We start from the raw sequence: 230,686 nt of genomic DNA on the forward strand, positions 1-230,686 counted from the left end.
GCTAATCACCCTTCGCTTCGGTGTGGCGCGCATTCTACGGAGCGACCCAACCTCTGGCAAGCACTTTTTTAATTAATTTTCTTAGCCCTTCCAAAGGCTTAGAGAAGGGTTGGCCTATGACCCGGCGAAGACAATAATGCCCCCCTTTGTATAAAGGAGAGACTCACCCCATGTGGTTCAAAAACCTGCTTATCTATCGCCTGACCCAAGACCTGCCTGTCGATGCCGAGGCGCTGGAAACTGCACTGGCCACCAAACTGGCGCGTCCATGTGCAAGCCAGGAGTTGACCACCTACGGTTTCGTCGCGCCGTTCGGCAAGGGCGAAGATGCTCCACTGGTGCACGTCAGCGGTGACTTCCTGTTGATCTCCGCCCGTAAAGAAGAACGCATCCTGCCGGGCAGCGTCGTGCGCGATGCGGTCAAGGAAAAGGTCGAAGAGATCGAAGCCGAGCAGATGCGCAAGGTCTATAAGAAGGAACGCGATCAGATCAAGGATGAAATCATCCAGGCTTTCCTGCCGCGCGCGTTTATCCGCCGCTCGTCGACCTTCGCCGCCATCGCGCCGAAACAGGGTCTGATCCTGGTCAACTCGGCCAGCCCGAAACGCGCCGAAGACCTGCTCTCCACCCTGCGTGAAGTGATCGGCACCCTGCCGGTTCGCCCGTTGACCGTGAAAACCGCGCCGACCGCCGTGATGACCGAATGGGTCACCACCCAGCAAGCCGCCCCGGACTTCTTCGTGCTGGACGAGTGCGAACTGCGCGACACCCACGAAGACGGCGGCATCGTGCGTTGCAAGCGTCAGGACCTGACCAGCGAAGAAATCCAGCTGCACCTGAGCACCGGCAAGGTGGTGACTCAACTGTCGCTGGCCTGGCAGGACAAACTGTCGTTCATGCTCGACGACAAGATGACCGTCAAGCGCCTGAAGTTCGAAGATCTGCTGCAGGATCAGGCGGAGCAGGACGGCGGCGACGAAGCCCTCGGCCAACTGGACGCCAGCTTCACCCTGATGATGCTGACGTTCGGCGACTTCCTGCCGGCGCTGGTTGAAGCACTGGGCGGCGAAGAGACTCCGCAGGGCATCTAAGCCTCTGCGCAGTCTTTGGGTTATCTTCAAACGCCACCGCTTCGGTGGCGTTTTCACATAATAAGGAACAGGCCATGCGCGCACTGGCTGCACTGAGTCGTTTTGTCGGCAACACCTTCGCTTACTGGGTTCTGATTTTCGCGGTGATCGCGTTCCTGCAACCGGCCTGGTTCCTCGGCCTCAAAGGCGCGATCGTGCCGCTGCTCGGGCTGGTGATGTTCGGCATGGGCCTGACCCTCAAACTCGACGACTTCGCTGCCGTCGCCCGCCATCCGTGGCGTGTGGCGCTGGGCGTGGTCGCGCATTTCGTGATCATGCCGGGAATGGCGTGGTTGCTGTGCCAGATCTTTCATCTGCCGCCGGAAATCGCCGTCGGCGTGATTCTGGTCGGTTGCTGCCCGAGCGGCACCTCATCGAATGTCATGACCTGGCTGGCCCGTGGCGACCTGGCGCTGTCGGTGGCCATCGCCGCCGTCACCACTCTCCTCGCCCCGCTGCTGACGCCCGCACTAATCTGGCTGCTGGCCTCGGCCTGGTTGCCGGTTTCGTTCATGGAGTTGTTCTGGTCGATCCTGCAAGTGGTGTTGCTGCCGATCATCCTCGGCGTGGTCGCGCAACGTGTGCTCGGTGACAAGGTGCGCCACGCGGTGGAAGTGTTGCCGCTGGTGTCGGTGGTCAGCATCGTGATCATCGTTGCCGCCGTGGTTGCCGCCAGTCAGGCGAAAATCGCCGAATCCGGCCTGCTGATCATGGCCGTGGTGATGCTGCACAACAGCTTCGGTTATCTGCTGGGGTATTTCACCGGGCGCCTGTTCGGCCTGCCGCTGCCGCAGCGCAAATCCCTGGCGCTGGAAGTCGGCATGCAGAACTCGGGGTTGGGGGCTGCGCTGGCCAGTGCGCATTTCTCGCCGCTGGCGGCGGTGCCGAGCGCGCTGTTCAGTGTGTGGCACAACATTTCCGGGGCGCTGCTTTCGACGTACTTCCGGCGGATGAGCGAAAAAGAAGACCGTGAGACGCTGGCACAACAAGCGGCCGACTGATCCCGGATCAATGCGCGGCGCACATTTTTAGGTAGTATGTGCGCCACGCGGGGACGACCCTGCGGCTCAATCGAGTTTTCAATCTGGGGACGGCCCCGTCAATCGATGGAGGTCTTTCATGTCCTGGATCATTCTGTTTTTCGCCGGCCTGTTCGAAGTCGGCTGGGCCGTCGGCCTGAAATACACCGATGGTTTCACCCGTCCGCTGCCGACCGTTCTCACCGTTGCCGCCATGGCAGTCAGCTTGGGCTTGCTGGGTCTGGCGATGAAGGAATTGCCGCTGGGCACGGCCTATGCGATCTGGACTGGCGTCGGCGCCGTGGGCACGGTGATTGCCGGGATCATCCTGTTTGGCGAGTCGATGGCGTTGATTCGCCTGGCCAGTGTGGCGTTGATCGTCACCGGATTGATCGGGCTCAAGGTCAGCGCCTGAGCCGTTGCCGCCATCCGTCAGGGATGGCGGCTTTCTTAACAACTACCTGACAGTCCCGCGCAACTCTCTCACCAACGCCTGCAACTCCGCTGGCTGCGCCGCTTCAACGGCAACCGGCGAACCCGCCACCAGCGTCACCCGCGACCACAACCGGTGAAAGAAACCTTTATCGGGATCGCGACTGAAGAAACTCCCCCACAAGCCCTGCAACGCCAGCGGAATCACCGGCACCGGTGTCTCTTCGAGAATCCGCGTCAGCCCGCCCTTGAACTCGTTGATCTCGCCATCGGCGGTCAACTTGCCTTCCGGGAAGATGCAAACAAGCTCACCGTCCTTCAGATACTGGGCAATCCGGGTGAAGGCCTTTTCGTAGATCTGGATGTCTTCCTGACGTCCGGCGATAGGAATAGTCCCCGCCGTGCGGAAGATAAAGTTCAGCACCGGCAGGTTGTAGATCTTGTAGTACATGACAAAGCGAATCGGCCGACGCACCGCGCCACCAATCAGCAACGCATCGACGAACGACACGTGGTTGCACACCAGCAACGCCGCGCCATCATCGGGAATCGCTTCAAGGTTGCGATGCTCGACGCGGTACATGGAATGGCTCAGCAGCCAGATCATGAAACGCATGCTGAACTCGGGGACGATCTTGAAGATGTAGGCGTTGACGCCGATGTTCAGCAGCGACACCACCAGGAACAGCTGCGGAATCGACAGCTTGACCACGCTCAGCAATACGATGGTGACAATCGCCGAAATCACCATGAACAGCGCGTTGAGAATGTTGTTGGCGGCAATCACCCGCGCCCGTTCGTTCTCGGCGGTGCGCGACTGGATCAATGCGTACAGCGGCACGATGTAGAAACCGCCGAAGACCCCGAGGCCCAGCACATCGATCAACATCGCCCAGGCATGGCCGAAACTCAGCACTTCGGTCCAGCTATGGCCAACAGCGCTTTCCGGAATCCCACCGGAATGCCACCACAGCAACAGCCCGAAAACGGTCAGGCCGAACGAGCCAAACGGCACCAGGCCGATCTCGACTTTGCGCCCGGAAAGTTTCTCGCACAGCATAGAACCCAGCGCGATACCGACCGAAAACACCGTGAGGATCAGGGTGACCACGGTTTCGTCGCCGTGCATCCATTCCTTGGCGTAAGCCGGGATCTGCGTCAGATAAATCGCCCCGACGAACCAGAACCACGAATTGCCGACAATCGAGCGCGACACCGCAGGCGTCTGCCCCAGGCCGAGTTTCAAGGTCGCCCACGACTGACTGAAAATGTTCCAGTTCAGGCGCATTTCCGGGGTCGCCGCCGCGGCGCGGGGAATGCTGCGACTGGCCAGATAACCCAGCACGGCGATGCCGACAATCGCGGCGGACACCACCGGCGCGTAATTGGCCGACGACATCATCACCCCGGCACCGATGGTACCGGCAAGAATTGCCAGGAACGTGCCCATTTCCACCAGCCCGTTGCCACCGACCAGTTCGTCTTCCCGCAATGCCTGCGGCAGGATCGAATATTTCACCGGCCCGAACAGCGCCGAGTGCGTGCCCATGGCGAACAGCGCCACCAGCATCAATGACAGGTGATCGAACAGGAAGCCGACAGATCCCACGGCCATGATGGCGATTTCTGCCAGTTTGATCAGACGGATCAGTGCATCCTTGGCGAATTTTTCCCCGAACTGTCCGGCCAACGCCGAAAACAGAAAGAACGGCAGAATAAACAGCAGCGCACACAGGTTGACCCAGATGGAGCGGTCACCTTCGATGGTCAGCCGATAGAGAATGGCGAGGATCAGCGACTGCTTGAATACGTTGTCGTTGAACGCGCCCAGCGACTGGGTGATGAAGAACGGCAGGAAGCGCCGGGTGCGCAGCAGGTTGAACTGTGAGGGGTGACTCATCTTCCGTGTGACCCTGTTGTTTTTGGAAAGAGAAGGTAGCGAGTGGACTGGCTACGCTTATAAGAATCTCGAACCGCGATCCAGGCCACACATTACCTAATCTTTGCAGGTTATTTCTTCAAACCTGCAATGCACGGTGAAACAAACAGCTCGCCGCGCCACGCACCTTGCAGCGTGCGTTTGCCGACGATCAGCCACATCACCGCCAGCAACGTCACCAGCACACAACCGACCACACTGAAGAACGTCAGGTGCAACGTGCTGCCCAGTTTCAGGGTGGCCAGCGAATAAACGCCCAGCGGGAAGGTGAAGCCCCACCAGCCGAGGTTGAACGGAATGCCGTCACGCAGGTAACGCAAAGTGATCAGCAGCGCCATCAACATCCACCACAAACCGAAGCCCCACAGCGTGATCCCGGCGACCAGCCCCAGGCCCGAAGCCATTTCGCCGATGCCCGGCAGGCTATTGGCCGCGAAGATCGCCGGGGCATCGCCGCCCAGCAACAACATGCCCAGCGCACCAGTGCCGATCGGCCCCAGGGCCAGCCAGCTCGACGCCGCCATGTTTTCATGAGGCAGTTTGTGCAAGGCCATGCGCAGCAAGAGGATGGTCAGAATGCTGAACGCCACTGGCAGAGAAAAGGCCCAGAGCACGTAACTGGTCACCAGCACCACCAGTTGCGAGTGGGCATCGGCCAGGTGCGGCGCCAGCAGTCCACCGCTGGCGGCCGCCACTTCTGCGGCCACCACCGGCAACAGCCAGACGGCAGTCATCTGATCGATGCTGTGTTCCTGACGGGTAAACATCATGTAGGGAATCAGCACACCGCAGGCCAGCGACATCGCCACGTCCAGCCACCACAACACCTCGGCAAGCTGAATCACCTCGTCGCCCCAGCGCGGCAGACCGAACAACAGAAAGCCGTTGATGATGGTCGCCAGCCCCATGGGAATGGTGCCGAAGAACATCGAAACCGTGGAATGCCCGAAGATCCGCCGCGCCTCGTCGAAGAACAGAATCCAGCGGGCGGCGTAGGCAGCGGTAAACAGCACGAACAACAAAATGTTGAACAACCACAGCCCTTCGGCCACGGCGTGCAACCCGGGGATGGCGATAGGCAATTGCGCCAGCGCCAACGCCAGCACGCCGGTACCCATGGTCGCGGCGAACCAGTTCGGTGTGAATTGACGGATCACTTCACGGGGGTGCTGAAGCTGGCTGAATGGCTTGATGCCGGGTTTGGCGCTGTTGGGGCAAATCATCATGAACTCCTGTCCTCAGGTGAGGTTGAGTTCATGGTAGAACCGAATCGAATATCTATATAACGGGTAATATCTCTAAGTGTTATCCATTTTTTAGATATTCAATTCCTTTCCAAATTTCCAGGTCAGTCTTTGCGCTTCGTCAGACCCGATACGACTGCCACAAACAACAAGCTAAAAACCCAGCCCGATAAAATCTCTATCCACATGACAAACCTGACTATTCGTTTGCCACTCAACACAAAGCTGAAAAACTCGCAAAATACATTTGATTTGGGTGTCGCAATCAACGGTGCCCAATCATTTTCCTGATGCAAATCCACAAGAGGAAGCAAAAGATCCAGTGAAAATGCTACCGGACTAAATCCGGTGTACTCCTCCCGCAATTCAGGGCAAAGGTACCAATTACCTTCTCCTTTGAGCTCCTCTGGAACGCTCTTCGCCAAACGATAAGGATTAGCGAGTTGCCAGGCTGCCTCACGATCAGGGCGACAAGTCAAATAGGCGTCATTCTGAAAGACTATCGGATTGCTTGGAGCGAACAGCCCATGAGAAGCTGCTCCCCAATAGATAACGCTACACACCAACCAGACGCACGCAAACCAACCCAGCAGCAAATGAGGTCGATAGCCAAATCCAGTGAGCTTTCCATACCAGTAGTGCAGATCGAGTACTAGCCGAGAGAATAGCTTTTGACGCCACGGCCTCCAGTCTTTAGGCATTTGACCAATGAGACCAAATTTACGAAGACGCTCCTCATATGCAATCCCAACTTCCCTCGCTTCTTCTGCATGCCCCATTTCCTCAAAAATTTTTTTCAACTGACGCCAAGGTTGTGGTTGAAAGCGAATTACACCACCTTCACTTTCATAACTATTAACTTCACAATCCAACCATTTAACACGCCTAGAAGCGCTTGTGTCCGCACGCACATTAAAAAATTCATACACGAACCCATTGAGGCAAACCTTTTCACCCCAAAACTTAACATCATCATCTAAGATAAATACACTCGCCCCCTCAACTGAAATAAATTTTAGCGGCACCTTTAAATTACGGAGACAAAAAACACCTTTAACATTTGCACGATCAAGCGCAATCTTTGTAAAATCGCCACCTTCCAGTGTTAGATCTCCTCCTACATGAGCCCCTGGAAACGCGACACTTCCAATTGCGCGGCTACCTGCATTTAAAAAAACATCCCCCTTAACATGAATTCCATCAGCTGAAATGGCGAAATCCTTAAGCCCATCAAAGGTTCCAGAGTCGCAATTTAATTGGCCGTTTATCGTCGTTCCGAGCAAGCGCACTGTGCCTTTTGCGGAAAAACCATTATTGAAAAATACATGCCCGTGTATAATTGCGCCATCTAGTGAAATTGCGTTGCCTTCAGAAACTTCTATATCAGCAGAGTCACAATTGAACTGGCCATGGATATGAGAGTCCACGAAGCTAATGGTTCCCAAAGCTTTAAATTTTTCAGAGAGTACTACATCCCCCCTAATAGTGGCACCTTCCGCAGAAATAGCATAATCCTGACCTGCCACTACACGTCCGCCATTCAGATAAAGCGCACCATCAATCTGAGCGCCATCGAGACAAAGTTGACCACTGGAAACAATTCGCGCCAATGACAACTTTCCACTCACAATCATATGGCTCGCTTCCAGCCCTACAACTGAACACTGAGTCAAATAGATTGATGTTTTAAACGCAGCATCCACAAATACAATCAATGCCGAAAACGTGCTGAACTCCACTTTCAAGGGCATTGAAATTTCAACGCCCTCCAGACTCAATTTACCCTTAATATAAGCTCCTTCAAACTGAATACCGTGCTCGTGAACAGGAGTCTGATCGTCTCCCCCCAAAAGTAAAAAACGCAGAAAATCTGCGCGAATGGTATTGTCGTTAGTAGGTTTATCCGGGCGCCCCTTTCCAATTATCGCCTTCCTACCAAGCCTGCATTTTTCAACTAACAACTTCTCCGCTGGCGTTAAATCAGAAAAATCCCCAAGTGACCGCCCGTAAGGCTTCAGGGGGGCTTTTGACTCCATAATTTCAATTCCTTTTTAAATATAGTGACTTTGATGCAGAGAATAATGACCGAGGCAAACAATCATATTAAGGGGCCGATAGTCGCCACTCAAAGTATATTTTTTCCATCCAAAGACAAGTGGATATTTAGACGCTGCCTTCACTCTCGATCACCAGAATCCGCGCCGCGCCTTGCGGATGAGCAACATGCTCGGTGCCGACGGATGCGTAGAAGATGTCCCCGACATCAATCTGCACCTGCTTTTCCTCGCCTGCTTCGCGGTAATGCATGAGCACCTGACCGTCGAGCACCACGAAGACTTCTTCCCCGTCATTGACGTGCCATTTGTAGGGCTGATCAGTCCAGTGCAATCGCGTGGTGATGCCGTTCATATTGGCGATGTCGAGCGCGCCCCAGGCGCGCTCGGCGGTGAAGGTCTTGCTGCGGATAATCTTCATGCGTCGATCCGTGAGAAAAAGGGGCTGGCCAAGGCTAACCGAATCCGCAGGCTTATGGCGCGCCGCAGGTCCTGGCCGCTTGCGCGCGGAAACTCATCAGCAGCGCACCGACCGCCAGCACAATCAGCACCGCGCCATACACATCGGTGGTGGCCAGCAGGCCCACGCTGTGGGTGAAGTGCCCGGCCAGCAACGCCGGCAGGCAGAACGCCAGGTAACTCAGCACATAAAATGCCGACATCAAACCGGCGCGCTCATGAGGCAATGCCAGCGGCACCAGACTGCGCACCGCACCGAGAAAACCGGAGCCAAAGCCACAACCGGCCACCAGTGTGCCGAAGAAAAACAGCGACAGACTGGCACTGTGCACGCCCAACAGAATCAGCACGATACCGGCCGGCAACAGGCTCGCCCCGAGTTGCAGCGCCCGGGAGGCAGGACGATTGCGCAACGTGAAGATCATCAGCGCACCGGTCACGGTCAACGCCGCTACGGTCGCGCCGCCGATCAGGTTGGAAGTGGAGCCAGTAGCCGTGCGCACCAGCGACGGTGCCAGCGAGGCGTAGAAACCGCCGAGCGCCCAGGTCGCGGTGTTCAACGGCGACACTCGCCACAGCGTCGAACGCGCCTGAACCGGCACATGCAGGGTCGGCCGCAACGAGGCCCATGCCCCGGCCTGCGGTGAAACGCTTTCCGGCAGGCGCCAGACATAAATGCCCTGCAACACAAACAACGCGAGCAGCAACCAATAGGTCAACTGCAACGGCGCCGGAGCGAACTCGGCCAGCAAGCCGCAGCCCATGCCGCCCAACGCCATGCCCAGCAACGGAGCAACACTGTTGATCAACGGCCCTTGCTGGCGATCAGTGTCCAGCAGCGTCGCGCTCAACACGGCGGTGGCCATGCCGGTGGCGAAACCTTGCAACACTCGCGCGCCGATCAGCCAGCCCACGCTGTCGGCGTAGATAAACAGCAGCATCGCCAGCGCATTGAGCGTCACGGCGGTGAAGATCACCGGTTTGCGTCCCAGGTGATCGGACAGCGAGCCGACCGTCAGTAACGCGGCCAACAGACTCAGCGCGTAGACGCCGAAAATCAGGGTCAGTACCGCGGCCGAAAAATGCAGTTGATCCTGATACAGGTGATACAACGGCGTCGGCGCAGTGGAAGCGGCGAGAAAACTCAGTAAGGTGATCGCCAGAAACCACAGGCTGGAACGGTTGGAAGCAAGGCTGGTCATGGGCACACTCCGCAAAAGCTAATTTTTTGCTTTTGCGGAGTGTGCTCTCGGCTTGCGCTTAAAGCAAATTCTTTGTGTTAAGGTCTGCCGCATGGCTATTAAAGAAGGTTTACGCCCCGGCGGTCGCAGTGCCCGGGTGCAGGAGTCGATTCATTCGGCAGTCCGCGCGCTTCTGCAAGAACAGGAGCGCTCGACGGTGACCGTCCCGCAAATCGCGGCGCGCGCGGGCGTGACGCCGTCGACGATTTACCGGCGCTGGGGAGATCTGGCGGCCTTACTGGCCGACGTCGCCCTCGCCCGCATGCGCCCCGACAGCGAGCCGGCGGAAACCGGCAGCCTGCGCAGCGATATCCGCGCGTGGGCGGAACAATATCTCGACGAAATGAGCTCGGAACCCGGACGCAACATGATGCGCGACGTGCAGGCGAGCGCGACGCCGGGCTATTGCGTAACGATCATCGGCGCGCAATTGCAGACCATCATCGAGCGCCACCCCGAGGAAACGACGCCGAGCGTGGATCGTCTGATCAATCTGGTGGTGTCCCCGGTGGTGTTCCGCATTCTGTTTTCGGCAGCGCCGCTGGAAGTCGAAGAACTGCACCGCTTGATCGACATCGCGCTCAAACCGGACTGACCACAGAACTGCCCGGTTCTGTTCCTGCGACACCCCGCCACGCCACGACCTTGGTCGACACTGACTAACCGCCGCGCCCGTGCGAGACTGTCTGACCGGGCGCAAGTCCGGTCGTTTTCTGTCGGGAGTGTTCCATGTCGTTGTCCACCGGGCTGATCGCCGCCGTCGCCCTGGCCTATATGGCCATCATGTTCGCCATCGCCTTCTACGGCGACCGTCGCAGCACACCGCTGCCGCCGCGGGTGCGCGCCTGGGTGTACAGCCTGTCGCTGGCGGTCTACTGCACCAGTTGGACTTTTTTCGGCGCGGTCGGTCAGGCCGCCGAACAATTGTGGTCGTTCCTGCCGATCTACCTGGGGCCGATCCTGTTGCTGCTCGGTGCGCCGTGGGTGCTGCAGAAAATGGTGATGATCAGCAAACAGGAGAACATCACCTCCATCGCCGACTTCATCGCCGCCCGTTACGGTAAATCCCAGTCGTTGGCGGTGGTGGTCGCACTGATCTGTCTGGTCGGCGTCCTCCCCTATATCGCCTTGCAACTCAAAGGCATCGTCCTCGGCGTGAACCTGCTGATCGGCGCTGGCGCCGACGCCATGGGCACTCGCGCCCAGGACACCGCGCTGATCGTGTCGCTGGTGCTGGCGCTGTTTACCATCGTTTTCGGTACGCGCAACCTCGATGCCACCGAGCACCACCGGGGCATGGTGCTGGCGATTGCTTTCGAGTCGCTGGTCAAACTGTTCGCCTTCCTTGCCGTCGGCGCCTTCGTCACCTACGGGCTGTATGACGGCTTCGACGACCTGTTCAATCAGGCGATGCTCGCCCCGCGCCTTGAGGAATACTGGAAAGAAACCATCAACTGGCCATCGATGGTCGTGCAGACCGGCGTGGCAATGATGGCGATCATCTGCCTGCCCCGGCAGTTCCACGTGACGGTAGTCGAGAACATCGACCCGCAGGATCTGCGTCTGGCCAAATGGGTGTTCCCCGCCTACCTCGCACTGGCCGCGTTGTTTGTAGTCCCTATCGCCCTGGCCGGTCAGATGATGCTGCCCAGCTCGGTCATCCCCGACTCTTTCGTTATCAGCCTGCCATTGGCCCAGGCCCACCCGGCGCTGGCGATGCTGGCGTTTATCGGCGGCGCATCGGCGGCCACCGGCATGGTGATCGTGGCGAGTGTGGCGCTGTCGACCATGGTCTCCAACGACATGCTGCTGCCGTGGCTGCTGCGCCGCAACAACGCCGAGCGCCCGTTCGAAGTGTTCCGCCAGTGGATGCTCTCGGTACGCCGGGTCAGCATCGTGGTGATCCTTTTGCTGGCCTATGTCAGCTACCGTTTGCTCGGCTCGACCGCGAGTCTGGCGACCATCGGCCAGATCGCTTTCGCGGCAGTCACCCAACTGGCCCCGGCGATGCTCGGCGCGCTGTACTGGAAACAGGCCAACCGCCGCGGCGTGTTCGCCGGTCTCGCCGCCGGCACGTTTCTGTGGTTCTACACCCTGATTCTGCCGATCGCTGCGCGCAGCCTCGGCTGGTCGCTGGACAGTTTCCCCGGCCTCGCCTGGCTGCACAGCAACCCGCTGAACCTGCCGATTACCCCGCTGACCCAAGGCGTGGTGCTCTCGCTGGCGGGCAACTTCACCCTGTTCGCCTGGGTCTCGGTACTGTCGCGTACACGGGTGTCGGAACACTGGCAGGCCGGACGTTTTATCGGTCAGGAAATCAGCGCACGGCCGAGCGCACGCTCGATGCTGGCGGTGCAGATCGACGATTTGCTGCAACTGGCGGCACGCTTTGTCGGTGAAGAGCGCGCGCGGCAGAGCTTCATCCGCTTTGCCTACCGTCAGGGCAAAGGCTTCAACCCGAACCAGAACGCCGACGGCGAATGGATCGCCCACACCGAACGATTGCTGGCGGGCGTCCTTGGCGCCTCTTCGACGCGAGCTGTCGTAAAAGCCGCCATCGAAGGTCGGGAAATGCAGCTGGAGGACGTGGTCCGGATCGCCGACGAAGCCTCGGAAGTGCTGCAGTTCAACCGCGCACTGCTGCAAGGCGCCATCGAAAACATTACCCAGGGCATCAGCGTGGTCGACCAGTCGCTGAGACTGGTGGCCTGGAACCGTCGCTATCTGGAGCTGTTCAACTATCCGGACGGCTTGATCAGCGTTGGCCGACCGATTGCCGACATCATTCGCCACAACGCCGAACGTGGTTTGTGCGGCCCCGGCGAAGCGGAAGTCCACGTCGCCCGGCGCCTGCACTGGATGCGTCAGGGCCGGGCTCACACTTCCGAGCGATTGTTCCCCAACGGCCGGGTAATCGAGCTGATTGGCAACCCGATGCCCGGCGGCGGTTTCGTCATGAGTTTCACCGACATCACCGCGTTCCGCGAAGCCGAGCAGGCGCTGACCGAGGCCAACGAAGGGCTGGAGCAACGGGTCAGCGAGCGGACTCAGGAACTGTCGCAACTCAACGTCGCGCTGACCGAAGCCAAGGGCAATGCCGAAGCGGCCAACCAGTCGAAAACCCGTTTCCTCGCCGCCGTCAGTCACGACCTGATGCAGCCGTTGAACGCGGCGCGGCTGTTCTCCGCCGCCCTCTCCCACCAGGACGACGGCCTGAGCGGCGAAGCGCAGAAACTGGTGCAGCATCTGGACAGTTCGCTGCGTTCGGCCGAAGACCTGATCAGCGACCTGCTGGACATCTCCCGCCTGGAAAACGGCAAGATCAACCCGGATCGCAAGCCGTTCGCGGTCAATGAGCTGTTCGATATTCTCGGAGCGGAGTTCAAGGCGCTGGCCCAGGAACAGGGCTTGAGTTTCCGGGTACGTGGAAGTCAGTTGCGCATCGACAGCGACATCAAGCTGCTGCGACGCATTCTGCAGAATTTCCTCACCAACGCTTTCCGCTACGCCAAGGGCCCGGTACTGCTGGGCGTGCGTCGGCGAAAAGGCGAAATCTGTCTGGAAGTGTGGGATCGCGGGCCGGGGATTCCGGAGGACAAACAGCAAGTGATCTTCGAGGAATTCAAACGCCTCGACAGCCACCAGACCCGCGCCGAAAAAGGTCTGGGCCTGGGCCTGGCGATCGCCGATGGCCTGTGCCGCGTGCTCGGCCACACCTTGCGCGTGCGCTCATGGCCGGGCCGCGGCAGCGTGTTCAGTGTCCGCGTGCCGTTGGCCAAAGCGCAGACCGTGCAGGCGCCGGCGGCGGTGGAAATCAATGGCAAATTGCACAGCGGCGCGCAGGTGCTGTGCATCGATAACGAAGACAGCATTCTGATCGGCATGAACAGCCTGCTCACGCGCTGGGGCTGTCAGGTGTGGACCGCGCGCAACCGCGAAGAATGCGCGGCGCTGCTCGACGACGGCGTACGCCCACAATTGGCCTTGGTCGACTATCACCTGGATCACGGCGAAACCGGCACCGATCTGATGGCCTGGTTGCGCACAAGGCTGGGTGAGCCGGTGCCGGGCGTAGTGATCAGCGCCGACGGGCATCCGGAAACGGTGGCGCAGGTGCACGCGGCTGGACTGGATTACCTGGCCAAACCGGTGAAACCGGCGGCGTTGCGGGCGTTGTTGAGTCGCTATTTGCCGCTCTAGAAAAGCAGCTTATTCAGGCAGTTCGACCAGACCATCGGCGTCGGTCATTGCGCGTTCCAACAGATCCGCAGGGAGGCTTTTGCTGGCCCGCGCGCCGAGCAGCTTGAGCTGTTCACTGCGGCTGACCAGGTTGCCCCGCCCTTCTGTCAGCTTGTTTCGCGCTGCACTGTAGGCTTTGTCCAACTGTTGCAGACGATTGCCGACTTCATCCAGATCCTGAATGAACAACACGAACTTGTCGTACAGCCAGCCGGCGCGCTCGGCGATTTCCCGGGCGTTCTGGCTCTGGCGCTCCTGCTTCCACAGGCTGTCGATGACTCGCAGCGTCGCCAGCAACGTGGTCGGGCTGACGATCACGATGTTGCGGTCGAAGGCTTCCTGGAACAGCGTCGGCTCGGCCTGCAACGCGGCCGAAAACGCCGCTTCGATAGGCACGAACAGCAAGACGAAATCGAGGCTGTGCAAACCCTCCAGACGCTTGTAATCCTTGCCGGCCAGGCCTTTGACGTGACTGCGCAGGGACAGCACGTGCTGCTTCATGGCGATCTGGCCGATGGCATCGTCGTCCGCCGCGACGTACTGCTGATACGCGGTGAGGCTGACCTTGGAGTCGACTACCACCTGCTTGTCGCCCGGCAGATAAATGATCACGTCCGGCTGGAAACGCTCGCCGTCCGGGCCCTTGAGGTTGACCTGAGTCTGGTACTCGCGGCCCTTTTCCAGCCCGGCGTGCTCAAGCACACGCTCGAGAATCAACTCGCCCCAGTTGCCCTGGGTTTTCTGGCCCTTCAGGGCGCGAGTCAGGTTGGTCGCTTCGTCGCTGAGGCGCAGGTTCAGTTGCTGCAAACGCTCCAGTTCCTTGGCCAGCGAGAAGCGCTCGCGGGCTTCGGCCTGGTAGCTTTCCTCGACGCGTTTTTCGAACGACTGGATGCGCTCCTTCAACGGGTCGAGCAATTGGCCGAGACGCTGCTGGCTGGTTTCGGCGAAGCGTTGTTCGCGCTCATCGAAGATTTTGCCGGCCAGTTCGGCGAACTGGGCGCGCAACTCGTCGCGGGAGCCTTGCAGGTCATCCAGGCGTTGTTGATGGCTTTCCTGTTGCTCGCGCAATTCGGCATTCAGCGAAGCCGCCTGGGCGTCCAGGCGCCGCAATTCGGCTTCCTTGTTGGCGCGTTCGAGGTTCCAGGCATGGGCAGCATCACGGGCGTCATCGCGCTCGATCTGCAACAGCTCGACTTCCCGGCGCACGGCCGCGAGATCTGCTTGTTTGGAAGCGTTGGCCTGGCCGAGGTCGGCGATTTCATCGCGGCAGGCTTCAAGTTGTGCAGTGAGGCCATCCTGAGCCAGTTGCGCCATGGCCAGTCGCTCTTCGAGCAACGCGACTTCAGACTGGTTCTGACTGGCCCGGCGTTGCAGTTGCCAGGCCAGTGCCAGCAGCGGCACGGCTGCGCCTGCCAGCCCCAGCAGAATGCTGGTCAAGTCCATCGCCATAGTGTTTCCCGCCGATCCGATAAAGCCTGAAGGTTAACCAAGGCGCCAGGTCTTGGACAGCTCAGTCTTCGATCAGGCCTAGCTCCTGTTGTGCGCGTCGGTCGCCAGCGCGGGCGGCTTGGCGCAGCAGGTCCTGGCCGATCCGGCGATCCCGGGCATTGCCGCACTCGCGGCACATCAACTGGCCAAGGCGACTTTGCGCGGCGACCACCCCTTCCCGGGCTGGTTGCTTGAGCAGGCGGCCGGCGAGGTGCTTGGCGTTCTGGCTGTCGCCTAGGCGCGGGCTGTCCAGCAGCCATTCGGCCACGCGCACGGAAAATCGCTTGGGAGCGGTAACACGAGGAGGTTGGGAGGTAGCAGATTCTGGAGCTGTACGAAACTTCATAAAGCACTGTGGGACAGATCGGAAGGCGCGCCACTCTACTCTTTTTTTCGCACAGGTAAAGTCGAAAAAAACCCGGCACGCCCGTGCTAGAGCAAGCGCTCGGGACAATCCACAGAAGCTGTGGATAACTCAGTGGACAACCGTCCTCCAGTCGCCGCAAAGCCTTGTGGAATGGGGCTCGCAGTCAAACTGACGATTTTTTCACCAGTTAAAAAAAGCGATGTTTTTCATTGACTTAAACTTTCGATGCAGGCAGCCATCGGGGTCAGGATCGTTGTGACAGCGCCGTTACAGTCTGCGCAACTAATGTGCACAAGTACCTGTTACGCGGTTATATCGATGCGCCTTTTCGGGTCGTTTTGGCATTCGGGGCTGGGGATAAGCTCCTGCACCGAGCTTCAGTGGCGGTCATTTCGTGGCGACCGACGGTCATGATGTGAGCCAGATCAGGGCAGACGCTGGATCTGGGCAATGTCCCCGGATTTTTTTTGATCAACGGGTTTGCCTTCCGGGGATCGTTCCGTTAGTATCCGCGGCGTTAGTACCAAGCTGAAAGTCAATTCCGGTCGAACACACCCCACGGTCAGCCTTCTCTCACAGAAGCCTCCACCGACAAAAGCGGGACCGACCCCTCGATGGTTTCCAGGTAAATCTTGCGACAACACAGCCTTTGAATCGAATGCAAAGGGTGTTGCGAAGACTACTTACTCTGACCGAACCAACCTGCAAATTGATCAGGATCTTCACCCCGGGCCCAGAACCTCTGCCCTCGATGTGTTGCCTGTCCTCCTAAGTACCTACCTGCCAGCCCAAGCGCGCCAACTTTTATAGCGCTCGAACTGGCTGCCTTGTTCCAGTCGGGTTCTTCGTTCGACCAATGGTGGTTGGCGTTACTGGAACGTTTTAACGTTGCACGGTTCTTATCCGTGTCATTTGTAGGAACACCTAATAACTATGTCGACTCAAATCCAGACTCAGGATGCCATTCGCACCCTAACCAACGCTTTTGCTCCAATGAACTGCCTGATCATGGCCGCTCGCAAAGGCTGCTTCAGCTTCACCGTGGTCAATGAACACGGGATCGCCCGCCACAGCGAGCGTCTGTACCCCGATCAATACTCCAGCGCCGAACCGCTGCAGGCCGTGATTGATCGCACCCGTCAGGCATTGATCGCCTGAGAGGCCGAAATGGCTGCAAAAGCAAAAGCCCCGCTGAAAATGCGGGGCTTTTTATTGCCCGATGTTTCACTTTTGCCACTTTCTGCTTAAGCACCAACCGATATAACGGTTATAACGCCTCGCCGGAAATATTTTAAAAACAGGCCTTTACGTCGCGAATATGACACTACACTTCAACTCAAGCGGCGTGATCCGCTTCCGGCGAGCCTGAGTCGATCCACAGCTGCCAAGCTCCCCTTCAGGTCTCGCCGCCCGATAACAAGATCCGAGGGTTTTATGGGTATCGCTGCCAGCGAACTGTGCCGCTACGTGATCCGTCCTACGCTGATCTACCTGGGACGTCACTGCGCAACTGCCGAATCCCTGTTGCTGGGCATTGCCGCCAGCCAGTCCGCCCTCGGTTCCGCCCTGCATGACCGCCGTGGCCACGGCCTGTACCGGATTGCCGAACACCGCCACCAGGCCCTCTGGGATCATTACCTGGCGCTGGATCCGGAACGCGCCAGCCTGGTTCGCGGCCTTGCCAGCCAGCATGCTTTCCTCAGCGGCCCGCACCTCGAACTGACCGTCAACCTGCGTTACGCCACGGCCATTGCATGGCTGCTGGTGGAAGAACAAAACCCCATCCTCCCCGAGCCGGACGATCTGCTGGGCATGGCGCGCATCTGGCGTCAGACCTTCCAGCCTCAAGGTCGTCTGCGCGATTTCACTTGCGCCTGGCAAACCTGTGTTTCACCGCTGAATCAGGTCGCCTGCTGACCCACCGGTTTCGCAACATCGCCCAACGAGCAGCGAATCTGGTCTGATTGTCCTACAAAACCGCTCTAACTCAAGGCATACGGACTATAGCGCTGAGACGAAAATGTTGGTAATTTTCGCCCCGGTGATCACCAGGAGTTCTAATAATGAAAAAAGTCATGCTCAAAACCACCCTTAGCCTTGCCGTAACCGTGGCATCCACCCAGATCTTCGCAGCTGGCTTTGCCATCAACGAACACAGCATCAGCGGGATGGGGACTGGGTACGCCGGGCGATCTTCTTCTGCCGACGACGCAAGCACTGTTTACGGCAACCCTGCCGGCATGTCGCGCATCACGCGCGAACAAGTCACTGGCGGTGTTGCATTCCTCGACGCAAAAACCGATATCAGCGATGGCAGCTCCAGCCCGAACGGCGGCAGCAACAAAGGCGATATGGTGCCCTTCACCTCTGTTCCTATGGGCTACTACGTCAAGCCGATCGACGAGCATTGGGCATTCGGCCTGGGTGTGTACGTACCCTTCGGCCTGATTACCGACTATGAGAACGGCTTCGCCGGCCGTTACTTCGGCAGCAAGTCCGAAGTACAGGTCATCACCTTCCAGCCGACCGTCAGCTACAAGTTCAACGACGTCGTGTCGATCGGTTTCGGTCCGACCATCAACCGTATCGACGGCACCTTGGAATCCAACCTGTCGGTCACTCAGGCCGCACCGGATGGCAAGGTCAAGATCAAGGGTGACGACACCGCACTGGGCTACAACGTCGGCGTGCTGGTTCAAGCCACCGACACCACTCGCCTGGGTCTGACTTACCACTCGAAAGTCGACTACAAGCTCGAAGGCAACACCAAGGTCAACTACGGCGCACTGGCCGCAGTCGGTCTGGGTGCCAATCAGAAGTACGACGCTTCGCTGAAGATCACCACACCTGAATCCGTGGACCTCTCGGTCACCCAGGCGATCAACGACCGCTGGAACGTCTATGCCGGTACCACCTGGACCCGCTGGAGCCAGCTGGAAAAGATCACCGTCAAGAACTCCGGCGTACAGCCGCTGCTGGCTGGCCAGTTCGGCGAGATCACCGAAGAACAGAACTGGCATGACACCTGGGCTTACGCCATCGGTACGTCCTACCAGTTGAACAAGGAATGGGTACTGCGTACCGGTCTGACGTTCGACCAGTCGCCGACCAACAACGTCGACCGTTCGCCACGCATCCCGACCGGCGACCGGACCATCTTCAGCATCGGTGCCGGCTGGAGCCCGACTGAAGACCTGACCATCGACGTTGCCTACTCGTACCTGAAGGAAGAGAAGGTCAACATCCGCAACGAAAACGATCGTGGCCAGAGCTACAACTCGCAGTATGAAAACTCGGCAAACGGCTTCGGTGTCGGCGCAACCTACCGCTTCTGATGCTGTACGGCGAGGCTGAGCTCTTTACCATTTGAGGCCTCGCCCATTAAAAAGCCCCGCTCTCTTCACAGAGGCGGGGCTTTTTGATGGGCGCCGATCAGGGTTTCAGCGGCTGGGAGGCAATGGCTTTCTCGATGGCTGCGAGAAATTCCGGATCATCCGGTTTGGTCAGGCTGGAGAAGTTGGCAATTACCTTGCCCTGGCGGTCGATGACGTATTTGTAGAAATTCCACTTCGGTGCACTGCTCTGCTTGGCCAACACCTGGAACATGTGAGTGGCATCGTCACCCCGCACCTTTTGAGGTTCGGTCATGGTGAACGTCACGCCATAGTTGGCGTAGCAGACCTTGGCGGTCTCGGCGCTGTCCTTGGACTCCTGCTTGAAGTCATTGGAGGGCACGCCGAGCATTTCCAGGCCCTGGGCCTTGTAGCGCTGATTGAGCGCCTCCAGCCCTTCGAACTGCGGCGCGAAACCACAGAAGCTGGCCGTGTTGATCACCACCAGCGGTTTGTCGGCGTAGCGCTGACACAGGTCGATGGATTCCTTGGCCCGCAACTTGGGCAACGAACCTTGCAACAGATCCGGACAGTCCGCGGCCTGGGCCAGTCCGGTCAACGCCATCAGCAACGCGGGAACAGCACACCAGCGCTTGAGCATGTCGGGCATCCTTGAGCAATCGTCAGACCCCGACGTTACTCGCCCTCCCGCCGGTCTAGCAAGCACCCATGCCCAACTGCATCAGCGCCAGCCCGCCCTGATGCCAGCCCCACCACACCAGCGCCAGCAACGCGGCGCCGAGTGCGGTGACGACGATCTGCGGCCAGAAACGGTTCATGCAGCGCTCGCACGCGGTTGCAGGCGCTCGACCGGACGCTCGCGCACCGGCCAGTTCAGCGCGGCCGCCAGCAGACTCAAGAGAACCGCCACTTGCCAGATCAAGTCATAACTCCCGGTCCGGTCATACACCACCCCGCCCAGCCAGCCGCCAAGGAACGAACCCAACTGATGGAACAGGAACACAATACCGCCGAGCATGGACAGGTTTCGCACGCCAAACAAGGTCGCCACCGTACCGTTGGTCAACGGTACCGTCGACAGCCACAGGAAGCCCATCGCCATGCCGAACAGATAGGCCGAGGTCGTCGTCACCGGCAGCCACAGGAACAACACGATCACCACGGCGCGCAGCAGATACAGCCCGGTCAGCAGACGTGGTTTGGACATCCGCCCGCCGAGCCAGCCGGCGGTGTAAGTGCCGAAAATATTGAACAGACCGATCAACGCCAGCACCGTGGTGCCAACACTGGCCGGCAGATGCTGATCGACCAGATACGCCGGCAGGTGCACGCCAATGAACACCACCTGAAATCCGCAGACGAAGAAGCCGAACGCCAGCAGCCAGAACCCGGAATGCGAACACGCCTCGCGCAGCGCTTCGGACAGGGTTTGTTCATGGCCGAGCACCGGCAGCGGTTTGTCCTTGAGCATGCTAACCAGCGGCACGATCAGCGCCACCAGCAGGCCCAGCACCAGCAAGGCCGCCGACCAGCCGAGCCAGCCAATCAGCCCGAGGGTGCCCGGCAGCATGGCGAACTGGCCGAAAGAACCGGCGGCGCTGGCGATGCCCATGCCCATGCTGCGTTTCTCCGGCGGCACAGCGCGGCCGACCACGCCGAGGATCACCGAGAACGAGGTGCCGGACAGACCGATGCCAATCAGCAAGCCGGCGCTCAGGGACAGGCCCAGCGCCGTTTCCGACAGGCCCATGAACACCAGGCCCAAGGCGTAGAGCACGCCACCGATCAACACCACTTTTGCCGCGCCGAAGCGGTCGGCCAGTGCGCCGGTAAACGGTTGCGCCAAGCCCCAGATCAGGTTCTGCAAGGCGATGGCGAAGGCGAATACCTCACGGCCCCAGCCGAACTGGGCACTCATCGGCGACAGAAACAGCCCGAAACCGTGCCGCACGCCCAACGACAACGCCAGAATCAGCGCACTCCCCAGCAACACCCAACCGCACGTACGCCACATCGAACTCATTGTTATTCTCCAGTCGCGGGTATATACCCGCTTAGATTCGGAAAAAACCGGCCCTCAGGCCAGTTCATCCAACAGCCGCAGCAAGGTTTCACGCTTCTCGGCACCCAGTCGGTCGATCAACCGCTGTTGCGCCGCTTCCCAGGCCGGCAGGGCTGCTGCCAGGCGTTGCGCACCGGTTTCGGTGAGCCGGACGATGCGGTTGCGCATGTCCTCGCCCTCGGCCAGCGCCACCAGGCCCTCGCCTTCCAGCACCCGCAGATTGCGCCCGAGGGTGCTGCGGTCCAGGCCCATCGCTTCGGCCAGTTCGGAAATGCTCGGCTGATCCAGCCGCTGCAAATTGCACAGCAAAGAATACTGGGCAACGTTGATCCCGAAGCCGTCGAGAGCGCCGTCGTAATGCCTGCTGACGCCGCGCGCGGCGCGTCGCAGGTTGGTGCACAAACACTGAGAAGGAAGCATGATGCGTGTATATACCCGCGACTGTGTTAAATCAAGTTACAGATCAACGTTACTTATCAAAACAAGGCCAGCCCGACCAGCACTGACATCTCCAGCAATTCCAGCAACGCACCGGCCGTATCACCGGTGGTTCCGCCCAGTCGCCGCACCATCAAATGCCGTAGCCAGATGAACACGACAACCGCCAGCAGCAACGCCACGACGGCGTTGAACCCGGCGATCACCACACACGCCGCTGCACTCACCGTCAGCACCTGCCAACCCGTCTTGCGTGGCAGATGATCGGCCAGTGCCTGCCCTAATCCACCGGCCCGGACATAGGTCGTGGTGAGGAACAGTGCGAGCAGCGCTGCCCGGCCGATCAGCGGCACGATGATCAATGCCATGCCCTGCTGCTGTTCGATCAAGGCCAGCAACGCGGTGAACTTGAGCAGCAACACCAGCACCAGCGTCACCACCGCGATCGGCCCGCTGCGCGGATCCTTCATGATCGTCAGCGTGCGCTCGCGATCACCGAAACCGCCAAGCCATGCATCGGCGCTGTCCGCCAACCCATCGAGGTGCAACGCGCCGCTGAGCAGCACCCACACTGTCAGCAACAGCGCCGCGTGCAACAGCAATGGCGCGCCGGCCAACGCAATGTTCAGCGCCCACAGAATCACGCCGAACAGCAAACCCACCAGCGGATAAAACAGCAGCGAGCGCCCGAGCTGCTCAGGCGCCGGCATGCCCGGCAGACGAATCGGCAGGCTGCTGAGAAATTGCAGGGCGATCCACAGGGGCAGCATGTCAGCCCACTTCCCTGAGCGAGCCGTCTGCTTCGACGATCAGCGAAAACAGCGCGCCGTGACCGACTTCGACATTCAGTAGTTGTTCGCGAGGCAAACCACGGGCCCGCGCCAGCAACAGACGCATCACGCCGCCATGGCTGACCAGCAACACCCGCTCCCCCGCGTGCGCCGCGTGCAGTCGCATCACCGCCGCCAGCACCCGCGCAGAAAAATCGCTGACCGGCTCCCCCTGCGGCGGGGTAAACCCATACGGATCAGCCCAGAACAGCCCGAGCGCTTCGGCATCGGTTTCCATCAGCGCCGCTGCGCTCTGCCCTTCCCAGGCACCGAAATGCAGCTCCTGCAGATTTTTGTCCAGCGATACCGGCAGATCCCGCTGCGCGCTCAACTCTTCAGCAAACCGCGCGCAACGCTGCAACGGCGAACTGACCAGCCGATCCCACGGCCCCTGCCCGCTCACCGCCTCGCGCATCTGCGCCCAGCCTTTTTCGGTCAGCGCATCGTCGAGGCTGCCGCGCAGGCCGCCGCCGAGTTCGGTTTCACCGTGGCGCAACAGATCCAGACGCAAGGTCATGCCGGGCGATCCGCCACCGCCGCTTCGGCGAAGGTCGCCATCTGCCCGTGCAGGTCGCAGGCCAGACGCAACAACGGCACCGCCAGCGCCGCGCCACTGCCCTCGCCCAGGCGCAGGCCCAGCTCGAGCAACGGTTCAGCGCCGAGGGTTTCCAGCACATGTCGATGACCCGGCTCGGCCCCGCGATGACCGAACAGCAGCCACTCACGGCAGGCCGGATTCAGGCGCACCGCCACCAGTGCGGCGACCGTGCAGATAAAACCGTCCACCAGCACCGCCACACCTTCCTGAGCACACGCCAGATACGCGCCGACCAAAGCCGCAATCTCGAAGCCGCCGAGATTGAACAGGGTCTGCAACGCGTCGCCACGCTGCGCCGCATGCAGTGCCAGCGCCCGCTCGATTACCTGCGCCTTGTGGCTGACGCCCTCGGCATTCAACCCGGTGCCGGGACCGGTCAGATGCGCCACCGGGCAATCGAGCAGCGCACAGGCCAGCGCACTGGCGGCCGTGGTATTGCCGATGCCCATTTCACCGCCGATGAACAATTGCGCGCCCGCCGCTTTCGCGCGCAGTACGCTGTCGCGGCCGCCCTGCAAGGCGAGTTCGCCCTGGGTCTGAGTCATCGCCGAGCCCTTGGCGAAATTCGCCGTGCCCGGGCCGATGTTCAGGTGACGCACGCCCGGCAGGTTCAACGACGACGTCACCGTGCCCAGATCCACCACTTCCAGCTGCGCGCCAAGTTGCCGCGCCAGCACGCTGATCGCCGCGCCGCCGCTGACGAAATTCAGCAGCATCTGCCCGGTGACTTCCTGCGGGAACGCGGAAACCCCTTCGGCGACAACGCCATGGTCGCCAGCAAAAATCGCGATCCAGACTTGATCCAGCTTCGGCTTGATCTGGCCCTGCAATCCCGCCAGTTGCACCGCCACCGATTCAAGCCGCCCAAGCGAGCCAGCGGGCTTGGTCAATTGCTGCTGACGCGCCGCCGCGTTTTCAACGGCGTCCGTATCCACCGGTTTGCACGGGTTCAGCCACCAGGCTTGGGTCATAACGCAGGTCCTTTCAGAGTCAGGGGCAGGCCGGCGACCGTCAGGACGACTCGCTGACAACGCTCAGCCAGAGCTTGATGCAGCCAACCGGCTTCATCGACGTAGCGGCGAGTCAATTCGCCCAGCGGCACGACACCCATTCCGGTCTCGTTGCTGACAAAAATGATTTCACCCGGCAGCGACGCCAGGCATTCGAGCAGGGCTTCGCGTTCGGCGGCGAGGCGCTCGGCGTCATCGAGCATCAGCAGATTGGTCAGCCACAGCGTCAGGCAATCCACCAGCAGGCAACGCTCGGGACCGGCGTTTTCGCGCAGGACACGGGCCAGTTCCAGCGGCTCTTCGATCAGCCCCCATTCGGCGGGACGACGGGCGCGATGATGGGCGACGCGCTCATTCATCTCGCCGTCCAGCGGCTGGCTGGTGGCGATGTATGTCACGGCCAGTGCGCTGTCAGTGGCGAGCTTTTCGGCCAAACGACTTTTGCCGGAGCGGGCGCCGCCAAGGATCAACTGGAGCATGGGGAGATTCCACAGAGTTCACGTAACAGCCCGGTATCCAGGTGCTTCTCCACCAGATCCGCCAGCCGCTCGATATCGCGTTCGCGCAGGCCGTGGTAATCCACCTCCTGCACATCGTTCAGACCGGCCCAGCGCAACAGCGCGGCACTGGCCGCCGGCGATTCGAACAGGCCATGCAGGTAGGTGCCGAAAATCTGCCCATCGAGACTTTGCGCGCCGTCACAACGACCGTCGTCCAGATGCACAGCGGCGTTTTCCAGCGCAGCACCCGTCGTCACGCCGGCATGAATTTCATAACCGCTGACCTCGGCATCTTCCAGCGCCAGACGTCCGCGCACATTGCGCAATTGCTTCTCGGCTTCGAGCTGTGTTTCGAACGCCAGCAGCCCCAGACCGGCGCTGGAGCCCGGCGCGCCTTCCAGGCCCAGCGGATCGTGAACCTGCTCGCCGAGCATTTGCAGGCCGCCGCAGATCCCCAGCAGCTTGCCGCCGTAACGCAGGTGACGGCGGATGGCGGTCTCCCAGCCATTAGCGCGCAGATACGCCAAATCACTGCGCACGCTTTTCGAGCCCGGAAGAATGATCAGATCGGCCGGCGGAATCGCTTGTCCCGGACCGATGAATTGCAGATCTACCTGCGGATGCAGGCGCAGTGGATCGAAATCGGTGTGGTTGCTGATACGCGGCAGCACCGGCACTACAACTTTCAGGACTTGCTCGGCCTTGTCGGTCTGGCGCTGGTCGATGCCGTCCTCGGCTTCCAGATGCAGATCCATCACGTACGGCAGCACGCCCACCACCGGTTTGCCGGTGCGCTGTTCCAGCCAGTCGAGACCCGGTTGCAGCAAGGCGATGTCGCCGCGAAAACGGTTGATGATGAAGCCTTTGACCCGTGCCTGTTCGCTCGGCGACAGCAATTCCAGCGTGCCCACCAGATGAGCAAACACGCCGCCACGATTGATGTCGGCGATCAGCAGCACCGGACAATCCACCGCTTCGGCGAAGCCCATGTTGGCGATGTCGCCGGCGCGCAGATTGATCTCTGCCGGCGAGCCCGCGCCTTCGACCATCACCAGCGGATACGCGGCGCTCAAGCGCTCGTGGGAAGCGAGCACGGCCTGCATGGCGATGGCTTTGTAGTCGTGATAGGCGACGGCGTTCATGCTGGTGACCGCGCGGCCGTGGATGATGACCTGGGCGCCGGTGTCGCTGTTGGGCTTGAGCAGCACCGGGTTCATGTCGGTGTGCGGCTCGAGAAACGCCGCCTGCGCCTGCACCGCTTGCGCGCGACCGATCTCGCCGCCGTCGGCAGTTACCGCACTGTTGAGCGCCATGTTCTGCGGTTTGAACGGCACCACCGCTAAACCCTGACGGGTGGCCCAGCGGCACAGCGCCGTCACCAGCGTGCTTTTGCCGGCGTCGGAGGTGGTGCCCTGCACCATTAAAGTGGTCATGCTGGTTTGGTTTCCATAGAGCGTTGCAGGGCGAATGCTTGCAGGGCGTGCTCAAGGCGCGCCTCGTCGGCGGCATCGGCGGGCAGCCCGAAACGCAGACTGCTGTTGTGCGCAAACAGACGCAGAAGAATTCCGCGACGAGCCATGAATTCGTGCAGCGCGGCGGCCTGTTCGGTGATCAGCCACTGAAACAGCGCGCAGCCGCCCTGCGGTTTGAAACCGGAACGTTCGAGCAGCGCAGCCAGCCGTTCGCTGGCCTCGTCGCTGCGGATGCGCTGACGGGTGTGGCCTTCGGTGTCACGCAGACAGGCCTGGCCGAGTACTCGGGTCGGCCCGCTGACTGCCCAGGGCCCGACCTGTTCGGCCAGCAGCCTGAGCAACTTGCGCTCGGCCAGCACGAAGCCCAGCCGCACACCGGCCAGACCGAAAAACTTGCCGAACGAGCGCAACACGATCATCCCCACTTGATGCGCATGCGGGGCGAGGCTCAGCTGCGGCGTGTTGTCCATGAACGCTTCGTCGACCACCAGCCAGCCACCGCGCTGAGCCAGCCGCGCGTGCCAGTCGAGCAGGCGCGCCGGGGTCAGGTTCAGGCCCGTTGGATTGTTCGGATTGACCACCACCAGCACGTCGAGGCTGTCGAGAAAGAAGTCGACTTCCTGCTCCAGCACCTCGCGCACGATATAGCCGCTGCGGCGCCAGGCTTCGGCATGCTCGGCGTAACACGGCGACAAAACGCCGACCTTGCCGGCCCGACGCAATCGCGGCAGCAACTGGATGGCCATCTGCGAACCGGCCACCGGCAGCACCTGGCTGGCACCGTAATAATCGCAGGCGGCCTGCTCCAGACCGTCATCGTTTTCCGGCAAGCGCGCCCACGCCCGCAGCGGAATCTCCGGGACCGGAAACGGCCACGGCGCAAGACCCGTGGACAGGTCGAGCCAGTCTTCTTCCGCGATGCCGTATTCGAGCGCCGCCCTGCGCAACCGGCCACCGTGCTCAAGCATAGAATTCAGCCCCCACGCAGAGAATCAGCAGCCATAACCATACCCCGCGCTGGACCAATTGCCAGCCGCGATCAATGGAATCGGCATCCGCCGGTACGCCCTCGCCCAGTTGCGGACGCTCGTGCAGCTCGCCGTGGTAAATCGCCGGGCCACCCAGCTCGACGCCCAAGGCACCTGCGCCGGCTGCCATCACCGGGCCGGCGTTCGGGCTGTCCCATTTCGGCGCCTGAGTGCGCCAGCATTTCAGCGCCAGTCGGGTCTTGCCCAGCAGCGCGTAGGTCAACGCCACCAGCCGCGCAGGAATATAGTTGAGGACGTCGTCGATTTTTGCCGCCGCCCAGCCGAAACGCTCGAACCGCTCGTTGCGATAGCCCCACATTGCATCGAGCGTATTGCTCAGGCGATAGAGCACCACGCCCGGCGCACCGGCCACGGCAAACCAGAACAGCGCGGCGAACACCGCATCGCTGCCGTTCTCCAGCACCGACTCGGTGGCGGCGCGGGCGACGGCGGTGCTGTCCAGCTCATCGGTCTGACGGCTGACCAGATAACCCACACGCTTGCGCGCCTCTTCCAGATCATCGGCGCGCAAGGCCTTGGCCACCGGCTCGACGTGCTCACCCAGGCTGCGCATGCCGAGAGCGCAATACAGCGCAAGAATCTCGACGATCCAGCCCACGTAAGGCGCCCAGGAAAACGCCGTGGCCAGCAGGGTCAGCGGCAGCACCGCGATCACCCACGCGGTGACGCCATGGCTGCGCCAGCCGCGACCAGCGCTATTGAAACGTTGCTCGATGCGCCCGGCGAAATTGCCGAACGCCACCAGCGGATGCCAGCGTTTCGGTTCACCCAGCAGCGCATCCAGCGCAACCGCGGCGACACTCAACAACGCCACACTCATTGACTCACTCCCCAAAAATTTTCATACAACAGCTCATTGAGCGGACGCGCCTGCGCCCACCCTTCGAGTACCAGCATCGGCGCCGGATAGAATTCCTTGACCGGCCCCAGGCAAAGCACCGCCAGCGGCTTGGCCCCGGCCGGCAGTTTCAGCAGATCGGCCAGCGCCTGCGGCTCGAACAGCGACACCCAGCCCATGCCCAGGCCTTCGGCACGCGCGGCGAGCCACAGGTTCTGGATTGCGCAGGACAGCGACGCCATGTCCATTTCCGGCAGCGTGCGACGGCCGAAAATATGCCGCTCGCGATCATCCATCAACGCCGCGACCAACACTTCGGCGCAATCGTTGATGCCTTCGACCTTGAGCTTCATGAACTCGTCGCTGCGTTCGCCGAGGGCTTCGGCAGTGCGCACACGTTCTTCTTCAACAAGGTTCTGGATCTGGCCACGTAGCGCGCGGTCGCTGATACGGATGAAGCGCCACGGCTGCATCAGGCCGACGCTCGGCGCCTGATGCGCGGCTTCAAGCAAACGGCGCAACAGTTCAGGCTCGACCGTGCCGCCGCTGAAGTGGCGCATGTCGCGGCGTTCGGCGATGGCGCGGTAGACCGCTTCGCGCTCGGCGTCAGTGAAGGCGTTGTCGGTCATGGCACCAACAGCGCGGCGATCGCCGACGGATTCGACGGGAAATAGAAGTGAACGTACGAGGCGGTCATACGCCCTTCCCGGTAAACCGCTTCCGCGCCGCGCCCGCCGTTGGGGCTGTGGCCACGGGCAATCGGCGTCAGTTCGGTGGTGGTCAGGGAATGGTGATAGGTGTGGCCGCGCAACAGACCTTCCGGCAGGTCGACCTCTTGCAGCGCCAGTGCGGCGAGGCGCTTTTGCATCACGGCATCGCCATTCAACAGACCCACCAAATCAGCGCGGGTGCCTTCGACATCGGTCAACGAGTCGAGCAGATACAACATGCCGCCACATTCGGCGAGCAGCGGTTTGCCGGCCGCATGATGCGCGCGGATCGCTTTGAGCATGTCGGCGTTCTGCGACAAGGCAACGTGGTGCAATTCCGGATAACCGCCGGGCAGGTACAAGCTGTCGGCGTCGGGCAATTGCGCATCGCGGATCGGCGAGAAGAAACTCAATTCCGCGCCCATCGCCCGCAACAGATCGAGACTGGCGCCGTAAGTAAAAGCGAAAGCTTCGTCGCGGGCGACGGCGATTCGTACGCCGTCGAGTAGCTTTTCGGTCTTGACGATTTCAGGCGCGGCGAATTCCACGGCCGGTGGCAGCGCTACCTCGCAAGTGCCGGCCAGCGCTTCGGCGGCGGCGTCGAGGCGCACATCGAGATCATTGAGTTCGCTGGCCTGCACCAGACCGAGATGGCGGCTCGGCAGTTCGATTCCGGTTTCCCGGGACAACGCGCCGTACCAGCGCAGGCCTTCGGTGAGGCTGCCTTCGAGCAACTGCGCGTGGCGCACGGTGCCGACGCGGTTGGCCAGCACGCCGGCGAACGGCAAGTCCGGCTGATAGCGCGCCAGGCCTAGCGCCAGTGCGCCGAAGGTCTGAGCCATGGCCGTGCCGTCGATCACGCCGAGCACCGGCACGCCGAAATGCCGGGCCAGATCGGCGCTCGACGGCGTGCCATCGAACAGGCCCATCACGCCTTCGATCAGGATCAGATCGGCTTCAGCGGCGGCTTCCCACAACAGGCGACGACTTTCCTGTTCGCCGACCATCCACATGTCCAGTTGATAGACCGGCGCACCGCTGGCGCGCTCGAGGATCATCGGGTCGAGAAAGTCCGGACCGCATTTGAATACGCGAACCTTGCGCCCCTGATTGCGATGCAGACGGGCCAGTGCGGCGGTGACGGTGGTCTTGCCCTGACCGGAAGCCGGCGCGGCGATCAGTACCGCCGGGCAGTGACGTGGTTGATTCAAAGTTCGACGCCTTTCTGCGCTTTGATACCGGCCTGGAAGGCGTGCTTGATCATGCCCATTTCGGTGACGGTGTCGCCCATCTCGATCATTTCCGGCTTGGCGGCGCGACCGGTGACGATCACATGCTGCATCGGCGGACGGGCCTGCAGATCGCTGAGTACCTGATCCAGATCGAGATAACCATGCTTGAGGGCGATGTTCAGTTCATCGAGCACCACCAGACCGATCGACGGATCGCGCAACAGCTCGCGGGAGACTTCCCATGCAGCCTCGGCGGCGGCGATGTCGCGCTGGCGGTCCTGGGTTTCCCAGGTGAAGCCCTCGCCCATCACATGAAAGCGCACTTGCTCGGGGAAGCGGCGAAAGAACAGCTCTTCGCCGGTGCTGTTGCGGCCCTTGATGAACTGCACCACGCCGCACTGCATGCCGTGGCCCATGGCGCGAGCGAGCATGCCGAACGCCGAGCTGCTTTTGCCTTTGCCGTTGCCGGTCAGCACCAGCACCAGGCCGCATTCGTCTGGCGAATTGGCGATGCGTTCATCGATCACGGCTTTTTTGCGCTGCATGCGCGCCAGGTGGCGCTCGTCGCGTTCGGGGGAATCAGTCATGGGGGAGCTCTCCGTTGAGGCTGGATAACGGCGGGCAGGCACAAGAATAGACGGCAACAAGCCTGGCATCGCCCACCGTGATGCCGCTGGATGGATCAGGCCGGTCTCCGGGCTCATGAGCGGCGTGTGCCTGGCTGCGCGCCTTCCCGCTTTACGCAGTGGCATCAGACGCAGCTTTTACTCATTTACCGTTGCGGGGGCAGCGCCGGGATCGTGAGGGCTCTTCGCTTGAAGACCCGCCTCACCGGCTTCCCTGTTTCACTCTGTCGACATGCGCCACAGAGCACCTGAAACAAGCCGCGAAGGTTAGAGGGTTGGGGGTGGAGCGTCAATTGAAGAGGGGCTTGTGCGGCGAATAACTGCCGCCGATCAATTAACTGACGCCAATCTTGTGCCACACTGTCATGAGTGATATCAAAGAGCCATGCTTTTTGACTGCAGAGAGCACATCACAATAACAAGGGAGAGCACCATGCAAGGCATGATCATCAGCAATCCGCGGCTGGAATTCCTGCGCCCGGTGCTGGAACGCTGGTTTGACTGTATCGACCACTACAACGCCGTGCGCGGCGACAACGACACGCCCTACTGGCATGACGAAAAAGCTAACCTCGGCCTGCTGTCCGCCGCCGCATGGATGGCCGAACTGGTCACCCTGCGCGACACCGCCACCCGCAAACAAAACGAAGAAGGCGAGCGTAATGCCCGTGCCGACCTGTTTATCGCTGGCGCCGAAGATCGCGCCTTCATTCAGGCCACCCAACGCTGGCCACGCGTCACCAGCCTGAATCTGACGCAGGCCCTGGCAGATATCACCAGCGATGCCAAGCGCATCAGCTACGCCAGCGACCTGAAACTCGGCTGCCTGTTCGTCGCCCCGCAAAAGGCCCAGCACAGCGCCAGCCCGGAAGAGTTACAGGACATGGTCGACGACCTGCAAAAGGAACACACCTGCGCCGTCGCCTGGTATTTTCCCTACGCCTATCGCAAATTGCGCAGCGAAGCCGGTAACTATCATCCCGGCATTGCCGTGCTGTTCAAGGAAGCCCGCGGCTGAGGGTTGAACCATCGGGCTTGTGCGCTTCTCTATGATTAAGAATGCATTCATAGGGAAGATCAGCAATGCGCAAGCCCCAGCTCGTTTTCGTCATCGTGCTCGCCGGAGGGCTCGCCGCCTGTGGTGAATCCTCCAGCCTGCAAGTCTCCGACGGCACCGGCCCATCACCCCGATTGCCCGAACCGAACAAGACCCTGATCCCGACGGTGAACATCGCCCCGGCCATCGGCTGGCCGGCCGGCGCGAAACCGACGGCAGCGGCAGGTACGCAGGTGGCGGCGTTTGCCGAGAATCTCGATCACCCGCGCTGGCTGTACGTGCTGCCCAATGGCGACGTGCTGGTGGCGGAAACCAACGCTCCGCCAAAACCCGATGACGGCAAGGGCATTCGCGGCTGGGTGATGAAGAAAGTCATGGGCCGCGCGGGCGCCGGCGTTCCCAGCCCGAACCGCATCACCCTACTGCGCGATGCCGATCACGATGGCGTGGCCGAAACCCGCACGGTGTTCCTGCAGAACCTCAACTCGCCGTTCGGCATGACTCTGGTCGGCAACGATCTGTACGTGGCCGATACCGATCGCCTGCTGCGTTTTAACTACGAACCCGGCGCGACCGAAATCAAGAGCCAGCCAATCAAGGTCGTCGACCTGCCGGGCGGCACGCTCAACCATCACTGGACCAAGAACGTCATCGCCAGCAAGGACGGCAGCAAGCTGTACGTCACCGTCGGCTCGAACAGCAACGTCGGCGAAAACGGCCTCGATCAGGAAGAAGGCCGTGCGGCGATCTGGGAAGTGGATCGCGCCACCGGCAACCACCGGATCTTCGCCTCGGGCATCCGCAACCCCAACGGCCTGGCCTGGGAGCCGCAAAGCGGTGCGCTGTGGACTGCCGTCAACGAGCGCGACGAAATCGGCAGCGACCTGGTGCCGGACTACATCACTTCGGTCAAGGACGGTGGCTTCTATGGCTGGCCGTTCAGCTACTACGGCCAGCACATCGACGTGCGCGTGGAACCACAGCGGCCGGACATGGTGGCCAAGGCCATCGCTCCCGACTACGCCGTTGGCCCGCACACTGCGTCACTGGGCCTGACCTTCGCTGAAGGCAATCGCCTGCCGGCGCAGTTCAAGGAAGGCGCATTCATCGGCCAGCACGGCTCGTGGAACCGCAAGCCGCACAGTGGCTACAAGGTGATCTTTGTGCCGTTTGCTGCTGGCAAACCGAGCGGCACGCCAGTGGACGTGCTGACCGGATTCCTCGACAAGGACGAGAACGCTTTGGGTCGCCCGGTCGGCGTGGTGATCGACCAGCAAGGTGGATTGCTGGTAGCCGATGACGTGGGGAACAAGGTGTGGCGGGTGTCAGCGAGCCGCTAGTGTGTTGCAGGCATAAAAAAACCCGTGGGAGCCATTCAGCTCCCACGGGTTTTTATGTATCTGGATTACGGGTTATGCGCCAGATGCTCTGGCTGCAGAACGCGCTTGGCGCTCAGATAAGCCTTCTGCCAATACGCTTTCGAGAGGCTGTCCAGCTTCACCGTGCCACCGGTGGCCGGCGCATGAACGAAGCGCCCTTCCCCGACGTAGATCCCCGCATGGCTGACCTGAGAGCCGCCATTGGTGGCGAAGAAGATCAGGTCGCCGGTTTGCAGCCCTTCCTTGCCGACATTCGGCGCCTGCATGACGATCATCTCGCGGGTCGAACGCGGCAGGCTGATGCCCGCGGCGTCGCGGTAGACGAAACCGATCAGACCGCTGCAATCGAAGCCCGAATCCGGCGTATTGCCGCCCCAGCGATAAGGCGTGCCCACCAGCCCGAGCGCGCGGAACAGCACGTCTTCAGCAGCGGGTGAAAAGGCCTGGGAGGATCCGAACACGATCGGAGCACGAACCACCGGCGCAGGCGGCGGAGTGCGGCTGGCGCAGCCGCTGAGCAGCGCTGCGAAGAACATCAAGGCAAAGCGGGCCGACATCGTCATATGCAGAACATCCTGATCTGGCTGAGGCTTTGACTGCCGATTCGACAGAAAACAAAACCGCCTGCGTTGGGACGCAGGCGGTTTGCCATCAATATAGATCAGGATTCTAGCGGCTACGCGGCAAACTTCAAGTAAGACTTTAACTTCACCTTGTAAAGTTTAGGTCTATTGCTTCGGAAGGGCCGCTTTGTCGCCACGAGCGTGGCGACAATCGAGTGATTACTTGCGAGCGGTAACCACGGTTGGAGCGTTCGCCAAAGCACGTTTGGCTTCGATGAAGGTCTTGCTCCAGTAGCTGTCGCCCAGGCTGTCGATGCGAACACCGCCGCTGCGACGAGAGCTGGAATGGATGAACTGGTTGTCGCCCAGGTAGATCCCGGCGTGGCTTACACGACCGCGACGACCATTGGTGGCGAAGAACAGCAGGTCGCCCGGCTCAAGGTTGCTGCGCGAAACCAGCGGCGCATCAACGTTGATCATTTCGCGGGTGGAGCGCGGCAGGTTCATGCCGGCTTCTTCGCGGAACAGGTAGCCGATGAAACCGCTGCAATCGAAACCGGCTTCAGAGGTACCGCCGAAACGGTAACGGGTACCGATCAGGGACATGCCGCGTTCGAGGATGCTGTCGGCCAGAACCGGAAGCTGGTAAGGCTTCTTGCCATTGAAGTCGGCGAGTTCTTTTTCGGTGTCCAGCTCTTCCTGGTAAATAACGGAAGACTGGGCGGTGGCAGAATTTTTAGCCTGTTGTTGCTGCTCTTGATTAACAGGTGAATGAGCAGCGCAACCGAACAACAGGGTGACGAGTGCGAGAGGCACGAGGGGTGCGAAGCGCTTTAGCATGGGCACGACCGTGGCTGATAGTTGTAAAGAAGCCGAGACTATGCCCGCTATCAGCCTCATTTGCAAATTCAATCGATCTTTTTGTGACTTCTCGGTTTCTCGTTAACATCTAAGCGCTTAAGCCTATTTGAATCGAGACGCAGCCTGTGCAACCCACAGGAAAGCGGGTTTTCTGGCGCCTGAAATATACCGAAACCGGCTGAAAGCCCCGGTTTTACCAGCCCAGGGTTTCTTTCAGGAAGGGAATGGTCAGCTTTCGCTGAGCCTGCAAAGAGGCCTGATCGAGTTGCTCCAGCAGATCGAAAAGCGCGCTCATGCTGCGGGTACCGCGAGTCAAAATAAAATGCCCGACCTCGTCGGTCAGGTGCAGGCCACGACGGGATGCGCGCAATTGCAGGGCACGCAATTTGTCTTCATCGGAGAGAGGACGCATCTGGAAGATCAGCGCCAGGGTCAGGCGCGATTTAAGGTCGGCGAGTTTGATCGGCAGTTCACGCGGCGAAGTGGACGCCGCAATCAGCAGACGCCGGCCGCTGTCACGCAGACGGTTGAACAGATGAAACATCGCCTCTTCCCAGTCCGCCTTGCCGGCAATCACCTGCAAGTCATCCAGGCAGACCAGTTCGTACTGTTCGAGGTTGTCGAGGATTTCGATGCCGCGATCCATCAACTCGGCCAGCGGCAAGTACACCGCCGGTTCCCCCATCTGTTCGAAGCGCAGGCATGCGGCCTGCAACAGATGCGTACGCCCTACCCCGTGCTTGCCCCACAGATAGATCAGGCTTTCGGTCCAGCCGGCGTCGGCTTCGCATAGACGCTCGACATAGCCGAGTGCAGCGGCATTGGCGCCTGGGTAGTAGTTGATGAAGGTGGCGTCGTCACGCAGACGCACACCTAGGGGCAGCTGAATCGGTTTCATGCTGACTGAACAGTTCCCAAGGAACCGTTAGTGGCCTCTGTGTAAAGTGAGCGAAGTTTATACCCGTGAAGCGGAGCGCACAATGCGACAGACCCCAAGCAAAATCAAAGGTTTGCGTTAACGTGCTGGTTTTATGACAGTTTCTTTGGCGCCATGGCCTGCATGAGACGGGCCAACCCGGCGATCCACCGGGCAGCCCGCACGTCACGATTACAACTCCGGCTCATCCACCCCGCTATAGATGTCGGAATCCTTGTACAGATCGTGGACATGCCGCACCAGCACCATGATCACCGCCGCCACCGGCAATGCCAGCAGCACCCCGGTGAAGCCGAACAGCTCGCCACCGGCCAGAATCGCGAAGATCACCGCCACCGGGTGCAGACCGATCCGGTCCCCCACCAGCAACGGCGTCAGCACCATGCCTTCCAGTGCCTGGCCGACCATGAACACCGCGACGATCCCGATCATCGGATACAGATCGCCACCAAACTGGAACAACCCGGCAATCAGCGCCGCGCCGATGCCGATCACGAACCCCATGTACGGCACGATCGCCGCCAGCCCCGCAATCAGACCGATCAACAGGCCCAGCTCCAGCCCGACAATCATCAGACCGGCCGCATAGATCACGCCCAGCGCCAACATCACCAGCAACTGCCCGCGCACGAACGCGCCCAGCACTTCATGACACTCACCCGCCAGCGCCACCACACGCTCTTCGCGATCACGCGGCAACAGGCCACGGATCTTGGCCATCATCACGTCCCAGTCGCGCAGCAGGTAAAAGCTCACCACCGGGATCAGCACCAGATTCGCCAGCCAGCCGATCAGCGCCAGGCTTGAGGCCGTCGCCTGACTCAGCACCACACCGACAATGTCGGTGGTCTGGCCCATGTGTTCGCTGATCGCGGCTTTGACCTTGTCGAACTTCCAGAAGCCGTCCGACAGTCCCAGCTTCGATTGCGCCCATGGCACGGCGGTGTGCTGCAACCAGTCGAGCATTTGCGGCGCCAGTTCATAGAGCCGCAGCAATTGCTTGGCGAGCATCGGCACCAGCACCAGCAACAGCGCGGTGACGATCAGAGTGAACAAGGCGAACACCGTGATCACACCCCAGGTGCGGGACAGCCCCAGGCGCTCCAGTCGATCAACAAGCGGATCGAACAGATACGCGAGCAGCAGCGCCACCAGAAACGGCGTGAGGATCGGATGCAGCAACCAGACAAACGCGCAAAGCAGGAGCACCCCACCGAGCCAGAACCAACGCCGCGTATCGGCCATGTAACACTCCATTGCTTATATATAAGAAAGAAAACCTACCAGCGGAACCGCAACGACGGAGCCACCGGTGTCGGCGTCGGCGCAACGACTGGCGGCGCCCCGACGACCGCAGGCTGAGGCGCAGCCACCGGAGCCGGCGCCTCGGCCGGCAGTTCCTGCAGCTTCGCCAGCGACAACTGCGCTCGCAACTGATCGGCACTGCCATTGACCCTATACAGGATGCGATCGGCATCGACACTCTGCAGACGCACGCCAAACGGTTCGAGTAACCGCAGCAGCGCCGCGTAGTGCTCCAGATTCATGCCCTGCACTTCCAGGGTCTGCTGGCCGGACGCACCCGGTTTGGCCACAAAGCGTGGTGCCAGACGTTCAGTCACCGCCAGCATCACCGCATCGGCCACGGCGGCCTGATCCGCGCCCTGCACGTTGCCCGCCTCTTTTTTATCGCCCAGCCACAATTGCCATTTGGCCTGCCATTGCCCGCTTTCTTCGCGAGCATGCACGGCGAGCAAGGCGTCAGCGTTGTAGCGCTCGGAAGCGTTGCGCAACGGCGCCGGGTCGGCCCCTTCAAGCGCCGGCGCCGTTGCGACCAATTGCTCGCTCAAGTCCGCCAACGGCAGGCGCAACGGCAATCCACGGTGCTGGGCCGCGCGGCGCAACGGTGCGGCACTGGCCTGACCGTCACCCACCAGACTTGAGCCCTCGGTCGAATCATTCAGCCACCAGCTCAGGATCGAAGGCCGGTTGCCCCCCCACAGCGCCAGCCCGGCGCGGCGCAACGCCTGCTCGGTGGTGCCCGGATCGAAATCGACTTTCAGCACTTCCGGCGGTCCGGCATCGAAACCGAACTGACTGATGATCTGCTGCGGATCCTTGCGAACCGGCGCCAGCCCCGGGTTCTGCGGGGCTTTCGGGTCACCGGTCAGGCGCAGCACCAGCGTATCCAGCGCGGCCTGGGTCGCGCGATCGCGCTCCTCTGGCGACTGGCCAGTGACCGGTTCGCGCACCTGATAAAGACCTTTGAGATTTTCGGCCTGGCTCGCCAGGCTGATCAGAGACAAGCCACCCACTAACAGCCATTTACAAAAACGCATGGAGAATTCCCGTCGACAAGAGCGGCTGGAACAGGCCGCGTGCACCGTTCTGGCAAGCCTGTGACCACAGGCCGTCGCAAAACATTCACACGCGGTCGGTAAGTTTTTGCACAGTCCTAACGATAGACGGTTCCTTATACAGGCACCCGTGATGTCGCCCACAGCGTCAATTGCAAAAATTTTCGGCCGATATGCCCCTGCCCGTCGGCGTGAGGATGGCCGCTGCCCCTCAAGCCTGATAAAATCGCGCGCCTTCGCAGACCGGCAACAGCCGGGCACCCCGAACTTCGCGTGAGGCAATCGCCCCTGTCGGATTCGGCGTTCCCGCTGAACTCGGTCGTTACCCCTGAATCCCCTCCCCTAAAGGCCTGGATCATGAGCAAGCAACCCTCCCTGAGCTACAAGGACGCCGGTGTAGACATCGACGCCGGTGAAGCATTGGTCGAACGCATCAAGAGCGTCGCCAAGCGCACTGCGCGCCCGGAAGTCATGGGCGGCCTGGGCGGTTTCGGCGCCCTCTGCGAGATCCCGGCCGGTTACAAACAGCCGGTGCTGGTTTCCGGTACTGACGGCGTCGGCACCAAGCTGCGCCTGGCGCTGAACCTGAACAAGCACGACAGCATCGGCCAGGACCTGGTCGCCATGTGCGTCAACGATCTGGTGGTGTGTGGCGCAGAGCCGCTGTTCTTCCTCGACTACTACGCCACCGGCAAGCTGAACGTCGACGTTGCTGCCACCGTGGTTACCGGTATCGGTGCAGGCTGCGAACTGGCTGGCTGCTCGCTGGTCGGCGGCGAAACCGCTGAAATGCCTGGCATGTACGAAGGCGAAGACTACGACCTGGCCGGCTTCTGCGTCGGCGTCGTGGAAAAAGCCGACATCATCGACGGCTCGAAAGTCGCCACCGGTGATGCCCTGATCGCCCTGCCGTCGTCCGGCCCGCACTCCAACGGCTACTCGCTGATCCGCAAGATCATCGAAGTGTCCGGTGCCGACATCGAAACCGTTCAGCTCGACGGCAAGCCGCTGACCGAACTGCTGATGGCCCCGACCCGCATCTACGTGAAGCCGCTGCTCAAGCTGATCAAGGACACCGGCGCCGTCAAGGCCATGGCCCACATCACCGGTGGCGGCCTGCTCGACAACATCCCGCGCGTTCTGCCAAAAGGCGCTCAGGCCGTGGTTGACGTGGCCAGCTGGAACCGCCCGGCCGTCTTCGACTGGCTGCAAGAGAAAGGCAACGTCGACGAAACCGAAATGCACCGCGTGCTGAACTGCGGCGTGGGCATGGTGATCTGCGTGGCTCAGGAGCACGTTGAAGTTGCCCTGAACACCCTGCGTGACGCCGGCGAGCAGCCTTGGGTCATCGGTCAGATCGCTGTCGCTGCCGAAGGCGCGGCTCAGGTCGAACTGAAGAACCTCAAGGCTCACTGATGTCCCAGACCTGTGATGTCGTGGTGCTGTTGTCCGGCACCGGCAGTAACTTGCAGGCCCTGATCGACAGCACGCGGACCGGCGACAGCCCGGTCCGCATCGCTGCGGTGATTTCCAACCGCGCCGACGCCTACGGCCTGCAACGCGCCAGTGACGCGGGTATCGCCACCCGCTCGCTGGATCACAAGGGATTCGAGGGCCGCGAGGCCTTCGATACCGCGCTGATCGAACTGATCGACGAATTCAACCCCAAACTCGTGGTACTGGCCGGCTTCATGCGCATTCTCAGCGCTGACTTCGTCCGTCACTACCAGGGTCGCCTGCTCAACATCCACCCGTCGCTGCTACCCAAATACAAAGGGTTACACACGCATCAGCGCGCGCTGGAAGCCGGCGACGCCGAACACGGCTGCTCCGTGCACTTCGTCACCGAGGAACTCGATGGCGGACCACTGGTCGTACAGGCAGTAATACCGGTAGAGTTGCACGATTCGCCGCAAAGTCTGGCGCAACGGGTTCACGTTCAGGAACACCTGATCTACCCGCTGGCCGTACGCTGGTTCGCCGAAGGACGGCTGAGCCTCGGCGAGCAAGGTGCTTTACTGGATGGCCAGTTACTCGGGGCCAGCGGTCACTTGATTCGAAACTAGGAGATTTTATGCGTCGCGCCCTGCTCTTCGCTTGCGCTCTGCTTGCCCTGCCTTTTGCCCAGGCAGCAGACCTTCAACCGTTCTCCGCCAGCTACACCGCCGACTGGAAGCAGCTGCCCATGAGCGGCACTGCCGAACGCAGCCTGACCAAACAGGCCAACGGCGTCTGGAAGCTCAGCTTCAAGGCTTCGATGATGATTGCCAGCCTGTCCGAGGAAAGCACCCTGACCCTGGACAAGGACACCCTGCTGCCACAGTCCTACCACTTCGAACGCGGTGGTCTGGGCAAGGCGAAAAAGGCTGATCTGGACTTCGACTGGGCCAACAAGCTGGTGACCGGCACCGACCGCGGCGACGCGGTAAAAATCCCGCTCAACCGCGGCATGGTCGACAAATCCACCTATCAACTGGCGCTGCAGCATGACGTGGCCGCCGGCAAGAAAAGCATGAGCTATCAGGTGGTCGATGATGGCGAAGTCGATACCTACGACTTCCGCGTGCTGGGTTCGGAGAAAGTCGAAACCAAGGCTGGCCAGATCGATGCGATCAAGGTCGAGCGCGTTCGCGATCCGACACAAAGCAAGCGCATCACCGTCCTGTGGTTCGCCAAGGATTGGGATTACCTGCTGGTTCGTCTGCAACAGGTCGAAACCGACGGCAAGGAGTACAACATCATGCTCCTCGACGGCACGGTCAACGGCAAGACAGTCAAAGGCAGCTGATCCGACGCAACATCAAAAAGCCCCGCAAATGCGGGGCTTTTTTTCGCCTCTCGAACGCTGATCAGACCGAAAATTTGGCGACCATGCTGTTCAAGTCTACCGCCAGCCGCGACAACTCCTGGCTCGCGGCGCTGGTCTGATTGGCCCCGGCAGACGTCTGCATCGCCAGATCACGGATATTCATCAGATTGCGGTCAACCTCCCGCGCCACGGCCGCCTGCTCTTCCGACGCACTGGCGATCACCAGATTGCGCTCGTTGATCAAGGTGAATGCCGAAGCAATTTCCTCCAGTGCCACGCCAGCGGCCTTCGCCAGTTCCAGGGTCGAGCGCGCCCGGACGTTGCTCTGCTGCATCGAGCTGACCGCCGAATCGGTGCCCTGCTGGATGCCGCCGATCATCTGCTCGATTTCCTGCGTCGACTGCTGAGTGCGATGGGCCAGCGCCCGCACTTCGTCCGCCACCACCGCAAAACCCCGCCCGGCATCCCCCGCCCGCGCGGCCTCGATCGCCGCGTTCAGCGCAAGCAGATTGGTCTGTTCGGCAATCGAACGGATCACATCCAGCACCTTGCTGATGCTGTAGACCTTCTGCGCCAGATCCTCTACCTGCGTGGCATTCGCCGTGACATCGTCCGCCAGCAACTCGATGGACGACACGGTCTGCTGCACCTGCTCGCGACCATGCTGGGCAATGCGATCAGACTCACGGGAAGCTTCGGAAGTCGCGACGGCATTGCTCGCCACCTCTTCCACGGCGGCGGTCATCTGATTGACCGCCGTGGCCGCCTGTTCGATTTCCAGGCTCTGCTGGTGCAGCCCTCGCGTCGCGTCTTCGGTGACGCAGCTCAACTCCTCTGACGCCGAGGCCAGTTGACTGGAGGACTCCGAGATTCGGCGGATGGTGTCGCGCAGGTTGTGCTGCATGCTCTTGAGCGCGTGCAGCAGCCGCGCCGGTTCGTCCTTGCCGGAAATGCTGATGTCCCCGGTCAGATCGCCACCGGCCACGACTTCCGCGACATTGAGCGATTGCGACAGCGGCAACACGATACTGCGGGTCAGCAACAACGCCAGCGCGATGGTGATCAGCGCGGTGACGCCGATCATCACACCGACCCAGACCCGGGAATTGGTGAACACCAGCCGTGCGGCCTCAGTGGCGAGGTTGGCGTTGTGCTTGTTCAGCTCGACCAGTTCACGCAGGCTAACCGCAATCTCATCCGCCAGCGGGCTCATCTGCCCGTTGAGAATGGCGGCCGCTTCCTCCACTCGTCCCTGAGCAGATAACGTCATCACCTGCGCCTGAAGCTCCAGGTACTTGTGTTCGGCGACCTTGAAGCGATCGAACAACGCGCGCTCTTCGGGCAATACGATCAGGATGTCGTAACGTTGCTGGGCTTCGCTCAGCACACCGCGCAATTCATTGAGCTTGGCCACATTCTGCTCGAGCGCCTGCGGATCGCGATTGAGTAACAGGCGCATGGTCAGCGCGCGCAAGCGCAACATGTCCTGGCTCATCTCGCCCACTGCCATGACGCTGGGCAGCCAGTTATTGTCGACCTCGTCGGACTGCGCGCGCATGTTCGACATCTGCAGCAGGGCAAACGCCCCAAGGGCGAACACCATCAGCGCCAGCACGCCAAAACCCAGCCCGGCCCGGGGCGCAATATTGAGACTACGGATACTCATTGCTCTGGTTCCTTCCAAAAGCGCTGCATCAACCCTGCAGCTGGTTGCTCTAGAAGGTATCGGCCCTTTGGAAAAATGCGTAAGACCAAAACGTGATATCAAAAGGCCTCGATACTCCGAACCATTGGCATTAACGATTCAGCGCGGGTTTGCCGGACTTGAGCGCTGTTCGCGGCAAGATCGCCAGGAAGTTGTCCCGTGCGACTTTTTTCGCCACCGCCTCCGGCAAGGCATCAAGAAATGGCTTGAAGCCGTGGATTTCCTTACCGAGTTTGTTGAATCGCCCGACCACGTCCGAACCGATCATGAAGCGATCCGGATAGCGCTCCACCAGTTGCACCCACTCCGCTCGCGGCTGGCCATTTTCGTCCAGCAGATAAGGCGTCAGCAGGCTCCACGACAGATCAATGAACAGGTTCGGGTACGCCTCCAGCATTCGCGTCAGGGTCGGCAGCAGAAAATCCAGCTGCGTCTGATGACGATGGATTTCGGCACTGGTGCCGGCATGCGCCCAGATAAACCGGGTGTGCGGATGATTACGCAGCGGCTCTTCGATTTCCTTCAGGTACAGCGGATTTTTCTCACGCTTGGAAGTGATGTTGGAATGCAGCATCACCGGCAGATCGTTTTCGGCGGCCAGGTGATAGACGCGGGTCATCGCTTCGTTGTTGGCGCGCGGCGTGTCGCCGGAGGTGAGCGCCGTGAGGTCGTCGTGACGGGTGAAGACCTCGCCGATGCCCTGCCACAAGCCGGGGTACAGATCGAGCATGCGCTGGATGTGCGCGGCGGAGTTCTTGTCGTTGGGGTTGAAGCCTGAAAGAAACGGGTGAAAGTACTGGCGTTGCTCGGGTGTCAGCTTCTGCACCGCGTCGGCGACGATCACGTCAGTCGCGCTGTACCAATAGGCATCGGCGTCATCGCCGGCGTAGTAACGCGGACGCTTCGGCTCGTCTTCGTGCCATTTCTTCGCCACGGGAATGCCGGAAATCATCACGTGTTCGATGGAATTCTCCTTCATGGCCGTCAGCAATTTCGGCATGCCGGCGGTTTCCTGGAAAAAATCCACGTAATGCAGGTGCGCGTCACTGTAGGTGTAATCCCGGGCACTGGCGACGCCGGTAAAAACCATCAGGCAGGCAAGACTCAAACGAAACACGGACACAAGCATTCTCCGGCAGACAGGCATAGCCTAGACCCTCGCCGGGCAACGAGGGTTCACCCGGCAAGAAAGTGGAACGCGCCTGTGTGGGAATGCTCTATACCTGCAAGGTCTTTTTTGATCGAATCCCTTTTCCTACAGCTTGCGAGGTTCACATGACCGTTACCGTCAATACCGTGTCCGCCGAAGGTTTTCGCCACACCGTACAGATCGATGAGCATGAGCTGTTTGCCGATGTCCCGACGACTGCCGGCGGCGAAGGCTCGGCTCCGGAGCCGCACGATTACTTCGACGCCGCCCTCGGCGCCTGCAAGGCTCTGACTTTGAAGCTGTACGCGAAGAAAAAGGACATCCCGCTGACCGGTGTCGGCGTTGAGGTCAAACGCGACAACAGCCAGGAACAGAAAGGCAAATACGCCCTGCACGTGACCCTCACCCTCAAGGGCGTGCTCACCGATGCCCAGCGCGAAGAACTGCTGCGCGTCGCCGACCGCTGCCCGATCCACAAGCTGATGACCACCAGCGAAGTCACCATCGAAACCCACGCACCAGTCGGCTTCGACAGCCAGTAATCACCCCGACGACACCGGCGGGTTATGCTCCACGCATCACCCGCCAAGCCTGGAATGGAACATGGACACCCAACCCCTGATCATCCGCCCTCGCGCCGAAGACGTCGAAGGTCAGCCGATTCTGCGTCCGCTGCCGTCAGCCAAATGCCGCAGTGTCGGGCCTTTCGTGTTTTTCGACCACATGCTCGAAACGGTTTATCCGGCGGGCAAAGGCATGAATATCCGACAGCACCCGCACATCGGTCTGTCGACCCTCACGTATTTGTTCGACGGGCAGATCCAGCACAAGGACAGCCTGGGTTCGGATCAGGTGGTCAGCGCCGGCGATGTCAGCTGGATGACCGCCGGCACGGCGATCGCTCACGTCGAGCGCACGCCCGAACCGCTGTGGGAACAAAGCTTCAAGATGCACGGCCTGCAAATCTGGCTCGCCTCGCCCAAGGATCATGAACAAGGCCCGGGGCATTACAGCCATCATCCGGCCTCGACCTTGCCGGTCAGCGATAATCTCGGCGTGCAGATCCGCATGATCGCCGGGTCAGGCTTTTGCCTGGAATCACCGGTGCCAGTGCTTTCTCCTACGCTGTATGCCGAATTGAAGATGCAAACCGCGACCACGCTGCTGATCCCGACCGAACATGCAGAGCGGGCGCTGTACGTGTTGAGTGGTGATGTGCAATTGAATGGCGAAGCGGTCGAACCCCATGCGCTGGTAGTGTTGCCGGCCGGGGAAGAGATGAGCCTGTTTGCCGAGAGCGATAGCCACGCGGTGCTGCTCGGTGGTGCGCCACTGGACGGGCCACGGCGGATCAACTGGAATTTTGTCGCGAGCGATCCGTCGGCGATCGATGAGGCGCGGCGCAAGTGGGCGGCCGGGGACTGGCCGACGGTGCCGGGGGAAGTCGAGCGGATCGAGCTACCACGCTAGACCGCGCCATGCCGGCTTGCCCTCACCCCAGCCCTCTCCCGGGGGGAGAGGGGGCCGACCGTGGTGTCTTGCGTCATACATCGACCTGAAAGACCGAGTCGATTATGGATTCGGTGATTCACTTTCAGGTCGATGCAACTCTCGAGAAACTCACGGTCAGTCCCCTCTCCCTCTGGGAGAGGGTTAGGGTGAGGGGTTTTTCGCTTCTCGCTTTTGGCTTTTCGCTTTTCAGCCCTTGAACACTTCTTCCAGCAAATCATGCATCGACTTGAACGCCCGCGCTGCGGTCTTCGCGTCGTACATCATCTTGCCCGGCACATTGGCGTGCGGATCGGTGAACGAGTGCACCGCGCCGCCGTAGCTCAGCAACTGCCAGTCCACACCGGCGGCGTTCATCTCGTCCTCGAATGCCGGCAACTGCTCTTTCGGCACCAGCGGGTCGGAAGCACCGTGCAGTACCAGCACTGAGCCCCTGATGTTCTTCGCGTCCGCCGGGTTCGGTGAATCCAGCGTGCCGTGGAACGACACCGCCGCTTTCACCGCCGCACCGGTGCGGGCCAGATCCAGTGCACAGCAGCCACCGAAGCAGAAACCGAACACCGCCAGTTTCGAGGTATCGACCGCCGCCTCGCCCTGCTTCTGCAATTGTTCGAACGCGGCCTGCATACGCTTGCGTAGCTGCGCACGATCATTCTTCAGCGGCATCATTGCCGCACCGGCCTGATCGGCATTCTGCGGACGCACGGCCTGGCCGTACACGTCAGCGATCAGCACCACATAACCCTTGGCCGCCACCGATTTGGCGATTTCTTCAGCGCCAGCGCTGACACCCATCCAGTTCGGCGCCATCAACAGACCCGGACGCGCGCCTTTGTGCTCGGCGTCGAACGCCAGGCGACCTTCATAAGGCTGGCCGTCAATCTGATAGACCACGGAACGTACAGTGACTTGGCTCATTTCTGACTCCTGATTGGTTGAACACCAGAATGAAAAAACCCGCCGAAGCGGGTTTTTCTACAGTTTGATCAAGCGGACAGCTCGACCAGCAGCTTGTTAAGGCGGCTCACATAAGCAGCCGGGTCTTTCAAGCTGTCGCCAGCCGCCAGTGCGGCCTGATCGAAGAGGATGTGCGACAGGTCGCCAAAACGCTCTTCGCTGGTTTCGTTGTCGAGCTTCGCGATCAGCGGGTGGCTCGGGTTGAATTCGAAGATCGGCTTCGAATCCGGCACCTTCTGCCCGCTGGCCTCGAGGATCTGACGCATTTGCAGACCCAGATCCTGCTCGCCGATGGCCAGAATGGCCGGCGAATCGGTCAGGCGATGGGAAACGCGGACTTCGGCAACGGACTCGCCCAGCGCGGTTTTGAGACGCTCAACCAGACCTTCCTTCGACTTGGCGACTTCTTCTGCGGCCTTCTTGTCCTCTTCCGAGTCCAGGTTGCCCAGATCCAGGTCACCGCGCGCGACGTCGACAAAGCTCTTGCCGTCGAACTCGCTGAGGTAGCTCATCAGCCACTCGTCGATACGGTCGGTCAACAGCAGCACTTCGATGCCTTTCTTGCGGAAGACTTCCAGGTGCGGGCTGTTCTTGACCTGCGCGTAGGTTTCGCCGGTGAGGTAGTAGATCTTGTCCTGACCTTCCTTGGCGCGCGCCAGGTAGTCGGCCAGACCGACGATCTGCTCGCCGTCGTCGCCATTGGTCGATGCAAAACGCAGCAGACCGGCAATTTTTTCCTTGTTGGCGAAATCTTCTGCCGGGCCTTCTTTCATGACCTGACCGAAGTTTTTCCAGAAGCCCTTGTATTGCTCAGGCTCGTTCTTCGCCAGTTTTTCCAGCATGTCCAGCACACGCTTGGTCAGCGCCGACTTCATCGAGTCGATGATCGGGTCTTTCTGCAGGATTTCCCGCGACACGTTCAGCGACAGGTCGTTGGAGTCGACCACGCCCTTGATGAAGCGCAGATACAGCGGCAGGAACGACTCGGCCTGATCCATCACGAACACGCGCTGCACGTACAATTTCAGGCCTTTCGGCGCTTCACGCTGGTACAGATCGAACGGTGCGCGGGCCGGCACGTACAGCAGCGAGCTGTACTCGAGCTTGCCTTCGACCTTGTTGTGGCTCCACGACAGCGGATTTTCGAAGTCGTGGGCGATGTGTTTGTAGAACTCCTGGTATTCCTCGTCCTTCACCTCGGTGCGAGGACGGGTCCACAGGGCGCTGGCGCGGTTGACGGTTTCCCATTCTTGCGCAGGCGTCTCTTCGCCTTCGGCAGCGGCCACTTCTTTCGGCAGCTCGATCGGCAGCGCGATGTGGTCGGAGTACTTCTTGATGATGTTGCGCAGACGCCAGCCATCGGCGAACTCGTCTTCACCGGATTTCAGGTGCAGGACGATGCGGGTGCCGCGCTCTGGCTTGTCGATGGTGGCGACTTCGAATTCGCCCTCGCCTTTCGACGACCAGTGCACGCCTTCGCTGGCAGCGGTGCCGGCGCGACGGCTGTACACGTCAACTTTGTCAGCGACGATGAAGGCCGAGTAGAAACCCACACCGAACTGACCGATCAGGTGCGAATCCTTCTTCTGATCGCCGGACAGGTTTTTCATGAAATCGGCGGTGCCGGATTTGGCGATGGTCCCCAGGTGGGTGATCACATCGTCGCGGTTCATGCCGATGCCGTTGTCTTCGAGGGTGACGGTCTTGGCGTCCTTGTCGAAGCTCACACGGATTTTCAGTTCAGCGCCACCTTCGAGCAACTCAGGCTTGGCCAGGGCTTCGAAGCGCAATTTGTCGACGGCGTCGGAGGCGTTCGAGATCAATTCGCGAAGGAAGATTTCCTTGTTGGAATACAGCGAATGGATCATGAGGTGCAGCAGTTGCTTCACCTCGGTCTGGAAGCCCAGGGTTTCCTTTTGAGTTTCCACACTCATGGTCATCAAACTCCAATCAGATGGCATTGGCCGCGACCCAAATGGTCTGCGGCGGGTTGTTCACTGAGTTGGGGGCGGTGTTCAGGATTTCAAGGGCTCGTCGATTTTGAAGTGGGCGCGCGCCGTGGCAATCGGCTCGCTCTCGGTGCTTTGCCAGGCCGTGACCGCGACGTTGGCCACCCGCCGGCCCTGACGACAGACCTGGCACCTGGCCCAGGTATCGCGAAACTGCCCGGCCCGCAGGTAATCGAGGGAAAAGTCGATGATCTTCGGCACGCCGGGCGCACCGGTAAAAATCAACAGATGCAGGGCGGCGGACAACTCCATGAATCCGGCAATCACCCCGCCGTGGATCGCCGGCAATAAAGGGTTACCAATGTTGTCCTTGTTGGCCGGCAGCTTGAACAGCAAGTCATCACCGACGCGCGAACACTCGACGCCGATGAGTCCGGCGTAGGGGATCAGTTTCAGCAGCGGCGCGTAGTCACCCTTCTCGTGCGCCTCTTGCAGTTGCTGCTTGAAATCATCGCTCATGGGTTTTCTCCCTTGATCGCGCCACCAAAGCCTTTGGTGCCTTTAAGGCCCTTGCCCATGCGCATGAAGGTGCCGACGACATGGGCAATCGGTTGCTCGGGATCATCCTGATAGGCGAAGCCGCGAGCGAAGATCACATCGGTAGTGACTCGATAGCATTGGGCGAAGCCATACACGTCTTTATGCGGTTCGGCGGCGTGCATGTAGTCGATGCGCAGATCGAGGGTCGGGCAGACTTCGAATTCCGGCAGGACGCACAGGGTCGACATGCCGCACGCGGTGTCCATCAATGACGTGATTGCCCCGCCGTGGATGACGCCGGTCAGCGGGTTGCCAACGATTTGCTCACTGTACGGCAGCACCACCGTCAGGCCTTCACTACTTGCGTTGTGCACCTTCAATCCCAGCACCTGGCAGTGGCGCAAGGCCGAGAGAAACCGTGTCGCACGCTCAAAAACGGGGTTTTCGGCCATTTGATAATTACTCTTGTTATTCGCTATTCCCGGTAGTGGAAAGAACAGCAAAAGTTCCATTGCAAAACAAACTTATATATCTGAAAGAAATGAGGAACTTAAGCCTTGGGCCTGAGCTCTTAAGGCCAGTAGTTATTTTCCATAAGGAGAAACACCCCATGCGTAAGACTTTAGCTATTGCCTTGATGTTGACCGCTTCCCTCGGTCTCGCTGCCTGCGATAAAAAATCCGAGGACAAAGCTCAAGATGCCAACCAACATGCTGAACAAGCTCAGCAAGACATGAACAAAGCTCAGGATAAAGTGAACGACGCAGCGAAAGAAAACGCCGAAGCTGCCAAAGCTCAGGCCGAATCGAACGCTGCAGCGCAAGAAGAAGCCGCCAAGAAGCAATAAGCCGCTTCTGGCTGGCAAAAAAGAAAACCCGCCAAGTGCGGGTTTTCTTTTGCCGGTCATTTTTTGCCAATGCGGTCTTAGAGCAAGACAGTTCTAAAAGTCGGACTAATCATCAGCAACAAAGAACACACTAAGCCAACCAGCCAGACCAGACTGCGCAGCGTGGGAATATCCGCCAGGTAAAACCACAGATAAAAGATCCGTGAGATCACGAAGATGATCGCCAAGGTATCGATCAGCCATCCCGCCGTCTGCGTGGTATGCGCCATCAGCACGCCAACGGCAAACAGGATGAACGCTTCGATGCTGTTCTGATGTGCCGCCAGCGCCCGGGCTCCGTAACCGGTGAGTTGCGCCTGTTGCTGACGCGGCAGGTGGTTGTTGTAACCGCCCTGCTCTTTCATGGCCTTGCCGACCGGCATACGCGCCACGTAGATCAACAATGCACTGATAAACACACACCAGAACGGAATACTCATCAAGCGGCCTCTTTGTTCGCTTCGGGCAATGGCGCCTCTGTAGGGGTATAGACCATTACATCGAGCACGTCGGAATGAAACTCCCGGCGATACAACACCAGCACCACGCCGGCGCTCATCAACATGAACAGCCACGGGCTGACGAACCACGCCAGCATGCTCATCCCGAAGTAATAGGAACGCAGACCGAAGTTGAACTGGTTGGCCGCCATCGAAATCACTCGAGCCGCCCGCGAGGCGAACGCCTTGCGCTCTTGCTCCGAGACTTGCCGCTCACCGATCATCGGGGCCGAGCCGACCAGAATGGCGGCGAAGTTGTATTGGCGCATGCACCAGCTGAAGGTGAAGAAGGCATAGACGAACACCAGCGCCAGGCACAGCAACTTGATCTCCGACATGCCCTGCGAGGCTTGCTGCACCATCGGAATGTCCGCCAACAGCGACACCGCGCGCTCGGACGCGCCAAGCACGGTCAGAATGCCCGCCAGGATAATCAGCGTGCTGGAGGCGAAGAACGAGGCGTTGCGCTCAAGGTTGCCGATCACGCTGGCGTCGGCAATACGGTTGTCACGCAGCAGCATGCGGCGCATCCAGTCTTCACGGTACAGATGCAGCACGCTGGCCAGGCACGCGGTGTCACGGGCCTTCCAGGTGGCATAACGGGTGTAACCGCCCCAGCAGATGACAAACCAGAGCGCGGCCAGCAGGTGGATCAGGTTGGCTTGGATGAACGACATGCAATTCCCTGTGATGAAGATTTCGGCTCCCCTTCGACGTTAGTCGAGGGAAAAAGACACTGCCTGAAGCCCATAAAAAATGCCCCGTATCGATTGATACGGGGCATTTCTGTTTAATCGCTCGGGAGCCGCTTGTGGCGGCCCGGCAATCTTAGGCGAGTGCTTCGGCGCGCTTGCCCAGCAGGCGGTCGCAAACCACAGCAACCACCAGGGTCATCACGCACGGCACCAGCCACGCCAGACCTTGCTCGCTCAGCGGCAGGTGGGCCAGTTGCGATGGCAACCAGTCAGCCAGACCGGCGCCTTTCAACGCATCGATGGTGCCGAACACGAACGACACCAGCATCACCGGGCCCATGATGCGGCTCTGCTCATGCCAGAACGCGGCACAGAAGCTCAGGGCCACCAGCACGATGCACGGCGGGTAGATCGCGGTCAGCACCGGGATCGAGAACGCGATCAGCTTGGTCAGGCCCAGGTTGGACACCAGCAGCGAGAACGCCGCCAGGATGATCACCAGGGTCTTGTACGACAGCGGCAGTACGCGGCTGAAATATTCAGCACAGGCGCAGGTCAGGCCAACCGCAGTCACCAGGCAAGCCAGGGAAATCAACACAGCGAGGAAGCCACTGCCCAGCGAACCGAAGGTGTGTTGCACGTAGGCGTGCAGCACCGCGGCGCCGTTGGTCGCGCCCGCCGCCACTTCATGGCTGCCGGAACCCAGACGGAACAGGCTGACATACACCAGCGCCAGACCGACACCGGCAATCAGCCCGGCGATGATCGCGTAGCGGGTGATCAGCGCCGGCGACTCGACGCCACGGGAGCGGATCGCGTTGACGATGACGATGCCGAACACCAGCGCGCCCAGGGTATCCATGGTCAGGTAACCATTGATGAAACCTTGGGAAAACGGTGCTGCGACATATTCCGGAGTAGCCACGCCGATATCACCGGCCGGCAGCGCGAACGCGGCGATGCCAAGCACGGCCAGGGCGATGATCTTCAGCGGTGCGAGGAAGCGACCGACGGTATCCAGCAGACGCCCAGGGTAGAGCGAAATGAAGAACACCAGCAGGAAGTACACCGAACTGTAGAGGAACAGTGCCAGCGGACTCTCGCCGGTCAGTGGCGCCAGACCTACTTCAAAGGAAACGGTCGCGGTACGCGGGGTGGCGAACAGCGGGCCGACTGCCAGGTAGCAAGCCGCTGCCAGCACGCCGCCCGCGATCTTGCCGATCGGGCTGCTCAGGGCGTCCATCGCGCCACCGACCTTGGCCAGTGCAACCACGGTGACCACCGGCAGGCCGACCGCCGTGATCAGGAAGCCCAGCGCCGCCATCCAGACGTTGGGTCCGGACTGCAAACCGACGATAGGCGGGAAGATGATGTTGCCGGCCCCGACGAACAGGGCGAATGTCATAAAGCCAAGTGCCAGGATGTCCTGACCTTTCAAAACTTTCATTAAGGAAATACCACACTACTGAATCGGAATTTAGAGGGGGATTTCCCTGTGGGGTTAGGGAAATGCTGTCAATCCGTATAAGACTGACCCGTTTAGAGCGTTGCATGCCTTGTGGGCGGCAGACGCAAAAATGGCTGCTAGCCTAACGAATTTGCCTGACAAACGCACTGTTAGAGGGCGAACTATCCGATACGCGACGTTTCCGTGTCGCGTTTTTGCATGTTATTGGGTGAGTGCTTATAAATTGCCATCGTCCACCCGAACCCCAGAAACGACAAAGGCCACCCGAAGGTGGCCTTTGTTGCTGGAGCAGAGAAGTCAGCCGAAGCTTACTTCTTCACTTCCCAGCCAGTCAGCTCGGCCAGGGCCTTGCCGATGTCTGCCAGCGAACGCACGGTTTTCACGCCTGCGTCTTGCAGCGCAGCGAATTTCTCGTCTGCAGTGCCTTTGCCGCCGGAGATGATTGCGCCAGCATGGCCCATGCGCTTGCCCGGAGGAGCAGTCACACCAGCGATGTAGGAAACAACCGGCTTGGTCACGTTAGCCTTGATGTAGGCAGCCGCTTCTTCTTCAGCCGAACCGCCGATCTCGCCGATCATTACGATCGCTTCGGTCTTCGGGTCTTCCTGGAACAGCTTCAGGATGTCGATGAAGTTCGAACCCGGGATCGGGTCACCACCGATGCCGACGCAAGTCGACTGACCGAAACCGGCGTCAGTAGTCTGCTTCACAGCTTCGTAGGTCAGGGTGCCGGAACGGGAAACGATACCGACCTTGCCTGGCAAGTGAATGTGACCTGGCATGATGCCGATCTTGCATTCGCCTGGGGTGATCACGCCTGGGCAGTTAGGGCCGATCAGGGTAACACCCAGCTCGTCGCACTTAACTTTGGCGTCCAGCATGTCCAGGGTAGGAATGCCTTCGGTGATGCAGACGATCAGCTTAATGCCGCCGAAAGCTGCTTCCAGGATCGAGTCCTTGCAGAAAGGAGCCGGAACGTAGATGACGCTGGCGGTGGCGCCAGTGGCTTCTACAGCTTCTTTCACGGTGTTGAACACAGGCAGGTTCAGGTGAGTGGTGCCACCTTTGCCTGGAGTCACGCCGCCAACCATTTTGGTGCCGTAGGCAATGGCTTGTTCGGAGTGGAAAGTACCCTGTGCACCGGTGAAGCCCTGGCAGATTACTTTGGTGTCTTTATTGATCAGGACGCTCATTACTTGCCCTCCGCAGCTTTAACGACTTGTTGAGCAGCGTCGGTCAGGCTGGTAGCAGCGATGATGTTCAAACCGCTTTCTGCCAGTACTTTAGCGCCCAGTTCAGCGTTGTTGCCTTCAAGACGAACAACAACCGGGATTTTCACGCCGACTTCTTTCACTGCACCGATGATGCCTTCGGCAATCATGTCGCAACGAACGATGCCGCCGAAGATGTTAACCAGTACTGCGGCGACATTGCTGTCGGACAGAATGATTTTGAAAGCTTCGGTTACGCGTTCTTTGGTAGCACCACCGCCTACGTCGAGGAAGTTGGCTGGCTTGCCGCCGTGCAGGTTGACGATGTCCATGGTACCCATGGCCAGGCCGGCACCGTTCACCATGCAGCCGATGTTGCCTTCCAGCGCTACGTAGTTCAGTTCGAACTTGGCAGCGTGCGCTTCGCGCGGATCGTCCTGCGACGGATCGTGGAAAGTCTTCAGCTTAGGCTGACGGTACATTGCGTTGGCGTCGATGTTGATCTTGGCGTCCAGGCAGTGCAGATCGCCGTCAGCCTTGATCACCAGCGGGTTCACTTCCAGCAGAGCCAGGTCGTGATCCTTGAACAGCTTGGCCAGACCTACGAAGATCTTGGCGAACTGAGCAACCTGCTTGCCTTCCAGACCCAGCTGGAATGCCAGCTCGCGACCCTGGAATGGCTGAGCGCCAACCAGTGGATCGATAGTGGCTTTCAGAATTTTTTCTGGAGTGTCGTGAGCGATTTTCTCGATGTCCACGCCACCTTCGGTGGAAGCCATGAACACGATGCGACGGCTCGAACGGTCAACGACAGCGCCCAGGTACAGCTCTTTAGCGATATCAGTGCACGATTCAACCAGGATCTTGGTGACTGGCTGGCCGTTGGCGTCAGTCTGGTAAGTCACCAGACGCTTGCCCAGCCACTGCTGTGCGAAGGCTTTGGCGTCTTCTTTGCTGCGAACCAGCTTGACGCCGCCCGCTTTACCGCGACCACCGGCGTGAACCTGGGCTTTGACAACCCACTCGTTGCCGCCGATTTTGTCGCAAGCTTCTGCTGCTGCTTCCGGGGTGTCTACTGCGAAACCAGTGGAAACTGGCAGGCCGTATTCAGCGAACAGCTGCTTACCCTGATACTCGTGAAGATTCATGCTTTTTACCGTCTTCGTTAGGTACTGCGCATTCGGCGCTGCGCTCTTTATGAGTGCCGCGCCACCTGTGACTGCTGCTTGCGTAGCCTTTCCGGATACCCGGTGCAGCTACGCAAGGCTGCGTCCAGCGGACATTCCGCGGTGAGTCTTGCACGCAAGGCTCACGACGGGCCGTACCGCCGTGGTTTCTTATTGTGTGTCTTAACGCTTCTTGCGGTTGGCAATGTGGATGGCGCCGCCATTCACTGCCAAAGCTGCTTCGTGCAAGGCTTCAGACAGGGTCGGATGGGAGAAAACCATCATGCCCAGGTCTTCAGCGCTGGTGCCGAATTCCATACCGATCGCGCCCTGCTGAACCAGTTCTGCAGCGCTCGGGCCAATCACGTGCACGCCCAATACGCGGTCAGTCTTGGCATCGGCGATGACCTTGACGAAACCACCGGTATCGTTGGCGGCCATGGCACGGCCGGATGCTGCGAACGGGAAGGTGCCGACGTTAACTTCAACGCCTTCAGCTTTCAAGGCCTGCTCGGTTTTACCAACCCATGCGATTTCCGGGTGAGTATAAATAACCGAAGGGATCAGGTCATAGTTCATCTGGGCCTTGTGGCCCTTGATGCGCTCGACAACCATGATGCCCTCTTCCGAGGCCTTGTGAGCCAGCATCATGCCGCGAACCACGTCACCGATGGCGTAAACGCCCGGTACGGTGGTGGCGCAGTGATCGTCAACGTGCACGAAACCGCGCTCGTCCAGGGTCACGCCGCTGTCGGCAGCCAGCAGATCAGTGGTCACCGGACGGCGACCAACGGCTACGATCAGCTTGTCGAAAGTGATGGTCTGTTCGCCGTTGGCATCGGTGTAGTTCACAACGACTTCGTCGCCGTTTACTTTCGAGCCGGTTACGCGAGCGCCCAGTTTGATGTCCAGACCCTGTTTGGTCAGGGTTTTCAGCGCTTCCTTGGAAACAGCGGTGTCCGCTGCCATCAGGAAGGTGTCCAGTGCTTCCAGAACAACCACTTCGGAGCCCAGACGCGACCAGACCGAACCCAGTTCCAGACCGATCACGCCAGCGCCGATCACGCCCAGACGCTTAGGTACGGTCTGGAATTCCAGAGCACCGGTCGAATCAACGATGACTTTCTGATCGACCGGAGCCGGTGGAATGTCGATCGGACGCGAGCCTGGAGCCAGGATGACGTTTTCGGCTTCGATAACTTCAACCGAGCCGTCCGGCTTGGTGACTTCGACTTTCTTGCCGGCCAGCAGTTTGCCGTGGCCCTGGATCGAAGTAACGCCGTTGGCCTTGAACAGGGTGGCAACACCGCCGGTCAGGTTCTTGACGATGCCAGCCTTGCGGCCAACCATCGCAGCGACGTCCATTTTGACTTCGCCGGTCGAGATACCGTGGACGTTGAAGCTTTCTTTCGCTTCCTTGTATTTCCAGGAGCTGTCCAGCAGCGCCTTGGAAGGAATGCAGCCTACGTTCAGGCAGGTGCCGCCCAGGGCTTGCTTGCCTTCAGCATCGGTGTACTTCTCGATGCAGGCAGTGCTCAGGCCGAGTTGCGCGGCCTTGATAGCTGCCACGTAGCCGCCAGGGCCCGCACCGATCACTACTACGTCAAATTTCTGCGACATTCAAAAAATCCTCTTTAGCGAAAAGCTTCAAGCCGCGCGCTGCAAGCCAGGCTGCGTTTTCCCGCAGCTTGAAGCTTGCAGCGCGTGACTGCTTCTATCAGATATCCAGCAACAGACGAGCCGGATCTTCCAGCAGGTTCTTGATGGTCACCAGGAAGGTTACAGCTTCTTTGCCATCGATCAGACGGTGATCGTAGGACAGTGCCAGGTACATCATCGGACGGATCACGACCTGACCGTTGATGGCCATCGGACGCTGGATGATGTTGTGCATGCCCAGAATCGCTGCCTGCGGCGGGTTGACGATCGGGGTCGACATCATCGAACCGAAGGTACCACCGTTGGTGATGGTGAAGGTACCGCCGGTCATTTCGTCCATCGACAGTTTGCCGTCACGGGCTTTCTTGCCGAAGGTGGCGATGCCGCCTTCGATTTCAGCCAGGCTCATGTGTTCGGCGTTACGCAGAACCGGAACCACCAGGCCACGGTCGCTGGAAACAGCGACACCAACGTCGGCGTAACCGTGGTAAACGATGTCGTTGCCGTCGATCGAAGCGTTGACCGCCGGGAAGCGTTTCAGCGCTTCGGTGGCAGCCTTCACGAAGAACGACATGAAGCCCAGGCGTACGCCGTTGTGGGACTTCTCGAACAGATCCTTGTACTTCGAACGCAGGGCCATGACTTCGGTCATGTCGACTTCGTTGAAAGTGGTCAGCATCGCCATGTTCGATTGAGCTTCAACCAGACGCTTGGCAACGGTGGCACGAACGCGGGTCATCGGAACGCGCTTCTCGATGCGGTCGCCAGCGGCGAACACAGGAGCAGCAGCGGCCGGAGCAGCGGCCTTGGCAGGCGCGGCAGCCGGAGCGGCTTTCTTGGCAGCAACGGCTGCAACCACGTCTTCCTTGGTCACGCGACCGCCTTTGCCGGTGCCGGCAACGGAAGCGATGTTGATGCCGTTTTCTTCAGCCAGCTTGCGCGCGGCAGGAGCTGCGATCGGGTCGTCTTCGCCATCGGCGGCTGGAGCAGCGGCAGCAGCGGCCGGAGCAGCAGCGGCAGCCGGAGCGGCGGCAGCAGCGCCGCCTTCAACGATGGAGCCCAGGACTTCGTCGGACAGGACGGTTTCGCCCTCGCCCTTGACGATTGCGCCCAGCACGCCGTCAGCGGTAGCCAGCACTTCCAGTACGACTTTGTCGGTTTCGATGTCGACGATCAGTTCGTCACGCTTGACGGCGTCGCCCGGTTGTTTGTGCCAGGTGGCAACGGTGCCATCGGCAACCGATTCCGGGAAAGTGGGGGCTTTGATCTCGATAGCCATTATCTGTGGTTCCTTAAATTCGGTTTCAGGTGCGCGAAGGCGTTAAACGGTAAACGCGGCTTGCAGCAGTTGTTCCTGCTGCTCGGCGTGCATCGATGCGTAACCACATGCAGGTGCAGCAGAAGCCTCACGGCCCGCGTACTCGAGTACGAGAGATTTGTTGAGGTTGCTGATGCTGCGACGCAGGTGGTGCTGGCTGCAGTACCAGGCGCCCTGGTTCATCGGCTCTTCCTGACACCACACGGCCGCTTTGGCGTTGGTGTAAGGAGCCAGGACTTCTTTCAAGTCGTCCTCAGGGAACGGATACAGCTGCTCGATACGCACGATGGCGATATCTTCGCGGCCTTCGGCACGACGTTTTTCCAGCAGGTCGTAGTAGACCTTGCCGCTGCACAGAACAACGCGCTCGACCTTTTTCGGGTCCAGTGCATCGATTTCCGGGATAACGGTCTGGAACGAACCTTCGGCCAGATCTTCCAGGGTCGAGATGGCCAGCTTGTGGCGCAGCAGCGACTTTGGAGTCAGAACGACCAATGGCTTGCGCAGCGGGCGAATCACCTGACGGCGCAGCAAGTGGTAGATCTGGGCCGGGGTGGTCGGCATGCACACCTGAATGTTGTGCTCGGCGCACAGCTGCAGGTAACGCTCAAGACGTGCCGAGCTGTGCTCAGGGCCCTGACCTTCGTAACCGTGTGGCAGCAGCATGGTCAGACCGCAGAGACGGCCCCACTTGTGCTCGCCGCTGGTGATGAACTGGTCGATAACGACCTGTGCACCGTTGGCGAAGTCGCCGAACTGGGCTTCCCAGATCACCAGCGCGTTCGGCGTGGTGGTCGAGTAACCGTATTCGAACGCCAGTACGGCTTCTTCCGACAGGAACGAGTCGTACAGGTCGAAGCGTGGCTGACCTTCATACAGATGCTTGAGCGGAATGTAGGTACCAGCATCTTTCTGGTTGTGCAGCACAGCGTGACGGTGCGAGAACGTACCGCGGCCGATGTCCTGACCGGTCATGCGGATCGGGTGACCTTCGAACGCCAGGGTCGCGTACGCCATGGTTTCGGCGTAACCCCAGTTGATCGGCAGGCCGCCGGCTTGCATCTTCTGACGGTCTTCGTAGATCTTCGCAACCTGACGCTGAACCACGAAGCCTTCCGGAATTTCCAGCAGCTTGGCGGACAGTTCCTGCAGGGTCTTGAGGTCGAAACGAGTGTCGTGACGCGCAGTCCAGGCGTGGCCCAGATACGGACGCCAGTCCACGAACAGCTCTTTGTTCGGCTCTTTGACCAGCGATTTCACTACGTGCAGACCGTTGTCCAGCGCGTTGCGGTATTCGTCGACTTTCGCCTGAACACGCTCTGCGTCCAGCACACCGCCCTGAGTCAGACGATCAGCGTACAGCTCACGGGTGGTGCGCTGCTTGGTGATCTGCTGATACATCAGAGGCTGGGTGCCGCTTGGCTCGTCGGCCTCGTTGTGGCCGCGACGACGGTAGCAGACCAGGTCGATCACCACGTCACGCTTGAACTGCATGCGGTAGTCGATGGCCAGCTGGGTCACGAACAATACGGCTTCCGGATCATCACCATTCACATGGAGGATCGGCGCCTGGATCATTTTCGCAACGTCGGTGGCGTACTCGGTGGAACGCGAGTCCAGCGGGTTGCTGATGGTGAAACCGACCTGGTTGTTGATCACGATGTGCACGGTACCGCCGGTCTTGAAACCGCGGGTCTGCGACATCTGGAAGGTTTCCATCACCACGCCTTGACCGGCGAATGCCGCGTCACCGTGGATGGAGATCGGCAGAACCTTCTCACCGGTAGGGTCGTTGCGACGATCCTGACGGGCGCGAACCGAACCCTCGACCACCGGGGAAACGATTTCCAGGTGGGATGGGTTGAACGCCATGGCCAGGTGAACTTCACCGCCGGTGGTCATTACGTTGGACGAGAAGCCCTGGTGGTATTTAACGTCACCGGAACCCAGCTCGACCTTCTTCTTGCCTTCGAATTCGTCGAACAGCTCGCGCGGGTTCTTGCCGAAGGTGTTGACCAGAACGTTCAGACGGCCACGGTGGGCCATGCCGATGACGACTTCCTTGGTGCCGTAGGAACCGGAACGCTGGATCAGTTCGTCGAGCATCGGAATCAGGCTTTCGCCGCCTTCCAGACCGAAACGCTTGGTGCCCGGGTATTTGGTGCCCAGGTATTTTTCCAGGCCTTCACCGGCAGTCACGCGCTCGAGCAGGTGGCTCTTGATGTCCGCGGAATATTCCGGACGGCCACGCACGCTTTCCAGACGCTGCTGGAACCACTGGCGCTGCTCGGAATCGGTGATGTGCGTAAATTCAGCGCCGATGGTGCGGCAATATGTCTGCTGCAACGCTTCGTGAATTTCGCGTAGGCTCGCTTCCTCTTTGCCGATGAACAGGTCGCCGGCACGGAAGGTCGTATCAAGATCGGCATTGGTCAAGCCGTAGTGATTGATTGACAGGTCTGCAGGTGCAGGACGCTGCCACAGCCCCAGCGGGTCAAGCTGGGCTGCCTGGTGGCCACGCATACGGTAGGCCTGGATCAATCGCAGCACTTCAACTTGCTTCTTCTCGTGCTCACTGCTCACGCTGCCGGCGGAAACCGGTTGGGCGCGGCGCTGGTTCTTTGCCAGCAGCACGAAATGATCGCGAATTGTGGAGTGCGAAACATCTGTGGCAGAGCTGCCGTCGGCAGGCAGCTTCTGAAAGTAGGTGCGCCACTCTTCTGGCACAGCGTTAGGGTCGTGCAGGTAGAGCTCGTAGAGCTCTTCCACATAGGCAGCGTTTCCACCTGAAAGGTAGGCGCTGTTCCACATGCGCTGCATCACGCTTTCTTGCATGCTTGGTCACCCTCGGTTAGGGGAACACCATCGGTGTCGACACCGAGCAAGCTTGCAGAAGTCCGAATGCAGCGACCAAAACAAGCCACTTAGGATCACACTGATAGTCCGGGTACCAGCCCGGATGCCCCTGCTTGTCTCATTTCTTCAAAATAAGAGCCGCAGCTTATGGCTGCTGCTCTGGTTATAGCCATGGCGCGGGTTGAAGCCCGCGCCTAAGCCCTCTACGGGTACAGCGGTTACAGCAGCTGAATCACACGCCGCTCGAAAGCAGCATGTTACGGATGTGACCGATGGCCTTAGTCGGGTTCAGGCCTTTCGGACATACGTTGACGCAGTTCATGATGCCCCGGCAGCGGAAGACGCTGAACGGGTCATCGAGGGACGCCAGACGCTCGGACGTCTTGGTGTCACGGCTGTCTGCCAGGAAGCGGTACGCTTGCAGCAGGGCAGCCGGACCCAGGAACTTGTCCGGGTTCCACCAGAAGGACGGGCAAGAGGTCGAGCAGCAAGCGCACAGGATGCACTCGTACAGACCGTCGAGCTTTTCACGCTCTTCAGGGGACTGCAGACGCTCGATGGCCGGAGCCGGCGTGTCGTTCTGCAGGAATGGCTTAACCTTCTCGTATTGCTTGTAGAAGATGCTCATATCGACAACCAGGTCACGGATAACCGGCAAACCTGGCAGCGGACGAACGATCAGCTTGTTACCTTTTACGACAGCGGACAGCGGCGTGATGCACGCCAGGCCGTTCTTGCCGTTGATGTTCATGCCGTCGGAGCCGCAGACGCCTTCACGGCAGGAGCGACGATAGGAGAAACCTTCGTCCTGCTCTTTGATCAGGGCCAGCACGTCCAGCACCATCAGGTCTTTACCACCGGTATCAACCTGGAATTCCTGCATGAACGGCGCAGCGTCCTGATCAGGGTTGTAACGATAAACACTGACTTGCAACATGGCGGTCACCCTTAATAAGTCCGGACTTTAGGTTCGAAAGTCGGAACAGTCTTCGGCGAGAAGTTCACGGCACGCTTGGTGACGCGCTTGTCACCCGGGAAGTACAGGGTGTGGCACAGCCAGTTTTCGTCGTCACGATCTTCGAAGTCTTCACGGGCGTGAGCACCGCGGGACTCTTTACGTACTTCGGCAGCGATGGCGGTAGCTTCAGCCACTTCCAGCAGGTTTTGCAGTTCCAGCGCTTCGATACGTGCAGTGTTGAACGCCTGCGACTTGTCGTTGATCTTCACATTCGCGATGCGCTTGCGCAGATCAGCCAGCTGGGCAATACCTTTCTGCATGTATTCGCCGGTACGGAATACACCGAAGTAGTTCTGCATGCAGCTTTGCAGCTCGCGACGCAGGGTAGCGACGTCTTCGCCGTCGGTACGGTTGTTCAGGGCGTTCAGACGTGCCAGGGCAGCTTCGATGTCGGCTTCGGTAGCGTCGTCGTATTCGATGCCGTCGGTCAGCGCCTTCTCCAGGTGCAGGCCGGCAGCGCGGCCGAATACCACCAGGTCGAGCAGCGAGTTGCCGCCCAGACGGTTGGCACCGTGAACCGATACGCAAGCCACTTCACCTACCGCGAACAGACCAGGAATGATCTGATCCACGCCTTCGGCGTCCTGGGTGATCGCCTGGCCGTGAATGTTGGTGGCAACGCCGCCCATCATGTAGTGGCAAGTCGGAACAACCGGAACCGGAGCAACCACCGGGTCAACGTGTGCGAAAGTCTTCGACAGTTCGCAGATGCCTGGCAGACGGCTGTGCAGCACTTCCTCGCCCAGGTGGTCGAGTTTGAGCATTACGTGGTCGCCATTCGGACCGCAACCGTTGCCGGCGATGATTTCTTTAACCATCGAACGGGCAACAACGTCACGACCAGCCAGGTCTTTGGCGTTCGGAGCATAACGCTCCATGAAACGCTCGCCGTGCTTGTTGATCAGGTAACCACCTTCACCACGGCAACCTTCGGTAACCAGTACACCGGCGCCGGCGATGCCGGTCGGGTGGAACTGCCACATTTCGATGTCTTGTACCGGCACGCCAGCACGCAGAGCCATGCCGACGCCGTCACCGGTGTTGATCAGGGCGTTGGTGGTGGATGCATAGATACGACCTGCACCGCCGGTAGCCAGTACGGTGGCTTTGGCGCGAATGTAGGTGGTTTCGCCGGTTTCGATGCAGATTGCGATCACACCGACGAATTCGCCTTCCTGGTTTTTCACCAGATCGACAGCGTAGTACTCGTTCAGGAACGTGGTACCGGCTTTCAGGTTGCCCTGATAAAGGGTGTGCAGCAGCGCGTGACCGGTACGGTCGGAAGCGGCGCAGGTACGGGCAGCCTGCCCGCCTTTACCGTAATCCTTCGACTGACCGCCGAACGGACGCTGGTAGATACGGCCTTGCTCGGTACGCGAGAACGGCAGACCCATGTGGTCCAGCTCGAAAACGGCGGCCGGGCCTTCCTGACACATGTATTCGATAGCGTCCTGGTCACCGATGTAGTCGGAACCCTTGACGGTATCGTACATGTGCCAGCGCCAGTCATCGTTCGGGTCGGCCGAAGCGATGGCGCAGGTGATGCCGCCCTGTGCGGACACAGTGTGCGAACGGGTCGGGAAAACCTTGGTGATCACGGCAGTCTTGTGACCGCCCTGTGCCAGTTGCAGCGCTGCGCGCATGCCGGCACCGCCGCCACCAATAATGATGGCGTCGAAAGAAATCGTTGGAATGTTAGCCATGAATCAGATACCCCAGAGAATCTGCACACCCCAGACGAAGTAAGCGAACATCGCGACGCCGCATACTGCCTGGAAAAGGAAACGTACTGCAGTCGCGGACTTGCCCAGCGCCATTGGCGTCAGGTAGTCGGTCGCGATGGTCCACATGCCGACCCAGGCGTGAGCGCCCAGGGCAACCAGTGCCAGCAGACTGAAGATACGCATTCCGTTGTGGGCGAACAGGCCATGCCATTGGTCGTAGCCAATGCCCGGGTTCGCGACGAGGTAGCCGATCAGGAAGATGAAATAAGCCGCGAGAACGACCGCAGACACGCGCTGTGCCATCCAGTCATAGAGGCCCGAACGCGAAAGGTTTGTAACGCTGGTTACCATATCCAAACTCCTGCCAGAACGATCAGCACCACGGAAACGGCGATGATCAGTTTCGAGCCCAGGCGGCCGCCTTCCAGCGTCTCACCGATGCCCATGTCCATGATCAAGTGGCGCACACCGGCAACCAGGTGATACAGAAGAGCGGACAGGAGGCCCCATGCTACGAACTTGGCCAGCGGGCTGGTCAAGCATGCCTTCACCTCGACATAACCTTCCTCGGAACCCAGGGATTTGCCCAATGCATAAAGCATGATGCCAAGGCCCAGGAAGAGGATGATGCCGGAAACACGGTGAAGAAACGACGTAACGCCGGTGATGGGGAGTTTGATGGTCCTTAGGTCTAGGTTTACAGGTCGTTGGCTTTTCACGGCTTTTTTTTCACACTGAAGAGCCCCTAACAATCAGGGCAAAGTTGTTGGGGAGTGCACTGGTCAGGTAACCACCACCCAGGGATGCGACCCCCAATGAAAGCAAGCCCAAAAGCCCTTGGCGGTCGGTCGCCGAGTATAGACAGTTAGGCTACTAATGACAACGCAATCGCCTACCCCCAATAGCGGATTGCACAAGTCGTATAAAAGGCGTAAATGGCAGGCAATTTCGAGGAAAAAGTACGGTTAAAGCCTTCTGGAGCAAGACTTTAGGCAAATTGACATTCGAATTTATCTCACTATAGTGGTGCGGGCCCTGCGTGGGGGGTCTGTCTGATGATTTCAAGCATAAATAGGAGGCCACATGGCTGACAAAAAAGCGCAGTTGATCATCGAGGGCGCAGCCCCCGTCGAGCTGCCCATTTTAACCGGCACCGTTGGTCCCGATGTTATCGATGTTCGGGGCCTGACGGCCACGGGCCGCTTCACTTTCGACCCCGGTTTCATGTCGACCGCTTCCTGCGAATCGAAGATCACCTATATCGACGGCGACAACGGCATCCTGCTGCACCGCGGCTACCCGATCGAACAGCTGGCTGAAAAGTCGGACTACCTGGAAACCTGCTACCTGCTGCTGAACGGCGAACTGCCGACTGCAGAGCAAAAGGCCCAGTTCGTCGGCACCGTGAAGAACCACACCATGGTTCACGAGCAGCTGAAAACCTTCTTCAACGGCTTCCGCCGTGACGCCCACCCGATGGCCGTCATGTGTGGTGTAGTCGGCGCCCTCTCGGCCTTCTACCACGACTCCCTCGACATCAATAACCCGCAGCATCGCGAAATCTCCGCGATCCGCCTGGTTGCCAAGATGCCGACCCTGGCCGCGATGGTTTACAAGTACTCCATGGGCCAACCCATGATGTACCCGCGCAACGACCTGTCGTACGCGGAAAACTTCCTGCACATGATGTTCAACACCCCGTGCGAGATCAAACCGATCAGCCCGGTACTCGCCAAGGCCATGGACCGGATCTTCATCCTCCACGCCGACCACGAGCAGAACGCTTCGACCTCCACCGTGCGTCTGGCGGGCTCCTCGGGTGCCAACCCGTTCGCCTGTATCGCCGCCGGCATCGCCGCACTGTGGGGCCCTGCCCACGGCGGTGCGAACGAAGCCGTGCTGACCATGCTCGATGAAATCGGCGATGTTTCGAACATCGACAAGTTCATCGCCAAGGCCAAGGACAAGAACGATCCGTTCAAGTTGATGGGCTTCGGTCACCGCGTCTACAAGAACCGCGACCCTCGCGCGACCGTCATGAAGCAGACCTGCGACGAAGTGTTGAAGGAACTGGGCATCCAGAACGATCCGCAACTCGAACTGGCCATGCGCCTGGAAGAGATCGCTCTGACCGATCCGTACTTCATCGAGCGCTCGCTATACCCGAACGTCGACTTCTACTCGGGGATCATCCTCAAGGCGATCGGCATTCCTACCAGCATGTTCACTGTGATTTTCGCCCTGGCACGTACTGTCGGCTGGATCTCGCACTGGAAGGAAATGCTCTCCAGCCCGTACAAGATTGGCCGTCCGCGCCAGCTGTACACTGGCTACGAGTCGCGGGATATCACCAAATTGGAAGACCGCAAATAAGAGCTGTCTTGCGATAGCGTCTTAAGTTGTATCGAAAACGGCCTCCATGAGAATGGGGGCCGTTTTTTTGTTTTTGCGTTTTTTTGATCGGGTGTATATCCGTTGCTGCGGTAACGGCTTCTTATGGTTTCGCTCTTACAGCGAGTCCCTTTTTCAAACGCCAAAAAGGAACCAAAAGGCTTTTGCCCCGGCGTACGGCACTTCGCCTAGGCTCAGTGTTCCCTCGCTACGGTGTCCATCAGGGGGCATCGCCTACGGTTTGCTTCGCTGCACCTCCTCTCGATGTATGCGGCTTCGCCGCACGGCGCTGCGCGCCTACCCCCTGATGGACACCTCCGCTCGGCCTGCCGAAGGGGCAAAAATCAAAAGCCAAAGCAAAAGCCAGATCAAGAGCCCCCCCCCCTCACCCTAGCCCTCTCCCGGAGGGAGAGGGAACTGATCGAGGTGTATGGCAGAGGTGCGCCGACATGCAATACCGAGTCGAACTCAGGCTTTGAAAAGCACAAAAATCGGCCCCCTCTCCTCGGGGAGAGGGCTGGGGTGAGGGGTAAACCCACCACAAAACCAAAGTCGAACACGCCCTGCTCCCCCCACTCAAAACGATGAGCGTTAGCTCGAGTACCGCTTTTGATCGCAGGGCCCGTCGGCAGGCTGAGTGGAGGGATTGATCCGGGGGTGGGAGCGCAGCGACCGTGCGGCGAAGCCGCATGCATCGAGAGGAGGTGCAGCGAAGCAAACCGTAGGCGATGCCCCCGGATCAATCCCGGAGCGAAGGGACACCGAGCCAAAGCGAGGTGCCGTACGTCAGGGTAGAGACCTTTTGGTTACTTTTGGGGCGTTTGCCAAAAGTGACCCGCCGTAAGGGCGGAACCCCAAGAAGCCGTTACCGCAGCAACGGATATACACACAAACCAAAACCACCCCAAAGAAAGTCCGATAACCGCCCACAAAAAATGCCCCAATCTCTCGACCAGGGCATTTTCCCATTCAACTCAACCTACACAAAAAACCTCAGTGCGAAACCGCCCCACTAGCCCCCAACCCCGTCTGCGAACGCACAAACTGCGGGAAGAACGCCGCACGCTCGTTCTCAGCCGCCGCCGATTTATCGGTAACGGAGAAGAACCAGATCCCGATAAACGCAATGATCATCGAGAACAACGCAGGATACTCGTAAGGGAAAATCGCCTTCTCATGATGCAGAATCTGCACCCAGATGGTCGGGCCAAGAATCATCAGACCCACCGCACTCACCAGCCCCAGCCAGCCGCCAATCATCGCGCCACGGGTGGTCAGCTTCTTCCAGTACATCGAAAGCAGCAGCACCGGGAAGTTGCAGCTCGCCGCGATGGAGAACGCCAGACCCACCATGAACGCAATGTTCTGGCTTTCGAACAGGATGCCCAGGCCGATGGCCAGAACGCCCAGTGCGATGGTGGTGATCTTCGAAACGCGGATCTCATCCTTCTCGTTGGCCTTGCCCTTCTTGATCACGCTGGCGTACAGGTCGTGAGACACCGCCGAAGCACCGGCCAGGGTCAGGCCGGCCACTACTGCCAGAATGGTCGCGAACGCCACCGCCGAGATGAAGCCGAGGAACACGCTGCCGCCCACGGCGTTGGCCAGGTGCACCGCCGCCATGTTGTTGCCGCCGAGCAGAGCGCCCGCTGCATCTTTGAAGGCCGGGTTGGTGCTGACCAGCAGGATCGCGCCGAAGCCGATGATGAAGGTCAGGATGTAGAAGTAGCCAATGAAACCGGTCGCGTACAGCACGCTCTTACGGGCTTCTTTCGCGTCGCTGACAGTGAAGAAGCGCATCAGGATGTGCGGCAGGCCAGCAGTACCGAACATCAGTGCCAGGCCCAGGGAGAATGCCGAGATCGGGTCTTTTACCAGACCGCCCGGGCTCATGATCGCTTCGCCCTTGGCGTGAACCTTGATGGCTTCGGAGAATAGGGTATTGAAGTCGAAGTTGACGTGCTTCATCACCATCAGCGCCATGAAGGAGGCACCGGACAGCAACAGCACCGCCTTGATGATCTGTACCCAGGTGGTCGCCAGCATGCCGCCGAACAGCACGTACATGCACATCAGGATGCCGACCAGAATCACCGCAACGTGGTAGTCGAGACCGAACAGCAGCTGGATCAGCTTGCCGGCACCAACCATTTGCGCGATCAGGTAGAACGCCACCACCACCAGCGAACCGCAGGCAGACAGGGTGCGGATCTGGGTTTGCCCGAGGCGGTAGGACGCCACGTCGGCAAAGGTGTATTTACCCAGGTTGCGAAGACGCTCGGCGATCAGGAACAGAATGATCGGCCAGCCCACCAGGAAGCCGATCGAGTAGATCAGGCCGTCGTAGCCGGAGGTGAACACCAGCGCGGAAATACCCAGGAAGGACGCCGCCGACATGTAGTCACCGGCAATCGCCAGACCGTTCTGGAAACCGGTGATCTTGCCGCCCGCCGCATAGTAGTCGGCCGCCGAGTTGTTGCGCTTGGACGCCCAGTAGGTGATGCACAGGGTCGCGCCAACGAACGCCACGAACATGACGATCGCAGAAACGTTGAGCGGTTGTTTGTGGACTTCGCCGGTCAGGGCGTCAGCGGCCCAGACGGCCGGAGCGAACGCTGCGATGCTCAAAAGAGCCAGTAGACGCCGGATCATTGCTGAGCCTCCTTGAGAATCGCGTTGTTCAGGTCGTCGAACTCGCCATTGGCGCGGCGCACGTAAATGCCGGTCAGGATGAAGGCCGAGATAATCAGCCCGACACCGATCGGGATACCCCAGGTGATGGACGATTCGGGACTGATTTTCGTGCCGAGCACTTGCGGCCCGTACGCGATCAGAAGGATGAAGCCGGAGTAGAGCCCGAGCATGATCGCCGAGAGTATCCAGGCGAACCTTTCTCTTTTCTTGACCAGCTCCTTGAAGCGCGGGCTGTTCTGAATCGAGAGGTAAATGCTGTCGTTCATTGTTTTTATCCTCGCAGCACAGATTTTTATTTTTGGAACATATCCACTGTATGCGGCTGCGAGCCGGGTTCCAGACGACCTTAGTAGTAGAACGCCATGACGTTTTTGCCAATTTCCAGACACGCCGAAAACGCCCATCCCTGCTTATTAATAGTGGGCAAACAAAAAAGGCCGCCCGACTGTCATGTCGGGCGGCCCTGGAAAGCGCAGATTAGACGCTTCGGCTTAAATCACTTGGTCCAGTCGGCAACACGCTCAGGGTGCTTGGCAACCCAATCCTTGGCCGCTGCGTCAGGTTTTGCACCGTCCTGAATCGCCAGCATGACTTCGCCGATTTCGTCTTTCGAAGCCCACTGGAAGTTCTTCAGGAACTTGGCCACTTCCGGCGCCTTGGTCGCCAGTTCCTTGCTGCCGATGCTGTTCACGGTTTCAGCCGCGCCGTACACGCCTTTCGGGTCGTCGAGGAAGCGCAGTTTCCACTTGGCGAACATCCAGTGCGGCACCCAGCCGGTGACGGCGATGGATTCGTTTTTCTTCTCGGCACGGGTCAGTTCGGCAATCATGCCGGCGCCGGAACTGGCCTTGAGTTGATAACCGGTCAGGTCGTAATCCTTGATCGCCTGATCGGTCTTGAGCATCACGCCTGAGCCGGCGTCGATGCCGACGATGCGTTTCTTGAAGGAGTCGTCGGTTTTCAGGTCTTCGATGGTCTTGGCCTTGACGTACTCCGGCACGATCAGACCGATTTTCGCGTCCTTGAAGTTCGGGCCGTAATCGACGACCTGATCCTTGTTCTTGGTCCAGTAGTCGCCGTGGGTCACTGGCAGCCAGGCCGAGAGCATGGCGTCGAGTTTGCCGGTGGCCACGCCCTGCCACATGATGCCGGTGGCGACGGCTTGCAGTTTCACGTCGTAGCCGAGTTTCTGCTTGATCACTTCGGCCGCCACGTGGGTGGTCGCGACGCTGTCGGACCAGCCGTCAACGTAACCGATGTTCAGGGTCTTGGTTTCAGCACTGGCGAGTGTGGAGCCCATCGCAAGCACCAGAGCGGCACCTGCGCCTAAAAGTCGTCGCATCTTCATCGTTACTTCCCCGAAATGCTGCGCCCGACGGATGCCGGGCATCGTCAACGTATTGTTATGGTGCACAGCGCCCCCATCACGCCTGACCGCAAACTGGTTCGAACATCAGCGGAGTACTGATGGCTCCGATCATCAACCTGACGCCCGATAAGACCTGCTCTGTCAGCGACCTCAAGACAACGAGAAACGACATCAGAAAGCCATTAACTGCGTCCGGATATTTGGCGCCAGACAATACGCCCGAACTTTGCATGTCAAAATCGTGCGGGCCACCAACCTGCTTATAAATGCAGGTAACATGCGTCGCTTTGCAGCCACTCGGCCTGACCATGTCCGCGACTTCCCGCTTCCCCTTTCTTCCCTATCTGTTCGCCTGCCTGCTCGGGCTGTTTGCCCTGTGCGGCTTCTGGTACGGCCTCGGCAAACCGGTGATCCTGCCGGACGTCGCCACCCCGACCCACAAGCTGCAATGCGCCTCCTACACCCCGTTCGACAAAGACCAGTCGCCGTTCGACGTGCCGTTCAAACTGCGCCCGGAGCGCATGGACGCCGACCTCGCCCTGCTCGCCACCCGTTTCGAATGCATCCGCACCTACTCCATGACCGGCCTCGAAGCGCTGCCGGATCTGGCGCGCAAGCACGGTTTGAAGTTGATGATCGGTGCGTGGGTCAACAGCAATCCTGTGGACACCGAGAAAGAAGTCGACTTGCTGATCGCTTCGGCCAATGCCAACCCGGACGTGGTCAGCTCGGTGATCGTCGGCAACGAAGCCTTGCTGCGCAAAGAGGTCACCGCGACGCAACTGGTGAAGCTGATCAACAAGGTCAAGAGCCACATCAAGCAGCCGGTGACCTACGCCGATGTCTGGGAGTTCTGGCTCAAGCACCCGGAAGTCGCGCCGGCGGTGGATTTCCTGACCATCCACTTGCTGCCGTACTGGGAAGACGATCCGTCGAACATCGACGCCGCGCTGCATCATGTGGCGGAAGTGCGTCAGGTGTTCGGCAACAAGTTCGCGCCCAAGGACGTGATGATTGGCGAAACCGGCTGGCCGAGCGAAGGTCGCCAGCGCGAGACCGCGCTGCCGAGCCGGGTCAACGAGGCCAAGTTCATTCGTGGTTTTGTCACCCTCGCCGAACAGGAAGGCTGGCGCTACAACCTGATCGAAGCGTTCGACCAGCCGTGGAAGCGCGGCAGCGAAGGCGCGGTCGGCGGTTACTGGGGGCTGTTCGATGCGGATCGCCAGGACAAAGGCGTGCTGGCCGGACCGGTGTCGAACGTGCCGTTCTGGTCGCAGTGGCTGGCGGTCGGCGGGCTGATTTTCCTCGGAACATTGCTGCTGGGCGGTCGGGTTCGTACGACGCGGTCGGCACTGATCCTGCCGCTGCTCGGCGCCCTCGCCGCCTGCTCGATCGGTGCCTGGGGTGATCTGGCGCGGGTGACTACGCGGTTCGCCAGCGAATGGCTGTGGGTCGGGTTGCTGACGGCTCTGAATCTGTTGGTGCTGGCCCATGCCGCGCTGACCTTGAGCGCCCGCAGTGGCTGGCGTGGACAGGCGTTCAACGCTTTCGAGCGACGGGCCGGCTGGCTGGTCGCGGCAGCAGGGTTCGCCGCTGCGGTGATGATGCTGGAGCTGGTGTTCGATCCGCGCTATCGCAGTTTTCCGAGCGTGGCGTTCATTCTGCCGGCACTGGTTTATCTGTGCCGCCCGGTCAACGTGGCCCGGCGGGAGATCGCGCTGCTGACCTTCATCATCGGCGCCGGCATTGCGCCGCAGCTGTTCCGTGAAGGATTGCAGAATCAGCAGGCGTGGGGCTGGGCGCTGGTCAGCGTGTTGATGGTGGCTGCACTTTGGCGCTGCCTGCGGGTTCGCAAAGGCTGATTCACAGGAATGCCCGCGATGACTGACGATCAGGCCTCGCGGGATTCCCGGACCAGTCGCAACCCGGCAATCACCACCGCAAATACCGCCAACGTCGTGTTGTACAGCGCCAGCGCCGGCAACCCGAACACCAGCGCCAGCACCCCCAGCCACCACCCCGCCCGTCCCGGCACGACAAAACCGATCACCGCAGCCGCGACCGCCGCCCAGCCCAGTATCTGGAAATGAATCATCAGGCCCAGGTTCGAGCGCACCGAACATTCCCAGCGGCTCGCCTCATCCACGCAGATGCCCACCCACTGCGCGTCCTCCATGAAGCCATAACGCGCGCCATAACTGGCGGCCAGCCACAACGGCAACAGAACGAGCAGCAGAATCACGGGCAAGCGGCGGGACATGGAACACTCCAATCGATGAAATCGGCGGCCAGCTTAATCTGACGCCGCGCATACGCAAGGGCTAACAACTCTTAACTGGTCATTCATTCCGTGCAAAGTGTATCGTCCGGCTACTATTACTCCGAATTCCGTCAGTTTGGTGCCGTGGCATGGCACTTTGGCGCAAACCCGGTGGTCATAGCCTGCGAACCTCATTCGGCACCTTCCTCTAAGGGATCTAGTCATGCTCCGTTCCTTGCGCTTCGCCGCCCTGTTTGGCGGCCTTATTCTGAGTGCGTCCGCGCTGGCGGTGGATATCGACGCCGCCAGCTATGGCTATCCCCTGACCAATCCGTTCGAGGCGACCATCGCTACCACGCCGCCGGACTTGCGCCCTGAACTGCCACTGGACGACGACATCGATCAGACCGATCGCAGCGTCACCCTGCGCCCCGAGCGCGAATTCATCCTGCCGGACAATTTCTGGCCGGTGAAAAAACTGACTTACCGCATCGCCACCCAGGACAAGGCCGCGCCGCTGATCTTCCTGATCGCCGGCACCGGCGCGCGCTACGACAGCACGCTCAACGAATACCTGAAGAAGCTTTATTACAAGGCCGGCTACCACGTGGTGCAGCTGTCATCGCCGACCAGCTTCGACTTCATGAGCGCCGCCTCGCGTTTCGCCACCCCCGGCGTGACCAAGGAAGACGCCGAAGACATGTACCGGGTGATGCAGGCCGTGCGGGCGCAGAACCCGAAACTGCCGGTCACCGACTATTACCTCAGCGGCTACAGCCTCGGCGCACTGGACGCGGCGTTCGTGGCCCACCTGGATGAAACCCGCCGCAGCTTCAACTTCAAGAAAGTCCTGCTGCTGAATCCACCGGTCAACCTCTACACCTCCATCACCAACCTCGACAAGCTGGTGCAGACCGAGGTCAAGGGCATCAACAACAGCACCACCTTCTATGAACTGGTGCTGAGCAAACTGACCCGCTACTTCCAGCAGAAGGGCTACATCGACCTCAACGATGCACTGCTCTACGACTTCCAGCAGTCCAAGCAGCACCTGAGCAACGAGCAGATGGCGATGCTGATCGGCACTTCGTTCCGCTTCTCGGCGGCCGATATCGCGTTCACTTCGGACCTGATCAACCGTCGCGGCCTGATCACCCCGCCGAAATTCCCGATCACCGAAGGCACCAGCCTCACGCCGTTCCTCAAGCGTGCGCTGCAATGCGACTTCGACTGCTACCTCACCGAACAGGTGATCCCGATGTGGCGTGCCCGCACCGACGGCGGCAGCCTGCTGCAACTGATCGATCAGGTGAGCCTGTACGCATTGAAGGATTACCTGCACGACAGCCCGAAAATCGCCGTCATGCACAACGCCGACGACGTGATCCTCGGCCCGGGCGACCTCGGTTTCCTGCGCAAGACCTTCGGCGATCGCCTGACCGTTTACCCGCTGGGCGGCCATTGCGGCAACCTTAACTACCGCGTCAACAGCGACGCCATGCTGGAGTTCTTCCGTGGCTAAATATCTTCTGCTGATTGCAGCGCTCCTCAGTGCAGGTATGGCCCAGGCCGACAACAGTAAAGCCAATGCACCGGTGGTCATCGACAGCGACGGCTTCAAGGAGCCGCTGTCCAAACTCAAGTTCAATCCGGGGCTGGATCAGCGCGAATTCGAGCGCTCGACCCTCAGCGCGCTGAACGTCTACGACCCGCTGGAAGAGTGGAACCGCCGCGTCTACCACTTCAACTACCGCTTCGACCAATGGGTGTTCCTGCCGGTGGTCGATGGCTATCGCTACATCACCCCGAGCTTCGTGCGCACCGGCGTGAGCAACTTCTTCAACAACATTGGCGACGTGCCGAACCTGGTCAACAGCCTGTTGCAGTTCAAGGGCAAGCGCTCGATGGAAACCACCGCGCGCCTGCTGCTCAACACCACCATCGGCATCGCCGGGCTCTGGGACCCGGCCACGGCCATGGGCCTGCCGCGTCAGAACGAAGACTTCGGCCAGACCCTGGGCTTCTACGGCGTACCGGGCGGTGCTTACTTCGTGCTGCCGATCCTCGGCCCGTCGAACCTGCGCGATACCGCCGGCCTGGCCGTGGACTACACCGCAGAGTCCGCGATCAACTTCCTCAATGTCTCGGAAGTCAGCTCCAACCACCCGGAAGTGTGGGTACTGCGTGGCGTCGACAAGCGCTACCAGACCAGCTTCCGTTACGGTCAGCTGAACTCACCGTTCGAGTACGAGAAGGTGCGCTACGTCTACACCGAGTCGCGCAAGTTGCAGATCGCCGAGTAAAAACGCCGGCCACAAAAAAGGCCATTCGATGCGAATCGAATGGCCTTTTTGTTTGCCTCAGGATTTAGCCTTTCAGGGCTTTCCAGACTTTACCGATCACGGACACGCCCGCCAGCACCACCGCACCCGCGATGATCCCCGCCACGCCGTTCAACAGCATCGGCACCACAAACCCGGCGCCACCGGCCGCTGCCCCAACGCTTTCGATCCAGTGATGCACCACTGGCACGCCGTGGGTCAGGATGCCGCCACCGACCAGGAACATCGCCGCCGTGCCGATCACCGACAGGCTTTTCATCATGTACGGCGCAGCGCGCAGGATGCCGTTGCCGATACTTTTGGCCATCTTCCCGGGCTTCTGGGTCAGCCAAAGACCGAGGTCATCGAGTTTGACGATACCGGCCACCAGGCCGTAAACGCCCACGGTCATGACAATGGCGATGCCCGACATCACAATCACTTGCTGGGTCAGTGAAGCATCGGCCACGGTGCCGAGGGTGATGGCGATGATTTCCGCCGAGAGAATGAAGTCGGTGCGGATTGCGCCCTTGATCTTGTCCTTCTCGTACGCCACCAGATCGGTTGCCGGATCAGCCACGGCTTCAACCAACTGGGCGTGCTCAGCCTCGTCTTCAGCCTTGCTGTGCAGGAACTTGTGCGCGAGTTTTTCGAAACCTTCGAAACACAGGTAGGCGCCACCGACCATCAACAGCGGCGTCACCAGCCACGGCACGAACGCACTGATCGCCAGCGCCGACGGCACCAGGATCAGTTTGTTGACGAACGAGCCCTTGGCCACCGCCAAAACGACGGGGATTTCCCGCTCCGCGCGTACCCCGGAGACCTGCTGGGCATTGAGCGCCAAGTCGTCGCCGAGCACGCCGGCGGTCTTCTTGGCAGCCATTTTGGTCATCAACGCAACGTCGTCCAGAACGGTGGCGATGTCGTCGATCAGCACCAGCAAACTGCTTCCTGCCATGAATCTTGTTTCCTTATGTGAATAATGCCGCGCAGCATACCGCGACTGCAGGCCACACGGGGCATTGTTGAGCGCCGCGCGAGGCCGGTGCTACCATGCGCAACCGCCAGAACAGGCAAGGAACCACCGGGTTTATGAGCACAATCCGCGAGCGCAACAAAGAACTGATCCTGCGTGCAGCCAGTGAAGAGTTTGCCGACAAGGGCTTCGCTGCCACCAAAACCAGCGACATCGCCGCCAAGGCAGGACTGCCCAAGCCCAACGTCTATTACTACTTCAAGTCCAAGGAAAACCTCTACCGCGAGGTGCTGGAAAGTATCATCGTGCCGATCCTGCAGGCCTCGACCCCGTTCAACCCGGACGGCGTACCGAGCGAAGTGCTGAGCGGCTACATCCGCTCGAAGATCCGCATCTCCCGCGACCTGCCCTTCGCCTCCAAGGTGTTCGCCAGCGAAATCATGCACGGCGCCCCGCACCTGAGCGCCGACCTGGTCGAGCAACTCAACGGCCAGGCCAAGCACAACATCGACTGCATCCAGACCTGGATCGACCGCGGCCAGATCGCCCCGATCGACCCCAACCACCTGATGTTCAGCATCTGGGCCGCAACCCAGACCTACGCCGACTTCGACTGGCAAATCTCCGCCGTCACCGGCAAGGACAAGCTCGACGAAGCCGACTATGAAGCGGCAGCACAAACCATCATCCGGTTGGTGCTCAAGGGCTGCGAGCCGGACTGAAAGACTGCGGTGACCGCTTCGCTGGCAAATCGAATCGTCGCACCGCAGCTCCCACAAGGTTCTGTGTTGAATACAAGATGATTGATTGACACAAGTCCCTGTGGGAGCTGGCTTGCCAGCGATGAAGGCAACTCGGTTCAACGTTGTTAAAGCCAAACTGCATCCCACAGCGGATAGTCGCCGATCTTACCCACCAGCCCAGCGCGCAAGGGGTTGGCCACGACATATCGAGCCATTTTCACCAAATCATCTTCCCGCCTCAATGCGCGGTCATGGTAGCCCTGCTGCCATAGCGGCCCACTCCTGCCACTGCGCAGATTCACCTCTCGTGTAATAAGGGATTTGGTCTCGCGCATCAGTTTGCGGAGAGAGCAATTTTCCAATTCGACCAACCAGTGAAAATGATCGGGCATGACAACCCACGCCAATGATTTCGCCATTCCGTAGTCCTGTGCGCGACGAAGTTGATGAACAACCAGTCTGCCCAACGCGAAATCGGCAAAGATCGGTTTTCGATCAAGAGTGTTTGAAGTCAGTAAATAGATTTGATTCGGCTCGGCATAGCGGCCGGTTCGCAGACGATGCGAAGCGGGAAGATCAGGCAATCCTTTGCCCCTTTCTGATGAATTCATCAGAAGGCTAGACCTCAATGAGTCGTTTGGCTGGGTCAGTCTGTTATCTGGATGTGTCAGTAAGACCGCTATCGCTGGCAAGCCAGCTCCCACAGGTTTTGTGCCGTTTGCGAAATTTCGACTCAAGGCACGATCCAATGGGAGCTGAGCTGCGACGACTCGCCTTGCCAGCGATGGCGTCAGTTCAATCGCCGCAAATCACGCAGCCACCCCCGCATCCGCCCGTAGGTCCAGGGCCTCTACGGCCTTGATTGCCACCTGCTCATCGATGTCCGACAGATCGCCGCTGATGCCGATTGCACCCAGCACGTTCCCCGCCTGATCACGAATCAGCACACCACCCGGTGCCGGCACGACGCTGCCCTGCCCCATGCTGTTGAGCGCGGCGATGAACGCCGGGCGTTGTTGTGCGTCCAGCGCCAGCAGGCGTGAGCCCTTGCCCAGGGCGATGGCGCCCCAGGCTTTGCCGATGGCGATGTTCGGGCGCAACAGGCTGGCGCCGTCTTCGCGTTGCAGGGTGACCAGATGGCCGCCGGTATCCAGTACCGCGATGGTCAGCGGCGCGGCGGAGATGGCCCGCCCTGCGCTGATGGCTTCGTTGACCAGCTTGACTGCGACTTTCAAGGTTAAAGCGCTCATGGTGCCGTCCTCATTTTGTTATTGGGAAAGTCGTTGGGCTGCGCTTTTCTGCCGCAGCCCGATGCAACAAATAGAACACAATGAATTATTTTTTTGTATACAATAATTCTCGAAAAGCGCCTCATGCGACGAAAAGCCACAGCAGAACAGGCTTCCGACGAATGAAACAGGCGCTTGAGAAAATGGATTGACCTGCGCCGTCCGCCGTGAATACACTCTGCGCAAAGCCACTTGTATACAATTACAAAACGTAAAGAGGCACAAAACAATGAGCAAAATGAGAGCAATCGAAGCCGCCGTTCTGGTGATGCGCCGTGAAGGGGTTGATACCGCTTTTGGCATTCCAGGCGCTGCAATCAACCCGCTGTACTCCGCCCTGCAGAAAGTCGGTGGCATCGATCACGTCCTCGCTCGCCACGTTGAAGGCGCCTCGCACATGGCCGAGGGCTACACCCGCACCAAGGCCGGCAACATCGGCGTGTGCATCGGTACTTCCGGCCCTGCCGGTACCGACATGGTCACCGGTCTGTACAGCGCCTCCGCGGACTCGATCCCGATCCTCTGCATCACCGGGCAAGCACCCCGCGCCCGTATGCACAAGGAAGACTTCCAGGCCGTCGACATCACCAGCATCGTCAAGCCGGTGACCAAATGGGCGACCACCGTTCTGGAGCCGGGCCAGGTGCCTTACGCCTTCCAGAAAGCCTTCTACGAAATGCGCTCCGGCCGTCCGGGTCCGGTACTGATCGACCTGCCGTTCGACGTGCAGATGGCTGAAATCGAATTCGACATCGACGCCTACCAGCCACTGCCGCTGGCCAAGCCGAGCGCCACCCGCGTGCAAGTCGAAAAAGCCCTGGCGATGCTGGATCAGGCCGAGCGTCCATTGCTGGTGGCCGGTGGCGGCATCATCAACGCCGATGCCAGCGAACTGCTGGTCGAGTTTGCTGAGCTGACCGGCATTCCAGTGATCCCGACCCTGATGGGCTGGGGCACCATTCCGGACGATCACCCGCTGATGGTCGGCATGGTCGGTCTGCAGACTTCGCACCGTTACGGCAACGCCACGATGCTGAAATCCGACGTGGTACTGGGCGTCGGCAACCGTTGGGCGAACCGTCACACCGGCTCGGTCGACGTTTACACCGAAGGCCGCAAGTTCATTCACGTCGACATCGAACCGACTCAGATCGGCCGCGTGTTCACCCCGGACCTGGGCATCGTTTCCGACGCCGCTGCCGCGCTGACCGTGTTCATCGAAGTCGCCCGTGAATGGCAAGCCGCCGGCAAGCTGAAAAACCGCTCTGCCTGGCTGCAAGACTGCCAGCAGCGCAAAGCCAGCCTGCATCGCAAGACCCACTTCGACAACGTGCCGGTCAAGCCGCAGCGCGTTTACGAAGAAATGAACCAGGTGTTCGGCAAGGACACCTGCTACGTCAGCACCATTGGTCTGTCGCAGATTGCCGGCGCGCAGTTCCTGCACGTCTACAAGCCGCGTCACTGGATCAACTGCGGCCAGGCCGGCCCGTTGGGCTGGACCATTCCGGCAGCGCTGGGCGTGGTGAAGGCCGATCCGAACCGTAAAGTCGTGGCCCTGTCGGGGGACTATGACTTCCAGTTCATGATCGAAGAACTGGCGGTCGGCGCTCAGTTCAAACTGCCGTACATCCACGTCGTGGTGAACAACTCGTACCTGGGGCTGATCCGTCAGGCCCAGCGCGGGTTCGATATGGACTACTGCGTGCAGCTGTCCTTCGATAACCTGAACGCGCCGGAACTCAACGGTTATGGTGTCGACCACGTCGCAGTCGCCGAAGGCCTGGGCTGTAAAGCGCTGCGTGTGTTCGAACCGGCTGACATCGCCCCTGCCCTGCGCAAGGCCGAACAGCTGATCGAAGAGTTCAAGGTGCCGGTGATCGTCGAGATCATTCTGGAGCGTGTGACCAACATCTCCATGGGGACCGAGATCAACGCCGTCAACGAATTCGAAGACCTGGCGCTGGTCGGCAACGATGCGCCTACCGCGATTTCGTTGCTCGACTGATTGCCTTTAGCGCCCTCTCCCTCCGGGAGAGGGCTGGGGTGAGGGAAAGGTTTTGCGATGCTCGCAAAATCGGGATCAGACTCAAGATTCCCCCTCACCCTAACCCTCTCCCCCAGGAGAGGGGACTGATCGTGTTCAGTCTGACCAACCGTGTCAAAACTGTTTTAGGAGACCACCATGCCGCGTTTCGCAGCCAACCTGTCCATGCTGTTCACCGAACAGGATTTCCTTGCCCGTTTCGACGCCGCCGCCAAGGCTGGCTTCAGCGGTGTCGAGTACCTGTTCCCGTACGATTTCAGCTCCGCCGAAATCAAGGCCAAACTCGACGCCAACGGTCTGACCCAAGTGCTGTTCAACCTGCCGGCCGGTGACTGGGCCAAGGGCGAGCGCGGTATCGCGTGCCTGCCAGACCGGGTCGAAGAGTTCCGCGCCGGGGTCGATCTGTCCATCGCTTACGCACAGGTGCTGGGCAACACCCAGGTCAACTGCCTGGCCGGTATCCGTCCGCAGGGCGTGGACGATGCCACCGTTGAAAAGACCTTCGTCGCCAACCTCAAGTACGCCGCCGACAAGCTGCAAGCCGTCGGCATCAAACTGGTGATGGAAGCGATCAACACCCGCGACATCCCGGGTTTCTACCTGAACAACACGGCGCAGGCCCTGTCGATTCGCGAGCAGGTCGGCAGCGCCAACCTGTTCCTGCAATACGACATCTATCACATGCAAATCATGGAAGGCGATCTGGCCCGCACCCTGCAATCGCACCTGGGCGAGATCAACCATGTGCAGCTGGCCGACAACCCGGGCCGCAACGAGCCGGGCACTGGCGAGATCAACTACCGCTTCCTGTTCGAACACCTCGATCGCATCGGTTATCAGGGCTGGGTCGGCTGCGAATACAAACCGCTGACCACCACTGAAGCAGGCCTCGGCTGGCTGAAGACCCACAACGCGATCTGACCCTTATTTGCTTGAGCAAGACAAAAACAAGAGGATTTTCTCATGGCTAAAATCGGATTCATCGGCACCGGCATCATGGGCCACCCAATGGCGGCGAACCTGCAGAAAGCCGGTCACAGCCTGTTCCTGTCGGCGCACCACGACGCCGCTCCTGCCGACCTGGTCGCCGCTGGCGCCGTCGCTTTGGCCAACCCACGCGAAGTGGCGCAGGAAGCTGAATTCATCATCGTCATGGTGCCGGATACCCCGCAGGTCGAAGACGTGCTGTTCCGTGCCGACGGCGTCGCTGCCGGCATCGGCAAAGGCAAGGTGGTGATCGACATGAGCTCGATCTCGCCGACCGCCACCAAGGCTTTCGCAGCGAAGATCAACGAAAAAGGTGCGCAATACCTCGACGCCCCGGTGTCCGGTGGCGAAGTCGGCGCCAAGGCCGCGACCCTGAGCATCATGGTCGGTGGCGACGCCGATGCCTTCGAACGCGCACTGCCGCTGTTCCAGGCCATGGGCAAGAACATCACCCTGGTCGGCGGCAATGGCGACGGTCAGACCGCCAAAGTGGCGAACCAGATCATCGTTGCCCTGAACATTCAGGCTGTCGCTGAAGCCCTGCTGTTCGCTTCGAAGAACGGTGCCGATCCAGCCAAGGTGCGTGAAGCGCTGATGGGCGGTTTCGCCTCCTCGAAGATCCTCGAAGTGCACGGTGACCGCATGATCAAAGGCACCTTCGATCCGGGCTTCCGCATCAGCCTGCACCAGAAGGACCTGAACCTGGCCCTGCAAGGCGCCAAGGAGCTGAACATCAATCTGCCGAACACCGCCAACGCCCAGCAAGTGTTCAGCACCTGTGCGGCCATCGGTGGCAGCAACTGGGACCACTCGGCGCTGATCAAGGGCCTGGAACACATGGCCAACTTCTCGATTCGCGACAAGAAGTAAGCCCTGCCCCGTCGCTCGTTCCCACGTCGAGGCGTCGAACCGCCCGCGTGGGAATGCAGCCCGGGACGCTCCGCGTCCCTGCCGAAGCGGACGCAGAGCGTCCATTGAGGCATTCCCACGCAGAGCGTGGGAACGATCAACTGCACTAACCAAGAACAATAAGAATGGGAGCCCGCCATGTCGGTCGATCCGCAACAACTGCTGCGCGAGCTGTTTGCCACAGCCATCGACGCGGCCCATCCGAACCAGGTCCTCGAAGCGCATCTGCCGGCTGATCGCACAGGTCGTGTGATCGTCATCGGCGCCGGCAAGGCTGCCGCGGCCATGGCGCAAGTGGTCGAGCGCTGCTGGGAAGGTGAAGTCTCGGGCCTTGTGGTGACCCGCTACGGTCACGGCGCCCCGTGCGAGAAAATCGAAGTGGTCGAAGCCGCGCACCCGGTGCCGGACGCTGCCGGTCTGGCCGTGGCCAAACGCGTGCTGGAACTGGTCAGCAACCTGACCGAAGACGACCGCGTGATCTTCCTGTTGTCCGGTGGCGGCTCTGCCCTGCTGGCGCTGCCGGCCGAAGGCATCACCCTGGCCGACAAACAGTCGATCAACAAAGCCCTGCTCAAATCCGGCGCGACCATCGGCGAGATGAACTGCGTGCGCAAGCACCTCTCGGCGATCAAGGGCGGACGCCTGGGCAAGGCCTGCTGGCCGGCGACTGTTTATACCTATGCGATTTCCGATGTACCGGGCGACCTCGCCACGGTCATCGCTTCCGGCCCGACCGTGGCCGACCCGAGCACCAGCGCCGAAGCGCTGGCCATCATCAAGCGCTACGGCATCGAGATTCCGGCGTCCGTGCGCACCTGGCTGCAAAGCCCGGAATCGGAAACCGTCAAACCCGGCGATCCGAGCCTGGCCCGCAGTCACTTCCAGTTGATCGCCCGCCCTCAGCAATCGCTGGATGCCGCTGCTGTGAAATGCCGTCAGGCCGGTTTCAGCACGCTGATCCTCGGCGACCTGGAAGGCGAATCCCGCGAAGTGGCGAAAGTCCACGCCGGCATCGCGCGCCAGATCATCCATCACGGCCAGCCACTGGCGGCGCCGTGCGTGATTCTCTCCGGTGGCGAAACCACGGTGACCGTGCGCGGCAATGGCCGTGGCGGACGCAACGCCGAATTCCTCCTCAGCCTCACCGACAGCCTCAAGGGCCAGCCCGGCGTCTATGCCCTGGCCGGTGACACCGACGGCATCGACGGCTCGGAAGACAACGCCGGCGCAATCATGACCCCGGACAGCTACGCCCGCGCCGCCGCCCTGGGCCTGAGCGCCAGCGACGAGCTGGATAACAACAACGGCTATGGCTACTTCGAGGCGCTCGATGCGCTGATCGTCACCGAGCCGACCCGCACCAACGTCAACGACTTCCGCGCCATCCTGATCCTCGAGAGCTCTAAATCATGACGCCTGATAAAAAGGTCAAAATCCTCGCCACCCTCGGGCCTGCCGTCGACGGCATCGAAGACATCCGCGAGCTGGTCGAGGCCGGGGTCAATATCTTCCGCCTCAACTTCAGCCACGGCGATCACGCCGACCACGCCAAGCGCTATCAGTGGATCCGCGAAGTCGAGCGCCAGCTCAACTACCCGCTCGGCATCCTGATGGACCTGCAAGGGCCGAAACTGCGGGTCGGCAAGTTCGCGGACGGCAAGGTTCAATTGCATCGCGGTCAGGCCTTCCGCCTCGATCTGGACGCAACACCGGGCGACGAACGCCGGGTGAATCTGCCGCATCCGGAGATCATCGCGGCGCTGGAAGCCGGGATGGATCTGCTGCTCGATGACGGCAAACTGCGCCTGCGGGTCGTGACCAAATACACCGATGCGATCGACACCACCGTGCTCAATGGCGGCGAACTGTCGGATCGCAAAGGCGTGAACGTGCCGCAAGCGGTGCTCGACCTGAGCCCGCTGACCGCCAAGGATCGTCGCGACCTGAGCTTCGGTCTGGAGCTGGGTGTGGACTGGGTCGCGCTGTCGTTCGTGCAGCGTCCGCAAGACATCATCGAGGCCCGCGCGCTGATCGGCGACAAGGCGTTCCTGATGGCGAAAATCGAGAAGCCGTCGGCCGTCGAGCAACTGCGCGAAATCGCCGAACTGAGCGATGCGATCATGGTTGCCCGCGGCGACCTCGGCGTGGAAGTGCCGGCTGAAAGCGTGCCGCAGATCCAGAAAAACATCATCACCACCTGCCGCCAGCTCGGCAAACCGGTAGTGGTGGCCACACAGATGCTCGAGTCGATGCGCTTCTCTCCGGCGCCGACCCGCGCTGAAGTCACCGACGTTGCCAACGCCGTGGCCGAAGGCGCCGATGCGGTGATGCTGTCGGCAGAAACCGCGTCCGGCGAGTACCCGCTGGAAGCCGTGCAGATGATGAGCAAGATCATCCGCCAGGTGGAAAACGGTCCGGACTACCAGACCCAACTCGACGTCAGTCGCCCGAAAGCCGAAGCGACCGTGTCCGATGCGATCAGCTGTGCGATTCGCCGCATCAGCAACGTGCTGCCGGTGGCGGTGCTGGTCAATTACAGCGAGTCCGGCGCATCGAGTCTGCGTGCCGCGCGGGAGCGGCCGAAAGCGCCGATCCTCAACCTGACGCCGAACCTGCAGACCGCCCGCCGGTTGAGCGTGGCGTGGGGCATTCATTCGGTGGTCAACGATCGGCTGCGTCAGGTGGATGAGGTGTGCTCGACCGCGCTGGAAATCGCTCAGGCTCAAGGAATGGCCGAGCGTGGCGATACGTTGCTGATCACCGCGGGTGTGCCGTTTGGCCAGCCGGGGTCGACTAATTCGCTGCGGATCGAAACATTGATTTAAGCAACACCTGTGTGGCGAGGGAGCGTGCTCCCGCCGCCCGGCATGACGGTTTCCACAAGAGACACCGCATTCACCGGGCACGAGCTCCCTCGCCACCGCTTCACGCAAGACCTTTTGATTTTCCTACTGCCCAGATTCTCCAGACATGCCTGCCAATCATTTCAACACCCACTGCCCTGACTGGGCCGAGGCTTTGCTCAACGGTTTCAGTCAAATCTTCCTCCAGCGCCATCCGCTGTGTGGACTCCTGTGCCTTTTGGCCATTTTATTCACCGCGCCAGTGCTGTTCGCCGGCGCGCTGCTCGGCGCGGTCGCTGGTTTGCTCACCGCGCAACGGCGCAACTACGCCAAGGCGGATCGCCAGGCCGGACTGTTCAGCTACAACGGCGTACTGGTCGGTCTGTTGCTGAGCCTGTATTTCCCTTGGTCGCCGATGCTGCCGCCGTTGATTCTGGCGGCCGGTGGCCTGAGCGCGATGATCACGCAGCAGTGGCTCAAACGCGCTCGCCTCACCGAGTACCTGCCGGCCTACACCGCGCCATTCGTGTTGCTGAGCTGGGTGTTCCTGTGTTTCGCCGAGCCTTCGACGCCGGCTCCGGCGCTTGAACTGAACACCGTGAACCTGCTTGGTGCCGCCCTGAAAGGCTTCGGCCAAGTGATGTTCCTCGACCATCCGTTGGCCGGTGGATTGATCGCTGCCGGCTTGCTGATCGCCGATCGCCGGGCCTTTGCCTGGGCGCTGCTGGCTTCGGTGATTGGCCTGGGTTCCAGCCTGTTGCACCACGACAGCCAGGTCGCGCTGCTGGGTCTGGGGGGTTACAACGCCGTCCTCGCCGCCCTCGCCTTCAGTGCGCAGCGCCAGCAACCTTGGCTGCCGCTGTTCGGCATCGGCCTGGCGCTGCTGCTGACGCCGCTGTTCAGTGCCCTGGGTCTTGCGACTCTCACGGCACCGTTCATTCTTGCCTGCTGGCTGCTGCGCACCGGCATTCGCCTGATGCGCCAACCGGAGATCAATGTCACGCCTTGCGCTAACGGGGAGAATCAACCTAGGCTGCGCTGATTGATGGCCAAGGCGATATGCATGAACGGCAACAACACGTGGCGTGATCGCCTGTACGTGATCATTTTCCAGACCGATACGGTGGCCGGCCGCCGTTTCGACAAGACCCTGCTGCTGATCATTCTCGCCAGTCTGGTGATCGTGATCCTCGACAGCATCGATGAAGTCCACCAGAACTACGCCAATGTGCTGGCGTACATCGAATGGGGCTTCACGATCATCTTCCTCGGCGAGTACCTGCTGCGCCTGTACTGCTCGCCCAGACCGTTGCGCTACGCCTTCAGTTTCTACGGGCTGGTGGACTTGCTGGCGATCGTGCCTGGCATCCTCGCGCTGTATTACAGCGATGCCCAGTACCTGCTGATCATCCGGGTGATCCGGATGCTGCGGATCTTCCGCGTACTCAAACTCGGGCCGTACCTGAAACAGGCGCATTACCTGCTCGATGCCCTGCGCGGCAGCAAGCAGAAAATCCTCGTGTTCCTGCTCAGCGTCTGCACCCTGGTCACCGTGTTCGGCACCTTGATGTACGTGGTCGAAGGCCCGGAACATGGCTTCACCAGCATTCCCAAAGGCATCTATTGGGCTATCGTGACGCTGACCACCGTGGGTTATGGCGACATCGTGCCGAGGACCGTACTGGGCCAGGTGATTTCGTCGCTGGTGATGGTCACCGGTTATTCGATCATCGCCGTGCCGACCGGGATTTTCACCGCTGAACTGGCCACCGCCATGCGCGGCGGTCAGCTGCAACACGACTGCCCCGTGTGCAAGAAAAGCAGCCATGAACACGAAGCGTCGTTCTGCTCCCGTTGCGGCAATGCGCTGTTCAAGAAAATGGAATAAGCAAAGTTCTTTTTAATCTTTAAACGACTATGCGCGCCCCGCTATAGTCGCTGGCAAATGGCCTCATCTTTGTAAAAAAACACCCCTACAGAACAAGGAATGCGCAGTGAAAAAACTCTTTGGCGCCTCACTTCTCGCCGCTGGTCTTGCCTTCGGCAGCGTGGCTCAGGCCGCACCGACCCTGCTCAACGTTTCCTACGACGTGATGCGCGATTTCTACAAGGACTACAACGCTGCGTTCCAGAAACACTGGCAAGCCGAGCACAAGGAAGACATCACCGTGCAGATGTCTTTCGGCGGTTCGAGCAAGCAAGCCCGTTCGGTGATCGATGGCCTGCCGGCTGACGTCATCACCATGAACATGGCCACCGACATCAACGCCCTGGCCGACAACGGCCAACTGGTGCCTAAGGACTGGGTTACCCGCCTGCCGAACAACAGTGCGCCGTTCACCTCGGCCACCGTGTTCATCGTGCGCAAGGGCAACCCGAAAGCCCTGAAAGACTGGCCTGACCTGCTCAAGGACGGCGTGCAAGTGATCGTGCCGAACCCAAAAACCTCAGGTAACGGCCGCTACACCTACCTGTCGGCCTGGGGCTACGTGCTGAAAAACGGCGGTGACGAGAACAAGGCCAAAGACTTCGTCGGCAAGCTGTTCAAGCAGGCACCGGTGCTGGATACCGGTGGCCGCGCCGCCACCACCACGTTCATGACCAACCAGATCGGCGACGTGCTGGTGACCTTCGAGAACGAAGCCGAAATGATCGCCCGCGAGTTCGGCCGCGACCAGTTCGAAGTCATCTACCCAAGCGTCTCCGCCGAAGCCGAGCCACCGGTGTCGGTGGTCGACAAAGTGGTCGAGAAGAAAGGCTCCCGCGCCGCTGCCGAGGAATACCTGAAGTTCCTGTGGTCGCCGGAAGGTCAGGAAATCGCGGCCGCCAACTACCTGCGTCCACGTGACCCGGCGGTGCTGGCCAAATACACCGACCGCTTCCCGAAAGTCGACTTCCTGTCGGTCGAGAAGACCTTCGGCGACTGGCGCACCGTGCAGAAGACCCACTTCAACGATGGCGGGATCTTCGACCAGATTTATAGCGGGCAGTAAGGTTTAGGCTGGCGTGAAAAAGGCGACCCTCAGTGGTCGCCTTTTTTTGTGGCCGCTTTACCCTCACCCCAGCCCTCCCGAAACGTCGGACCGCCCGGAGGGAGAGGGGGCCTACCGAGGTGTCTGGCGAGTTACATCGACCTGAAAGACCTTATCGATTACGGATTCACCACAGCACGCTCAGGTCGGCGTACCTCTCATGCATCCCCCAATCAGTCCCCTCTCCCTCCGGGCGGTCCGACGTTTCGGGAGGGCTAGGGTGAGGGGCTTTTACATCGGTGGCTTCACGCCATCCTTGCCCGCCGAGATCGATTGCGCGGTCAGCGTGCCGTCCGCGCTCTGGGTCACGAAGGTGACGATCTTCACGCCAACCTTGAGCAAACTGCGATCGCCCGGCGTCAGGTTGACGATCGGCACGTCCTCCGGCACCAGGATCTTCTGCTGGCCGCCCTTGTAGTTGACGGTCAGCACCCGGCCGTTGCTCACCACCAGATCGCCGACGCTGCCATTGGTCATGCTGCTGCCCTTGGCCAGGTCGAACGGCCGATGGCCATCGCCGCTGCCGGCCAGCTCCGGCGGGAACACGTGAACCTCCAGCGCCTTGAGCGTGCCATCCTCCTGGGGAATGGCGGCCGAGCCAATGTAGCTGCCGGGCTTGATGTCTTCGATGTTGGCCAGGGTGACCGCGCGGACCTTGGTGTCCGGGGTCAACTGAACCACCACGTTCTCACCGCTGGTGACGTGAACCTTGAGCGAGTCAGGACTGACCCCGGTGATCTCGCCGCGCACCCCCATGCGCATGCCGGGCGCTTCGGCGGCCTGTGCGGCAGTGGCGCCGAGCAGACTGATCAGGGCAATGGTTGTGGTGTGGCGAAGCAACTGACGAAACATCGCAATCCTCCGTTGATGAACGCTGAAACCCGGTCACAACATAAGCACGCTATCGAACAAGATGTAAGTGAATGTATCATCGTCGCTCAACGGTCGGACGCAAGGTTCGCCGATGAACAATGGATTGTTCGGCGCCACCTATTCCGCAACGGAATAACTGATATCGATCAGAAGCCTCTACTGCCGGCTCGGCCCGTCCCTTAGCCTCACCGCATTCCTTTTCGCTGGATCGAGAAACCCTATGACCGCCACAACTCACGCAATGACCCGAGGCATGGTGCTGCTGTTCGCTTTCTGCTGCGGCGCCATCGTTGCCAACATCTACTACGCCCAGCCGATCATCGGCCTGATCGCGCCGGACATCGGCCTGACCGACACCATGGCCAGTTTCATCGTGTCGCTGACCCAGATCGGCTATGCGCTGGGCCTGTTCTTTCTGGTGCCGCTGGCGGACCTGCTGGAAAACCGCCGCCTGATGATCATCACCACCGTGGTGGCGATTGCCAGCCTGCTCGGCGCGGCGTTTACCGATCAACCGAATGTGTTCCTGCTGATTTCGTTGCTGGTGGGCTTCAGCTCGGTGTCGGTGCAGGTGCTGATTCCACTGGCGGCGCATCTGGCACCGGAGGAATCCCGTGGCCGAGTGGTCGGCGGGATCATGGGCGGTTTGCTGCTGGGGATTCTGCTGGCGCGGCCGGTGTCGAGCGTGGTCGCCGACCATCTCGGCTGGCGGGCGATGTTCATGATCGCCGCAGCCTTGATGGCAGCGATCAGCGTGGTATTGGCACTGACCGTACCCAAGCGTCAGCCAGATCACAGTGCTTCTTACGGCCAACTGCTCGGCTCGTTGTGGACGCTGCTGCGCAAGCAACCGGTGCTGCGTCAACGGGCGTTTTACCAGGCCTGCATGTTCGCCACGTTCAGCCTGTTCTGGACCGCCGTGCCGCTGGAACTGGCGCGCAACCACGGCCTGTCCCAGAGTGAAATCGCGATCTTCGCCCTGGTCGGCGCCATCGGTGCCATCGCCGCCCCGATCAGCGGACGCCTGGCCGACGCCGGCCACACCCGCATCGCCTCGCTGCTGGCCATGCTGTTTGCCAGCCTGAGCTTCCTGCCGACTTTCATCCACCCGGCCTACAGCGTGATCGGCCTGGCCGTGACCGGCGTGGTGCTCGACTTCTGCGTGCAGATGAACATGGTGCTCGGCCAGCGCGCGGTCTACTCCCTCGACGCCAAAAGCCGCGGCCGCCTCAACGCGCTGTACATGACCAGCATCTTCGTCGGCGGCGCCTTCGGCTCGTCGGTGGCCAGTGCGGTATACGAGCATGGCGGCTGGTTGTGGATCGTGATTGTTGGCAGCGCGTTCCCGCTGCTGGCGCTGGTGCGGTTTTTGAGTGCTTCGCAAAAACCTGTTCTGGCAACGGCCTAGAGTCTGAAAAGCACTGCCGGATCGCTGATCCGACAGTGCTCAAGGCTCAATGCCGGACCAGTTTTTCCATGGCGGCATCCGCCAAGAAAGAGGAGCGGCTTTTGACATTGTGCTCACGCACGTAGCGGTCGATCCGCTGGATGACATAACCGGGCAATGTCACATTGACCTTTTCGGTCTTGCCCATGTACGGCGAGATGTCCAGCTCGAGCATGCCCCAACCCATGTCCGCGAACTCCGGGTTGTTGCGGTGGGTGGCCGCAGAAGTCGGCATCGGAATCGAATCACCATCCGCCGCGATCTCCTGCAGCATGATGTGGGCAATCTCGACGGCTGCGTTGTAGGCATCCTCAAACGTATCCCCGGCGGTTACTGCGCCGGGAATATCGGGGATCTGAATCCCGATGGCAGTGTTCTCGTCACCCCACTCGATGCAGATTGGGTATTGCATTGTGAAATAACCTCGACCATTAAAGTAACTCTAGAGATACCTTTAGTAGCCTGCACAAGCCTGTGACACAACGTTGGTTGTTTTGCAGGATGTTTTGACCCCTTTAGCTGTAAGGCAAAACCGCGTACGAAGACTCAGAACCTTTTAACAAGACTGCACAGGACCGCCGATGGACCGCCTCGCCGCCATGGAAACCTTCGTCTACGTCGTGGAAACCGGCTCGTTTTCCGCCGCCGCCCGGCGGTTGAATGTCGGTCAGCCCGCCGTGTCGAAAACCATTGCCCAGCTCGAAACCAGGCTGGCGGTGCGCCTGCTGTTGCGCTCGACCCGGGGCCTGACGCCGACCGAGGCCGGGTTGGCATTTTTCGAGCGGGCCAAGCGTGCGCTTGAGGAAGCCGACGAAGCCGACAACGCTGCCCGTGGCGTGGCCGGCGGTCTGAGCGGCAACCTGCGCATCAGCACCGCCGTCACCTTCGGCCGGATGCACGTGGTGCCGCACCTGGGGCGGTTCCTCGATCAGCACCCGCAACTCAATGTCGATCTGTTGCTCGACGACCAGAACATCAACCTGGTGGAAGAAGGCATCGACATCGCCTTGCGCCTGGGCCCACTCAACGACTCCGGCCTGACGGTCCGCAAGATCGCCGAATGCCGGCGCGTTGTTTTGGGTACTCCGGCCTACTTCGCCAGCCACAGTGAGCCCACCTGCCCTGCCGAACTCGCTCAACACCGCGCCGTCATCTACAACCGTGGCGGTGGCGCCACTTGGCATTTCACCAAGGCTGATGAAGAACGGTCGACGACCGTCAACGGCCGCCTGCGCGTCAGCGCTGCCGAAGGTTTGCGCGAGGCGGTGCTGGCTCATCAAGGCCTGGCACTGGGCTCGGAATGGATGTTCGCGCCGGAACTGGCCAGCGGTGCAGTCAAGACCGTCATGAACGACTGGACCTTGCCGAAGCAGGAACTGTGGGCGGTGTTTCCGACGGGACGGATGGCCAGCGTCAAGGCGCGGGCGTTTGTTGAATATGTGCAGGGGTTGTTGGCGAAAGAACCATAAAACCCACACTTGTTTCGTTTATTGCGATTTTCGCTTATTTCGAATAACGTTCCGACATTCCTCATTTCCAAAGCCGGACTCGCCATGTCGACCGTTATTCATCCCTCCATCACCCTCCCCGTAGAACGCGAAGTAAAAGCCGCCATTGAAGGGCAGCGTGCCCTGGCGGCTTACCTCGCGACCCATTTCGAGACTCAGCACATCCAGATTTTCGACGAGCAGAATGAAGCTCATCGCGTCGAACTGCCCACCTCGGCCCTGCGCTTGCTGATCGACATTCTGGCGGAGCTGGCAGCCGGCAACGCGGTTCAGGTCGTACCGGTGCATGCCGAATTGACGACCCAGGAAGCCGCCGACCTCCTCAACGTCTCACGTCCACACCTCATAAAACTGCTGGAAAGCGGCGAGTTGTCCTACCACAAAACAGGCAAGCACCGACGTGTGCGCTTTGCCGATCTGATGGACTATAAGACCCGGCGCACCACCGCCAGCGAGCAGGCAATGGCGCTTCTCGCAGAGCAAGCTCAGGCGTTAAAGACAGGATACGAGTGAGGCATTCTTCTTTTACTGCTGCCTCGCCAATGAAAAGCCGATGCATGCGTCTTGTCCCCCCCCCTTGAGAGACTTCCTCATGTGGCTTGCCCTCTCGGGGCGATTTCGGGCGCGATGGACCCAGGAGATTCACTGCGAATGGAAACGCAATCTGCTGAAGAACCGCCCTGACCTGACGATGGAACAGCTGGATCGTACGTCCGGCCTGATGGATCAAGCGATACCCGACGCCTGTGTCCATGACTATGAAGACCTGATTGCCGGCCTCACCTTGCCCGACTGCGATGATCGTCATGTTCTGGCGGCGGCCATCCGTTGCGGCGCAAGCGTGATAGTGACGTTCAACCAGAAAGACTTTCCCTGCAAAGCGCTGGAGCCTTTCGGCATCGAAGCTCAGCATCCGGACGAGTTCGTCGACAACCTCTTGGGGCTTGATCCGGCAGCAGTGGTTGCAGCGGCCCAAAAACAGCGTCGGCAGCTGAAAATGCCTGCCATGGACGTCGAACCCTTTCTTGATCTACTGCAACGACAAGGCCTGGTTAAGTCGGTTCAGGCACTGAGCGGCTATCACGCGATCCTTTAAAAACTCATCACCCCACACAGCAAAACGGCGATCCAAAGATCGCCGTTTTTCATTACTGCCCGAACTGCTTGCCCAGTCCCGCCGGTACGCCGTGGATGTTGGTTTCTTCCCACGGGCCGTTGGGGCTGATCGAGCGGCTCCAGCCGTTGTTCCAGCGGTAGTAAGTGCGCTGGCGGTAGAAGGTGTTGGTCTGGTCGTCGAGCACGTATACGCCCAGTTTCTGGTCCCAGTGGCTGTTGCCGCCCGGTGGCGGGGCGAAGCTGGCGGAGGTGCGCGGGACCGGTTTGGCGGGTTTGGCCGGGACGCCCGGTTTGCTCGGCGTCGGGGTGGTCGACGGGGTCGGGCTCGGCTGTGACGGCGGGATCGGAGGCAGCCGTGTGGTGGGCTCCGGTCGTTGCACCGCACATGCGCTCAAGCCCAGGGCCAGTGTGAGGACTGTGATTCGGGCGATGGCGTTCATGGCGGTGCGTTCCTGTTGTGTCCGGCTATTTGTCCGGGCTGTCGATGGTCAATGTCTGCGGCGCGGTGGTGCTACTGGCCAGAGGCCCGCTGCGGCCGACCCACTCACCGGCGGTCGGCTGACCGGCACGTGAGATGCGCGCAACCAGTTGGACTTCGGGGAAGTTCGACAGTTTCAATTGCGGCATCATCGCGTCGGCATCGCCCAGTTCGACGGTCACCGGCAGGTCGGCGACGGTCAGGCGCTTGGCTGCCAGCGGTGCCGGTGGGCCCGAGGTAGCGCGGGCAAAAATGAACACGCTGTCACCCGGTTGCACCTTGGCTTTGAGCTCGCTGGCCAGATCCACACGCACTTTCAACAACGCCGCCGCTTTCGCCGCCGGTGCCTGGGCGACCTTGCCGCCGCTGGCTTGCAGTTTTTCGGTGGCGCGGGTGATGCCGCCCTGCAGGGCCTCGCGGGATTTGTCCTGTGGCGGCAGTTGCGCCAGCAGACGGTTCCAGTAGTCGATGGCTTCCTGATAGCGCTCGCCTTCGAACGCGGCGATGCCCAACAGGCCGAGACTGGTGACTTCTTTCGGATCGGCTTTCAGCGCTTCATCGGTCAGGGCCTGGACCTTGTCCGACCATTTCTTGTTGTCGGCGAAGTACTGGGCCTGCGCCCACTGGCCGAGCAGCTCCGGCTGACGACCGGCGAGATTGACGGCGCGCTCGAACATCTTCGCCGCGTCCGCCGGACGATCCTGGGCCATGTAGGTGCGACCGAGGAAATACACGCCTTCAGCCGAATCCGGTTGCGCAGCGACTGCGCGCTCCAGACGCTGAGTCATCTCTTCCATCGACTGCGGCGCCTGGGCGAACTCGCGGGTCAGTTCGACCTTGTCGCTCGCGCCAAAGTGCAGATACAGACCGAGGCCCAACACCGGCACCAGCACCGCTGCCAGCAGCGGCAACGGCTTGCCCAAACGCGAAACCCGCGCCGGCGCCACACCTTCGGTATCGGCCAACAATTCACGGGCTGCTTCGGCACGGCCACTGTCCATTTGCGCAGCATCGAGTACGCCTTCGGCCTGCTGCGATTGCAGTTCGGCGACGCGTTCCTGATACAGGGCGACGTTGAGAGCGGTTCGATCCTCTTCACGCTGGGCGCGACGTTCACGCAGGACGGGGATCAGCAGAAAACTCAGGGCGACCAGAAGCAACAGCCCTGCGGCAAGCCAGAAATCAATCATTCTTGGTTTTTATCCAACAGTTGGTCGAGGCGCTGACGCTCTTCAGGGGACAGCGATTGCGGCGTCTCGGCGCGTTGTCCGCGACGGCGGCGGACGATCACCGCGATGACGACAAAACCGCCCAGCAGCAGTCCAGCAGGACCAAACCACAGCAACGCGGTCTTGGCATTGAGCGCCGGTTTGTAGCGGACGAAATCACCGTAGCGATCGACCATGAAGTCGATGATCTGCTGATTGTCCTTGCCCTCGCCGAGCATGCGGAAAATCTCTTTGCGCAGGTCGGCGGCAATCGGCGCGTTGGAATCGGCGATATCCTGGTTCTGGCATTTCGGGCAGCGCAGTTCCTTGGTCAGTTCGCGAAAACGCTCGCGATCGCCTTCTTTGGCGAACTCGTAGGTGTCGATGGCGGCGTGGGCCACACCGGCCAGGCTCAAGCCCAGCACCATGGCAGCTAAAAAGCGCTTCATGGCTTGGCCTCATCGACCAGCGCCTGATACTTGGCCGCCAGTTTTTCCCGCCAGACCTGCTCGTCGATCACGCCGACGTACTTGTCGCGGATGATGCCCTTGGCGTCGATGAAGAAGGTTTCCGGCGCGCCATAGACACCGAGGTTCAGGCCCAGGGATCCTTCGTCGTCGCGGATGTCCAGTTGATACGGATTGTGGAACTCGGCCAGCCACTTCAACGCATCGGCGTTGGTGTCCTTGTAGTTGATGCCGTAGATCACCACGCCGCGCTCGGCGAGTTTGTTCAGCACCGGATGCTCGACCCGGCAGGAAATGCACCAGGTGCCCCAGACGTTGACCAGTGCCGGCTTGCCGAGAATGTCGGCACGGGTCAGGGTCTTGTCGCCCTGCACCGCCGGCAGGGAAAACTCCGGGAACGGCTTGTTGATCATCGCCGACGGCAGCTCCGCCGGATCCAGGTACAGACCGCGATAAAGGAATACGGCCACCAGCAGGAAAATCGCCAATGGCACCAGCATCAACCAACGTCTCATGCAGCGGCTCCTTCCATGCCCAGCGCTTCACGCACTTTGGCTTTGACCTTCACTCGATAACGCCGATCCAGCGCCGCCAGCAAACCACCGAAACCGGTCAGCAGACCGCCGAACCAGATCCAGCGCACAAACGGTTTGACGTGAACCCGCACCGCCCAGGCGCCATCGCCCAGCGGTTCGCCTAGCGCAACGTAGAGGTCGCGGGTGAAACCGGCGTCGATCCCGGCCTCGGTCATCACCGAGTTCTGCACGGTGTACAGGCGTTTTTCCGGGTGCAGCACGCTGACTTCCTGACCGTTGCGGATCACCCGGACGGTGCCCTTGTCGGAGGTGAAGTTCGGGCCTTCGAAATGCTTGGCGCCTTCGAACACGAACTGATAACCGGCCAGATCCATCGACTCCCCCGGTGCCAGACGCAGGTCACGCTCAGCACTGTTCTGGCTCGACAACACCACGCCCAGCGCGCAGACGGCGATCCCGAGGTGCGCGATCTGCATGCCCCAGTAGCTGCGGGTCAGGGTCGGCAGGCCTTTGATCAGACCTTTGTGGCGAGTCTTGTCGAAGATGTCGCGCACACCGGCCAGCAACACCCAGGCCGCGAGCAGGAACGTCGCGATCACCGCCCAGTTGAAATCGCCGTAAGCGACACCGGCCACCACCGCCAGCGCAACACTGCCCAGCAGCACCGGAGTCAGCATGCTGACAAGCCATTTAACCGGGGTGTCTTTCCAGCGCACGATCACGCCGACCGCCATCACCAGCATCAGCAGCGCCATCAACGGAATGAACAGCGCGTTGAAGTACGGTGGGCCGACCGACAGCTTGGCGCCGCTGATCGCATCGAGAATCAGCGGATACAGCGTGCCGAGCAGGATCATCGACGCCGCCACCACCAGCACCAGGTTGTTACCCAGCAACAGCGTTTCCCGCGACCACAGGTTGAAGCCGACCTGGCTCTTGACCACCGGCGCGCGCAGCGCAAACAGGGTCAGCGAACCACCGACCACAAACAGCAGGAAGATCAGGATAAACACGCCGCGCTCAGGATCGGAGGCAAACGCGTGCACCGAGGTCAACACGCCGGAACGCACAAGGAAAGTGCCGAGCAGGCTCAGGGAGAACGCGGCAATCGCCAGCAACACCGTCCAGCTCTTGAACACGCCACGCTTTTCGGTGACCGCCAGCGAGTGAATCAGCGCCGTGCCCACCAGCCATGGCATGAACGAGGCGTTTTCCACCGGGTCCCAGAACCACCAGCCGCCCCAGCCGAGTTCGTAGTAGGCCCACCACGAACCGAGGGTGATGCCGATGCCGAGGAAGGCCCAGGCGACGATGGTCCACGGACGCGACCAGCGAGCCCACGCCGCATCGAGACGACCGCCGAGCAATGCGGCGATGGCGAACGCGAACGCCACCGAGAAACCGACGTAGCCCATGTAGAGCATCGGTGGATGGACGATCAGACCGATGTCCTGCAGCAATGGGTTGAGGTCACGACCGTCGGCCGGGATCTGCGGCAGGATCCGCGAAAACGGGTTCGACGTCAGAATCAGGAACAGCAGAAAACCAGTGCTGATCATGCCCATCACTGCCAGCACGCGAGCGAGCATCACTTGCGGCAACTGCCGCGAGAACACCGACACCGCGAAGGTCCAGCCGCCGAGGATCAACGCCCACAGCAGAAGCGACCCTTCGTGGGCGCCCCACACCGCGCTGAACTTGTAGTACCACGGCAGCGCGCTGTTGGAGTTCATCGCGACGTAAGCCACGGAGAAATCGTCGGTCATGAACGCATAGGTCAGGCAACCGAAGGCGAACAGCAGAAACGCGAACTGCCCCCACGCTGCCGGCTGGGCCAGGCCCATCCACAAACGGTCGCCGCGCCAGGCACCGAGCAACGGCACGACGGCCTGCACCAGCGCGAAACACAGCGCCAGAATCATCGCCAGATGGCCGAGCTCGGGAATGAAAATGGTGGATGTCATCGATCAACCCTCCTTCGCAGGGGCTGGCGCGGATTGACCGCTGTCCTTCAGGGCTTTGGTCACTTCCGGCGGCATGTATTTCTCGTCGTGCTTGGCCAGCACTTCATCGGCGACCACCACGCCATCGGCGTTGAGCTTGCCGAGCGCGACGATGCCCTGCCCTTCGCGGAACAAGTCCGGCAGGATCCCGCGATAGGTGATGGTCACGGACTTGTTGAAGTCGGTGACCACGAATTTGACGTCCAGCGAATCTGTGGAACGCTGCAGCGAGCCCTTCTCGACCATGCCGCCGGCGCGGATGCGGGTGTCCTGCGGCGCTTCGCCGTTGGCGATCTGAGTCGGGGTGTAAAACAGGTTGATGTTCTGCTGCAGGGCGCTCAGGGCCAGGCCGACGGCAGCGCCGACCCCGACCAGAATTGCCAGGATGATGATCAGACGCTTTTTACGCAGCGGATTCACTTGCCGTTCTCCCGGCGCAGACGACGCGCCTCTTGTTGCAGATAACGCTTGCGGGCCGCGATCGGCGCCGCCACGTTGAGGATCAGTACCGCCAGACAGATGCCGTAGGCCGACCAGACATACAGGCCGTGATGGCCCATGGCGAGGAAGTCGCCGAATGACGCGAAACTCATCGAGCGGCCTCCAGGCTGTTCTGCACTTCTTCTTTCACCCAACTGGCGCGGGCTTCGCGCTTGAGCACTTCAAGGCGCATGCGCAGCAACAGCACGGCGCCGAAGAAACAGTAGAAACCCAGCACCGTCAGCAGCAGCGGCAGCCACATTTCAACGGGCATCGCCGGTTTTTCGGTGAGGGTGAAGGTCGCGCCCTGGTGCAGGGTGTTCCACCACTCCACCGAGTATTTGATGATCGGAATGTTGATCACACCGACGATGGCCAGCACCGCGCAGGCCTTGGCGGCGCTGTCGCGGTTGCTGATGGCGTTGCCCAGCGCAATTACGCCGAAATACAGGAACAGCAGAATCAGCATCGAGGTCAGACGCGCGTCCCAGACCCACCACGAACCCCAGGTCGGCTTGCCCCAGATCGCCCCGGTGACCAGCGCCACGGCGGTCATCCACGCGCCGATCGGTGCGGCGCATTGCAGAGCGACGTCGGCCAGTTTCATCTTCCACACCAGCCCGACCACACCGCACACCGCCAGCATCACGTAGATCGACTGAGCGAGCATCGCGGCGGGCACGTGGATATAGATGATGCGAAAGCTGTTGCCTTGCTGATAGTCCGGCGGCGCGAAGGCCAGGCCCCAGATGACGCCAACGCAGATCAGCAACAACGCTGCGATGCTCAACCACGGCAGGAACTTGCTGCTGATGCCGTAGAACCACTTGGGCGAGCCGAGCTTGTGAAACCAGGTCCAGTTCATACTGTTTCCATCACGGGTGCCGCTCATCGGTGTGAGCAGTCTCAGGGTCTTTGCTGGTTAAATTTTAACCAGACCTCATTATTCGCCGACGCTGATCTTCAGGCCAGCAGCTATTGCAAAGGGTGTCAGGGTTATTGCCAGGGCGGTCAGGCTACCAAGCCACAACAGATAACCAATCGCCGGCATGCCCTGCAACGCCGCCTGCAAGGCGCCACTGCCCAGGATCAACACCGGGATGTACAACGGCAGAATCAGCAGCGCCAGCAACAGGCCACCGCGTTTCAGACCGACCGTCAGTGCCGCGCCCACCGCGCCGAGCAAGCTCAGCACTGGTGTTCCCAGCAGCAACGAAAGCAGCAAAACCGGCAGACACGCAGCCGGCAACCCGAGCATCAACGCCAGTAACGGCGAGAGCAAAACCAGTGCCAGCCCGGAAAAAAGCCAGTGTGCCAGCACCTTGGCCAATACCAGAAGTGGCAGGGGGTGCGGCGAAAGGACCCACTGTTCAAGGGAGCCATCTTCGAAATCACTGCGGAAAAGCCCGTCCAGCGAGAGCAGGACTGACAAAAGTGCCGCCACCCAGACTAACCCCGGGGACAAGTTTTGCAATACTTGAGTTTCCGGTCCGACGGCCAGCGGGAACAACGCGATGACGATGGCGAAGAAAATCAGCGGATTGGCCAGCTCCGCCGGGCGGCGGAACAGCAGTCGGGATTCACGGGCAACCAGCAGGCCGAACACACTCATACCGCCCAATTCCCCAGATCGATGTCGCGATAACCGGCCGGCATCCGGCTCAGCGTGTGGTGCGTGGTGAGCACCACCAGCCCTCCCCGTTCGCAGTGCCCGGCCAGGTGCTCTTCAAGCTGTGCCACGCCCTGCTTGTCCAGCGCAGTGAACGGTTCGTCGAGAATCCACAACGGCGGGCTGTCCAGATACAACCGCGCCAGTGCCACGCGGCGCTGCTGGCCGGCGGACAGGCTGTGGCAGGGAACATCCTCGAAACCGCGCAATCCAACCGCCGCCAGCGCCTGCCAGATCGCGTCGCGTTCGGCGGGTTGATGCAGGGCGCAGAGCCAGGCGAGGTTTTCTTCCGGCGTGAGCAGATCCTTGATCCCGGCGGCATGGCCGATCCACAGCAGGTTGCGCGCCAGCTCGCTGCGTTGCTCGCCCAGCGGCTTGCCGTTGAGCAGCACCTGACCGTCGGTCGGCTGCATCAGACCGGCCAGCAATCGCAGCAGGCTGGTCTTGCCGCTGCCGTTGGGGCCGCTGATCTGCACCATATCGCCACTGGCCAGTCTCAATTCGAGATTGTCGAAGAGCAGTCTGAGATCACGTTCACACGCGAGGGCAACGGTTTGCAGGACAGGACTGGTCAAGGGTTCACGGGCCTTATACGGTTCAAGTCGGCTCTGGCGCGGCCGTTAAAGAGTTGCAGCATAAATGCATTGACGGCTCAATCCAGAGAGCTGCGTCAAACAATTGCTATGTTTTTTGAACGAATGGAAGGACGGGCGGCATTATACATGGCGTCCCCCGCTCCCCCGAGTGCATTTTCCTCAGGTTGTGTCCGCGTATGACAGGCGAAATGAACATCCTCCCGCTCCCGCCCACCACCCCGGCGACCGTTCGCCCGCAGGTGGGTGAGCTGTTGAAGTTGCTGACGCCGGTCGACGGGCTGATTGCCGCCGGCCAGAGCGCCAAGGCCGAGGTGTTGTCGCTCAAGCAGGCGGATCAGACCTTTCAGTTGCTGCTCAAGGTGACGCTGGACAGCGGCCGTCAGACCACCGTGCAGGCGACCAGCAATCTTCCGCTGCCCCAGGGCACCAGCCTGGCGATCACCCAGCCGTCAGCGGGCAATCTGGCGATCACCGTGCAACAGGCCATCGCCAGCAGCGTCGCCACCCTCACCCGCATCGACACCGCGCAACTGCCGGTCGGCACGCTGCTGCAAGGCAAGGTGCTGACGGCTCAGGTCTTGCCGCAGGTAGCGGGCCAACCGACGGTTTACCGCTCGATGGTCAGCCTGCTCAACACCGCGTTGAGCGGCAGCACCCTGAGCATCGACAGCCCGCAACCGTTGCGCATCGGCACCTTGCTGTCGGCGCTGGTGCAGGACTCGCAGACCCTGAAGTTCCTGCCGCTGAGCAATCGCCAGGAACAACTGGCGGTCAGCCAGCAACTGGTCAGTCAGCAAAGCCGTCAGGGCTCGCTCGACGGCTTGCTGAAAATGCTCCAGAACCTGCCCCCCGCCACCGATCAGACGTCCCAGGATTTGCGCGCCGCCGTGGACAAACTGCTCGCCAACCTGCCGGACGTGCAGCAACTGAGCACCCCGAAAGGTCTGGCCCAGGCGCTGGCCAACAGCGGCGTGTTCCTTGAGACCAAACTGCTGACCGGGCAGACCCCAACGCTGGCCCCGGACATGAAAGCCGATCTGCTCAAGCTGATCGCCCAGATCACCCCCGGCCTGCCCGGCAACACCAATCTGAATGCGATCATCGCCGCCAACACTCTGGCTCAGGCATTGCCGAGTTTCGTGCGCAACGCCCTCGGCATGCTCGGTCAGGTCAGCGCGAAACCGGTGCCGAGCAGTTTCCCGCTGCCCGACCGGCTGCTGCAAAGTCTTGAGGGCGAAGGCGATCTGGAACATTTGCTACGCCTCGCCGCAGCCGCCGTGTCGCGCCTGCAAAGTCATCAACTGTCGAGTCTGGAACAGACCGGCGTCACCGACGACGGCCGCCTGCTCAGCACCTGGCAACTGGAAATCCCGATGCGCAATCTGCAGGACATCGTGCCGTTGCAGGTCAAGTTCCAGCGCGAGGAAGCGCCGGAAAAACAGGAAGCCAACGAGCAGCGCCGCGATGAGCGCGAACCGAAACAACAACTGTGGCGCGTCGATCTGGCGTTCGACATGGAACCGCTGGGGCCGATGCAGATTCAGGCGCAATTGATCAGCGGCAGCCTGTCCAGCCAGCTATGGGCCGAGCGGCCGTACACCGCGAGCCTGATCGAAAGCAACCTGACCGCCCTGCGTCAGCGCCTGCTGGATTCCGGGCTGAACGTCGGCGACCTCGACTGCCACCTCGGCACCCCGCCGCAAGGCATCCAAACCCGCCTCGAACACCGCTGGGTCGACGAAACCGCATGAATGACACCACCGCTCCACGCCAGGCCATCGCCCTCAAATACGACGGCAGCCACGCCCCGACTCTTACCGCCAAGGGCGACGAAGAACTGGCCGAAGAAATCCTGCGGATCGCCCGCGACTGTGAAGTGCCGATCTACGAAAACGCCGAACTGGTGAAACTGCTGGCGCGGATGGAACTGGGCGACAGCATCCCCGAAGAGCTTTACCGCACGATCGCCGAGATCATCGCGTTCGCCTGGAACCTCAAGGGCAAGTTCCCGGCGGGACACAACCCGGATGCACCGATGGTCGAGAAAGACGTCACCGAACGCGGCGACGATTACTGAAGGCAAAAAAAACGCAGTCATCGATGACTGCGTTTTTTTCGTTCCGGCTTCAGGCTTTTAGCTGCTTCTATGCAGCTTGCGCATCAACTCCGCCTCAGCCTGGGTCAACCCGCAGGACTGGGTCAGCTCATCGACGCTCGCGCCCATTCCCACCAGTTTCGCCGCTTGAGCGAACGACAGGCTGGAAGGGTCGCGCTGTTCGAGCTGGGCGAGTTTGTCCGGGATCGGACCGACCACCGAGCGCAGCTCGTGCAGGGCTTCGCCCATGCGCACGTTGCCGTTCTGGTAATCGTCGACACGCTTGGCCAGGTCCTTGATGCGCTGATCACGCAGCGCATCGCCCTGCGCCTGTTGCGCAGCGATTACGCGCTGCGCCTTGATGTACGCCAGAAACATCGCCAGCGTGCCTGCCCAGAACAGGAACAGGACAATGACCGCTACCTCGAGAATCAATCAGATGTTCTCCAGTTCCGACCATTCTTCTTCGCTCATCATCTTGTCCAGCTCGACCAGGATCAGCAACTCGTTGTTCTTGTTGCACACGCCCTGGATGAACTTGGCCGACTCTTCGTTACCGACGTTCGGTGCGGTCTCGATTTCCGACTGACGCAGGTAAACCACTTCAGCCACGCTGTCGACCATGATGCCGACCACTTGCTTGTCGGCTTCGATGATGACGATACGGGTGTTGTCGCTGATCTCACCGCTCATCAGGCCGAAGCGCTGACGGGTATCGATCACGGTCACCACATTGCCGCGCAGGTTGATGATGCCCAGCACGTAGCTTGGTGCACCCGGAACCGGAGCGATCTCGGTGTAGCGCAGGACTTCCTGTACGCGCATCACGTTGATGCCGTAGGTTTCGTTGTCCAGCTTGAAGGTCACCCATTGCAGGATCGGATCTTCGGAACCCTTTGCCGCCGTAGCCTTGTCGTTCATACCCTAGCCCCTCGAAATACCGCAATGGCGGTGTGTGTCTCGTGTGCCGGCGGTGAATGCCGGTACATGTCTGTTATGTAAGTGTTATGTCGGTTTGTGGTTCGGCTTACTGCCGGACATGTGCTTTGCCCCACCGCTGGCGATCAACTCGGCCAGAGCGGAGACATCGAGCAAGGCGCACATGTGTTCAATCACCGTGCCGGCGAGCCATGGCCGCTGACCCCGGTGACTTCTCCATTTGATTTCATTCGGGTCCAGGCGCAACGAGCGACTGACCTGATGCACCGCCAGGCCCCACTCGTAACCCTGCACCGAAATCACGTATTGCAGGCCCTGACGGAAGTCATCGCGGTAGCGATCCGGCATGACCCAGCGTGCGGTGTCCAGCACCTTCAGGTTGCCGGCCTGGCTCGGCAGAATCCCGAGGAACCATTCCGGCTGACCAAACAATGGCGTCAGCTCGTGGCCGGCCAGCGAATAGATCGAGCCCAGGCACACCAGCGGCACCGCCAGCGTCAGGCCGGCCACGTCGAACAACAGGCATTCGAAGGCTTCCGAAGCCCAAGCGGGTCGACCGTCGGTTTCCACCGGTGGCGGCGTGTTGCTGGGCGGCAGATGCACTTCCACCAGCGGCGCAACCAGGGTCGGTTCGACCGGGGCTGGCGCAGGTGCTTCAGGTTCTGGCTCTGGTGCTACTGGAACTGGAGGCGTTTGCAGAAGTTGGGTTTGCAGCAGCGGCGCCAGCGTCGATACCACTCGCACCGGCTCAGGCTCTTTGATCAACGTCGCAGGCGCCTTGGCTACTACAGCGGCAGGCGCTGCAATCGGGGCGACCGGCCGGGCGGCCTTTTGCGCATCCCGGGCCTGCTCTTCAAGCACGGCGGCCTGGAATTCATCGAGCGCCGCGGCGGTCTCGACCACCTCGACCGGCGCTGCGACTTCCTGCTCGACCTCGTCCGGCACTTCCTGCAGCAAGCCGTCCAGATAGGACTGCAGCGCCAGTTGCGGCTTCGACGTCAGCTTGATCGGCCGATTCATGCTCAAGCCACCTGCGGAACGAGTTGCTGCGCCAGCAGATGCTTGAGCAGCGCGCGGTAGGCCAGCACGCCACGGCTCTTGCCGTCGAACTGCGAAGGGGTGACACCGGCACGACTGGCGTCGCGCAGACGGGTATCGACCGGGATGTAACCCTGCCAGATCTCGTCGGGAAATTTGTCGCGCAGCACGCGCAAGGTGCCCATCGACGCCTGAGTACGGCGGTCGAACAGGGTCGGCACGATGCTGAACGGCAGCGCCTGTTTGCGCGAGCGGTTGATCATCGCCAGGGTGTTGACCATGCGCTCCAGGCCTTTGACGGCCAGGTGCTCGGTCTGCACCGGGATCACCAGTTGCTGGCTCGCGGCCAGGGCGTTGACCATCAGCACGCCGAGCAACGGCGGGCTGTCGATGATCGCGTAATCGAAGTCCTGCCACAGCTGCGCCAGACTCTTGGCGATCACCAGGCCCAGGCCACTCTGCCCCGGCGACTGACGCTCGAGGGTGGCCAGCGCAGTGCTCGACGGCAACAGGGAAATGCGTTCATCGCTGGTCGACAACAGCAGTTGGCCCGGCAGGCCTTGCGGCACAATGCCCTTGTGCAGAAACAGGTCGTAGTTGCTGTGTTCCAGGCTGTCGGGGTCGTAACCGAAATAGCTGGTCATCGAGCCGTGCGGGTCGAGATCGACCACGACCACGCGCTTGCCCGCCTCTGCCAGCAAACCGGCTAAAGCGATGGAAGAAGTGGTTTTACCAACACCACCCTTTTGATTGGCGACTGCCCAGACTCTCATTCAGATCGTTCCTCCCGGCCGGGATACTCGGCCGAGACATGGTTCAGCGTATTAATGCGGGCGACGGAGAATTGACGGCACTCTCGCGTCCCGGCGTCTTGACCGGGGTCGGTGCAGTTTGTGTGCCAGCACGCTTCAACGCGGCATCCGGTTGCGCATGGGCGGTTCCGGTGCCGGTCAGGCTGCGGCGCACATCGAGATTGCGCGACACCACCAGCACCACACGACGGTTCTTCGCCCGGCCTTCGGCGGTGGCGTTATTGGCCACTGGCTGGAACTCACCGTAGCCCACCGAGGCCATACGGCCAGGGTTTACACCTTGCATCGCCAGCATGCGCACGATGCTCGCCGAACGCGCCGAGGACAGTTCCCAGTTGGTCGGGTACTGCGCGGTGCGGATCGGTTGATCGTCGGTGAAGCCTTCGACGTGGATCGGGTTGTCGAACGGTTTGAGGATCGCTGCGACCTTGTCGATGATGTTGAACGCGATGTCGCTCGGCATCGCATCACCGCTGCCGAACAACAGGCTGGAGTTGAGTTCGATCTCGACCCACAGCTCGTTGCCGCGCACGGTCATCTGGTTCGAGGAAATCAGATCGCCGAACGCGGCGCTGATGTCATCGGCAATGCTTTTCAGCGGATCACTGGCCCCGGCGATGCCGGCGTCAACCTGTTCGGCGTCCTTGACCAGCGGCTTGGCCGGGGTCACGGTCTTCGGTCGTTCTTCACCGATCGGGATCGGCTTGAGCGCGCGGTCGGAGTCGGTGAAAACCCCGATCAGCGCTTCGGAGATGATCTTGTACTTGCCTTCGTTGATCGACGAGATGGAGTACATCACCACGAAAAAGGCAAAGAGCAAGGTGATGAAGTCGGCGTAGGAAACCAGCCAACGTTCATGGTTTACGTGCTCTTCATGCTGGCGACGACGTGCCATGAGGTTAGTCCCTTAATCCATGAAGCCCTGAAGCTTCAACTCGATGGAGCGTGGGTTTTCACCTTCAGCGATCGACAAGATCCCTTCCAACAACATTTCGCGATAACGCGACTGTCGCAACGCGATTGACTTGAGCTTGGCAGCCACCGGCAACAGGATCAGGTTGGCACTGGCCACACCGTAGATGGTGGCGACGAACGCGACCGCAATACCGTTGCCCAGTTGCGACGGATCGGCCAGGTTGCCCATCACGTGGATCAGGCCCATCACCGCACCGATGATGCCGATGGTCGGCGCGTAGCCGCCCATGCTTTCAAACACTTTGGCGGCCTCGATGTCGCGGGCTTCCTGAGTGTAGAAATCCACTTCGAGGATGCTGCGGATGGCTTCCGGCTCGGCGCCGTCGACCAGCAGTTGCAGGCCCTTGCGCGAGTAGGCATCAGGCTCGGCATCCGCCACGCCTTCCAGACCCAGCAGGCCTTCCTTGCGGGCGGTGAGGCTCCAGTTGACTACGCGGTCGATGCCACCGGCCAGGTCCACACGCGGCGGGAAAAAGATCCAGGCCAGAATCTGCATGGCGCGCTTGAACGCGCTCATCGGCGATTGCAAAAGCGCGGCACCGATGGTGCCGCCGAGCACGATCAGCGCCGCCGGGCCGTTGGCCAGCGCGCCGAGGTGACCACCTTCCAGGTAGTTGCCGCCGATGATGGCGACGAACGCCATGATGATCCCGATAAGGCTTAGAACATCCATCAGACGCATGCCTCGACGATGTGCTTGCCGATATCGTCCAGGCTGTACACCGCGTCGGCGAGGTCAGCTTTGACGATGGCCATCGGCATGCCGTAGATCACGCAACTGGCTTCGTCCTGAGCCCAGACCGTGCTGCCGCCCTGCTTGAGCAGGCGTGCACCTTCACGGCCGTCGGCGCCCATGCCGGTCAGTACGACCGCCAGAACTTTGTCACTGTAGGATTTGGCTGCAGAACCGAAGGTGATGTCCACGCACGGCTTGTAGTTCAGACGCTCGTCGCCCGGCAGGATTTTCACCGCGCCACGGCCGTCGATCATCATCTGTTTGCCACCCGGTGCCAGCAGCGCCAGGCCCGGACGCAGGATGTCGCCATCCTCGGCTTCCTTGACGCTGATGCGGCACAGCTTGTCCAGACGCTCGGCGAAGGCCTTGGTGAAGGCTGCCGGCATGTGCTGGATCAGCACGATCGGCGCCGGGAAATTCGCCGGTAACTGCGTCAACACACGTTGCAGGGCTACCGGGCCACCGGTCGACGTACCAATCGCCACGAGCTTGTAGTTCTTGCGTTTCGGGGCCGGCGACGAAGCGCTGGCCGCTGGCGCGCGAGTCGGTGCAGGCGCAGGTGCCGGACGGGCCGGAGCGCTGTGGCTGCCAAAGCTCGACGGCGCCGCGGCCGGAGTCGGCGCAGGTGCAGGTGCAGCGGCAGGTGCCGGCGCACTGTAGGCACTGAAACGACGGTTACTGCGCGAGATGCTGTGGACCTTCTCGCACAGCAGTTGCTTGACCTTCTCCGGGTTGCGGGAGATGTCTTCGAAATTCTTCGGCAGGAAATCCACCGCGCCTGCATCCAGCGCATCCAGGGTGACCCGGGCGCCTTCGTGCGTCAGCGAGGAGAACATCAACACCGGCGTCGGGCAGCGCTGCATGATGTGCCGCACGGCCGTGATGCCATCCATCATCGGCATCTCGTAGTCCATGGTGATCACGTCCGGCTTGAGGGCCAGGGCCTGATCGATCGCCTCTTTACCGTTGGTTGCCGTGCCGACAACCTGGATGCTCGGATCCGCTGAAAGAATTTCCGAGACGCGGCGGCGGAAAAAACCCGAATCGTCCACCACCAGGACTTTGACTGCCATAAACACTCCATTAGGTGCGGCGGGACGTTGTCGCCCCGCCGCCCCGGATTCAAATACGCCGTGCGGCGTAACGCTTGAGCATGCTCGGAACATCGAGAATCAGTGCAATGCGGCCGTCACCGGTAATGGTGGCGCCGGACATGCCCGGAGTTCCCTGGAGCATCTTGCCCAATGGCTTGATGACCACTTCTTCCTGGCCGACCAGTTGATCGACGACGAAGCCGATCCGCTGGGTGCCCACCGAAAGGATCACCACATGGCCTTCGCGCTGCTCTTCGTGAGCGGCGGAGCTGACCAGCCAGCGCTTGAGGTAGAACAATGGCAGCGCCTTGTCCCGCACGATCACCACTTCCTGGCCGTCCACCACGTTGGTGGTCGACAGGTCGAGGTGGAAGATTTCGTTGACGTTCACCAGCGGGAACGCGAACGCCTGGTTGCCGAGCATCACCATCAGGGTCGGCATGATCGCCAGCGTCAGCGGTACCTTGATGACGATCTTCGAGCCCTGGCCCTTGGTCGAGTAGATGTTGATCGAACCGTTGAGCTGGGAAATCTTGGTCTTCACCACGTCCATGCCGACACCGCGGCCGGACACGTCGGAGATCTCGGTCTTGGTCGAGAAACCCGGGGCGAAAATCAGGTTGTAGCACTCGGTGTCGCTCAGGCGATCGGCGGCATCCTTGTCCATCACACCGCGTTTTACGGCGATGGCGCGCAGGACGTTCGGATCCATGCCTTTGCCGTCGTCGGAGATCGACAGCAGGATGTGGTCGCCTTCCTGCTCGGCCGCCAGGATCACCTTGCCACCACGGGCCTTGCCCGAAGCTTCACGCTCTTCCGGCGACTCGATGCCGTGGTCGACCGCGTTGCGCACCAAGTGGACCAGCGGGTCGGCCAGCGCCTCGACGAGGTTCTTGTCGAGGTCGGTCTCTTCGCCCACCAGTTCCAGGTTGATCTCTTTCTTGAGCTGGCGTGCCAGGTCGCGAACCAGACGCGGGAAGCGGCCGAAGACTTTCTTGATCGGCTGCATCCGGGTCTTCATGACGGCGGTCTGCAAGTCGGCGGTGACCACGTCGAGGTTCGACACGGCCTTCTGCATCGACTCGTCGCCGCTGTTCAGGCCCAGGCGCACCAGACGGTTACGCACCAGCACCAGCTCGCCGACCATGTTCATGATTTCGTCGAGACGCGCGGTATCAACGCGAACGGTGGTCTCGGCTTCGCTCGCCGGTTTTTCCGGTGGCGGCGTCGCCGGTGCACGGGCCGGAGCCGGTGCAGCAGCGGCAGCCGGTTTGGCCGGTTCGGCTTTCGGCTCAGGCGCTTTCGCAGCAGGTTTTGCCGCAGCGGCCGGGGCCTTCGCAGCAGGCGTTGCAACCGCCGAAGCATTGCCGGCAGTCACGACAGCACCGGTGGCGACGTCAGTGAACTTGCCTTTGCCATGCAGATCGTCGAGCAGCGATTCGAACTCGTGGTCGGTGATCAGATCGCTACCGGCCGCAGCGGCTGCCGGAGCAGCAGGCGCAGGAACCGAAGCAATCGCCGACTCCAGCGCATCAACAGCAAAGTTGCCCTTGCCGTGCAACTGATCGAGCAAGGCTTCGAATTCGTCGTCGGTAATGTCCGAGCTGTCGCCCGCCGCCGGAGCAGCAGGTGCCGCAGCAGCCGGAGCCACGGCGTCGGCCGCGAACTGGCCTTTGCCATGCAACTGGTCGAGCAGCGACTCGAACTCGGCGTCGGTGATTTCATCACTGGCCGCTTCATCGGAAGCAGGTGCAGCGGCAGCCGCCGGGGCTTCGGCTTCGGCCTTGACGGCGTTCAGCGAGTCCAGCAACTGTTCAAATTCGTTATCGGTGATGTCGCCCGAATCGCCTTCGACGACCAGTTCTTCGATCATCTCGGCAACAGGCGAAGCCGGGGCTTCATCCGCCGATTGCGGTTCGGCCAGACGCGCCAGGGCGGCCAGCAGTTCCGGGGTGGCGGCGGTGATCGGGCTGCGATCGCGGACTTCGCTGAACATGCTGTTCACCGCGTCCAGCGCTTCGAGCACCACGTCCATCAGTTCTGCATCGACGCGTCGTTCACCCTTGCGCAGGATGTCGAACACGTTTTCGGCGATGTGACAGCACTCCACCAGCTCGTTGAGCTGAAGGAAGCCGGCGCCCCCTTTTACAGTGTGGAAACCGCGAAAAATTGCGTTGAGCAGATCTGCGTCATCCGGGCGGCTTTCCAGCTCGACCAGTTGTTCGGACAGTTGCTCAAGAATCTCGCCGGCCTCAACCAGGAAATCCTGAAGGATCTCTTCATCGGCGCCGAAGCTCATTAATGGGGTGCTCCTACAGGTCTAAAAACCCAAAAAAACTCAAAATCCAAGGCTGGATAGCAAATCGTCCACATCGTCCTGACCGGACACAACGTCTTCTCGTTTATCGGCATGAATCTGCGGACCTTCACCCTGCGAGAGATGTTTTTGTGGATCTTTTTCAGCAAGCATCGCCGCACGGTCATGTTCGATGCCCGCAAAGCGGTCCACCTGGCTGGCCATGAGCACAAGCTTGAGCAGGTTGCTTTCGACTTCGGTGACCAATTGGGTCACGCGCTTGATCACTTGACCTGTGAGGTCCTGGTAATCCTGGGCGAGCAGAATGTCGTTCAGATTGCTCGACACGGCGCGGTTGTCCGCGCTGCTGCGTGCCAGAAAACCGTCGACCCGGCGCGCCAGTTCACGGAACTCTTCAGCCCCGACCTCACGGCGCATGAAGCGGCCCCAATCGGCGCTCAAGGCCTGGGCTTCGTCAGCCAGGCCATTGACCACAGGGGTCGCGCTTTCCACCAGATCCATGGTGCGGTTGGCAGCAGCTTCGGTCAGTTTGACCACGTAGCCCAGGCGCTCGGTAGCGTCGGTGATTTGCGACACTTCCTCAGCCTGCGGCATGTGCGGATCGATCTGGAAATTGACGATCGCACTGTGCAGTTCACGCGTGAGCTTGCCCACTTCCTGGTACAGGCCACGGTCACGGGTCTGATTGAGCTCATGGATCAGTTGCACAGCGTCGCCGAACCTGCCCTTTTCAAGGCTTTCGACCAGTTCGACCGCATGTTTTTTCAGGGTCGACTCGAAGTCGCCCTGTGAAGATTCTTTATGCTCCATAGCTCCCCCGCGCGTTCATCAGCCGATGCGTTCGAAAATCTTCTCGATTTTTTCTTTCAACGCCTGGGCCGTGAAAGGTTTGACCACGTAGCCGTTCACGCCGGCCTGGGCCGCTTCGATGATCTGCTCGCGCTTGGCTTCAGCGGTCACCATCAGCACTGGCAAGTGCTTGAGCTTTTCATCGGCGCGCACGTGACGCAGCAGGTCGATACCGGTCATGCCGGGCATGTTCCAGTCGGTCACCAGAAAGTCGATGCTGCCGCTGTTGAGCACCGGAATGGCGGTGACGCCATCGTCGGCTTCAACGGTGTTGGTGAACCCGAGATCACGCAACAGGTTCTTGATGATCCGCCGCATCGTTGAGAAGTCATCAACGATGAGGATTTTCATGTCTTTGTTCAATTCGACCTCCAAGCAGTCTTAAACGCGTCCAGCACCTGGACGCGCCATTTCAATCAATCCGGCAAAACACTCGATGACTGTCTGGAGCACAACAGAGCAAGACCGGTGCCGTTCACCACCGCACCAGCCTCGTTCGCAGTGTCCCCACACTGCCTTCAGCGCGCTCGCCACTCCCCCAAACGCCCCCGCAAGCGGGCCGCGCACTGGCTGTGTAACTGGCTGACCCGCGATTCACTGACGCCAAGGACTTCACCGATCTCCTTGAGGTTCAGCTCTTCGTCGTAGTACAGCGCCAACACCAGTCGCTCACGCTCCGGCAAATTGGCAATCGCGTCCGCCAGCGCGGCCTGGAAACGTTCGTCTTCCAGATCGCGCGACGGCTCCAGATGAGCACTGGCGCCATCCTCGTGCAGCCCTTCGTGTTCGCCGTCCTGCAACAGGTCGTCGAAACTGAACAGCCGGCTGCCCAGGGTGTCGTTCAAAATCCCGTAGTAATCGTCGAGACTCAATTGGAGTTCGGCCGCAACTTCGTGATCTTTAGCGTCACGGCCGGTTTTAGCTTCAATCGAGCGAATCGCGTCGCTGACCATACGGGTATTGCGGTGAACCGAGCGTGGCGCCCAGTCCCCCTTACGGACTTCATCGAGCATCGCACCACGGATCCGGATGCCCGCGTACGTTTCAAAACTGGCGCCCTTGCTGGCGTCGTATTTGGTCGAGACTTCGAGCAGGCCGATCATCCCGGCCTGGATCAGGTCTTCGACCTGCACACTGGCCGGCAGTCGCGCCAGCAAGTGGTAGGCGATGCGTTTGACCAGTGGCGCGTAACGCTCGATCAGCTCGTACTGCGCGTCACGCGCCGACTTTTTGTAAAGGTTCATACCGCTGGCGGTCATAGCACAGGTCCTGCCGTTTGCTGCACGAGGCGCTCGACGAAAAATTCGAGGTGGCCGCGCGGGTTGGCGGGCAGCGGCCAGGTGTCGACCTTCTGTGCGATCGCCTTGAACGCCAGTGCGCACTTGGAACGCGGGAAGGCTTCATAGACCGCACGCTGCTTCTGCACCGCCTTGCGCACGCTTTCGTCGTAGGGCACAGCGCCGACGTATTGTAGGGCGACGTCGAGGAAGCGATCCGTGACCTTGGTCAACTTGGCGAACAGATTGCGACCTTCCTGCGGGCTCTGGGCCATGTTGGCCAGGACGCGGAAGCGGTTCATGCCGTAATCGCGGTTGAGCAGCTTGATCAGCGCGTAGGCGTCGGTGATCGAGGTCGGCTCGTCGCAGACCACCAGCAACACTTCTTGCGCTGCGCGAACGAAACTGACTACCGAGTCACCAATACCCGCAGCGGTGTCGATCACCAGCACGTCGAGATTGTCGCCGATGTCGCTGAACGCCTGAATCAGGCCGGCATGCTGGGCCGGGCTCAGGTGAACCATGCTCTGGGTGCCGGAAGCGGCCGGCACGATGCGGATCCCGCCGGGGCCTTGCAACAGCACGTCGCGCAGCTCGCAGCGGCCTTCGATCACGTCGGCCAGGGTGCGTTTGGGTGTGAGGCCCAGCAGAACGTCGACGTTCGCCAGCCCCAGGTCGGCGTCCAGCAGCATGACCCGACGGCCAAGCTCTGCCAGCGCCAGGGACAAGTTCACTGACACATTAGTCTTGCCGACGCCACCTTTGCCGCCGGTCACCGCGATCACCTGTACGGGATGCATGCTGCCCATGTTATTTCTTTACCTTGTCTTGCATAGACGGAGGCCACATTACTGGCTGCGCGTTCACAACCGGAACAATGCATGGCAGACCATCGATGTAGGTACAAAAACGGTTCATTACCTCAGCCAACCTGCTTGGTCGGACTGTGGTAGATATCAGCGAACATGTCAGCCATGGCTTCTTCGCTGGGTTCTTCCTGCATTTGCACACTGACGGCGCGGCTGACCAGTTGATGACGGCGCGGCAGATGCAGATCATCCGGAATACGCGGCCCATCGGTCAGGTAGGCGACCGGCAGTTCGTGACTGATCGCCAGGCTCAGCACTTCGCCAAGGCTTGCCGTCTCATCCAGTTTAGTCAGGATGCACCCGGCCAGCCCGCAACGCTTGTAACTGTGATAAGCGGCGGTTAGAACCTGTTTCTGGCTGGTGGTTGCCAGCACCAGATAATTTTTCGACCGAATGCCACGACCGGCCAGACTTTCCAGCTGCATGCGCAGGGCCGGATCGCTGGCTTGCAGGCCGGCGGTATCGATCAGCACCACGCGTTTGCGCAGCAGTGGATCCAGCGCCTGCACCAGGGACTGGCCCGGATCGACGTGGGTCACCGAAACGTTAAGGATGCGGCCCAGAGTCTTGAGCTGCTCCTGCGCGCCGATACGGAAACTGTCCATGCTCACCAGCGCGATGTTCTGCGCGCCGTACTTGAGCACGTAGCGGGCGGCCAGTTTGGCGAGGGTGGTGGTTTTGCCCATGCCGGCAGGACCGACCATGGCAATCACACCGCCCTCTTCCAGCGGCTCGACTTCCGGCACGGAAATCATTCGTGCCAGGTGCGCCAGCAGCATGCGCCAGGCCTGACGCGGTTCGTCGATCTCGGTGATCATCGACAGCAGATCGCGGGACAACGGGCCGGACAAACCGATGCGCTGCAGACGACGGTACAGATTGGCCTGGGCCGGACGGCTGCCTTGCAGCTGGTTCCAGGCCAGGGTGCCGAGTTGCACTTCCATCAGTTCGCGCAGGCTGTTGAGCTCGAAACGCATCGAGTCCAGAGCACGCGGGTCAACGCCAGCGGAAACCGCTGCAGGCGCCGGGGCTGGACGGGCCGGCGCTTCGTAGGTCGGTTCGGTCAGCGGCTCGGCAGCGGTCAGCGGCAGGCCGGCCGTCAACGGCAGCCCGGCGAACAACTGGCGATTGGTGTTGCCGTCGGCTTCGCCACGCAGGCTCAGTTCGGCCTGGGCGGTAACGATGCGCGACTGAGTCTTGCGCAGCTCATCCTCGAGTTCCATGTTCGGAACACGCGGGGCCAGCGCCGACAGTTTGTAATCGAGCGCCGCCGTCAGCTCGACGCCGCCGGCGATGCGGCGGTTGCCAATGATGGCGGCATCAGCGCCCAGCTCATCACGAACCAGCTTCATGGCCTGACGCATATCGGCGGCGAAAAAACGCTTAACTTGCATAAACCACTACCTCAGCCGTTGGGCCCTACTGTCGCAACGATGGTCACTTGCTTGTTGTCCGGAATTTCCTGGTAGGCCAGCACATGCAGTCCGGGAACTGCCAGGCGACCAAAGCGCGAGAGCATCGCGCGAACCGGGCCTGCTACCAACAGGATCACCGGCTGACCTTGCATTTCCTGGCGCTGCGCCGCTTCGATCAGCGAACGCTGCAGCTTCTCGGCCATGCTCGGCTCCAGCAGAACGCCCTCTTCCGAGCCTTGTCCTGCCTTCTGCAGACTATTGAGCAATATTTGTTCCAACCTTGGCTCCAGCGTGATAACTGGCAGCTCCGACTCAGTCCCTACAATGCTTTGGACGATGGCGCGGGATACGCCGACCCGCACAGCGGCCACCAAAGCGGCGGTATCTTGACTCTTGGCGGCATTGTTGGCGATGGCTTCGGCAATGCTGCGGATATCGCGCACCGGCACGTGTTCGGCCAGCAACGCCTGCAACACCTTGAGCAACTGCGACAGCGTGACCACGCCCGGCACCAGCTCTTCAGCCAGTTTCGGCGAGCTCTTGGCCAGCAATTGCATCAATTGCTGCACTTCTTCGTGGCCGATCAGCTCGCTGGAGTGCTTGTACAGAATCTGGTTCAAGTGGGTCGCAACCACGGTGCTGGCATCGACCACGGTGTAACCGAGCGATTGCGCCTGGGCACGCTGGCTGACTTCGATCCACACCGCCTCCAGGCCGAAAGCCGGATCTTTGGCGGTAATGCCGTTGAGCGAGCCGTAGACCTGCCCCGGGTTGATCGCCAGTTCGCGATCCGGGTAGATCTCGGCTTCGGCCAGGATCACGCCCATCAGGGTCAGGCGATAGGCGCTTGGCGCCAGGTCGAGGTTGTCGCGGATGTGCACGGTCGGCATCAGGAAGCCCAGATCCTGCGAGAGCTTTTTGCGCACGCCCTTGATCCGTGCCAGCAATTGCCCGCCCTGGTTGCGGTCCACCAACGGAATCAGGCGGTAGCCGACCTCCAGGCCGATCATGTCGATCGGGGTCACGTCGTCCCAGCCCAGCTCCTTGGTTTCCATGGCGCGGGCCGGCGACGGCAGCAGTTCCTGTTGACGCTTGACCTCTTCCAGCGCGACGACCTTGGCCACGTTCTGCTTCTTCCAGAACAGGTAAGCACCACCGGCAGCCAGGGCAGCCATGCTCAGGAACGAGAAGTGCGGCATGCCCGGCACCAGGCCCATGACCGCCATCAGACCGGCAGCCACCGCCAGCGCTTTTGGCGAGGCGAACATCTGGCGATTGATCTGTTTGCCCATGTCTTCCGAGCCGGAAGCACGGGTCACCATGATCGCTGCAGCTGTAGATAACAACAGTGATGGCAATTGCGCCACTAAACCGTCACCGATGGTCAGCAAGGCGTAAACCTTGCCCGCGTCGGCGAAAGTCATGTTGTGCTGGAAGATACCGACGGCCATGCCGCCAATCAGGTTGATGAACAGAATCAGCAGGCCGGCGATGGCGTCACCGCGCACGAACTTGCTGGCACCGTCCATCGAACCGTAAAACTCTGCCTCTTGAGCAACTTCCTGACGACGAGCCTTGGCCTGGGCCTGGTCGATCAGACCGGCGTTGAGGTCGGCGTCGATCGCCATTTGCTTGCCGGGCATCGCATCGAGGGTGAAGCGCGCGCTCACCTCGGAGATCCGGCCGGCACCCTTGGTTACCACGACGAAGTTGATGATCATCAAGATCGCGAAAACCACGATACCAACCACGTAGTTACCGCCGATCACCACCTCACCGAAGGCCTGAATCACCTTACCGGCGGCGGCGTGGCCGTCCTGACCGTGGAGCATCACCACCCGCGTCGACGCCACGTTCAGCGCCAGTCGTAACAGCGTCGCCACCAGCAGGATCGTCGGGAACACCGCGAAATCCAGCGGCCGCAAGGCGTACACGCAGACCAGCAGCACGACGATCGACAGGGCAATGTTGAAGGTGAAGAACACGTCGAGCAGGAACGGCGGCACCGGCAACATCATCATCGCCAGCATGACCAGCAGCAACAGCGGCACACCCAGATTGCCCCGACTGAGGTCGGCAATGTTCGAGCGAGCACTGTTGATTAACTGAGAGCGATCCACCGGTTTTCCCCGTTCCTTTAAAGCAAACTTTTGACGCCCGAAGCAGGCGCACGGCGGCTACTGCAAGAAGCCTTCCAACTTTTGCAGGGGATTGAAACAGAGGGGTTCGGGCGTGGTTTTTTTCTGCTGGGCGGGATGTCGCATTCGCAAGATGCCAGCATAAAGTGCCTTTTAAACCCTGGTGTTTAAAAGACACCTTCAGACACGCCTTACAGGCTACGAATCCTTGCGCCGTTGCCTACAGCTACGCCAGAATCCGCCGGCTTGTGCGCTGTGGGGTCGGGTTCTATCGTGGATCTGTCGCTGACGAATCAGCGATCGGGTTTAGCGACTCGGACTATCTCAGTGCATCAGCGTTCATGGCTTCGTTGCGGGACTCTTCGTCCGCAATTACGTTATGGCGGCTGTATGCGGGAGACCTTTGGGTCTACCGGGGTGCCTGAGACCGGTTCGCTAACCTGCGTACAGCTGCCACCTTCACTTGTTTAGCGACAGGCGAGAGTGGCTCCATAACTCAGGAGCTTCACCATGATCAAACCAACACCCAATCCACCCGAAACCGATCCCGCCTCGCCCTACGAATCCGCCGATTCCAGAAAGCTTCATGAAGCCGCCGACCGCGCCCTCGATCACTATCTCTGCCCGCCCGGCTCCACGCCTCCACCGCGCAAGACCCGCAGAATGTACGCGGTCACGGCGGACTTCAAAAACGAAGAGCTGCTGGCCGATGCCTGCGAAACCCTGGCCTCAGCCAGAACCATCGTCAATGACTTCACCCATCTCATGCCCGCCTCGCAGCGCAGGACGCTGGTGGGTATTGCGCAACTGATCATGCTCGGGGAACTGGCCGTGAATCGGGTGTTGGATAATCTAGAAATACCGCCGTCGTCGAACCCTGTGTGAAGGCTTGAGTGATGTGTCGTGGTTGCTGACGCCTTCGCGGGCAAGCCCGCTCCCACAGGATTAGCGTCGCTCGGGAATATAAGCACACCACAAATCACTGTGGGAGCGGCGGTGCGACGGTTCGACTTGCCCGCGAAGGCGGCCTCACAGGCAACACAGGTCATCAGGCATAAAAAAACCGCCACCGGATTCAACCGGATGGCGGTTTTTTTGTTTGATCACAATCAGGAATCGCGCCGCAGATCCGGCGGGATCGGCAGGTCGTCCTTGAGCGGTTCCGGGAACTTGCCCTTGCCCGCGCGGTGCTGGCGGATCTGGTAGACGTAGGCCAGCACCTGAGCGACCGCCAGGTACAGGCCGCCGGGGATTTCTTCTTCCAGCTCCGTGGAGTAATAGATCGAACGCGCCAGCGCTGGCGATTCGAGGAGCATGACGTTGTTGGCCACGGCGATTTCGCGAATCTTCAACGCCAGGAAATCGCTGCCCTTGGCCAGCAGCATCGGCGCCCCGCCCTTCTCGGCGTCGTACTTGAGCGCCACGGCGTAGTGGGTCGGGTTGGTGATGACCACGTCGGCATCCGGAATCGCCGCCATCATCCGCCGCTGCGACATCTCGCGCTGAACCTGGCGAATGCGTTGCTTGACCTCCGGCCGACCTTCCTGGTCCTTGTGCTCGTCGCGCACTTCCTGCTTGGTCATCTTGAGCTTCTTGATGCTCTCCCAGATCTGCACGGGCACATCGACGGCGGCGATGATGATCAAACCGCACGCCAGCCACAGCGAGCTCCAGCCCACCAGTTGCAAGCTGTGAATGATCGCCCGGTCCAGCGGCTCGTGGGCGATGCGCAGCAGGTCGTCGATGTCCGAATTGAGCACCACCAGCGCCACGCCCAACGTGATGAGAAACTTGGCCAGCGCCTTGAGCAGCTCGACCACGGCCTTCATCGAGAACATCCGCTTGAGGCCCGCCGCCGGGTTCATCCGGCTGAACTTGGGCGCCAGCGAACCGGCAGCGAACAACCAGCCGCCCAGCGCGATCGGCCCGAGGAAAGCCGCCAGCAACAGGGTGATCATGATCGGCTGAATCGCCAGCAATGCCTGCAATCCGGAGCTCATCAGAAACGTCGCCATGGAGCGCTCGTCCATGATCACTTCCCGCGACAGCGTGAAGTTCTGGCGCATCAGCTCCATCAAATCCTGCGCCAGCATCCCGCCAAAGATCAGCAGCGCGGCAGAGCCGGCGAGCATGATCGCCAGCGTGTTGAGCTCCTTGGAGCGCGCAATCTCACCCTTTTCCCGGGAGTCCTTTTTGCGTTTCTCCGTGGGGTCTTCTGTTTTGTCCTGACCGCTTTCGCTCTCAGCCATGACTCAGCGCGCCTTTGCCAGTTCGCGTAAAAACTGCAGGGCCTCGGTGGCCAGCGGTTGATACTGATTGAGAATGTCCGCCAACCCGACCCAGACGATGAACAGGCCGAGCACCAGGGTCAGCGGAAAGCCGATGGAGAAAATGTTGAGCTGCGGCGCGGCCCGGGTCATCACGCCAAACGCGATATTGACCACCAGCAGCGCGGTGACCGCCGGCAACACCAGCAACAAGGCGGCGCCCAGCACCCAGCCGAGTTTGCCGGCCAGCTCCCAGTAATGCGTGGTCATCAGCCCGCCGCCGACCGGCAGCGTGGTGAAGCTTTCGGTGAGCACTTCGAAGACCACCAGGTGCCCGTTCATTGACAGGAACAGCAGGGTCACCAGCATTGTGAAGAACTGCCCGATCACCGCCACCGACACGCCGTTGGTAGGGTCGATCATCGATGCGAAGCCCATGCCCATCTGGATCGCGACGATCTGCCCCGCCACCACGAAGGCCTGAAAGAACAATTGCAAAGAAAACCCCAGCACCGCACCGACCAGAATCTGCTCGGCGATCAGCAGCAAACCGCTGAGGTCCAGAGGGCTGACCGCCGGCATTGCCGGCAAATTGGGCGTGATCACCACGGTGATCGCGAAGGCGAAGTACAGACGGATCCGCCGGGGCACCAGCGTGGTTCCGAAGACCGGCATCACCATCAACATCGAGGCGACGCGAAACATCGGCAGCATGAACGACGCCACCCAGGTGCTGATCTGGGTATCGGTCAACTGAAGCAGCGATTGCATGGCTTAGCCGATGACCATCGGAATGTTTTTGTACAACTGAGTGATGTATTCCATGAACGTCTGCACCAGCCACGGGCCGGCGACGATCAGCGTTACCAGCATCACCAGCAGACGCGGCAGAAAGCTCAGGGTCTGTTCGTTGATCTGGGTGGCGGCCTGGAACATCGACACCAGCAGGCCCACCAGCAGGCTCGGCACCACCAGGATCGCCACCATCATGGTGGTCAGCCACAGGGCTTCGCGAAAGATGTCGACCGCTACTTCTGGCGTCATGGCGATACACCTCCGAAACTGCTGGCCAGGGTGCCGATGATCAGCGCCCAGCCATCCACCAGCACGAACAGCATGATTTTGAACGGCAGGGAAATGATCAGCGGCGACAGCATCATCATACCCATCGCCATCAGCACGCTCGCGACCACCAGGTCGATGATCAGGAACGGGATGAAGATCATGAAACCGATCTGGAACGCGGTCTTCAGTTCAGACGTCACGAACGCCGGCACCAGAATCGTCAGCGGCGCCTGATCCGGCGTCGCGATGTCGGTGCGCTTGGACAGGCGCATGAACAGCTCCAGATCGCTGGAGCGGGTCTGGGCGAGCATGAAGTCCTTGATCGGCACCTGAGCCTTTTCAACTGCCTGCTGAGCGGTCAGTTTTTCCGCGAGGTACGGCTGCAAGGCATCGTTGTTCACGCGATCGAACACCGGCGCCATGATGAACAGCGTCAGGAACAGCGCCATACCGGTGAGGATCTGGTTCGACGGTGTCTGCTGCAGGCCCAGAGCCTGACGCAGGATCGAGAAGACGATGATGATCCGGGTGAAACTGGTCATCAGGATGACGGCGGCCGGAATGAAGCTCAGCGCCGTCATGATCAGCAGGATCTGCAGGCTGACCGAATACTCCTGCGCGCCCTCGGCGTTGGTGCCCAGGGTGATCGCCGGGATCGACAACGGATCGGCGGCGAATGCCAGCGGCGCGGCCAACATCAAGGCCAGGGTCAAGACGATGCGCAACGCACCCATTACTTCTTATCCTTCTGATCCTTGCCGAGGATCTTCAACAGATGCTGGGCAAATTCCGGAGTCGCTTTGTCGGCGGTGCTCGGCACCTCGACCGGCTCTTTGAGCACGTGCAACGCAGTGATGGTTCCGGGGCTGAGGCCGAGCAGAATCTGCTCGTTGCCGACCTGCACCAGCATCAGACGGTCACGCGGCCCGAGCGCGCGGGAACCGATCAGCTCGATCACCTGCCCCTTGCCGGCGGGACCTGCCTGCTGCACCCGGCGCAACAGCCAGGCGAGGAAGAAGATCAACCCCAGCACCAGCAACAAACCCAGCACCAGTTGCGTCAGCTGTCCGGCCACGCCGCTGTTGACGGCCGGCGCAGCCGCCGCTGCCGTGGTCGCCACCGGCTCGGCCGCCAGCACGCTGAACGGCAACGCCAGCGCCAGACCGAACAAAGCCCCCAGAACCTTTTTCACTCAGCGCAGCTTCTTGATGCGTTCGCTCGGGCTGATCACGTCAGTCAGACGGATGCCGAACTTTTCGTTGACCACGACCACTTCACCGTGGGCAATGAGGGTGCCGTTGACCAGCACGTCCAGCGGCTCGCCGGCCAGACGATCAAGCTCGATCACCGAACCCTGGTTGAGTTGCAGCAGGTTGCGGATGTTGATGTCGGTGCTGCCCACTTCCATCGAGATCGACACCGGAATGTCGAGAATCACGTCCAGGTTCGGACCGTCGAGGGTCACCGGGTCGTTGTTCTTCGGCACGCTGCCGAACTCTTCCATCGGCAGACGGTTGGAGCTCGAAGCACCTGCATCGGCGGCCAGCAGCGCGTCGATGTCGGCCTGCCCGGCTTCACCGGTTTCTTCCAGGGCGGCAGCCCATTCATCGGCCAGTGCCTGATCGTCCTGGGTGTTCATATCGTCGTTCATCATTTGTCCTCGGCGGGCAAAAAACCGGTAAAAGAATCAGGGAGTGAGGGCGCCGCTTCAGCGGCGCTCGATTGGCTCGATAACCTGCAACGCAAGGTTGCCTTTGTGCGAGCCCATCTTGACCTTGAAGGCCGGCACGCCGTTGGCGCGCATGATCATGTCTTCCGGCATCTCCACCGGAATCACGTCACCCGGCTGCATGTGCAGGATGTCGCGCAGTTTCAGCTGGCGGCGGGCTACGGTGGCGCCGATCGGCACGTCGACGTCGAGCACGTCCTGGCGCAGAGCGTTGACCCAGCGCTCGTCCTGGTCGTCGAGGTCCGACTGGAAACCGGCGTCGAGCATTTCGCGCACCGGCTCGATCATCGAGTACGGCATGGTCACGTGCAGATCGCCGCCACCGCCGTCGAGTTCGATGTGGAACGTGGAGACCACGATCGCTTCGCTCGGGCCGACGATGTTGGCCATGGCCGGGTTCACTTCCGAGTTGATGTACTCGAAGTTGACTTCCATGATCGCCTGCCAGGCTTCCTTCAAATCGACGAACGCCTGCTCCAGCACCATGCGCACCACGCGCAGTTCGGTCGGGGTGAATTCACGCCCTTCGATCTTGGCGTGACGGCCGTCGCCGCCGAAGAAGTTGTCCACCAGCTTGAACACCAGTTTGGCGTCGAGGATGAACAGCGCGGTGCCGCGCAGGGGTTTGATCTTGACCAGGTTGAGGCTGGTCGGCACGTACAGCGAGTGCACGTATTCGCCGAACTTCATCACCTGTACGCCACCGACGGCAACGTCCGCCGAGCGGCGCAGCATGTTGAACATGCTGATGCGGGTGTAGCGGGCAAAACGCTCGTTGATCATTTCCAGAGTCGGCATGCGTCCACGGACGATGCGATCCTGGCTGGTCAGGTCGTAGCTTTTGACACTGCCGGGTTCGGCAGCGTTATCGGTCTGTACCAGACCATCGTCGACGCCGTGCAACAGCGCGTCGATTTCATCCTGGGACAGCAGATCCTGCACGGCCATGTCGTGTTCCTACTGCAGTACGAAATTAGTGAAAAGCAACTGTTCGATCACCACTTTGCCCAGCTCTTTCTGCGCCACTTCCTGGACGCTGGCTGTGGCCTTCTGGCGCAACATCTCCTGACCGACCGGGGTCGCCAGCGTGGCGAAATCCTGACCGGAGAAGAGCATCACCAGGTTGTTGCGGATCACCGGCATGTGCACTTTGAGCGCTTCCAGATCCGCCTGATTGCGCGCCAGCATGGTGATGCTCACCTGCATGTAGCGCTGACGGCCGTTCTGGTTGTAGTTGGCCACGAAGGCCGGCGCCATCGGCTCGAAAATCGCCGGTTGCTTGCCGACCGGGGCCGCTTCGGCCGCAGCCTCAGGCTTGCTCTGGGCACTGTGCATGAAGAACCAGGTCGCCCCCACGGACGTGCCGATCGCCAGCAACAGACCCAGCACGATCACGATGATCAGCTTGAGTTTGCCTTTGGTTGCGGGGTCTTTTACTGCTGCAGCTTCGCTCTTCGCCATGCCAATAATCCGTCACTAATCGGGTTTTCACAGTCGCACGGCAAGGCAAGAGCAAGTGTTATGCCAGAAGTGTCGGGAGTCGTGGAGACAACGCTGAAGTCAAAAGCAACCCTCACCCCAGCCCTCTCCCAAAGGGAGAGGGAGCCGATCGAGTTGTCTTTTCGTGATATGTCGACCTGAAGCATCGAGTCGATTTGGATTCAGCTCAAAACAATCAGGTTAGCGAGCATCTCAAGCATCCCCCAATCAGTTCCCTCTCCCTCCGGGAGAGGGCTAGGGTGAGGGGCTTTTGATTTGATCAGGCGTAGTAATCGACAGCGCTGGAGCCGATCACGTGAGTGGCGGTGGCCGCCGCTTCAGCCACGGCTGACGGCGTCAACTCTTCTTCAGCCGAATCCAGGCGACCGCCGGCTGCGCTGGTGCGACCGCCCTGCCCCTGCTGCGCCTGTTCCTCACCTTGACCCTGCCAGCCACGGTTCTGGTCGGACACGTTGACGTCGACCTGCCCCATGCCTTGCTGGTTGAACATGTCGCGCAGGCGGTGCATCTGACCGTCGAGGGCTTCACGCACGCTCGGATGAGCACTCATGAAGGTCACCTGGGTCTGCTGGTCCGGGACCATGTTCACCCGGATATCCAGACGCCCCAGCTCGGCCGGCTGCAACTGGATGTCAGCCGCCTTCAGGTTGTTGCTCGACAGATACATGACCCGGTTGACCACTTCTTCGGTCCAGCCGTTCTGATGCATGGCAATCGGCTGGTTCACCGGCACCGCGTTGGCGGTTTTCGGTGTGGCAGCCTGGGTCAGCGCCGCCAGACGGTTGGCGAAATCATCCACGCGGGTGTCGCTGGTGGCGGTCTTCAGGTCTTTGAGGCCGTCATCGATCAGACCGCTGAACGCCTTTTCGCCGCCCTGGCTGGTGCTGTCCTTGTCAGCCTGCACGTCGAGCATGCTGGCCATGCCGGCAGCGAAGTTCTGCGCCGAGGTCAATTCGCCGTCAGCCTGAGCCTGGGCCGGGGTGGCCTTGGGCTGGGACTGACTGGAAGCGGAAATGTGGCCACTCTGCTCCATGGCCATGCGCACCGCGGGCAGCGAATCCAGCGGATCCGCCTCGGGGTCGAACGCCGGGTCAGTGGCCGGCACCGGATCCTTGACCATACCCGGCAATGCCGCCACGGCTGGTTTGTCGGTTTCCGGTTTTGCGGCGGTATCGACGACAGGGGTGGCGGCTACCGGTGTGGTAACGACAGGTTCTACCGCCGCCACCAGCGCCGGATCCACCGGTGCTGTGTCGACAACAGGAGTCGTTGCGGTATCGGCAGTCTCATCATCAGCAGCGGTTTTGTCGTCCGTTGCCGCCGTCGCCGGTTTGTCGGCGGGCAAGGCTTTGCCGCTATCGGCAACCGCCGGCTCCGGGGCGGCAGACTGATCCTTGCCGAGGTCTTTCTTGCCGCTGTTGTCGGCGACCTTGTCACGGGCAGGTTTTGCCGAATTGTCGACGGTCACCGAGGGCTTGTTCGGGCCTTGATCGGCAAATACTTGAGCGAAGCTGGAGGCCTTGTCCCCGGGCTCTGCGGCCACTGCCGATGATTTGGCCGAGGCAGCTTGCGCCTTGGCCTGGGCGGCGGTCTGAAGAAGAATGTTGGGGCTTGCAGGCATGGCACGGTCTCCGCTGCACTGGGATCGTAGGTACAGTTGGGATAGATGACTGCAAGTGCCGGGCCAGTTTCGTCAGAATCCCGACAAAACCGCCCGACGGCAGGATCAGTGCGTCAGCGAGCGCTGTCGCTCGGCGACATAAACGGGCCGCACATCGGCGAATTCGCTATGGATGTCGGCGACCAGTTTGATGATTTCAGAAGGGCTTTTGTCTTTGGCATGCTGTTCCAGCTCCTGGCACAGCACCGCAAGACGGGTCGCGCCCATGTTGCTGCTGCTGCCCTTGAAGCTGTGCGCAACGGAAGACAATGCGTCGGCATCGGCAGTCTGCTGCAACTCGCGCAGGCGATTTTCGGAATCGGCGAGGAAGGTATCCAGCAGTTCCGGATAGCTGTCTTCCATCACTTCCCGCAGCGCGCTCAGCGCCTCGTGGTCCACATGTGTATCAGCCACTTGTTCACTCCTTGATCAAGAATGCGCGGATTATGCCAGAGCCTCCCAGAAAAACTCCACGCGAGCACTGCGACCATCGTCTGACCAACTGGCATTACGCGCCAATTGCCGGATCAGGCTGACTCCGCGCCCCGACAGACGGACACCGTCGAGCGGTCGCTCCATCACGCGCGAGACATCAAACCCCTGGCCGCTGTCTTCGACCCGCACCACCAGACAACCACCCTCGCCTTCCGGCCGCACCTGCAAATGCACGCGCACGTAACCGTCCTGCAAGGCCTCCAGTCGCGCATTGCGCTGCTCATAATAACGGGCGAAACCCGACGCATCGCGCTTGAGGCTCGAATCCAGTCCCAGCACGCCATGCTCCAGCGCGTTGGAATAAAGCTCGGCCAGCACGCTGTACAGTGCGCCACTCTGCGCCCGCAATCCATGCACCTCAAGCAGCAACTGCAACAGATAAGGCAGCGGATTGAAGCGCTTGAGCGTGGCACCGCGAAATTCGAAGCTCACCGACCAGTCCAGCGGACAGGACTGGCCACTGTCGGAATACACCGGCGCCGACGGATTGACCTGCGCCATCTCCAGCAGGCTGACCTCGACCATGCTCACATCGTCCCGGGCCTCACCGCGAAAGTCCTGCAACGCCTGCTCGATTTCCTCGAACAGCCGATCCGGCTGGTGATTGGCGGCGAACACCTGGTGCAAGCGCTCGACACCGAACAACTGATCGTTGGCATCGCAGGTGTCGATAACCCCGTCCGAGAGCAGGAACACCCGATCGCCCACTGCCATCGAGTGAACCTCGGTGCGGTCATCGAAGGTCTGCGGGCTGAGCACACCCAGCGGCAAGTGGCGCGCAGCGAGTGGCTTGCGCTCCCCGGTAGCGAGGCAGTGCAGATAACCGTCGGGCATGCCGCCGTTCCAGACTTCCACCGAGCGCCGCTGAAAACTCAGGCACAACAGCGTCGCGCAACAGAACATGTCCACCGGCAGGATGCGCTTGAGCTTGGCGTTCATTTCCCGCAGGGTCTCGGCCAGACCGTAACCCTTGGCGGTCATGCCATAGAACACCTCGGCCAGCGGCATGGCCCCGACCGCCGCCGGCAAACCATGGCCGGTGAAATCACCAAGCAACACATGCATGTCGCCGGCCGGGGTGTACGCGGCCAACAGCAGGTCGCCGTTGAACAGCGCGTAAGGTGATTGCAGGTAACGGATGTTCGGCGCGCTCAGGCAGCCGGAATGCGCGACCTTGTCGAACACGGCCTTGGCGACCCGCTGCTCATTGAGCAGATAGTCGTGATGCTTGGCGATCAGATCGCGCTGTTGAAGAACCGTGGCCTGCAAACGGCGCAAGCGATCCATCGCCTTGATTTTGGCGGCGAGGATCACCTGGTTGTAGGGCTTCGCCAGAAAGTCGTCACCGCCGGCCTCGAGGCAACGGGCCAGGGCTTCACTTTCCGTCAGCGACGTGAGGAAGATGATCGGCACCAGGTTTTCACCCGCCAGCCTCTTGATCTGGCGTGCGGCTTCGAAGCCGTCCATCACCGGCATCATCGCGTCCATCAACACCAGATGCGGCTTTTGCCGGATAAACGCCTCGACCGCCTCCGCACCGTGGGTGGCCGTCAGCACTTCATGCCCCTGACGACGGACGATGGTCGACAACAACAGCCGGTCAGCGGCGCTGTCTTCGGCGATCAGGATCGTCAGCGGCTCTTGCGGCTGCATGGCCGTCAACTGATGTCGAACAGTTTGTCGAAGTTGGAAATGGCGAGGATTTTCTTCACGTCGGAACTGCTATTGACCACGCGGATTTCCGAGTCGTCACCGCCGACATGATCACGCAGCAGAAGCAGCATGCCGAGCGCCGAACTGTCGAGATAGGTCGCCTCCTTGAGGTCGACAATCACCGATTCGGGCTGCTCTTTTTCGTAGGATTGGCGAAATTCCTGATGCTTGGCGAAATCGAATCGCCCCTTGACCGAAATCGTCAGTTTTTTCTTGTCGGGAGAGACTTCTGTAACGACTGACATGTACTGGCTTCCTTGTCATTGACGAACGTGTACAAGGTTTAGCACTTGGAGGGGCCATGGGCAAGGCGCGATGGCGTCGGGATCTGTGCGAGATCTGCCCGTCAAAACGCCTCGTGGCGCGGCAGACGCTGAGACAACTCGTCCAGCAATTTCTGTTCGCGCTTGTCTTCGGCGCGCTGCGCTTCATCCAGATAACGTTGTACAAGCTTACGCAGACCTTCGACCCGGGCGAATGCCTGCTGCCAGGCATCACGGGCCTTGTCCAGGTTGTTCTGGTGCCATTGCAGGCTCTGACGCTGTTGATCGACAGCAGTGTCGAGTTGCGCCAGGAAGCCCTGAAAACCGAGCAGCCATTGCCCGGACACGCCCGTGCTGCCGCGTACGATCCACTGCTCGGAGTAATCCAGACGAAAGGCATGCAGGTCGGCGAGCTTGCTCTCGGCCACCTTCACCTGACCCTGAAAGTAACCCAGGCGCTGCACGGCGGTTTTCTCGGCCTTCTCGGCCATGTCCACCACCGGCGCCAGACGCGCGGCTCGACTCAGGGCCATGACCGGTTACCCGCCGGCCGCCGGGGCGAAAATCGTGCTGAGGTACGCCTCGCTTTCACCCAGGCTGATGTTGTCGTTGAGACCCTGACGCAGGTATCTGACCAGTTGCGGCTGCAGATTGATGGCAAGGTCAGTCTCGCGGTCACCGCCAGCGACATAGGCGCCGACGCTGATCAGGTCGCGACTCTGTTGGTAGCGCGACCACAACTGCTTGAAGTATTGCGCGCGCTGCATATGCTCCGGCGACACCACCGCCGGCATCACCCGGCTGATCGAGGCTTCAATATCAATGGCCGGGTAATGACCTTCCTCGGCCAGCCGCCGCGACAGCACGATGTGGCCGTCGAGCACACCCCGCGCGGAGTCGGCGATCGGGTCCTGCTGGTCATCGCCCTCGGACAGTACGGTGTAGAACGCGGTGATCGAACCCCCGCCCTTCTCCGCATTACCGGCGCGCTCCACCAGTTTCGGCAGTTTGGCGAATACCGACGGCGGATAACCCTTGGTCGCCGGCGGCTCGCCGATGGCCAGAGCGATTTCCCGCTGGGCCTGGGCGAAACGGGTCAGCGAATCCATCAGCAACAGGACATTCTTGCCCTTGTCGCGGAAATATTCGGCGATCCGCGTGCAGTACATCGCCGCGCGAAGACGCATCAGCGGCGCATCGTCCGCAGGTGATGCAACCACCACGGAACGCTTGAGGCCTTCTTCACCGAGGATGTGCTCGATGAACTCTTTAACTTCTCGACCCCGCTCACCGATCAGGCCGACGACGATGATGTCGGCCTCGGTGAAGCGAGTCATCATGCCGAGCAACACCGACTTACCGACACCGGTACCGGCGAACAGGCCCAGACGCTGGCCGCGACCGACCGTCAACAAACCGTTGATGCAACGGATGCCGACGTCGAGCGGTTCGCTGATCGGGTCACGGTTGAGCGGGTTGATGGTCGGGCCGTCCATCGGCACCCAGTCTTCGGCCTTCATGCCGCCCTTGCCGTCCAGCGCACGTCCGGCGCCGTCGAGCACACGACCGAGCATGCTCATGCCCATCGGCAAACGACCGGTGTCGGCCAACGGCACCACGCGGGCGCCCGGGGCAATGCCGGCCACGCTGCCGACCGGCATCAGGAACACCTTGCTGCCGGAGAAGCCCATGACTTCGGCTTCAACCTGGGACGGGTGATAGGTGTCGTCGTTGATCACCATGCAGCGGGTGCCCATGGCGGCACGCAGGCCTTCGGCTTCAAGCGTCAGGCCGACCATGCGCAGCAGGCGCCCTTCGAGGATCGGCGCACCGGCGATTTCGGTGGCCTCGGCGTAAGTGCTCAGGCGCTTGGCGAAGCTGGTGCGTTCAAGGCGCATCGGGGGCGTCCGCGAGCGGCTCTTCTGCGATCGGAGCCGGCTTCGGTGTTTCCGGCAAGTCGAGGCTCAGATCCGGCGCGGCCGGATGCAAGGCCTGTTCGTGCAACTGGTCGAACAGTTTGGCCATGACCTGGCTGACGCGGGTTTCGATGCTGGCGTCGATTCGGCTGTGGTCGGTCTCGACCCGGCAACCGCCCGGCAGCAGGGATTCGTCCTCGACGATGCGCCAGGTTTCCTCATGACGTTCGCGCAGGGCTTTGACCTGTTCGAAATCCTGCGGATTGACGTACAGCCGCACATTGCCTACGCCCAGCGGCAACAGCTTGAGGGCGTCGCGCATGACGTGTTCGATCTGCGTCGAGTCGATGGCCAGCTCGCGCTGAATCACCTGTTTGGCGATGTGCTGCACGAGGTCGACCAGCGACTTTTCGATCTGGGTGTCTTGCTCGGCAATGGGCTCGAACAGGTGGCCCATCAGTTGCTCAAGGCTGTTGACCTTGGCCGTCAGGACCACTTCGGCTTCCTGGCGCACCTTGAGGGTAGCGCTGTGAAAGCCTTCCTTTTCGCCGATGGCGAAGCCCTCGTTGTAGGCCTCCTGACGGATGCTTTCGAGTTCTTCCAGCGTCAGTGGCTGGACTTCTTCCAGCGGCACTTCTTCCATCTCCGGCGGTTCAGGCTCAGGTTCCGGCTCGGGCTCAGGTTTCGGCGGGTCGAAGCTGGGCAACGCCCAAGATTCGAAACCACGGACGTCCCGGGCACGGATCAGGTCCGTCACATCGTCGTCATGCTTGTCCATGGGCTTAGATCATTTCCTCGCCGCCCTTGCCACCGAGCACGATTTCTCCGGCTTCGGCCATACGGCGGGCGATGGTGAGGATTTCCTTCTGCGCGGTCTCCACGTCGCTGACGCGCACCGGGCCCTTGGCCTCGAGGTCGTCGCGCAGCAGTTCGGCGGCACGCTTGGACATGTTCTTGAAGATCTTCTCTTTGACGCCTTCGTCCGAACCCTTGAGGGCCAGCACCAGCACGTCGGAAGACACTTCGCGCAACAGTGCCTGGATACCGCGGTCGTCGACATCGGCCAGGTTGTTGAACACGAACATGAGGTCTTCGATCTGACCGGACAGATCTTCGTCGACTTCGCGGATCGAGTCCATGAGCTGGCCTTCGATCGAGCTGTCGAGGAAGTTCATGATGTCCGCCGCCCGCTTGATGCCACCCAGGGTGGTGCGCGAGGCGTTCGAGTTGCCGGAGAACTGCTTCTCGAGGATCTGGTTCAATTCTTTCAGCGCGGCCGGCTGTACGGTGTTCAACGACGAGACGCGCAGGATGATGTCCAGACGCACCTTGTGGTCGAAGTTGCCCAGCACTTCACCGGCCTGATCCGGATCGAGGTACGCGACCACGATCGCCTGGATCTGCGGGTGTTCGTAACGGATCACGTCGGCAACGGCGCGCGGCTCCATCCATTTCAGGCTGTCGAGGCCACTGGTGTTGCCGCCCAGCAGAATGCGGTCGATCAGGCCGTTGGCCTTGTCTTCACCCAGGGCCTGGGTGAGCATTTTGCGCACGTAGTCGTCGGAGCCGACGCCCAGGCTGGTCTGATCGCCGACGATGTCGACGAACTCGCTCATGACCTGCTCGACCTGCTCACGGTGGACGTTGCCCATCTGGGCCATGGCCACGCCGACTCGCTGAACCTCTTTGGGGCCCATGTGGCGCAGCACTTGTGCGGCATCGGTCGAACCCAGGGACAGCAGCAGAATCGCGGCTTTATCGACCCGGGACAGTTTGGCGACGGCGGCTCGGTTATCACTCATCTGCGTTAATCCACTCTTTCACGACCTGGGCCACACGACCCGGGTCTTCTGCCACCAGACTCTTGATTGCGTTCAACTGAGCGTCATAACCCTCGCTCGGGCTCGGCAGCAGAATGCTGGTCGGGCCGCCGAGGCTGACGCGATCGTTGGACAGTTCACCATCCAGACCGCCCATGCCACCGAGTTCCATGTCGCCGCCGAGACCGGCCAGCTCCTTGCTTTTGCCGCCACCGGTGATGTTGTTGAGCACCGGACGCAGCACGCCGAACACCAGCACCAGGATGAACAACACACCCAGCACTTGTTTGACGATGTCCCAGAACCATGGCTGGGAGTAGAACGGAATGTCGGCGATCACTTCGCCGCGCTCGGCGGAGAACGGCATGTTGATCACGCTGACGCTGTCGCCACGACTGGCGTCGAAGCCGACGGCGTCCTGCACCAGACGGGTGAAGCGCGCCAATTCGTCGGCGCTCCACGGCGCACGGGTGGTTTCGCCGTTGGCCGGGTTGATCTTGACCTGATCGTCCACCACCACCGACACCGACAGGCGATTCAGGCGACCCTGCTGCTGTTTGGTGTGGCTGATGGAACGGTCGAGTTCGAAGTTCTTGGTGGATTGTTGACGCTTGTCCGCCGGGTACGGCGCGAGCATCGGCTGGCCGGTTGCCGGGTCCATGATCTGCTGACCGTTGGCATCAACCAGCGGCTGACCAGGCTGCACCATGCTCGCCGGGGCGGCTGCGCCACCGGTGGTTTGCGGCGCCGAAGCCGGCGACGGTGGCTGGTTGCTCAGGGCACCCGGCACACCTTGCGGGCCATTGCTGGCGGTGCGTTGTTCGTTGACCGACTGTTCGCTGCGCAGGGCCGGTTGATCCGGGTTGAACTGCTCGGCGGTCGATTCGACAGCACTGAAATCGACGTCGGCCGAGACTTCAGCCTTGTAGCGATCGTTGCCCAGTACCGGTTGCAGAATGTTGTGCACGCGCTGGGTGAGCATGCTTTCCATGCGGCGGCTGTAGTCGAACTGCTTGCCGGCCATGGTCATTTCAGAGTTTTCCGCCTGATCCGACAGCAGGTTGCCCTTCTGGTCGACGACGGTGATCTGCGATTTGCTCAGCTCGGGAACGGAGGTCGCCACCAGATTGATAATGGCAACGACCTGGCCTGGCTCCAGCGAACGACCGGAGTACAGCTCGACCAGTACCGAAGCGCTAGGCTTGCGTTCGTCACGCACGAACACCGAACTTTTCGGGATCGCCAGGTGAACGCGCGCGCCCTTGACGTTGTTCAGGCTGGAAATGGTGCGGGCCAGTTCGCCTTCGAGGCCGCGACGATAACGGGTCGCTTCCATGAACTGGCTGGTGCCCAGACCCTGTTCCTTGTCGAGGATTTCAAAACCGATGTTGCCGTCGCTGGGAGTGACACCAGCGGCCGCGAGCTTGAGCCGCGCACGGGACAGGTCATCGGCCTTGACCAGCAAGGCGCCGGAATTCGGTTCAACGGTGTAGGGAATGTCGGCGGAGGCCAGGGTGTCCATGACCTGCTTGGCGTCCATGCCGGCAAGGCTGCCGTACAGAGGCCGGTAGTCCGGTTGCTGCGACCACAGCACCACGGCAAAGCCAATCGCCACGCTCGCGGCCAGGCCGACCAACAGGCCCACCTGACGCAGCACGGTCATCTCGGAGAGGTTTTCCAGGAAGGACAGGCCGAACAGCGGCGGTTTGCCGTCTATCGGGGTGGCCTTGGCCGGAACGTTATCGGCGACTGCTTCTGCCATGACTCAATCTCGTCCTTAAACCGGCATCTGCATGATGTCTTGATAAGCCTGAACCAGCTTGTTGCGCACCTGGGTCAGAGCCTGAAACGACACGCTGGCTTTTTGCGAGGCAATCATCACGTCCGTCAGATCGACGCCGCTCTTGCCGATTTCAAATGCGTTGGCCAACTGAGTCGACGCCTGCTGGGTATCACTGACTTTGTTGATGGCCTGACCGAGCATGTCGGAAAAGCTGCTGCCTGCCACTTCAGGGGCAGCGGAAGTCGATTTCGGCTTCGACATGGCGTCCATTTGCATGGCCTTCATGTCCATCATCAACCGATTAAATTCAATACCTTGGCTCATGGTCTACTCTCTTGGGCGGCCCGCAATTTTTTGACACTCACTCGGCGGGTACTCAGGTGTTAGCAACAACGGTGCCAGCTCATGGGCACCGCTTTCAGAAAAGCCGTTTCAAACGTTTGCGCCACCCGTCAGGTGGCGAACAGGTAGCCTTCGACATCCATGCCCGCATCGCGCATTTGCGCCAGTTTGTAACGCAGGGTGCGCGGGCTGATGCCGAGTTTTTCCGCGGCTTCCTTGCGCCGACCACGTTCGGTACGCAGGGTATCGATGATCATCTGGAACTCGCGGCGACGCAGGTCATCGCCCAGCGCACCGGCCGAATCCGCCTCGATTTCCACTTCACGAATGACCGGCGCGGCCGGCACTGCCGCCGGCAATGGAGCAAACAGCGCAGGCCCGGAGAGACAGAAATCCTGCGGCTGGATCAACCCGCCCTGCTGCAGAATCAAGGCCCGCTGGACCGCGTTATCCAGCTCGCGCACGTTGCCCGGCCACGGATAACCGATCAGGCACGCTTGCGCCTCGGGCGAGAACTTCGCCATCGCATGCTTCATTTTATTGACGTGCTTGCCCAACAGACGCTCGGCCAGCGGCAGGATATCGGCGGTGCGCTCGCGCAACGGACGCCAGGCCAGCGGAAATACCGACAGACGATAATAGAGGTCTTCACGGAACCGCCCCGCCGCCACTTCACCGGCCAGGTCGCGGTTGGTGGTGGCCACCACGCGAATATCGAGAGTGATCGGCTTGCGTGCGCCGACCCGCTCCACTTCCCGCTCCTGCAACACTCGCAAAAGCTTGGCTTGCAGGCCGAGGGGCATTTCGGAAATCTCATCGAGCAGAATGGTGCCGCCGTCCGCCTGTTCGAACTTGCCGGCCTGGGCCGCGATGGCGCCGGTGAACGAGCCTTTTTCGTGACCGAACAGGGTGGCTTCGAGCATGTTGTCCGGGATCGCCGCACAGTTGATCGCAATGAACGGCTGACTGGCGCGATGGGATTGCTGGTGGATGTAGCGCGCCAGCACTTCCTTGCCGGTGCCGGACTCGCCGGAAATCAGCACGGTGGAATCGCTGCGTGCGACCCGCGCCGCCAGATCCAGCAATTGAGCACTGGCCGGCTCGACCGCGACCGGCCCTTCGGCGTCACTGGTGCCAAGACTGCCCAAGGCGTGGCGCGCCACAAGATCCAGCAGAGCCTTGGGCTCGAACGGCTTGACCAGATAATCTGCCGCGCCCTGGCGCATCGCATCGACCGCGCGCTCGACCGCGCCATGGGCGGTCATCAGCAGCACCGGCAATTGCGGCTGCCGTGCGCGCAGCAGCCCGAGCAATTGATGGCCGTCCATGCCCGGCATGTTGACGTCGCTGACCACCAGACTGAACGCTTCGCGTTCGACGGCGTTCAGCGCCTCTTCGGCCGAACCCACCGCGTGATAGTCGTGACCGGCCAGCAACAGCGTATCGGCCAGCGCCTCGCGCAACGAGCGGTCATCCTCGACCAGCAGAACCTTGATGCCCATGACCTTCACTCAGCTCCCTGTACAGCAGAAAACAACGGCAGGATGACCTGCGCACACGTACCGCGCCCGACCCGCGAACGCAGCTGCAATTCTCCCTGATGCGCACGCGCCACGGCCTTGACCACGGTCAGGCCCAGGCCGGTCCCGGTAACCTTGGTGGTGAAAAACGGCTCGCCCAGCCGCGCCAGCACCACCGCATCAATTCCGCTGCCGCTGTCACTGACACACAAACGCAAGGTGTTGTCGCGGGTGTAGCAATGCACCTTCAGACGCACCTCACCGGCACTCGCCTGAATGGCGTTTTCAATCAGATTGAGCAGCGCCCCGACCAGCGTGTCGCGATTGCACAGCAACTCGCCGACATGGCTGTCGCACTGCCAGCGGATCGGCAGATCCTGCACATGGGTCAGCGCCGCGGCCTGCAACGACTGCATCAAGGCATTCGGCGTGACACGGTCGGTCAGCGGCAGCTCGCCGCGAGCGAACACCAGCATGTCGCGCACCTGATGCTCGAGCTCGTGCAGGCGCTCCTTGAGGCGACCGGCGAAACGCTGCTGGGTGGCGACCGGCAATTCCTGCTCGGTCAAATGACTGGCGTACAGCAACGCGGCGGACAACGGCGTGCGGATCTGATGCGCCAGCGAAGCGACCATCCGCCCCAGGGACGACAGTCGCTCGTGGCGGGCCAGTTGATCCTGCAAATGACGGGTTTCAGTCAGGTCGTTGAGCAGCACCAACTGCCCCGGCTCGGCATCCAGCGAGCGGGTGGCAATCGACAGGCGTCGACCGTTCTTCAAGGAAATTTCGTGGCCGTCGTCTTCACGGGGTGCGAAGCAACGGGCGATGACATGGCGCCACAGCTCGCCTTCCAGCGGCAGGCCGAGCAATTCGATGGCGGCAGGGTTGGCCTCGCACACAATGCCGTGACCGTCGATGACGATGACGCCACCGGGCAACAGATCGAGGAGGTTTTGCAGACGGTTGGCCAGGCGTTCTTTTTCCGCCAGTTCCTGCATGCGCTGGGCGCTGACCACAGCCAGCTCGCCCTTGAGCTCGGTGACCCGGGCTTCGAGCATGCTGTAGGAGTCGGTCAACTGACTGGACATCTGGTTGAACAGGGCGAATGCCTGCTCAAGCCCCTGGCGGCTCGCCTGCTCTACGGACGGCAGTTGCCCCGAGGACTCGGGAACAGAAGACATCTGGGAGGCTTGGGGCATTGTGCTCACTCGCTTGGCTGACCGTCAGTTAAACGGAACGTTGCGAGGGACGTAGCAATACCCGTGCCTAAAAAAAACCGCTTATAAATGAAGCAGTTGAAAAACAGGCGTCAATCATCCGCCTGTTCATCACCTTCACGACGGCTCATGCCGTACTTGCGCATCTTCTCCACCAGCGTGGTGCGGCGAATGCGCAGGCGTTCGGCAGCGCGGGCCACGATGCCGTTGGCGTCGTCCAGCGCCTGCTGGATCAGCCCCTGCTCCAGACCACCGAGGTAGTCCTTCAGGTCGAGACCTTCCGGCGGCAGCATGGCGTTGGCGGTGAAGTCCGGCGTGTGGCCGTTGATCGCCACGCGTTCTTCCAGATCGCTGCGCAGGCTGTCGACCATTTGCTCGTCTTCGTCGTCGACGTAGCGGAATTTCTTCGGCAGCTCGACCACGCCGATCACCCCGTACGGATGCATGATCGCCATGCGCTCCACCAGGTTGGCCAGCTCGCGGACGTTGCCCGGCCAGCCGTGGCGGCACAGGGACATGATCGCAGCAGAGTTGAAGCGGATCGAACCGCGCTTCTCGTGTTCCATGCGCGAGATCAGCTCGTTCATCAGCAGCGGAATGTCTTCGACGCGCTCACGCAGCGGCGCCATCTCGATCGGGAACACGTTCAGGCGATAGTAGAGGTCTTCGCGGAAGGTGCCGATCTCGATCATGCTTTCGAGATTCTTGTGGGTCGCGGCGATGATGCGCACGTCGACGCTCTGGGTCTTGTTGCTGCCCACGCGTTCGAAGGTGCGCTCCTGCAGCACGCGCAGCAGCTTGACCTGCATCGGCAGCGGCATGTCGCCGATTTCGTCGAGGAACAGCGTACCGCCGTTGGCCAGCTCGAAGCGGCCGGCACGGCTGGTGATCGCGCCGGTGAAGGCGCCCTTCTCGTGACCGAACAGTTCGCTTTCCAGCAACTCGGCCGGGATCGCCCCGCAGTTGACCGGTACGAATGGCGCGTCGCGACGCTTGGAGTGGTAATGCAGGTTGCGCGCAACCACTTCCTTGCCGGTCCCGGACTCGCCGAGGATCAATACGCTGGCGTCGGTGTCGGCCACTTGCTGCATCATCTGACGCACGTGCTGGATCGCGCGGCTGGTGCCGACGAGGCTGCGGAACAGGTTGGGTTCGCGATGGCGGCCGCGCTCGCGGGCCTGATCGTACATTTCGCGATACACCTGGGCGCGGTGCAGGGAGTCCAGCAGTTTGCTGTAGCTCGGCGGCATTTCGAGGGTCGAAAGTACCCGGCGGCGTTGGTCTTCGGGCAAGTCCACCGAAGAATTATCGCCCATCAGCAAAACCGGAAGGAACTCATCCCAGGTCGAGAGTGTCTTTAACAGGCCCAAAAGCGCACCAGGAGCATTGACCGTCCCGATCAGTACGCAAATGACCTCACGACTAGACGACAAAGAGCCGACTGCCTGCTGCCAGTCATGGCTTCCGCAGGGTAAATTTTCTTCGCCAAGAAAATTTAAGATCACCGCCAGGTCGCGGCGGCGGACGCTATCGTCATCGATCAGCAGAATTTTGGTTTCACGCCACATGCAATAGCAACTTCCCTAGTCAACTCAATGCCCAAAATGAGGGGCAAGCGAGACGCTTGCAGGACACCTTGTGCCTGTAGACGCCTGAAATCTGAAAACAGCCACTAGTTAAGTCAAAAAACCGTGCACAGTCAAATTTATGGCGCACATGTCTGGATTAACTGAGGGTTAATTAACCAAACAGATGGTAAACCTTTGCCGCGTTCTGCGCTTGGGTGATCTGCGACATCTCGTCGACTATCGCCTGACGCTCACCCATGGCAACTTCAAGCAGCTGCTTGTAGACATGCAGCAACTCCTCAAGGTTGTCGCGCAACGCGACCTCGTCTACCGAAGCCTCACTCAAGACATCTTCCATGCAGGAACGGCAATCAAGATCCAGTTGACCGATCGCCTCCCAGTTGCGCTCGGCCAGGGCTCCGACCAACGCCACGCGGGTTTCTTCGATTCGCTGCAATACAAGACTCATGATGATCTCCTCAGAACTGCGGAGCGGGCGCAGGCGCGATCGCGTCCCAGCCTTCCTTGACGGTGCTCAGCAAGCCGGCAACCTCATCAAGAATGCGTGGATCGCTGCTGATGTTCGCCTCGGCGAGACGCTTCATCATGTAGATATACAGACCGTCCAGATCAGCCAGTGTATCTGCGGAGTTTTCCAGGTCCAGGCCTTCGCGCAGGCCACTGACGATACCGATGGCCTTGCTGATCGACGTGCACTTGGCAGGAATATCCTTGCGCTCGATCGCACCCTTGGCCTGGGCGATTCGGTCCAGGCCGCCTTCCATCAGCATTTGCACCAGACGATGTGGGCTGGCTTCAGATGTCTGAGCGTGGGCACCTACTTTCTGGTATTGCCGAAGGGCTAACATCGGATTCATGTTCTACCTCATTTGCCACAATGACTCGTATGAGCAGTGTATCGCCCGCGAGCCGAAAAACTTTAGACCATAAGACAAAAACCCGGCACACGCTCGAAAGCGTAGCCGGGTTTTTGTCGCTCGTTCATGTTACTTCGCGGATTGCTGAGCGTTCAGCGAGCTGAAGAACGACGTGATGTTGCTCGCCGTGGCCTTCATCTGCCCTACCAGCAAGTCCATGGCGTTGTACTTGGCAGTCAGCGTCTTGGTCAGGTTGGCCACACGCAGGTCCAGCGCCAATTGCTGGGACGTAATGTTGCGCGTGTTGTTGTTCAGGATGGTCAGGCGCTGATCCAGCAGACCGGTGGTGGTCTTGCCATCGGCCGAAGCCTTGAGATAAGGGTCAACCGCCTTGCTCATGCGCGCCAACAGACCGTTGGTGTCGGTGGTGCCGGTGAACATCTCCTGGACCTTGCCGCTCATGCCTGGCGTGGACATGGTCTTGTTGAACGCGACCGTGTCGAACGTCAGGTTACCGGTGTTGCGGTCGGTCATGACACCCAGCTGCGACAGATAGGCCATCGGGCTGCCAGCGGTAGCACTCGGGGCCGTAATCTGTCCGCGGATATCAGCAACCAGTGAACGTGCCAGTGAGTCACCCGTGAACGCCGCCTGAACGGTCAGCTTGCCATCTTCGTCCGGCGTCGCCTTGGACAACGAATCGATGGTGCTTTTCAAGGTGTTGTAGGCATCGACAAACGCCTGAACCGACGTCTGCAAACCCTTGGTGTTACCGTCGACAGTCACTGTGACAGGTGTCGATGGTGGAGTGCCGGCGCTGACCGATGTCAGGTTCATCGTCAGACCACTGATGGCGCCGGTGACCGTGTTGCTCTTGCTGGTCACTGCCAGGCCGTCAATGGTCAGCGACGCATCCTGAGCGAGGCCGTTGACCGCGCCGGAAGCCCCGGCGGCCGGGTTGGTGCCCATCGCCTGGGTGCCGTCGATTTCAAGACCGGCAATGCCGCTGACTTTCATGTCAGAGCCGGCGCCCGTCTTGCTCGAACTGATCACCAGGCGCGAAGCACCGGTGCTGTCGGTCACGATGTTGGCGGAAATACCGTTGACGGCCTGAGCCGAGTTGATCGCATCCCGGGTGCTCTGCAAGGTGGCATTGGCCGGGATCGTGACATTGTAATCAGTGCCATTCTGACTGATTTTCAGGGTACCACTCGGAATGGCACTGGCAGCACCGCCGGCAAAGGATGCACTGGCTATTTTCGAGCCGGTGGCCAGTTTATTCACAACAACGCTGTAAGTACCCGAGACCGCAGTGTTATCTGCAGAAACACCCAAAACGGCCGGAGTGCCCGAAGTCGCCGTGTAACCGGCAAACGCTGGATTGGTCTTGCTGCCCAGGTTGGTCATCGCCGTCTGGAATGCGGTCAGCGCACTCTTCAGCGTGCCGATACCGGAGATCTTCAGCGTGTTGGTTTTGGTAGCGTTATCGATCTGCGTCTGCTTTGGCGACTTGTCGGCATTGACCAGCGCAGTGACGATTGCACCGATATCCAGGCCGGAACCCAGTCCCGAACCCGGTAAAATTGGACTTGCCATGTGCATCTCCCTTGGGGGTTATTGCCAGTCTTTTGACCAATACCTGCGTCTAAAGAACTTCAAACACTATTCATGCCAGCTATCAGACTTTGGCGTCGAACAACACGTGACTCGCGTTGGCCAGACTGTCTGCCAGCTTGAGCGCTTCTGCGGAAGGGATCTGTCGAACGACCTCGCCCGTCTCGCTTGCAATCACCTTGACGATGACCTTCCCGGAATGCTCATCGATCGAGAACTCCAGATTGCGCTTGATCGACTGAACGAACTTCTCGATCTCCTGCACCGCCAGCTTCAGCTTGGTTTCATCTGCTTCCTGGCTCTTTTTCGAGGCAGGAACAGCTTCAACGGTCTGAGGCTTGATCTCCGACGGCTTGTCGGGGACAGTATTGGCTGGCTTGGGAGCCGGATAAGACACGTTAAGCTTGACGCTCATGTCCATGCTCATCACCTCATAACGTAAAAAGCGAGAGAGCACGCAAGCGCACTCCCCCGCTAAAACTCATTCCGAAATTACTGAAGCAGCTTCAGTACAGCGGAAGGCAGTTGGTTGGCTTGAGCCAGAACAGAGGTCGAAGCCTGTTGCAGGGTTTGCTGCTTGGTCAGGTTAGCAGTCTCTGCGGCGAAGTCGGTATCTTGTACGCGACCTTGTGCAGCAGTGGTGTTCTCGGTGATGTTCTGCAAGTTCTGGATGGTGCTGGTCAGACGGTTTTGCGAAGCACCCAGAGCGGCGCGAGTGGCGTTGATGTTCGCAATTGCAGCGTCGATCGCAGTGATCGCGTTGTCGATGTTCGAAGCGGCGGCAGCCGAAGTAGCACCGGTCAGAACAACAGTACCGCTACCTACCGACAGGCTGACGGCGTCGAACTTGCCGCTCAGTACCAGGTCGATGTGGTTGGCGGAGCCAGTGTTGGCGCCAACTTGCAGAGTCACAGTACCAGCCGAACCGTCCAGCAGGTTTTTGCCGTTCAGGTTGGTAGCGGCGGAGATACGGGTGATCTCGTCGGACATCTGAGCGAATTCAGCGTTGGTAGCGGTCTGGTCAGCAGTGCCGTTGGTACCGTTACGTGCTTTAACAGCCAGTTCACGCATACGCTGCAGGATGTCGGTCGAAGCTTGCAGAGCGCCTTCAGCGGTCTGGGCAACGGAGATACCGTCGTTGGCGTTCTGGATCGCCTGAGTGTTACCACGGATCTGCGAGGACATACGGGTAGCGATCTGCAGGCCGGCAGCGTCGTCTTTAGCGCTGTTGATTTTCAGGCCGGAAGACAGGCGCTGCATCGAAGTCGACAGAGCGTCGGAAGCGCGGTTCAGGTTTTTCTGAACGTTCAACGACGTGGTGTTGGTGTTTACTGTTAAAGCCATGACGAATTCCTCGTTGGTTGGGTACTGCGGCTTCCGGCCCTGGCAACCGCCGGGTATGGCCTAGAGAACCTTCGTAATAGTTATCGTCGGGTTTGCAGGTTGCTTGAGGGCTTTTTTGAAAAATTTTGCCATCAACCTGCCACCCCCCGGAAAACAAAGACTTAGCAGCACTTCACCTTCGAAAAAATGACGTCATAAAACCGTCCGTGGCGCAAAGCTGCGGGCCAGCGCCTTCGCCCCTCGTCAGGCGGACGGTTCTTCCAGCAATTGAATCAGCTCGTACTCCATGAAGTCGGCAAGCCCCAACCAGTCCTGACGCTCCTGGCACTCGAGCATTTGCGTGAGCAACTGCGCCCAGGCCTGCTGTGTCTGTGCGCCGGCCGACAGCAAAGACTGCTGTGCGCCCTCGAACACATCGACCATGATCAACGCGGCCTCGACATCACGCCCCAGGCGGAACAGCCCGGCGCACTGGTGGCATTCGCCTGCCCAGCCTTGCAGCGCAGTCATTGCACAAACTCCTGGTTGAACGCCGTACCGGCAATCTGTGCCCCCGCGCGGCTGCTGTTGAAAAACGCCACTTGCGGCTGACTGGCGATGTATCGCTCCAGCACGCACAGATAACCGCGAAAATTGAGCTGGGTACTGACGCGCTGACCATACCCGTCACGCACCCAGTGCCGTGCCTGATTCACCGACGGGCCGAGGTCACCATCACTCCAGCCGGCATGGGTCTTGTTCATCGGGAAGGCAAAATCGGCACCAAACAGCGTGATGCGTGCAGCGCCCATCTTCACCGCCAGGTCCACGGCCGGGTGAATCACGCTGCCGCCCACATGCAGCAGCGCCCTCGGGTACTGCTCACGCAATGCCGCGTAGACCGGACTGGCCGAATAGCCGCCATAACGTTTGCCCTTCCAGGCCCTCAGCACCTCGGGGTCACTCATGGGCAGATACACCAGCGGGATGCCGTCGGATTCCTCGAACGGCAGATGCCGGAAGCTGATGCGCTGATCGATGCTCACCACATAGTCGGGCACGATCCCGTGCTCGCGCAGTGGCCGGTACGCGGTATCGACACAAATGAACAACGGACGCCCGGCCCGCTCGCGGATCGCCGCCAGACGTTCGAAGTGTTGCTCCAGCGTCGGCCCGGTGCCGATCACATAGATATCCCGGCCGGCACAGGTACCAAACAACGTTGCCACATCATCGTCGGCGAGCAACACGGGCAAGCAATCCTGCAGACGCTGTTGAATGAACGGTGACTGCGGATCGAATTCACGGTTGTTGAAGCTCAGGTGCACTTCGCTGACCAGCCGATCACGGATCTTCGCGTTGAAGTCATCGGCCAGCAGCATCTCGGCAGGCAATGCGAAGAACGGCGTGCAGATGTCGGGCAGGTCGCCGGCGTAGAGCAATTCAACCCGCGGATCCTGCAGCCACTCACGCTGATCGATCAATTGCAGCACCAGGGCAAACAGCGCGCCATTGAGGATGTGCACATACAAGCGCTCAAGCCCGGCGCGCTCCAGCAACACCGTGGGCAAATCCCCGAGGCCGGTGCCGTAGACATGCAGTTGCGGCTTGTCCGTTGGCAGGCTGGCGGCCTGTATTTGCGCTTCGCGGACACGGTCATGCCGGCTGGTGAGCTGAATGCCGCCAATGCTCAGGGTCGAGCCCAGCCCTTGCGTCAGCTCGGCCTCGATTGCCGAACTGTCTTCGTTCAGCAATCGTGCGAACAGCGTCGGCCAGCGTCGCTCGACGACTTCAGCGTTGGCTTGGAAAAACTCGCTCATGGCGCCTCGCGCTCCTTTCAGGCAAAAAAATAGCGTTCAAGGTTAACCCTTGAACGCTTTTTTTGTATCCGTCGTTCCTGGCGGATTCAAGGACGATAAATAATCGCCGAACCCCACGACAGACCCACACCAAAACCACTGATCGCGATGCGATTCCAGTCGGAATCCATCACGTGTTTTTCCAGCAGCAGCGGCACACTGGACGACACGGTGTTACCGGTCTCGACCATGTCCTTGATGAACTTCTCCGGCTCGCCTTCGAAGCGCCGCGCCACGGCGTCGACAATCGCCGCACTGCCCTGGTGAATGCAGAAGGCATCGATGTCATCGGCCTTCAGGCCGGAATCGTCGAGCAGTTCGTGCAAGTGCGCCGGCACCTTGAGCAGCGCAAAGTTGAACACCTGACGGCCGTTCATGAAGAACACGCCATCGGTGACTTTCAGGTGCGGTGCGCCGGAACCGTCGGTGCCGAACTTGGCCTTGCCCAGTGCCCAGACCGGATCTTCGCCCATCCAGGTGGCGGTAGCAGCGTCGCCGAACAGCATGGTGGTGTTGCGATCTTCCGGATCAACGATCTTCGAATACGGGTCAGCGGTGATCAGCAGGCCGTTCTTCAGGCCGGCGGCTTCCATGAAGCCCTTGATCGCGTAGATGCCGTAGACGTAACCGGAGCAGCCCAGGGAAATATCGAACGCCGCGACATTGGTCGGCAGGCCGAGCTTGTCCTGGACGATGGCCGCGGTGTGCGGCAGGCCTTCTTCGTCACCGTTCTGGGTAACGACAATCAGTGCATCGATGGATTCACGTTTCAGTTCAGGGTTGCTGGCAAACAGCGCATTGGCCGCTTCAACACACAGATCGGAGGTTTCCTGTTCCGCGTCTTTGCGTGGGAGGAAGGCCGAACCGATCTTGCCGAGGATGAATTCTTCATCCTTCTCGAATTTTGCACCTTGTGCGTAATTGTCCACGCCGGCTACAGGAACGTAGCTCGCAATGCTTTTTATGCCAATCATTACGGCTTCCCAATAATAAACAGCCCAATACCACCGCTCGCAGGATTCGAGGGGCGCCGACAAACAGAAAACGGCCGCCACAACGGGCAGCCACGGGGAGCGCAAAGGGCTATCACTGGAACCGAAAACGGGCCAGGCGCCATCTCCCCGGTCATTACAATACAGTGAAGATGCGCGTTATGACTCGCAGGTCACGCTATTTTGCCGAATCGGTGACAGATCGGGTCATTCGACCAATGACCAGTCCAGCGGCGTACCGCGTTGGATCGGCTGGCGCGCGCGGCGCCCGAGGACGGCATCGGTGTGCTTGGGCGGCAGACCGAGACCGGGACGAATGGCGCGCAGGTTGGCCGCCGTGAAGGGTTCACCGGCCGCCATATCGGCCGTGACGTACAGCGACCGGCGGTAAACCAGCGACTTTTTCTCAGCCTCGGTCACGCCGTAATGCACCTGACCCATGGCCTGCCAAGCGCGTTCGGTCTCGACCACCAGACTGGCCAGCTCAGCCGGCTCCAGCGAAAAACTGGCGTCCACCCCACCGGCCGCACGGTCGAGGGTGAAGTGTTTTTCCACCACGGTCGCGCCCAGCGCCACCGCCGCCACCGATACGCCAACGCCCATCGAATGGTCTGACAGCCCGACCTCACAACCGAACAACTCACGCAGATGCGGGATCGTGCGCACGTTGCTGTTGATCGGCGTCGCCGGGTAGGTGCTGGTGCATTTGAGCAGCACCAGATCCTTGCACCCGGCCTCACGGGCGGCGCGCACGGTTTCGTCGAGTTCGGCGATGCTGGCCATGCCGGTGGAAATGATCAGCGGTTTGCCGGTCGCCGCAACACGGCGGATCAGCGGCAGATCGGTGTTTTCGAAACTGGCGATCTTGTAGGCCGGCACATCGAGGCTTTCGAGAAAGTCCACGGCGCTGTCGTCGAACGGTGTCGAAAACGCGAGCATGCCCAGTTCTTTCGCCCTGGCGAAGATCGGCGCATGCCACTCCCAGGGTGTATGGGCCTTTTCATACAGGTCGTACAGCGAGGTGCCGGCCCACAGACTGTTCGGATCCTTGATGAAGAACTCGCCTTGCGCCAGATCCAGGGTCATGGTTTCGGCGGTGTAGGTTTGCAGTTTCAAGGCATGCGCGCCGGCCTTGGCCGCCGCTTCGACAATCTGCAAGGCGACGTCCAGCGACTGGTTATGGTTGCCGCTCATTTCAGCGATGATGAACGGCGGCGCATCGGCACCGATCCGACGGTTGCCGATCTTGAAACTGCTCATTGACGGGATTCCTTCAAAACCTTGGTGAACGCGCAGGCACTCTGGGTGAACCCGGCGTCACGAAAAACATTCATCGAGGGCTGATTGGCCGGCAAGACCTGGGCGGTGATGGCGGTCATTTGCGGCCAGTGCGCAGCGACAAAGGCTTCACCTTGGGCCAGCAGCGCCCTGCCCCAGCCGAGACCGAAACGCCCCTCGAGCAGATACAGCGAAACCTCGGCCTCAAAGCCGCGCAAATCGTAGCGCAGGACACCAACCGGGCCGTCATCCGCCTCGGCCACCAGCAGCAGCCGCTGAGGATTGCGCAGGCTTGCGTCCAGCCAGTTCACATGTTGCGACCAATCGATTGCCCCGCTGTCCAGCGACCAGCGGCGCACCGTTTCGGCATTGCGTCCGTCGAACAGCAACTGCGCGTCATTCGGCGTCGCCAGACGCAACTTGAGCACCGCGCCGGCCAGTGCCGCCGCCACCCGCAGCGCTCCACGTCCGTCGACCAGTTGCCGTGAACGCTCGGCCAGGCTCTGGCGCAGATAAAAGTTGCCCACGACAAAGCCGATGGCATCGCGCAGTTGCTCGACGCTGACCTGCTCGCGCGCGCCCATGAACACATGTGCCCCGGCCGCCGCCATCACCTCGCCGTTGGCCTGCTGGTTGTTTGACACCGCAATGCAGATCGTCGGCAGGCCCAAGGCCGCGCGCTCCCAACTGGTGCCACCACCAGCGCCGATAAACAGGTCGGCCTCAGTCATGCGTCGATGAAAATCGCTGACAAAACTGTGCAGGCGCCAGTGCGGCCGCGTTTCGGCCAGCGCCTGCATCTCTGCCCAGGCCGGGTTGTCGGCACCGGCGACAAAATCCACTTCAAGCGCCGAAAAATCCGCCAGCGCCAGCATCGCGTGATGAGTCTGGCGCGCCGCGTCGAAGCCGCCGAAGTTCACCAGCACCCGACGTGCCACAGGCTTGATCTCGATGGCCGGGCCACTGAACTCTTCACGCAGCATGGCGAAGCGCGGGCCGAGCAGCGTTCGGCAACCGGCCGGCAGCAGCGGCTGATAGTTTTCGCTGAGCCCGGAGAGGTTCTGATTGAGCAGCAGATCCACGCTGTAGCGTCGGGTCGCCAGATCGTCGACGGCGGCAATCCGTGGCGCGAAGCGACGGGCAGCGGTCTGCCAGTGATGGTCGAGGCCGTAATGGTCGGCGATCACCCAGTCAAATCCGGTCTGCCCTTCCAGCTGCGTCGCCAGTGCCTCGATATCCGCCTGCCACGGCAGCATCGATTCGATGGCCTGCTCCGGGTCTTCACCGGCATAGCGATCCGGCAACGCGAAGGTCTCGAAGCCTTCGCTCAGCAACGCATCAAGCCGGTGCCCCGGCAAACGACGACAGGCGAACGCAACATGACTGCCCTGCGTGCGCAGCACTCGCGCCAGCGTCAGGCACCGTGCGATGTGGCCGCTGCCGATGGTCGGCGAGGCGTCGGCGCGGATCAGCACTCTCATTGCAATTCCCCACCGGCCTTAAGGGCGGCGTAAAGGTACTCGGCGCGCGTCCAGTCTTCGACGGTATCGATGTCCTGCACCAGATACCGGGGCAGGATCACCGGCAGGCTGGCCGGCGAATACAGAATCTCGCCATCCATCCAGGCCTCGCGGCGGCCCCAATAGAACTGGCCGGCATCCTGAAAGGCAGCCGGCAGATCCTGCGAACGGGTATTGCGAAATTCGGGGTACAACGCGGTCAGCGCGCCCTGCCCGTCCAGGGTCAAGGCGCGCTGCACCGGAAAGCCGAAATCGGTGACCGAAAAAGCAAAGGACTTGTCCGGATGCTGCGCCAGCAACTCAAAACCCTGACGCAGAAAGCGCGCCTGCAACAGCGGCGCCGTGGCGTACACACAGCAGGCGTAATCAAAGGCCGGCAGTTGTTGCAAGGCATGCACGATCACCGCCGCAGTGCCGGTGAAATCATCGGCCAGTTCCGCCGGACGCATGAACGGCACGTGAGCACCGTTGGCCCGCGCCACCTCTGCGATCTCTGCGTCGTCGGTGCTGACCACCACCTGCTCGAACAACCCTGAATCCAGCGCCGTGCGAATCGAACGGACAATCATCGGCACGCCGTCGAACGGCTTGAGATTCTTGCGCGGGATGCGTTTGCTGCCCCCGCGGGCCGGGATGATTGCGACGTTGTTCAAGGACGTTTTTCCAGCAGGAACCAGGTGATGTCGTCGACCGGAAATTGCGGATCGCGGTGATAACCGAAGCCGTAGTCCAGCAGTTGCAGATCCGGATACCGATCGAGCATTTCCCCGGCGAAGTCACGCTTGAACAGCTTGCCGCTGTTGCCGCGATAGGACACTTCCACCGGCGAGGGATTGTAGTACTCGGCGATCAGGATGTAGCGCGAACTCAACTCATACAACTGCGCATACGCCGTCACCAACAGCTCAGGCGCCAGATGGATCAGCACGCCCTTGCTCAGGGTCAGGTCGTATTGGCGCTCACGGGGAAAGTCGAACAGCGAACCGTGCCAGATGTTCGCAATCTCCAGCGCACGCGCCTGGGCGCAGGCACTGGCATTGATTTCGACCCCGAACAGCTCGCAGCGCGGCAGCAACTGACGCAGCGCCTGCAAGTTGTTGCCGGCGTTGGTGCCCAGTTCCAGCAGGCTGTCGATCCGCCCGGCCCGGGCCAGCGCCTTGGCGAACAACGCCAGATTGGCCGCCACCAATGGCTGGCCGACGTTGCGGTCAACGTACTGGTTGCCGAATTCGCCCTGCCAGAATTGTTCCTGCTCGCTCAGATCACGCATACCGTTTTCCATCCACCGCCACGGCGGCAATCATTCAGTCAACCGGCGCAATTGCTCGACCACGTAGTCCTGCTGCTGATCGCTCAGCAACGGGAACAGCGGCAGGCTGATCGCTTCGGCGTAATAACGCTCGGCTTCGGGGAAGTCACCCTCGGCGAAACCCAGGTCACGATAGTACGGCTGCAAATGCACCGGAATGTAATGCAGGTTCACGCCGATGCCGGCCGCGCGCAAGCCTTCGAACACCTGACGGTGGCTGAGATTGATGCGATCGGTCTGCAAGCGCACCACATAAAGATGCCAGGCCGATTCGGCCTCCGGCTGGAGGCTCGGCACAGTCACCGGCAAGTACGCCAGCAAGCGGTCGTATCGCGCAGCCAGTTCCCGACGACGGGCGATGAATTCGTCCAGCTTGCTCAGCTGTGACAGGCCCAGCGCCGCTTGCAGATCGGTGATCCGATAATTGAACCCCAGCTCAACCTGTTGGTAATACCACGGCCCGTGGCTGGGCTCGGTCATCTGCTGCGGATCGCGGGTCATGCCGTGGCTGCGCAGGCGTTGCAGGCGCTCGGCCAGTTCCGGGCGATTGGTCAGCACCATGCCGCCTTCGCCGCTGGTGATGATCTTCACCGGGTGGAAGCTGAACACGGTCATCGCGGCAAATTCACCGCAACCCACCGGGCGCCCGGCGTAACTTGCACCGACCGCGTGGGAGGCGTCTTCGATCACCGTGAAGTTGTAGCGCTCGGCCAGTTCGGCAATCCGCCGCATGTCGCAGCTCTGCCCGGAGAACGCCACCGCCACCAGCACTTTGGGCAAGGTGCCGTCGCGTTCGGCGGCATCGAGTTTGCCGGCCAACACCTCGGCATCGAGGTTCCAGGTCAGCGGATCGATGTCCACGAAGTCAACGTCGGCGCCGCAATAACGGCCACAATTGGCCGACGCGAGAAAGGTGTTCGGCGTCGTCCACAAGCGGTCGCCCGCGCCGAGCCCCGCCGCGAGGCAGGCAATGTGCAGCGCCGCCGTGGCATTGCACACCGCCACGGCGAAGTCGGCCTGGCAACGCTCGGCCATCGCCTGTTCAAAGCGCTCGATGGTCGGCCCCTGGGTCAACCAGTCGGACTGCAACACCTCGACGACCGCGTCGATGTCCGTCTGGTCGAGGCTTTGCCGACCGTAGGGAATCATACCGACAGCTTCGCGTGCAGGTCGGCGATCTGCCCCACCGAGAGGAAGTGCGGGTTGGTGTCGGAGCGGTATTCGAAATTTTCACCGACCGGCACGCCACGCTCGCCGAGTTTGTCCTCGGCGAAATCCACGTCGACGCTGGTGAAGCGGATCGACGGCTGGATGGTGTAGTGATCGGCGAATTCCAGGGTCATCCGCGCGTCGTCCAGCGGCACCATCAGTTCGTGCAGTTTCTCGCCCGGACGGATGCCGACGTTCTTGTGCGGCAGATGCTCGGCCATGCCGCGAGCCAGATCGACCACACGGATCGACGGGATCTTCGGCACGAACACTTCACCGCCGTGCATCCGCGCAAAGCTGTCGAGGACAAACTGTACGCCGTGATCGAGAGTGATCCAGAAGCGGGTCATGCGCTCGTCGGTGATCGGCAGTTCTGTCGCGCCATCGGCGATCAGCTTGCTGAAAAACGGCACCACTGACCCGCGCGAGCCCGCCACGTTGCCGTAGCGCACCACGGCAAAACGCGTCTGTTGCTCACCGGCAATGTTGTTGGCGGCGACGAACAATTTGTCCGACAGCAACTTGGTGGCGCCGTACAGGTTGATCGGGCTCGCCGCCTTGTCGGTGGACAGCGCGACGACTTTCTTCACGCCGTTGTCGATGGCGGCGGCGATGATGTTCTCCGCGCCATTGACGTTGGTGCGAATGCACTCGGTCGGGTTGTATTCCGCCGCCGGCACTTGCTTCAACGCCGCGGCGTGCACCACATAATCGATGCCGCGCATGGCCTGACGCAGACGATCGGCGTCGCGCACGTCACCGAGGAAGTAACGCATGCACGGCGCGTTGAACGTCTGCTGCATTTCGTATTGCTTGAGCTCATCCCGGGAGAACACCACCACGCGCTTGGGCTGGTATTGCTCGAGCAGGCGCGCGATGAATTTGCGCCCGAACGAGCCGGTGCCACCGGAGATGAAAATCGATTTACCGTTGAACATGTCTTGAGTCCCGTTTCCTGTGCCCCGAGGCGTCAGCCCAGCCACTGCGCCCAGTTCACCGCAGCACGTTCGTTCAGACCAAAGCCTTTGCCGCTGAGGATCAGGTTCGGGTTACCGGCCGGGTCCTGAGCGAAAACAGACGACCATTTTTCAGCCAGTGCTTCCAGAGCCTGCGGCGCTTGCGGCAGTTGGCCGTCATGCAGCACCTGCACCTGCGGCGTCCACACGGTGAGGTAACCGGCCTGGCTGGCCTTGAGGCACAGGTCGACGTCGCTGAAACCGTCGCCGAAGCTTTCGGTGTCCAGCCCGCCCAGGGCGTCGAACAGCTCTTTGCTCACCATCAGGCACACGTCCGACACGGCCGAGTAGTTCTGATCAACCTGCAGACGATGCATGTAACCTTCGGCGTCGTGCTTCTCGCCAATGAAGGCCGAACCAACGGTGCCTTCCTTGCCGAGAATCAGACCGGCCTGGGAGATTTTCCCGTCGCGGTCGACCAGCTTCGGCCCGACGATACCCACTTCAGGGCGCTGCGCATGATTGAGCAGCGACTCGATCCAGTTCGGGTTGACGACTTCGCTGTCAGCGGCCATCAGCACCAGGTACTCGCCTTGCGCCTGCTGGCTGGCGGCGTTGCACAATGCCGCGTCGCTCAGCGGTTGATCGGCGTGCAGAACGCGGACCTTGGCGTGGTTCAGGGTGCCCAGCCAGTCGTTGACGGCGGCGGACTGATTCGCCCGTGCCGCCAGCAACACTTCATAGCGGGAGTAGCGGGTTCGCAGCAGCACGCCTTCCAGGCAGCGTTGCAGGGCCGGCAGATCATCGCTGGCCGGCAGGATGATCGACACCAGCGGCTGCTCAGTGTGGCGATAATCGATCTGGTAGGTGCCCGGCGTCGACGAGGTGATCTTGGCCTTGTAGCCACGATTGCCCAGGTGACGCAGCAGCGCCTGACGCTCGTCGGCGTTTTCGGCCAGTTCCGAAGTGCGGGTAATCAGCAGCGGCTCGTCGAGGTGCGCAAGGCCGCCCAGACCACCCTGTTCGATGATGCGCAGCAACAGGTCGAATTCCAGCGCCTTGCTGAAGTCGGCCTGGTAACCGCCCGCCTCGATCAGCACTTCACGACGGATCAGCCAGTGCCGTGCCATCAGCGCCGGCAGGCTTTGCAGCAGGTCGAGGTTGAAGCCCGGACGGAACACGTCGACCAGGGCACCGTCGTCGCTGCGCTGGATTTCATCGGTGGCCACCGCGCGGCAACCGTCGGCAGATTGCAGTTCAAGACCGGCACGCAGCAGGCCGCCGGCGGTGAACTCGTCACCGGCCTCGGCCAGCAGCAGCCAGTCGCACGGCGATTGGTTGACGCTCAGGTTCAGCTTGTCGACGAAATTGCCCGTATTCACCCGCACGAAGTGCAAGGTGTTCTGCGCCGTGGTGGCGGCCGGCGGTTCACCGGTGGTGAACACCACCACCTTGAATGCCTTGCTGTGCCCTTCCAGCAGACTGTCCAGGGTGACCTGCAACTTGTCGATGTCGTTGTCCAGATCGAGCAGGAAGATGCCGAACTGCGGACTGCCGCCATTGGCCGCCAGCTGACCGGCAATCGCCCGGGCCTGCCCGGCATCCGGCTGACGCTCATCAAGCCACTTGAGCAAACGGCCAGTCAGCATTTTGCCGAATACCGCCTGATTGCCTTCGAGCGACACCGCTTCGAGACGAGCGACCCATGCACGCAGTTTTTCGGCGTCTTCGTCCTCGCCCAGCAATTGCAGTTGCGCCACCAGACGGTTGATCACCGTGCGGTTGAAGACGTTGGCGTCATGGGCTTGCCACAAACGGTCCACCACACTTTCCGGGGTGTCGTTGTTGCGGGCCAGCATCAGGTTTTCCTGGCGGGCCCAGATGCCTTCCAGGTTCTGCAACTGGATGCGCCCTGCCGGCATCGAGTGCAGCAGGAATTCGTACTGCGTCAGCTGATCGAAGAACGCCTGATTGTAGAACGGCATTTCAACGTACTGTTTCGGGCCGAAACGACGCTGCGGGCCGGCATCGACATCGGTCCAGGCCGACTCGAACACCAGTTCGGCGGTCAACGCGCGACCCGCGCGCAGGCTGTCGGCCAGCGCTTCGAAGCTGTCCAGCACGAACTGTTTACCCTGCTCCGGATCCTGATGCTTGACCTGGGTCGGCAACCCGGCAAGGAAACCGGCAAAGGCTTCGCGTTCGGCGACGTGCCTGGCGTCGGTGTAGGCCAGCGAGTGATAAATCTCGGTGTTGTGGTCGGAGTGCTGATAGTTGAGTTCACGCACCACGTACGGGATCGGCAGAATCCGCGCCTTGCCCCGCGCCAGCATGTAGTAGGTGTGACCGACTTCCTGCCACTGGAAGATTGTGTCCTGCGGCATGGCCGCATACCAGTCGCGCAGAATCTCCGTACGTTGCACGGCATAGAACGGCGGCAGGTACTGATACATGTAGTCGATCAGGCGATCCTGGGCGAGATCGGCCGAGTAGTCCTCACAGACCTTCTTGTCGCGACGGTAGTAGCTGACGCTGTTGGCCAGCGACAGGTACATCATGCTGTAGCCATGGCACAGGCTGTAATCGGGGTTGGCATCCATGAACGCCACGGCTTCATGCAAGGCATCGTGCACGAGGAAGTCGTCGTCCGCCGCAAACACCATGTACGGTGTCTGCAACTGCTCGACACCGTAGGCCAGCTTGGCGCGGATGCCCCAGTAGCCGTACTGCGGCAAGTGCTGGTAGTCGACGTTGGCAAACTGCCCGAGCATGTCCGGTTGTGCCTCGGTCGAAGAATCCAGCACCAGGATCCTGCACGGCAGGGTGCTGTAGAAACGCACGGCCCTGCGCAGGAACGCCGGGCGTTCGTGAGATATCAGCACAACGGTCAACTGTTCGTTGAGTGCCAAACCGTGTCCAGAACTGTTCTTGCCTTGCATAAATTCCCCACAAGCGGCGAGTCGCCGAAAACTCAACGTTGTTTTTGTCGATTAACGAACGCGACGCAGATAGCCATCCGGCGCGACAGTGATCAGCAACTTGCTGTGGATGGCCTGATCGATTTCGAAATCGCTGCTCTCTTTCAGGTAAGCCCACACAGCGGTTTTCGGGTTGTCACCCTTGCCCCACGGACGATCCGGGAAGGCGTCTTGCGGCATGTCTTCGACCACGGTGTCCATGACCACGCAGTAGCTGCCCACCGACACCAGCGGTGCGTACAGGCGCAGCTCTTCGAGGACGTGCTCGTGGGTGTGGTTGGAATCCAGCACCACCAGCACTTTCTTGCCCTGCACGCGTTCGCGCACCTGGTCGACGATCGCGGTGTCGATGCTCGAACCCTGGATCATGCTGATCCGCTTGAACATCGGGTGCGCTTCGATGGCTTCGCGATTGTGCTGGCGGATGTCGATATCGATGCCCAGGACTTCGCCGTGACCGATCAGTTCGAGGATCGAGGCGTAGAACACCAGCGAACCACCGTGGGCGATCCCGGTTTCTACGATCACGTCCGGACGCAGGTTCCAGATGATTTCCTGCATGGCGACCATGTCCTGCGGGAACTGAATGATCGGCCGGCCCATCCAGCTGAAGTTGTAGGTGTACTTGTGTTTAGCGGTGGTGCCGACCCAGTCCAGCGACTCGGTTTGCAGCGCCTTGTCCTGTTGCAGGCCTTCGATGTTGGCTTTTACTTCTTCGCGAAACTGCTCGTGTGGATTCATTGCGACTCTCCAAAAATTCGGGAAAACGGCTTACCTGAATACCCTGGCGTCAGGGTATGGCACGGTGTTGGTCTTGATGATCCTGGCGGGATTGCCCACCACGACTGAAAAATCCGGGACGTCTTTGGTCACCACGGCGCCGGCGCCGATGGTCACCCAGCGGCCGATGCGCAGGCGCGGCAGAATCGTGGCGTTGGTACCGATAAACGTACCGTCGCCGATTTCCACACAGCCGGCGATGCACACGCCCGGCGCCATGAATACCGAGTGGCCGATCCGCCCCTCATGCCCCACGACGCTGCCGGCGCTGATGCTGGTGTTGTCGCCGAGTTCAACTTCGGCCTGCATCAACACGCCTTCCTGCAGGTAACTGCCCTGCCCCATGCGGATCATGCTCAGGTCGATGCCGGGATGAACGAACTGGCCGAGCCTCGCCCCTGCCTCCACCAACTGGCAGGTGGTTTCGTAGCGTAACCGGGTACTGCCGGTGATCAGATTGACGAAGCGCACGTCCGGGCCATTGAGCTCGGCGACCCGCTCCGAACCACCCACCACCGGCACCCCGTAAAACAGCGTGCCGTGCTTGCGCGGATCGTTGTCCAGAAAGGCGAACTCGACGTTCGGCGTACTGCGCTTGACCGCGTGCAGCATGCGCACCGCTTCCGGGTTGGCGGCCCCCAGCAGATACACCTTCACAGCGCGGGCCTGCCTGCCAGCAGGTCCAGCACCACTTGCACGACGCGCTGCTGATCGGCATCGGTCATGTCGTGATAGCTCGGCAGGTTGAAGGCGCGTTCCGGCAGGGCGAATGACACCGGTGTGTCAACGTTGTGCTCGCTGAACATCGGCAGCGTCGACAGCGGCCAGAAGAACACTCGGGCATCGATGTCGGCGGCCTGGAAAGCTGCGATCAATTGCTCGCGATGGATACCGGTATCGGCATCGAACACCACGGTCGGCATCCAGTAACCGTTGCGCCCGTGGGCCGGTTCGGGATTGAGCGACACACCCGGCACGCCTTCCAGCGCCTGCGCATAGTTGGCAAAGATCGCCCGCTTGCGCGCGATCAACTCTTCGATCCGCTCGACCTGCGCGCAACCGACCGCCGCCTGCAGGTTGCTCATCTTGTATTTGAAACCGACGAACTCCGGCCAGAACTGCTTGGTGCAGCCCGCCACGCGACCATGGTTGGACAGGGTCAACACGCGCTCGTACAAGGCCTTGTCCGAGGTGACGAACATCCCGCCCTCGCCTGTGGTCATGGTCTTGGTGCCATGGAACGAGAAAGCACCGAAGGCCCCCAACGAACCGGCCGCCTGACCGCGCCACTGCGAACCGATGGCCTCTGCCGCGTCCTCAATCACGGGAATGCCGAATTCCTTGCCGATGGCCAGCAAGGCATCCATGTCGCACAGATTGCCGTACAGGTGCACCGCCAGAATGGCTTTGGTGCGCGGGCTGATCGCGTTTCTGACCTGCTGCGGATCAAGGCACCAGCTATCGGCCAGCACATCGACGAACACCGGCGTGGCACCCAGATAAGTGATCGGCGCCGCCGAGGCGATCCAGTTGGTGTTGCCCAGGATCACTTCGTCACCGGCACCGATGCCCAAAGCCGCCATGCCCATGTGCAGGGCCCCGGTGCAACTGGAGGTGGCGATCGCGTAAGTCGCGCCCAGGTGCTCGGCGAAGCCGTGTTCGAAACGGGTCAGGTATTCGTAGCAACGCGCGCCCCAGCCGTTCTGCACGGCGTCCAGGGCATATTGCGCCTCAAGTTCGCCGACGCTTGGCTTGGTGTAATGGATTCTGCTCATTGAATGCTCAACTCCGGAACGGCGACGACAAAGCGTGCGCCCCATGTTTTGGCTTCGGCCAGTTGCTTCGTCACTTCGCTCAACAGGTTCCAGGGCAGAACCAGAATGTAGTCCGGCCGCTCTTGCGCAATGCGCTCGGGCGCAACGATCGGGATGCGGCTGCCCGGCAGGAACTTGCCCTGTTTGTGCGGGTTGGCATCGGCGACCCAGGCCAGCAGATCCGCTCTCACGCCGGCGTAGTTGAGCAAGGTGTTGCCCTTGGCTGCGGCGCCATAGCCGACCACACGCTTGCCTTCGGCCTTGGCCTGCAACAGGAAACGCAGCAACTGGTGCTTGATGTTTTCGGCGGCCGGCGCCAGCGTCGCGTAGTACCCGGCGGTTTTCACCCCGGCGTCGAGTTCGGCTTGCAACTGCTGTTGCACGGCCGGCTGCACGGCGCGGCGTTCGCCGTCCTTGCGCTGGACGAACACCCGCAGCGATCCGCCATGGGTGGTCAGCTGGCCGACGTCGAACACTTCCAGGCCGTTGCGCTCGCACAGCGTCTGCACGGCAGTCAGGGACAGGTAGGAATAGTGCTCGTGATAGAGCGTGTCGAACTGCGCGCCGGCCATCAGCGTCAGCAGTTGCGGGAATTCGAAGGTGGCGACGCCGGTCGGTTTGAGCAGCGCGGCGAAACCGCCGAGGAAATCGTTGATGTCCGGCACATGGGCAAGCACGTTGTTGGCAGCCATCAGGTCGGCGGCCCAGCCTTCGCTTTTCAGCTGGGCGGCGGTGTCGCGACCGAAGAACAGCTCACGGATCTCCAGGCCTTTTTCCCGCGCCGCCTGCGCGGTGCTGCGGGTCGGCTCGACGCCCAGGCACTGGATGCCGCGACCGGCCACGTATTGCAGCAGGTAACCGTCGTTGGCGGCGACTTCCACCACGCGGCTGTCGGCGGTCAGGCCGAAGCGCTCGACCATCTCGGCCACATAACGCTCGGCGTGGGCCAGCCAGGTGCTGGAGAACGAACTGAAGTAGGCGTACTCGGCGTCGAACAGGCTGTCGGCGCTGGTGTAATCCTCGGTCTGTACCAGCCAGCATTGCTGGCACACGGCAACCTTCAGCGGCACCCATTGTTCGGCCTGCTCGAGGCGCTCGGCATGCACATAGGCGTTGGACGGTGGCGAGGTGCCGAGGTCGATCAGCGGCAGGCTCAGCGGTGCGGCGCACCCACGGCAGTTCATAGACGCACTCCGGCAAAGTGTTGATCGAGCGCGGGATGGCTGGAATCACGCGCTGACAAATTATTGACAGGCAACGGCCAGGCAATCGCCAGCCGTGGATCGTTCACCGACAGGCCGGCCTCGTGCTCCGGCGCGTAATCGGCGCTGTGCAGGTAAAGCAGCTCGGCATCCTCGGTGAGGGTCTGGAAGCCATGGGCGAAGCCGGCCGGAATCAGCAGACTGCGGCCGTCGCCGGCTTTCAGGTGCTCGGCGTGCCAGTGCAGGAAGGTTTCCGAATCCGGGCGCAGGTCTACCGCCACGTCCCACACTTCACCGCGCAGGCAGGTGATCAACTTGGCTTCCGGCGCGTTGGCATTCTGATAATGCAGACCGCGCACGCTGCCCTTCTCGCGGGTGCAGGAATGGTTGATCTGGCGGATGTGAAATTCGGCGCCAAATGCCTTCAGGCTGCCCTCGCAGAACAGCCGGGCGAAGTGCCCGCGCTGATCTTCGAAGCGCTTGTGCTGGACGCTGAACAACCCGGCCAGCGGCAACTGTTTCAAGGAAAACTCGCTCACAGCGCGCCCCGGTACAGGTTCAGTTGGCCGAGGGTCACGGTGCGCATGTCGTCGCCGTTCTGCCACGCCAGATGCCAGTCGAGGGTCTGGGTCAGGCATTGCTGCAACGTCCAGCGCGGTTGCCAGCCCAGCACCTGACGGGCGCGGCTGCTGTCCAGGCGCAGCAGACCTGCTTCGTGCAGGTCACTTTTTTCGAGGCGCAGGCCACGGGCCTGAGGCCAGCGGTTGGCGAGCAGTTCGACCACTTCGCCGACGCTGCACATGTCCGCTTCACCCGGGCCGAAGTTCCACGCCCCGGCGTATTCCGGGCCTTGTTCGTAGAGCCCGGCGGCCAGTTGCAGGTAGCCGGCCAGCGGCTCCAGCGCGTGCTGCCACGGGCGCACGGCTTGCGGGTAACGCAGGGTCACCGGCTCGTCGGCCGACCAGGCTTTCAGCACGTCGGGAATCAATCGTTCAGGGGCGAAATCACCGCCGCCCAGCACATTACCGGCCCGCGCGGTGGCCAGGGCCAGACCGTGCTCGGCGTACTTGTCGGCCGGGAAAAACGATGCCGCGTAAGACTGCGCCAGCAACTCGCAGCACGCCTTGCTGCTGCTGTAAGGGTCGTGTCCACCGAGGGCTTCGTCCTCGCGATACGGCCACAGCCATTCCTTGTTGGCGTAGACCTTGTCGGTGGTCACCAGCACGCAGGCCCGCACGCATCCGACCTGACGAATCGCTTCGAGCAGGTTGAGGGTGCCCATGACGTTGCTGGAATAGGTGCCAAGCGGATCGCGATAGCCTTCGCGCACCAGCGGCTGGGCTGCCAGGTGCAGAACGATCTCGGGCTCGGTGTCGGCGATGATCTCGAGCAAGGCGCCGAGGTCACGCAGATCGCCGCGCTGGTCGTTGATGCCTTCGTGCACGCGCGCCAGTTCGAACAGGCTCGGCTCGGTCGACGGATCGAGGGAAAAACCGCTGACTTGCGCGCCCAGGCTTTGCAGCCACAGGGTCAGCCAGCTGCCCTTGAAACCGGTGTGTCCGGTGACCAGAACCCGCTTGCCGCGCCAGAATTCCGGACTCAGTCCCATTGCTTCCATGGGGCCTCCCCGCTCTGCCACAAGGCTTCGAGGTGATTCTTGTCACGCAGGGTGTCCATCGGCTGCCAGAAGCCTTCGTGCTGATAAGCCATCAACTCGCCGCGCTCGGCCAGACCATCGAGCGGGCCGGATTCCCACGAGGTTTCGTCGCCTTCGATCAGCGGCAGAACCTTGGGCGAGAGCACAAAAAAACCACCGTTGATCCAGCCCCCGTCACCGCGCGGCTTTTCGGTGAAACCGAGAACCCGGTCACCTTCACGATCCAGCGCGCCGTAGCGTCCCGGCGGTTGTACGGCGGTCACCGTCGCCAGTTTGCCGTGGGTCAGGTGGAAATCCACCAGCGAGCTGATGTTCAGATCGGAGACACCGTCGCCATAGGTGAAGCAGAAGGCTTCTTCGTTTTCCAGATAACGCGCGGCGCGGCGCAGACGGCCACCGGTCATGGTCTCTTCACCGGTATCGATCAGCGTCACGCGCCACGGCTCGCTGTAGTTCTGGTGAACGTCCATGCGGTTTTCGCGCATGTCGAATGTCACGTCGGAGGTGTGCAGGAAGTAGTTGGCGAAGAAGTCCTTGATCGCGTAGCCCTTGTAGCCAAGGCAAATCACGAAGTCATGAATCCCGTGGGCGGAATACTGTTTCATGATGTGCCAGAGAATTGGCTTACCGCCGATCTCGATCATTGGTTTGGGCTTGAGGTGCGACTCCTCACTGATGCGCGTGCCCAGGCCACCCGCCAAAATTACTGCCTTCATCGTCTCCCCTCTCGTTCGTCACAGGGCTGCGCGCTGCTTTTTGAGCGTTGCGGCCTTCTGGCTAAACCATTGCGCCGGTTCGGGCGCAGGGGCAATGACCGCGAGCGCTCGTTTTATGGCGATTTGAGGGGGACTTGCAGGAAACGCGCCAGCTCCGCCGGCTGCGTGTTGGCAGGACATCTGCCCATGAAAAAAGGGATGAAGCCGTTGCCGGCTTCATCCCTCCCTTCAAACAACTTCCATGAGTCGACCGGATCAACCGAACATGGCAAACCCGTCGACAGCGGCCGGCAAATTGTAAACCTGACCATCAGCGGTCTGGATGTGCTCGATGCTGTTGAAGCCCGCATACCAGCCCGCCAGTTTCACGCCATTGGTCGGTGCCCCGGTACTGCCGTCATTGGCGCTATGCAGATAGGCGTCGTCACCGATGCGGGTAACGCCCAACTGGCTGGCGTTGGCAATGGCGTTCAGGATCAGGGTGTCGTTCAGGCTGGTGCCGCCGTCCTGAATCACCACCAGACCGGAGGTGTTCACCACGTAAGTGTCATCACCTTCACCGCCATTGGCGAAACCACCGGAGGCCTGCTGGCCGGCCAGGTTGAGAATCAACCGGTCGTCACCCTCGCCACCGAACAACGAGTAGGTGCTGCCCTTGCCGGTCAATACATCGTTGCCGATACCGCCGATGGCGCTGCCGTTGACCACTGTCACGGTGTCATTGCCGTCCTCACCGAACGCGTTGGTACCCAGATCGTTTTCGGCACTGACAATCACGTCGTCACCCGACCCGCCATACAACTGATCGGCCTGCGCATTGTCGGCCACACCTTCGAGGCTGAACGGCCCGATGTCAGATACCAGGCCGCCATAGATGACGTCGCTGCCGTCACCGCCATTGATCAGATCGCTGCCGCGCCCGCCTTCCAGGTAGTTGTCCGCTTCGTTGCCGGTCAAGGTGTCGTCAAAATGACTGCCCATCACGCCTTCGACATTGGTCAGCGTATCGCCCTGCGCATCACCACCCAGGTTGATGCCGGTCTGCAGATTGATCTCTACCGCCGAGGCACTGGTGAGGTACCAGACGTTATCGACGCCATCGCGGCCATCGATTGCATCACCGCCACCACCACCGATGAACGTTTCGTTGCCGGCCGAACCGATGAAGTCATCAAAATACTGACTGCCCTCGATCAATTCGATGCTGGTGTATTCAGGCATCGGGTCCCAGGGCTTGTAGGCGGCACCGCTCAGGTCGATCGCCATCGGCATGGTGGCGTATTTGAAACTGAGCAGATCCTGCCCTTGCCCGCCATCCAGGCCGAAATACCAGGACATGCCGTCGGCGTAAAAGGTGTCGTTGAAGTCACTGCCACGGATGATCTCGATGTTCTGGTACGTATCGCCGTCAGCGATCCCCGAGAATTCCCGGGTCGCCCAGTTCAGCGTCATGGCGACCGTGCTGTCGCCGTAACTGAGCACATCGATACCGTCGCCACCGTCAAAGGAATCGCCCTTGTCACCGCCGAACAACACGTCGTTGCCACTGCCGCCGACGATCGTGTTCCAGGTGTCGTTGCCGTAGCCGGTGAAGTCGCCGGTCCCGGTGTACGTCAGGTTTTCAACGAACGGATCCAGGTGCATCACAGACAGCGTGGTGTACACCTGATCGGTGCCGCCCATGAAGCCCTCGACTTCTTCGATGGTCACACCGGTGCTGTTGATGATGTACACATCGTTCCAGTCGCCACCGGCCAGGGTCACGCCACCGATGTTGGCGGTGAACTGATCAGCATTGCTGGTGCCAATGATTTTTTCGACATTGCGAAAGGTGTCGCCAACTGCATTGATTCCACTGCCGATCTCGATGCTGACCGGCCCTGCGTTCTGGTGATAGCTCACCGTGTCGTAGCCATCGGAACCGTCAATGATCATCGACCCTTCGAAGCGATAGATCAGATCATCGAACTTCGAACCTTCAATGGCTTCGATACCGGTGAAGGTGTCTCCGTAGGCGATGGTCAACCAGTCATAGTTGCTCCAGTCCGCGATTCTCACCCCTTCGGTACTGTCGCTGTAGCTGACGGTATCGAAGCCATCACCACCGACGAAGTGATCCGCCCCGTCGCCGCCCCACAGCCAGTCGTTGCCGGCACCGCCAATGATCTCGTTGTCGGTGTCACTGCCGTAGGCCTTGAAATCACCCGTACCGGTGAAGGTCAGCTTCTCGATGAAGGAGTCCATCTTGATGGTGTTGAGACTGGTGCGCAGCTCGTCGTAACCGCCGTAATTCTCTTCGATGATGGTCACGCCTTCACTGCCGACGATGTACACATCGTCACCCCAACTACCGTCCAGCGTCACACCGGGGTTGTTGCTGGTGAAGGTGTCGTTCAAAGAGGTACCGATGACTTTCTCGACATTGAGCAAGGTATCGCGCTTGCCGTCGGCCCCCGTGACAGTCAACGAGTCCTGGTCGATTTCGACACTGACGGCAGAATTCAGCACGCGATAGTCCGCCGTGTCAAAACCCTCGCCCCCATCCAGCACGTCCGATCCGGCGCTGCCGACCAGCTGATCATCCGACTCCAGTCCATAGAGTTCGTCATTGCCATCGGTGCCCACCAGATAATCCACATCACTTGTTCCATTCACGACTGACATTTGCTTCTTCCTTGCGTTGTTGTTGAACCGGATACCGTCAAAGAGCGCTGAGCATCAGCTTGCTGAAAATAAACTTCGAACCCGTGATCCCGGTCATTTCGAATGACGTCGCGGGGAAGGAACCAACTCGAAAAAAATGAAAAAACAGGCGACACGGGGCCGCCTGTTTTCAATCATCGATGCCGCCACAAAACCATCATGGAGGCATCTGTCCAGCGATCAACCGAACATGGCGAACGCATCATTGCTGGTTGGCAGGTTGATGAACTTGCCGTCAGCCGTCTGGATGTATTCGATATTGTTGTAACCGGCGAACCAGTCCTTCAGCCGCACGCCGTCATCCGGAGTCTGACCTTCGAAGACACTGTACTGATGCAGGAAAAGGTCATTGCCGACCCGATCAAGCAGCAGTTGCTGAGCGTTGATGTTCGTCAGGATCAACTTGTCGCCGGAACTGGTGCCATTGTCCTGAATGGTGACCAGTCTCGAGGTATTGACGGTGTAGGTGTCATTATCCTCGCCGCCGAACGCCGAGCCGGGCCCCTGCAGAAACAGTTTGTCAGCACCCGCACCACCGGACAGCGAGAAGCCGGCGCCAGTCCCGGTCAGCACATCGTCGCCTTCACCACCATCAGCCACGCCGTACACCACGGTAATAGTGTCATTGCCGGCTTCGCCAAAGGCCTGGGTGCCATGGTCATCGGGCGCTGCAACGATGGTGTCGTTGCCATTGCCGCCATACAGAAGGTCGGCCTGCGGCCCACCCGCTGCAACATTCACGGCGAACGGTCCGAGCGGGGTCTGCAGGCTGCCATAGATGACATCGTTGCCATCCCCGCCATAAATGACGTCATTACCCAGACCGCCCTCCAGACCATTGGCGGCAGCATTGCCGGTCAGCGTGTCATTGAAGCTCGTCGCGATCAGGCTCTCGACGTTGATGAATACATCGCCTTCGGCATCGCCCCCCTGACTGACGCCGGTCTGCAGGTTGATATTCACGGCGGTGGCGTTGTTGGCGTACCACACCGTGTCGATGCCTTCACGGCCGTCGAACACGTCGGCACCGGCTCCGCCAACGAAGTTGTCGTTGGCGGTCGAGCCCAGGAACGTGTCAGCGAAACTGCTGCCCTGGAAAATCTCGATCCCGGCGAAAGTATCGCCCGCTGCATCGCCGGTGTTGGCGTTGGTTTTCAGGTCGATGGTGACCGCGCTGTCCGACGATTCATAGCTGACCATGTCCAGGCCAAGACCGCCGTTGATGGCGAGTGCCGCAGAATTGCCAACGAACACATCGTTGTATTTCGAGCCCGTCATTGCCTCGATGCTGCTGTAGGTGTCGCCCGTCGCGATCCCGGTGCTGACACCGGTTTTCAGGTTGATGCTGACACCTGCGGTACTGTCGTCATAGGACACCGTGTCCATGCCCGCGCCGCCGATGAACTGGTCCGCACCGCCGCCGCCATACAGCACGTCGTTGCCGATACCACCGGTGATGATGTTGTCGCCGGCATTGCCATAACCGGTAAATGCAATCGTACCGGTGTAGGTCATGCGCTCGACGTTGGCTGCCATCGTGTGGCTATTCCAGCTGACGCGAATTTCGTCGTTACCACCACCCGCCTGTTCGATGATCGTTACGCCACCGCCGTTGACGTAGTAGATGTCATCCCCGGCGCCGCCCTCGAAGGTCGCAAGGCTGACGGGCGCTGCGGTGAAGGTGTCGTTGAAGGCCGAGCCGATGACCTTGTCGATCTCTGTCAGGGTATCGCCCTGTGCATCGCCACCGACACCTGCCAGACCGGTACCCGGACGGATGTCCACGTTGACGGCCGCCGATGAAGCCGAGTAGTCCACCGTGTCGGTGCCGCCGAGGCCACCGTTGAACGCGAACACGCGACCGTCGGCAATGAAGGTGTCGTTGTATTTGGAGCCGGTGATCGCTTCGATACTGTTGTAGACATCGCCCGCCGCAATTCCGGAATGGACCCCGGTACTCAGGTTGAGCGTGACGCCCACGGTGCTGTCGTCATAGGACACCGTATCCATGCCCGCGCCGCCGAAGAACTGGTCGGCACCGCCACCGCCCTTGAGGGTGTCGTTGAATGCACCGCCGGTGATGATGTTGTCACTGGCGTTACCCGCACCGGCAAACGACTCGTTGCCAACGAAGGTCAGACGCTCGACGTTGGCCGCCAGGACGTGCTCCTTATAGCTGACCCGCACTTCATCGTTGCCGCCACCGGCCTGCTCGATGACGGTCACGCCACCGCCATTGACGAAGTAGATGTCATCGCCGGCGCCACCTTCGAAGGTCGCGTAGCTGAGAGGCGCTGCGGTGAAAGTGTCATTGAAGGCCGAGCCGATGACCTTGTCGATTTCTGTCAGGGTATCGCCCTGTGCATCGCCGCCGGTGCCTGCCAGACCGGTGCCCGGGCGGATGTCCACGTTGACAGCCGCCGACGACGCCGAGTAGTCCACCGTGTCGACACCGCCGAGGCCGCCGTTGAACGCAAATACGCGATCATCGGCGATGAAGGTGTCGTTGTACTTCGAGCCGGTAATCGCTTCGATGCTGTTGTAGACGTCGCCCGCACCGATTCCACTGTTGACCCCGGTTTTCAGGTTGAGCGTGACGCCCACGGTGCTGTCGTCATAGGACACCGTGTCCATGCCTGCGCCGCCGAAGAACTGGTCGGCACCGCCACCGCCCTTGAGGGTATCGTTGAATGCACCGCCGGTGATGATGTTGTCACTGGCGTTACCCGCACCGGCAAACGACTCGTTGCCAACGAAGGTCAGACGCTCGACGTTGGCCGCCAGCGTGTGCTCCTTGTAGCTGACCCGCACTTCATCGTTGCCGCCACCGGCCTGCTCGATGACGGTTACGCTACCGCCGTTGACGAAGTAGATGTCATCGCCGGCACCGCCCTCGAAGGTCACGGCGGGGAGAGGGGCTGCGGTGAACGTGTCGTTGAAGGCCGAGCCGATGACCTTGTCGATCTCCGCCAGGGTATCGCCCTGTGCATCGCCACCGACACCTGCCAGACCGATGCCAGGGCGGATGTCCACGTTGACAGCCGCCGACGACGCCGAGTAGTCCACCGTGTCGACACCGCCGAGACCGCCGTTGAACGCAAATACGCGATCATCGGCGATGAAGGTGTCGTTGTATTTGGAGCCGGTGATCGCTTCGATGCTGTTGTAGACATCACCTACCGCGATTCCGGAATTGATCCCGGTTTTCAGGTTCAGCGTGACGCCCACGGTGCTGTCGTCATAGGACACCGTGTCCATGCCCGCGCCGCCGAAGAACTGGTCAGCACCACCGCCACCCTTGAGGACGTCGTTGAATGCACCGCCCGTGATGATGTTGTCACTGGCGTTACCCGCACCGGCAAACGACTCGTTGCCAACGTAGGTCAGGCGTTCGACGTTGGCCGCCAGCGTGTGCTCCTTGTAGCTGACCCGCACTTCATCGTTGCCGCCACCGGCCTGCTCGATGACGGTTACGCTACCGCCGTTGACGAAGTAGATGTCATCGCCGGCACCGCCCTCGAAGGTCACGGCGGGGAGAGGGGCTGCGGTGAAGGTGTCGTTGAAGGCCGAGCCGATGACTTTTTCGATGCTGTCCAGGGTATCGCCCTGCGCGTCGCCACCGGTGCCTGCCAGGCCGATGCCCGGACGGACATCAACGTTGATGGCTTCGGCCGAAGCCGAGTAATCCACCGTGTCGGTGCCGCCAAGACCACCGCTGAATGCAAACACGCGACCGTCAGCGATGAAGGTGTCGTTGTATTTGGAGCCGGTGATCGCTTCGATGCTGTTGTAGACATCACCCGCCGCGATTCCGGAATTGAACCCGGTTTTCAGGTTGAGCGTGACGCCCACAGTGCTGTCGTCATAGGACACCGTGTCCATGCCCGCGCCGCCGAAGAACTGGTCGGCACCACCACCGCCCAGCAGTGTGTCATTGCCGTTGCCGCCGGTGATGATGTTGTCGCTGGCATTGCCCGCGCCAGTGAAGGTTTGGGTGCCAACGTAGGTCAGACGCTCGACGTTCGCCGCCAGCGTGTGCTCCTTATAGCTGACCCGCACTTCATCGTTGCCGCCACCGGCCAGCTCGATGACGGTCACGCCACCGCCGTTGACGAAGTAGATGTCATCGCCGGCACCACCCTCGAAGGTCACGGTGCTGTAAGGGTCTGCAGTGAACGTGTCGTTGAACGCCGAGCCGATGACTTTTTCGATGCTGGCCAGGGTATCGCCCTGCGCGTCGCCACCGGTGCCTGCCAGGCCGATACCCGGACGGACATCAACGTTGATGGCCTCGGCCGAAGCCGAGTAATCCACCGTGTCGGTGCCGCCGAGACCACCGCTGAATGCAAACACGCGGCCATCGGCGATGAAGGTGTCGTTGTATTTGGAGCCGGTAATCGCTTCGATGCTGTTGTAAACATCACCCGCCGCGATTCCCGAATGAACCCCGGTAATCAGGTTGAGCGTGACGCCCACGGTGCTGTCGTCATAGGACACCGTGTCCATGCCCGCGCCACCGAAGAACTGGTCAGCACCGCCACCGCCCTTGAGGACGTCGTTGAATGCACCGCCCGTGATGATGTTGTCACTGGCATTACCCGCACCGGCAAACGACTCGTTGCCAACGAAGGTCAGACGCTCGACGTTGGCCGCCAGCGTGTGCTCCTTGTAGCTGACCCGCACTTCATCGTTGCCGCCTCCCGCCTGCTCGATGACGGTCACACCGCCGCCGTTGACGAAGTAGATGTCATCGCCGGCACCACCCTCGAAGGTCACGGTGCTGTAAGGGTCTGCAGTGAACGTGTCGTTGAACGCCGAGCCGATGACTTTTTCGATGCTGGCCAGGGTATCGCCCTGCGCGTCGCCACCGGTGCCTGCCAAGCCGATACCCGGACGGACATCAACGTTGATGGCCTCGGCCGAAGCCGAGTAATCCACCGTGTCGGTGCCGCCAAGACCACCGCTGAATGCAAACACGCGACCATCGGCAATGAAGGTGTCGTTGTATTTGGAGCCGGTGATCGCTTCGATGCTGTTGTAGACATCACCCGCCGCGATTCCCGAATGAACCCCGGTAATCAGGTTGAGCGTGACGCCCACGGTGCTGTCGTCATAGGACACCGTGTCCATGCCCGCGCCGCCGAAGAACTGGTCAGCACCACCGCCGCCCTTGAGGACGTCGTTGAATGCACCGCCCGTGATGATGTTGTCACTGGCATTGCCCGCACCGGCAAACGACTCGTTGCCAACGAAGGTCAGACGCTCGACGTTGGCCGCCAGCGTGTGCTCCTTGTAGCTGACCCGCACTTCATCGTTGCCGCCTCCGGCCTGCTCGATGACGGTCACGCCGCCGCCGTTGACGAAGTAGATGTCATCACCGGCGCCGCCTTCGTAGGTCGCGTACAGATAAGCGTCGGTGGTGAAGGAGTCGTTGAACGCCGAGCCGATGACTTTTTCGATACCGGTCAGGGTGTCGCCCTCAGCATCGCCACCGGTGCCAGCCAGCCCGGTACCGGGCCGGATATCGACATTGACCCCGGCGGCAGACGCCGAATAGTCCACAACGTCGGTGCCAGCTCCGCCATCGATCTTGTCGGCCCCCGCACTGCCCTTGATGACATCATTGCCACCCAGGCCATTGATCTCATCATCCCCACTGGTACCGTTCAGCGTATCCGCGCCGTTTGTTCCGTTGATGACAGCCATTGCATCTTCCTTGCCTTGTTTGTAAACCGGTCCAGGCCAGCGTGGCGATCACACGTCATCGCGGCGCAATTTTCTGATAGAGCGAATGTGTTGATATCGACAGGAAATAGCCAATCCTTGAGCCCGCCGAAAAGAAATGTATCGGGAATGAAACAAAGACGAATGGGCAGGCAAAAAAAAACAGGCGACTGTCAACGTCGCCTGTTTTTTTGTCTGCCTGTACGAACCGATCAGTCCGCCAGCCAGCCGTTTTCCCAGTAGCGCAGGTTGTCGCCGCGCAGGACGTAATCGCGCAGGACGATCTCGCGCAACTGGTCGCCCATGCGATAGCTGGCGTCCGGATCGGCCAGGTGCATGCGGATCGCTTGCAGCCATTCGTCCGTGGTGTTGGTCTTGATCCGGGTGCACGGCAGGTAACCGCGATAGGCCTCGGTGTCGGTGCAGATCACCGGGTAACCGCAGGCGCCATACTCCAGGAGACGCAGGTTGCTCTTGCAGTCGTTGAAGATGTGGAACTCCAGCGGCGCCAGGGCCAGGTCCAGGTTCAGGCTGGCCAGTTTTGCCGGGTACACGTCCAGCCCGATCACGCCATGGAATTCGTGCATGTACGGGCGCAGATCATCCGGGCACATGCCGAAAAACACCCAATCGACTTCGTTCGCCAGCTCGCGAACCACGTCGGCGATCACCGCCAGGTCGCCGTGGTGACTGGTGCCACCGCCCCAGCCGACCCGTGGTTTTTTCGAGGTGCGACGCTGGCTGCGCAAGTCGCTCCAAAGGTGCTTGGCCAGCATGTTCGGAACCACCCGAATGTCGTTGTGCATGCTCGACAGTGCATTGCCCAGCGGCGCGGTGGACACCACCACCCGGTCGCACATGCCGATGGCGCGCCGGACCAGTTTTTCCATGTCGTCCCGGCCGGGCATGTTGCGAATGTGCGCATTGCGGTGGGGAACATCGATCACGTAGTCGTCGAGCTCGTAGATCCGCCGGGCGCCGGAATACTTTTGCAGGCTCGGGATTTCGTTGATCGGACCTTCGGAATAACGCCCCTGCAGAATGATCACGTCAGGGGACTGGCGCTCGACTTCGATGATGGTCGGCAGGTTGTAGTGAATCCGCCCCAGCGCCCGGCCCGCCTCTTCCAGCTCGATCAGCGGCTGGGTGACGCGATAGTGACCGATGGCCGACGCGTTGACCGGCAGCGCGAGAATCTTCGGCAGTTGCGGCCGGGAAAACGGACTCCAGCCGGTGCGCAGGCCCGGATCGAGGCTGAAGCTCGAACCGCCCAGACCGTTGAGCGACAGGTTACGGTTATACGCCGGATCCCGCGCGACAATCGGCAGCCAGCGTTTGTAAAACGCTTCCTGCTCCTGACTGCGCCGGGCCGCTTCGTCGTCGGTGGCGACGACGATCGGCTGCGTGCCGAGCGCCAGTTGGGCGTAAGGCGTCCAGACCACCAGATAACCTTGCTGGCCGATGCGCAGACACAGATCCACTTCATTGAGCGACTGCGCCAGATCCTGTTCGTCCAGGCCCGCTACCGCGTCAAAAACAGCCTTGCGCACCATCAGGCAGTCGCTGCCGACGGCGCTCAGATCCTGTGCCACCAGCAAGCGGTACATGTACCCGGTCGCCTGCATCGATTCACCGTAAAAGGGTACGCCCGCCGGCCCTTGCAGACCCAGAATCAGACCGGCATGCAACAGCCGCCCATCCGGGTTGAACAGCTTGGCCCCGACCACGCCGACTTCCGGGCGCTGGGCGTGATTGAGCATTTCCGTCAGCCAGTCGCCATGGCTGATCACCGCATACGGGTTGAGGAACAGCGCGTACTCACCGAGCGCATGAACCATTGCGACGTTGCGCACGGCGGCGAGATTGCCTTGCACCGGACAATCGAGCACGCGAATCCGCTCGCTGCCCAGCTGCGCCATGCCGTCGAACCAGGCCCGCGCCTCGGCGCTCTCGCTGCCGTTGTCGACCAGCAGCAGCTCGTACTCGGCGTACAGGGTTTTCTCCAGCAGGGTCTCGACGCAGCGTTGCACCGCTGCGGTCTGATCCTTGCTGGCGATGATGATCGACACCAGCGGCGTTCGGCCATGGAGGTAGTCGACCCGATTGAGCAGCGCCGAAGCACCTCGGCGAATCGTATGGGAAATGCCCAGACGATGCAGGTGAGCTTCGATCAACCGTGCGTTGTCATCGGCCATCTGCGGCTGTGACAACCACTTGGCCAGGTCAAATGCCGACTCCAGCAGGACTTCGGCGATGTGACCGACGACCTGCGTGCCGTCGTTCTCGACCATGCGCCACAGCACATCGTGCGCCGCCAGTTCGCCGAACGCGGCATCGAAACCGCCCAGCGCAAGAAAACGCTGGCGGTCGAAGGCCAGCGCTCGGCCCACGTAGGGATAGCTGCGCATCAGGTCGAGGTTGAAGTCAGGCTTGAACACTGGCTCCGCCGACTCACCCTGGCTCAGTCCGCCTTCGTCGCTGTACAGGCAGGTGAGCGTGTTTGAAAGCGCAATGCGCTCGGCCATCACCAGCAACGCCGGGACCACCAGGCGATCGCCGGCCTGCAGCAGGTAGAACCAGTCGGCGCCGTCCAGTTGCGCCAGCAGCTCATTGAGTTGCTGCTGCCAGTCATCCTGCAACGGCATGCGCACGACCCGCTCGCTCAATTGCGCTTCGGTGCAGGACGACGACAGCACCAGCGTCAGCTCCGGGGCATATTCCTGATCAGCCAGCGATTGCAGGGTGAGCTCCAGCGCCGAACGGCTGCCCTGCCCGTCGATGATCACCGGCACGATTTTCGGCGTGCGCGGCCAGGCGGCCAGGGTGTCCGGCAGCAATTCACGCTGGCCTTCGGTCAGGCTGCGACAGGCCAGCCACTCGGCGTACAACTCGGCGAAGCTGACGCTGGAAATACCGACATGCCAGTCCTGGGTGGTCTGCTTGGTGCCCAGGGTCCGGCTCAGCGGCAACTCTTCCCAGACCCGCGGCGTCTCGTCCGCCTTGGTGATCGGCAGGTAGCGTACCCAACCCGGGGCCGGTGCCGATTCGCCACTGCGCGCCTTGAGCATTTGCGTCAGCCATTGCCGCTCGGCCACGGCCGCATCGCGCATGGCCTGCTGGCCGCTCAAACGCTCGGGATACAGACGCTCGACGCTGAGCACATGGTTGGACACCACCATGTTGCCGCGACGCAGCAGACAGACGTAAAGGGCGAAATCGAGGGTGGCGACAAAGCAGTGCCCGGCCTGGGTCAGGGCCGGAAGCAGTTCCAGCACATCAGCACGACGGAACAGCGCGGCACTGAAGCCGCCGAGGATGTTGACCGGGAAGTTCTCGAAAATGGCCAGCAGGTCTTCGCCCTTGAACAGACCACACACCGGCGACAACGGTGTGTTTTCCAGGCGCGACGGCAATGGCAGGTCGTTGGCGTCCCAGAACAGACGCTGTGCCAGCACCAGGTTGACGTCGTCACGATCAATGAGCACTTGTGCCTGGCGTTCGACACAGGTGGCGAACAACTGATCGTCATCGCACAGAAACTTGATGAACTCACCCTGAGCCTGCGCAAGGCAGGCCTGCAGGTTGCCGACCAGCCCCAATGTGCGGTCATTGCGCACATAGCGCACCGCCACCCCGGTGCTCTCGATCATCGAGGCGACGGTTTCCCGGATCTCGCTGCCGCGACTGTCGTCGCAGACGATGATTTCAAGATTGGCGTACCCCTGACTCACGGCACTGAGCAACGCGCGCTCGAAGAAGCGCGGATTGAAGGCAGGGATGACAAGGCTGACAAGGGGAAGTGAATTCACGGCGGACTCGCAAGCGGCGGGAACCCGCCCGGAACAGCGAGCCCTTTGAAACCGCAAAAAAAAGACGATGGATACAGAGCGGTCAGAGCAAACGGGCGCTTGCGCGCCCGTTCAGGATCAGATCTTGTTGAACAGACCCAACTGGCTGATTTTGCTGAACGCCAGCTGCGAGGCCTGCAGCATGGTCTGCTGCAAGGTCAGGCGGGTCATCACGTCAGCCGGATCCGAATCACGGATCGAACCCTGGGTGGTGGCGTTCGCCTGAGTCAGGCTCTGGTTGGTGGTGGTCTGGTCGTCCAGCGACTGGCCACGAGCACCGATCGAAGTGACGGCCGAACCGATCTGGTTCGACGCACTGTCGATGTTGCCCAGCGCCGACTCCATGGCGCCCTGGAATTTCTGCTTGGCCACCGGATCACCATCGATCGGCGTGTTCAGCGCCGTGACCATCTGGCCCAGGGTGTCAAGCACGTTCTGGGTCTGGTGGTTGTTGGACTGGATCGAGAACTGGTCACCGGCCGCAGGCGTGCCGCCGAGGGCGAAGGTCACACCGGCCGCCGTGGCGTTGCCGCCGGCCACGGTGCCCGACGAGATCGGCTTGCTGTCGGCGGTCACAGGCGCCGCGTACAGGTCGAACGCAGTGGCGCTGGTGAACTTCAGGACCGCGCCGCCGCCCGACGGGAAGGCCGCATTGTAGGCTGCCTGGTTGGTCACGTTCGAACCGGTGATGACCGCGGTCGACGGGTTGCCCGGGCTGCGCGAAGTGGTGAACGAGTCCGGCGTGGCCGCCAGCTGGAAGCTGTGACCGGCAATGACCGCGTCCGGGTTGGTATCACCGGCCTTGAGGTTGATGCTCAGCTTCAGGTCGATGCCACGGAAACTGACCGTCTGGTTGGCGCCGTTGCTGTTGCTGATCGCGCCGTTCTGGCTGGCTTCGGTGGTCACGTCGTTGCCCAGGGCATCGGTGATCTTGATCTGGGTGCTGCTGATGAAGTCCACGGTGTACGGCTGGCCGGCCGCGAACTTGGAATTGTATGTCGCCGCGGTGCCAACGATACCGTTGGTCAGCACCACACGACCGTCATCGACCGCCGGAGCCGTCATGGTGGTCTGGGTGCGGGCGGTATTGATGGTCTGCTGGAAAGCGTCCCAGCCGGTGGTGTTGGTGGCCACCGACAGGCCGTCGCCGATGCCCAGGTTGATCTGGGTCTGGTCGCCGTTATAGGTGTAGGTGCCATCGGCGTTCTGCGAGTACGGCGCGGTATCGGTCTTCGAACCGGAGAACAGGTAGTTGCCGTTGGCATCCTTGGAGTTCATCAGGCCCAGCACTTGTTGCTGGATCTGGCCCAGCTCCGAGGCATAGGCCTTGCGGTCTGCGTCGGTGGCGATGCCGTTGTTGGCCGCCAGACCGATTTCCTTGGCGCGCTGCAGGGCCGTGGTGATGGCCGACAGGGTGGATTCCTGAACGGTCAGCGCGCTCTTGGTGGTGTCGATGTTGCCTTTGTACTGATCGAGCATCGCGGCCTGCTGGCCGAGCTTGAGCAGACGACCGGCACCGATCGGATCGTCGGCAGCGGTGTTGATGCGCTGCAGGCTGCTGGCCTCGTTGGCGGTCGCGACCGTCTTGCTGTAGTTGCGCTGATATTGGGCAGCTTGCGTCGCGTAATACTGGGCGGTGGAAATGCGCATGAATTACGACTCCTTAAAGACTGTTGATCAGCGTGGCGAAGGTTTCCTGCGCAGCCTTGATGATCTGCGAAGACGCTGTGTAGTACTGCTGATACTTGACCAGGTTGCCGGTCTCTTCGTCGAGGTTGACCTGAGACAGCGAATCACGCGCGCCCTGCGCCTGATCCAGGATCGCCGTGGTGGCCTCGATGTCGGACTTGCTCTGAGCCGCCTTGGTACCGACGTTGGTTACCAGCTTGTTGTAGGCGTCGGTCAGGCTGATGCCCTTGCTTCCGGTACCGGTGTCGACCGTTTGTTTGGTCTGCAGGCCGACCAGCGCCTGGGCGTTGCGGTTGTCCGAAGACGCCGCACCGGTCAGGCTCATGGTGAAGGTCTCGCCGGATTTCGGCGTCGCGCTCACGGTGGTCTGCACGGTGAAGGTTTTCTGTACGTTCGGCGTGACACTGGTGTCCATCACCGGCGCGCCGGTGGAGTCGACCATGCCGATCTTCAGGTTCAGGGTGTTGGCCTGGCCCGGCACGATGGTCCCGGTGCCGATGGTGTTGCCCTTGGCGTCGACCATGTTGTACGACTGGCTGCCGCTGGCGACCGCGCCAAACACCAGTTTGACCGGAGTCGAATACTTGAGCGCGTTCTGCAACTCGGCCTGGGAGGTCGGGTTGTAGATGTCGATGGTGTCGGTCAGTGTCGGCTGGGTGTAGGTGCCGGAATTATTGGCACTGGCCACGCCGGTCAACGGTGCCGCCGCCGCGATTTTCTTCGGGTCGGTGAGCACGGCCTGGATGGTCGAGGCTGCGCCGCGGGTCGGCGTCACCTTGAAGGTGTCGCCGGCGCTCAGGGCTCCGCCGTTAAGGGCCAGGGTGAAGCCGTCGATGACCGGAGGCGGCGTGGTCGTGGTGCTGAACGAACCCATGTCGGTGCCATCCGAGCGTTTGACCGTGTAGTTGGTCGCGCTGGTGAAAGTGACCTGGTAATCGTTGGTGGTCAGCTTGCCGGTGTCCTTGATGGTGACGTCAAGGTTGCCCGAACCTGCGCTGTTGCCCGCCTGGGCAATGCTGCGCTGACTGATCAGCGCGGCACTGTTGATGTTGTTGAAAATCGCGGCGCCGAAGTCACCGTTCTTGTCGATGCCCTGGGCTTGCTGGCGGTTGACCTGATCGGCGATCACCAGCGCCACACGGCCCAGCTCGTTGAGCGACGGGTCGAGCACTTCCTTGCGATAGCTCAGCAGACCGCCGATTTCGCCACCGCTGATCACCGAAGTGATGTCGATGGTGCTCGAACCGCGATCCATCTGGATGCCCATGCGCGACGGGTCATCCTTGCTCGGCACGGTGCTCAGGGTATTGGTGGTGTTACCGACAACCAGCGGCTGACCGCTGCCGACATAAACGTCGAAGCTGGTGCCGCGCTCGACGACCTGCGCGCCGACCAGTTGGGAGAGCTGGCGTACGGCTTCGTTACGGGTGTCGAGCAGATCGTTCGGCTGGCCGCCACTGGTGGAAATCTCGCCGATCTTCTGGTTGAGATTGGCAATCGAGGTGGCCAGCTTGTTGACCTGGGCCGCCATGTCGCCAAGGTTGCCATTGAGCGTTGTGTTCTGGTCGTTGAGCTGCTTGGCCAGTGCATTGAAGCGGCTGGTCAGGGCTTGCGCGCCGGTCAGCACTGACTGACGGGAAGTGTCATCGGTGGCCGAGGTCGATACGCCTTGCATCGAGGTGAAGAACTTCTGCAGCACGCCGGTCAGGCCGGTGTTGGTGTCGGACAGCGAGCCGTCCAGTGCTGTCGCCTGCGCGCCATAGGCGGCGGCCTCGCTGCTCAGCGAGGTGGCGGTGTGCAGCTGCGATTCGAGGTAGGAGTTGTACACCCGGCGCACGTCGGCAAGGGTCGTACCGGTACCGATGAACACGTTACCGTACTGTATCGAGGACTTGGTGCCCTGCACGGTTTGCTGGCGCGAATAACCGGCGGTGTCGACGTTGGCAATGTTGTTACCTGTCGTCGCCAGAGAGGATGAACTCGCGGCCAACCCCGACATCCCGATATTGAGCAAACTCATGATTCAAACCTTACCTTGTGTTTATAAGGGCGTCGTTGAAACGCCGGCCGCAGCGTAGTTCTGATTTACCGTCATCTGCTTGGCAATCTGCGAAATCTTCGTCGCGTAGTTCGGGTCGGTTGCGTAACCGGCCTTCTGCAATTCGCGTACAAACTGTTCTGGGTTATCGGCCGACTTCAGCACATCTTGATAGCGATTATTGCTCTGCAGCAAAGTCACCAGATCGTGGAAGCTGTCCTTGTACGAGGCATAGGAACGGAACTCGGCCGTCTCCTTGACCATCTGCCCGTTGCGGAATTCGCTGGTGATCGCCCGGGCCGAATCGCCCTTCCAGTTGCTGCTGGCCTTGATGCCGAACAGGTTGTGGCTGCTGCTGCCGTCCTGGGCGCGCATGACCGATTTGCCCCAACCGGTTTCCAGCGCAGCCTGAGCCACCAGATAACGCGGATCGACGCCAATGCGTGCGGCGGCTTCCTGCGCCATCGGCAGCATGGTGTTGACGAACTGGTCGGCGTTGCTGAACGCACGTTTGGCCGGTGCCAGCGGGATCTGCGCCATGGCGCGGCCGTAAATCTGCATCTGTCCGCCGGAGGCCTTGTCCGCCTCGGCGCGGTCCAGCCAGTCGCCGTTGTACAGCGGGCCGGAACCGGTGACAGCAGCGGTCGTGGCGCGTTGCGGCAGTTGAGTGGCCGCCGCCGGCGTGGCCGATGGCACCAGACCTGCGAGCAAGCGATCCGCCAGTTTCGGCGGCAACGCCAGACGACGCTGGTTGATCATTTCCATGTCATTGCGATGGGTCAGTTCGGTGTTCGGCGCATGCACCGAACGCGATGCCCACAGCGGACGCTCGCCATTGAGTCGCGACAGCGGGCCATTGGTGGCCACGGTGCCGGCGGCAATCGGCGTGGCCACCGCAGCGGCCTTGGCCTTGGCTTCTTCCTGCTTGGCGGCAGATGCGGCCGCAGCCTCGCCCGGCGCCATCGGTTTGTTCTTCGACATCTGGCGCATCAGCACGTCGGCCAGGCCGATACCCCCACCCTCGCGGGACATGGAGACCGCCAGTTGCTGGTCGTACATTTCCTGATACTGCTTGGCGGCCGGCGTGTTGAGCGGGTTGTCCTGGCCCAGCGCTTCGGTGGCCGAACGCATCGACTTGAGCATTTCACCGAGGAACAGCGATTCGAATTCCTGCGCAACCTTGCGCATGTTTGCGTCGCTGTTCTTGTCGCCGACCTTGAGCTGGTTCAAGCGATTGAGGTCGGAGTACGAACCCGAATCGCTGCTGCTGACCAGACCGCTTTTGCGCATATCCATGGTCGCCGTCCTCAGATCACGATCAGGTCGGCTTGCAACGCGCCGGCCTGCTTCAGAGCTTCGAGGATGGCCATCAGGTCACCCGGCGCTGCGCCGACCTGGTTCACCGCCCGGACGATCTCGTCGAGGGTGGTGCCCGGGCCGAACTTGAACATCGGTTTGGCTTCCTGCTCGGCATTCACCCGCGAGCGCGGCACCACGGCGGTCTGGCCGTTGGACAGCGGGCCCGGCTGGCTGACGATCGGATCTTCGGTGATGGTCACGGTCAGGCTGCCGTGGGTCACGGCGGCTGGCGATACCTTCACGTTCTGGCCGATGACGATGGTGCCGGTACGCGAGTTGATGATGACTTTCGCCACCGCCTGACCCGGATCGACTTCGAGGTTTTCCAGGATCGACAGGTAGTCGACGCGCTGGCTCGGATCGAGCGGCGCAGTCACACGGATCGAACCACCGTCGATAGCCTGGGCAACGCCAGGGCCGAGCATGTCGTTGATCTTGTCGACGATGCGCTTGGCGGTGGTGAAGTCGGAACGGTTCAGGTTCAGTGTCAGGCTGTTGCCCTGGTTGAAACCGCTCGGCACCGAACGCTCGACCGACGCACCGCCCGGGATGCGACCGGCCGACGGAACGTTGACGGTGATCTTCGAACCGTCACGACCTTCAGCGTCGAAACCGCCGACCACCAGGTTGCCCTGAGCGATGGCGTAGACGTTGCCGTCGATACCCTTGAGCGGGGTCAGCAACAGAGTGCCGCCGCGCAGGCTCTTGGAGTTACCGATGGAAGAGACAGTGATGTCGACCTGCTGACCCGGTTTGGCGAACGCCGGCAGATCGGCACTCACCGATACCGCCGCAACGTTTTTCAGCTGCACGTTGCCCGATCCCGGCGGCACCTTGATGCCGAACTGCGAGAGCATGTTGTTGAAGGTCTGCAGGGTGAACGGGGTCTGCGTGGTCTGGTCGCCGGTGCCGTTGAGACCGACCACCAGGCCATAGCCGATCAACTGGTTGGAACGCACGCCGGAGATGCTGGCGATGTCCTTCAAGCGTTCGGCTTGTGCATTGAAGGCCGCCGACAACAGGAACGCGGCCACCATGAGACTTCTGAAATTCAACGTAGCCACCTAGAAAGGGAACAGCGGGCTGAGGAAGAAACGGTCGAACCAGCCTGGCTGACTCGCATCGGCGAACGAACCGGTGCCCGAGTAGGTGATGCGCGCATCGGCAACCCGGGTCGAGGACACGGTGTTGTCGGTGGCGATGTCATCGGCCCGCACGAGACCGGCGATCCGCACCAGCTCGTCGCCGGTGTTGAGGGTCATCCACTTCTCGCCACGCACGGCGATGATGCCGTTGGGCAGCACGTCGGCGACGGTCACGGTGATCGAGCCGGTCAGGGTGTTGCCCTGGGCGGCCTTGCTGTCACCCTTGGTCGCGCGGTCGCCTTCGTAGCTGGCGCTCAGGCTCAGGTCATTGCTGCCGATCGGGTTGTTGGTGGTCGCACTGCTGCCGAACAGCGACGTCAGGCCGATGCCGGTCTTGCTGTTCTTGGCCACCTGCGAGTTGGCGTTCTTGCTGGCCTGGGTCTTCTCGTTCAGGGTGATGGTGATGATGTCACCGACCCGGAACGCCTTGCGGTCGCTGTACAGGTTCTGCTCGAAACCGGCCTGATAGATCGAGCCGTTGTTGGCGGCCGACGGCAACGGTGTGCGCGGCAACACCGGGGCGTAGTAAGGATCATTGGGCTTGGGCGTCGGAGCGACGCAGCCCGCGAGCGAGACGACCCCACTCAATGCCACAACAGATACAAAGCGCTTCATGACCCTTACCTCACGGTGTTGCAGGCGACCTCATGGCCGCCTCATAGACTTGATTACAGATTCTGCGTTACGAACGAGAGCATCTGGTCGGCGGTGGAGATCACCTTGGAGTTCATCTCGTACGCGCGCTGGGTGGTGATCATGTTGACCATCTCTTCCACGGTGCTGACGTTGGAGGTTTCCAGGGTGTTCTGCAGGGTGGTACCGAAACCGTTCAGGCCCGGAGTACCGACTTGCGGTGCACCGGAAGCGGCGGTTTCCAGGAACAGGTTGTTGCCCACCGCTTGCAGACCGGCCGGGTTGATGAAGTCGGCGGTTTGCAGGTTGCCGATCACTTGCGAAGCGGCGTTGCCGGCAACGGTGATCGACACGGTGCCGTCACGACCTACCGTGAAGGTCTGGGCGTTGTTCGGGATGACAATCGCCGGCTCCAGGGCGAAACCGCTGGCGTTGACGATCTGGCCATTGGAGTCGAGGTGGAAAGTACCGTCACGGGTGTAGGACGTGGTGCCGTCCGGCTGCAGGATCTGGAAGAAACCGCGGCCGTCGATGGCCATGTCCAGCGGCTGCTCGGTGGTTTGCAGGCTGCCGGCGGTGAAGTTTTTCTGGGTGCCGACGATGCGCACACCGGTACCCACTTGCAGACCCGACGGCAGTTCGCTGTCCTGGGTCGACTGGGCGCCAGGCTGACGCTTGATCTGGTACAGCAGGTCCTGGAACTCGGCGCGGTCACGTTTGAAACCCGTGGTCGACACGTTCGCCAGGTTGTTGGAAATGGTGGTCAGGTTGGTGTCCTGGGCGGACAGACCGGTTTTGGCAACCCATAGAGCCGGAAGCATTCGATTCTCCTCGTGCGCCTGTTTTACGGCGCGACGTTCTGATAATTAGCTGATCTGCAAGACCCGAGCCATGGCCTGGTCGTCGTCTTTGGCGGTGTTCATCATCTTGACGTGCAGTTCGAACTGCTTGGCCAGGGCCAGCACCGACGTCATCTCTTCCACGGCATTGACGTTGCTCGACTCCAGGAAACCCGACACCAGTTTGACGTTGGCATCGGCCGGCGCAGGCTGGCCGTCCTTGGTGTAAATCGAACCGTCGAGGCCCTTGTTCATGTTCTTGATGTCCGGGTTGACCAGCTTGATGCGGTCGACTTCGGCCATGACGCGCGGGCCCTCGCCCATCGCACGAATACTGATGGTGCCGTCTTCACCGACTTCCACCTGTTGCTCCGGCGGCACGGCGATCGGCCCGCCGTTGCCCATGACCGGCATACCGTTGCCGGCACGCAACACGCCGAGAGCGTCGATATTGAGACTGCCGGTGCGCACGTAGCTTTCACCGCCATTAGGGTTCTGCACGGCGATCCAGCCGTTGCCCGACACGGCCACGTCGAGGTCACGGCCGGTCTGCACCAGCGAGCCCGGCGTGAAGTCGGTGGCGGGCCGTTCGCTCATGGCAAACGCACGCGCCGGAAAGCTGTCACCGAACACCGGCATCGAACGCGCCTGCTCCAGGTCGCGCTGAAAACCGTTGGTGGAGATGTTCGCCAGGTTGTTGGCATGAGCCTTTTGCGCCAGTGCGTTCTGGCTGGCGCCGGTCATTGCCACATAAAGGTACTTGTCCACACTCTTTCCTCTGCATGCCGGACGTTTGCCGCCCACCGCTGTACTGCTGAGCCATAAGCAATTTGCAGACCAACTTTTTTCTGGCGGCCGAGGGCCCGGTAAACAAAGGACTTGAGGGATTTTGCGAGGAGGAGGGAAATGTATCGAAGACGAAAAACCGGCGGTGTCATGCCGCTTGGCGGCAAACACCCGATCCGGCCGTGATCACTCGGACGCGTCCTTGCCGACTTCGTACTCACGCAGCTTGTTGGCAATCGTGGTGTGCGAAACCCCGAGCCGCTTGCCCAGTTGCCGACTGCTCGGATGCTCGGAATACAGTCGTTCCAACACCGCCTTCTCGAAGCGCCCGACAATTTCGTCCAGCCCGCCTTCGAGGGAGAAATCGCCAAGCGGCTGACGCACACCGTAATCCGGCAGGCGAATGTGCTCGGCCTTGACCGTGCCGCCATCGCACAGCGAAACCGCCTGGAACAGCACGTTTTCCAGTTGGCGTACGTTACCCGGCCAATGGTAGTGGCTGAGCCGGTCCATCGCCGCCGATGCCAGTTTCGGTAGCGGGCAGCCGATCTGCCGGCTGGCCTGATCGAGGAAGTGCTCCACCAGCGGCGTCAAACCGTCGAGGCATTCGCGCAGTGGCGGGATGTGCAGCGACAGCACGTTCAAGCGGTGATACAGATCCTGGCGAAACTCGCCTCTCGCGCACAACTCCGACAGGTCCACCTGCGTCGCGCAGATCACCCGTACATCCAGGTAAACCTCTTCATCACTGCCCACACGCCGAAAGCAACCGTCCTGCAGGAAGCGCAGCAATTTCACCTGCAAGCGCGGGCTCATTTCTCCGACGCCATCAAGGAACAGCGTGCCGCCCGCCGTCAGCTCCAGCAGCCCGAGCTTGCCTTCGGCCCGCGCGCCTTCAAAGGCACCGGGGCCGTAGCCGAACAGTTCGGTCTCGGCCATCGACTCCGGCAGCCCCGCGCAGTTGAGCGCCATCAACGGCGACTGACCGCGCGGGCTCGCCAGGTGACAGGCCCGCGCCAGCAACTCCTTGCCGGTGCCGGTTTCACCTTCAATCAGAAGAGGCGCATCGAGCGGCGCCATGCGTCGTGCTTCGCGCACCACCGCCGCCATCACTTTCGAGCTCTGGAAGATGCTGTCGAAGCCACGCAGCTCTTGTTTGCGCACGTTGTAAATGCGCTCGCCGACGCGGTCCGCGCGGTGCAGGGTCAGCACGGCACCGGCCATGGCCTCGCTGTCGTCGTGTTCCGATTGCAGCGGCGCGATGTCGGCCAGAAAAATGTCGCCCTTGACCTTGACCCGCATGCCGTTGATTCGCGATTTATTGGCGCGCACCAGTTCCGGCAGGTCGAAATCCTCGGCGTAACGCGACAATGGAATCCCCGGCACCTCGTCCACCCGCACCCCGAGCAACTGCGCCGCCGCCCGGTTGGCCGCCACGATGGAGCCGCCCATGTCGATCGACAGCACGGGGAACTCCAGCGCACCAAGCAGCGCATTCAACTCCATGTGCCTCCGCTCGCTGGGCATCAGCCCTACCCGCTTGACGCCAAACACCCCGGCAATTGCCTCGAACTTGGGTCGCAGCGCCTGGAACTGAATGTTGATCAGGTTCGGGCAATGCAGGTAGATCGCGTTGCCATGCTCACCGCCCACCTCGCCACGGGCGACGTTGATCCCGTATTCCACCAGCAGATTGAGAATGTCGCGCAGGATGCCGATGCGGTTCTGGCAGTGGACTTTGATACGCATATAAAGGCCCGAAACAGGTGAAGAGGCGGTCTGACGCCGGAATTTTCTGCGCAGCGCGCAAGATAGTCGTCAAGATTATGTGACAGCCATCGGCCTTTTCAAACCCGACAGTCACCGCAAACACGACTTATCGCACGAAGCGTAACGAAAATTTTACGAATTAAAGAGCCTTTTCCTACTCGACCAGTCTTCAACCTGCTGCAACAACGAACGTTCCGGGGTATTTCTCAGTCCATCGCAGGACATAACAAGAACGAAATTCCCCTCGCAGGAGAGCAGTATGAAGCAGACGCAATACGTGGCCCGCGAGCCCGATGCGCAAGGTTTTATCGACTACCCCGCCGAAGAACACGCGGTGTGGAACACGCTGATCACCCGCCAGATGAAAGTGATCGAGGGTCGCGCGTGCCAGGAATACCTGGACGGTATCGAAAAACTCGGTCTGCCCCACGACCGCATTCCGCAATTGGGCGAGATCAACAAGGTGCTCGGCGAGACCACCGGTTGGCAGGTTGCCCGCGTTCCCGCGCTGATCCCCTTCCAGACCTTTTTCGAATTGCTCGCCAGCAAGCAGTTTCCGGTGGCCACGTTCATTCGCACCCGTGAAGAACTGGACTACCTGCAAGAGCCGGACATTTTCCACGAGATCTTTGGCCACTGCCCGCTGCTGACCAACCCGTGGTTCGCCGAATTCACCCACACCTACGGCAAGCTCGGCCTGCAGGCGACCAAGGAAGAACGCGTTTATCTGGCGCGCCTGTACTGGATGACCATCGAGTTCGGCCTGGTCGATACCCCGCAAGGCAAACGCATCTACGGCGGCGGCATCCTGTCCTCGCCAAAAGAAACTGTTTACTCGTTGTCGGACGAGCCCGAGCATCAGGCCTTCGATCCGCTGGAAGCCATGCGCACGCCATACCGCATCGACATCCTGCAACCGCTGTATTTTGTCCTGCCGAACCTCAAGCGCCTGTTCGACCTGGCCCACGAAGACATCATGGCCATGGTCAAGCAAGGCATGCAGCTGGGTCTGCACGCACCGAAGTTTCCGCCAAAACCAAAAGCCGCGTGACCCGCGACTTTTGCTTACAAGTGAGTCTGTCCGTCGTCGCCACTTTGGTTTAGCGTGGCGACACTGACCGCCAATATAAAAAAACACCTTCAGATTTCAGGAAGTCCACCATGTCCACTTTGAACCAAGCCCATTGCGAAGCCTGCCGTGCCGATGCTCCACAAGTCAGCGATGAAGAACTGCCGATCCTGATCAAGCAGATCCCTGACTGGAACATCGAAGTGCGTGACAGCATCATGCAGCTGGAAAAAGTCTTCCTGTTCAAGAACTTCAAACACGCGCTGGCCTTCACCAACGCCGTCGGCGAGATCTCCGAGGCCGAAGGTCACCACCCGGGTCTGCTGACCGAGTGGGGCAAAGTCACCGTGACCTGGTGGAGCCACTCGATCAAGGGCCTGCACCGCAACGACTTCATCATGGCCGCGCGCACTGACGAAGTGGCCAAGACTGCAGAAGGACGCAAGTAATGCACTTCGACGCCATCGGCCGGGTGCCCGGCGACCCGATCCTCGGCCTGATGGAGGCCTACGCGCAGGACTCCAACCCGCGCAAGTTCGACCTCGGCGTGGGCGTCTACAAGGATGCCCAGGGCCTGACGCCAATCCCCGAGGCGGTGAAAATCGCCGAGGCGCGTCTGGTCGAGAGCCAGGACACCAAGACCTACATCGGTGGCCACGGCAATCCGCTGTTCGGCAAGGTCATCAACGAGCTGGTGCTTGGTGCCGATTCGGCGCTGATCGCCGAGCAACGCGCCGGCGCCACCCAGACTCCGGGTGGCACAGGCGCCCTGCGTCTGGCGGCGGATTTCATCGCGCAATGCCTGCCGGGCAAGGGCGTATGGCTGAGCAACCCGACCTGGCCGATCCACGAAACGATTTTCGCGGCCGCCGGGGTCAAGATCAGTCATTACCCGTACGTCGGCAGCGACAACCGCCTCGACGTCGAAGCAATGCTCGCCGTGCTCAATGAAGTGCCGAAAGGCGATGTGGTGCTGCTGCACGCGTGCTGCCACAACCCGACCGGTTTCGACCTGAGCCATGACGACTGGCATCGCGTGCTGGACGTAGTGCGCCGCCGTGACCTGCTGCCGCTGATCGACTTTGCCTACCAGGGCTTTGGCGACGGTCTGGAGCAGGATGCATGGTCGACCCGGCTGTTTGCGGCCGAGTTGCCTGAACTGCTGATCACCAGCTCCTGCTCAAAGAACTTCGGCCTGTACCGCGACCGCACCGGTGCGTTGATTGTGAGCGCGAAAACCGCTGACAAGCTGATCGACATCCGCAGCCAGTTGGCGCACATCGCCCGCAACCTGTGGTCGACGCCACCGGATCACGGCGCGGCTGTGGTCGCGACGATCCTCGCCGACCCGGAGCTGAAACGCCGCTGGGCCGACGAAGTGGAAGCCATGCGTCTGCGCATCGCCCAGTTGCGCAGCGGTCTGGTGGAGGCGCTGGAACCGCACGGTCTGCGCGAGCGTTTTGCGCACATTGGCGTGCAACGCGGGATGTTCTCCTACACCGGCCTGTCGCCGGAACAGGTGAAAAACCTGCGCGAGCATCACAGCGTGTACATGGTCAGCTCGGGCCGGGCCAACGTTGCAGGGATTGATGCGACACGTCTGGATCTGCTGGCCGAAGCGATCGCTACCGTCTGCAAATAAACGAATGTCAGGGGCGGCGGGCACACCGCCGCTCCCGCATTTGCCCTGCGTCACCCTGTCGCACTTGTCTAGACAATCCCGCCCGTCGAAACAAATGGATTTAAAAATCTGTTTGTCACTTTTCCTGCTGTATCCTTCGCAGGCTTTCTGAAAGCGCGGATCTACCAGATCTATCAACAGACTTAGCGAGGAGCGCAACCATGCACGAGATTCCGAATCTCCCCTTCCCAAGCCTGCACGAAACTGAGCAGACGACCACGCAACAAGCCGGTGCCCAACAGCCCGAGCCGAAAGAAGCCGCCGAGAGCCGTCCGGCCGACAGCGAAGAGTAAGCAACACCCGCCGTACAGACCGTGTGGAAAGCGCTAACATGCGCTTTCCACACTGCCTGAAACCTGAGTTGCCATGTCCAAAGAATTCGATGAACAACAGGCCGAGATTCTGATCGGTGCCACCGAGAAGATGATCGAGATCTGGAGCCGTCTCTCGCCCGAGAAACAGGCTGCCCTGCTCGCCCGTTTCGGCAGCGAAGAAAACGCGCTGGCCGCACTGGTCACCACGCAATTGGTCGCCCCGGCCAAATAGTTTTACTTTTCCCCGCCCCAGACGCGTCCGCATCGGTATCATGAGCAGCCTATCTATTCTGCTCTTCCCGTGGATCGTTACCCATGTCGTCCTCTATGCCAGAACCCCAGCGTCCCCTGGCGGTCACGCTGCAAGTCGTTTCCATCGTCCTGTTCACCTTCATCGGCTACCTGAACATCGGCATTCCGCTGGCGGTGCTACCGGGCTACGTGCACAGCGACCTGGGCTTCGGCGCGGTCATCGCCGGTCTGGTGATCAGCGTGCAATACCTCGCCACGCTGCTCAGTCGTCCGTATGCCGGCAAGATCATCGACAACAAGGGCAGCAAACGTGCGGTGATGATTGGTCTGGCCGGTTGTGGCTTGAGCGGTGTGTTCATGCTGATTTCGGCGTGGACACCCCACCTGCCGCTGCTGAGCCTGATCAGCCTGTTCGTTGGCCGTCTGGTGCTGGGCAGCGCTGAAAGCCTGGTCGGTTCAGGCTCGATCGGTTGGGGCATCGGTCGCGTCGGTGCCGCCAACACCGCCAAGGTGATCTCGTGGAACGGCATCGCCAGTTACGGCGCGCTGGCGGTCGGTGCGCCGCTGGGAGTGTGGCTGGTCAGCCGTTTCGGTCTGTGGAGCATGGGCGTGAGCATTCTGCTGCTGGCGGCGCTGGGGCTGCTGCTGGCCTGGCCGAAAACCGCCGCGCCGATCGTGGCCGGCGAGCGCCTGCCCTTCATGCATGTTCTCGGGCGCGTCTTCCCACACGGCTGCGGACTGGCGCTGGGCTCGATCGGTTTCGGCACCATCGCCACCTTCATCACCCTGTATTACGCCACGCAGCACTGGGATAACGCGGTGCTGTGCCTGAGCCTGTTCGGTGCCAGCTTCATCGGTGCACGGCTGCTGTTCGGCAACCTGATCAACCGCCTCGGCGGCTTTCGCGTGGCGATTGCCTGCCTGTCGGTGGAAACTCTGGGCCTGCTGTTGCTGTGGCTGGCGCCGGACGCGCACTGGGCATTGGCCGGTGCGGCATTGAGCGGTTTCGGTTTCTCGCTGGTATTCCCGGCGCTGGGCGTGGAAGCGGTAAATCTGGTGCCGGCCTCCAGCCGAGGCGCGGCAGTCGGGGCCTATTCGCTATTCATCGACTTGTCGCTGGGCATCACCGGACCACTGGCGGGAGCCATTGCAGCGGGCTTCGGCTTTGCCTCGATCTTCCTGTTCGCCGCCCTCGCCGCGCTGAGCGGCCTGGCACTGAGCGTCTATCTCTACCGCCACACGGCGAAGTACCGCGAAGACTAGAAATCCACCTTGCCGCGCCCGGCCTTGATACTGCCGCGCTTGGTTTTCGATTCGAGCCGACGCTTCTTTGAACCCAGCGTCGGCTTGGTCGGCCGGCGCTTCTTCTCGACCTTGGTGGCGCTGAGGATCAACTCGGTCAGACGCTCCAGCGCATCGGCGCGATTCTGTTCCTGCGTACGGTACTGCTGAGCCTTGATGATCAGCACGCCGTCGCCGGTGATGCGACTGTCGCGCAGCGCCAGCAGCCGCTCCTTGTAGAACTCGGGCAAGGACGAGGCCGGAATGTCGAAGCGCAGGTGCACGGCGCTGGAGACCTTGTTGACGTTCTGCCCACCGGCGCCCTGGGCGCGGATGTACGTCAGTTCGATCTCGGCATCCGGCAGATGCACGTTGTTGGAAATCACCAGCATGGAAAAGCGTCCGTATTCAGAGTCCGCAGGATACCGCGAAAGCACAAAAAACCCGGCACATGGCCGGGTTTGTTGTTTCTGCAACGACGCTTACTTGGCAGCGCTCGCTGCGTGCAGTGCCTGTTGTGCACCGCGCTTGTTCTTGATCACGTAGCAGACCCACATGAACACCACCCACACCGGGATCGCGTACACCGAGATCTGAATGCCCGGGATCAGCAGCATCACGCCGAGAATGAACAGGACGAACGCCAGGCAGATGTAGTTGCCGTACGGGTACCACAGCGCCTTGAACAGCGGCTTCTGGTTGGTCTTGTTCATGTGCTGGCGGAACTTGAAGTGCGAGAAGCTGATCATCGCCCAGTTGATCACCAGCGTTGCAACCACCAGCGACATCAGCAGTTCCAGCGCGTGTTGCGGGATCAGGTAGTTGAGCAGCACCGCCACCAGAGTTACCGCCGCCGAGGCCAGGATCGAACGCACCGGCACGCCGCGCTTGTCGATCTTCGCCAGCGCTTTCGGTGCATCGCCCTGCTCGGCCATGCCCAGCAGCATGCGGCTGTTGCAGTAGGTGCCGCTGTTGTACACCGACAATGCCGCGGTCAGGACCACGAAGTTGAGGATGTGCGCAGCGGTGTTGCTGCCGAGCATCGAGAACACCTGCACGAACGGGCTGCCGCTGTAGGAATCGCCCGAAGCGTTGAGGGTTTCCAGCAGGCTGTCCCACGGGGTCAGCGACAGCAGGATCACCAGTGCGCCGATGTAGAAAATCAGGATCCGGTAGATCACCTGGTTGATCGCTTTCGGGATCACGGTTTTCGGCTTGTCGGCTTCGGCTGCGGTGAAACCGAGCATCTCCAGACCGCCGAAGGAGAACATGATGATCGCCATGGCCATCACCAGACCGCTCACACCGTTCGGGAAGAAGCCGCCGTGGGACCACAGGTTGCTGACCGAAGCCTGCGGGCCGCCATGGCCGCTGACCAGCAGGTAGCTGCCCAGGGCGATCATGCCGACGATCGCCACGACCTTGATGATCGCGAACCAGAATTCGGCTTCACCGAAGACTTTGACGTTGGCCAGGTTGATCGCATTGATCAGCACGAAGAACGCGGCAGCAGTGACCCAGCTCGGGATCTCCGGCGCCCAGTAGTGGATGTATTTGCCGACCGCGGTCAGCTCCGACATGCCCACCAGGATGTACAGGATCCAGCAGTTCCAGCCCGACAGGAAGCCGGCGAAACCGCCCCAGTATTTGTGTGCGAAATGGCTGAAGGAGCCGGCCACCGGCTCTTCGACGATCATTTCGCCGAGCTGGCGCATGATCATGAAGGCGATGAAGCCGCAGATGGCATAGCCGAGGATCATCGACGGGCCGGCGGATTTCAGCACCCCGGCCGAGCCGAGGAACAATCCGGTACCGATCGCGCCACCGAGGGCGATCAGTTGAATATGGCGATTTTTCAGGCCGCGTTTCAGCTCGCCTGATTGCGAGTTTTGTCCACTCATGAAAAAGGTCTCACGCAAGGTTTGATGATGTTCAGTAGACGTTGCTGCAAGGTTGCGATTTCAGCCAACCTTGATCAAACCCCAGCGCAGGCACCAGGAATTCAGCTTTTTTACAACGGTCATGCGTCACCTGTTTGTTTTTATCTGTGACGAAATCGAACCCGACACGCTTGTGACGCGGCGGAGTGAACAAGGCGGATAAACCTTGAGGTTTGCGCGATTACGCAGAGGGTCACAGTTAAAACGCGGCGCATTGTACACCGCTAACCCCCTGCTGCCAGACCTCGCCGGATCAGCGTGTCGGTTGCCGGGATTGCATGTGTCCACCCCGGGAGGCCCGGGCGGCTGCAAAAATTGAGTCAGGCCTTTGCAGGCCATCGGCGTGGACGATGGAAAATCCGCCCCACGTGGAGAAGTGAAATTGGATAACGGCGTTCATTGCGCCTCCTTCTTGTTATGCACCTGCACGACAGGCATGCAGCGCATCTCACCTTCCAAACGATGCTGAAACAAGCGCGCCAGAGCGCTGCGCGAGGCCCGGCGGGACTGGTTCCGGCAGATTTTCCTTACAGCCTGACAGAGACACCCGATTCACGGGACTGCGACGGCTTTTTCGTAAACATTCACTGACAGTGCGTAACGTAAAGTTTCCACTCCAGACCCATCGAAGCGCCGTCCGGTGATTGACGTTAGCTGGCTAACTATTTGAAAGGCGTTAAGTTTTTTTGTTTTAAAACAAGAAAAACACGCCCGAAAAAAAGAAATAAAAAGTCCAAAAAAAAACGCCAACCCTGAGGTTGGCGTTTCTGTTTTCAGCTTGAAGCTTGCCGCTCGAAGCTTACAACGGCCTTATTCCGGTTTCTTGCGACCGAAACCCGGACGCTGGCCGGAACCGGCCGGTGCGCCACGGCGCTTGCCCGACGGCTTGTCATCGTCAGCCAGCTTGATGCCTGGACGCTTCGGCGACGGTTTGGACGGACGCTTGGTGTCGACTGGACGATCCGCCACCGGCGTACCGCGACCCTCACCACGCTCGGTACGGCCATTGGCCGGACGCGGCGTGCGTGGACCGCGCTCACCATCCGGACGCGCTGCCGGCTTGCGACCTGGACGCTCGCCTTCGATCTGCGGCTCGCGGACCGGACGCGGACCGGCGCCAATCGGTGCACCGTTGGCCGGACGCAGGGTGCGCACGCGCTCGGTACGGGCCATCGGACGCGACGACTTGCGCTGCATGCGGTCGAGCTTGTCTTTGCTCTTGGCGTTCAGTTGCGGCATCGCCACCGGGGTCAGGCCGACTTCGGCGCTCAGCACGTCGACTTCGTACTGGCTCATTTCGCGCCAGCGGCCCATCGGCAGGTCGGAGTTGAGGAACACCGGACCGAAACGCACGCGCTTCAGGCGGCTGACCACCAGGCCCTGGGATTCCCACAGGCGACGTACTTCACGGTTACGGCCTTCCATCACCACGCAGTGATACCAGTGGTTGAAGCCTTCGCCGCCCGGTGCCTGTTGAATGTCGGTGAAACGCGCCGGACCGTCTTCCAGCACAACGCCGGCCTTCAGGCGCTCGATCATTTCGTCATCGACTTCGCCACGTACACGCACCGCGTACTCACGGTCCATCTCGTAGGACGGGTGCATCAGGCGGTTGGCCAGTTCACCGTCGGTGGTGAACATCAGCAGACCGGTGGTGTTGATGTCGAGACGACCGATATTGATCCAGCGGCCTTCTTTCGGACGCGGCAGCTTGTCGAACACGGTCGGACGGCCTTCCGGGTCGTCGCGGGTGCAGATCTCGCCATCGGGCTTGTTGTACATGATCACGCGGCGAACCGACTCGGCGGCTTCTTCACGCTTGATGACCTTGCCATCAATGGTGATCGCGTCGTGCATGTCGACACGCAGACCGAGGGTGGCGTCTTTGCCATTGACCTTGATGCGGCCGGCAGCGATCCAGGATTCGACGTCACGGCGCGAGCCGACGCCGATACGGGCGAGGACTTTCTGCAGCTTTTCGCCTGCTGGGCCGATTTCCTGGTCGTCTTTCTGATTGATGTCACTCATCTGGGCACCTCCCGGTGTGGTCTGTTCAGCGGCGCTGAATTGAGCCGCTGAAGCGTTGAAATCTGGGTTTTCGGGCGAAGGGATCGCCGAAGGGTCGCGAATCATACGCGGATGTGGCCGCGCGCGCATCAGAGACTAGTCGATCAGGCCAAGGTTATTTCTTTTTCCGCCGACCGGTGGCCCCGAGCTTGATCAGACGCAGCGCGGCTTCAGCCAGTACGGTGCGCTTGTCGTCCTTGTCGAGTTTCTTCCAGGCCCGGATCTCGCGCTTGCTGCGGCCGCAGCCGAGACAGATGTCGTCGCTGAACTTGCAGACGCTGATGCACGGATCCTTGGTCGAGCTCATGCTCAATCCTCGAACTCGCGGCGTTCTGCTTCGATGGCTTCGGCCAGGGCGCGGGCTTCGGCTTCTTCTTCGCTAAGTTCTTCCTCGGCGGCGGGTTGTGGCGCGGGCTGTTCAAGCCGGGCGACGGCGGCCAGCAGTTTTTCCCGGGCTTCGGCCACGCCGAGCACATCGTCCTCCTGCTCACTCTCGGGCTCGAATTCAGGCTCATGCTCAAATTCAGGCTCGAATTCACGCTCAAATTCAGATTCTGGCTCACCCTCAACCGGCGGCTCGACCGGATCAGACTCAAACCCGGTCGGCATCGATTCGCCACCCATCCCATCACGCAGCAAGTCGTCGAAGTCGGTCTTGATCCCCTCCTCCATGCTGTCCAGTTCCAGCAGCAGGGTGTGGAAACTGGTTTCCTCCTTCGGCTCTTCCGGCTCGGCGCTGGCGTCGGCCAGTTCCTGCAAGCCCGGCGGCACGGGGGCGTCGTCGAAGTCGAGCACCGGATCGGCCTCGATCTCGCGCAGCTCGGCCAGCGGCGGCAGGTCGTCGAGGTTCTTCAGGTTGAAGTGGTCGAGAAACGCCTTGGTGGTGGCGAACATCGCCGGTTTGCCCGGCACGTCGCGGTAACCGACGATGCGGATCCACTCGCGCTCCATCAGCGTCTTGACGATGTTGGTGTTGACCGCCACGCCCCGCACGTCCTCGATCTCGCCCCGGGTGATCGGCTGGCGATAGGCGATCAGCGCCATGGTTTCCAGCAGCGCTCGGGAATAGCGCTGCGGCCGTTCTTCCCACAAGCGACCGACCCACGGCGCAAACTTCTCGCGGATTTGCAGGCGATAGCCGGAGGCGACTTCCTTGAGTTCGAACGCCCGACCCTCACAGGATTTGCCGAGCAAGGTCAGGGCTTTCTTGAAGACCGGCGGTTCCGGGCGCTCGCCTTCTTCGAACAGTTCATACAGGCGCTCGAGGGATTGCGGCTTTCCCGAGGCCAACAGAAAGGCTTCAAGCAGGGACGCCAGCTCGCGGGGTTCAGTCAGGTTCATATCGGGACTCGTTATTCGGCTCGGGCTCGCACGTGGATCGCGGCGAACGGCTCATTCTGCACCAGCTCGATCAGGGATTCCTTGACCAGTTCAAGGATCGCCATGAAGGTCACCACCACCCCGAGCTTGCCCTCCTCGGCGGTGAACAGCTCGACGAACGGCACAAACCCGCCGCCCTTGAGCCGCTCCAGCACATCACTCATGCGCTCGCGGGTGGACAACGCCTCGCGGCTGACCTGATGGCTTTCAAACATGTCGCCCCGGCGCAGCACTTCGGCCATGGACATCAGGATTTCTTCCAGCGCCACGTCCGGCAACAGCTTGCGCGCGCGGGCTTCCGGAGCGTCGAGCTTGGGCACGATCACGTCGCGACCGACCCGGCTCAGGCCATCGATGCCTTCGGCGGCGGCCTTGAACCGTTCGTACTCCTGCAGGCGACGGATCAGTTCGGCGCGCGGGTCGTCCTCTTCGTCCTCGACGGTTTCGGCCCGGGGCAGCAGCATCCGCGACTTGATCTCGGCCAGCATCGCGGCCATTACCAGGTATTCGGCGGCCAGTTCCAGGCGCACCGACTGCATCAGCTCGACATAACCCATGTACTGGCGGGTGATTTCCGCCACCGGGATGTCGAGGATATTGATGTTCTGTTTGCGGATCAGGTACAGCAGCAGGTCGAGCGGGCCTTCGAAGGCTTCGAGGAAGACTTCCAGCGCATCGGGCGGGATGTACAGGTCCAGCGGCATTTCCGTGACCGCCTGGCCATAGACCATGGCAAACGGCAGTTCCTGCTGGGCACCGGCCTGGGGATCAACGGTTTCCACTGCGGACATTCAGGCCTCGACCATGAATGGGGCAGGATCGCCGCACCCGACGCGGATCACTTCCGGATCGTCGCCCGTGAGGTCGATCACGGTGGAGGCCTTGATGCCGCCGAAACCTCCGTCGATGATCAGGTCGACCTGATGCTCGAGCAACTGACGCATTTCGTACGGATCGCTCAGCGGGTCTTCTTCGCCCGGCATGATCAGGGTCACGCTCATCAGCGGCTCGCCCAGCTCGGCCAGCAGCGCCAACGCGATCGGATGGCTCGGCACGCGAAGGCCGATGGTGCGTTTCTTCGGATGCAGCAACAGGCGCGGTACTTCGCGGGTGGCGTTGAGAATGAAGGTGTACGGGCCCGGCAAGTGGGCTTTCAGGATTCGAAAGGTCCCGGTGTCGATCTTGGCGTAGTTGCCCAGCTGCGACAGGTCGCTGCAGATCAGCGCGAAGTTGTGCTTTTCGTCGAGCTGACGCAGGCGTCGAACGCGCTCGATGCCGTTCTTGTCGCCGATCTGGCAGCCGATTGCGTAGGAAGAGTCCGTGGGATAGACCACCACCCCGCCCTTGCGGATGATCTCGACCGCCTGTTTGATCAGGCGCGCTTGCGGGTTTTCCGGATGAATCTGGAAAAATTGACTCACATTCTCTACCTGTTCAGACGGCGGCAATAACTGTGTCATGTTTGAACCGACACCACAGGGGTGGAAGGTCCTCCGGCACCGGCCGGTACTGGCCGATCTCGGACCAGCCACCAGGGCCATGGAAATCACTGCCGGCGCTGACCAGCAGACCGAACTCACGGGCAAGGATTGCCAGGCTGCCCACCTGTTCCGCAGGCTGATGACCGTTGACCACTTCGATCGCATGCCCGCCCGCTTGAATATAGTCGGCAATCAGCTTTCGGCGCTTGCTGCGGGTGAAATCGTAGTGCCACGGATGCGCCAGGCTGACCCAGGCGCCGGCGGCGCGCAGCGTGCCGACAGTGTCTTCGAGGGTCGGCCAATGTTGCTTGACGTCCCCCAGCTTGCCGGCGCCGAGCCATTTGCGAAACGCCTCGGCGCGATCCTTTACAAAACCTTCACGCACCATCCAGTCGGCGAAATGCGGACGGGCCGGCGCGTTGCCGCTGTCGCCCAGTTCCTGCTGGATCTGCCGCGCGCCATCGAGCGCATTCGGCATGCCTTTGAGGGCGAGCTTGCGGCTTATTTCCTCAGACCGCAGCCAGCGGCCGTCGTGCAACTGCGCAATCGCCTCGACCAACGGTGCGGCGTTGACATCGAAACCGTAGCCGAGCACGTGAATGGTCGCCCCGCCCCAGGTGCAGGACAACTCGACGCCGTTGACCAGTTGCATGCCCAGCGCCTCGGCGGCCGTGCGTGCTTCGGCGAGGCCTTCGAGGGTGTCGTGATCGGTCAGGGCCAGGACTCGCACGCCGTTCTCGAACGCACGCGCAACCAGTGCCGCAGGCGCCAGGGCGCCATCGGAGGCCGTGCTGTGGCAGTGCAAATCAACATTCACGGGGATGTGTAACCTCAAATCAGCTGGCGCTATCGCGCGCCCATATGTTTGTTATTATGCCGCCACATCCAGCTTCTGGCTCTCACTGTGAAACAATTCATCGATTTCATCCCGCTTCTGCTGTTCTTCATCGTCTACAAACTCGATCCACGCACCGTCGACGTTGCCGGCCATGAACTGACGGTAGGCGGCATTTACAGTGCCACCGCCATGCTGATCATCAGCTCCCTGGTGGTGTACGGCGCGATCTTCATCAAGCAGCGCAAGCTGGAGAAGAGCCAGTGGCTGACGCTGGTCGCCTGCCTGGTGTTCGGCAGCCTGACCCTCGCCTTTCACAGCGAAACCTTCCTGAAATGGAAAGCCCCGGTGGTCAACTGGCTGTTCGCCCTGGCCTTCATCGGCAGCCATTTCATCGGTGACCGTCTGCTGATCAAACGCATCATGGGCCACGCGCTGACCCTGCCGGATCCGGTCTGGACCCGCCTTAACATCGCCTGGATCGCCTTTTTCCTGTTCTGCGGGGCCGCCAACCTGTTCGTCGCCTTCACCTTCCAGGACTACTGGGTGGACTTCAAGGTGTTCGGCAGCCTGGGCTTGACCGTGCTGTTCCTGGTCGCTCAGGGCATTTACCTGTCCCGTCACCTGCACGACGCCGATACCACAACGCCAAAAACCGAGGACTGACATGCTCTACGCCATCATTGCCACCGACGTCGCCAACTCCCTGGAAGCCCGCCTCGCTGCGCGCCCGGCACACCTTGAACGCCTGCAAGTGCTCAAGGGCGAAGGTCGCATCGTGCTGGCCGGCCCGCACCCGGCGGTCGACAGCAATGATCCGGGCGCAGCAGGTTTCAGCGGCAGCCTGATCGTTGCCGAATTCGATTCCCTGAGCGCGGCGCAAGCCTGGGCCGATGCCGACCCGTACATCGCCGCCGGCGTCTACGCCAACGTGATCGTCAAGCCGTTCAAGCAAGTCCTGCCGTAACCTCCCCCGTCAATACCTCCACGCGATGAACCTTGTCGGTTCATCGCGTTCTCAATCGCTCATTATTCTCGTTTGCCGGCCGACAACCTGCCCAATATCCATTTGGAAACAGGAGTCGCGATGCGCAAGGGTCCGTTGTGTCTGATGTTGGTCACGTTGTCGATCGTGGCGCCCGCCCATGGTGAAGAAAGCACCGAAGGCGGCAACTCCACGCCGCTTTCGTTGAGCGCCGGCAGTCAGATCACCGAGTTGCAGCAGCGCCTGAAGGCCAGCGAGCAGCAACGGGAAGAACTGAGCAAACAACTGCAAAATGCCGACAACACCCGCGAAAGCGCCCAGCTCGCCCGGTTGCGCCAGGAGAACCAGCGTCTGAAGCTGCAACTCAAGGAAGCCCAGGCCAGCCCGCTGCCGCGCCTGCTGACCGAACAGCAGCAATGGTTCGTCACCGGGGCCGGGGTAGCGCTATTGGCGCTGCTCTGCGGTATCTTTGCCAGTGGAGCAAGCCGAAAACGTCGGCAATGGCTAAATTGAGTGAGTCATGAGCGAGCTGTTACTGATTGATGATGACCAGGAGTTGTGTGAACTCCTGAGTAGCTGGCTGAGCCAGGAAGGCTTTCAGGTCCGGGCCTGCCACGATGGTCAGAGCGCCCGCAAGGCGCTGGCCGAAACCGCGCCGGCGGCCGTGGTGCTGGACGTGATGCTGCCCGACGGCAGCGGCCTGGAACTGCTCAAGCAACTGCGCAGCGATCACGCCGACCTGCCGGTGCTGATGCTCTCGGCCCGGGGCGAGCCGCTGGACCGGATCCTCGGCCTGGAACTGGGTGCCGACGATTACCTGGCCAAACCCTGCGATCCGCGTGAACTGACCGCCCGCCTGCGTGCCGTGCTGCGCCGCAGTCATCCCGCCGCCGTGTCGACCCAGCTCGAACTGGGCGACCTGAGCTTCAGCCCGGTGCGCGGCGTGGTCAGCATCGACGAAAAGGAATTCACCCTCACCGTCTCCGAAAGCCGCCTGCTCGAAGCCCTGCTCAAGCAACCGGGCGAGCCGCTGGACAAACAGGAACTGGCGCAGATCGCCCTCGGCCGCAAGCTGACCCTGTACGACCGCAGCCTGGACATGCACGTCAGCAACCTGCGCAAAAAGATCGGCCCGCACCCCGACGGTCGCCCGCGCATCGTTGCCCTGCGCAGCCGTGGCTACTACTACAGCCTCTGATCGTCTGTCAGTTTTGTCAGGTCGGCGCGAAAACGTGTTTACCCAAGCTTTACACAGCGCTGACCGCCGCTGACCTTGATCTCCGTAATCTGTACTCATCCGGAACGTACCGGGAACGAGACAAAGGAGATTCACCATGCGCAAGACTCTTATCGCTCTGATGTTCGCCGCTGCCCTGCCGACCGTCGCCATGGCCATGCCACAGGATGGCGGCCCGATGGGTGGCCCGCTGGACGGCCCGCGCCATGGCGGTCAGATGCACGGCATGCACGGCAAAGGCCCGTACAGCCAGCTGGATCTGTCCCGCGAACAGCGCGAGCAGATCCGCAAGATCATGGGCGAGCAGATGCACGAGCGTAAGCAGACGGTCGAAAAATACCTGGAGAAACTCTCGCCAGCCGACCAGAAAGCCATGAAGGACGAGATGGCGGCCAACCACAAGAAAGCCGAGTCCGATGTCCGCGCCGTGTTGAAACCGGATCAACAGAAGAAATTCGACGAGATCCAGAAGAAACAGGCCGAACGCCGCGCCGAATGGGCCGAGTTCAAAGCCTGGAAAGCGCAACAGCCGCAAAAGGCGCAATAATGTTCTAGCGTCACGCCCCGACCCAACGGCTCACTGCCGTTGGGTTTTCTTTGTTTGAGGATTTTCTGTGCGTTCATTGTTCTGGCGTATCCTCGCCAGCTTCTGGCTGGCCATCGCTCTGGTTGCAGGGCTTTCCATTCTGCTGGGGCACATGCTCAACCAGGACGCGTGGATCCTCAGCCGCCATCCGGGCCTCAACACCCTGGCCGCCGAATGGACGCAGACCTACGAAGCCCAGGGCGAAGACGCCGCCCAGGACATCCTCGAACAGCGCAAACGCCAGTACCACATCGACGTGCAAGTGCTGAACGAAAGCGGCGACCCGGTGGTGCGCGGCACCTTCCCCCGGCGTGCGGCCGCCTTCGAAGCGCGACAGAACAACGACGACCGTCGCCTGCCCTGGCGCCGCCTGACCGACGAATTCACCAGCGACAAAAGCGGCGACACCTACCTCTTCATCTACCGCATCCCGCACCCGGAACTCGACGCCTGGCACCGCGAAAGCCTGCTCTGGCCGTTGAGTGCGCTGGGCATTGCGCTGGTGGTGCTGACCCTGTTCAGCCTGCTGGTGACGTTCTCTATCACTCGCCCGCTCAGTCGCCTGCGCGGCGCGGTGCATGACCTCGGCCAGACCACCTATCAACAGAACAGCCTCGCGCAACTGGCCAATCGCCGCGATGAATTCGGCGTGCTGGCCAATGACTTCAACCGCATGGGCGCACGCCTGCAAAGTCTGATCGGCAGTCAGCGTCAGTTGCTGCGCGACGTCTCCCACGAATTGCGTTCACCGCTGGCACGGCTGCGCATCGCGCTGGCACTGGCCGAACGGGCGAGCCCGGAAGAACGGGAAAAACTCTGGCCGCGCCTGACCCGCGAGTGCGATCGGCTGGAAGCGTTGATCAGTGAAATCCTGGTACTGGCGCGGGTCGATGCCGACAACGCCAGCGCCGAAGACGTGGATCTGAATGCCTTGCTCGCCACCCTGCAAAAGGACGCGCAGTTGGGCTCGCCAGAGCAGACCGTGCGCCTGGAGGCCGAACCGGCGCTCAATCTGACAGGCTGGCCGACCATGATCGAGCGCGCCGTGGACAACCTGCTGCGCAATGCCCAGCGCTTCAACCCGGTGGGGCAGTCGATTGAAATGCAGGCGTCACGTCAGGGCGAGCGGATCGTGGTCAGCGTGCGTGACCATGGGCCGGGGGTGCAGGCCGAGCATCTGAGCCAGTTGGGCGAACCGTTTTATCGGGCGCCAGGGCAGACTGCTGCCGGCCATGGCCTGGGACTGGCGATTGCCCGGCGGGCGGCGGAGCGGCATGGCGGGACGCTGGTGCTGGCCAATCATCCGCAGGGCGGGTTTGTGGCGAGTCTTGAGTTACCGCTGGAGCTTGGGATTGTGGTGCAGCCTTGAAAACCACCCCTCACCCCAGCCCTCTCCCCAGAGGGGAGAGGGAGCCGACCGAGGTGTCTTGCGTCATACATCGACCTGAATGACCGAGTCGATTATGGATCTGCCAAAGCACTTGAACCGAGTCAATTGGGATTCGGCCGAAGCATTCGAACCGAGTCAATTCCGGATTCGGCAAAGCTCTTTCAGGTCGGTGAACCTCTGAAGCATCCCCCAATCAGTCCCCTCTCCCTCCGGGAGAGGGTTAGGGTGAGGGAGCTTTTAAAGCTTTTAACGCGCTTTAAGCCTTTGCTGGCCAGGCGCTGACAAACTCCGCCAGATCAACCTTCTCCGCCACCCGCGGTTCTTTCTGCGGCGTGCCGAGATACAGGAAGGCAATCACCTCTTCGTCATCCGCCAGGCCCAAACCCTTGGCGACATGTTTCGAGTACGCCAGATCCCCCGTACGCCACACCGCACCAATCCCCTGCGCGTAAGCCGCCAACAAAATCCCGTGCGCCGCACAGCCCGCTGCCAGCAACTGCTCGGCCTTCGGGTATTTGACGTGATCCTGCAATTTGGCGATGACCACGACCACCAGCGGCGCCCGCAGCGGGCCGTTGCGGGCCTTGTCGATCATCGCTTCGGTGACTTCGCCTTCCTGCATTTTTGCAGCTTCGGCCAACAACTCGCCCATCTGCTCACGCGCCGCGCCTTCGACGGTCAGGAAGCGATACGGCTGCAAATGGCCGTGATCCGGTGCGCGGGTCGCGGCGGCGAACAGCACTTCGCGCTGTTCGGCGGTGGGGGCCGGATCGATCAGTCGTGGAACGGAAACACGGTTGAGCAAAGCGTCGAGAGCCTGCATCGGCCACCTCCTGAAAAAAATGTCCGGCTATTCTAGCTGCAAGTGATCCAGACGCGTCGGTTTACATGCCTTGCACCGCAGGTAGAATGGCGCCCTTCCCACATCAGCCCGAGCGGACTTCATGGCGTTGCCGACCTTACGGATCATTGGTTTCATCATCGGCATCTTCCTGATCACCCTGGCCATCGCCATGGTCGTGCCCATGGCCACCCTGGTGATTTTCGAGCGCACCGGCGATCTGCCGTCGTTCCTCTGGGCGAGCATGATCACCTTCGTCGCCGGCCTCGCGCTAGTGATTCCCGGGCGTCCGGAACACATTCACCTGCGCCCCCGGGACATGTATCTGCTGACCGTCAGCAGCTGGCTGGTGGTGTGCATCTTTGCCGCGCTGCCGTTTTTGCTGACTCAGCACATCAGCTACACCGACTCGTTCTTCGAAAGCATGTCCGGCATCACGGCCACCGGGTCGACCGTGCTCAACCATCTGGACGACATGTCCCCCGGCATCCTGATGTGGCGCTCGCTGCTGCACTGGATCGGCGGCATCGGCTTCATCGGCATGGCGGTGGCGATCCTGCCGCTGCTGCGCATCGGTGGCATGCGCCTGTTCCAGACCGAATCCTCGGACCGCTCGGAAAAGGTCATGCCCCGCTCGCACATGGTGGCGCGGCTGATCGTGGCGGCGTACGTGGGCATCACCATTCTCGGCAGCCTGGCGTTCTGGTGGGCGGGCATGAGCCCGTTCGATGCGATCAACCACGCGATGTCGGCGATCTCCACCGGCGGGTTCTCGACCTCCGACCAGTCCCTGGCCAAGTGGACGCAACCGGCGGTGCACTGGGTCGCGGTGGTAGTGATGATTCTCGGCAGCCTGCCGTTCACCCTGTACGTGGCGACGCTGCGCGGCAACCGCCGGGCGCTGATCAAGGATCAACAGGTGCAGGGTTTGCTCGGCATGTTGCTGGCAACCTGGCTGGTGCTCGGCACCTGGTACTGGTGGACCACTAATCTGCATTGGCTGGACGCGCTGCGCCACGTGGCGCTGAACGTGACGTCGGTGGTCACTACCACCGGCTTTGCGCTGGGGGATTACAGCCTGTGGGGCAACTTCTCGCTGATGCTGTTCTTCTATCTGGGCTTCGTCGGTGGCTGTTCCGGCTCGACGGCGGGCGGGATCAAGATCTTCCGTTTCCAGGTTGCCTACATTTTGCTCAAGGCCAACCTTAACCAGTTGATTCACCCGCGGGCGGTGATCAAGCAGAAGTACAACGGTCACCGTCTCGACGAGGAGATCGTCCGGTCGATTCTGACGTTCTCGTTCTTCTTCGCGATCACCATCTGCGTGATCGCCCTGCTGCTGTCGCTGTTGGGCGTGGACTGGATGACTGCACTGACCGGCGCCGCCAGCACCGTGTCCGGTGTTGGCCCGGGCCTGGGCGAGACCATCGGCCCGGCCGGCAACTTCGCCAGCCTGCCGGATGCGGCCAAGTGGATTCTGTCGTTCGGCATGCTGCTCGGCCGACTGGAGATCATTACGGTGTTTGTACTGTGTATTCCGGCGTTCTGGCGTCACTGACCGCGTTCGGCGCTTCCAGCAAGCGCGCCCGGTAATCGCCGGGCGTGGTATCGAACCAGCGGCGGAAGGCGCGGAAGAAATTGCTCGGGTCGGCGAACCCCAGCAGATAGGCAATTTCCAGCAGGGTCATGCTCGGCTGCGCCAGGTATTGCTCGGCGAGTTCGCGGCGGGTGTCGTCGAGCAACTGCTGAAAACTGGTGCCCTCCTCCTGCAAGCGCCGTTGCAAGGTACGCTGCGACAGATGCAGGGTCTGCGCCACCGTATCACGCTTCGGTTCCCCCTGCGGCAGCAGGCGGCACAGCACCTGACGCGCCTTGTGGGTCACGCGGCTTTCGGAAAACCGCGCCAGATATTCCCCGGCAAACCGGTCGTGCAACAGCGCCATCGCTTCGTTGGCGGTGGGCAGCGGCGCTTCCATGTCGGCCCGTTCGAAAATCAGCGCGTCGTACGGCGCGTTGAACACCAGCGGTGCATGGAAGGCTTGTTTATAGGGTTCGAGATCATCCGGTTCGTCGCCCTGCACCAGCACTTTGCGCGGGTGCAGCGTGCGTCCGGTCAACCAGCCGCACAGCGCCAGCGCGCAGGCCAGCGAGGCTTCGGCACTCTGCCGGGTCGGCGGCAGATGATCGCCATGCACCGTCAGGATCAGCGCATAACCTTCGTCGAGCAGGCGAAAACTCAGGTCGGCACTTTCGGCGATGATCCGCTGATAACGCACCAGTCGCTGAAAACCTTCCGCCAGTGTATTGCTGGACATCAGCGCATAGCCCGCGACATGGAACGAAGCCGGCCGCACCACCTTGCCCATGTTCAGGCCGATGGCGGGATTACCGGACAGCTCGACCGCCCGTTGCCAGAGTCGGGTCATGGAATCCTGTGGGAAGCGTGCGTCCGGATCCTCCAGCGCCGCGTAGTCGAGCCCCAGCTGTCTGAACAAAACCCGGCAATCCAGGCCGTCCATTTCCAGTGCTTTGACAATCCCCATCGCCCAGCTTGCAGATGTCGTTCGTTCGCTCATGGCGTTTTTTCTTGGATGACATGGTGAGCCGCATACTACGGCCGATTTCCCAAGGATAGTAAAGTGGCGCCGATTGTCACTGGCCGACGCCATTGATCACTCTAGACTCAAATAAGCTACCCGCCGAACAACTTGCAATCAGAACAATAACCACAGAGATCGCAGTCGTGGAAACCATCAAGCATTTCAACAGCTTCGCCGAGTTCTATCCGTATTACCTCAGCGAGCACAGCAACAGCACCTGCCGTCGTCTGCATTTCATCGGCACGACGCTGGTGATCTTCATTCTCGCCCTGACTATCGCCAAGGGCGCCTGGCTGTTGTTGCTCGCCTTGCCGCTGGCCGGCTACAGCTTTGCCTGGGTCGGCCATTTCTTTTTCGAGAAAAACCGCCCGGCCACCTTCCAGCACCCGTTCTACAGCCTGCTCGGCGACTTCGTCATGTACCGCGACATGATCCTGGGCCGCGTGCCGTTCTAGAAATTCCGACCATGAGGACTGCCGATGAATGCCACTGCCCGTTTCACCCACATGAAGGACGGCACACAGGACGACTGGGCGATCATTGCGGCGGATTTCAGCGCCTACGCCCGTCAGTTGCCGGGCCGGATCATGGCCCACCTGAAACTGCTCGAAGGCGATTTCGGCGGTTTCCCGGTGGATCGCCTGACCCACTCGCTGCAAACCGCGACCCGCGCCTTTCGCGACGGGCGCGATGAGGAATACGTGGTCTGCGCCCTGCTCCACGACATCGGCGACACCCTTGGCTCCTACAATCACCCGGACATCGCCGCAGCCATCCTCAAGCCGTTCGTCAGCGCCGAGAACCTGTGGATGGTGGAAAAGCACGGGATCTTCCAGGGCTACTACTTCTTCCATCACCTGGGCATGGATCGGCACCTGCGCGAGCAATTCAGCGACCACCCGCAGTTTCTGGCGACCGCGGAGTTCTGCGCCAAATATGACGCGGCAGCGTTCGACCCCGAGTACGACACCCTGCCGCTGAGCTTCTTCGAGCCGATGATGGAAAGGCTGTTCGCCCAGCCGAAGAACTCGATCTACAAGGCGGCGATGGAAGAGCACAGTCCGGCCTGAGTTGATTTGAAAACTCAGGCCAGTTCGGCAACCTTCGCCGCTTTCAATTCCGCTTCCCGCGCCTGCGCATCGGCCAGGCGATACAGCTCGATCGTGCCGTCCCAGTGCTCGATCAGCGCCGTGCATGACTCCACCCAGTCGCCACAATTGAGGTAATCCACTTCGCCGACCTTGCGGATCTCGGCGTGGTGAATGTGCCCGCAGACCACCCCGTGCAGCTCACGCTTCACGCATTCGTGAGCGATGGCTTCCTCGAAGTCGCTGATGAAACTGACCGCGGTCTTCACCTTGTGCTTTAGATAAGCCGACAGCGACCAGTAGCCGTAACCGTATTTCGCCCGCCAGTGATTGAGCCAGCGGTTGAGGGTCAGGGTGAATTCATAGGCCGAATCGCCGAGGAACGCGAGCCAGCGGTGATAGCGAGTGATCACGTCGAACTGATCGCCGTGAATCACCAGCAGATGCCGGCCATCGGCGGTGACGTGGACTGCCTCGTCGACCAGCTGGATATTGCCCAGAATCAGTTTTGAATAGCGGCGCAGGAATTCGTCGTGGTTGCCGGTGACGTAGATCACCTCGGTGCCGCGCTTGCTCATGGTCAGCAAACGGCGGATCACGTTGGTGTGCGCTTGCGGCCAGTACATGCCACCGCGCAGTTTCCAGCCGTCGATGATGTCGCCGACCAGGTAGATCTTGTCGGCGTGATAGCCCTTGAGAAATTGCGACAGATGCTCGGCCTGGCAATCCCGTGTGCCCAGGTGCACGTCGGAGATCCACAGGGTGCGAACCCGTTGTTTACGGCTGGGTCTGGCGAGCTCGGCGCTGGTCATGGGCAACCCTCTGCGATGTTTTCGCCACTCTGCGCGCGCCCGGTTAATCGACCATGACAGGTATGCGTCAGTCGTGTGACAAACGCGTCGCCCCTGCGCCGGTGTAGACTGGCGGCTCGCCCGGAGACCGCCATGCAACCGATCCTCACCCTGCGCCATTACAGCCACGACCTGATCGCCCACAGCCACGACCACGCGCAACTGGTGTTCGGCCTGTCCGGCGCGCTGGATTTCGAAGTCGAAGGGCGTGGCAGCCAGGTATTGCAGCAGAGCTTCGTGGTGATCCCCGCCGGCGCGCATCACGCGTGCGGCAGTCCCAAGGGCAGCCGCTGTCTGGTGCTGGATGTGCCCGACGAACAATGGCTGACGCGCTCGCTGGGCGACCACGCCGATGCCAGCCGCCGTCTGCTGGACAGCGCCGCCCGGTTGTCGCTGGATGCCGGGCAAGGTCAATTGGTCAACTGGCTGGCGAACAGCCCGGTGGACGATCCGCTGATTGCGCAACAAGGCGCGGTGTTGCTGCTGGCAAGCCTGAACCACGTGCCACCCACCGAAATCGTCGCGCGCCGCCTGCCCTACGCGGCACTCGATGCGCACATCGAGCAGTACGCGGCCTATCCGCTGCAAGTCGCGGATCTGGCGCGCGTCGCCGGATTGTCCAGCGCCCGGTTGCATGCGCGGTTCGTCGCTGAATGCGGGCAGACACCGATGGACTACATTCGCAGTCGCCGGCTGCACAAAGCCGTGGCGCTGTTGCGCAACACCACACTGCCCGTCGGGGAAGTGGCCAGTCGTGTCGGCTACAACTCGCAAAGTGCCTTCTCGGCCGCCGTCCTGCGTGAATTTGGCACCTCTCCTACACAATTGCGACGCGAGGCTGACGACAAAAGTCGATAGCCTGCCGACAGACTTTTCCGTCGATACACGCTTCAATGTGTGCCTGTAATCGTGTTTGGAAAAAGGACTGCAATGACTCCCCGTACCGCCCTCGGCGCCCTGCATATCGGCGCACTGATGTTCGGCCTGACCGGCGTCTTCGGCAAACTCGCGGCCGCAACGCCCGCCGTCATCGTGTTCGGACGCGCCGCGTTTGCCGTGCTGGCTCTGGCCTTTTTTGCCCGTTTCGCCCAACAGGGCGGCTGGCAGAAACTGCAGGCCATCGACTGGCGGCGACTGGCCCTGAGCGGCGTGCTGCTGGCCGGGCACTGGGTGAGCTTCTTCATTGCGGTCAAGGTTGCGGGTGTCGCCATTGCGACACTGGGCTTCGCCAGTTTCCCGGCCTTCACGGTGATCCTCGAAGGGCTGATCTTCCGCGAACGCATCCGCATCAACGAAATCGTGCTGGTGGTGCTGGTCAGTGTCGGACTGGTGCTGGTGACCCCGGCGTTCGATCTGGCCAGCGGCGCGACCACCGGCCTGCTCTGGGCGATCCTGTCCGGCCTGCTGTTTTCCCTGTTGTCCCTGACCAACCGCGCCAGCTCCGGGCGCATCCCGGCGGTGCAGGCGGCGCTGTGTCAGAACGTGGTGGTGGCGTTGTGTCTGCTGCCGGTGGCGGCGCCGCAACTGAGCGAAGTGCGGGCCATCGACTGGTTGTGGATCGGTCTGCTTGGGGTGTTCTGCACCGGCGTCGCCCACAGCCTGTTCGTCGCCAGCCTCGCGGTAATCAAGGCGCGCACCGCCGCGGTGGTGTTCGCCATGGAGCCGGTGTACGGGATTACCGTGGCCTGGCTGCTGTTCGATGAAGATCCGACCCTGCGCATGTTGATCGGCGGCGCGCTGATCATCGTTGCGATCGTGGTGTCGAGCCGGATGTCAGGCAGCAGCGACAAGAAAACCGTCGCGGCCGAAGCCGCCTCTCACTGAGTACGGTCGTTGTGGCCGAGGTCGCGGTCAGGGTCGATCTGGTCACGTACCCGCTGCTTGAGCACCTTGGCCTCGGGGAAACCGCCGTCGACCTTGCGTTCCCAGATCTGCACGTCGTTGCAGGTAATGTGAAATATCCCGCCGGTGCCCGGCACCAGTGACACTTTGCCTAAATCGTCGCCGAAGGTGCTGAGCAGCTCTTGCGCCAGCCACGCGGCGCGCAACAGCCACTGGCATTGCGTGCAATAGGTGATGACGATTTCCGGTTTTGTGACGGTCATGATCGCTGAAACTCCTGAGCCAGAGGGCGCCGCTATAATAGCCGGCTTTATCGCTCGCCCCGAGACTCACGATGCGCCGTCTTCTGATCTGCCTGTTGCTTGGTTTCCTACCGCTGTTCGTTCATGCCAGTGAGGCAACGCGCCCCAAAGTCGGTCTCGTTTTGTCCGGCGGTGCGGCCCGAGGGCTGGCGCACATCGGTGTGCTCAAGGCCCTGGAAGAACAAGGCATCAAGATCGATGCGATTGCCGGCACCAGCATGGGCGCAGTGGTCGGCGGGCTGTACGCCTCGGGCTACAAGATCGACGAGCTGGAAAAACTCGCCCTGACCATCGACTGGCAACAGGCGCTGTCCGACGCCCCGCCCCGTGAAGACGTGCCGTTCCGGCGCAAGCAGGACGACCGCGACTTTCTGGTGAAACAGAAACTGAGCTTTCGCGATGACGGCAGCCTCGGCCTGCCATTGGGCGTGATTCAGGGCCAGAACCTCGCGTTGCTGCTGGAAAGTCTGCTGGCCCATACCAGCGACACCCGGGATTTCGACAAACTGCCGATCCCGTTCCGCGCCGTGACCACCGACATTGCCAACGGCGAAAAAGTGGTGTTCCGCAAGGGCCACCTGCCCCAGGTGATCCGCGCCAGCATGTCGATCCCGGCGGTGTTCGCACCGGTCGAGCTCGACGGCCGATTGCTGGTGGATGGCGGCATGACCGACAACATTCCCCTCGATGTGGCCCGTGAAATGGGCGTCGACGTGGCCATCGTGGTCGACATCGGTACCCCGCTGCGCAACCGCAAGCAACTGGTGACCGTGGTCGATGTGCTGAACCAGTCGATCACCCTGATGACCCGACGCAACTCCGAAGAGCAACTGGCGACCCTGCACCCCGATGACGTGCTGATCCAGCCGCCACTGGCGAGTTTCGGCGCCACCGACTTCGGTCGCGGCCAGGAGATGATCGACGCCGGCTACCGCGCGACCCAGGCCCTGAACGTGCGCCTCGCGCGCCTCAAACCCGTGCAGTCGCAGGACGCCGAACTCAACGCCGCCCGCGCACCGGGCCAGCGAACGCCGATCATCACCGCGATCAAGGTCGAGAACGACTCGAAAGTCGGCGATGACGTGATCCGCTACTACATCCGCCAGCACATCGGCGAGCCGCTGGATCTGGGCCGTCTGCAAACCGACATGGGCACCCTGTACGGCCTCGATTACTTCGAGCAGGTGCAATACCGCGTGGTGCACAAGGGCGCGGATCACACGCTGGTGATCAGCGCGCGCGGCAAACGCACCGGCACCGATTACCTGCGGGTCGGCCTCAACCTGTCGGACGACATGCGCGGCGACAGCGCCTTCAACCTCGGCGCCAGTTACCGCATGAACGGCATCAACCGGCTCGGCGCGGAATGGCTGACCCGGGCGCAGATCGGCGATAAACAAGAGCTGTACAGCGAGTTCTATCAGCCGCTGGATGTGGGCTCTCGCTACTTCGTGGCGCCTTATGCGTCGTTTGCCGCACAGAACGTCGACGCGGTCCTGGACAACGATCCGATCGCCCAGTATCGCGTCGAACGCTACGGCTTCGGCCTCAACTTTGGCCGGCAGATCGGCAACAGCGGCGAGGTGCGCTTCGGGGTCGGCGAAGCCTGGGGCAAGGCCGATGTGCGGATCGGCGATCAGGATCTGCCGAGCGAGAATTTCAACGAAGGGTTCTACGCGCTGAAGTACTCCTTCGACTCGCTGGACAACGTCTACTACCCCCACGAAGGCGAAGACATCGGCCTGACGCTGGTGCAGTTCGAACCAAGCCTGGGTTCCGACACGCGCTACCGGCAGTGGGAATTCAAACTGGACAAGGCCATGAGCAGTGGCCCAGACACGCTGATTCTGGGTGGCCGTTACGGCCGCACGCTGGACGATGCCAACGTGGTGACCTCCAGCTTCCTGCTCGGCGGCGCCCGGCAATTGTCCGGTTTCCGCGAGGACGCGATCTCCGGGCAGAACGTCAGTCTGATGCGTGCGGTGTATTACCGCCGCCTCACCCCGCGTTCATACCTGCCACTGGATTTCCCGCTGTACGCCGGCGCTTCGCTGGAGCGCGGCCGGGCCTGGAACAACGACAATGAGTTCGACAGCGGCTACATCAACGCGGCCAGTGTGTTCATCGGCTTCGATACGCCGCTGGGGCCGCTGAACTTCAGCTATGGCCTGAACGATGCGGATGAACAGGCGGTGTACCTGAACCTCGGCCAGACCTTCTGACAGCGGTCAACGAATCCCCGCCAACAGCGTGCGCGCCGTTTGCTTGAGGGGTTCGTCGGCTTCCTTGAGCAGTTCGTTGAGCAAGGCAATAGCGCTGTCGATATCGCCGTCGTCGATGCAGGTCTGGGCCTGTTCGAGTTTGCCGGCGTTGGCGGTGTCCGAGGGTTCGGGTTCCGTGGCGTTCAGCTCCAGTGGCTCCAGCTCCAGTGTCGGGCCGGGATCGCCAAACTCGTTGAGAAAGTCCTCGTCCAGCGGCTGCGTTTCCGGTTCGACGATCCATTCCAGCTCGGCGGTTTCGGCGTCGTCGGACAGGGTTTCCGGCAATTCGAAATCCTGTGGTAGTACCTGCAGATCGGACCCGAGCGTTGATGGCGGCTGTTCAGGTGCTGTGGTGGCCGGGCGAGTTTCTTCAAGATCCCAACTGGAGGCCATCGAGAGCTGATCCAGGTTCAGTTCGAAATTGTCTTCGGGTTCCGGCTCCACAGGCGTTGCGGGTTCGATCGGCAGCGCGGCAATCACCGGGGCCACCGCCACCAAAGGTGCGGCGCTGACCAGTTTCGGGTAGCGGGCGCGAATCTCCTGCAAGCGCTGATCCTCGACCCCGAGCTGGCGCAGGCGGTTTTCTTGCTCGTCATAGGCCGGCGTGTCGCCCTGCCGCCCCAGCACTTCAAGCAATTGCACGCCGAGGTCGATGCGCTCCGGTTCCCGCTGCAACGCATCGCGCAACAGGCCGGCAGCCTCGCCCAAGCGTCCGTAGGCGAGATAAATGCCGACCGCTTCCAGTACATCGCCGTTGGCGTGTTCCTCGCGATGTTCGACAGCACTGTGAACAGTACTCGGCTGCATCGGTTCGGTGTCATCGACCGGGGGCTCGTTTCGTACCGGCAGGAACGGTGTCGGCGCCTCAGACCCTTGCGCCTGCTGGCGTTGCCGACGCACATACAGCCCTGCCACCAGCAATCCCAGTACCAGTAGCAGTCCGCCGAGCAGCGGCCAGTTGAGTGAATCCTCCTGAGACTCGACCGGGGCAATGACCGGCGCTGGCGCAGGCGTCACGGGCGCTACCGGTGCCGGCGGCGCCTGTTGCACTTCAATCAGACGGGCCTGCAAATCACCGAGCTGTTTCTTGCCGTCAGCGATCAGCACTTCCTGGGCCTGAAGCTTCACGTTCAATTCATCGATGGTTTTTTGCAGTTGCTGATTCTGCACAAGGCTCGCCGCCAGTTGCTCAGCCTGCGCGTCGGCGACCGGAGCCGGTGGCTGAACAGGCGCCGCAGGTTTGGCCGGCGTGGTTGCGGTGGGAGCCTCGGGGGTCGGGAATTCCGACGATTGCGCACGCGCAGTTGGCTCGTCGGTGGCCGGGACAATTCCCGGCGAGCCCGGCGGGTCGATCAGCACGGTGTATTCGCGCAGCAGATGGCCATTGGGCTGATCGAGCTGCACCAGGAAATTCAGAAAGGGTTCGTTGACCGGTTTGCTGGACGTCACCCGGATCATGTTGCGATTGCCACGCAGGATCGGAGTGAACTTGAGGTCATTGAGAAAGAACACGCGCTCGATGCCGGCGCGGCCAAACTCATCCGCCGAGGCCAGACGGACCGTCAGTTCGCTTTCACTGACGCCCCCGACATCCACCAGGGCAATGTCAGCCTTGAGCGGCTGATTGAGGGCTGAATGCACGGTGATGTCACCGAGCCCCAGCGCCAATGACGCGGTGGACCAGGTGAGAACACCAGCCACCCACAGCGAGTTGGCGCAACGCAGTACCACGTGCCGACTTCCGAGCATGAGCATCCCTTAAATAAGCAAAACCGACTTCTATGCGTTCGCACATCCGGTACGAACACGATATTGCCCAGTAGTTCTTATAGTCTGCCCAGCGCGATCTCTCAAAAAAACGGCACGCGGTTGTGCCTCAAGACTTTTCCAGATTGGCCAGAATGTGCCCGTGAACCCGCATACACACCTTCAGATCCGCCTCGTCGACGCCTTCGAACAATTCCTTGCGCAGTTGTGTAGCGATGGTTTCGATTTGTTCGATCAGCGGCAGGGCCGGTGCGCACAACACGATTTTTTTCGCCCGGCGGTCTTCCATCACGGACTGGCGTTGCACCAGGCCCTGGCTTTCCAGGCTGTCGAGCAGACGGGCCAGGGTCGGCCCTTCGACGCCGACGCTTTGCGCCAGCTCCCGCTGGGTCGGCGCCTCTTCGAAGCGCGCCAGATGCAGCAGCACCAGCCAGCGTGCCTGGGACAAGCCCAGACCGGCCAGCCGGCGATCCAGTTCGGCACGCCAGCCACGGGACATCTGGGCCAATTGCATGCCAAAACGGTGTTGATCGGTTAACGGCATAAAACACTCATGATTAGACTGAACAAATAGAGAAAAACTAATTATTAGTCAGCTAAGCATGACATTTGCCTATAGGCAAGAGGCGTCCTGTACTGAATCGTTACAACCGTATAACGGTTGGCACAAACGCCCTCTTACATTTCAAACTCGGATTGCAGCGCAGCCCGCACGCAGTAAAGCACGCCTTCCGGTACGCGACCGGCAAACAGCTCGGCCACTTCGGCGACCGACGGCAACTCGCCTTCGCCGTCGAGGAACGCGTCCTGGACTTCGCCCATCAGGTCTTCCGGCAGATCCAGCGCCTGTTCCAGCGACAGCTGCTGTTTGCCGATGGCTTCGGCAAGCATGGTGTAGACGTTCTTTTCCGAGCACTGCAACTGACCGGCGATCTGCAACGGCGTCATGCCGGCGCGGGCCAGGGTGATCAGTTCGTGGCGCACGTCGGCCACCACTTTCGGCGCCTCGGCCTCGCCGCCGAGCACTTCGAGGAAGGCCTCGCCGTAACGCTCCAGCTTGCGCGCGCCGACGCCGCTGACCCGGGCCATGTCCGCCAGCGAGGTCGGCTGGCTGCGGAGCATTTCCAGCAGGGTCGAGTCGGGGAAGATGACGTACGGCGGCACGCCATGTTCTTCCGCCAGTTTGCGCCGAAGGGCGCGCAAGGCTTCCCACTGTTCCCGTTCTTCACCGCGCACCAGTTGGCTGGCCGGGCTCTTGCTGCCGCTCTTGGCGGCGACTTGCGGCTTGAGGTCGCGGCGCAGCTCCAGGCTCACTTCGCCCTTGAGCAGCGGCCGGCAAGTGTCGCTCAGGCGCAGCCCGCCATAACCTTCGTGATCGACATCCGCCAGGCCGCGAGCAACCAACTGGCGGAACAACGAGCGCCATTCGCTCTCGCTCAGCGCCTTGCCGACGCCGTACACCGACAGGTGCTGATGGCCGAAGCTGCGGACTTTTTCGTTGTCCTTGCCCAGCAACACGTCCACCAGATGGCCGACGCCGTAACGCTGGCCGGTGCGATAGATCGCCGACAGCGCCTGACGCGCAGGCTCGGTGGCGTCCCAGGTCTGCACGCCGTCGGTGCAGTTGTCGCAGTGGCCGCACGGCTCGGGCATGTCTTCATCGAAATACGCCAGCAGCGCCTGACGGCGGCAGCGAGTTTCTTCGCAGAGCGAGAGCATGGCGTCGAGCTTGTGTTGCTCCAGACGCTTGTGGCGCTCGTCGCCTTCGGAGTTCTGCAGCATCTGCTTGAGCATCACCACGTCTTGCAGACCGTAGGCCATCCACGCGTCTGCTGGCAGACCGTCACGGCCGCCACGTCCGGTTTCCTGGTAATACGCCTCGAGGGATTTCGGTAGGTCGAGGTGAGCGACGAAGCGTACGTTGGGTTTGTCGATGCCCATGCCGAACGCCACGGTGGCGACCATGATCAGGCCTTCCTCGTTGAGGAAGCGCTTCTGGTGATAGGCGCGCAGATCGTTGGGCAGACCGGCGTGGTACGGCAGCGCCGGGAAGCCCTGTTCGGTGAGAAACGCGGCTACCTCTTCCACCTTCTTGCGCGACAGGCAGTAGACGATGCCGGCATCGCTGCGCCGCTCGGCGAGGAATGCCAGCAACTGCTTGCGCGGCTGCTCCTTGGGCACGATGCGGTAGAAGATGTTCGGCCGGTCGAAGCTCGACAGGAAACGCTCAGCGTTCTGCAAATGCAGGCGAGTGACGATCTCTTCGCGGGTGCGTTTGTCGGCGGTGGCGGTCAGGGCAATGCGCGGCACGTCGGGGAACATTTCCGCCAACTGCCCCAGTTGCAGGTATTCCGGGCGGAAGTCATGGCCCCATTGCGATACGCAGTGCGCTTCATCGATGGCGAACAGTGCGATGTTCAAGCCTTGCAGGAACGACAGCATGCGCGGCTGCACCAGACGCTCCGGCGCCAGATACAGCATTTTCACTTCGCCGCGCTTGATCCGGTTGGCGAGGTCGCGCTGTTGTTCAGCGCTTAATGTGGAGTTCAACGCGGCGGCGGCCACGCCCAGCTCTTCGAGGGTGGCGACCTGATCGTCCATCAGCGCGATCAGCGGCGAGACCACCACCGCCAGGCCGTCGCGCAGCAGCGCCGGCACCTGGAAGCACAGGGACTTGCCGCCGCCGGTCGGCATCAGGACAAGGGCATCACCGCCACTGGCCACGCGCTCAATGATTGCACCCTGACGGCCACGGAAACTGTCGTAGCCGAAGATGTCCTTGAGGACGCGTTGAGCCTGTTCGAGCATAAAAACTCCAAAAATCCACCGAAACATCCCTGCACAGGCTGGTTCAAGACAGCCGAGGCTGCTTTAAACAAAACGTAAGCGCGCATTGCATCGCGCCCTACACCATCAGCCGCGACACCGGCAGGGATCGCAAAGCGCGGCAGTATACCCGAGCCCTCCCCGGCAAAGGGCACCGCCGATAAGAAGCTTGTGCGGGCAAATCTGCCGTGCGGCTGGCTTGAGGGCTCAAGAAGGCCTAGAATTCCCGCATTGTTTATTCCCCCAAGGTAGCCCTTTAATGTCCTTCGCCGAGCAACTAACCCGCCTGCAAGTCTTCCTCGACGCCGACGAGCTGCATGAAGAGGCGCTGGACTACGTGGCCGCTCACGGCTACCTGACTGCGCTGTCGATCTGCGCCGACGTGGTGCCGGATCGTGAGTGGATCGACGCCCTGTTCGCCGAAGAGCCGCATTACAGCAGCGAAGCCCAGCGCGAAGAGATCGAAGCCACCCTGATCGGCCTCAAGGCCCACATCGCCCGCCAACTGGCATCGGATGAAGAATTCGAGCTGCCATGCGAACTGGACCTGGGCGACGACCCGGACGATTCCGAACTGCGCGGCTGGTGCATCGGCTTCATGGAAGGTGTGTTCCTGCGCGAAGCGGCCTGGTTCGAAACCGCCGAAGAAGAAGTCAGCGAAATGCTCCTGCCGATCATGGTCGGTTCGGGCCTGTTCGACGAACAGCCTGAGTTCGAAGACATCGCCAGGGACGCCAACCTGATGGACGACATGATCGTGCAGATCCCGGAAGCCCTGACCGCGCTGTACCTGCTGTGCCAGGCGCCCGACGAAAAACCGGCGATTCTCAAGCCACGTCACCACTAAGATCCGGCCTATGGACAACCCCATAGGCAACCGCCCCCTGATGTTGCGCTACATCCTGCTGGCCATTGGCTGGCTGAGCGTGGCATTAGGGGTGATCGGGATTTTCCTGCCTGTTCTCCCCACTACCCCCTTCCTTCTGCTGGCAGCCGCCTGCTTCGCCCGCAGCTCTCCGCGTTTCTATCAATGGCTGGTCGAGCATCCCCGGCTCGGGCCATGGATCCGCGACTACCTCGACGGCAACGGCATTCCGCTCAAGGGCAAGGTCTACGCAATCGGGCTGATGTGGGCGAGCATTCTGTTCTCGTGCTACCTGGTGCCGCTGGTGTGGGCGCGGGGGTTCATGCTGACCAGTGCGGTGCTGGTGACGATTTATATCTTGCGGCAGAAGACCTTGCGTAAATCCTGAGGCGCCCCGCACGGTGACCGCTCGTCGAAAACCCTCGTACCCCTGTCAGATCTGACAGTAGGCAGGTACAGGCGTCAGCGCTCTAATCGTTCGTCAACGGTGCCGGCATCCAGACATTCGGGCCCCCCCTAGCGAAGGTGCGCACTCATGAACAGCTCCGTCAATACACCCGATCCTGATTCCCCAGTGCAGGAAGTTGTATTTCCACCTGAAACCGGCGGCATACGCGTTAATAAGATAGATCCTCCCTTCGTCATCGGCCACAAGCTTCAGAATGATGGCGCACAAGGTATCAATATCAGCATGGTGGAAAGTGATGAAAAGGGCCTGTTGGCCTACCACTTACCCCACCAGGACATGGACCGTGGAGAGAGAGTTGAGGTCAAGCTCGGCGGAACAGTTGTCGCGAATATCAACATCAAGGATGAGCATTTCGATGATCAAGGGAATGCCAAACCCATTCCTTACAACATATCCATCGATGACATGTACTCCACGTTTCCCCCTTTGCAACCCCAGAACGTGAAATGCCAGTCGGAGGTTTTCAGACTGAGCGGAAACTCTGAAAAGTCCCCTGAAACTGATCTCTGCTTTCTGAACCCCAAGCCGGGCGAACCCGACACGGACCACGCCGAACCACACAATCAGGGCCTGGGGCTGGTCGAATGTTCAGAAACAATAATCGACAAGACGGTGGTTGAAGAAGGGCTGACACTGACCGCGCCTGAGTATTTCAACTCAAACATTGGTGATGTAAGAACCATCACGCTCGGCCCACTACGCTGGGAGATTGAAAACACCACACCCGGCGGCGCTATCGACATTGACGTAACCCCCGAAGAACTCGCAACCCTCCCCGCCACCGACAAGCTACTCGCACGCTGGATGGTGCGCGACCGGGTCCACAACTTCAGCGGGTGGTCGGGCGCGCTCAGCATCATCTTCAAGCCTTTGGTGAAACTGCTGACACCTCCCATCATTGAATTGGCCGATGAAAACAATGTGGTCCATCACGACCAACTGAACGGTAGCTCCCTGCCGATACTGGTCACCGGGGTCTTTGCAATCGGTCAAATCATCAATTTAACAATCAAGGGTTTTACAAAGACGGGTGAGGCCGTAAGTCATACCTATAGTCGGACAGTCGCGAGTGCCAGCAGGACCGAAGTTTTCGACATGGAAGACTGGCGAGTGCAGAACCTGATCGGTGGTAACTTCGAGGCCACTTACGAATGGATCAAGGGAGGCGTCAGCCAACATTCGAAACCAGCCTCTGCCACGGTTTCTGGCGTCGCCCAGCCCTTGGCGGCACCGACCGCGACACCGCAGATCGAAGGCGTCATTCGCGTGGATGCTGCTTTGGTAGAAGTACGCTGCGCTGAATACTGGCCCCTTGTTAAAGGCGCAAGAGTCGAACTCAGCTGGCAGACTGAGGATAAGGAAGGTGTCCCGACACTGTTTGTATTCCGGCAGCCGATCGTCGATCCGACACGAGAGATCGTATTTAACGTAACGCCAAAATACTTTGCCCAATTTCCCGACTCCGAACTGGTGCTGCAATGCTCGATTACCAACCCAGGCAAGCCGACGGTTGTTTCCGATCTGAGTGAATTGAAAATTGGACTTTACAAAGACGCCACTCTCACGCCGCCAAAACTGTTAGAGCCCCAACCGCTGAATCCACTCGGAGCCGAGGCTACTGTGGAAGCCGAATTCCCCGGCGCAACAACGGAACATCGGGCGAGACTGGTCCAGACAGATGCTCCAGCAAACTCGCCAGATCTCGGAATCAAGCCCTTCGACAAAGACAAACGTGCCACCTGGAAGCTGGATCGCAACTTCCTGATCAGAAACCACGGCACGACGTTCAAGATGCACTGGAACCTGCGCTTCAAAGGAGAAAGGGTCGCGTCATCGCCGACTGAGGAAATCACGATTGCTCCCATTCCGGACTACAGCAATAACTTTCCCACCCCGACGATCGACGGAGTACAAGGCATTGTAGAAGTAAAGAAACTGACGGCAGCCAACCTGTTGCGAGTGCCGCCATGGCCAGGTCAGGCACCGGGACAAGCCAGGTTTCTAAGGTTTGAAGGCACCCATAAAAACGGCACACAAGTGAGCTATCAAGCGCTCAACGGCCAGGTGACAGGAGCAGAACAGGGCTCGACCACGGCACTGATACTTGCCTGGTTTCTTGATCTGAAAGACGAAACCGCCCTGAATATATCTTTCTCGGTCATTCTCGGCCCGGGACAAAAACCCCTGCTGTTTCCAAAACAAACATACCGGGTCGAATCGCTGGACGAACGGCAACCGGTCATCTCCAACGTTCAAGCCCCTCAAGGGGAGGTTCCTCACAACACCGAAACGATATCAACGGCCCTGACCATTTACTGTCGTGGCACCCCCGATGAGAACATTGAAATCCTGTCCAACGGCGTGGTCCACAACGTCGCCCGTACCAATAGCGCTGGCATCGCTCCTGGTGTTCAAGTGACCGTAAGTAACTATGACGCCTACAACACGATCGTTGCCCGAGCGCAATATGGCAACAAGCTTTCGTCTCCAGCCCGCAGCGTTATCCTTCGCCGGCCGTTATATATCGATACCACGCGCAGGCTTTTGAATGGCGTCGTGTGCCATACCGGCTGGGGCCAAACAGGTGCCAGATGGCCAGGTAACTGGCTGCAACTCAGCCCTCTTTATGGCGTGGGCCAGCGTACCTTCAGTTCGAGCAATCCCGCCGTGGTCTCCGTTGACGCCAACGGACTTGTCACCGGACGCAGCTGGGGAGCCGCGTACATTTATATCCAGGACAGGTTCACAACCCATGCGATCTACGTGGACTCGATCAACATCTACAGACTGGTGGCAAGCGGGGGGGCAGGCACATCTCACCAGGGGGCGGTCAACTGGATGAACTCTATCGGCGGTGTGCCGATTAACGCCGCCTGGTCGGGGATGACGACTGTATATGGGCCCACTACAAACTGGCCACTCTGGCAGCACGCTGTGCACTGGATGTGTGAAGGAGCAGGTTGCCCCGCTGGCCATGGGCAAGCCTATCACCACAATAATAAAGGTATCCTCTGCTCCCCGGCGGGAGCTTATCCATGGCAAGCCTGGTGCATGGTGCGGGCCTAGACAGCAGAAACAGAAACCCGCGTTCCCTTTCAAAAGTGAGCGCGGGTTTGTTGTTTCAGCACCTTCGAAAACAGCTGTTGAAGAGTGTTGAAGATCATGTCCGCAAAGCCACGCCACCTTGCGCCTTTGCCTACGCATCCGCCAGAATCCGCCGGCTTGTGCGCCTTGGGGGCGGGTTCTATTGTTTGGCGGTCGCTGAAAAGCAGCGATCGGGTTTAGCGATCCGACTCCCTACAGACGCAACAATTGCCCAATCCCGATTGCAGTCTCTTCTCTGCACTTGGCGTAATGGTGGCTGTGCGTGGGAGACCTTCGGGTCTACCCGGGGTTTCTGTGACCCGGATCGCTAACCTGCGTACAGCCGCCACCTTTACTTGTTTAGCGATGAGTCGTGGCGGCCAAATCCAATCACGGAGATTCGCCATGATCAAACCAACGCCAAACCCACCCGAAACCGACACCACCTCGCCCTACGAAACCCTCGACTCCAAGAAATTCCACGAAGCCGCCGAGCGCGCCCTCGATCACTACCTCAATCCCCTCCTCCCCCGAAAACCGCTGCTCAAACCCAACACCCGCTACCTCATCGCCCCCGGTATCGACAGCGAAGAACTGCTGGCCGATGCCTGCGAAACCCTGACTTCGGCCAAGACCATGGCCAATGACTTCGCCGGGCTGGTGGATGGCTCGCATCGGCATGTGCTTTTGGGGATTGCGCAGCTGATCATGCTGGGGGAGCTGGCGGTGAATCGGGTGCTGGATAATCTGGAGTTGAAGGCTGAGGCGCCTGCTGTAGCTTGACCGCCGCCTGATCCAAGAAAAAACCCGCCGTCCCGTTTGATCGGGGCGGCGGGTTTTGTCGTTTCAGCTCTTAACTCACACCGTATCCACCTTCAACGAATGATCATTGAGCATGCCGTTGATGATCGTCGCCGTGTCATGCCCGCTGGCGATCAAGCCCCCCGCCCCCGGTGTCACACCGTAGTGGCTGGCCAGGTTGACGCCGGCCAGGTCAATGGTCTGGTTCGGCGTTGCACCGGCCATGGCGCTGACATCAATGGTGGTAACCACCGAAGCGCCGCTGCCGGTGACGGTGAAGTGCAGGTAGTCATCCAGTGACGCCGACGTGCCGTTTTCACCTTGCAGCAGTTGCGACAGATCGAGCTTGTCGGTGCCGGGGGTGAAGTCGGTGACGAGGTCGTGGCCGCTGTTGCCCTTGAGCCACTGGAAGGTGTCGGCACCCGGCCCGCCGGTCAGGGTGTTGTTGCCCATCCCGCCGATCAGCAGGTCATCGCCCCCGCCGCCGTTGAGGATGTCGTTGCCCAGGCCGCCGTTGATCACGTTGTTATTGTTGTCGCCGGTGAGGGTGTCGTTGAAGTTCGAGCCGACGAGGTTTTCGATACCGGTCAGGGTGTCCGTCCCGGCACCAATGGTGTTTTGCGCACCAAGCAGGCCAAGGTTGACCGTCACCCCGGCAGTCGCATGGGCGTAGCTGGCGGTGTCGATGCCAGTGCCACCGTCAAGCAAGTCGTTGCCCGGGCCGCTGTAGAGCAAGTCGTTGCCGGCGCCGCCGTGCAGTTCGTTGTTGCCGGAGCCTGCGGTCAGCACGTCGTTGCCGTCGCCGGCGTTGAGGATGTTGTCGCCAGTGCCGGCCACCAGCACGTCATCGCCCGAGGTGCCGGTGAGGGTGTGGCCGTCCTGATAGCTGATGGTCACGTTCGCCGTGTCGCTGCCGCCGTGGTTGTCGTTGGCGGTGTAGGTGCCGTGGTAGTCCGGGGTGATGTCGTGGGCTCCGGCGTAGTTGAGGGTCATGGTCAGCTGATAGTTCTCCGCCGCGTTGGCGTTGCTGCCCGTGGTGTTGGTGATGTTGGTGATGTGAATCTGATAGACGCCGTCGGACGTCGCGGTCAGGGTCTGGCCGTCCGCGAGGGCGATGTAGGCGCCGCCGTTGATCGAGTACTCCATGGTGATGTGACCGGCCGCCAGGTTGTGGTCCAGGTTGAGGGTTTCGCCCTGGCGCAGGTTAACGGTGATGCGGTCTTCATCGTTGGCGTTGGTGTTGGTCACCGCGCCGAGGTAGCCGCTGACCACCAGCACGGCGGTCATGGTCGCGGCGTTGGCGCTGAACGAGTTACGCACGTTGGCCAGGTTCTGGTTGGCGGCGGTATTGGCGTTGGTGCCGGTGAAGCTGATCGCGCCGGTGCCGGTGAAATCCGCCGATTTGGAGATCCAGCCGGTGTTGAACGAGGTTGGCGTGGCGTTGAGGGTATCGCCGTTCGGGTCGGTGTCGTTGGCCAGCAACAGTTCGCCCGGCACCACGATGTTGCCCGACAGCACGTTGGTGATGATGTGGTCGTCCACCGCCACCGGAGGTGCGTTGGGGATCACTTTCACGGTCAGGGTCGAACTGGCGAGGTCGCCGTCGTTGTCGCTGAGGGTGAAGCCGATGTTCTCGGTGATCACCACGGCAGTGGTTTTCTGCGAGGTGTAGCTGTAGTCGCCGGTGTCGAGGTTGACCACCAGGGTGCCGCTGTTGTTGGTGGCGATGCTCAGGGTGTTGTTCACCGTGTTGAACGTGCCGTGGTTGGCGCCGCCGCTGGCGACCAGCGAACCTTGGCCGCCGTTGGCTTTCGGGTCATAGGTGTAGGTGGTGCCGTCGACCACGATGGATTTGATGAACCCGCCATCGGCGCCGAACGTGCCGCCCTCGCCCAGCAGCGAACCGGTGACCGGCGCGCCCTCTACGGTGCCGGAGAGCACCGAGTTGAGTTGATTGAGGTCGGTGACCACCACCGCGTTGGTGTTGGTGTGCGTGATGCCGTCGTACGCCAGCGGATCGAGGTTGGCGTTGCTCACGCCGCTGCCGAGGCCGATCGCGTAGTTCTTGATGTTGTTGGCATCGAGGAACGCCTTGAGCGTCGCTTCGTCGGCGGTGCCGATGTCACCCTCGTTGGGTTTGCCGTCGGAGAAGAAGTAGCCGACGTTCTGCGCCCCGGTGAGTTTGCCCGAGGTGTTGAACGCGTTGTACATGGTCGCCACGGCCGCATCGTAGTTGGTGCCGCCGCCCGCGCTGAGGCCGGCCAGAATGGTCTTGGCCGTGGCGACATCGACCCACACCGAGGTGCGGTCGGTGGCGTTGCTGCTGAAGGTGACGAGCTGCACTTTCACATCGCCCAGATCGTCGTACTTGTCGAGCAAGGCGCTGATCGCCTGCTTGGCCAGTGCCAGCCGCGACAGGCCCGGTACGCCGGAGGCGTCGGCCATGCTGCCGGAGATGTCGAGGACGATGAGGATGTTGGAGTCGATCTCCACCGCCGCCACCGAACGATCCGACGCCACCGCTTTTGGCACGTCGTCGACGATGTTGACCACGATGGTGCTGGTGGTGCTGTTGCCCAGCGCATCGGTGGCCTTGTAGGTGAAGCTTTCGCTCAGGGAGTTCGGCCCGTCGTTGGCGTTCGGCGTGGTTTTCGGCGCCGAGGTCAGGGTGTAGGTGTACGTGCCGTCGGCGTTGAGCTGGATCTGCCCGTAAGTGCCGGTGGCGCTGCCGACCAGGGTGTAAGTGATCGCCCCGCTGCCGCCGCTGACCGAACCGACCAGCGTGCCGCTCGCGGTTTCGCCGGTGTTGCCCGGGTCGCTGCCGGTGACCGTGCCGGGGGCCAGATCTTGTCCGTCCTTGGTCAGGTCGAGGGCTTTCTCGTAGACGGTCACGTCCTGATCAGTCGAGGCCACGAGTTTGCTGTCGGCGACGTTGACGGTGATGGTGGTGGTGCTTTCGTCGCCGTCACTGTCGCGGATGGTGTAGGTGAAAGTATCGGTGGCGCCCGGCGGGCTCACCGAGTTCGGGTTGCTGTGATAGACCGCGTTGCCGGCTGCATCGAGGGTCAGGTAACCGTAGCTGCCGTTGATGTTGCTGTTGAGACCGCCGATGGCCGAAGTCGCGGTGTTGCTGCCGGCGCGTACGCCGACCACGATTGCCGCGCCATCCGCGCCACTGATGTCATTGCCCAGCACGCTGATGTTGACCGTGCCGCCCTCTGCCACCGAGCCGGTGTCGGGTTTGGCGGTTGGCAGGTCGTCGATGATGTTGACGTTGATTTGCCCGGTTGCAGTGCTGCCATCGGTGTCCGTCGCCACCACGTTGAAGTTCTCGGTGAGGCTGTTGGCGCCGTTGGCATTCGGGTGGGTTTCGTTATCCACCAGGGTGTAGCTGTAACTCACCACGCCGGTGGTCGGGTTGTAACCGGTGATGGTCAGCGTGCTGCCCAGCGGAGTGACGGTCGATTGCGGGAAGCCGGCTGCCACGCCATTGGTGATCACGGCAATTCCGCCCACGGTCAGGGTTTGCAGACCATCGAGGGCGGTGACGGTGAAGGTGCCGCTCTGGGTCAGTGCCGGGGTGTTGGGGCTGGTGCCGTCGCTGAGGTTTTTCTCGTAGACGGTGAGTTCGCCGCCATTCACGTCGAGGCCGTTGAGGACCACCGGATCGTCGTTGTTGTGGATGTTCAGCACCAGGTTGGCGGTGCTGGTGTCGCCGTCGGCATCGGTCAGGGTGTAGGTGAAGGTCTCGGTGCCGTTGCCACCACCGTGCAGATTCTTGAAGTCTGCATCGTTGGTGTTCAGCGTGTAGGTGTACGTGCCGTTGGCGTTCAGCACCAGGGTGCCGTAAGTGCCGGTGAAGGTGCCAGGGGTGATCGGGCCGGCATTCGGGCCGGTCGCCACCACGTCGGCGCCTTGCACGTCGTTGGTCAGCACGTTGCCGTTGAGGGTCAACTGGGTTTCCGACGCGGTGCTGGCGTTGCTGTCGTTGATCGCCTTCGGCACGTCATCGACGATGTTGACCACGATGGTGCTGGTGACGACGTTACCCAGCGAATCGGTGGCCTGGTAGGTGAAGGTTTCGGTCAGGGTGTTGGCGCCGTCGTCGGCGTGCGGGGTGGTGCTGGCCGGTGAGGTCAGCGTGTAGGTGTACGTGCCGTTGGGGTTGAGCACGATCTGCCCGTAGTTGCCGGTAGCGCTGCCGACCAGCGCATAGCTGATCGCACCGACCGCGCCGGTGACCGAGCCGACCAAAGTGCCGGACGCAGTTTCCCCGGTACTGGTCGGATCGCTGCCGGTGACCGTGCCAGGGGCCAGGTCTTGCCCGTCCTTGGTCAGGTCGAGGGCTTTTTCGTACACGGTGACGTCGGTGTCGCTGACCGCGCACAGTTTGCTGTTGTAGACGTCGATGGTGATGGTGGTGGTGCTTTCGTCACCGTCGGAATCGCGCACGGTGTACACGAACACGTCGACCGCACCGGGGCCGCTCACGGCATTCGGGTTGCTGTGATAGACCGCGTTGCCGTTGGCGTCGAGGGTCAGATAGCCGTAGGTGCCGTTGATGTTGCTGTTGAGCCCGCCGATGGCCGAGGTCGAGGTGTCGGAGCCGGCGCGCACGCCCACTACCGCGCCACTGGCTGCCGGGCCGTCGGCGCCGCCGATGTCGTTGTCCAGCACGTTGCCGCTGACGGTGCCGCCCTCTTGTACCGACGTCGCGTCGGGCTTGGCGGTTGGCAGGTCGTCGATGATGTTGACGTTGATCTGCCCGGTGGCGGAGCTGCCATCGGTGTCGGTCGCCACCACGTTGAAGTTCTCGGTGATGCTGTTGGCACCGTTGGCGGTCGGATGGGTTTCGTTATCCACCAGGGTGTAGCTGTAGCTGACAACGCCGGTGGCCGGGTCGTATCCGGTGATGGTCAGCGTGCTGCCCAGCGGGGTGACGGTTGATTGCGGGAAGCCTGCTGCCACACCATTGGTGATCACGGCAATTCCGCCCACGGTCAGGGTTTGCAGACCATCGAGGGCGGTGACGGTGAAGGTGCCGCTCTGAGTCAGTGCCGGGGTGTTGGGGCTAGTGCCGTCGCTGAGGTTTTTCTCGTAGACGGTGAGTTCGCCACCGTTGACGTCGAGGCCGTTGAGGTAGACCTGATCGTCGTTGTTGTGGATGTTCAGCACCAGGTTCGCGGTGCTGGTATCGCCGTCGGCATCGGTGATGGTGTAGGTGAAGGTTTCAGTGCCGTTGCCGCCGCCGTGCAGGTTTTTGAAGTCCGCGTCGTTGGCGTTCAGCGTGTAGGTGTACGTGCCGTTGGCGTTCAGCACCAGAGTGCCGTAAGTCCCGGTGAAGGTGCCGGCAGTGATCGGGCCGGCGTTGGGGCCGGTCGGTACGCGGTCGGCGCCCTGCACGTCGTTGGTGAGGACGTTGCCGCTCAAGGTGAGGTTGGTTTCCGAAGCGGTGCCGGCGTTGCTGTCGTCCACGCCTTTTGGCAAGTCGTCGACGATGTTCACGTCCAGCGTCGCGTTGGCGGTGGTGCCGTTGTCATCGACCACGGTCACGGCGAATTGCTCATTCAGCACGTTCGCGCCGTTGGCGGTTGGATGCGCTTCGTTGTCGACCAAGGTGTAGCTGTAGCTGACGACGCCGGTGGCGGCGTTGAAGCCGGTGATGGTCAGCGTGCTGCCCAACGGAGTGACGGTGGATTGCGGGAAGCCTGCCGCCACGCCATTGGTGACCACGGTGATGCCGCCCACGGTCAGCGTGGTAACGCCGTCGAGCGCGGTGATGGTGAAGGTGCCGCTTTGGGTCAGGGCTGGAGCGTCGGGGCTGCTGCCGTCACCGAGGTTTTTCTCGTAGACGGTGAGTTCGCCGCCATTCACGTCGAGGCCGTTGATGATCACCGGATCGTCGTTGTTGTGGATCTGCAGGACGAGGTTCGCGGTGCTGGTGTCGCCGTCGGCATCGGTGATGGTATAGGTGAAGGTCTCGGTGCCGTTGCCGCCGCCGTGCAGCGCTTTGAAATCGGCGTCGCTGGTGTTGAGGGTGTAGGTGTAGGTGCCGTTGGCATTCAGCACCAAGGTGCCGTAAGTCCCGGTGAAAGTGCCGGCAGTGATCGGGCCGGCATTCGGGCCGGTTGGCACGCGGTCGGCACCCTGTACGTCGTTGGTGAGGACGTTGCCGGTCAGTGTGAGATTGGTTTCCGAAGCGGTGCCGGCGTTGCTGTCGTCCACGCCTTTTGGCAGGTCGTCGACGATGTTCACGTCCAGCGTCGCGTTGGCGGTGGTGCCGTTGTCATCGACCACGGTCACGGCGAATTGCTCGTTCAGCACATTGGCGCCGTTGGCGTTCGGATGCGCTTCGTTGTCGACCAAGGTGTAGCTGTAGCTGACGACGCCGGTTGCAGCGTTGAAACCGGTGATCGTCAGCGTGCTGCCCAACGGGGTGACGGTGGATTGCGGGAAGCCTGCCGCCACGCCATTGGTGACCACGGCGATGCCGCCGATGGTCAGCGTGGTGACGCCGTCCAGCGCGGTGATGGTGAAGGTGCCGCTTTGGGTCAGCGCTGGAGCATCGGGGCTGCTGCCGTCGCCGAGGTTTTTCTCGTAGACGGTGAGTTCGCCGCCATTCACGTCGAGGCCGTTGATGATCACCGGATCGTCGTTGTTGTGGATCTGCAGGACGAGGTTCGCGGTGCTGGTGTCGCCGTCGGCATCGGTGATGGTATAGGTGAAGGTCTCGGTGCCGTTGCCGCCGCCGTGCAGCGCTTTGAAATCGGCGTCGCTGGTGTTGAGGGTGTAGGTGTAAGTGCCGTTGGCGTTCAGCACCAGAGTGCCGTAAGTCCCGGTGAAAGTGCCGGCGGTGATCGGGCCGGCGTTTTCGCCGACAGGCACGCGGTCAGCGCCTTGCACGTCGTTGGTCAGGACGTTGCCGGTCAGTGTGAGATTGGTTTCCGAGGCGGTGCCGGCGTTGCTGTCGTCCACGCCTTTTGGCAGGTCGTCGACGATGTTTACGTCCAGCGTGGCGTTGGCGGTGGTGCCGTTGTCGTCGACCACGGTGACGGCGAATTGCTCGTTGAGCACGTTGGCGCCGTTGGCGGTTGGATGCGCTTCGTTGTCGACCAGGGTGTAGCTGTAGCTGACGACGCCGGTGGCAGCGTTGAAACCGGTAATGGTCAGCGTGCTGCCCAGTGGCGTGGTCACCGATTGCGGGAAGCCTGCGGCTACACCGTTGGTGACCACGGCGATGCCACCGATGGTCAGCGTGGTGACGCCATCAAGAGCAGTGATGGTGAAGGTGCCGCTCTGGGTCAGGGCTCCCGAATCCGGCGCGCTGCCGTCGCCAAGGTTTTTCTCGTAGACGGTGAGTTCACCGCCCTCGACGTTCAGCCCGTTGATGATCACCGGATCGTCGTTGTTGTGAATCTGCAGCACGAGGTTCGCGGTGCTGGTGTCGCCGTCGGCATCGGTCAGGGTGTAAGTGAAAGTCTCAGTGCCATTGCCACCGCCATGCAGATTCTTGAAGTCCGCATCACTGGTATTGAGCGTGTAGGTGTAGGTGCCGTTGGCGTTGAGCACCAATGTGCCGTAAGTCCCGACGAATGTACCGGGGGTGATCGGGCCGGCGTTTTCGCCAACGGGTACGCGGTCGGCACCTTGCACGTCGTTGGTCAGCACGTTACCGGTCAGCGTCAGTTGAGTCTCTGTCGCCGTACCATTGTTGTCATCGAACGCTTTCGGCACGTCGTCGGTAATGTTGACGTCCAGCGTGCCGGTGGCGGTGTCGCCGTTGCTGTCGCCGGCGATCACGGTGAATTGTTCGCTGAGGTTATTGGCACCGTCGCCCGCCGCGTGGGTTTCGTTGCCGTTGAGGGTGTAGCTGTAGCTGACCGTACCGGTGGCCGGGTTGTAGCCGGTGATGGTCAGGGTGTTGCCCAGTTGCGTGGTGATCGATTGCGGGAAACCGATCGGCACGCCGCCGACGATCACGTTGATGCCGCCGATGCTCAGGCTGCTCAGACCGTCCGGAGCCGACACCGTGAAGCTGCCGGTCTGGGTCAGCGCGCCAGGGTTGGCAGCCGAACCGTCGGGCAGATTGGCTTCGTTGAGGGTCAGTTCGCCGCCGGGCACGGACAGGCCGCCGAGGGTCACCAGATTGTTGACCGGTGGTGGTGGCGGAACAATCGGGGCGGCCTGGCCGTCACCGTTATCGATCACGGCGTTATGCCGCTCTTCGGGAAACTCGGGAATGCCGTTGAACCCGGCAGTAGGGAAACCGATGACCGGATCGACCCGGCCCGCCACTTCGGTCAGCAACACGAAACTGTGGCCACCACCCAGGCCACCCGGCGCACCACCAGTGGCTCCGGGGCCGGCCGCTGTCGCTTCGGCGGTTTTGGTCGGGTCATCGCCGGCGGCAATGGCTTTCTGGATCTGTTCGACGTCAGTCAGTTGCGACTCGCTCGGGGTCACCGCTTCCGGGGCATTGACGTGGGCGGCCTGATCGGCGAGCAACTGGTCGGTCATGGTCAGGCTGCTGTCCCGACCGAGGGTCAGTTCCTGGCCATTTTGCAGATGGACGGCAACCGCCCCTTCCGCCCCGGTGATCAATTGATCCCCTGCAAACAGCCGATCGCCTTCGACCAATGCGCGCCGACTGCCGTCTGCCGATTGAGCGAAAACCTGACCAATGACTTTAGTGACGATCCCGATGAGCGTTGCCATGTGCATTCCTCCGCTGCCGACCACCGTCGGCGCTGGTTCGCGAAGCAGCCCATGGCTCAAGCGGGTTGTCGGGGCGACGCTCGCACCTCGACAGTTCGTTTCGCAGGTTGCGCAAATCCAGAAACGCCAGCGCCATCAAGCACTTGGAATCTCTGTTCGATGCAGCAGGCCCACTAGCGCTACGTAACGGTGGTGAATCACCCGAGTGACAAAAAACTGTCGCTCATCACCCGCTACGCGTCCCTCCCCTTTAGCAGTACTTCGCCGTATGTCGCAAAGTGAGTGGAACTTTCCTCAAGCCTTTCTGTGCTCCCTAAAGCGCATAAAACAAAGGCTTTCGAGTGGAACAATGTGCTGGATTTGGCGAACCGCATAAGTTTTTTTTGGCATAACCCATATGAAAATTTTTTCTTAGCTACGCTTCAGGATGTTCTTAGCTCTGTTGTTACAGGCATGAAACGCTTTCTACTAAAAATATCGTCAATAAATTGGCGACAGCGGAACACCATCAGGACTCAGGGAGATGCACCCATGCGCGTACTAACCCCCCTCTGCAGCGCGGTTTTGCTGGCCATGGCTTGCACTTCCCAAGCCCAGGCCATGAACCTCACCGAAGCGATCCAGAGCACCATCGCCACTCACCCGGAACTTGCCTCGCGCGTGGACGCGCGCCTGTCAGCTGATGAACAAGTGAAGGTCGCCAAGGGCGGCTTCTATCCGTCGGTGGATCTGAACGCTGCTTACGGGCGCGGCTACAGCGACAACACCAACACCCGGGCCTTGGGTAACCACCACACCGAGATCCTCAATTACACCCAGTCCGAGCTGCGGCTGCGGCAGATGCTGTTCGACGGTTTCAACACCGCCAACGAAGTCGAGCGCACCAAGGGCGTTTCCAACTCGCGCGCCTATTACGCGCAAGGCACCGCCCAGGATCTGGCCCTGCGCACCATCGAGGTCTACCTCGAAGTGCTCAAGCGCCGTGAACTGGTGACCCTGGCCAGGAACAACCTGCAGGCGCACTTGCGCGTCAACGACCAGATCGGCCTGCGCACCGAGCGCGGCGTGGGCAGCACCGCCGACTCCGATCAATCTGTCGCCCGTAAAGCGCTGGCGCAGAACAACCTCGACACCGCCGAAGTCGATCTGGCCGACGCCGAATCGAACTTCTACAGCGTGGTCGGACGCATGCCCGATGAGCTGGAAGCACCCGCCTCGACCCGTGGCGAGTTGCCCGCCACCCTGCCCGAAGCCCAGCAGAGCATGGTCGAGAACAACCCGTACCTGAAATCCGCCCAGGCTGACGTGCAATCGGCCGAGAGCCAGTACGAGGTCGCCAAGTCGCCTTTCTACCCACGCTTCGATGCGGAGGCGGCAGTCGGCGCCAACAACAACGTGCAGGGCGACGAGGGCCACGACAACGAATGGCGGGTCGGCGTGGTGATGAACTACAACCTGTTCCGTGGCGGCAGCGACAAGGCGCGACTGGCCTCCGACGCGCACCAGATCAACCAGGCGATGGACATCCGCAACAACGCCCTGCGTCAGCTTAACGAGAACATTCACCTGGCGTGGAACGCCATGGTCAACGCCAAGAAACAGACCCCGACCGCCCGCGAATACGCCGAAACCACCAAGCGTGTACGCGCCGCGTATCAGGATCAGTTCGGCCTCGGCCAGCGCACCCTGCTCGACCTGCTCGACAGTGAAAACGAGCTGTACAACGCCAACCGTCGCTACACCGAAATCCGCTACACCGAGGAATATTCGATGTACCGCGTGCTGGCGAACATGGGCCAGTTGTTGAACAAGCAGCGGATCGTGCTGCCGGCCGATGCGATTGCCGCGACCGAGGTGAAGAACGAAGCACGCTTGCCTGAACTGAAGTAGTCCCGATGATGCAGTGCCAGGGGAGCGATCAATATGACCAGCATGCAACCCGGTAACACCGGGATCGATCCGCGGCTGAGCTTCGATGACCCGTTGCTCGACGGTCTGTTGATCCTCTGCAAACTCCATGGCGCGACGGTCAGTCGCGCCAGCCTGAGCGCCGGGCTGCCCTTGGACAAACAACGCCTGAGCCTGGACCTGCTGCCCCGCGCCGCAGCCCGGGCCGGGTTGCAGGCGCGCTTGCTGCGCCGGGAACTCAAAGACATTTCACCGCTGAACCTGCCGGTGTTGTTGCTGTTGGGCAACGGGCGCACGGCGGTGCTGCGGCGGTTTGCCGAAGACGGCAAGGCGCTGATCCTGCCCAGTGAAGCCGACGGCGGCGAACAGTGGGTCAGCCGTGAAGAACTCACCGAACACTACAGCGGCCAGGCCTTGTTCGCCCGGCCACGGCATGAACTGGAAGACCTGCGCTCGCCGCTGGTGCCACGGGTGCAGGCGTGGTTTCGCGACACCCTGAAGCTGTCGAAATGGTTGTACAGCGACGCGATCCTCGCCAGTTTCCTGATCAACCTGCTGGGCCTGATGGTGCCGCTGTTTGTCATGCAGACCTACGACCGCGTGGTGCCGAATCAGGCCACCTCAACGTTGTGGGTGCTGTCGATCGGGTTGCTGATCGGCACCGGTTTCGAACTGGTGCTGCGAGTGGTGCGTGCGCACCTGCTGGACACCGCCGGCAAGAAGACCGACGTGATCCTTTCCGCGACTTTATTCGAGCGCATCACCGGCATGTCGATGAAGGCCCGGCCGGCGACCATCGGCGGATTCGCCCAAAGCATTCATGACTTTCAGGGCCTGCGGGAATTTCTCACCGCGGTGACCCTGACCAGCCTGATCGACCTGCCTTTCGTGGTGTTGATGCTGGTGGTGATCGGCCTGCTCGGTGGCTGGCTGGTGGTGATTCCGCTGCTGGCGTTTCCGATTACGATCGTGTTCGCGATGATCATTCAGGCCCGTCTGCGCGACACCGTGCAGAAAAGCCTGAGCCTCGGCGCCGAGCGTCAGGCGTTGCTGATCGAAACCCTCGGCGGCCTGGAAACCCTCAAGGCGTGCAGCGCCGAAAGCGAGCGCCAGCACAAATGGGAAAGCACCCACGGCGCCCTCACCCGCCTCGACAGCCACGCCCGTAATCTCTCGGCGCTGGCCACCAACGGCACGCTGTTCATCCAGCAGTTTTCCGGGATGGCAACGATTGTGGCCGGGGTCTACAGCATCATCGCCGGCAACCTCAGTGTCGGGGCGCTGGTGGCCAGTTACATGCTCGGCAGTCGCGTGCTCGCGCCGCTGGGACAGATCGCCGGGCTGATTACTCGTTACCAGCAAGCGCAACTGACCATGAAAAGCACCGACGCGCTGATGTCCCTGCCTCAGGAGCGCGACGGCAAACAGCGGCCGCTGGAGCGCACGCAACTGCAAGGCGCGCTGGACGCCAACGCCGTGACCTTCCACTACAACGGCCAGAACGCACCGGCCCTGAGCAACGTCAGTTTCAGCGTCAAACCCGGCGAGCGGATCGGCATCATCGGCCGCAGTGGTTCCGGCAAAAGCACCCTGGCGCGGCTGGTGATGGGCTTCTACGAACCGGAAGAAGGCCAGTTGCTGCTCGACGGCCTCGACCTGCGTCAACTGGATGTCGCCGACCTGCGTCAGCAGATCGGTTACGTCGCCCACGACCTGCCGCTGCTGGCCGGCAGCCTGCGCGACAACCTCACCCTCGGCGCCCGCTACATCAGCGATTCGCGGATGCTTGAAGTGGCCGAACTGACCGGCGTGACTGAGCTCGCACGGCAGCATCCGCAAGGCTTCGACCGGCCGGTGGGCGAGCGCGGGCAACTGCTTTCCGGTGGCCAGCGCCAAGCCGTATTGCTCGCGCGGGCGCTATTGCTCGACCCACCGATCATGCTGCTCGACGAACCCACCAGCGCCATGGACAACAGCAGCGAAGACGTCCTGCGTCAGAAGCTGCACGGCTGGGTGCAAGGCAAGACGCTGCTGCTGGTCACCCACCGCACTTCGATGCTGAGCCTGGTGGACCGGTTGCTGGTGCTGGACAACGGCCGGATCGTCGCCGACGGTCCGAAAGAAGCGGTCATCGATGCACTGCGCAAGGGCCGGGTCGGCTCGGCAGCGGTCTAGGAGTTGCCCCATGTCTGCTTCCTCCGACAGTAAGTCCCGTGGCTACTTCGACAGTTTCGGTAAAAGCGCCGAGGCTGAATTCATGCCGGAAACTGCCGGCGCCTCGTTGCAGGATTCGCCGCGCTGGTCGCGGATCACAGTGTGGCTGGCGGCGGCGCTGCTGATCAGTGCGCTGGTCTGGGCCAAGTTCGCCGTGCTTCAGGAAGTGACCATGGGCGAAGGCAAGGCGATTCCGTCGAGCAAGGTTCAGGTGATCCAGAACCTCGAAGGCGGGATCGTCACCGAGATCTTCGTGCGTGAAGGGCAGATGGTCAGCAAGGGCGACACCTTGCTGCGTCTGGATGACACGCGGTTTCTATCGAACAAGGGTGAAAGCGAGGCCGATCGTTATGCCCTGACCGCGCAGGTCGAACGCTTGTCCGCCGAGGCCGAGGGCCGGCCGTTCAATCTCTCGGACGAGGTGATCGCCAAGGCTCCGCAAGTGGCCGAGGACGAGCGCTCGCTGTACGAGCAACGGCAACGGCGGCTGGCCAGCGAGCAACGTACCCTCAGCGAACAACTGCGGCAGAAAGCGCAGGAGCTGGCGGAGTTTCGCTCGAAACAGGGGCAATACAGTTCGAGCCTGGCGCTGCTGCAACAGGAAATGAACATGTCGGAACCGCTGGTGAAAACCGGCGCGGTGTCGCCCGTGGAGATTCTCCGCCTGCGTCGTAGCGCAGTGGAAATTCGTGGTTCGTTGAATGCCACGACCCTCGCCATTCCCCGGGCCGAATCGGCGATCAACGAGATCAAGAGCAAGATCGACGAATCGGAACAGACCTTCCGCTCCGAAGCGGCCAAGGAGCTCAACGAGAAACGCACCGACCTGTCGAAAATCACCGCGTCGAGCATCGCCATCGACGACCGTGTCAGCCGC

The 230,686-nt window shown here is 61.1% G+C and carries 206 protein-coding genes, 2 pseudogenes and 1 riboswitch (1 of these 209 cut by a window edge); of the genes and pseudogenes, 61 read left to right on the forward strand and 147 right to left on the reverse strand.

What is annotated here, in order from left to right; genetic code table 11:
* Positions 1 to 170: 170 nt before the first annotated feature.
* The 3 genes from rdgC (at position 171) to sugE (ending at position 2,564) form a co-directional block, all read left to right on the forward strand.
* Complete coding sequence (gene rdgC, locus M5G18_RS17285) at positions 171 to 1,091, forward strand: recombination-associated protein RdgC (protein WP_007950430.1); 921 nt, start codon at positions 171 to 173, stop codon at positions 1,089 to 1,091.
* Between the two features lie 74 nt (positions 1,092 to 1,165).
* Positions 1,166 to 2,131: a bile acid:sodium symporter family protein gene (locus M5G18_RS17290; protein WP_085608827.1), complete on the forward strand. Its 966-nt coding sequence runs from the start codon at positions 1,166 to 1,168 to the stop codon at positions 2,129 to 2,131.
* A gap of 118 nt (positions 2,132 to 2,249) precedes the next feature.
* Positions 2,250 to 2,564 (forward strand): quaternary ammonium compound efflux SMR transporter SugE, encoded by a 315-nt coding sequence (sugE, locus tag M5G18_RS17295; RefSeq protein WP_039769847.1) that lies wholly within the window; start codon positions 2,250 to 2,252, stop codon positions 2,562 to 2,564.
* A 42-nt stretch (positions 2,565 to 2,606) separates the two neighbouring features.
* Here sugE and M5G18_RS17300 read toward each other — a convergent pair whose 3' ends face one another.
* The 5 genes from M5G18_RS17300 to M5G18_RS17320 all read right to left on the reverse strand — a co-directional run bounded on the left by M5G18_RS17300 (position 2,607) and on the right by M5G18_RS17320 (position 9,479).
* Positions 2,607 to 4,481 (reverse strand): MFS transporter, encoded by a 1,875-nt coding sequence (locus M5G18_RS17300; protein ID WP_273900405.1) that lies wholly within the window; start codon positions 4,479 to 4,481, stop codon positions 2,607 to 2,609.
* Positions 4,482 to 4,591: 110 nt separating this feature from the next.
* Positions 4,592 to 5,743, reverse strand: a complete 1,152-nt coding sequence (locus tag M5G18_RS17305; RefSeq protein ID WP_273926150.1) for a TDT family transporter — start codon at positions 5,741 to 5,743, stop codon at positions 4,592 to 4,594.
* Between the two features lie 125 nt (positions 5,744 to 5,868).
* The gene (locus M5G18_RS17310; protein WP_273900416.1) at positions 5,869 to 7,800 is read right to left on the reverse strand and encodes a membrane-associated oxidoreductase; all 1,932 of its coding nucleotides are present in this window, start codon (positions 7,798 to 7,800) and stop codon (positions 5,869 to 5,871) included.
* A gap of 127 nt (positions 7,801 to 7,927) precedes the next feature.
* Positions 7,928 to 8,239, reverse strand: coding sequence for a cupin domain-containing protein (locus M5G18_RS17315; RefSeq protein WP_273900417.1), 312 nt, complete (start codon positions 8,237 to 8,239; stop codon positions 7,928 to 7,930).
* A gap of 52 nt (positions 8,240 to 8,291) precedes the next feature.
* Positions 8,292 to 9,479 carry an MFS transporter gene (locus M5G18_RS17320; protein WP_273900418.1) on the reverse strand — a complete coding sequence of 396 codons (1,188 nt, stop codon included), beginning with the start codon at positions 9,477 to 9,479 and terminating at the stop codon, positions 8,292 to 8,294.
* A gap of 91 nt (positions 9,480 to 9,570) precedes the next feature.
* Here M5G18_RS17320 and M5G18_RS17325 point away from each other — a divergent pair, with 91 nt between their 5' ends.
* Both M5G18_RS17325 and M5G18_RS17330 read left to right on the forward strand, forming a co-directional pair.
* Complete coding sequence (locus M5G18_RS17325) at positions 9,571 to 10,113, forward strand: TetR/AcrR family transcriptional regulator (RefSeq protein WP_273900419.1); 543 nt, start codon at positions 9,571 to 9,573, stop codon at positions 10,111 to 10,113.
* A 134-nt stretch (positions 10,114 to 10,247) separates the two neighbouring features.
* The gene (locus tag M5G18_RS17330; RefSeq protein ID WP_273926151.1) at positions 10,248 to 13,718 is read left to right on the forward strand and encodes a hybrid sensor histidine kinase/response regulator; all 3,471 of its coding nucleotides are present in this window, start codon (positions 10,248 to 10,250) and stop codon (positions 13,716 to 13,718) included.
* A 9-nt stretch (positions 13,719 to 13,727) separates the two neighbouring features.
* Here M5G18_RS17330 and M5G18_RS17335 read toward each other — a convergent pair whose 3' ends face one another.
* Together M5G18_RS17335 and M5G18_RS17340 are read right to left on the reverse strand one after the other, a co-directional pair.
* Entirely contained in the window at positions 13,728 to 15,092 is a 1,365-nt protein-coding gene (locus M5G18_RS17335) for a DNA recombination protein RmuC (protein WP_273900421.1), read from the reverse strand.
* 175 nt (positions 15,093 to 15,267) lie between these two features.
* Positions 15,268 to 15,591: an SEL1-like repeat protein gene (locus tag M5G18_RS17340; protein ID WP_273900420.1), complete on the reverse strand. Its 324-nt coding sequence runs from the start codon at positions 15,589 to 15,591 to the stop codon at positions 15,268 to 15,270.
* 954 nt (positions 15,592 to 16,545) lie between these two features.
* On the opposite strand from M5G18_RS17340, the gene M5G18_RS17345 reads away from it, so the two are divergent.
* From M5G18_RS17345 to M5G18_RS17355, 3 genes are all read left to right on the forward strand, one after another.
* Positions 16,546 to 16,770 (forward strand): hypothetical protein, encoded by a 225-nt coding sequence (locus M5G18_RS17345; RefSeq protein ID WP_007950419.1) that lies wholly within the window; start codon positions 16,546 to 16,548, stop codon positions 16,768 to 16,770.
* Between the two features lie 276 nt (positions 16,771 to 17,046).
* Positions 17,047 to 17,529, forward strand: coding sequence for a hypothetical protein (locus M5G18_RS17350; RefSeq protein ID WP_011333151.1), 483 nt, complete (start codon positions 17,047 to 17,049; stop codon positions 17,527 to 17,529).
* 146 nt (positions 17,530 to 17,675) lie between these two features.
* A complete protein-coding gene (locus M5G18_RS17355; protein WP_273900387.1) occupies positions 17,676 to 18,947 on the forward strand; it encodes an OmpP1/FadL family transporter in 1,272 nt (423 codons plus the stop codon).
* 97 nt (positions 18,948 to 19,044) lie between these two features.
* On the opposite strand, the gene M5G18_RS17360 is transcribed toward M5G18_RS17355, so the two are convergent.
* The 14 genes and pseudogenes from M5G18_RS17360 to cobO form a co-directional block, all read right to left on the reverse strand.
* Positions 19,045 to 19,605: a glutathione peroxidase gene (locus M5G18_RS17360; protein WP_273926152.1), complete on the reverse strand. Its 561-nt coding sequence runs from the start codon at positions 19,603 to 19,605 to the stop codon at positions 19,045 to 19,047.
* 55 nt (positions 19,606 to 19,660) lie between these two features.
* Positions 19,661 to 19,783, reverse strand: a complete 123-nt coding sequence (locus M5G18_RS17365; RefSeq protein WP_007950415.1) for a hypothetical protein — start codon at positions 19,781 to 19,783, stop codon at positions 19,661 to 19,663.
* The gene (locus tag M5G18_RS17370; RefSeq protein ID WP_007950414.1) at positions 19,780 to 20,988 is read right to left on the reverse strand and encodes an MFS transporter; all 1,209 of its coding nucleotides are present in this window, start codon (positions 20,986 to 20,988) and stop codon (positions 19,780 to 19,782) included. Before M5G18_RS17370 ends, M5G18_RS17365 begins: the two co-directional genes overlap by 4 nt.
* Before the next feature lie 54 nt (positions 20,989 to 21,042).
* Positions 21,043 to 21,447: a MarR family winged helix-turn-helix transcriptional regulator gene (locus tag M5G18_RS17375; RefSeq protein ID WP_007950413.1), complete on the reverse strand. Its 405-nt coding sequence runs from the start codon at positions 21,445 to 21,447 to the stop codon at positions 21,043 to 21,045.
* Positions 21,448 to 21,503: 56 nt separating this feature from the next.
* The gene (locus M5G18_RS17380; protein ID WP_273900414.1) at positions 21,504 to 22,235 is read right to left on the reverse strand and encodes an adenosylcobinamide-GDP ribazoletransferase; all 732 of its coding nucleotides are present in this window, start codon (positions 22,233 to 22,235) and stop codon (positions 21,504 to 21,506) included.
* Position 22,236: 1 nt separating this feature from the next.
* Complete coding sequence (gene cobC, locus M5G18_RS17385; protein ID WP_273926153.1) at positions 22,237 to 22,812, reverse strand: alpha-ribazole phosphatase family protein; 576 nt, start codon at positions 22,810 to 22,812, stop codon at positions 22,237 to 22,239.
* Complete coding sequence (gene cobT / locus M5G18_RS17390; protein ID WP_273900412.1) at positions 22,809 to 23,864, reverse strand: nicotinate-nucleotide--dimethylbenzimidazole phosphoribosyltransferase; 1,056 nt, start codon at positions 23,862 to 23,864, stop codon at positions 22,809 to 22,811. Before cobT ends, cobC begins: the two co-directional genes overlap by 4 nt.
* Positions 23,861 to 24,382: a bifunctional adenosylcobinamide kinase/adenosylcobinamide-phosphate guanylyltransferase gene (gene cobU, locus M5G18_RS17395; RefSeq protein ID WP_273926154.1), complete on the reverse strand. Its 522-nt coding sequence runs from the start codon at positions 24,380 to 24,382 to the stop codon at positions 23,861 to 23,863. Before cobU ends, cobT begins: the two co-directional genes overlap by 4 nt.
* Positions 24,378 to 25,836, reverse strand: a pseudogene (locus M5G18_RS17400) (cobyric acid synthase); the annotation flags it as partial. The gene cobU and the pseudogene M5G18_RS17400, both read right to left, overlap by 5 nt.
* Entirely contained in the window at positions 25,833 to 26,843 is a 1,011-nt protein-coding gene (gene cobD, locus M5G18_RS17405) for a threonine-phosphate decarboxylase CobD (RefSeq protein ID WP_273926156.1), read from the reverse strand. The pseudogene M5G18_RS17400 and the gene cobD, both read right to left, overlap by 4 nt.
* Positions 26,836 to 27,744 (reverse strand): adenosylcobinamide-phosphate synthase CbiB, encoded by a 909-nt coding sequence (cbiB, locus tag M5G18_RS17410; protein WP_085747065.1) that lies wholly within the window; start codon positions 27,742 to 27,744, stop codon positions 26,836 to 26,838. The genes cobD and cbiB overlap by 8 nt, the downstream gene beginning before the upstream one ends.
* On the reverse strand, positions 27,741 to 28,391 hold the full coding sequence (gene bluB / locus M5G18_RS17415; protein ID WP_085747066.1) for a 5,6-dimethylbenzimidazole synthase: 651 nt from the start codon (positions 28,389 to 28,391) through the stop codon (positions 27,741 to 27,743). The genes cbiB and bluB overlap by 4 nt, the downstream gene beginning before the upstream one ends.
* Positions 28,388 to 29,683, reverse strand: a complete 1,296-nt coding sequence (locus M5G18_RS17420; protein WP_273900357.1) for a cobyrinic acid a,c-diamide synthase CobB — start codon at positions 29,681 to 29,683, stop codon at positions 28,388 to 28,390. Before M5G18_RS17420 ends, bluB begins: the two co-directional genes overlap by 4 nt.
* Positions 29,680 to 30,291 (reverse strand): cob(I)yrinic acid a,c-diamide adenosyltransferase, encoded by a 612-nt coding sequence (cobO, locus tag M5G18_RS17425; protein WP_007950401.1) that lies wholly within the window; start codon positions 30,289 to 30,291, stop codon positions 29,680 to 29,682. The genes M5G18_RS17420 and cobO overlap by 4 nt, the downstream gene beginning before the upstream one ends.
* Before the next feature lie 81 nt (positions 30,292 to 30,372).
* Positions 30,373 to 30,597, reverse strand: a riboswitch (cobalamin riboswitch).
* 166 nt (positions 30,598 to 30,763) lie between these two features.
* Here cobO and M5G18_RS17430 point away from each other — a divergent pair.
* Positions 30,764 to 31,348 carry a hypothetical protein gene (locus M5G18_RS17430; protein ID WP_273900358.1) on the forward strand — a complete coding sequence of 195 codons (585 nt, stop codon included), beginning with the start codon at positions 30,764 to 30,766 and terminating at the stop codon, positions 31,346 to 31,348.
* A 65-nt stretch (positions 31,349 to 31,413) separates the two neighbouring features.
* Positions 31,414 to 32,727, forward strand: coding sequence for a PQQ-dependent sugar dehydrogenase (locus M5G18_RS17435; RefSeq protein ID WP_273926157.1), 1,314 nt, complete (start codon positions 31,414 to 31,416; stop codon positions 32,725 to 32,727).
* Between the two features lie 65 nt (positions 32,728 to 32,792).
* Here the strand turns inward: M5G18_RS17435 and M5G18_RS17440 are convergent, their stop codons facing one another.
* From M5G18_RS17440 to M5G18_RS17460, 5 genes are all read right to left on the reverse strand, one after another.
* Positions 32,793 to 33,329: a C40 family peptidase gene (locus M5G18_RS17440; protein WP_007950398.1), complete on the reverse strand. Its 537-nt coding sequence runs from the start codon at positions 33,327 to 33,329 to the stop codon at positions 32,793 to 32,795.
* Between the two features lie 219 nt (positions 33,330 to 33,548).
* Entirely contained in the window at positions 33,549 to 34,169 is a 621-nt protein-coding gene (locus M5G18_RS17445; RefSeq protein ID WP_007950397.1) for a C40 family peptidase, read from the reverse strand.
* A 214-nt stretch (positions 34,170 to 34,383) separates the two neighbouring features.
* Entirely contained in the window at positions 34,384 to 35,088 is a 705-nt protein-coding gene (gene hda, locus M5G18_RS17450; RefSeq protein WP_007950396.1) for a DnaA regulatory inactivator Hda, read from the reverse strand.
* A gap of 210 nt (positions 35,089 to 35,298) precedes the next feature.
* Positions 35,299 to 36,372, reverse strand: a complete 1,074-nt coding sequence (locus M5G18_RS17455; protein ID WP_007950395.1) for an AI-2E family transporter — start codon at positions 36,370 to 36,372, stop codon at positions 35,299 to 35,301.
* Positions 36,373 to 36,407: 35 nt separating this feature from the next.
* Positions 36,408 to 37,466: a DUF2066 domain-containing protein gene (locus tag M5G18_RS17460; protein ID WP_273926158.1), complete on the reverse strand. Its 1,059-nt coding sequence runs from the start codon at positions 37,464 to 37,466 to the stop codon at positions 36,408 to 36,410.
* Between the two features lie 375 nt (positions 37,467 to 37,841).
* On the opposite strand from M5G18_RS17460, the gene purM reads away from it, so the two are divergent.
* From purM to M5G18_RS17475, 3 genes are read left to right on the forward strand one after another with little or no spacing between them, the layout of a single operon-like run.
* Complete coding sequence (gene purM, locus M5G18_RS17465; RefSeq protein ID WP_273926159.1) at positions 37,842 to 38,900, forward strand: phosphoribosylformylglycinamidine cyclo-ligase; 1,059 nt, start codon at positions 37,842 to 37,844, stop codon at positions 38,898 to 38,900.
* Complete coding sequence (purN, locus tag M5G18_RS17470; protein WP_273900407.1) at positions 38,900 to 39,550, forward strand: phosphoribosylglycinamide formyltransferase; 651 nt, start codon at positions 38,900 to 38,902, stop codon at positions 39,548 to 39,550. The genes purM and purN overlap by 1 nt, the downstream gene beginning before the upstream one ends.
* Before the next feature lie 8 nt (positions 39,551 to 39,558).
* A complete protein-coding gene (locus tag M5G18_RS17475; protein ID WP_007950391.1) occupies positions 39,559 to 40,272 on the forward strand; it encodes a DUF3108 domain-containing protein in 714 nt (237 codons plus the stop codon).
* A gap of 61 nt (positions 40,273 to 40,333) precedes the next feature.
* On the opposite strand, the gene M5G18_RS17480 is transcribed toward M5G18_RS17475, so the two are convergent.
* Both M5G18_RS17480 and M5G18_RS17485 read right to left on the reverse strand, forming a co-directional pair.
* Positions 40,334 to 41,959: a methyl-accepting chemotaxis protein gene (locus M5G18_RS17480; protein ID WP_273926160.1), complete on the reverse strand. Its 1,626-nt coding sequence runs from the start codon at positions 41,957 to 41,959 to the stop codon at positions 40,334 to 40,336.
* Positions 41,960 to 42,089: 130 nt separating this feature from the next.
* Positions 42,090 to 43,145 carry an amidohydrolase family protein gene (locus M5G18_RS17485; protein ID WP_420793324.1) on the reverse strand — a complete coding sequence of 352 codons (1,056 nt, stop codon included), beginning with the start codon at positions 43,143 to 43,145 and terminating at the stop codon, positions 42,090 to 42,092.
* Between the two features lie 128 nt (positions 43,146 to 43,273).
* Here M5G18_RS17485 and M5G18_RS17490 point away from each other — a divergent pair, with 128 nt between their 5' ends.
* Positions 43,274 to 43,690 carry an OsmC family protein gene (locus tag M5G18_RS17490; RefSeq protein ID WP_007959010.1) on the forward strand — a complete coding sequence of 139 codons (417 nt, stop codon included), beginning with the start codon at positions 43,274 to 43,276 and terminating at the stop codon, positions 43,688 to 43,690.
* 61 nt (positions 43,691 to 43,751) lie between these two features.
* Positions 43,752 to 44,618: a pirin family protein gene (locus M5G18_RS17495; protein ID WP_273900410.1), complete on the forward strand. Its 867-nt coding sequence runs from the start codon at positions 43,752 to 43,754 to the stop codon at positions 44,616 to 44,618.
* Between the two features lie 228 nt (positions 44,619 to 44,846).
* Here M5G18_RS17495 and M5G18_RS17500 read toward each other — a convergent pair whose 3' ends face one another.
* The 4 genes from M5G18_RS17500 to M5G18_RS17515 all read right to left on the reverse strand — a co-directional run bounded on the left by M5G18_RS17500 (position 44,847) and on the right by M5G18_RS17515 (position 48,555).
* Positions 44,847 to 45,575: a dienelactone hydrolase family protein gene (locus tag M5G18_RS17500; protein ID WP_273926161.1), complete on the reverse strand. Its 729-nt coding sequence runs from the start codon at positions 45,573 to 45,575 to the stop codon at positions 44,847 to 44,849.
* 68 nt (positions 45,576 to 45,643) lie between these two features.
* Positions 45,644 to 47,548 carry a molecular chaperone HtpG gene (gene htpG / locus M5G18_RS17505; RefSeq protein WP_273926162.1) on the reverse strand — a complete coding sequence of 635 codons (1,905 nt, stop codon included), beginning with the start codon at positions 47,546 to 47,548 and terminating at the stop codon, positions 45,644 to 45,646.
* 81 nt (positions 47,549 to 47,629) lie between these two features.
* Entirely contained in the window at positions 47,630 to 48,082 is a 453-nt protein-coding gene (locus tag M5G18_RS17510) for a PaaI family thioesterase (RefSeq protein WP_007959014.1), read from the reverse strand.
* Positions 48,079 to 48,555: a PaaI family thioesterase gene (locus M5G18_RS17515; RefSeq protein ID WP_273900345.1), complete on the reverse strand. Its 477-nt coding sequence runs from the start codon at positions 48,553 to 48,555 to the stop codon at positions 48,079 to 48,081. Before M5G18_RS17515 ends, M5G18_RS17510 begins: the two co-directional genes overlap by 4 nt.
* A 158-nt stretch (positions 48,556 to 48,713) precedes the next feature.
* On the opposite strand from M5G18_RS17515, the gene M5G18_RS17520 reads away from it, so the two are divergent.
* The gene (locus M5G18_RS17520) at positions 48,714 to 48,950 is read left to right on the forward strand and encodes a hypothetical protein (RefSeq protein WP_007959016.1); all 237 of its coding nucleotides are present in this window, start codon (positions 48,714 to 48,716) and stop codon (positions 48,948 to 48,950) included.
* A 77-nt stretch (positions 48,951 to 49,027) separates the two neighbouring features.
* On the opposite strand, the gene M5G18_RS17525 is transcribed toward M5G18_RS17520, so the two are convergent.
* The 12 genes from M5G18_RS17525 to sdhC all read right to left on the reverse strand — a co-directional run bounded on the left by M5G18_RS17525 (position 49,028) and on the right by sdhC (position 63,323).
* Positions 49,028 to 49,429, reverse strand: coding sequence for an MAPEG family protein (locus tag M5G18_RS17525; RefSeq protein ID WP_127797328.1), 402 nt, complete (start codon positions 49,427 to 49,429; stop codon positions 49,028 to 49,030).
* Positions 49,429 to 50,166 (reverse strand): DUF599 domain-containing protein, encoded by a 738-nt coding sequence (locus M5G18_RS17530; protein ID WP_085608854.1) that lies wholly within the window; start codon positions 50,164 to 50,166, stop codon positions 49,429 to 49,431. Before M5G18_RS17530 ends, M5G18_RS17525 begins: the two co-directional genes overlap by 1 nt.
* A gap of 151 nt (positions 50,167 to 50,317) precedes the next feature.
* A complete protein-coding gene (gene brnQ, locus M5G18_RS17535) occupies positions 50,318 to 51,631 on the reverse strand; it encodes a branched-chain amino acid transport system II carrier protein (RefSeq protein WP_273900346.1) in 1,314 nt (437 codons plus the stop codon).
* Positions 51,632 to 51,960: 329 nt separating this feature from the next.
* The gene (gene sucD / locus M5G18_RS17540; RefSeq protein WP_011333119.1) at positions 51,961 to 52,845 is read right to left on the reverse strand and encodes a succinate--CoA ligase subunit alpha; all 885 of its coding nucleotides are present in this window, start codon (positions 52,843 to 52,845) and stop codon (positions 51,961 to 51,963) included.
* Positions 52,845 to 54,011 carry an ADP-forming succinate--CoA ligase subunit beta gene (gene sucC / locus M5G18_RS17545; RefSeq protein ID WP_007959029.1) on the reverse strand — a complete coding sequence of 389 codons (1,167 nt, stop codon included), beginning with the start codon at positions 54,009 to 54,011 and terminating at the stop codon, positions 52,845 to 52,847. Before sucC ends, sucD begins: the two co-directional genes overlap by 1 nt.
* 201 nt (positions 54,012 to 54,212) lie before the next feature.
* Positions 54,213 to 55,649 carry a dihydrolipoyl dehydrogenase gene (lpdA, locus tag M5G18_RS17550; protein ID WP_093224724.1) on the reverse strand — a complete coding sequence of 479 codons (1,437 nt, stop codon included), beginning with the start codon at positions 55,647 to 55,649 and terminating at the stop codon, positions 54,213 to 54,215.
* Between the two features lie 97 nt (positions 55,650 to 55,746).
* Positions 55,747 to 56,967 carry a 2-oxoglutarate dehydrogenase complex dihydrolipoyllysine-residue succinyltransferase gene (gene odhB, locus M5G18_RS17555; RefSeq protein WP_273926163.1) on the reverse strand — a complete coding sequence of 407 codons (1,221 nt, stop codon included), beginning with the start codon at positions 56,965 to 56,967 and terminating at the stop codon, positions 55,747 to 55,749.
* Between the two features lie 42 nt (positions 56,968 to 57,009).
* A complete protein-coding gene (locus tag M5G18_RS17560; protein ID WP_007959032.1) occupies positions 57,010 to 59,841 on the reverse strand; it encodes a 2-oxoglutarate dehydrogenase E1 component in 2,832 nt (943 codons plus the stop codon).
* 253 nt (positions 59,842 to 60,094) lie between these two features.
* Complete coding sequence (locus M5G18_RS17565; RefSeq protein ID WP_007959035.1) at positions 60,095 to 60,799, reverse strand: succinate dehydrogenase iron-sulfur subunit; 705 nt, start codon at positions 60,797 to 60,799, stop codon at positions 60,095 to 60,097.
* A gap of 11 nt (positions 60,800 to 60,810) precedes the next feature.
* The gene (gene sdhA / locus M5G18_RS17570; RefSeq protein ID WP_007959037.1) at positions 60,811 to 62,583 is read right to left on the reverse strand and encodes a succinate dehydrogenase flavoprotein subunit; all 1,773 of its coding nucleotides are present in this window, start codon (positions 62,581 to 62,583) and stop codon (positions 60,811 to 60,813) included.
* A gap of 3 nt (positions 62,584 to 62,586) precedes the next feature.
* Positions 62,587 to 62,955 (reverse strand): succinate dehydrogenase, hydrophobic membrane anchor protein, encoded by a 369-nt coding sequence (sdhD, locus tag M5G18_RS17575; RefSeq protein WP_007959040.1) that lies wholly within the window; start codon positions 62,953 to 62,955, stop codon positions 62,587 to 62,589.
* Complete coding sequence (sdhC, locus tag M5G18_RS17580) at positions 62,949 to 63,323, reverse strand: succinate dehydrogenase, cytochrome b556 subunit (RefSeq protein WP_011333113.1); 375 nt, start codon at positions 63,321 to 63,323, stop codon at positions 62,949 to 62,951. Before sdhC ends, sdhD begins: the two co-directional genes overlap by 7 nt.
* A 364-nt stretch (positions 63,324 to 63,687) precedes the next feature.
* On the opposite strand from sdhC, the gene gltA reads away from it, so the two are divergent.
* The gene (gltA, locus tag M5G18_RS17585) at positions 63,688 to 64,977 is read left to right on the forward strand and encodes a citrate synthase (protein ID WP_007959044.1); all 1,290 of its coding nucleotides are present in this window, start codon (positions 63,688 to 63,690) and stop codon (positions 64,975 to 64,977) included.
* 1,011 nt (positions 64,978 to 65,988) lie between these two features.
* Here gltA and M5G18_RS17590 read toward each other — a convergent pair.
* From M5G18_RS17590 to M5G18_RS17600, 3 genes are all read right to left on the reverse strand, one after another.
* Positions 65,989 to 67,647: a cation acetate symporter gene (locus tag M5G18_RS17590; RefSeq protein WP_064594474.1), complete on the reverse strand. Its 1,659-nt coding sequence runs from the start codon at positions 67,645 to 67,647 to the stop codon at positions 65,989 to 65,991.
* Complete coding sequence (locus M5G18_RS17595) at positions 67,644 to 67,955, reverse strand: DUF485 domain-containing protein (protein ID WP_007959307.1); 312 nt, start codon at positions 67,953 to 67,955, stop codon at positions 67,644 to 67,646. The genes M5G18_RS17590 and M5G18_RS17595 overlap by 4 nt, the downstream gene beginning before the upstream one ends.
* Before the next feature lie 230 nt (positions 67,956 to 68,185).
* Positions 68,186 to 69,037 carry a glycine betaine ABC transporter substrate-binding protein gene (locus tag M5G18_RS17600; RefSeq protein ID WP_085605856.1) on the reverse strand — a complete coding sequence of 284 codons (852 nt, stop codon included), beginning with the start codon at positions 69,035 to 69,037 and terminating at the stop codon, positions 68,186 to 68,188.
* Positions 69,038 to 69,324: 287 nt separating this feature from the next.
* On the opposite strand from M5G18_RS17600, the gene M5G18_RS17605 reads away from it, so the two are divergent.
* Entirely contained in the window at positions 69,325 to 70,920 is a 1,596-nt protein-coding gene (locus M5G18_RS17605; RefSeq protein ID WP_273896691.1) for a glycoside hydrolase family 17 protein, read from the forward strand.
* A gap of 29 nt (positions 70,921 to 70,949) precedes the next feature.
* Here M5G18_RS17605 and M5G18_RS17610 read toward each other — a convergent pair whose 3' ends face one another.
* Positions 70,950 to 71,318: a hypothetical protein gene (locus tag M5G18_RS17610; RefSeq protein ID WP_273896690.1), complete on the reverse strand. Its 369-nt coding sequence runs from the start codon at positions 71,316 to 71,318 to the stop codon at positions 70,950 to 70,952.
* Positions 71,319 to 71,541: 223 nt separating this feature from the next.
* Between M5G18_RS17610 and M5G18_RS17615 the strand changes: the two genes are divergently transcribed.
* Both M5G18_RS17615 and M5G18_RS17620 read left to right on the forward strand, forming a co-directional pair.
* On the forward strand, positions 71,542 to 72,840 hold the full coding sequence (locus tag M5G18_RS17615; protein ID WP_129973895.1) for a serine/threonine protein kinase: 1,299 nt from the start codon (positions 71,542 to 71,544) through the stop codon (positions 72,838 to 72,840).
* Entirely contained in the window at positions 72,833 to 73,621 is a 789-nt protein-coding gene (locus M5G18_RS17620; protein WP_011333106.1) for an MlaA family lipoprotein, read from the forward strand. The genes M5G18_RS17615 and M5G18_RS17620 overlap by 8 nt, the downstream gene beginning before the upstream one ends.
* A 64-nt stretch (positions 73,622 to 73,685) precedes the next feature.
* Here M5G18_RS17620 and M5G18_RS17625 read toward each other — a convergent pair whose 3' ends face one another.
* A complete protein-coding gene (locus M5G18_RS17625) occupies positions 73,686 to 74,600 on the reverse strand; it encodes a DUF808 domain-containing protein (protein WP_273896689.1) in 915 nt (304 codons plus the stop codon).
* Between the two features lie 134 nt (positions 74,601 to 74,734).
* Here M5G18_RS17625 and M5G18_RS17630 point away from each other — a divergent pair, with 134 nt between their 5' ends.
* Positions 74,735 to 75,340 carry a TetR/AcrR family transcriptional regulator gene (locus M5G18_RS17630; RefSeq protein WP_007959290.1) on the forward strand — a complete coding sequence of 202 codons (606 nt, stop codon included), beginning with the start codon at positions 74,735 to 74,737 and terminating at the stop codon, positions 75,338 to 75,340.
* Positions 75,341 to 75,486: 146 nt separating this feature from the next.
* Here M5G18_RS17630 and M5G18_RS17635 read toward each other — a convergent pair whose 3' ends face one another.
* Positions 75,487 to 75,945, reverse strand: a complete 459-nt coding sequence (locus M5G18_RS17635; RefSeq protein ID WP_273896703.1) for an REP-associated tyrosine transposase — start codon at positions 75,943 to 75,945, stop codon at positions 75,487 to 75,489.
* A gap of 225 nt (positions 75,946 to 76,170) precedes the next feature.
* Positions 76,171 to 76,611 (reverse strand): GlcG/HbpS family heme-binding protein, encoded by a 441-nt coding sequence (locus tag M5G18_RS17640; RefSeq protein ID WP_007959289.1) that lies wholly within the window; start codon positions 76,609 to 76,611, stop codon positions 76,171 to 76,173.
* Between the two features lie 268 nt (positions 76,612 to 76,879).
* On the opposite strand from M5G18_RS17640, the gene gcl reads away from it, so the two are divergent.
* From gcl to M5G18_RS17680, 8 genes are all read left to right on the forward strand, one after another.
* Entirely contained in the window at positions 76,880 to 78,655 is a 1,776-nt protein-coding gene (gene gcl, locus M5G18_RS17645) for a glyoxylate carboligase (RefSeq protein WP_179692228.1), read from the forward strand.
* Positions 78,656 to 78,832: 177 nt separating this feature from the next.
* Entirely contained in the window at positions 78,833 to 79,615 is a 783-nt protein-coding gene (gene hyi / locus M5G18_RS17650) for a hydroxypyruvate isomerase (RefSeq protein ID WP_273896688.1), read from the forward strand.
* 42 nt (positions 79,616 to 79,657) lie between these two features.
* Positions 79,658 to 80,551 (forward strand): 2-hydroxy-3-oxopropionate reductase, encoded by an 894-nt coding sequence (locus M5G18_RS17655; protein WP_262158137.1) that lies wholly within the window; start codon positions 79,658 to 79,660, stop codon positions 80,549 to 80,551.
* Between the two features lie 177 nt (positions 80,552 to 80,728).
* Positions 80,729 to 82,003, forward strand: coding sequence for a glycerate kinase type-2 family protein (locus M5G18_RS17660; RefSeq protein ID WP_085605834.1), 1,275 nt, complete (start codon positions 80,729 to 80,731; stop codon positions 82,001 to 82,003).
* Entirely contained in the window at positions 82,000 to 83,415 is a 1,416-nt protein-coding gene (pyk, locus tag M5G18_RS17665; protein WP_085605833.1) for a pyruvate kinase, read from the forward strand. Before M5G18_RS17660 ends, pyk begins: the two co-directional genes overlap by 4 nt.
* Before the next feature lie 145 nt (positions 83,416 to 83,560).
* On the forward strand, positions 83,561 to 84,475 hold the full coding sequence (locus M5G18_RS17670) for an urea transporter (RefSeq protein ID WP_007959273.1): 915 nt from the start codon (positions 83,561 to 83,563) through the stop codon (positions 84,473 to 84,475).
* Positions 84,476 to 84,496: 21 nt separating this feature from the next.
* Positions 84,497 to 85,321: an ion transporter gene (locus M5G18_RS17675; RefSeq protein WP_273896687.1), complete on the forward strand. Its 825-nt coding sequence runs from the start codon at positions 84,497 to 84,499 to the stop codon at positions 85,319 to 85,321.
* 106 nt (positions 85,322 to 85,427) lie between these two features.
* Positions 85,428 to 86,426 (forward strand): sulfate ABC transporter substrate-binding protein, encoded by a 999-nt coding sequence (locus M5G18_RS17680; RefSeq protein ID WP_127797317.1) that lies wholly within the window; start codon positions 85,428 to 85,430, stop codon positions 86,424 to 86,426.
* A gap of 270 nt (positions 86,427 to 86,696) precedes the next feature.
* On the opposite strand, the gene M5G18_RS17685 is transcribed toward M5G18_RS17680, so the two are convergent.
* Positions 86,697 to 87,317, reverse strand: a complete 621-nt coding sequence (locus M5G18_RS17685) for a DUF5666 domain-containing protein (protein ID WP_273896686.1) — start codon at positions 87,315 to 87,317, stop codon at positions 86,697 to 86,699.
* A gap of 241 nt (positions 87,318 to 87,558) precedes the next feature.
* Between M5G18_RS17685 and M5G18_RS17690 the strand changes: the two genes are divergently transcribed.
* A complete protein-coding gene (locus M5G18_RS17690) occupies positions 87,559 to 88,746 on the forward strand; it encodes an MFS transporter (RefSeq protein WP_273896685.1) in 1,188 nt (395 codons plus the stop codon).
* Positions 88,747 to 88,792: 46 nt separating this feature from the next.
* Here the strand turns inward: M5G18_RS17690 and M5G18_RS17695 are convergent, their stop codons facing one another.
* Positions 88,793 to 89,197: a type II toxin-antitoxin system HicB family antitoxin gene (locus M5G18_RS17695; protein ID WP_085666700.1), complete on the reverse strand. Its 405-nt coding sequence runs from the start codon at positions 89,195 to 89,197 to the stop codon at positions 88,793 to 88,795.
* A 169-nt stretch (positions 89,198 to 89,366) separates the two neighbouring features.
* Between M5G18_RS17695 and M5G18_RS17700 the strand changes: the two genes are divergently transcribed.
* From M5G18_RS17700 to M5G18_RS17710, 3 genes and pseudogenes are all read left to right on the forward strand, one after another.
* Positions 89,367 to 90,254: a LysR family transcriptional regulator gene (locus M5G18_RS17700; RefSeq protein ID WP_273896683.1), complete on the forward strand. Its 888-nt coding sequence runs from the start codon at positions 89,367 to 89,369 to the stop codon at positions 90,252 to 90,254.
* 84 nt (positions 90,255 to 90,338) lie between these two features.
* The gene (locus M5G18_RS17705) at positions 90,339 to 90,806 is read left to right on the forward strand and encodes a helix-turn-helix domain-containing protein (protein WP_273896681.1); all 468 of its coding nucleotides are present in this window, start codon (positions 90,339 to 90,341) and stop codon (positions 90,804 to 90,806) included.
* A 51-nt stretch (positions 90,807 to 90,857) separates the two neighbouring features.
* Positions 90,858 to 91,389, forward strand: a pseudogene (locus M5G18_RS17710) (VapC50 family PIN domain-containing toxin).
* Between the two features lie 52 nt (positions 91,390 to 91,441).
* Here the strand turns inward: M5G18_RS17710 and M5G18_RS17715 are convergent.
* The 10 genes from M5G18_RS17715 to ccmA all read right to left on the reverse strand — a co-directional run bounded on the left by M5G18_RS17715 (position 91,442) and on the right by ccmA (position 98,825).
* Positions 91,442 to 91,849: a hypothetical protein gene (locus M5G18_RS17715; protein WP_273896679.1), complete on the reverse strand. Its 408-nt coding sequence runs from the start codon at positions 91,847 to 91,849 to the stop codon at positions 91,442 to 91,444.
* A gap of 25 nt (positions 91,850 to 91,874) precedes the next feature.
* Positions 91,875 to 93,077, reverse strand: a complete 1,203-nt coding sequence (ccmI, locus tag M5G18_RS17720; protein WP_007959249.1) for a c-type cytochrome biogenesis protein CcmI — start codon at positions 93,075 to 93,077, stop codon at positions 91,875 to 91,877.
* A complete protein-coding gene (locus M5G18_RS17725; RefSeq protein WP_011333089.1) occupies positions 93,074 to 93,544 on the reverse strand; it encodes a cytochrome c-type biogenesis protein in 471 nt (156 codons plus the stop codon). The genes ccmI and M5G18_RS17725 overlap by 4 nt, the downstream gene beginning before the upstream one ends.
* Positions 93,541 to 94,077, reverse strand: coding sequence for a DsbE family thiol:disulfide interchange protein (locus tag M5G18_RS17730; RefSeq protein WP_085611514.1), 537 nt, complete (start codon positions 94,075 to 94,077; stop codon positions 93,541 to 93,543). The genes M5G18_RS17725 and M5G18_RS17730 overlap by 4 nt, the downstream gene beginning before the upstream one ends.
* Positions 94,074 to 96,062, reverse strand: a complete 1,989-nt coding sequence (locus M5G18_RS17735; RefSeq protein ID WP_127797311.1) for a heme lyase CcmF/NrfE family subunit — start codon at positions 96,060 to 96,062, stop codon at positions 94,074 to 94,076. Before M5G18_RS17735 ends, M5G18_RS17730 begins: the two co-directional genes overlap by 4 nt.
* Positions 96,063 to 96,065: 3 nt before the next feature.
* Positions 96,066 to 96,521, reverse strand: a complete 456-nt coding sequence (gene ccmE / locus M5G18_RS17740) for a cytochrome c maturation protein CcmE (RefSeq protein ID WP_273896677.1) — start codon at positions 96,519 to 96,521, stop codon at positions 96,066 to 96,068.
* The gene (gene ccmD, locus M5G18_RS17745) at positions 96,518 to 96,694 is read right to left on the reverse strand and encodes a heme exporter protein CcmD (protein ID WP_011333085.1); all 177 of its coding nucleotides are present in this window, start codon (positions 96,692 to 96,694) and stop codon (positions 96,518 to 96,520) included. The genes ccmE and ccmD overlap by 4 nt, the downstream gene beginning before the upstream one ends.
* Positions 96,691 to 97,446 (reverse strand): heme ABC transporter permease, encoded by a 756-nt coding sequence (locus tag M5G18_RS17750; protein WP_011333084.1) that lies wholly within the window; start codon positions 97,444 to 97,446, stop codon positions 96,691 to 96,693. Before M5G18_RS17750 ends, ccmD begins: the two co-directional genes overlap by 4 nt.
* 78 nt (positions 97,447 to 97,524) lie before the next feature.
* Entirely contained in the window at positions 97,525 to 98,193 is a 669-nt protein-coding gene (ccmB, locus tag M5G18_RS17755) for a heme exporter protein CcmB (protein WP_007959235.1), read from the reverse strand.
* On the reverse strand, positions 98,190 to 98,825 hold the full coding sequence (gene ccmA, locus M5G18_RS17760) for a cytochrome c biogenesis heme-transporting ATPase CcmA (RefSeq protein ID WP_007959232.1): 636 nt from the start codon (positions 98,823 to 98,825) through the stop codon (positions 98,190 to 98,192). Before ccmA ends, ccmB begins: the two co-directional genes overlap by 4 nt.
* Before the next feature lie 197 nt (positions 98,826 to 99,022).
* Here ccmA and fliK point away from each other — a divergent pair, with 197 nt between their 5' ends.
* Positions 99,023 to 100,597 carry a flagellar hook-length control protein FliK gene (fliK, locus tag M5G18_RS17765; RefSeq protein ID WP_273896669.1) on the forward strand — a complete coding sequence of 525 codons (1,575 nt, stop codon included), beginning with the start codon at positions 99,023 to 99,025 and terminating at the stop codon, positions 100,595 to 100,597.
* On the forward strand, positions 100,594 to 100,923 hold the full coding sequence (locus tag M5G18_RS17770) for an EscU/YscU/HrcU family type III secretion system export apparatus switch protein (protein ID WP_007959228.1): 330 nt from the start codon (positions 100,594 to 100,596) through the stop codon (positions 100,921 to 100,923). Before fliK ends, M5G18_RS17770 begins: the two co-directional genes overlap by 4 nt.
* Before the next feature lie 57 nt (positions 100,924 to 100,980).
* On the opposite strand, the gene M5G18_RS17775 is transcribed toward M5G18_RS17770, so the two are convergent.
* From M5G18_RS17775 to flhA, 14 genes are all read right to left on the reverse strand, one after another.
* Complete coding sequence (locus M5G18_RS17775; RefSeq protein ID WP_007959226.1) at positions 100,981 to 101,376, reverse strand: DUF2802 domain-containing protein; 396 nt, start codon at positions 101,374 to 101,376, stop codon at positions 100,981 to 100,983.
* A complete protein-coding gene (locus tag M5G18_RS17780; RefSeq protein ID WP_007959223.1) occupies positions 101,377 to 101,862 on the reverse strand; it encodes a chemotaxis protein CheW in 486 nt (161 codons plus the stop codon).
* An 84-nt stretch (positions 101,863 to 101,946) separates the two neighbouring features.
* The gene (locus M5G18_RS17785) at positions 101,947 to 102,900 is read right to left on the reverse strand and encodes a CheW domain-containing protein (protein ID WP_273896665.1); all 954 of its coding nucleotides are present in this window, start codon (positions 102,898 to 102,900) and stop codon (positions 101,947 to 101,949) included.
* 2 nt (positions 102,901 to 102,902) lie between these two features.
* Positions 102,903 to 103,691, reverse strand: coding sequence for a ParA family protein (locus M5G18_RS17790; protein ID WP_273896663.1), 789 nt, complete (start codon positions 103,689 to 103,691; stop codon positions 102,903 to 102,905).
* A gap of 43 nt (positions 103,692 to 103,734) precedes the next feature.
* The gene (motD, locus tag M5G18_RS17795; RefSeq protein WP_007959218.1) at positions 103,735 to 104,625 is read right to left on the reverse strand and encodes a flagellar motor protein MotD; all 891 of its coding nucleotides are present in this window, start codon (positions 104,623 to 104,625) and stop codon (positions 103,735 to 103,737) included.
* A gap of 12 nt (positions 104,626 to 104,637) precedes the next feature.
* A complete protein-coding gene (locus M5G18_RS17800) occupies positions 104,638 to 105,378 on the reverse strand; it encodes a flagellar motor protein (protein ID WP_039769734.1) in 741 nt (246 codons plus the stop codon).
* Positions 105,378 to 106,514: a protein-glutamate methylesterase/protein-glutamine glutaminase gene (locus tag M5G18_RS17805; RefSeq protein WP_007959216.1), complete on the reverse strand. Its 1,137-nt coding sequence runs from the start codon at positions 106,512 to 106,514 to the stop codon at positions 105,378 to 105,380. Before M5G18_RS17805 ends, M5G18_RS17800 begins: the two co-directional genes overlap by 1 nt.
* Before the next feature lie 49 nt (positions 106,515 to 106,563).
* A complete protein-coding gene (locus M5G18_RS17810) occupies positions 106,564 to 108,834 on the reverse strand; it encodes a chemotaxis protein CheA (RefSeq protein WP_273896659.1) in 2,271 nt (756 codons plus the stop codon).
* A gap of 39 nt (positions 108,835 to 108,873) precedes the next feature.
* On the reverse strand, positions 108,874 to 109,662 hold the full coding sequence (locus M5G18_RS17815; RefSeq protein ID WP_007951961.1) for a protein phosphatase CheZ: 789 nt from the start codon (positions 109,660 to 109,662) through the stop codon (positions 108,874 to 108,876).
* An 18-nt stretch (positions 109,663 to 109,680) separates the two neighbouring features.
* Complete coding sequence (locus M5G18_RS17820) at positions 109,681 to 110,052, reverse strand: chemotaxis response regulator CheY (protein WP_064378627.1); 372 nt, start codon at positions 110,050 to 110,052, stop codon at positions 109,681 to 109,683.
* A gap of 167 nt (positions 110,053 to 110,219) precedes the next feature.
* Entirely contained in the window at positions 110,220 to 110,960 is a 741-nt protein-coding gene (fliA, locus tag M5G18_RS17825; protein ID WP_007951959.1) for an RNA polymerase sigma factor FliA, read from the reverse strand.
* Positions 110,957 to 111,787, reverse strand: a complete 831-nt coding sequence (gene fleN, locus M5G18_RS17830) for a flagellar synthesis regulator FleN (protein WP_003222917.1) — start codon at positions 111,785 to 111,787, stop codon at positions 110,957 to 110,959. The genes fliA and fleN overlap by 4 nt, the downstream gene beginning before the upstream one ends.
* 113 nt (positions 111,788 to 111,900) lie before the next feature.
* Entirely contained in the window at positions 111,901 to 113,241 is a 1,341-nt protein-coding gene (flhF, locus tag M5G18_RS17835) for a flagellar biosynthesis GTPase FlhF (protein ID WP_085747102.1), read from the reverse strand.
* An 11-nt stretch (positions 113,242 to 113,252) separates the two neighbouring features.
* A complete protein-coding gene (gene flhA, locus M5G18_RS17840) occupies positions 113,253 to 115,382 on the reverse strand; it encodes a flagellar biosynthesis protein FlhA (protein ID WP_007951956.1) in 2,130 nt (709 codons plus the stop codon).
* 528 nt (positions 115,383 to 115,910) lie between these two features.
* Between flhA and M5G18_RS17845 the strand changes: the two genes are divergently transcribed.
* Entirely contained in the window at positions 115,911 to 116,285 is a 375-nt protein-coding gene (locus tag M5G18_RS17845; protein ID WP_273896654.1) for a DUF6124 family protein, read from the forward strand.
* A gap of 224 nt (positions 116,286 to 116,509) precedes the next feature.
* On the opposite strand, the gene flhB is transcribed toward M5G18_RS17845, so the two are convergent.
* From flhB to M5G18_RS18115, 54 genes are all read right to left on the reverse strand, one after another.
* The gene (flhB, locus tag M5G18_RS17850) at positions 116,510 to 117,649 is read right to left on the reverse strand and encodes a flagellar biosynthesis protein FlhB (protein WP_273896653.1); all 1,140 of its coding nucleotides are present in this window, start codon (positions 117,647 to 117,649) and stop codon (positions 116,510 to 116,512) included.
* A gap of 3 nt (positions 117,650 to 117,652) precedes the next feature.
* The gene (gene fliR / locus M5G18_RS17855; protein WP_007951952.1) at positions 117,653 to 118,438 is read right to left on the reverse strand and encodes a flagellar biosynthetic protein FliR; all 786 of its coding nucleotides are present in this window, start codon (positions 118,436 to 118,438) and stop codon (positions 117,653 to 117,655) included.
* 3 nt (positions 118,439 to 118,441) lie between these two features.
* Positions 118,442 to 118,711, reverse strand: coding sequence for a flagellar biosynthesis protein FliQ (gene fliQ / locus M5G18_RS17860; protein WP_007951951.1), 270 nt, complete (start codon positions 118,709 to 118,711; stop codon positions 118,442 to 118,444).
* Entirely contained in the window at positions 118,708 to 119,466 is a 759-nt protein-coding gene (gene fliP, locus M5G18_RS17865; protein WP_007951950.1) for a flagellar type III secretion system pore protein FliP, read from the reverse strand. Before fliP ends, fliQ begins: the two co-directional genes overlap by 4 nt.
* A complete protein-coding gene (gene fliO, locus M5G18_RS17870) occupies positions 119,466 to 119,924 on the reverse strand; it encodes a flagellar biosynthetic protein FliO (protein WP_007951949.1) in 459 nt (152 codons plus the stop codon). Before fliO ends, fliP begins: the two co-directional genes overlap by 1 nt.
* Entirely contained in the window at positions 119,925 to 120,383 is a 459-nt protein-coding gene (gene fliN / locus M5G18_RS17875) for a flagellar motor switch protein FliN (RefSeq protein WP_007951948.1), read from the reverse strand. It abuts the gene before it with no gap.
* A gap of 57 nt (positions 120,384 to 120,440) precedes the next feature.
* A complete protein-coding gene (fliM, locus tag M5G18_RS17880) occupies positions 120,441 to 121,409 on the reverse strand; it encodes a flagellar motor switch protein FliM (protein WP_003222890.1) in 969 nt (322 codons plus the stop codon).
* A gap of 9 nt (positions 121,410 to 121,418) precedes the next feature.
* On the reverse strand, positions 121,419 to 121,922 hold the full coding sequence (gene fliL / locus M5G18_RS17885) for a flagellar basal body-associated protein FliL (RefSeq protein WP_230736292.1): 504 nt from the start codon (positions 121,920 to 121,922) through the stop codon (positions 121,419 to 121,421).
* Positions 121,923 to 122,220: 298 nt separating this feature from the next.
* The gene (locus M5G18_RS17890; protein WP_273896652.1) at positions 122,221 to 123,582 is read right to left on the reverse strand and encodes a flagellar hook-length control protein FliK; all 1,362 of its coding nucleotides are present in this window, start codon (positions 123,580 to 123,582) and stop codon (positions 122,221 to 122,223) included.
* Positions 123,583 to 123,687: 105 nt separating this feature from the next.
* Positions 123,688 to 124,035: an Hpt domain-containing protein gene (locus M5G18_RS17895; protein WP_007951942.1), complete on the reverse strand. Its 348-nt coding sequence runs from the start codon at positions 124,033 to 124,035 to the stop codon at positions 123,688 to 123,690.
* Between the two features lie 30 nt (positions 124,036 to 124,065).
* The gene (locus M5G18_RS17900; RefSeq protein ID WP_273896651.1) at positions 124,066 to 125,769 is read right to left on the reverse strand and encodes an ATP-binding SpoIIE family protein phosphatase; all 1,704 of its coding nucleotides are present in this window, start codon (positions 125,767 to 125,769) and stop codon (positions 124,066 to 124,068) included.
* A gap of 5 nt (positions 125,770 to 125,774) precedes the next feature.
* Positions 125,775 to 126,074, reverse strand: coding sequence for an STAS domain-containing protein (locus tag M5G18_RS17905; RefSeq protein ID WP_007951938.1), 300 nt, complete (start codon positions 126,072 to 126,074; stop codon positions 125,775 to 125,777).
* Positions 126,075 to 126,175: 101 nt separating this feature from the next.
* Positions 126,176 to 126,625 carry a flagellar export protein FliJ gene (fliJ, locus tag M5G18_RS17910; RefSeq protein WP_007951935.1) on the reverse strand — a complete coding sequence of 150 codons (450 nt, stop codon included), beginning with the start codon at positions 126,623 to 126,625 and terminating at the stop codon, positions 126,176 to 126,178.
* A gap of 6 nt (positions 126,626 to 126,631) precedes the next feature.
* Positions 126,632 to 127,990 carry a flagellar protein export ATPase FliI gene (gene fliI / locus M5G18_RS17915; RefSeq protein ID WP_085747110.1) on the reverse strand — a complete coding sequence of 453 codons (1,359 nt, stop codon included), beginning with the start codon at positions 127,988 to 127,990 and terminating at the stop codon, positions 126,632 to 126,634.
* Complete coding sequence (gene fliH, locus M5G18_RS17920; protein ID WP_273896650.1) at positions 127,980 to 128,786, reverse strand: flagellar assembly protein FliH; 807 nt, start codon at positions 128,784 to 128,786, stop codon at positions 127,980 to 127,982. Before fliH ends, fliI begins: the two co-directional genes overlap by 11 nt.
* A gap of 4 nt (positions 128,787 to 128,790) precedes the next feature.
* Positions 128,791 to 129,810, reverse strand: coding sequence for a flagellar motor switch protein FliG (gene fliG, locus M5G18_RS17925; RefSeq protein WP_007958288.1), 1,020 nt, complete (start codon positions 129,808 to 129,810; stop codon positions 128,791 to 128,793).
* On the reverse strand, positions 129,803 to 131,590 hold the full coding sequence (gene fliF, locus M5G18_RS17930; protein WP_007958290.1) for a flagellar basal-body MS-ring/collar protein FliF: 1,788 nt from the start codon (positions 131,588 to 131,590) through the stop codon (positions 129,803 to 129,805). The genes fliG and fliF overlap by 8 nt, the downstream gene beginning before the upstream one ends.
* A 15-nt stretch (positions 131,591 to 131,605) precedes the next feature.
* Positions 131,606 to 131,935 (reverse strand): flagellar hook-basal body complex protein FliE, encoded by a 330-nt coding sequence (gene fliE / locus M5G18_RS17935; RefSeq protein ID WP_273896649.1) that lies wholly within the window; start codon positions 131,933 to 131,935, stop codon positions 131,606 to 131,608.
* Between the two features lie 128 nt (positions 131,936 to 132,063).
* Entirely contained in the window at positions 132,064 to 133,455 is a 1,392-nt protein-coding gene (locus M5G18_RS17940; RefSeq protein ID WP_273896648.1) for a sigma-54-dependent transcriptional regulator, read from the reverse strand.
* Between the two features lie 5 nt (positions 133,456 to 133,460).
* Positions 133,461 to 134,672, reverse strand: a complete 1,212-nt coding sequence (locus M5G18_RS17945; RefSeq protein ID WP_420793300.1) for a sensor histidine kinase — start codon at positions 134,670 to 134,672, stop codon at positions 133,461 to 133,463.
* A 110-nt stretch (positions 134,673 to 134,782) separates the two neighbouring features.
* On the reverse strand, positions 134,783 to 136,258 hold the full coding sequence (locus tag M5G18_RS17950) for a sigma-54 dependent transcriptional regulator (RefSeq protein WP_003222863.1): 1,476 nt from the start codon (positions 136,256 to 136,258) through the stop codon (positions 134,783 to 134,785).
* 172 nt (positions 136,259 to 136,430) lie between these two features.
* Positions 136,431 to 136,727, reverse strand: a complete 297-nt coding sequence (gene fliT, locus M5G18_RS17955; RefSeq protein ID WP_039765621.1) for a flagellar protein FliT — start codon at positions 136,725 to 136,727, stop codon at positions 136,431 to 136,433.
* 10 nt (positions 136,728 to 136,737) lie between these two features.
* Positions 136,738 to 137,136, reverse strand: a complete 399-nt coding sequence (gene fliS / locus M5G18_RS17960; protein WP_007958302.1) for a flagellar export chaperone FliS — start codon at positions 137,134 to 137,136, stop codon at positions 136,738 to 136,740.
* Positions 137,137 to 137,265: 129 nt separating this feature from the next.
* A complete protein-coding gene (fliD, locus tag M5G18_RS17965) occupies positions 137,266 to 138,732 on the reverse strand; it encodes a flagellar filament capping protein FliD (protein WP_273896647.1) in 1,467 nt (488 codons plus the stop codon).
* 82 nt (positions 138,733 to 138,814) lie between these two features.
* Positions 138,815 to 139,171: a flagellar protein FlaG gene (locus tag M5G18_RS17970; protein ID WP_273896646.1), complete on the reverse strand. Its 357-nt coding sequence runs from the start codon at positions 139,169 to 139,171 to the stop codon at positions 138,815 to 138,817.
* Positions 139,172 to 139,242: 71 nt separating this feature from the next.
* On the reverse strand, positions 139,243 to 140,094 hold the full coding sequence (locus M5G18_RS17975; RefSeq protein WP_064594348.1) for a flagellin domain-containing protein: 852 nt from the start codon (positions 140,092 to 140,094) through the stop codon (positions 139,243 to 139,245).
* 243 nt (positions 140,095 to 140,337) lie between these two features.
* Positions 140,338 to 140,604: a hypothetical protein gene (locus M5G18_RS17980; RefSeq protein ID WP_273896645.1), complete on the reverse strand. Its 267-nt coding sequence runs from the start codon at positions 140,602 to 140,604 to the stop codon at positions 140,338 to 140,340.
* Positions 140,601 to 141,893, reverse strand: coding sequence for a motility associated factor glycosyltransferase family protein (locus M5G18_RS17985; protein WP_273896644.1), 1,293 nt, complete (start codon positions 141,891 to 141,893; stop codon positions 140,601 to 140,603). The genes M5G18_RS17980 and M5G18_RS17985 overlap by 4 nt, the downstream gene beginning before the upstream one ends.
* A gap of 86 nt (positions 141,894 to 141,979) precedes the next feature.
* A complete protein-coding gene (locus M5G18_RS17990) occupies positions 141,980 to 142,906 on the reverse strand; it encodes a ketoacyl-ACP synthase III (protein WP_262194084.1) in 927 nt (308 codons plus the stop codon).
* Between the two features lie 225 nt (positions 142,907 to 143,131).
* Positions 143,132 to 144,184 (reverse strand): pseudaminic acid synthase, encoded by a 1,053-nt coding sequence (gene pseI / locus M5G18_RS17995; protein WP_273896643.1) that lies wholly within the window; start codon positions 144,182 to 144,184, stop codon positions 143,132 to 143,134.
* The gene (gene pseG / locus M5G18_RS18000) at positions 144,181 to 145,683 is read right to left on the reverse strand and encodes a UDP-2,4-diacetamido-2,4,6-trideoxy-beta-L-altropyranose hydrolase (RefSeq protein ID WP_273896642.1); all 1,503 of its coding nucleotides are present in this window, start codon (positions 145,681 to 145,683) and stop codon (positions 144,181 to 144,183) included. The genes pseI and pseG overlap by 4 nt, the downstream gene beginning before the upstream one ends.
* Complete coding sequence (gene pseF, locus M5G18_RS18005; protein WP_273896641.1) at positions 145,680 to 146,375, reverse strand: pseudaminic acid cytidylyltransferase; 696 nt, start codon at positions 146,373 to 146,375, stop codon at positions 145,680 to 145,682. Before pseF ends, pseG begins: the two co-directional genes overlap by 4 nt.
* The gene (locus M5G18_RS18010) at positions 146,372 to 146,992 is read right to left on the reverse strand and encodes a pseudaminic acid biosynthesis-associated methylase (RefSeq protein ID WP_273896640.1); all 621 of its coding nucleotides are present in this window, start codon (positions 146,990 to 146,992) and stop codon (positions 146,372 to 146,374) included. Before M5G18_RS18010 ends, pseF begins: the two co-directional genes overlap by 4 nt.
* 30 nt (positions 146,993 to 147,022) lie before the next feature.
* On the reverse strand, positions 147,023 to 148,180 hold the full coding sequence (pseC, locus tag M5G18_RS18015) for a UDP-4-amino-4,6-dideoxy-N-acetyl-beta-L-altrosamine transaminase (RefSeq protein ID WP_273896639.1): 1,158 nt from the start codon (positions 148,178 to 148,180) through the stop codon (positions 147,023 to 147,025).
* Positions 148,177 to 149,178 (reverse strand): UDP-N-acetylglucosamine 4,6-dehydratase (inverting), encoded by a 1,002-nt coding sequence (gene pseB, locus M5G18_RS18020; protein WP_273896638.1) that lies wholly within the window; start codon positions 149,176 to 149,178, stop codon positions 148,177 to 148,179. The genes pseC and pseB overlap by 4 nt, the downstream gene beginning before the upstream one ends.
* A 32-nt stretch (positions 149,179 to 149,210) precedes the next feature.
* The gene (locus M5G18_RS18025) at positions 149,211 to 152,135 is read right to left on the reverse strand and encodes a glycosyltransferase family 2 protein (RefSeq protein ID WP_273896637.1); all 2,925 of its coding nucleotides are present in this window, start codon (positions 152,133 to 152,135) and stop codon (positions 149,211 to 149,213) included.
* A 51-nt stretch (positions 152,136 to 152,186) separates the two neighbouring features.
* A complete protein-coding gene (locus tag M5G18_RS18030; protein ID WP_273896636.1) occupies positions 152,187 to 152,915 on the reverse strand; it encodes a cephalosporin hydroxylase family protein in 729 nt (242 codons plus the stop codon).
* Positions 152,916 to 152,945: 30 nt separating this feature from the next.
* Positions 152,946 to 153,611 carry an acetyltransferase gene (locus M5G18_RS18035; protein WP_273896635.1) on the reverse strand — a complete coding sequence of 222 codons (666 nt, stop codon included), beginning with the start codon at positions 153,609 to 153,611 and terminating at the stop codon, positions 152,946 to 152,948.
* Positions 153,608 to 154,729, reverse strand: a complete 1,122-nt coding sequence (locus M5G18_RS18040) for a DegT/DnrJ/EryC1/StrS family aminotransferase (protein ID WP_273896634.1) — start codon at positions 154,727 to 154,729, stop codon at positions 153,608 to 153,610. The genes M5G18_RS18035 and M5G18_RS18040 overlap by 4 nt, the downstream gene beginning before the upstream one ends.
* The gene (locus tag M5G18_RS18045; protein WP_273896633.1) at positions 154,726 to 155,952 is read right to left on the reverse strand and encodes a class I SAM-dependent methyltransferase; all 1,227 of its coding nucleotides are present in this window, start codon (positions 155,950 to 155,952) and stop codon (positions 154,726 to 154,728) included. The genes M5G18_RS18040 and M5G18_RS18045 overlap by 4 nt, the downstream gene beginning before the upstream one ends.
* Complete coding sequence (gene rfbC, locus M5G18_RS18050) at positions 155,949 to 156,509, reverse strand: dTDP-4-dehydrorhamnose 3,5-epimerase (RefSeq protein ID WP_273896632.1); 561 nt, start codon at positions 156,507 to 156,509, stop codon at positions 155,949 to 155,951. The genes M5G18_RS18045 and rfbC overlap by 4 nt, the downstream gene beginning before the upstream one ends.
* Positions 156,506 to 157,588 carry a CDP-glucose 4,6-dehydratase gene (rfbG, locus tag M5G18_RS18055; protein WP_273896631.1) on the reverse strand — a complete coding sequence of 361 codons (1,083 nt, stop codon included), beginning with the start codon at positions 157,586 to 157,588 and terminating at the stop codon, positions 156,506 to 156,508. Before rfbG ends, rfbC begins: the two co-directional genes overlap by 4 nt.
* Entirely contained in the window at positions 157,570 to 158,343 is a 774-nt protein-coding gene (gene rfbF / locus M5G18_RS18060) for a glucose-1-phosphate cytidylyltransferase (protein ID WP_273896630.1), read from the reverse strand. The genes rfbG and rfbF overlap by 19 nt, the downstream gene beginning before the upstream one ends.
* A gap of 255 nt (positions 158,344 to 158,598) precedes the next feature.
* A complete protein-coding gene (locus M5G18_RS18065) occupies positions 158,599 to 161,007 on the reverse strand; it encodes a calcium-binding protein (protein ID WP_273896629.1) in 2,409 nt (802 codons plus the stop codon).
* A 219-nt stretch (positions 161,008 to 161,226) separates the two neighbouring features.
* A complete protein-coding gene (locus tag M5G18_RS18070; protein ID WP_273926164.1) occupies positions 161,227 to 166,752 on the reverse strand; it encodes a beta strand repeat-containing protein in 5,526 nt (1,841 codons plus the stop codon).
* Between the two features lie 230 nt (positions 166,753 to 166,982).
* The gene (locus tag M5G18_RS18075; protein ID WP_273896627.1) at positions 166,983 to 170,579 is read right to left on the reverse strand and encodes a glycosyltransferase; all 3,597 of its coding nucleotides are present in this window, start codon (positions 170,577 to 170,579) and stop codon (positions 166,983 to 166,985) included.
* Positions 170,580 to 170,696: 117 nt separating this feature from the next.
* A complete protein-coding gene (locus tag M5G18_RS18080) occupies positions 170,697 to 172,268 on the reverse strand; it encodes a flagellar hook-associated protein 3 (protein WP_273896626.1) in 1,572 nt (523 codons plus the stop codon).
* A 13-nt stretch (positions 172,269 to 172,281) separates the two neighbouring features.
* On the reverse strand, positions 172,282 to 174,327 hold the full coding sequence (gene flgK, locus M5G18_RS18085; RefSeq protein ID WP_273896625.1) for a flagellar hook-associated protein FlgK: 2,046 nt from the start codon (positions 174,325 to 174,327) through the stop codon (positions 172,282 to 172,284).
* A gap of 21 nt (positions 174,328 to 174,348) precedes the next feature.
* Positions 174,349 to 175,641 carry a flagellar assembly peptidoglycan hydrolase FlgJ gene (gene flgJ, locus M5G18_RS18090; protein ID WP_007958338.1) on the reverse strand — a complete coding sequence of 431 codons (1,293 nt, stop codon included), beginning with the start codon at positions 175,639 to 175,641 and terminating at the stop codon, positions 174,349 to 174,351.
* Positions 175,642 to 175,652: 11 nt separating this feature from the next.
* Positions 175,653 to 176,741 (reverse strand): flagellar basal body P-ring protein FlgI, encoded by a 1,089-nt coding sequence (locus M5G18_RS18095; RefSeq protein WP_039765528.1) that lies wholly within the window; start codon positions 176,739 to 176,741, stop codon positions 175,653 to 175,655.
* A gap of 27 nt (positions 176,742 to 176,768) precedes the next feature.
* The gene (flgH, locus tag M5G18_RS18100; protein WP_230736243.1) at positions 176,769 to 177,464 is read right to left on the reverse strand and encodes a flagellar basal body L-ring protein FlgH; all 696 of its coding nucleotides are present in this window, start codon (positions 177,462 to 177,464) and stop codon (positions 176,769 to 176,771) included.
* A 53-nt stretch (positions 177,465 to 177,517) separates the two neighbouring features.
* The gene (flgG, locus tag M5G18_RS18105; protein WP_007958342.1) at positions 177,518 to 178,303 is read right to left on the reverse strand and encodes a flagellar basal-body rod protein FlgG; all 786 of its coding nucleotides are present in this window, start codon (positions 178,301 to 178,303) and stop codon (positions 177,518 to 177,520) included.
* Positions 178,304 to 178,348: 45 nt separating this feature from the next.
* Positions 178,349 to 179,089 (reverse strand): flagellar basal body rod protein FlgF, encoded by a 741-nt coding sequence (locus M5G18_RS18110; RefSeq protein ID WP_007958343.1) that lies wholly within the window; start codon positions 179,087 to 179,089, stop codon positions 178,349 to 178,351.
* A 204-nt stretch (positions 179,090 to 179,293) separates the two neighbouring features.
* Entirely contained in the window at positions 179,294 to 180,856 is a 1,563-nt protein-coding gene (locus M5G18_RS18115) for a sigma-54-dependent transcriptional regulator (protein WP_273896624.1), read from the reverse strand.
* A gap of 280 nt (positions 180,857 to 181,136) precedes the next feature.
* Between M5G18_RS18115 and phhA the strand changes: the two genes are divergently transcribed.
* From phhA to M5G18_RS18145, 6 genes are all read left to right on the forward strand, one after another.
* The gene (phhA, locus tag M5G18_RS18120; protein ID WP_039765515.1) at positions 181,137 to 181,928 is read left to right on the forward strand and encodes a phenylalanine 4-monooxygenase; all 792 of its coding nucleotides are present in this window, start codon (positions 181,137 to 181,139) and stop codon (positions 181,926 to 181,928) included.
* A 110-nt stretch (positions 181,929 to 182,038) separates the two neighbouring features.
* A complete protein-coding gene (locus tag M5G18_RS18125; protein ID WP_003222798.1) occupies positions 182,039 to 182,395 on the forward strand; it encodes a 4a-hydroxytetrahydrobiopterin dehydratase in 357 nt (118 codons plus the stop codon).
* Positions 182,395 to 183,588 carry an amino acid aminotransferase gene (locus M5G18_RS18130; RefSeq protein ID WP_273896623.1) on the forward strand — a complete coding sequence of 398 codons (1,194 nt, stop codon included), beginning with the start codon at positions 182,395 to 182,397 and terminating at the stop codon, positions 183,586 to 183,588. Before M5G18_RS18125 ends, M5G18_RS18130 begins: the two co-directional genes overlap by 1 nt.
* 200 nt (positions 183,589 to 183,788) lie before the next feature.
* Positions 183,789 to 183,920, forward strand: a complete 132-nt coding sequence (locus M5G18_RS18135) for a hypothetical protein (RefSeq protein ID WP_007958347.1) — start codon at positions 183,789 to 183,791, stop codon at positions 183,918 to 183,920.
* A gap of 73 nt (positions 183,921 to 183,993) precedes the next feature.
* Positions 183,994 to 184,173, forward strand: coding sequence for a hypothetical protein (locus M5G18_RS18140; protein ID WP_007958348.1), 180 nt, complete (start codon positions 183,994 to 183,996; stop codon positions 184,171 to 184,173).
* 95 nt (positions 184,174 to 184,268) lie between these two features.
* Positions 184,269 to 185,456 (forward strand): MFS transporter, encoded by a 1,188-nt coding sequence (locus tag M5G18_RS18145; RefSeq protein WP_273896700.1) that lies wholly within the window; start codon positions 184,269 to 184,271, stop codon positions 185,454 to 185,456.
* On the opposite strand, the gene arfB is transcribed toward M5G18_RS18145, so the two are convergent.
* The 8 genes from arfB to M5G18_RS18185 form a co-directional block, all read right to left on the reverse strand.
* On the reverse strand, positions 185,453 to 185,866 hold the full coding sequence (arfB, locus tag M5G18_RS18150; RefSeq protein ID WP_011333010.1) for an alternative ribosome rescue aminoacyl-tRNA hydrolase ArfB: 414 nt from the start codon (positions 185,864 to 185,866) through the stop codon (positions 185,453 to 185,455). The genes M5G18_RS18145 and arfB overlap by 4 nt on opposite strands.
* A 90-nt stretch (positions 185,867 to 185,956) precedes the next feature.
* Positions 185,957 to 187,375, reverse strand: a complete 1,419-nt coding sequence (locus M5G18_RS18155; protein ID WP_273896622.1) for an amino acid permease — start codon at positions 187,373 to 187,375, stop codon at positions 185,957 to 185,959.
* Between the two features lie 849 nt (positions 187,376 to 188,224).
* The gene (gene rluB / locus M5G18_RS18160; RefSeq protein WP_007958356.1) at positions 188,225 to 189,442 is read right to left on the reverse strand and encodes a 23S rRNA pseudouridine(2605) synthase RluB; all 1,218 of its coding nucleotides are present in this window, start codon (positions 189,440 to 189,442) and stop codon (positions 188,225 to 188,227) included.
* A gap of 154 nt (positions 189,443 to 189,596) precedes the next feature.
* Complete coding sequence (locus tag M5G18_RS18165) at positions 189,597 to 189,788, reverse strand: DUF1289 domain-containing protein (protein WP_007958358.1); 192 nt, start codon at positions 189,786 to 189,788, stop codon at positions 189,597 to 189,599.
* Between the two features lie 2 nt (positions 189,789 to 189,790).
* The gene (scpB, locus tag M5G18_RS18170; RefSeq protein ID WP_273896621.1) at positions 189,791 to 190,822 is read right to left on the reverse strand and encodes an SMC-Scp complex subunit ScpB; all 1,032 of its coding nucleotides are present in this window, start codon (positions 190,820 to 190,822) and stop codon (positions 189,791 to 189,793) included.
* An 11-nt stretch (positions 190,823 to 190,833) separates the two neighbouring features.
* On the reverse strand, positions 190,834 to 191,532 hold the full coding sequence (locus tag M5G18_RS18175; RefSeq protein ID WP_170844946.1) for a segregation and condensation protein A: 699 nt from the start codon (positions 191,530 to 191,532) through the stop codon (positions 190,834 to 190,836).
* A 120-nt stretch (positions 191,533 to 191,652) separates the two neighbouring features.
* Positions 191,653 to 192,282, reverse strand: a complete 630-nt coding sequence (locus M5G18_RS18180; protein WP_045121866.1) for an L-threonylcarbamoyladenylate synthase — start codon at positions 192,280 to 192,282, stop codon at positions 191,653 to 191,655.
* 13 nt (positions 192,283 to 192,295) lie between these two features.
* Positions 192,296 to 193,159 (reverse strand): PHP domain-containing protein, encoded by an 864-nt coding sequence (locus M5G18_RS18185; RefSeq protein WP_085747145.1) that lies wholly within the window; start codon positions 193,157 to 193,159, stop codon positions 192,296 to 192,298.
* Between the two features lie 87 nt (positions 193,160 to 193,246).
* Here M5G18_RS18185 and M5G18_RS18190 point away from each other — a divergent pair, with 87 nt between their 5' ends.
* The 6 genes from M5G18_RS18190 (at position 193,247) to M5G18_RS18215 (ending at position 197,354) form a co-directional block, all read left to right on the forward strand.
* Positions 193,247 to 193,843, forward strand: coding sequence for a septation protein A (locus tag M5G18_RS18190; protein WP_273896620.1), 597 nt, complete (start codon positions 193,247 to 193,249; stop codon positions 193,841 to 193,843).
* Position 193,844: 1 nt separating this feature from the next.
* Complete coding sequence (locus M5G18_RS18195; RefSeq protein ID WP_011333002.1) at positions 193,845 to 194,144, forward strand: YciI family protein; 300 nt, start codon at positions 193,845 to 193,847, stop codon at positions 194,142 to 194,144.
* 120 nt (positions 194,145 to 194,264) lie between these two features.
* Positions 194,265 to 194,675: an SH3 domain-containing protein gene (locus M5G18_RS18200; RefSeq protein ID WP_262194051.1), complete on the forward strand. Its 411-nt coding sequence runs from the start codon at positions 194,265 to 194,267 to the stop codon at positions 194,673 to 194,675.
* A gap of 7 nt (positions 194,676 to 194,682) precedes the next feature.
* On the forward strand, positions 194,683 to 195,360 hold the full coding sequence (locus M5G18_RS18205; RefSeq protein WP_007958370.1) for a response regulator transcription factor: 678 nt from the start codon (positions 194,683 to 194,685) through the stop codon (positions 195,358 to 195,360).
* A 136-nt stretch (positions 195,361 to 195,496) separates the two neighbouring features.
* Positions 195,497 to 195,946 carry a Spy/CpxP family protein refolding chaperone gene (locus M5G18_RS18210; protein ID WP_007958371.1) on the forward strand — a complete coding sequence of 150 codons (450 nt, stop codon included), beginning with the start codon at positions 195,497 to 195,499 and terminating at the stop codon, positions 195,944 to 195,946.
* Between the two features lie 67 nt (positions 195,947 to 196,013).
* On the forward strand, positions 196,014 to 197,354 hold the full coding sequence (locus M5G18_RS18215; RefSeq protein WP_273896619.1) for a sensor histidine kinase: 1,341 nt from the start codon (positions 196,014 to 196,016) through the stop codon (positions 197,352 to 197,354).
* Positions 197,355 to 197,631: 277 nt separating this feature from the next.
* Here the strand turns inward: M5G18_RS18215 and M5G18_RS18220 are convergent, their stop codons facing one another.
* The gene (locus tag M5G18_RS18220; protein ID WP_273896618.1) at positions 197,632 to 198,198 is read right to left on the reverse strand and encodes a nitroreductase family protein; all 567 of its coding nucleotides are present in this window, start codon (positions 198,196 to 198,198) and stop codon (positions 197,632 to 197,634) included.
* A gap of 121 nt (positions 198,199 to 198,319) precedes the next feature.
* Here M5G18_RS18220 and M5G18_RS18225 point away from each other — a divergent pair, with 121 nt between their 5' ends.
* Positions 198,320 to 199,774, forward strand: a complete 1,455-nt coding sequence (locus tag M5G18_RS18225; protein ID WP_007958377.1) for a TrkH family potassium uptake protein — start codon at positions 198,320 to 198,322, stop codon at positions 199,772 to 199,774.
* Here the strand turns inward: M5G18_RS18225 and M5G18_RS18230 are convergent.
* Positions 199,731 to 200,792, reverse strand: a complete 1,062-nt coding sequence (locus M5G18_RS18230) for an AraC family transcriptional regulator (protein ID WP_205350853.1) — start codon at positions 200,790 to 200,792, stop codon at positions 199,731 to 199,733. The two genes, M5G18_RS18225 and M5G18_RS18230, sit on opposite strands and share 44 nt — an antisense overlap.
* A 167-nt stretch (positions 200,793 to 200,959) precedes the next feature.
* On the opposite strand from M5G18_RS18230, the gene M5G18_RS18235 reads away from it, so the two are divergent.
* The gene (locus tag M5G18_RS18235) at positions 200,960 to 201,271 is read left to right on the forward strand and encodes an Mpo1-like protein (RefSeq protein ID WP_127797264.1); all 312 of its coding nucleotides are present in this window, start codon (positions 200,960 to 200,962) and stop codon (positions 201,269 to 201,271) included.
* A gap of 24 nt (positions 201,272 to 201,295) precedes the next feature.
* On the forward strand, positions 201,296 to 201,886 hold the full coding sequence (locus tag M5G18_RS18240) for an HD domain-containing protein (RefSeq protein WP_085605701.1): 591 nt from the start codon (positions 201,296 to 201,298) through the stop codon (positions 201,884 to 201,886).
* Between the two features lie 14 nt (positions 201,887 to 201,900).
* Here M5G18_RS18240 and M5G18_RS18245 read toward each other — a convergent pair whose 3' ends face one another.
* Complete coding sequence (locus M5G18_RS18245; RefSeq protein WP_007958385.1) at positions 201,901 to 202,716, reverse strand: UDP-2,3-diacylglucosamine diphosphatase; 816 nt, start codon at positions 202,714 to 202,716, stop codon at positions 201,901 to 201,903.
* A gap of 132 nt (positions 202,717 to 202,848) precedes the next feature.
* Here M5G18_RS18245 and M5G18_RS18250 point away from each other — a divergent pair, with 132 nt between their 5' ends.
* Together M5G18_RS18250 and M5G18_RS18255 are read left to right on the forward strand one after the other, a co-directional pair.
* On the forward strand, positions 202,849 to 203,613 hold the full coding sequence (locus M5G18_RS18250) for an AraC family transcriptional regulator (RefSeq protein WP_273896617.1): 765 nt from the start codon (positions 202,849 to 202,851) through the stop codon (positions 203,611 to 203,613).
* Positions 203,614 to 203,685: 72 nt separating this feature from the next.
* Positions 203,686 to 204,579 (forward strand): DMT family transporter, encoded by an 894-nt coding sequence (locus tag M5G18_RS18255; protein WP_273896616.1) that lies wholly within the window; start codon positions 203,686 to 203,688, stop codon positions 204,577 to 204,579.
* Here the strand turns inward: M5G18_RS18255 and M5G18_RS18260 are convergent.
* Entirely contained in the window at positions 204,573 to 204,860 is a 288-nt protein-coding gene (locus tag M5G18_RS18260) for an Rdx family protein (protein ID WP_273896615.1), read from the reverse strand. The two genes, M5G18_RS18255 and M5G18_RS18260, sit on opposite strands and share 7 nt — an antisense overlap.
* A 71-nt stretch (positions 204,861 to 204,931) precedes the next feature.
* Between M5G18_RS18260 and M5G18_RS18265 the strand changes: the two genes are divergently transcribed.
* On the forward strand, positions 204,932 to 207,121 hold the full coding sequence (locus tag M5G18_RS18265; protein ID WP_273896614.1) for a patatin-like phospholipase family protein: 2,190 nt from the start codon (positions 204,932 to 204,934) through the stop codon (positions 207,119 to 207,121).
* 6 nt (positions 207,122 to 207,127) lie between these two features.
* On the opposite strand, the gene M5G18_RS18270 is transcribed toward M5G18_RS18265, so the two are convergent.
* The 3 genes from M5G18_RS18270 to recQ form a co-directional block, all read right to left on the reverse strand.
* Positions 207,128 to 208,909 (reverse strand): motility hub landmark protein FimV, encoded by a 1,782-nt coding sequence (locus M5G18_RS18270; RefSeq protein WP_273896613.1) that lies wholly within the window; start codon positions 208,907 to 208,909, stop codon positions 207,128 to 207,130.
* Between the two features lie 127 nt (positions 208,910 to 209,036).
* Positions 209,037 to 209,471 carry a MarR family transcriptional regulator gene (locus tag M5G18_RS18275; RefSeq protein WP_039765478.1) on the reverse strand — a complete coding sequence of 145 codons (435 nt, stop codon included), beginning with the start codon at positions 209,469 to 209,471 and terminating at the stop codon, positions 209,037 to 209,039.
* Between the two features lie 134 nt (positions 209,472 to 209,605).
* Complete coding sequence (gene recQ / locus M5G18_RS18280) at positions 209,606 to 211,735, reverse strand: DNA helicase RecQ (protein WP_273896612.1); 2,130 nt, start codon at positions 211,733 to 211,735, stop codon at positions 209,606 to 209,608.
* A gap of 277 nt (positions 211,736 to 212,012) precedes the next feature.
* Between recQ and M5G18_RS18285 the strand changes: the two genes are divergently transcribed.
* The 4 genes from M5G18_RS18285 to M5G18_RS18300 all read left to right on the forward strand — a co-directional run bounded on the left by M5G18_RS18285 (position 212,013) and on the right by M5G18_RS18300 (position 216,954).
* Positions 212,013 to 212,600 carry a UPF0149 family protein gene (locus tag M5G18_RS18285; RefSeq protein WP_085605689.1) on the forward strand — a complete coding sequence of 196 codons (588 nt, stop codon included), beginning with the start codon at positions 212,013 to 212,015 and terminating at the stop codon, positions 212,598 to 212,600.
* A 10-nt stretch (positions 212,601 to 212,610) separates the two neighbouring features.
* Positions 212,611 to 213,006 (forward strand): YbaN family protein, encoded by a 396-nt coding sequence (locus tag M5G18_RS18290; RefSeq protein ID WP_273896611.1) that lies wholly within the window; start codon positions 212,611 to 212,613, stop codon positions 213,004 to 213,006.
* A gap of 147 nt (positions 213,007 to 213,153) precedes the next feature.
* A complete protein-coding gene (locus tag M5G18_RS18295; protein ID WP_273896610.1) occupies positions 213,154 to 216,153 on the forward strand; it encodes an Ig-like domain-containing protein in 3,000 nt (999 codons plus the stop codon).
* A 423-nt stretch (positions 216,154 to 216,576) separates the two neighbouring features.
* Positions 216,577 to 216,954: a DUF6124 family protein gene (locus tag M5G18_RS18300; RefSeq protein WP_273896609.1), complete on the forward strand. Its 378-nt coding sequence runs from the start codon at positions 216,577 to 216,579 to the stop codon at positions 216,952 to 216,954.
* A gap of 75 nt (positions 216,955 to 217,029) precedes the next feature.
* On the opposite strand, the gene M5G18_RS18305 is transcribed toward M5G18_RS18300, so the two are convergent.
* A complete protein-coding gene (locus M5G18_RS18305; protein WP_273896608.1) occupies positions 217,030 to 225,687 on the reverse strand; it encodes a retention module-containing protein in 8,658 nt (2,885 codons plus the stop codon).
* A gap of 531 nt (positions 225,688 to 226,218) precedes the next feature.
* Here M5G18_RS18305 and M5G18_RS18310 point away from each other — a divergent pair.
* The 3 genes in view from M5G18_RS18310 to M5G18_RS18320 are tightly spaced (at most 33 nt apart) and all read left to right on the forward strand, a layout consistent with a single transcriptional unit that may run on beyond the window.
* Positions 226,219 to 227,577, forward strand: coding sequence for a TolC family outer membrane protein (locus M5G18_RS18310; protein WP_273896607.1), 1,359 nt, complete (start codon positions 226,219 to 226,221; stop codon positions 227,575 to 227,577).
* 33 nt (positions 227,578 to 227,610) lie between these two features.
* Positions 227,611 to 229,770, forward strand: coding sequence for a type I secretion system permease/ATPase (locus M5G18_RS18315; RefSeq protein ID WP_007956599.1), 2,160 nt, complete (start codon positions 227,611 to 227,613; stop codon positions 229,768 to 229,770).
* 10 nt (positions 229,771 to 229,780) lie between these two features.
* Positions 229,781 to 230,686, forward strand: partial view of an HlyD family type I secretion periplasmic adaptor subunit gene (locus M5G18_RS18320; RefSeq protein ID WP_273896606.1) — the 5' portion only. The gene runs 456 nt beyond the window's last position; the window shows 906 of its 1,362 coding nt (coding positions 1-906); its start codon is at positions 229,781 to 229,783; its stop codon lies off the right edge, out of view.

This window comes from Pseudomonas aphyarum, assembly GCF_028657055.1.
In the GTDB taxonomy this organism is placed as follows: Bacteria; Pseudomonadota; Gammaproteobacteria; order Pseudomonadales; family Pseudomonadaceae; genus Aquipseudomonas; species Aquipseudomonas aphyarum.

Bases quoted from the DNA above. Each gene is read 5' to 3' on its own strand.
- M5G18_RS17320 (WP_273900418.1), bottom strand. From the start codon at position 9,479: ATGACCAGCCTTGCTTCCAACCGTTCCAGCCTGTGGTTTCTGGCGATC.
- M5G18_RS18260 (WP_273896615.1), bottom strand. From the start codon at position 204,860: ATGACCGTCACAAAACCGGAAATCGTCATCACCTATTGCACGCAATGC.
- fliA (WP_007951959.1), bottom strand. From the start codon at position 110,960: ATGACCGCCAGCGGTATGAACCTTTACAAAAAGTCGGCGCGTGACGCG.
- M5G18_RS18300 (WP_273896609.1), top strand. From the start codon at position 216,577: ATGATCAAACCAACGCCAAACCCACCCGAAACCGACACCACCTCGCCC.
- M5G18_RS18270 (WP_273896613.1), bottom strand. From the start codon at position 208,909: ATGCTCGGAAGTCGGCACGTGGTACTGCGTTGCGCCAACTCGCTGTGG.
- arfB (WP_011333010.1), bottom strand. From the start codon at position 185,866: ATGCTGGTGATTTCCAACAACGTGCATCTGCCGGATGCCGAGATCGAA.
- M5G18_RS18255 (WP_273896616.1), top strand. From the start codon at position 203,686: ATGACTCCCCGTACCGCCCTCGGCGCCCTGCATATCGGCGCACTGATG.
- flhB (WP_273896653.1), bottom strand. From the start codon at position 117,649: ATGGCTGAGAGCGAAAGCGGTCAGGACAAAACAGAAGACCCCACGGAG.
- bluB (WP_085747066.1), bottom strand. From the start codon at position 28,391: ATGACCGACAACGCCTTCACTGACGCCGAGCGCGAAGCGGTCTACCGC.
- purM (WP_273926159.1), top strand. From the start codon at position 37,842: ATGAGCAAGCAACCCTCCCTGAGCTACAAGGACGCCGGTGTAGACATC.
- M5G18_RS17595 (WP_007959307.1), bottom strand. From the start codon at position 67,955: ATGAACGACAGCATTTACCTCTCGATTCAGAACAGCCCGCGCTTCAAG.
- M5G18_RS18140 (WP_007958348.1), top strand. From the start codon at position 183,994: ATGTCCAAAGAATTCGATGAACAACAGGCCGAGATTCTGATCGGTGCC.
- flgK (WP_273896625.1), bottom strand. From the start codon at position 174,327: ATGAGTTTGCTCAATATCGGGATGTCGGGGTTGGCCGCGAGTTCATCC.
- M5G18_RS17700 (WP_273896683.1), top strand. From the start codon at position 89,367: ATGGACCGCCTCGCCGCCATGGAAACCTTCGTCTACGTCGTGGAAACC.
- M5G18_RS17615 (WP_129973895.1), top strand. From the start codon at position 71,542: ATGCTCCGTTCCTTGCGCTTCGCCGCCCTGTTTGGCGGCCTTATTCTG.
- cobT (WP_273900412.1), bottom strand. From the start codon at position 23,864: ATGACCCAAGCCTGGTGGCTGAACCCGTGCAAACCGGTGGATACGGAC.
- motD (WP_007959218.1), bottom strand. From the start codon at position 104,625: ATGGCACGTCGTCGCCAGCATGAAGAGCACGTAAACCATGAACGTTGG.
- M5G18_RS17805 (WP_007959216.1), bottom strand. From the start codon at position 106,514: ATGGCAGTCAAAGTCCTGGTGGTGGACGATTCGGGTTTTTTCCGCCGC.
- ccmB (WP_007959235.1), bottom strand. From the start codon at position 98,193: ATGAGTGTGTTCGGCCTGCTGGTTGCCCGTGAATCCCGACTGCTGTTC.
- flgG (WP_007958342.1), bottom strand. From the start codon at position 178,303: ATGCTTCCGGCTCTATGGGTTGCCAAAACCGGTCTGTCCGCCCAGGAC.
- M5G18_RS18080 (WP_273896626.1), bottom strand. From the start codon at position 172,268: ATGCGCATTTCCACCGCCCAGTATTACGCGACGCAAGCTGCCCAATAT.
- M5G18_RS17600 (WP_085605856.1), bottom strand. From the start codon at position 69,037: ATGAAGATGCGACGACTTTTAGGCGCAGGTGCCGCTCTGGTGCTTGCG.
- M5G18_RS18275 (WP_039765478.1), bottom strand. From the start codon at position 209,471: ATGCCGTTAACCGATCAACACCGTTTTGGCATGCAATTGGCCCAGATG.
- M5G18_RS18310 (WP_273896607.1), top strand. From the start codon at position 226,219: ATGCGCGTACTAACCCCCCTCTGCAGCGCGGTTTTGCTGGCCATGGCT.
- M5G18_RS17350 (WP_011333151.1), top strand. From the start codon at position 17,047: ATGGGTATCGCTGCCAGCGAACTGTGCCGCTACGTGATCCGTCCTACG.
- rfbG (WP_273896631.1), bottom strand. From the start codon at position 157,588: ATGGAAGCAATGGGACTGAGTCCGGAATTCTGGCGCGGCAAGCGGGTT.
- M5G18_RS17370 (WP_007950414.1), bottom strand. From the start codon at position 20,988: ATGAGTTCGATGTGGCGTACGTGCGGTTGGGTGTTGCTGGGGAGTGCG.
- fliQ (WP_007951951.1), bottom strand. From the start codon at position 118,711: ATGACGCCAGAAGTAGCGGTCGACATCTTTCGCGAAGCCCTGTGGCTG.
- M5G18_RS17520 (WP_007959016.1), top strand. From the start codon at position 48,714: ATGCGTAAGACTTTAGCTATTGCCTTGATGTTGACCGCTTCCCTCGGT.
- M5G18_RS17685 (WP_273896686.1), bottom strand. From the start codon at position 87,317: ATGTTTCGTCAGTTGCTTCGCCACACCACAACCATTGCCCTGATCAGT.
- M5G18_RS17375 (WP_007950413.1), bottom strand. From the start codon at position 21,447: ATGCTTCCTTCTCAGTGTTTGTGCACCAACCTGCGACGCGCCGCGCGC.
- M5G18_RS17785 (WP_273896665.1), bottom strand. From the start codon at position 102,900: ATGAATCGGCCGATCAAGCTGACGTCGAAGCCGCAACTGGCGCTGCAG.
- M5G18_RS17310 (WP_273900416.1), bottom strand. From the start codon at position 7,800: ATGGAGTCAAAAGCCCCCCTGAAGCCTTACGGGCGGTCACTTGGGGAT.
- M5G18_RS18315 (WP_007956599.1), top strand. From the start codon at position 227,611: ATGACCAGCATGCAACCCGGTAACACCGGGATCGATCCGCGGCTGAGC.
- M5G18_RS17815 (WP_007951961.1), bottom strand. From the start codon at position 109,662: ATGGAGCATAAAGAATCTTCACAGGGCGACTTCGAGTCGACCCTGAAA.
- M5G18_RS18040 (WP_273896634.1), bottom strand. From the start codon at position 154,729: ATGAGCAGAATCCATTACACCAAGCCAAGCGTCGGCGAACTTGAGGCG.
- htpG (WP_273926162.1), bottom strand. From the start codon at position 47,548: ATGAGTGTGGAAACTCAAAAGGAAACCCTGGGCTTCCAGACCGAGGTG.
- M5G18_RS18065 (WP_273896629.1), bottom strand. From the start codon at position 161,007: ATGTCAGTCGTGAATGGAACAAGTGATGTGGATTATCTGGTGGGCACC.
- M5G18_RS18265 (WP_273896614.1), top strand. From the start codon at position 204,932: ATGCGCCGTCTTCTGATCTGCCTGTTGCTTGGTTTCCTACCGCTGTTC.
- M5G18_RS17610 (WP_273896690.1), bottom strand. From the start codon at position 71,318: ATGTCCCGCCGCTTGCCCGTGATTCTGCTGCTCGTTCTGTTGCCGTTG.
- flgH (WP_230736243.1), bottom strand. From the start codon at position 177,464: ATGAAGCGCTTTGTATCTGTTGTGGCATTGAGTGGGGTCGTCTCGCTC.
- fliE (WP_273896649.1), bottom strand. From the start codon at position 131,935: ATGAGCCAAGGTATTGAATTTAATCGGTTGATGATGGACATGAAGGCC.
- M5G18_RS17675 (WP_273896687.1), top strand. From the start codon at position 84,497: ATGAACGGCAACAACACGTGGCGTGATCGCCTGTACGTGATCATTTTC.
- M5G18_RS17510 (WP_007959014.1), bottom strand. From the start codon at position 48,082: ATGAGCGATGATTTCAAGCAGCAACTGCAAGAGGCGCACGAGAAGGGT.
- fliL (WP_230736292.1), bottom strand. From the start codon at position 121,922: ATGGCGAAGAGCGAAGCTGCAGCAGTAAAAGACCCCGCAACCAAAGGC.
- M5G18_RS17790 (WP_273896663.1), bottom strand. From the start codon at position 103,691: ATGAGAGTCTGGGCAGTCGCCAATCAAAAGGGTGGTGTTGGTAAAACC.
- ccmD (WP_011333085.1), bottom strand. From the start codon at position 96,694: ATGAGTTTCGCGTCATTCGGCGACTTCCTCGCCATGGGCCATCACGGC.
- M5G18_RS18210 (WP_007958371.1), top strand. From the start codon at position 195,497: ATGCGCAAGACTCTTATCGCTCTGATGTTCGCCGCTGCCCTGCCGACC.
- fliS (WP_007958302.1), bottom strand. From the start codon at position 137,136: ATGAATCCGATGTTAGCCCTTCGGCAATACCAGAAAGTAGGTGCCCAC.
- M5G18_RS17640 (WP_007959289.1), bottom strand. From the start codon at position 76,611: ATGAGCGCTTTAACCTTGAAAGTCGCAGTCAAGCTGGTCAACGAAGCC.
- odhB (WP_273926163.1), bottom strand. From the start codon at position 56,967: ATGGCTATCGAGATCAAAGCCCCCACTTTCCCGGAATCGGTTGCCGAT.
- M5G18_RS17565 (WP_007959035.1), bottom strand. From the start codon at position 60,799: ATGTTGCAAGTCAGTGTTTATCGTTACAACCCTGATCAGGACGCTGCG.
- M5G18_RS17590 (WP_064594474.1), bottom strand. From the start codon at position 67,647: ATGATCCGGCGTCTACTGGCTCTTTTGAGCATCGCAGCGTTCGCTCCG.
- gltA (WP_007959044.1), top strand. From the start codon at position 63,688: ATGGCTGACAAAAAAGCGCAGTTGATCATCGAGGGCGCAGCCCCCGTC.
- M5G18_RS18165 (WP_007958358.1), bottom strand. From the start codon at position 189,788: ATGAGCTCGACCAAGGATCCGTGCATCAGCGTCTGCAAGTTCAGCGAC.
- M5G18_RS17475 (WP_007950391.1), top strand. From the start codon at position 39,559: ATGCGTCGCGCCCTGCTCTTCGCTTGCGCTCTGCTTGCCCTGCCTTTT.
- lpdA (WP_093224724.1), bottom strand. From the start codon at position 55,649: ATGTCGCAGAAATTTGACGTAGTAGTGATCGGTGCGGGCCCTGGCGGC.
- M5G18_RS17625 (WP_273896689.1), bottom strand. From the start codon at position 74,600: ATGGCAGGAAGCAGTTTGCTGGTGCTGATCGACGACATCGCCACCGTT.
- M5G18_RS17655 (WP_262158137.1), top strand. From the start codon at position 79,658: ATGGCTAAAATCGGATTCATCGGCACCGGCATCATGGGCCACCCAATG.
- M5G18_RS17525 (WP_127797328.1), bottom strand. From the start codon at position 49,429: ATGAGTATTCCGTTCTGGTGTGTGTTTATCAGTGCATTGTTGATCTAC.
- fliN (WP_007951948.1), bottom strand. From the start codon at position 120,383: ATGAACGACGATATGAACACCCAGGACGATCAGGCACTGGCCGATGAA.
- M5G18_RS17770 (WP_007959228.1), top strand. From the start codon at position 100,594: ATGAATGACACCACCGCTCCACGCCAGGCCATCGCCCTCAAATACGAC.
- sucC (WP_007959029.1), bottom strand. From the start codon at position 54,011: ATGAATCTTCACGAGTATCAGGGTAAGCAGCTGTTCGCTGAATACGGC.
- M5G18_RS18285 (WP_085605689.1), top strand. From the start codon at position 212,013: ATGTCCTTCGCCGAGCAACTAACCCGCCTGCAAGTCTTCCTCGACGCC.
- M5G18_RS17490 (WP_007959010.1), top strand. From the start codon at position 43,274: ATGACCGTTACCGTCAATACCGTGTCCGCCGAAGGTTTTCGCCACACC.
- fliT (WP_039765621.1), bottom strand. From the start codon at position 136,727: ATGAGTCTTGTATTGCAGCGAATCGAAGAAACCCGCGTGGCGTTGGTC.
- pseC (WP_273896639.1), bottom strand. From the start codon at position 148,180: ATGATTCCCTACGGTCGGCAAAGCCTCGACCAGACGGACATCGACGCG.
- M5G18_RS18145 (WP_273896700.1), top strand. From the start codon at position 184,269: ATGCCAGAACCCCAGCGTCCCCTGGCGGTCACGCTGCAAGTCGTTTCC.
- rfbF (WP_273896630.1), bottom strand. From the start codon at position 158,343: ATGAAGGCAGTAATTTTGGCGGGTGGCCTGGGCACGCGCATCAGTGAG.
- cobO (WP_007950401.1), bottom strand. From the start codon at position 30,291: ATGACTGATTCCCCCGAACGCGACGAGCGCCACCTGGCGCGCATGCAG.
- M5G18_RS18250 (WP_273896617.1), top strand. From the start codon at position 202,849: ATGCAACCGATCCTCACCCTGCGCCATTACAGCCACGACCTGATCGCC.
- M5G18_RS17900 (WP_273896651.1), bottom strand. From the start codon at position 125,769: ATGCAGCCGCAAGAGCCGCTGACGATCCTGATCGCCGAAGACAGCGCC.
- pseG (WP_273896642.1), bottom strand. From the start codon at position 145,683: ATGAGAGTGCTGATCCGCGCCGACGCCTCGCCGACCATCGGCAGCGGC.
- M5G18_RS17500 (WP_273926161.1), bottom strand. From the start codon at position 45,575: ATGAGCCAAGTCACTGTACGTTCCGTGGTCTATCAGATTGACGGCCAG.
- M5G18_RS18125 (WP_003222798.1), top strand. From the start codon at position 182,039: ATGTCCACTTTGAACCAAGCCCATTGCGAAGCCTGCCGTGCCGATGCT.
- M5G18_RS18240 (WP_085605701.1), top strand. From the start codon at position 201,296: ATGAATGCCACTGCCCGTTTCACCCACATGAAGGACGGCACACAGGAC.
- hda (WP_007950396.1), bottom strand. From the start codon at position 35,088: ATGAAACCGATTCAGCTGCCCCTAGGTGTGCGTCTGCGTGACGACGCC.
- M5G18_RS18045 (WP_273896633.1), bottom strand. From the start codon at position 155,952: ATGAACTGCCGTGGGTGCGCCGCACCGCTGAGCCTGCCGCTGATCGAC.
- fliP (WP_007951950.1), bottom strand. From the start codon at position 119,466: ATGGGTGCGTTGCGCATCGTCTTGACCCTGGCCTTGATGTTGGCCGCG.
- pseI (WP_273896643.1), bottom strand. From the start codon at position 144,184: ATGAGCAGTTTCAAGATCGGCAACCGTCGGATCGGTGCCGATGCGCCG.
- M5G18_RS17780 (WP_007959223.1), bottom strand. From the start codon at position 101,862: ATGAACGACAAGGCTACGGCGGCAAAGGGTTCCGAAGATCCGATCCTG.
- brnQ (WP_273900346.1), bottom strand. From the start codon at position 51,631: ATGAAAGTTTTGAAAGGTCAGGACATCCTGGCACTTGGCTTTATGACA.
- M5G18_RS18225 (WP_007958377.1), top strand. From the start codon at position 198,320: ATGGCGTTGCCGACCTTACGGATCATTGGTTTCATCATCGGCATCTTC.
- cobD (WP_273926156.1), bottom strand. From the start codon at position 26,843: ATGCTTGAGCACGGTGGCCGGTTGCGCAGGGCGGCGCTCGAATACGGC.
- flgJ (WP_007958338.1), bottom strand. From the start codon at position 175,641: ATGGATATGCGCAAAAGCGGTCTGGTCAGCAGCAGCGATTCGGGTTCG.
- fliH (WP_273896650.1), bottom strand. From the start codon at position 128,786: ATGGACAAGCATGACGACGATGTGACGGACCTGATCCGTGCCCGGGAC.
- sdhA (WP_007959037.1), bottom strand. From the start codon at position 62,583: ATGGCTAACATTCCAACGATTTCTTTCGACGCCATCATTATTGGTGGC.
- M5G18_RS17290 (WP_085608827.1), top strand. From the start codon at position 1,166: ATGCGCGCACTGGCTGCACTGAGTCGTTTTGTCGGCAACACCTTCGCT.
- M5G18_RS17315 (WP_273900417.1), bottom strand. From the start codon at position 8,239: ATGAAGATTATCCGCAGCAAGACCTTCACCGCCGAGCGCGCCTGGGGC.
- fliM (WP_003222890.1), bottom strand. From the start codon at position 121,409: ATGGCCGTGCAGGATCTGCTGTCCCAGGATGAAATCGACGCGCTGTTG.
- M5G18_RS17985 (WP_273896644.1), bottom strand. From the start codon at position 141,893: ATGAGCGAGTTTTTCCAAGCCAACGCTGAAGTCGTCGAGCGACGCTGG.
- M5G18_RS17800 (WP_039769734.1), bottom strand. From the start codon at position 105,378: ATGGATGTTCTAAGCCTTATCGGGATCATCATGGCGTTCGTCGCCATC.
- M5G18_RS17810 (WP_273896659.1), bottom strand. From the start codon at position 108,834: ATGAGCTTCGGCGCCGATGAAGAGATCCTTCAGGATTTCCTGGTTGAG.
- M5G18_RS17360 (WP_273926152.1), bottom strand. From the start codon at position 19,605: ATGCTCAAGCGCTGGTGTGCTGTTCCCGCGTTGCTGATGGCGTTGACC.
- M5G18_RS17430 (WP_273900358.1), top strand. From the start codon at position 30,764: ATGCAAGGCATGATCATCAGCAATCCGCGGCTGGAATTCCTGCGCCCG.
- M5G18_RS17940 (WP_273896648.1), bottom strand. From the start codon at position 133,455: ATGGGCATCAAGGTTCTGCTGGTCGAGGATGACCGCTCGTTGCGCGAG.
- M5G18_RS17455 (WP_007950395.1), bottom strand. From the start codon at position 36,372: ATGGCCGATACGCGGCGTTGGTTCTGGCTCGGTGGGGTGCTCCTGCTT.
- M5G18_RS17365 (WP_007950415.1), bottom strand. From the start codon at position 19,783: ATGAACCGTTTCTGGCCGCAGATCGTCGTCACCGCACTCGGCGCCGCG.
- M5G18_RS18230 (WP_205350853.1), bottom strand. From the start codon at position 200,792: ATGAGCGAACGAACGACATCTGCAAGCTGGGCGATGGGGATTGTCAAA.
- M5G18_RS18220 (WP_273896618.1), bottom strand. From the start codon at position 198,198: ATGCAGGCTCTCGACGCTTTGCTCAACCGTGTTTCCGTTCCACGACTG.
- recQ (WP_273896612.1), bottom strand. From the start codon at position 211,735: ATGCTCGAACAGGCTCAACGCGTCCTCAAGGACATCTTCGGCTACGAC.
- fliR (WP_007951952.1), bottom strand. From the start codon at position 118,438: ATGCAATCGCTGCTTCAGTTGACCGATACCCAGATCAGCACCTGGGTG.
- phhA (WP_039765515.1), top strand. From the start codon at position 181,137: ATGAAGCAGACGCAATACGTGGCCCGCGAGCCCGATGCGCAAGGTTTT.
- M5G18_RS18030 (WP_273896636.1), bottom strand. From the start codon at position 152,915: ATGAATCCACACGAGCAGTTTCGCGAAGAAGTAAAAGCCAACATCGAA.
- sdhD (WP_007959040.1), bottom strand. From the start codon at position 62,955: ATGGTAACCAGCGTTACAAACCTTTCGCGTTCGGGCCTCTATGACTGG.
- M5G18_RS18095 (WP_039765528.1), bottom strand. From the start codon at position 176,741: ATGGTGGCCGCGTTCCTGTTGTCGGCGGCCTTCAATGCACAAGCCGAA.
- M5G18_RS18295 (WP_273896610.1), top strand. From the start codon at position 213,154: ATGAACAGCTCCGTCAATACACCCGATCCTGATTCCCCAGTGCAGGAA.
- M5G18_RS17305 (WP_273926150.1), bottom strand. From the start codon at position 5,743: ATGATTTGCCCCAACAGCGCCAAACCCGGCATCAAGCCATTCAGCCAG.
- flhF (WP_085747102.1), bottom strand. From the start codon at position 113,241: ATGCAAGTTAAGCGTTTTTTCGCCGCCGATATGCGTCAGGCCATGAAG.
- M5G18_RS17970 (WP_273896646.1), bottom strand. From the start codon at position 139,171: ATGGACATGAGCGTCAAGCTTAACGTGTCTTATCCGGCTCCCAAGCCA.
- pseB (WP_273896638.1), bottom strand. From the start codon at position 149,178: ATGTTCAACGGTAAATCGATTTTCATCTCCGGTGGCACCGGCTCGTTC.
- M5G18_RS17945 (WP_420793300.1), bottom strand. From the start codon at position 134,672: ATGCCCCAAGCCTCCCAGATGTCTTCTGTTCCCGAGTCCTCGGGGCAA.
- M5G18_RS17435 (WP_273926157.1), top strand. From the start codon at position 31,414: ATGCGCAAGCCCCAGCTCGTTTTCGTCATCGTGCTCGCCGGAGGGCTC.
- M5G18_RS17630 (WP_007959290.1), top strand. From the start codon at position 74,735: ATGAGCACAATCCGCGAGCGCAACAAAGAACTGATCCTGCGTGCAGCC.
- rluB (WP_007958356.1), bottom strand. From the start codon at position 189,442: ATGAGTGACATCAATCAGAAAGACGACCAGGAAATCGGCCCAGCAGGC.
- M5G18_RS17300 (WP_273900405.1), bottom strand. From the start codon at position 4,481: ATGAGTCACCCCTCACAGTTCAACCTGCTGCGCACCCGGCGCTTCCTG.
- fliI (WP_085747110.1), bottom strand. From the start codon at position 127,990: ATGCGCCTTGAACGCACCAGCTTCGCCAAGCGCCTGAGCACTTACGCC.
- fliD (WP_273896647.1), bottom strand. From the start codon at position 138,732: ATGGCAAGTCCAATTTTACCGGGTTCGGGACTGGGTTCCGGCCTGGAT.
- M5G18_RS17325 (WP_273900419.1), top strand. From the start codon at position 9,571: ATGGCTATTAAAGAAGGTTTACGCCCCGGCGGTCGCAGTGCCCGGGTG.
- M5G18_RS17695 (WP_085666700.1), bottom strand. From the start codon at position 89,197: ATGCAATACCCAATCTGCATCGAGTGGGGTGACGAGAACACTGCCATC.
- purN (WP_273900407.1), top strand. From the start codon at position 38,900: ATGTCCCAGACCTGTGATGTCGTGGTGCTGTTGTCCGGCACCGGCAGT.
- M5G18_RS18195 (WP_011333002.1), top strand. From the start codon at position 193,845: ATGCTCTACGCCATCATTGCCACCGACGTCGCCAACTCCCTGGAAGCC.
- M5G18_RS18135 (WP_007958347.1), top strand. From the start codon at position 183,789: ATGCACGAGATTCCGAATCTCCCCTTCCCAAGCCTGCACGAAACTGAG.
- M5G18_RS17485 (WP_420793324.1), bottom strand. From the start codon at position 43,145: ATGCCTGTCTGCCGGAGAATGCTTGTGTCCGTGTTTCGTTTGAGTCTT.
- M5G18_RS17845 (WP_273896654.1), top strand. From the start codon at position 115,911: ATGATCAAACCAACACCCAATCCACCCGAAACCGATCCCGCCTCGCCC.
- M5G18_RS17660 (WP_085605834.1), top strand. From the start codon at position 80,729: ATGTCGGTCGATCCGCAACAACTGCTGCGCGAGCTGTTTGCCACAGCC.
- fliF (WP_007958290.1), bottom strand. From the start codon at position 131,590: ATGGCAGAAGCAGTCGCCGATAACGTTCCGGCCAAGGCCACCCCGATA.
- M5G18_RS17530 (WP_085608854.1), bottom strand. From the start codon at position 50,166: ATGTCGTTCATCCAAGCCAACCTGATCCACCTGCTGGCCGCGCTCTGG.
- M5G18_RS17345 (WP_007950419.1), top strand. From the start codon at position 16,546: ATGTCGACTCAAATCCAGACTCAGGATGCCATTCGCACCCTAACCAAC.
- M5G18_RS18010 (WP_273896640.1), bottom strand. From the start codon at position 146,992: ATGCGTGATCTGAGCGAGCAGGAACAATTCTGGCAGGGCGAATTCGGC.
- M5G18_RS17725 (WP_011333089.1), bottom strand. From the start codon at position 93,544: ATGAAGCGCTTTTTAGCTGCCATGGTGCTGGGCTTGAGCCTGGCCGGT.
- M5G18_RS18070 (WP_273926164.1), bottom strand. From the start codon at position 166,752: ATGGCTGTCATCAACGGAACAAACGGCGCGGATACGCTGAACGGTACC.
- rdgC (WP_007950430.1), top strand. From the start codon at position 171: ATGTGGTTCAAAAACCTGCTTATCTATCGCCTGACCCAAGACCTGCCT.
- cobC (WP_273926153.1), bottom strand. From the start codon at position 22,812: ATGACCTTGCGTCTGGATCTGTTGCGCCACGGTGAAACCGAACTCGGC.
- M5G18_RS18115 (WP_273896624.1), bottom strand. From the start codon at position 180,856: ATGCGTATCAAAGTCCACTGCCAGAACCGCATCGGCATCCTGCGCGAC.
- cobU (WP_273926154.1), bottom strand. From the start codon at position 24,382: ATGCTCCAGTTGATCCTTGGCGGCGCCCGCTCCGGCAAAAGTCGTTTG.
- M5G18_RS18130 (WP_273896623.1), top strand. From the start codon at position 182,395: ATGCACTTCGACGCCATCGGCCGGGTGCCCGGCGACCCGATCCTCGGC.
- M5G18_RS17905 (WP_007951938.1), bottom strand. From the start codon at position 126,074: ATGTCAGTCGTTACAGAAGTCTCTCCCGACAAGAAAAAACTGACGATT.
- M5G18_RS18155 (WP_273896622.1), bottom strand. From the start codon at position 187,375: ATGAGTGGACAAAACTCGCAATCAGGCGAGCTGAAACGCGGCCTGAAA.
- M5G18_RS17495 (WP_273900410.1), top strand. From the start codon at position 43,752: ATGGACACCCAACCCCTGATCATCCGCCCTCGCGCCGAAGACGTCGAA.
- scpB (WP_273896621.1), bottom strand. From the start codon at position 190,822: ATGAACCTGACTGAACCCCGCGAGCTGGCGTCCCTGCTTGAAGCCTTT.
- M5G18_RS17715 (WP_273896679.1), bottom strand. From the start codon at position 91,849: ATGAACGCCATCGCCCGAATCACAGTCCTCACACTGGCCCTGGGCTTG.
- M5G18_RS17975 (WP_064594348.1), bottom strand. From the start codon at position 140,094: ATGGCTTTAACAGTAAACACCAACACCACGTCGTTGAACGTTCAGAAA.
- fliJ (WP_007951935.1), bottom strand. From the start codon at position 126,625: ATGGCCCTGAGTCGAGCCGCGCGTCTGGCGCCGGTGGTGGACATGGCC.
- M5G18_RS17705 (WP_273896681.1), top strand. From the start codon at position 90,339: ATGTCGACCGTTATTCATCCCTCCATCACCCTCCCCGTAGAACGCGAA.
- M5G18_RS18205 (WP_007958370.1), top strand. From the start codon at position 194,683: ATGAGCGAGCTGTTACTGATTGATGATGACCAGGAGTTGTGTGAACTC.
- M5G18_RS17690 (WP_273896685.1), top strand. From the start codon at position 87,559: ATGACCGCCACAACTCACGCAATGACCCGAGGCATGGTGCTGCTGTTC.
- ccmI (WP_007959249.1), bottom strand. From the start codon at position 93,077: ATGATTGATTTCTGGCTTGCCGCAGGGCTGTTGCTTCTGGTCGCCCTG.
- M5G18_RS17950 (WP_003222863.1), bottom strand. From the start codon at position 136,258: ATGTGGCGTGAAACCAAAATTCTGCTGATCGATGACGATAGCGTCCGC.
- M5G18_RS17380 (WP_273900414.1), bottom strand. From the start codon at position 22,235: ATGCTGCCCCTGTGGATCGCCCTGCAATTTCTCAGCAGCCTGCCGATT.
- fliK (WP_273896669.1), top strand. From the start codon at position 99,023: ATGACAGGCGAAATGAACATCCTCCCGCTCCCGCCCACCACCCCGGCG.
- M5G18_RS18305 (WP_273896608.1), bottom strand. From the start codon at position 225,687: ATGGCAACGCTCATCGGGATCGTCACTAAAGTCATTGGTCAGGTTTTC.
- pyk (WP_085605833.1), top strand. From the start codon at position 82,000: ATGACGCCTGATAAAAAGGTCAAAATCCTCGCCACCCTCGGGCCTGCC.
- M5G18_RS17820 (WP_064378627.1), bottom strand. From the start codon at position 110,052: ATGAAAATCCTCATCGTTGATGACTTCTCAACGATGCGGCGGATCATC.
- M5G18_RS17990 (WP_262194084.1), bottom strand. From the start codon at position 142,906: ATGATTGGCATAAAAAGCATTGCGAGCTACGTTCCTGTAGCCGGCGTG.
- M5G18_RS17730 (WP_085611514.1), bottom strand. From the start codon at position 94,077: ATGAGACGTTGGTTGATGCTGGTGCCATTGGCGATTTTCCTGCTGGTG.
- sugE (WP_039769847.1), top strand. From the start codon at position 2,250: ATGTCCTGGATCATTCTGTTTTTCGCCGGCCTGTTCGAAGTCGGCTGG.
- M5G18_RS18245 (WP_007958385.1), bottom strand. From the start codon at position 202,716: ATGACCAGCGCCGAGCTCGCCAGACCCAGCCGTAAACAACGGGTTCGC.
- M5G18_RS17355 (WP_273900387.1), top strand. From the start codon at position 17,676: ATGAAAAAAGTCATGCTCAAAACCACCCTTAGCCTTGCCGTAACCGTG.
- M5G18_RS17460 (WP_273926158.1), bottom strand. From the start codon at position 37,466: ATGCGTTTTTGTAAATGGCTGTTAGTGGGTGGCTTGTCTCTGATCAGC.
- M5G18_RS17890 (WP_273896652.1), bottom strand. From the start codon at position 123,582: ATGCCTGCAAGCCCCAACATTCTTCTTCAGACCGCCGCCCAGGCCAAG.
- hyi (WP_273896688.1), top strand. From the start codon at position 78,833: ATGCCGCGTTTCGCAGCCAACCTGTCCATGCTGTTCACCGAACAGGAT.
- M5G18_RS18025 (WP_273896637.1), bottom strand. From the start codon at position 152,135: ATGCAAGGCAAGAACAGTTCTGGACACGGTTTGGCACTCAACGAACAG.
- M5G18_RS17750 (WP_011333084.1), bottom strand. From the start codon at position 97,446: ATGAACTGGACCTGGTTTCACAAGCTCGGCTCGCCCAAGTGGTTCTAC.
- M5G18_RS17605 (WP_273896691.1), top strand. From the start codon at position 69,325: ATGCAGGTAACATGCGTCGCTTTGCAGCCACTCGGCCTGACCATGTCC.
- M5G18_RS17445 (WP_007950397.1), bottom strand. From the start codon at position 34,169: ATGCTAAAGCGCTTCGCACCCCTCGTGCCTCTCGCACTCGTCACCCTG.
- M5G18_RS17735 (WP_127797311.1), bottom strand. From the start codon at position 96,062: ATGACATCCACCATTTTCATTCCCGAGCTCGGCCATCTGGCGATGATT.
- M5G18_RS17480 (WP_273926160.1), bottom strand. From the start codon at position 41,959: ATGAGTATCCGTAGTCTCAATATTGCGCCCCGGGCCGGGCTGGGTTTT.
- M5G18_RS17980 (WP_273896645.1), bottom strand. From the start codon at position 140,604: ATGACTGCGCTGCAAGGCTGGGCAGGCGAATGCCACCAGTGCGCCGGG.
- M5G18_RS17560 (WP_007959032.1), bottom strand. From the start codon at position 59,841: ATGCAAGAAAGCGTGATGCAGCGCATGTGGAACAGCGCCTACCTTTCA.
- M5G18_RS17440 (WP_007950398.1), bottom strand. From the start codon at position 33,329: ATGACGATGTCGGCCCGCTTTGCCTTGATGTTCTTCGCAGCGCTGCTC.
- M5G18_RS17515 (WP_273900345.1), bottom strand. From the start codon at position 48,555: ATGGCCGAAAACCCCGTTTTTGAGCGTGCGACACGGTTTCTCTCGGCC.
- M5G18_RS18290 (WP_273896611.1), top strand. From the start codon at position 212,611: ATGGACAACCCCATAGGCAACCGCCCCCTGATGTTGCGCTACATCCTG.
- fliG (WP_007958288.1), bottom strand. From the start codon at position 129,810: ATGAGTGATAACCGAGCCGCCGTCGCCAAACTGTCCCGGGTCGATAAA.
- sucD (WP_011333119.1), bottom strand. From the start codon at position 52,845: ATGAGCGTCCTGATCAATAAAGACACCAAAGTAATCTGCCAGGGCTTC.
- M5G18_RS17330 (WP_273926151.1), top strand. From the start codon at position 10,248: ATGTCGTTGTCCACCGGGCTGATCGCCGCCGTCGCCCTGGCCTATATG.
- gcl (WP_179692228.1), top strand. From the start codon at position 76,880: ATGAGCAAAATGAGAGCAATCGAAGCCGCCGTTCTGGTGATGCGCCGT.
- M5G18_RS17340 (WP_273900420.1), bottom strand. From the start codon at position 15,591: ATGAAGTTTCGTACAGCTCCAGAATCTGCTACCTCCCAACCTCCTCGT.
- cbiB (WP_085747065.1), bottom strand. From the start codon at position 27,744: ATGAGTGTGGCGTTGTTGAGTGTCGCCGCGGTTGCGCTGGATGCGCTG.
- M5G18_RS17670 (WP_007959273.1), top strand. From the start codon at position 83,561: ATGCCTGCCAATCATTTCAACACCCACTGCCCTGACTGGGCCGAGGCT.
- M5G18_RS18200 (WP_262194051.1), top strand. From the start codon at position 194,265: ATGCGCAAGGGTCCGTTGTGTCTGATGTTGGTCACGTTGTCGATCGTG.
- fleN (WP_003222917.1), bottom strand. From the start codon at position 111,787: ATGGGCAGCATGCATCCCGTACAGGTGATCGCGGTGACCGGCGGCAAA.